Origin of the sequence: Streptomyces violaceus, assembly GCF_036014075.1 — a bacterium.
Lineage (GTDB): Bacteria > Actinomycetota > Actinomycetes > Streptomycetales > Streptomycetaceae > Streptomyces > Streptomyces violaceus.
In genome coordinates, this window is sequence record NZ_CP107911.1 from 7,618,303 (window position 1) to 7,845,827 (window position 227,525).

Annotated in this window: 210 protein-coding genes, 7 pseudogenes and 1 riboswitch (2 of these 218 only partly in view); of the genes and pseudogenes, 90 read left to right on the top strand and 127 right to left on the bottom strand. The window is 72.2% G+C overall.

Features of this window, described 5'->3' with window-relative positions; translation table 11 throughout:
- Window positions 1-163, top strand: the 3' portion of a protein-coding gene (locus OG542_RS34340) for a uracil-DNA glycosylase (RefSeq protein ID WP_193482097.1). Its footprint begins 521 nt before the window's first position; 163 of the gene's 684 nt are visible here — the last part of the coding sequence; its start codon lies off the left edge, out of view; its stop codon occupies window positions 161-163.
- A gap of 129 nt (window positions 164-292) precedes the next feature.
- Window positions 293-805 carry a hypothetical protein gene (locus OG542_RS34345; RefSeq protein ID WP_193482098.1) on the top strand — a complete coding sequence of 171 codons (513 nt, stop codon included), beginning with the start codon at window positions 293-295 and terminating at the stop codon, window positions 803-805.
- Window positions 806-814: 9 nt separating this feature from the next.
- On the opposite strand, the gene OG542_RS34350 is transcribed toward OG542_RS34345, so the two are convergent.
- The 3 genes from OG542_RS34350 to OG542_RS34360 all read right to left on the bottom strand — a co-directional run bounded on the left by OG542_RS34350 (window position 815) and on the right by OG542_RS34360 (window position 2,579).
- Window positions 815-1,315, bottom strand: a complete 501-nt coding sequence (locus tag OG542_RS34350) for a hypothetical protein (protein WP_328415935.1) — start codon at window positions 1,313-1,315, stop codon at window positions 815-817.
- Window positions 1,316-1,427: 112 nt separating this feature from the next.
- Window positions 1,428-1,946, bottom strand: coding sequence for a DinB family protein (locus OG542_RS34355; RefSeq protein ID WP_184599510.1), 519 nt, complete (start codon window positions 1,944-1,946; stop codon window positions 1,428-1,430).
- A 42-nt stretch (window positions 1,947-1,988) separates the two neighbouring features.
- The gene (locus OG542_RS34360) at window positions 1,989-2,579 is read right to left on the bottom strand and encodes a TetR/AcrR family transcriptional regulator (RefSeq protein ID WP_328415937.1); all 591 of its coding nucleotides are present in this window, start codon (window positions 2,577-2,579) and stop codon (window positions 1,989-1,991) included.
- Between the two features lie 86 nt (window positions 2,580-2,665).
- Here OG542_RS34360 and OG542_RS34365 point away from each other — a divergent pair, with 86 nt between their 5' ends.
- Entirely contained in the window at window positions 2,666-3,850 is a 1,185-nt protein-coding gene (locus tag OG542_RS34365) for an FAD-dependent oxidoreductase (protein ID WP_328415939.1), read from the top strand.
- Between the two features lie 13 nt (window positions 3,851-3,863).
- Window positions 3,864-4,769, top strand: a complete 906-nt coding sequence (locus tag OG542_RS34370; RefSeq protein WP_311130203.1) for a Gfo/Idh/MocA family protein — start codon at window positions 3,864-3,866, stop codon at window positions 4,767-4,769.
- Here the strand turns inward: OG542_RS34370 and lnt are convergent.
- From lnt to OG542_RS34395, 5 genes are all read right to left on the bottom strand, one after another.
- Entirely contained in the window at window positions 4,693-6,267 is a 1,575-nt protein-coding gene (gene lnt / locus OG542_RS34375) for an apolipoprotein N-acyltransferase (protein ID WP_328415942.1), read from the bottom strand. The genes OG542_RS34370 and lnt overlap by 77 nt on opposite strands.
- Before the next feature lie 69 nt (window positions 6,268-6,336).
- A complete protein-coding gene (locus OG542_RS34380; protein WP_328415944.1) occupies window positions 6,337-6,807 on the bottom strand; it encodes a nuclear transport factor 2 family protein in 471 nt (156 codons plus the stop codon).
- Between the two features lie 92 nt (window positions 6,808-6,899).
- Window positions 6,900-7,079 (bottom strand): hypothetical protein, encoded by a 180-nt coding sequence (locus OG542_RS34385; protein WP_184599516.1) that lies wholly within the window; start codon window positions 7,077-7,079, stop codon window positions 6,900-6,902.
- A gap of 97 nt (window positions 7,080-7,176) precedes the next feature.
- A complete protein-coding gene (locus OG542_RS34390; RefSeq protein WP_328415947.1) occupies window positions 7,177-8,052 on the bottom strand; it encodes an undecaprenyl-diphosphate phosphatase in 876 nt (291 codons plus the stop codon).
- 159 nt (window positions 8,053-8,211) lie between these two features.
- Window positions 8,212-8,682, bottom strand: a complete 471-nt coding sequence (locus OG542_RS34395; RefSeq protein ID WP_328415949.1) for a winged helix-turn-helix transcriptional regulator — start codon at window positions 8,680-8,682, stop codon at window positions 8,212-8,214.
- A 104-nt stretch (window positions 8,683-8,786) separates the two neighbouring features.
- Here OG542_RS34395 and OG542_RS34400 point away from each other — a divergent pair, with 104 nt between their 5' ends.
- Window positions 8,787-9,956, top strand: coding sequence for a thiolase family protein (locus tag OG542_RS34400; RefSeq protein WP_328415951.1), 1,170 nt, complete (start codon window positions 8,787-8,789; stop codon window positions 9,954-9,956).
- Window positions 9,957-9,995: 39 nt separating this feature from the next.
- Here OG542_RS34400 and OG542_RS34405 read toward each other — a convergent pair whose 3' ends face one another.
- The gene (locus tag OG542_RS34405; protein WP_261682870.1) at window positions 9,996-10,787 is read right to left on the bottom strand and encodes a TVP38/TMEM64 family protein; all 792 of its coding nucleotides are present in this window, start codon (window positions 10,785-10,787) and stop codon (window positions 9,996-9,998) included.
- A 336-nt stretch (window positions 10,788-11,123) separates the two neighbouring features.
- Here OG542_RS34405 and tuf point away from each other — a divergent pair, with 336 nt between their 5' ends.
- Both tuf and OG542_RS34415 read left to right on the top strand, forming a co-directional pair.
- On the top strand, window positions 11,124-12,293 hold the full coding sequence (tuf, locus tag OG542_RS34410) for an elongation factor Tu (RefSeq protein WP_328415954.1): 1,170 nt from the start codon (window positions 11,124-11,126) through the stop codon (window positions 12,291-12,293).
- An 88-nt stretch (window positions 12,294-12,381) separates the two neighbouring features.
- Window positions 12,382-13,227 carry a spermidine synthase gene (locus OG542_RS34415; protein ID WP_328415956.1) on the top strand — a complete coding sequence of 282 codons (846 nt, stop codon included), beginning with the start codon at window positions 12,382-12,384 and terminating at the stop codon, window positions 13,225-13,227.
- On the opposite strand, the gene OG542_RS34420 is transcribed toward OG542_RS34415, so the two are convergent.
- Window positions 13,189-14,475 carry an MFS transporter gene (locus tag OG542_RS34420; RefSeq protein ID WP_328415958.1) on the bottom strand — a complete coding sequence of 429 codons (1,287 nt, stop codon included), beginning with the start codon at window positions 14,473-14,475 and terminating at the stop codon, window positions 13,189-13,191. The genes OG542_RS34415 and OG542_RS34420 overlap by 39 nt on opposite strands.
- A 60-nt stretch (window positions 14,476-14,535) precedes the next feature.
- Window positions 14,536-15,549: a hypothetical protein gene (locus OG542_RS34425; protein WP_328415960.1), complete on the bottom strand. Its 1,014-nt coding sequence runs from the start codon at window positions 15,547-15,549 to the stop codon at window positions 14,536-14,538.
- Window positions 15,550-15,712: 163 nt separating this feature from the next.
- On the opposite strand from OG542_RS34425, the gene OG542_RS34430 reads away from it, so the two are divergent.
- Window positions 15,713-16,165 carry a DUF4442 domain-containing protein gene (locus OG542_RS34430; RefSeq protein ID WP_184599525.1) on the top strand — a complete coding sequence of 151 codons (453 nt, stop codon included), beginning with the start codon at window positions 15,713-15,715 and terminating at the stop codon, window positions 16,163-16,165.
- Window positions 16,166-16,229: 64 nt separating this feature from the next.
- Here the strand turns inward: OG542_RS34430 and galU are convergent, their stop codons facing one another.
- Window positions 16,230-17,219 carry a UTP--glucose-1-phosphate uridylyltransferase GalU gene (galU, locus tag OG542_RS34435; RefSeq protein ID WP_328415963.1) on the bottom strand — a complete coding sequence of 330 codons (990 nt, stop codon included), beginning with the start codon at window positions 17,217-17,219 and terminating at the stop codon, window positions 16,230-16,232.
- Between the two features lie 349 nt (window positions 17,220-17,568).
- On the opposite strand from galU, the gene OG542_RS34440 reads away from it, so the two are divergent.
- The 4 genes from OG542_RS34440 (at window position 17,569) to OG542_RS34455 (ending at window position 25,910) form a co-directional block, all read left to right on the top strand.
- Window positions 17,569-19,395 (top strand): RICIN domain-containing protein, encoded by a 1,827-nt coding sequence (locus OG542_RS34440; RefSeq protein ID WP_328415965.1) that lies wholly within the window; start codon window positions 17,569-17,571, stop codon window positions 19,393-19,395.
- Between the two features lie 827 nt (window positions 19,396-20,222).
- Window positions 20,223-22,712, top strand: a complete 2,490-nt coding sequence (locus OG542_RS34445) for a beta-glucosidase family protein (RefSeq protein ID WP_328415967.1) — start codon at window positions 20,223-20,225, stop codon at window positions 22,710-22,712.
- 113 nt (window positions 22,713-22,825) lie between these two features.
- Window positions 22,826-25,213, top strand: a complete 2,388-nt coding sequence (locus tag OG542_RS34450) for a phosphoketolase family protein (RefSeq protein WP_328415969.1) — start codon at window positions 22,826-22,828, stop codon at window positions 25,211-25,213.
- Between the two features lie 70 nt (window positions 25,214-25,283).
- The gene (locus OG542_RS34455; protein WP_193482116.1) at window positions 25,284-25,910 is read left to right on the top strand and encodes a DedA family protein; all 627 of its coding nucleotides are present in this window, start codon (window positions 25,284-25,286) and stop codon (window positions 25,908-25,910) included.
- 16 nt (window positions 25,911-25,926) lie between these two features.
- On the opposite strand, the gene OG542_RS34460 is transcribed toward OG542_RS34455, so the two are convergent.
- Window positions 25,927-26,454, bottom strand: coding sequence for a gamma carbonic anhydrase family protein (locus tag OG542_RS34460; RefSeq protein ID WP_328418224.1), 528 nt, complete (start codon window positions 26,452-26,454; stop codon window positions 25,927-25,929).
- Between the two features lie 112 nt (window positions 26,455-26,566).
- Here OG542_RS34460 and OG542_RS34465 point away from each other — a divergent pair, with 112 nt between their 5' ends.
- On the top strand, window positions 26,567-27,364 hold the full coding sequence (locus tag OG542_RS34465) for an acyltransferase (RefSeq protein WP_328415971.1): 798 nt from the start codon (window positions 26,567-26,569) through the stop codon (window positions 27,362-27,364).
- Between the two features lie 2 nt (window positions 27,365-27,366).
- Here the strand turns inward: OG542_RS34465 and OG542_RS34470 are convergent, their stop codons facing one another.
- The gene (locus OG542_RS34470) at window positions 27,367-28,224 is read right to left on the bottom strand and encodes a DMT family transporter (protein WP_261680780.1); all 858 of its coding nucleotides are present in this window, start codon (window positions 28,222-28,224) and stop codon (window positions 27,367-27,369) included.
- A gap of 97 nt (window positions 28,225-28,321) precedes the next feature.
- On the opposite strand from OG542_RS34470, the gene OG542_RS34475 reads away from it, so the two are divergent.
- Together OG542_RS34475 and OG542_RS34480 are read left to right on the top strand one after the other, a co-directional pair.
- Window positions 28,322-28,894: an XRE family transcriptional regulator gene (locus OG542_RS34475; protein WP_311130189.1), complete on the top strand. Its 573-nt coding sequence runs from the start codon at window positions 28,322-28,324 to the stop codon at window positions 28,892-28,894.
- A 41-nt stretch (window positions 28,895-28,935) separates the two neighbouring features.
- Complete coding sequence (locus OG542_RS34480) at window positions 28,936-29,493, top strand: YbaK/EbsC family protein (RefSeq protein WP_328415974.1); 558 nt, start codon at window positions 28,936-28,938, stop codon at window positions 29,491-29,493.
- A gap of 1 nt (window position 29,494) precedes the next feature.
- Here OG542_RS34480 and OG542_RS34485 read toward each other — a convergent pair whose 3' ends face one another.
- Window positions 29,495-30,523: a cation diffusion facilitator family transporter gene (locus OG542_RS34485; RefSeq protein ID WP_328415976.1), complete on the bottom strand. Its 1,029-nt coding sequence runs from the start codon at window positions 30,521-30,523 to the stop codon at window positions 29,495-29,497.
- Between the two features lie 62 nt (window positions 30,524-30,585).
- Here OG542_RS34485 and OG542_RS34490 point away from each other — a divergent pair.
- Window positions 30,586-30,696 (top strand): annotated as a pseudogene (locus OG542_RS34490) (transcriptional regulator); the annotation flags it as partial.
- A 19-nt stretch (window positions 30,697-30,715) separates the two neighbouring features.
- Here the strand turns inward: OG542_RS34490 and OG542_RS34495 are convergent.
- A complete protein-coding gene (locus OG542_RS34495; protein ID WP_328415978.1) occupies window positions 30,716-31,939 on the bottom strand; it encodes a 4-hydroxybenzoate 3-monooxygenase in 1,224 nt (407 codons plus the stop codon).
- A 36-nt stretch (window positions 31,940-31,975) separates the two neighbouring features.
- Window positions 31,976-32,383: a CoA-binding protein gene (locus OG542_RS34500; RefSeq protein ID WP_311130185.1), complete on the bottom strand. Its 408-nt coding sequence runs from the start codon at window positions 32,381-32,383 to the stop codon at window positions 31,976-31,978.
- A gap of 81 nt (window positions 32,384-32,464) precedes the next feature.
- Window positions 32,465-32,654, top strand: a riboswitch (cobalamin riboswitch).
- 70 nt (window positions 32,655-32,724) lie between these two features.
- Between OG542_RS34500 and OG542_RS34505 the strand changes: the two genes are divergently transcribed.
- The 6 genes and pseudogenes from OG542_RS34505 (at window position 32,725) to OG542_RS34530 (ending at window position 37,611) form a co-directional block, all read left to right on the top strand.
- Window positions 32,725-33,741: an ABC transporter substrate-binding protein gene (locus OG542_RS34505; RefSeq protein WP_328415981.1), complete on the top strand. Its 1,017-nt coding sequence runs from the start codon at window positions 32,725-32,727 to the stop codon at window positions 33,739-33,741.
- A complete protein-coding gene (locus OG542_RS34510; protein ID WP_328415983.1) occupies window positions 33,738-34,751 on the top strand; it encodes a FecCD family ABC transporter permease in 1,014 nt (337 codons plus the stop codon). Before OG542_RS34505 ends, OG542_RS34510 begins: the two co-directional genes overlap by 4 nt.
- On the top strand, window positions 34,748-35,560 hold the full coding sequence (locus OG542_RS34515; RefSeq protein WP_328415985.1) for an ABC transporter ATP-binding protein: 813 nt from the start codon (window positions 34,748-34,750) through the stop codon (window positions 35,558-35,560). The genes OG542_RS34510 and OG542_RS34515 overlap by 4 nt, the downstream gene beginning before the upstream one ends.
- A gap of 73 nt (window positions 35,561-35,633) precedes the next feature.
- A complete protein-coding gene (locus tag OG542_RS34520; RefSeq protein ID WP_328415988.1) occupies window positions 35,634-36,398 on the top strand; it encodes a hypothetical protein in 765 nt (254 codons plus the stop codon).
- Window positions 36,395-36,936 (top strand): annotated as a pseudogene (locus OG542_RS34525) (SixA phosphatase family protein). The gene OG542_RS34520 and the pseudogene OG542_RS34525 overlap by 4 nt, the downstream one beginning before the upstream one ends.
- 48 nt (window positions 36,937-36,984) lie before the next feature.
- The gene (locus tag OG542_RS34530) at window positions 36,985-37,611 is read left to right on the top strand and encodes a YigZ family protein (protein ID WP_328415990.1); all 627 of its coding nucleotides are present in this window, start codon (window positions 36,985-36,987) and stop codon (window positions 37,609-37,611) included.
- A 109-nt stretch (window positions 37,612-37,720) separates the two neighbouring features.
- On the opposite strand, the gene OG542_RS34535 is transcribed toward OG542_RS34530, so the two are convergent.
- The gene (locus OG542_RS34535; RefSeq protein WP_328415992.1) at window positions 37,721-39,316 is read right to left on the bottom strand and encodes an MFS transporter; all 1,596 of its coding nucleotides are present in this window, start codon (window positions 39,314-39,316) and stop codon (window positions 37,721-37,723) included.
- Window positions 39,317-39,409: 93 nt separating this feature from the next.
- Between OG542_RS34535 and OG542_RS34540 the strand changes: the two genes are divergently transcribed.
- On the top strand, window positions 39,410-39,982 hold the full coding sequence (locus OG542_RS34540) for a MarR family winged helix-turn-helix transcriptional regulator (protein WP_328415994.1): 573 nt from the start codon (window positions 39,410-39,412) through the stop codon (window positions 39,980-39,982).
- A gap of 50 nt (window positions 39,983-40,032) precedes the next feature.
- Here OG542_RS34540 and OG542_RS34545 read toward each other — a convergent pair whose 3' ends face one another.
- The 9 genes from OG542_RS34545 to OG542_RS34585 form a co-directional block, all read right to left on the bottom strand.
- Window positions 40,033-40,857 carry an SDR family NAD(P)-dependent oxidoreductase gene (locus tag OG542_RS34545; RefSeq protein WP_311130177.1) on the bottom strand — a complete coding sequence of 275 codons (825 nt, stop codon included), beginning with the start codon at window positions 40,855-40,857 and terminating at the stop codon, window positions 40,033-40,035.
- Between the two features lie 69 nt (window positions 40,858-40,926).
- Complete coding sequence (locus OG542_RS34550) at window positions 40,927-41,919, bottom strand: aldo/keto reductase family protein (RefSeq protein ID WP_328415996.1); 993 nt, start codon at window positions 41,917-41,919, stop codon at window positions 40,927-40,929.
- Between the two features lie 96 nt (window positions 41,920-42,015).
- Window positions 42,016-43,203 carry a 3-deoxy-7-phosphoheptulonate synthase gene (locus OG542_RS34555; RefSeq protein ID WP_193482131.1) on the bottom strand — a complete coding sequence of 396 codons (1,188 nt, stop codon included), beginning with the start codon at window positions 43,201-43,203 and terminating at the stop codon, window positions 42,016-42,018.
- 316 nt (window positions 43,204-43,519) lie between these two features.
- On the bottom strand, window positions 43,520-44,914 hold the full coding sequence (locus OG542_RS34560; protein ID WP_328415999.1) for an amidase: 1,395 nt from the start codon (window positions 44,912-44,914) through the stop codon (window positions 43,520-43,522).
- Window positions 44,907-45,926 (bottom strand): class I adenylate-forming enzyme family protein, encoded by a 1,020-nt coding sequence (locus OG542_RS34565; protein ID WP_328416001.1) that lies wholly within the window; start codon window positions 45,924-45,926, stop codon window positions 44,907-44,909. The genes OG542_RS34560 and OG542_RS34565 overlap by 8 nt, the downstream gene beginning before the upstream one ends.
- A 2-nt stretch (window positions 45,927-45,928) precedes the next feature.
- Window positions 45,929-46,228 carry an acyl carrier protein gene (locus tag OG542_RS34570; protein ID WP_328416003.1) on the bottom strand — a complete coding sequence of 100 codons (300 nt, stop codon included), beginning with the start codon at window positions 46,226-46,228 and terminating at the stop codon, window positions 45,929-45,931.
- Between the two features lie 62 nt (window positions 46,229-46,290).
- Window positions 46,291-46,725 carry a hypothetical protein gene (locus OG542_RS34575; protein ID WP_328416005.1) on the bottom strand — a complete coding sequence of 145 codons (435 nt, stop codon included), beginning with the start codon at window positions 46,723-46,725 and terminating at the stop codon, window positions 46,291-46,293.
- 17 nt (window positions 46,726-46,742) lie between these two features.
- Window positions 46,743-48,515, bottom strand: coding sequence for a prenyltransferase/squalene oxidase repeat-containing protein (locus OG542_RS34580; RefSeq protein ID WP_328416007.1), 1,773 nt, complete (start codon window positions 48,513-48,515; stop codon window positions 46,743-46,745).
- A complete protein-coding gene (locus tag OG542_RS34585; protein ID WP_328416009.1) occupies window positions 48,512-49,867 on the bottom strand; it encodes a phenylacetate--CoA ligase family protein in 1,356 nt (451 codons plus the stop codon). The genes OG542_RS34580 and OG542_RS34585 overlap by 4 nt, the downstream gene beginning before the upstream one ends.
- A 434-nt stretch (window positions 49,868-50,301) precedes the next feature.
- On the opposite strand from OG542_RS34585, the gene asnB (OG542_RS34590) reads away from it, so the two are divergent.
- From asnB (OG542_RS34590) to OG542_RS34610, 5 genes are all read left to right on the top strand, one after another.
- Complete coding sequence (gene asnB / locus OG542_RS34590; protein WP_328416011.1) at window positions 50,302-52,155, top strand: asparagine synthase (glutamine-hydrolyzing); 1,854 nt, start codon at window positions 50,302-50,304, stop codon at window positions 52,153-52,155.
- 183 nt (window positions 52,156-52,338) lie between these two features.
- Complete coding sequence (locus OG542_RS34595; protein ID WP_328416013.1) at window positions 52,339-53,502, top strand: exonuclease SbcCD subunit D; 1,164 nt, start codon at window positions 52,339-52,341, stop codon at window positions 53,500-53,502.
- Window positions 53,499-56,504 carry an SMC family ATPase gene (locus tag OG542_RS34600; protein WP_328416015.1) on the top strand — a complete coding sequence of 1,002 codons (3,006 nt, stop codon included), beginning with the start codon at window positions 53,499-53,501 and terminating at the stop codon, window positions 56,502-56,504. Before OG542_RS34595 ends, OG542_RS34600 begins: the two co-directional genes overlap by 4 nt.
- A 55-nt stretch (window positions 56,505-56,559) precedes the next feature.
- Window positions 56,560-57,078 (top strand): immunity 21 family protein, encoded by a 519-nt coding sequence (locus tag OG542_RS34605; protein WP_311130166.1) that lies wholly within the window; start codon window positions 56,560-56,562, stop codon window positions 57,076-57,078.
- A 148-nt stretch (window positions 57,079-57,226) separates the two neighbouring features.
- Window positions 57,227-58,060: an SDR family oxidoreductase gene (locus OG542_RS34610; protein WP_328416018.1), complete on the top strand. Its 834-nt coding sequence runs from the start codon at window positions 57,227-57,229 to the stop codon at window positions 58,058-58,060.
- On the opposite strand, the gene OG542_RS34615 is transcribed toward OG542_RS34610, so the two are convergent.
- On the bottom strand, window positions 58,061-59,752 hold the full coding sequence (locus OG542_RS34615; RefSeq protein ID WP_328416020.1) for a DUF885 domain-containing protein: 1,692 nt from the start codon (window positions 59,750-59,752) through the stop codon (window positions 58,061-58,063). It abuts the gene before it with no gap.
- A 31-nt stretch (window positions 59,753-59,783) separates the two neighbouring features.
- A complete protein-coding gene (locus OG542_RS34620; RefSeq protein ID WP_184599557.1) occupies window positions 59,784-60,275 on the bottom strand; it encodes an Lrp/AsnC family transcriptional regulator in 492 nt (163 codons plus the stop codon).
- 66 nt (window positions 60,276-60,341) lie between these two features.
- Here OG542_RS34620 and OG542_RS34625 point away from each other — a divergent pair, with 66 nt between their 5' ends.
- Window positions 60,342-61,550, top strand: a complete 1,209-nt coding sequence (locus OG542_RS34625; protein WP_328418226.1) for a trans-sulfuration enzyme family protein — start codon at window positions 60,342-60,344, stop codon at window positions 61,548-61,550.
- 4 nt (window positions 61,551-61,554) lie between these two features.
- Here OG542_RS34625 and OG542_RS34630 read toward each other — a convergent pair whose 3' ends face one another.
- From OG542_RS34630 to OG542_RS34650, 5 genes and pseudogenes are all read right to left on the bottom strand, one after another.
- The gene (locus OG542_RS34630; protein ID WP_328418227.1) at window positions 61,555-62,751 is read right to left on the bottom strand and encodes a GNAT family N-acetyltransferase; all 1,197 of its coding nucleotides are present in this window, start codon (window positions 62,749-62,751) and stop codon (window positions 61,555-61,557) included.
- Window positions 62,752-62,938: 187 nt separating this feature from the next.
- Window positions 62,939-64,513 carry an alkaline phosphatase D family protein gene (locus tag OG542_RS34635; RefSeq protein WP_328416022.1) on the bottom strand — a complete coding sequence of 525 codons (1,575 nt, stop codon included), beginning with the start codon at window positions 64,511-64,513 and terminating at the stop codon, window positions 62,939-62,941.
- A gap of 138 nt (window positions 64,514-64,651) precedes the next feature.
- Window positions 64,652-66,093, bottom strand: a pseudogene (pdxR, locus tag OG542_RS34640) (MocR-like pyridoxine biosynthesis transcription factor PdxR).
- A 48-nt stretch (window positions 66,094-66,141) separates the two neighbouring features.
- Window positions 66,142-66,972 (bottom strand): alpha/beta fold hydrolase, encoded by an 831-nt coding sequence (locus OG542_RS34645; RefSeq protein WP_311130161.1) that lies wholly within the window; start codon window positions 66,970-66,972, stop codon window positions 66,142-66,144.
- 107 nt (window positions 66,973-67,079) lie between these two features.
- A pseudogene (locus OG542_RS34650) lies at window positions 67,080-67,734 on the bottom strand (NADPH-dependent F420 reductase).
- A 109-nt stretch (window positions 67,735-67,843) separates the two neighbouring features.
- On the opposite strand from OG542_RS34650, the gene OG542_RS34655 reads away from it, so the two are divergent.
- Window positions 67,844-68,728, top strand: coding sequence for an RNA polymerase sigma-70 factor (locus OG542_RS34655; RefSeq protein WP_311130160.1), 885 nt, complete (start codon window positions 67,844-67,846; stop codon window positions 68,726-68,728).
- A gap of 167 nt (window positions 68,729-68,895) precedes the next feature.
- On the top strand, window positions 68,896-69,657 hold the full coding sequence (locus OG542_RS34660) for a GntR family transcriptional regulator (RefSeq protein ID WP_311130159.1): 762 nt from the start codon (window positions 68,896-68,898) through the stop codon (window positions 69,655-69,657).
- Between the two features lie 66 nt (window positions 69,658-69,723).
- Here the strand turns inward: OG542_RS34660 and OG542_RS34665 are convergent, their stop codons facing one another.
- From OG542_RS34665 to OG542_RS34675, 3 genes are all read right to left on the bottom strand, one after another.
- Entirely contained in the window at window positions 69,724-70,881 is a 1,158-nt protein-coding gene (locus tag OG542_RS34665; RefSeq protein ID WP_311130158.1) for an ROK family transcriptional regulator, read from the bottom strand.
- 87 nt (window positions 70,882-70,968) lie between these two features.
- Entirely contained in the window at window positions 70,969-71,631 is a 663-nt protein-coding gene (locus OG542_RS34670; protein ID WP_189724460.1) for a response regulator, read from the bottom strand.
- A 14-nt stretch (window positions 71,632-71,645) separates the two neighbouring features.
- Entirely contained in the window at window positions 71,646-72,821 is a 1,176-nt protein-coding gene (locus OG542_RS34675) for a sensor histidine kinase (RefSeq protein ID WP_328416027.1), read from the bottom strand.
- Window positions 72,822-72,929: 108 nt separating this feature from the next.
- On the opposite strand from OG542_RS34675, the gene OG542_RS34680 reads away from it, so the two are divergent.
- The 3 genes from OG542_RS34680 to OG542_RS34690 all read left to right on the top strand — a co-directional run bounded on the left by OG542_RS34680 (window position 72,930) and on the right by OG542_RS34690 (window position 75,082).
- Window positions 72,930-73,850 (top strand): ABC transporter ATP-binding protein, encoded by a 921-nt coding sequence (locus OG542_RS34680; RefSeq protein WP_311130156.1) that lies wholly within the window; start codon window positions 72,930-72,932, stop codon window positions 73,848-73,850.
- A 2-nt stretch (window positions 73,851-73,852) separates the two neighbouring features.
- Entirely contained in the window at window positions 73,853-74,581 is a 729-nt protein-coding gene (locus OG542_RS34685) for an ABC transporter permease (protein ID WP_328416029.1), read from the top strand.
- Window positions 74,582-74,650: 69 nt separating this feature from the next.
- On the top strand, window positions 74,651-75,082 hold the full coding sequence (locus OG542_RS34690) for a hypothetical protein (RefSeq protein ID WP_193482157.1): 432 nt from the start codon (window positions 74,651-74,653) through the stop codon (window positions 75,080-75,082).
- Between the two features lie 4 nt (window positions 75,083-75,086).
- Here OG542_RS34690 and mug read toward each other — a convergent pair whose 3' ends face one another.
- From mug to OG542_RS34725, 7 genes are all read right to left on the bottom strand, one after another.
- Window positions 75,087-75,632 (bottom strand): G/U mismatch-specific DNA glycosylase, encoded by a 546-nt coding sequence (gene mug, locus OG542_RS34695; protein ID WP_328416032.1) that lies wholly within the window; start codon window positions 75,630-75,632, stop codon window positions 75,087-75,089.
- An 8-nt stretch (window positions 75,633-75,640) separates the two neighbouring features.
- On the bottom strand, window positions 75,641-77,083 hold the full coding sequence (purB, locus tag OG542_RS34700) for an adenylosuccinate lyase (RefSeq protein WP_328416034.1): 1,443 nt from the start codon (window positions 77,081-77,083) through the stop codon (window positions 75,641-75,643).
- A 59-nt stretch (window positions 77,084-77,142) separates the two neighbouring features.
- Window positions 77,143-77,484: a DUF4326 domain-containing protein gene (locus tag OG542_RS34705; protein ID WP_193482160.1), complete on the bottom strand. Its 342-nt coding sequence runs from the start codon at window positions 77,482-77,484 to the stop codon at window positions 77,143-77,145.
- 6 nt (window positions 77,485-77,490) lie between these two features.
- Window positions 77,491-78,264: an SGNH/GDSL hydrolase family protein gene (locus tag OG542_RS34710; RefSeq protein WP_328416036.1), complete on the bottom strand. Its 774-nt coding sequence runs from the start codon at window positions 78,262-78,264 to the stop codon at window positions 77,491-77,493.
- Window positions 78,265-78,325: 61 nt separating this feature from the next.
- Window positions 78,326-79,339, bottom strand: a complete 1,014-nt coding sequence (locus OG542_RS34715; RefSeq protein ID WP_328416038.1) for a hemolysin family protein — start codon at window positions 79,337-79,339, stop codon at window positions 78,326-78,328.
- The gene (locus tag OG542_RS34720) at window positions 79,336-80,673 is read right to left on the bottom strand and encodes a hemolysin family protein (protein WP_311130150.1); all 1,338 of its coding nucleotides are present in this window, start codon (window positions 80,671-80,673) and stop codon (window positions 79,336-79,338) included. The genes OG542_RS34715 and OG542_RS34720 overlap by 4 nt, the downstream gene beginning before the upstream one ends.
- A 156-nt stretch (window positions 80,674-80,829) precedes the next feature.
- Window positions 80,830-81,711 (bottom strand): MBL fold metallo-hydrolase, encoded by an 882-nt coding sequence (locus tag OG542_RS34725; RefSeq protein ID WP_328416041.1) that lies wholly within the window; start codon window positions 81,709-81,711, stop codon window positions 80,830-80,832.
- 117 nt (window positions 81,712-81,828) lie between these two features.
- On the opposite strand from OG542_RS34725, the gene OG542_RS34730 reads away from it, so the two are divergent.
- From OG542_RS34730 to OG542_RS34740, 3 genes are read left to right on the top strand one after another with little or no spacing between them, the layout of a single operon-like run.
- Window positions 81,829-82,038, top strand: coding sequence for a hypothetical protein (locus OG542_RS34730; protein ID WP_184599577.1), 210 nt, complete (start codon window positions 81,829-81,831; stop codon window positions 82,036-82,038).
- The gene (locus OG542_RS34735) at window positions 82,025-83,416 is read left to right on the top strand and encodes an amidase (protein ID WP_328416043.1); all 1,392 of its coding nucleotides are present in this window, start codon (window positions 82,025-82,027) and stop codon (window positions 83,414-83,416) included. Before OG542_RS34730 ends, OG542_RS34735 begins: the two co-directional genes overlap by 14 nt.
- A gap of 59 nt (window positions 83,417-83,475) precedes the next feature.
- The gene (locus OG542_RS34740; RefSeq protein ID WP_311130528.1) at window positions 83,476-84,033 is read left to right on the top strand and encodes a TetR/AcrR family transcriptional regulator; all 558 of its coding nucleotides are present in this window, start codon (window positions 83,476-83,478) and stop codon (window positions 84,031-84,033) included.
- On the opposite strand, the gene OG542_RS34745 is transcribed toward OG542_RS34740, so the two are convergent.
- Window positions 84,030-84,455, bottom strand: a complete 426-nt coding sequence (locus tag OG542_RS34745) for a GNAT family N-acetyltransferase (RefSeq protein WP_328416045.1) — start codon at window positions 84,453-84,455, stop codon at window positions 84,030-84,032. The genes OG542_RS34740 and OG542_RS34745 overlap by 4 nt on opposite strands.
- 90 nt (window positions 84,456-84,545) lie before the next feature.
- Here OG542_RS34745 and OG542_RS34750 point away from each other — a divergent pair, with 90 nt between their 5' ends.
- Entirely contained in the window at window positions 84,546-85,286 is a 741-nt protein-coding gene (locus OG542_RS34750) for a phosphatase PAP2 family protein (protein ID WP_328416047.1), read from the top strand.
- A 12-nt stretch (window positions 85,287-85,298) separates the two neighbouring features.
- Here OG542_RS34750 and OG542_RS34755 read toward each other — a convergent pair whose 3' ends face one another.
- The 21 genes and pseudogenes from OG542_RS34755 to OG542_RS34855 all read right to left on the bottom strand — a co-directional run bounded on the left by OG542_RS34755 (window position 85,299) and on the right by OG542_RS34855 (window position 113,025).
- Window positions 85,299-86,624: a glutamate-1-semialdehyde 2,1-aminomutase gene (locus OG542_RS34755; RefSeq protein WP_328416049.1), complete on the bottom strand. Its 1,326-nt coding sequence runs from the start codon at window positions 86,622-86,624 to the stop codon at window positions 85,299-85,301.
- A 7-nt stretch (window positions 86,625-86,631) separates the two neighbouring features.
- On the bottom strand, window positions 86,632-87,183 hold the full coding sequence (gene rfbC / locus OG542_RS34760) for a dTDP-4-dehydrorhamnose 3,5-epimerase (protein ID WP_328416051.1): 552 nt from the start codon (window positions 87,181-87,183) through the stop codon (window positions 86,632-86,634).
- Window positions 87,180-88,415 carry a polysaccharide pyruvyl transferase family protein gene (locus OG542_RS34765; RefSeq protein ID WP_328416053.1) on the bottom strand — a complete coding sequence of 412 codons (1,236 nt, stop codon included), beginning with the start codon at window positions 88,413-88,415 and terminating at the stop codon, window positions 87,180-87,182. The genes rfbC and OG542_RS34765 overlap by 4 nt, the downstream gene beginning before the upstream one ends.
- A complete protein-coding gene (locus OG542_RS34770; protein ID WP_328416055.1) occupies window positions 88,412-89,359 on the bottom strand; it encodes a glycosyltransferase family 2 protein in 948 nt (315 codons plus the stop codon). The genes OG542_RS34765 and OG542_RS34770 overlap by 4 nt, the downstream gene beginning before the upstream one ends.
- A gap of 235 nt (window positions 89,360-89,594) precedes the next feature.
- A complete protein-coding gene (locus tag OG542_RS34775; protein WP_408057880.1) occupies window positions 89,595-90,872 on the bottom strand; it encodes an MATE family efflux transporter in 1,278 nt (425 codons plus the stop codon).
- A gap of 5 nt (window positions 90,873-90,877) precedes the next feature.
- Window positions 90,878-92,161, bottom strand: a complete 1,284-nt coding sequence (locus OG542_RS34780) for a DUF4910 domain-containing protein (protein WP_328416059.1) — start codon at window positions 92,159-92,161, stop codon at window positions 90,878-90,880.
- Window positions 92,149-93,174: an NAD-dependent epimerase/dehydratase family protein gene (locus OG542_RS34785; protein ID WP_328416061.1), complete on the bottom strand. Its 1,026-nt coding sequence runs from the start codon at window positions 93,172-93,174 to the stop codon at window positions 92,149-92,151. Before OG542_RS34785 ends, OG542_RS34780 begins: the two co-directional genes overlap by 13 nt.
- Before the next feature lie 3 nt (window positions 93,175-93,177).
- Window positions 93,178-93,825: a PIG-L deacetylase family protein gene (locus OG542_RS34790; RefSeq protein WP_328416063.1), complete on the bottom strand. Its 648-nt coding sequence runs from the start codon at window positions 93,823-93,825 to the stop codon at window positions 93,178-93,180.
- Complete coding sequence (locus OG542_RS34795; RefSeq protein ID WP_311130138.1) at window positions 93,822-94,616, bottom strand: glycosyltransferase family protein; 795 nt, start codon at window positions 94,614-94,616, stop codon at window positions 93,822-93,824. The genes OG542_RS34790 and OG542_RS34795 overlap by 4 nt, the downstream gene beginning before the upstream one ends.
- An 11-nt stretch (window positions 94,617-94,627) precedes the next feature.
- The gene (locus tag OG542_RS34800; RefSeq protein WP_328416065.1) at window positions 94,628-95,863 is read right to left on the bottom strand and encodes a class I SAM-dependent methyltransferase; all 1,236 of its coding nucleotides are present in this window, start codon (window positions 95,861-95,863) and stop codon (window positions 94,628-94,630) included.
- Window positions 95,860-97,068 carry a glycosyltransferase gene (locus OG542_RS34805; RefSeq protein WP_328416067.1) on the bottom strand — a complete coding sequence of 403 codons (1,209 nt, stop codon included), beginning with the start codon at window positions 97,066-97,068 and terminating at the stop codon, window positions 95,860-95,862. The genes OG542_RS34800 and OG542_RS34805 overlap by 4 nt, the downstream gene beginning before the upstream one ends.
- 2 nt (window positions 97,069-97,070) lie before the next feature.
- Window positions 97,071-98,312, bottom strand: coding sequence for an O-antigen ligase domain-containing protein (locus tag OG542_RS34810; protein ID WP_328416069.1), 1,242 nt, complete (start codon window positions 98,310-98,312; stop codon window positions 97,071-97,073).
- A gap of 1 nt (window position 98,313) precedes the next feature.
- Window positions 98,314-99,834, bottom strand: a complete 1,521-nt coding sequence (locus tag OG542_RS34815; protein ID WP_328416071.1) for a right-handed parallel beta-helix repeat-containing protein — start codon at window positions 99,832-99,834, stop codon at window positions 98,314-98,316.
- A gap of 8 nt (window positions 99,835-99,842) precedes the next feature.
- On the bottom strand, window positions 99,843-101,816 hold the full coding sequence (locus OG542_RS34820) for a heparinase II/III family protein (RefSeq protein ID WP_328416073.1): 1,974 nt from the start codon (window positions 101,814-101,816) through the stop codon (window positions 99,843-99,845).
- The gene (locus OG542_RS34825) at window positions 101,813-103,999 is read right to left on the bottom strand and encodes a bi-domain-containing oxidoreductase (protein ID WP_328416075.1); all 2,187 of its coding nucleotides are present in this window, start codon (window positions 103,997-103,999) and stop codon (window positions 101,813-101,815) included. The genes OG542_RS34820 and OG542_RS34825 overlap by 4 nt, the downstream gene beginning before the upstream one ends.
- Window positions 104,000-104,017: 18 nt before the next feature.
- Window positions 104,018-105,952 carry an asparagine synthase (glutamine-hydrolyzing) gene (asnB, locus tag OG542_RS34830; RefSeq protein ID WP_328416077.1) on the bottom strand — a complete coding sequence of 645 codons (1,935 nt, stop codon included), beginning with the start codon at window positions 105,950-105,952 and terminating at the stop codon, window positions 104,018-104,020.
- A 3-nt stretch (window positions 105,953-105,955) separates the two neighbouring features.
- Entirely contained in the window at window positions 105,956-107,512 is a 1,557-nt protein-coding gene (locus tag OG542_RS34835) for a Wzz/FepE/Etk N-terminal domain-containing protein (RefSeq protein ID WP_328416080.1), read from the bottom strand.
- Window positions 107,509-108,879, bottom strand: coding sequence for a YveK family protein (locus OG542_RS34840; RefSeq protein WP_328416082.1), 1,371 nt, complete (start codon window positions 108,877-108,879; stop codon window positions 107,509-107,511). Before OG542_RS34840 ends, OG542_RS34835 begins: the two co-directional genes overlap by 4 nt.
- Window positions 108,876-110,155 (bottom strand): annotated as a pseudogene (locus OG542_RS34845) (glycosyltransferase family 4 protein). Before OG542_RS34845 ends, OG542_RS34840 begins: the two are co-directional and overlap by 4 nt.
- On the bottom strand, window positions 110,145-111,470 hold the full coding sequence (locus tag OG542_RS34850; RefSeq protein WP_328416084.1) for a nucleotide sugar dehydrogenase: 1,326 nt from the start codon (window positions 111,468-111,470) through the stop codon (window positions 110,145-110,147). The pseudogene OG542_RS34845 and the gene OG542_RS34850 overlap by 11 nt, the downstream one beginning before the upstream one ends.
- Before the next feature lie 76 nt (window positions 111,471-111,546).
- Complete coding sequence (locus OG542_RS34855; protein ID WP_328416086.1) at window positions 111,547-113,025, bottom strand: sugar transferase; 1,479 nt, start codon at window positions 113,023-113,025, stop codon at window positions 111,547-111,549.
- A gap of 385 nt (window positions 113,026-113,410) precedes the next feature.
- On the opposite strand from OG542_RS34855, the gene OG542_RS34860 reads away from it, so the two are divergent.
- Window positions 113,411-113,974: a dihydrofolate reductase family protein gene (locus OG542_RS34860; RefSeq protein WP_311130126.1), complete on the top strand. Its 564-nt coding sequence runs from the start codon at window positions 113,411-113,413 to the stop codon at window positions 113,972-113,974.
- Window positions 113,975-114,101: 127 nt separating this feature from the next.
- On the opposite strand, the gene OG542_RS34865 is transcribed toward OG542_RS34860, so the two are convergent.
- Genes OG542_RS34865 through OG542_RS34875 form a run of 3 tightly spaced genes read right to left on the bottom strand, consistent with a single transcriptional unit; the run spans window position 114,102 to window position 118,422 of the window.
- Entirely contained in the window at window positions 114,102-114,992 is an 891-nt protein-coding gene (locus tag OG542_RS34865; RefSeq protein ID WP_311130125.1) for an LLM class F420-dependent oxidoreductase, read from the bottom strand.
- Window positions 114,993-115,038: 46 nt separating this feature from the next.
- On the bottom strand, window positions 115,039-117,606 hold the full coding sequence (locus tag OG542_RS34870) for an ABC transporter permease (protein WP_328416088.1): 2,568 nt from the start codon (window positions 117,604-117,606) through the stop codon (window positions 115,039-115,041).
- Between the two features lie 3 nt (window positions 117,607-117,609).
- Complete coding sequence (locus tag OG542_RS34875; RefSeq protein WP_328416090.1) at window positions 117,610-118,422, bottom strand: ABC transporter ATP-binding protein; 813 nt, start codon at window positions 118,420-118,422, stop codon at window positions 117,610-117,612.
- Between the two features lie 136 nt (window positions 118,423-118,558).
- On the opposite strand from OG542_RS34875, the gene OG542_RS34880 reads away from it, so the two are divergent.
- Together OG542_RS34880 and OG542_RS34885 are read left to right on the top strand one after the other, a co-directional pair.
- On the top strand, window positions 118,559-118,798 hold the full coding sequence (locus tag OG542_RS34880; protein ID WP_184599608.1) for a toxin-antitoxin system HicB family antitoxin: 240 nt from the start codon (window positions 118,559-118,561) through the stop codon (window positions 118,796-118,798).
- A gap of 4 nt (window positions 118,799-118,802) precedes the next feature.
- Window positions 118,803-119,177 (top strand): fic family toxin-antitoxin system, toxin component, encoded by a 375-nt coding sequence (locus OG542_RS34885; RefSeq protein ID WP_193482191.1) that lies wholly within the window; start codon window positions 118,803-118,805, stop codon window positions 119,175-119,177.
- On the opposite strand, the gene OG542_RS34890 is transcribed toward OG542_RS34885, so the two are convergent.
- The 6 genes from OG542_RS34890 to bioB form a co-directional block, all read right to left on the bottom strand.
- Window positions 119,178-119,852 (bottom strand): class I SAM-dependent methyltransferase, encoded by a 675-nt coding sequence (locus OG542_RS34890; protein ID WP_328416092.1) that lies wholly within the window; start codon window positions 119,850-119,852, stop codon window positions 119,178-119,180.
- A 78-nt stretch (window positions 119,853-119,930) separates the two neighbouring features.
- A complete protein-coding gene (locus OG542_RS34895) occupies window positions 119,931-120,860 on the bottom strand; it encodes an endonuclease/exonuclease/phosphatase family protein (protein ID WP_328416094.1) in 930 nt (309 codons plus the stop codon).
- Between the two features lie 8 nt (window positions 120,861-120,868).
- A complete protein-coding gene (bla, locus tag OG542_RS34900; protein ID WP_328416096.1) occupies window positions 120,869-121,768 on the bottom strand; it encodes a class A beta-lactamase in 900 nt (299 codons plus the stop codon).
- A gap of 82 nt (window positions 121,769-121,850) precedes the next feature.
- Window positions 121,851-122,576, bottom strand: a complete 726-nt coding sequence (bioD, locus tag OG542_RS34905; protein ID WP_328416098.1) for a dethiobiotin synthase — start codon at window positions 122,574-122,576, stop codon at window positions 121,851-121,853.
- Between the two features lies 1 nt (window position 122,577).
- Window positions 122,578-123,858 (bottom strand): adenosylmethionine--8-amino-7-oxononanoate transaminase, encoded by a 1,281-nt coding sequence (locus OG542_RS34910; protein WP_328416100.1) that lies wholly within the window; start codon window positions 123,856-123,858, stop codon window positions 122,578-122,580.
- Window positions 123,851-125,026 carry a biotin synthase BioB gene (gene bioB / locus OG542_RS34915; protein WP_328416102.1) on the bottom strand — a complete coding sequence of 392 codons (1,176 nt, stop codon included), beginning with the start codon at window positions 125,024-125,026 and terminating at the stop codon, window positions 123,851-123,853. Before bioB ends, OG542_RS34910 begins: the two co-directional genes overlap by 8 nt.
- Before the next feature lie 151 nt (window positions 125,027-125,177).
- Here bioB and OG542_RS34920 point away from each other — a divergent pair, with 151 nt between their 5' ends.
- Window positions 125,178-126,305, top strand: a complete 1,128-nt coding sequence (locus tag OG542_RS34920) for an 8-amino-7-oxononanoate synthase (RefSeq protein ID WP_328416104.1) — start codon at window positions 125,178-125,180, stop codon at window positions 126,303-126,305.
- Between the two features lie 66 nt (window positions 126,306-126,371).
- Here OG542_RS34920 and OG542_RS34925 read toward each other — a convergent pair whose 3' ends face one another.
- Entirely contained in the window at window positions 126,372-126,602 is a 231-nt protein-coding gene (locus OG542_RS34925; RefSeq protein WP_193482199.1) for a DUF397 domain-containing protein, read from the bottom strand.
- A 9-nt stretch (window positions 126,603-126,611) separates the two neighbouring features.
- Window positions 126,612-127,472: a helix-turn-helix domain-containing protein gene (locus OG542_RS34930; protein WP_328416109.1), complete on the bottom strand. Its 861-nt coding sequence runs from the start codon at window positions 127,470-127,472 to the stop codon at window positions 126,612-126,614.
- Window positions 127,473-127,685: 213 nt separating this feature from the next.
- Between OG542_RS34930 and OG542_RS34935 the strand changes: the two genes are divergently transcribed.
- On the top strand, window positions 127,686-128,144 hold the full coding sequence (locus OG542_RS34935; RefSeq protein ID WP_328416111.1) for an ATP-binding protein: 459 nt from the start codon (window positions 127,686-127,688) through the stop codon (window positions 128,142-128,144).
- 80 nt (window positions 128,145-128,224) lie between these two features.
- Here OG542_RS34935 and OG542_RS34940 read toward each other — a convergent pair whose 3' ends face one another.
- From OG542_RS34940 to OG542_RS34955, 4 genes are all read right to left on the bottom strand, one after another.
- Window positions 128,225-128,836 (bottom strand): DUF6328 family protein, encoded by a 612-nt coding sequence (locus tag OG542_RS34940; protein WP_328416113.1) that lies wholly within the window; start codon window positions 128,834-128,836, stop codon window positions 128,225-128,227.
- 82 nt (window positions 128,837-128,918) lie between these two features.
- Entirely contained in the window at window positions 128,919-129,392 is a 474-nt protein-coding gene (locus tag OG542_RS34945; RefSeq protein WP_184599246.1) for a C40 family peptidase, read from the bottom strand.
- 560 nt (window positions 129,393-129,952) lie between these two features.
- Entirely contained in the window at window positions 129,953-130,261 is a 309-nt protein-coding gene (locus OG542_RS34950) for a hypothetical protein (RefSeq protein ID WP_193482203.1), read from the bottom strand.
- Between the two features lie 7 nt (window positions 130,262-130,268).
- Window positions 130,269-130,904, bottom strand: a complete 636-nt coding sequence (locus OG542_RS34955; protein ID WP_261683496.1) for an ATP-dependent Clp protease proteolytic subunit — start codon at window positions 130,902-130,904, stop codon at window positions 130,269-130,271.
- A 90-nt stretch (window positions 130,905-130,994) separates the two neighbouring features.
- Between OG542_RS34955 and OG542_RS34960 the strand changes: the two genes are divergently transcribed.
- The 8 genes from OG542_RS34960 to OG542_RS34995 all read left to right on the top strand — a co-directional run bounded on the left by OG542_RS34960 (window position 130,995) and on the right by OG542_RS34995 (window position 137,843).
- Window positions 130,995-131,282 (top strand): type II toxin-antitoxin system Phd/YefM family antitoxin, encoded by a 288-nt coding sequence (locus OG542_RS34960; RefSeq protein WP_261683495.1) that lies wholly within the window; start codon window positions 130,995-130,997, stop codon window positions 131,280-131,282.
- Between the two features lie 187 nt (window positions 131,283-131,469).
- The gene (locus OG542_RS34965; protein WP_028808600.1) at window positions 131,470-131,772 is read left to right on the top strand and encodes an urease subunit gamma; all 303 of its coding nucleotides are present in this window, start codon (window positions 131,470-131,472) and stop codon (window positions 131,770-131,772) included.
- A gap of 12 nt (window positions 131,773-131,784) precedes the next feature.
- A complete protein-coding gene (locus OG542_RS34970) occupies window positions 131,785-132,096 on the top strand; it encodes an urease subunit beta (protein WP_311130110.1) in 312 nt (103 codons plus the stop codon).
- A complete protein-coding gene (locus tag OG542_RS34975) occupies window positions 132,089-133,810 on the top strand; it encodes an urease subunit alpha (protein ID WP_328416116.1) in 1,722 nt (573 codons plus the stop codon). Before OG542_RS34970 ends, OG542_RS34975 begins: the two co-directional genes overlap by 8 nt.
- 10 nt (window positions 133,811-133,820) lie before the next feature.
- Window positions 133,821-134,495 (top strand): urease accessory protein UreF, encoded by a 675-nt coding sequence (locus tag OG542_RS34980; protein ID WP_328416118.1) that lies wholly within the window; start codon window positions 133,821-133,823, stop codon window positions 134,493-134,495.
- 145 nt (window positions 134,496-134,640) lie between these two features.
- A complete protein-coding gene (gene ureG / locus OG542_RS34985; protein ID WP_189724399.1) occupies window positions 134,641-135,318 on the top strand; it encodes an urease accessory protein UreG in 678 nt (225 codons plus the stop codon).
- Entirely contained in the window at window positions 135,306-136,079 is a 774-nt protein-coding gene (locus OG542_RS34990; protein WP_328418230.1) for an urease accessory protein UreD, read from the top strand. The genes ureG and OG542_RS34990 overlap by 13 nt, the downstream gene beginning before the upstream one ends.
- A gap of 162 nt (window positions 136,080-136,241) precedes the next feature.
- Window positions 136,242-137,843 carry an alpha/beta hydrolase gene (locus OG542_RS34995; protein WP_328416121.1) on the top strand — a complete coding sequence of 534 codons (1,602 nt, stop codon included), beginning with the start codon at window positions 136,242-136,244 and terminating at the stop codon, window positions 137,841-137,843.
- A gap of 33 nt (window positions 137,844-137,876) precedes the next feature.
- Here the strand turns inward: OG542_RS34995 and OG542_RS35000 are convergent, their stop codons facing one another.
- Together OG542_RS35000 and OG542_RS35005 are read right to left on the bottom strand one after the other, a co-directional pair.
- Window positions 137,877-138,911, bottom strand: a complete 1,035-nt coding sequence (locus tag OG542_RS35000) for an NAD-dependent epimerase/dehydratase family protein (RefSeq protein ID WP_328416123.1) — start codon at window positions 138,909-138,911, stop codon at window positions 137,877-137,879.
- 60 nt (window positions 138,912-138,971) lie between these two features.
- Window positions 138,972-139,691, bottom strand: coding sequence for a lysophospholipid acyltransferase family protein (locus OG542_RS35005; protein ID WP_328416125.1), 720 nt, complete (start codon window positions 139,689-139,691; stop codon window positions 138,972-138,974).
- Between the two features lie 323 nt (window positions 139,692-140,014).
- Here OG542_RS35005 and OG542_RS35010 point away from each other — a divergent pair, with 323 nt between their 5' ends.
- Entirely contained in the window at window positions 140,015-140,470 is a 456-nt protein-coding gene (locus tag OG542_RS35010; RefSeq protein WP_328416127.1) for an RpiB/LacA/LacB family sugar-phosphate isomerase, read from the top strand.
- A gap of 16 nt (window positions 140,471-140,486) precedes the next feature.
- Here OG542_RS35010 and OG542_RS35015 read toward each other — a convergent pair whose 3' ends face one another.
- From OG542_RS35015 to OG542_RS35035, 5 genes are all read right to left on the bottom strand, one after another.
- Complete coding sequence (locus OG542_RS35015; protein WP_328416129.1) at window positions 140,487-141,725, bottom strand: PP2C family protein-serine/threonine phosphatase; 1,239 nt, start codon at window positions 141,723-141,725, stop codon at window positions 140,487-140,489.
- Between the two features lie 65 nt (window positions 141,726-141,790).
- A complete protein-coding gene (locus OG542_RS35020; RefSeq protein WP_328416131.1) occupies window positions 141,791-144,256 on the bottom strand; it encodes a SpoIIE family protein phosphatase in 2,466 nt (821 codons plus the stop codon).
- A 114-nt stretch (window positions 144,257-144,370) separates the two neighbouring features.
- Window positions 144,371-145,624, bottom strand: a complete 1,254-nt coding sequence (rocD, locus tag OG542_RS35025) for an ornithine--oxo-acid transaminase (protein ID WP_328416133.1) — start codon at window positions 145,622-145,624, stop codon at window positions 144,371-144,373.
- Window positions 145,621-146,451, bottom strand: coding sequence for a dimethylargininase (ddaH, locus tag OG542_RS35030; protein ID WP_328416135.1), 831 nt, complete (start codon window positions 146,449-146,451; stop codon window positions 145,621-145,623). The genes rocD and ddaH overlap by 4 nt, the downstream gene beginning before the upstream one ends.
- Window positions 146,452-146,608: 157 nt before the next feature.
- Window positions 146,609-147,094: an Lrp/AsnC family transcriptional regulator gene (locus OG542_RS35035; RefSeq protein ID WP_184599229.1), complete on the bottom strand. Its 486-nt coding sequence runs from the start codon at window positions 147,092-147,094 to the stop codon at window positions 146,609-146,611.
- A 78-nt stretch (window positions 147,095-147,172) separates the two neighbouring features.
- On the opposite strand from OG542_RS35035, the gene OG542_RS35040 reads away from it, so the two are divergent.
- Genes OG542_RS35040 through OG542_RS35055 form a run of 4 tightly spaced genes read left to right on the top strand, consistent with a single transcriptional unit; the run spans window position 147,173 to window position 151,248 of the window.
- Entirely contained in the window at window positions 147,173-147,922 is a 750-nt protein-coding gene (locus OG542_RS35040; RefSeq protein WP_184599228.1) for a LytR/AlgR family response regulator transcription factor, read from the top strand.
- A 2-nt stretch (window positions 147,923-147,924) separates the two neighbouring features.
- Window positions 147,925-148,320 (top strand): hypothetical protein, encoded by a 396-nt coding sequence (locus OG542_RS35045; RefSeq protein WP_328418232.1) that lies wholly within the window; start codon window positions 147,925-147,927, stop codon window positions 148,318-148,320.
- A 10-nt stretch (window positions 148,321-148,330) separates the two neighbouring features.
- Window positions 148,331-150,046 (top strand): sodium/solute symporter, encoded by a 1,716-nt coding sequence (locus tag OG542_RS35050; RefSeq protein ID WP_328416137.1) that lies wholly within the window; start codon window positions 148,331-148,333, stop codon window positions 150,044-150,046.
- The gene (locus OG542_RS35055; RefSeq protein WP_328416139.1) at window positions 150,043-151,248 is read left to right on the top strand and encodes a sensor histidine kinase; all 1,206 of its coding nucleotides are present in this window, start codon (window positions 150,043-150,045) and stop codon (window positions 151,246-151,248) included. Before OG542_RS35050 ends, OG542_RS35055 begins: the two co-directional genes overlap by 4 nt.
- A 4-nt stretch (window positions 151,249-151,252) precedes the next feature.
- Here OG542_RS35055 and OG542_RS35060 read toward each other — a convergent pair whose 3' ends face one another.
- The 5 genes from OG542_RS35060 to OG542_RS35080 all read right to left on the bottom strand — a co-directional run bounded on the left by OG542_RS35060 (window position 151,253) and on the right by OG542_RS35080 (window position 155,845).
- Window positions 151,253-151,432 (bottom strand): hypothetical protein, encoded by a 180-nt coding sequence (locus OG542_RS35060; protein WP_184599225.1) that lies wholly within the window; start codon window positions 151,430-151,432, stop codon window positions 151,253-151,255.
- 80 nt (window positions 151,433-151,512) lie between these two features.
- The gene (locus OG542_RS35065; protein ID WP_261679742.1) at window positions 151,513-152,463 is read right to left on the bottom strand and encodes a cytochrome c oxidase assembly protein; all 951 of its coding nucleotides are present in this window, start codon (window positions 152,461-152,463) and stop codon (window positions 151,513-151,515) included.
- A 162-nt stretch (window positions 152,464-152,625) separates the two neighbouring features.
- The gene (locus OG542_RS35070) at window positions 152,626-153,651 is read right to left on the bottom strand and encodes a 6-phosphofructokinase (protein ID WP_311130098.1); all 1,026 of its coding nucleotides are present in this window, start codon (window positions 153,649-153,651) and stop codon (window positions 152,626-152,628) included.
- 203 nt (window positions 153,652-153,854) lie between these two features.
- On the bottom strand, window positions 153,855-154,583 hold the full coding sequence (locus tag OG542_RS35075) for a type 1 glutamine amidotransferase (protein WP_311130097.1): 729 nt from the start codon (window positions 154,581-154,583) through the stop codon (window positions 153,855-153,857).
- A gap of 23 nt (window positions 154,584-154,606) precedes the next feature.
- Complete coding sequence (locus OG542_RS35080) at window positions 154,607-155,845, bottom strand: MurT ligase domain-containing protein (protein ID WP_097215311.1); 1,239 nt, start codon at window positions 155,843-155,845, stop codon at window positions 154,607-154,609.
- A gap of 159 nt (window positions 155,846-156,004) precedes the next feature.
- Here OG542_RS35080 and def point away from each other — a divergent pair, with 159 nt between their 5' ends.
- A complete protein-coding gene (def, locus tag OG542_RS35085) occupies window positions 156,005-156,544 on the top strand; it encodes a peptide deformylase (protein WP_328416145.1) in 540 nt (179 codons plus the stop codon).
- A 97-nt stretch (window positions 156,545-156,641) separates the two neighbouring features.
- Here the strand turns inward: def and OG542_RS35090 are convergent, their stop codons facing one another.
- Window positions 156,642-157,286 (bottom strand): TetR family transcriptional regulator, encoded by a 645-nt coding sequence (locus OG542_RS35090; protein WP_328416147.1) that lies wholly within the window; start codon window positions 157,284-157,286, stop codon window positions 156,642-156,644.
- A gap of 175 nt (window positions 157,287-157,461) precedes the next feature.
- Between OG542_RS35090 and OG542_RS35095 the strand changes: the two genes are divergently transcribed.
- Window positions 157,462-158,688: an acyl-CoA dehydrogenase family protein gene (locus tag OG542_RS35095; RefSeq protein ID WP_328416149.1), complete on the top strand. Its 1,227-nt coding sequence runs from the start codon at window positions 157,462-157,464 to the stop codon at window positions 158,686-158,688.
- Here OG542_RS35095 and OG542_RS35100 read toward each other — a convergent pair.
- From OG542_RS35100 to OG542_RS35110, 3 genes and pseudogenes are all read right to left on the bottom strand, one after another.
- Complete coding sequence (locus OG542_RS35100; protein ID WP_311130094.1) at window positions 158,685-159,206, bottom strand: cupin domain-containing protein; 522 nt, start codon at window positions 159,204-159,206, stop codon at window positions 158,685-158,687. The genes OG542_RS35095 and OG542_RS35100 overlap by 4 nt on opposite strands.
- Before the next feature lie 6 nt (window positions 159,207-159,212).
- A complete protein-coding gene (locus OG542_RS35105; RefSeq protein WP_261679748.1) occupies window positions 159,213-160,427 on the bottom strand; it encodes a cytochrome P450 in 1,215 nt (404 codons plus the stop codon).
- Window position 160,428: 1 nt separating this feature from the next.
- Window positions 160,429-161,496 (bottom strand): annotated as a pseudogene (locus OG542_RS35110) (type III polyketide synthase); the annotation flags it as partial.
- Between the two features lie 184 nt (window positions 161,497-161,680).
- Here OG542_RS35110 and OG542_RS35115 point away from each other — a divergent pair.
- The gene (locus OG542_RS35115; protein ID WP_328416154.1) at window positions 161,681-162,349 is read left to right on the top strand and encodes a transcriptional regulator; all 669 of its coding nucleotides are present in this window, start codon (window positions 161,681-161,683) and stop codon (window positions 162,347-162,349) included.
- Between the two features lie 50 nt (window positions 162,350-162,399).
- Here the strand turns inward: OG542_RS35115 and OG542_RS35120 are convergent, their stop codons facing one another.
- The 5 genes from OG542_RS35120 to OG542_RS35140 all read right to left on the bottom strand — a co-directional run bounded on the left by OG542_RS35120 (window position 162,400) and on the right by OG542_RS35140 (window position 167,118).
- Window positions 162,400-162,636 (bottom strand): DUF6213 family protein, encoded by a 237-nt coding sequence (locus OG542_RS35120; protein ID WP_311130091.1) that lies wholly within the window; start codon window positions 162,634-162,636, stop codon window positions 162,400-162,402.
- 25 nt (window positions 162,637-162,661) lie between these two features.
- Window positions 162,662-164,047: an NADP-dependent succinic semialdehyde dehydrogenase gene (locus tag OG542_RS35125; RefSeq protein ID WP_328416156.1), complete on the bottom strand. Its 1,386-nt coding sequence runs from the start codon at window positions 164,045-164,047 to the stop codon at window positions 162,662-162,664.
- 76 nt (window positions 164,048-164,123) lie between these two features.
- Window positions 164,124-164,582 (bottom strand): NUDIX domain-containing protein, encoded by a 459-nt coding sequence (locus OG542_RS35130; RefSeq protein WP_311130089.1) that lies wholly within the window; start codon window positions 164,580-164,582, stop codon window positions 164,124-164,126.
- Window positions 164,579-166,117 (bottom strand): ATP-dependent DNA ligase, encoded by a 1,539-nt coding sequence (locus OG542_RS35135; RefSeq protein ID WP_328416159.1) that lies wholly within the window; start codon window positions 166,115-166,117, stop codon window positions 164,579-164,581. Before OG542_RS35135 ends, OG542_RS35130 begins: the two co-directional genes overlap by 4 nt.
- A gap of 29 nt (window positions 166,118-166,146) precedes the next feature.
- Window positions 166,147-167,118: an NAD(P)/FAD-dependent oxidoreductase gene (locus tag OG542_RS35140; protein WP_328416161.1), complete on the bottom strand. Its 972-nt coding sequence runs from the start codon at window positions 167,116-167,118 to the stop codon at window positions 166,147-166,149.
- Between the two features lie 77 nt (window positions 167,119-167,195).
- Between OG542_RS35140 and OG542_RS35145 the strand changes: the two genes are divergently transcribed.
- The 6 genes from OG542_RS35145 to OG542_RS35170 all read left to right on the top strand — a co-directional run bounded on the left by OG542_RS35145 (window position 167,196) and on the right by OG542_RS35170 (window position 172,481).
- Window positions 167,196-167,768, top strand: a complete 573-nt coding sequence (locus OG542_RS35145) for a helix-turn-helix domain-containing protein (RefSeq protein ID WP_328416163.1) — start codon at window positions 167,196-167,198, stop codon at window positions 167,766-167,768.
- A gap of 117 nt (window positions 167,769-167,885) precedes the next feature.
- Entirely contained in the window at window positions 167,886-168,854 is a 969-nt protein-coding gene (locus tag OG542_RS35150; protein ID WP_328416165.1) for an NADPH:quinone oxidoreductase family protein, read from the top strand.
- Window positions 168,855-168,874: 20 nt separating this feature from the next.
- On the top strand, window positions 168,875-170,056 hold the full coding sequence (locus OG542_RS35155) for an acyl-CoA dehydrogenase family protein (protein WP_328418234.1): 1,182 nt from the start codon (window positions 168,875-168,877) through the stop codon (window positions 170,054-170,056).
- On the top strand, window positions 170,053-171,126 hold the full coding sequence (locus tag OG542_RS35160; RefSeq protein ID WP_328416167.1) for an acyl-CoA dehydrogenase family protein: 1,074 nt from the start codon (window positions 170,053-170,055) through the stop codon (window positions 171,124-171,126). Before OG542_RS35155 ends, OG542_RS35160 begins: the two co-directional genes overlap by 4 nt.
- A gap of 185 nt (window positions 171,127-171,311) precedes the next feature.
- On the top strand, window positions 171,312-172,175 hold the full coding sequence (locus OG542_RS35165; RefSeq protein ID WP_328416169.1) for a phosphatidylinositol-specific phospholipase C/glycerophosphodiester phosphodiesterase family protein: 864 nt from the start codon (window positions 171,312-171,314) through the stop codon (window positions 172,173-172,175).
- Window positions 172,176-172,286: 111 nt separating this feature from the next.
- Window positions 172,287-172,481 (top strand): hypothetical protein, encoded by a 195-nt coding sequence (locus OG542_RS35170; RefSeq protein WP_189724366.1) that lies wholly within the window; start codon window positions 172,287-172,289, stop codon window positions 172,479-172,481.
- A gap of 31 nt (window positions 172,482-172,512) precedes the next feature.
- On the opposite strand, the gene OG542_RS35175 is transcribed toward OG542_RS35170, so the two are convergent.
- From OG542_RS35175 to xylB, 6 genes are all read right to left on the bottom strand, one after another.
- Complete coding sequence (locus tag OG542_RS35175) at window positions 172,513-173,748, bottom strand: phosphodiester glycosidase family protein (protein WP_328416171.1); 1,236 nt, start codon at window positions 173,746-173,748, stop codon at window positions 172,513-172,515.
- A 120-nt stretch (window positions 173,749-173,868) separates the two neighbouring features.
- The gene (locus OG542_RS35180; RefSeq protein ID WP_328416173.1) at window positions 173,869-175,041 is read right to left on the bottom strand and encodes a bifunctional class I SAM-dependent methyltransferase/NUDIX hydrolase; all 1,173 of its coding nucleotides are present in this window, start codon (window positions 175,039-175,041) and stop codon (window positions 173,869-173,871) included.
- 3 nt (window positions 175,042-175,044) lie between these two features.
- Window positions 175,045-175,440 (bottom strand): luciferase domain-containing protein, encoded by a 396-nt coding sequence (locus OG542_RS35185; RefSeq protein WP_193482240.1) that lies wholly within the window; start codon window positions 175,438-175,440, stop codon window positions 175,045-175,047.
- 105 nt (window positions 175,441-175,545) lie between these two features.
- A complete protein-coding gene (locus OG542_RS35190; RefSeq protein WP_311130080.1) occupies window positions 175,546-176,148 on the bottom strand; it encodes an N-acetylmuramoyl-L-alanine amidase in 603 nt (200 codons plus the stop codon).
- A gap of 177 nt (window positions 176,149-176,325) precedes the next feature.
- The gene (locus tag OG542_RS35195; RefSeq protein ID WP_328416176.1) at window positions 176,326-177,531 is read right to left on the bottom strand and encodes an ROK family transcriptional regulator; all 1,206 of its coding nucleotides are present in this window, start codon (window positions 177,529-177,531) and stop codon (window positions 176,326-176,328) included.
- 15 nt (window positions 177,532-177,546) lie between these two features.
- Window positions 177,547-178,992: a xylulokinase gene (xylB, locus tag OG542_RS35200; RefSeq protein ID WP_328416178.1), complete on the bottom strand. Its 1,446-nt coding sequence runs from the start codon at window positions 178,990-178,992 to the stop codon at window positions 177,547-177,549.
- Between the two features lie 162 nt (window positions 178,993-179,154).
- Here xylB and xylA point away from each other — a divergent pair, with 162 nt between their 5' ends.
- Window positions 179,155-180,321: a xylose isomerase gene (xylA, locus tag OG542_RS35205; RefSeq protein WP_311130077.1), complete on the top strand. Its 1,167-nt coding sequence runs from the start codon at window positions 179,155-179,157 to the stop codon at window positions 180,319-180,321.
- Between the two features lie 110 nt (window positions 180,322-180,431).
- Window positions 180,432-180,752 carry a hypothetical protein gene (locus OG542_RS35210; protein WP_311130076.1) on the top strand — a complete coding sequence of 107 codons (321 nt, stop codon included), beginning with the start codon at window positions 180,432-180,434 and terminating at the stop codon, window positions 180,750-180,752.
- Here OG542_RS35210 and OG542_RS35215 read toward each other — a convergent pair.
- Together OG542_RS35215 and OG542_RS35220 are read right to left on the bottom strand one after the other, a co-directional pair.
- A complete protein-coding gene (locus tag OG542_RS35215; protein WP_328416181.1) occupies window positions 180,741-182,021 on the bottom strand; it encodes an SWIM zinc finger family protein in 1,281 nt (426 codons plus the stop codon). The genes OG542_RS35210 and OG542_RS35215 overlap by 12 nt on opposite strands.
- On the bottom strand, window positions 182,018-184,861 hold the full coding sequence (locus OG542_RS35220; protein WP_328416183.1) for a DEAD/DEAH box helicase: 2,844 nt from the start codon (window positions 184,859-184,861) through the stop codon (window positions 182,018-182,020). Before OG542_RS35220 ends, OG542_RS35215 begins: the two co-directional genes overlap by 4 nt.
- A 301-nt stretch (window positions 184,862-185,162) precedes the next feature.
- On the opposite strand from OG542_RS35220, the gene OG542_RS35225 reads away from it, so the two are divergent.
- A complete protein-coding gene (locus tag OG542_RS35225) occupies window positions 185,163-185,345 on the top strand; it encodes a hypothetical protein (protein ID WP_189724357.1) in 183 nt (60 codons plus the stop codon).
- Between the two features lie 36 nt (window positions 185,346-185,381).
- Here OG542_RS35225 and OG542_RS35230 read toward each other — a convergent pair whose 3' ends face one another.
- Entirely contained in the window at window positions 185,382-186,245 is an 864-nt protein-coding gene (locus OG542_RS35230; protein ID WP_328416185.1) for a hypothetical protein, read from the bottom strand.
- Between the two features lie 134 nt (window positions 186,246-186,379).
- Window positions 186,380-186,676 (bottom strand): hypothetical protein, encoded by a 297-nt coding sequence (locus OG542_RS35235; RefSeq protein WP_328416187.1) that lies wholly within the window; start codon window positions 186,674-186,676, stop codon window positions 186,380-186,382.
- 99 nt (window positions 186,677-186,775) lie between these two features.
- On the opposite strand from OG542_RS35235, the gene OG542_RS35240 reads away from it, so the two are divergent.
- Window positions 186,776-187,678: an oxygenase MpaB family protein gene (locus tag OG542_RS35240; RefSeq protein ID WP_328416189.1), complete on the top strand. Its 903-nt coding sequence runs from the start codon at window positions 186,776-186,778 to the stop codon at window positions 187,676-187,678.
- Between the two features lie 9 nt (window positions 187,679-187,687).
- Here OG542_RS35240 and OG542_RS35245 read toward each other — a convergent pair whose 3' ends face one another.
- Window positions 187,688-188,287, bottom strand: a complete 600-nt coding sequence (locus OG542_RS35245) for a class I SAM-dependent methyltransferase (protein ID WP_328416191.1) — start codon at window positions 188,285-188,287, stop codon at window positions 187,688-187,690.
- Window positions 188,288-188,440: 153 nt separating this feature from the next.
- Between OG542_RS35245 and OG542_RS35250 the strand changes: the two genes are divergently transcribed.
- The 5 genes from OG542_RS35250 to OG542_RS35270 all read left to right on the top strand — a co-directional run bounded on the left by OG542_RS35250 (window position 188,441) and on the right by OG542_RS35270 (window position 193,328).
- The gene (locus OG542_RS35250) at window positions 188,441-189,214 is read left to right on the top strand and encodes an MHYT domain-containing protein (RefSeq protein ID WP_311130069.1); all 774 of its coding nucleotides are present in this window, start codon (window positions 188,441-188,443) and stop codon (window positions 189,212-189,214) included.
- A gap of 70 nt (window positions 189,215-189,284) precedes the next feature.
- On the top strand, window positions 189,285-191,801 hold the full coding sequence (locus OG542_RS35255) for a sensor histidine kinase (RefSeq protein WP_328416194.1): 2,517 nt from the start codon (window positions 189,285-189,287) through the stop codon (window positions 191,799-191,801).
- The gene (locus OG542_RS35260) at window positions 191,798-192,235 is read left to right on the top strand and encodes a roadblock/LC7 domain-containing protein (protein ID WP_193482252.1); all 438 of its coding nucleotides are present in this window, start codon (window positions 191,798-191,800) and stop codon (window positions 192,233-192,235) included. Before OG542_RS35255 ends, OG542_RS35260 begins: the two co-directional genes overlap by 4 nt.
- Before the next feature lie 22 nt (window positions 192,236-192,257).
- On the top strand, window positions 192,258-192,668 hold the full coding sequence (locus OG542_RS35265) for a DUF742 domain-containing protein (protein WP_328416196.1): 411 nt from the start codon (window positions 192,258-192,260) through the stop codon (window positions 192,666-192,668).
- A gap of 54 nt (window positions 192,669-192,722) precedes the next feature.
- On the top strand, window positions 192,723-193,328 hold the full coding sequence (locus OG542_RS35270; protein WP_311130066.1) for a GTP-binding protein: 606 nt from the start codon (window positions 192,723-192,725) through the stop codon (window positions 193,326-193,328).
- A 24-nt stretch (window positions 193,329-193,352) separates the two neighbouring features.
- Here OG542_RS35270 and OG542_RS35275 read toward each other — a convergent pair whose 3' ends face one another.
- Complete coding sequence (locus OG542_RS35275; protein WP_328337113.1) at window positions 193,353-193,781, bottom strand: PPOX class F420-dependent oxidoreductase; 429 nt, start codon at window positions 193,779-193,781, stop codon at window positions 193,353-193,355.
- 103 nt (window positions 193,782-193,884) lie between these two features.
- Here OG542_RS35275 and OG542_RS35280 point away from each other — a divergent pair, with 103 nt between their 5' ends.
- From OG542_RS35280 to OG542_RS35295, 4 genes are all read left to right on the top strand, one after another.
- Window positions 193,885-194,298 carry a roadblock/LC7 domain-containing protein gene (locus OG542_RS35280; RefSeq protein ID WP_193482256.1) on the top strand — a complete coding sequence of 138 codons (414 nt, stop codon included), beginning with the start codon at window positions 193,885-193,887 and terminating at the stop codon, window positions 194,296-194,298.
- A 126-nt stretch (window positions 194,299-194,424) separates the two neighbouring features.
- A complete protein-coding gene (locus OG542_RS35285; protein ID WP_328416199.1) occupies window positions 194,425-195,345 on the top strand; it encodes a DUF6397 family protein in 921 nt (306 codons plus the stop codon).
- 64 nt (window positions 195,346-195,409) lie between these two features.
- Complete coding sequence (locus OG542_RS35290; RefSeq protein WP_193482258.1) at window positions 195,410-195,781, top strand: VOC family protein; 372 nt, start codon at window positions 195,410-195,412, stop codon at window positions 195,779-195,781.
- Window positions 195,782-195,791: 10 nt separating this feature from the next.
- The gene (locus tag OG542_RS35295) at window positions 195,792-196,580 is read left to right on the top strand and encodes an Fpg/Nei family DNA glycosylase (protein WP_328416201.1); all 789 of its coding nucleotides are present in this window, start codon (window positions 195,792-195,794) and stop codon (window positions 196,578-196,580) included.
- Window positions 196,581-196,724: 144 nt separating this feature from the next.
- On the opposite strand, the pseudogene OG542_RS35300 reads toward OG542_RS35295, so the two are convergent.
- From OG542_RS35300 to OG542_RS35310, 3 genes and pseudogenes are all read right to left on the bottom strand, one after another.
- Window positions 196,725-197,117, bottom strand: a pseudogene (locus tag OG542_RS35300) (DMT family transporter); the annotation flags it as partial.
- A gap of 147 nt (window positions 197,118-197,264) precedes the next feature.
- Window positions 197,265-198,137 (bottom strand): acyl-CoA thioesterase, encoded by an 873-nt coding sequence (locus OG542_RS35305; protein ID WP_328416203.1) that lies wholly within the window; start codon window positions 198,135-198,137, stop codon window positions 197,265-197,267.
- Between the two features lie 37 nt (window positions 198,138-198,174).
- Complete coding sequence (locus OG542_RS35310) at window positions 198,175-200,688, bottom strand: DEAD/DEAH box helicase (RefSeq protein WP_328416205.1); 2,514 nt, start codon at window positions 200,686-200,688, stop codon at window positions 198,175-198,177.
- A 145-nt stretch (window positions 200,689-200,833) separates the two neighbouring features.
- Here OG542_RS35310 and OG542_RS35315 point away from each other — a divergent pair, with 145 nt between their 5' ends.
- Complete coding sequence (locus tag OG542_RS35315) at window positions 200,834-201,628, top strand: metal-dependent hydrolase (RefSeq protein WP_328416207.1); 795 nt, start codon at window positions 200,834-200,836, stop codon at window positions 201,626-201,628.
- A 24-nt stretch (window positions 201,629-201,652) separates the two neighbouring features.
- Here OG542_RS35315 and OG542_RS35320 read toward each other — a convergent pair whose 3' ends face one another.
- From OG542_RS35320 to OG542_RS35335, 4 genes are all read right to left on the bottom strand, one after another.
- Complete coding sequence (locus OG542_RS35320; RefSeq protein WP_189724340.1) at window positions 201,653-201,898, bottom strand: type B 50S ribosomal protein L31; 246 nt, start codon at window positions 201,896-201,898, stop codon at window positions 201,653-201,655.
- 34 nt (window positions 201,899-201,932) lie between these two features.
- Entirely contained in the window at window positions 201,933-202,403 is a 471-nt protein-coding gene (locus OG542_RS35325; protein WP_193482264.1) for a DUF5709 domain-containing protein, read from the bottom strand.
- A 715-nt stretch (window positions 202,404-203,118) separates the two neighbouring features.
- Window positions 203,119-204,900 carry an ABC transporter ATP-binding protein gene (locus OG542_RS35330; protein WP_328416212.1) on the bottom strand — a complete coding sequence of 594 codons (1,782 nt, stop codon included), beginning with the start codon at window positions 204,898-204,900 and terminating at the stop codon, window positions 203,119-203,121.
- Window positions 204,897-206,702: an ABC transporter ATP-binding protein gene (locus OG542_RS35335; RefSeq protein ID WP_328416214.1), complete on the bottom strand. Its 1,806-nt coding sequence runs from the start codon at window positions 206,700-206,702 to the stop codon at window positions 204,897-204,899. The genes OG542_RS35330 and OG542_RS35335 overlap by 4 nt, the downstream gene beginning before the upstream one ends.
- Before the next feature lie 214 nt (window positions 206,703-206,916).
- Here OG542_RS35335 and OG542_RS35340 point away from each other — a divergent pair, with 214 nt between their 5' ends.
- Together OG542_RS35340 and OG542_RS35345 are read left to right on the top strand one after the other, a co-directional pair.
- Window positions 206,917-208,512, top strand: coding sequence for a peptide-N4-asparagine amidase (locus OG542_RS35340; RefSeq protein WP_328416216.1), 1,596 nt, complete (start codon window positions 206,917-206,919; stop codon window positions 208,510-208,512).
- 175 nt (window positions 208,513-208,687) lie between these two features.
- Window positions 208,688-210,139, top strand: coding sequence for a cation:dicarboxylate symporter family transporter (locus OG542_RS35345; RefSeq protein ID WP_328416218.1), 1,452 nt, complete (start codon window positions 208,688-208,690; stop codon window positions 210,137-210,139).
- A 337-nt stretch (window positions 210,140-210,476) separates the two neighbouring features.
- Here OG542_RS35345 and OG542_RS35350 read toward each other — a convergent pair whose 3' ends face one another.
- Window positions 210,477-210,926, bottom strand: a complete 450-nt coding sequence (locus tag OG542_RS35350; protein WP_311130524.1) for a MarR family winged helix-turn-helix transcriptional regulator — start codon at window positions 210,924-210,926, stop codon at window positions 210,477-210,479.
- A 132-nt stretch (window positions 210,927-211,058) separates the two neighbouring features.
- Between OG542_RS35350 and OG542_RS35355 the strand changes: the two genes are divergently transcribed.
- The gene (locus tag OG542_RS35355; RefSeq protein WP_328416220.1) at window positions 211,059-212,861 is read left to right on the top strand and encodes an ABC transporter ATP-binding protein; all 1,803 of its coding nucleotides are present in this window, start codon (window positions 211,059-211,061) and stop codon (window positions 212,859-212,861) included.
- 43 nt (window positions 212,862-212,904) lie between these two features.
- A complete protein-coding gene (gene mltG, locus OG542_RS35360; protein WP_328416222.1) occupies window positions 212,905-213,750 on the top strand; it encodes an endolytic transglycosylase MltG in 846 nt (281 codons plus the stop codon).
- A 101-nt stretch (window positions 213,751-213,851) separates the two neighbouring features.
- Here the strand turns inward: mltG and OG542_RS35365 are convergent, their stop codons facing one another.
- The 5 genes from OG542_RS35365 to OG542_RS40785 form a co-directional block, all read right to left on the bottom strand.
- A complete protein-coding gene (locus tag OG542_RS35365) occupies window positions 213,852-214,931 on the bottom strand; it encodes an NAD(P)-binding domain-containing protein (RefSeq protein WP_328416224.1) in 1,080 nt (359 codons plus the stop codon).
- 68 nt (window positions 214,932-214,999) lie between these two features.
- Window positions 215,000-216,028, bottom strand: a complete 1,029-nt coding sequence (locus tag OG542_RS35370; protein WP_328416226.1) for an ABC transporter substrate-binding protein — start codon at window positions 216,026-216,028, stop codon at window positions 215,000-215,002.
- Between the two features lie 54 nt (window positions 216,029-216,082).
- Window positions 216,083-216,823 carry an ABC transporter ATP-binding protein gene (locus OG542_RS35375; RefSeq protein ID WP_328416228.1) on the bottom strand — a complete coding sequence of 247 codons (741 nt, stop codon included), beginning with the start codon at window positions 216,821-216,823 and terminating at the stop codon, window positions 216,083-216,085.
- Window positions 216,796-217,665, bottom strand: coding sequence for an ABC transporter permease (locus OG542_RS35380; protein WP_311130052.1), 870 nt, complete (start codon window positions 217,663-217,665; stop codon window positions 216,796-216,798). Before OG542_RS35380 ends, OG542_RS35375 begins: the two co-directional genes overlap by 28 nt.
- A 137-nt stretch (window positions 217,666-217,802) precedes the next feature.
- On the bottom strand, window positions 217,803-217,886 hold the full coding sequence (locus OG542_RS40785; RefSeq protein WP_311737185.1) for a putative leader peptide: 84 nt from the start codon (window positions 217,884-217,886) through the stop codon (window positions 217,803-217,805).
- A gap of 121 nt (window positions 217,887-218,007) precedes the next feature.
- Between OG542_RS40785 and OG542_RS35385 the strand changes: the two genes are divergently transcribed.
- From OG542_RS35385 to OG542_RS35415, 7 genes are all read left to right on the top strand, one after another.
- Window positions 218,008-218,430, top strand: coding sequence for a secondary thiamine-phosphate synthase enzyme YjbQ (locus OG542_RS35385; RefSeq protein ID WP_311130051.1), 423 nt, complete (start codon window positions 218,008-218,010; stop codon window positions 218,428-218,430).
- A 119-nt stretch (window positions 218,431-218,549) separates the two neighbouring features.
- Window positions 218,550-221,510 (top strand): SpoIIE family protein phosphatase, encoded by a 2,961-nt coding sequence (locus OG542_RS35390; RefSeq protein WP_328416232.1) that lies wholly within the window; start codon window positions 218,550-218,552, stop codon window positions 221,508-221,510.
- Between the two features lie 66 nt (window positions 221,511-221,576).
- Entirely contained in the window at window positions 221,577-223,145 is a 1,569-nt protein-coding gene (locus tag OG542_RS35395; protein WP_328416234.1) for a sugar ABC transporter ATP-binding protein, read from the top strand.
- Complete coding sequence (locus tag OG542_RS35400; protein ID WP_328416236.1) at window positions 223,142-224,215, top strand: ABC transporter permease; 1,074 nt, start codon at window positions 223,142-223,144, stop codon at window positions 224,213-224,215. Before OG542_RS35395 ends, OG542_RS35400 begins: the two co-directional genes overlap by 4 nt.
- Before the next feature lie 44 nt (window positions 224,216-224,259).
- Window positions 224,260-225,423 (top strand): substrate-binding domain-containing protein, encoded by a 1,164-nt coding sequence (locus OG542_RS35405; RefSeq protein WP_328416238.1) that lies wholly within the window; start codon window positions 224,260-224,262, stop codon window positions 225,421-225,423.
- Window positions 225,424-225,591: 168 nt separating this feature from the next.
- The gene (locus OG542_RS35410) at window positions 225,592-226,698 is read left to right on the top strand and encodes an NAD(P)/FAD-dependent oxidoreductase (protein WP_261679138.1); all 1,107 of its coding nucleotides are present in this window, start codon (window positions 225,592-225,594) and stop codon (window positions 226,696-226,698) included.
- A gap of 146 nt (window positions 226,699-226,844) precedes the next feature.
- On the top strand, window positions 226,845-227,525 hold the 5' end (the start) of the coding sequence (locus tag OG542_RS35415) for a cytochrome P450 (protein WP_328416242.1). 720 nt of this gene lie beyond the right edge of the window; 681 of the gene's 1,401 nt are visible here — the first part of the coding sequence; the start codon lies at window positions 226,845-226,847; its stop codon lies beyond the right edge, outside the window.

Sequence of the window (227,525 nt, forward strand, 5' to 3'; positions counted from 1 at the left end):
CCCGCTGATCGACGCCTCGCGGCATGTGGTGGTCAAGGGCGCGCATCCGTCGCCGCTGTCGGCGAAGAAGTTCTTCGGCTCGCGTCCGTTCACGCAGATCGACGCGGCGGTGGCGGCGCAGGGGCACGAGCCGATCGACTGGACGATTCCGAACCTGGGCTGAGGACGGTCGGCCGCCGTCGGGGTCTTCCTCCCGGAAGGCCCCCGAGCGTACGGACCGGCCTGAGCCGGATCGCCTCCGTCTGCGGTTAGCGTCGGAAGATCAGCCGGCGAGTGCGCGGAGGGCGTGGCGATGGAGCGACAGGAGCAGACGGCGCCGGATACCGTGCTGACGCGGATCGGGCAGGTCGTCATGCTGCACCACGCGGGGGACCGGGAGGAGGCCCGGCACCGGTTCCTGGACCTGTGGGCGGAGATCGGGGAGCACGGCGACCCGCTGCACCGCTGCACCCTCGCGCACTACCTGGCCGACACGCAGGACGATCCCGGGGACGAACTGGCCTGGGACCTGCGTGCGTTGACGGCGGCGGAGGAGATCTCCGAGGACGGGCGGCCCGCCTCGCCCGAAGGCGTGCTCGCGGTGCGCGCGTTCTACCCCTCCCTCCACCTGAATCTGGCCGACGACTACCTCAAGCTCGGCCAGTGCGACGCGGCCCGCACGCATCTGCGACGGGCCAGGGGAACTGCCGCCGCGCTCGCCGACGACAGTTACGGCGATGGCGTGTGGGCCGCCATCGGACGGCTGGAGTCCCGGCTGGGAGAAGGCGGCGGAGGAACGTGGACGCCACCGAGGCAGCGGCCCTGAGACAGCCGGTCAACGCCGGTACGTGTCACGGCAGATCGTCGCCTCGGGGCTGTCCGGCCGCCACCCGCCGTAGCGCCTGCCCAGAGCGCACACGTCCTTGTTCCCCGGGACCTGCTGCTGGATGTCCTGCCGTACCGACTCCGGGACGTCGCCGGAGACACCGGCGTGCGATCGCCGGGGGCTGCGCGGGGCCGGCTCGGGGCGTTCCGGGCGGGCGTCGCGGGTGCCGGACGGCCGCTGCTCCTGCTGCGGCGAGGCCGCCGGGGGCCTCGCCGGCCGGGACGCGGAGGCGGCCGGCTCCGGGCGGCGGGACCCTTCGATGAGTTCCAGGGCCTCCCGGGCCGGTGCCTGCACGACCTGTGTCTCCGCCTGCTCCTCCGGCCGGGGCGCCGGCGGCCGGGACGGGGCCGCCGGCGCGGGAACGGGGGGATCCTGGACCGTCACACAGCCGGAAAGGGCCGAGACCGCCACGGTCACCAGGAGCGTCGCTGTGGTCGTCGTTCGATGCACCCGCGCAACTCTGGTGCTTCCGGCCGCTGGTGGGACAGCGGACAGGCGGAGGATGCCCCGCACGGGTGATGTCCCGCCCCGTACGGAGGTCGCCGGTGGGTCGTGGGTGACGTCACTCGCCGGTCGAGCCGTCGAGGCGCTCGCGGATCAGGTCGGCGTGGCCGTTGTGCCGCGCGTACTCCTCGATCATGTGGGTGTAGAGCCACCGCACGTTGAACCGCTCGCCGGTGCGGCGGTGTTTGCCCTCGGAGAGGTCGTCCAGGGCGAAGCGGGCGGCGTTGTTCCGGGCGTGTGCGATCTCGGCCTGCCAGGTGGCGTGCGACTCCTCCCAGGTGTCCGCCTCGGTGAGATGGAAGTCGCGGTCCGGTTCGTCCTCGGTGTCGCTCCAGTAGAGAAAACCGGCGTCTTCGTTCACCAGCACCCTGCGGAACCAGTTCCTCTCCACGTCCGCCATGTGCCGCACCAGCCCCATCAGGGACAGCGGAGAGGGCTCCACGGAGGCGGTACGCAGCTGCGCGTCGGTGAGGCCCTCGCACTTCCAGGCGAGGGTCTGCCGGTGGTAGTCGAGCCAGCCTTCCAGCATGGCGCGTTCGGCGGCGTCGGTGGCGGGTTCGGTGCGCTCGATGGTCATGTCCGCATCCTTGCCCAACTCGCCGGGCCGGCCCAGGGGTTTTCAGTCGCTCAGCATCCCCGCGAGCAGCTCCCGCAGTCCGGCCCGTACCTCCTCCAGGCTCGGCGTCTCGCGACCGAAAGACCCGGCCACGCAGCTGAACATCAGCCCGTCCGCCCAGGCGATCAGCGACAGCGTGTGCCGGGCCGGGTCCGCCGAGCCCATCCCCGTGACCAGGGCGGTGAGCTGGTCCCGGAAGCGGGCGCCCGTCGCGTCGAAGCAGGCCCGCAGCTCGGGGCGGCGGGTCGCTTCCAGGGCCAGTTCGTAGCGGGCGAGCGTGAGGGTGCGGTGGTTCGTCAGGGCGCGGTGGGTCGCCAGGGCCAGGGCGTTCGCGAGGGAGTCGGTCCCGGACCGGGGGTCCGGCATCTCGTGCAGGGCCAGCACCCGGGCCTCGCGCTCGGCCAGCCGCCGCACCGCCAGTTCCAGCAGGGCCTGCCGGGTCCGCGCGAGGTTCGACGTGGAGCCCTGGGGGAGTCCGGCCGTCTCGTCGACCGCCCGGTGCGTGAGGCCCCGCATTCCGCGGTCGGCGAGCAGGGCGAGGGCGGTGTCGGCGACGAGGTCGGCGCGGGACGGACCGGTGGTGCGTACGGACATGGGGTTCACGCTACCCGTCTCACTACAGCTGTAGTAACGTCAACGGCGAACTACAGCTGTAGTCGACGCGATTTCGAGGAGGAGCCATGGCACAGTCGAGGCGGGCCGTCGTGATCGGCGGCGGTATCGGAGGACTGACCGCGGCGGCCGCCCTGCACCGGCGCGGCTGGCGTGTCACCGTGCTGGAGCGCGCCCGCTCGCTGGAGCCGGTCGGCGCCGCCATCTCCCTCGCTCCCAACTCCCTGCGCGCGTTGGACGTCATCGGTCTCGGTGACGAGATCCGCGGCCTCGCCGCCTGGGCGGGGGACGGCGGGCTGCGCACACCGTCCGGGCGGTGGCTCTCGCGCTCCTCGGCCGACGCCGCCGCCGAGCGCTTCGGTGGCCCGCTCGTGCTGCTGCACCGTGCCACCCTCGTCGAGCGACTGGCCGCACAGCTCCCGCCGGGCGCCGTCCGCACGGCCGCCGCCGCGACCCTCGCCGACAGCGGTGACACCGACCGGCCCGCCCGGGTCACCACCACGGACGGTGAGCTGGAGGCCGACCTGGTGGTGGGCGCTGACGGAGTCCGGTCCGCCGTCCGCCGCGGGCTCTTCCCCGGCCACCCGGGGACGGTGTACTCGGGGTTCACCACCTGGCGGGTCGTGATCCCCGTCCCCGGTGCCGAGTTCGCCTCGCACGAGACCTGGGGGAGGGGCCGGATCTGGGGCACACACCCGCTCAAGGACGGCCGCGTCTACGCCTACGGCGCCGCCGTGACACCCGCCGGCGGACGCGCGCCCGACGACGAGAAGGCCGAGTTGCTGCGCCGCTTCGGCGACTGGCACGACCCGATCCCCGCCGTGCTCGCCGCCGCGCGCCCCGACGACGTCCTGCGCCACGACGTCCACCACATCGCCGAACCCCTGCCCGCCTTCCACCGCGGCCGGGTCGCCCTCGTCGGCGACGCCGCGCACGCCATGCCCCCGACCCTCGGCCAGGGCGGCAATCAAGCCATCGAGGACGCGGTCGTCCTCGCCCACCACTGCGACGACCTCCCCGCCTACACCGCCGCCCGGCTGCCCCGTACGACCGCCGTCGCACGGAAGGCCGTGCAGGTCGCCCGCCTCAACCTCATGACCAGCCGTGCCGGGATCGCCGTACGCGACACGGCCGTGGCCGCACTGTCGAAGGCCGGGCCCGCCCTGTTCCTGCGCGGCTTCGACGGCATCGCCGACTGGCGGCCTCCGCACCAGCCGTATGCTTCCGAGCAGACCCCGGCTGGCAACCGCTAGAGGAGAACACCCCGTGAAGGTCGGCTGCATCGGACTCGGCGACATCGCGCAGAAGGCCTACCTCCCGGTCCTCGCCTTCCAGCCCGGGGTCGAACTGCACCTGCAGACCCGTACGCCCGCCACGCTCGACCGGGTCGCCGACGGCCTCCACGTCCCGCGGGAGCGGCGGCACACCACCCTCGACTCCCTGCTGGACCAAGGCCTCGACGCCGCCTTCGTGCACGCGCCCACGCTCGTGCACCCGGAGATCGTGACCCGGCTGCTCGAGGCGGGCGTAGCGACGTACGTCGACAAGCCGCTCGCCTACGAACTCGACGACTCCGCGCGACTGGTGGCGCTCGCCGAGCAGCGGGACGTGAGCCTCGCCGTCGGGTTCAACCGGCGCTACGCCCCCGGCTACACGCAGTGCGCCGACCATCCGCGCGAGCTGATCCTGATGCAGAAGAACCGCATCGGACTGCCGGAGGAGCCGCGCACGATGATCCTCGACGACTTCATCCACGTCGTCGACACCCTGCGGTTCCTGGCGCCCGGCGCGGTCGACGACGTGACCGTGCGCGCCCGCGTCCGGGACGGTCTGCTGCACCACCTGGTGCTCCAGCTCGCCGGGGACGGCTTCACTGCGCTGGGCGTGATGAACCGGCTCAGCGGTTCGGCCGAGGAGATCCTCGAGGTGTCCGGACAGGACACCAAGCGGCAGGTGGTCAACCTCGCCGAGGTGGTCGACCACAAGGGGCAGCCGACCGTGCGGCGGCGCGGGGACTGGGTGCCGGTGGCCCGGCAGCGCGGGATCGAGCAGGCGGTGCTGACGTTCCTGGACGCGGTCCGTGCGGGGAAGGTGCTCAGCGCCCGGGACGCGCTGGAGACCCATGAACTGTGCGAGCGGGTCGTACGCGCGGTTCAGGAGCGGACCGCCTGAGCCGCAGGGTCCGTACGCCCTCGCCGGCGGCCCAGGCGGCGAGGATCAGCAGCGCCCCGTGCACCGTCCAGTCGCCGAGCCGGACGTACGGCGTCGTGCCGTGGGCGAGGGGGACCTCGTAGACCTGCGCGGCGGACGCGTCCGTCCCCAGCCATGTTCCGACCCGCTGTCCGCTCGGGCCGTAGACGGCCGAGACACCCGTCAGCGTCGCGTGGACCATCGGACGGCCGGTCTCCGCGGCACGCAGCGCGGCCAGTGAGGCGTGCTGCTCGGGCGCCCAGCTCTGCTGGAAGGTGGACGTCGACGACTGGCCGACCAGCACGTCGGCGCCTTCCCGGGTGAGGTGGCGGGTCATGTCGGGGAACGCGGTCTCGAAGCACACCATCGGGCCGACGCGCAGCCCGTCCCCCACGTTCATCACGACCGGCTGGGTGCCGCGCCTGCGGTCCTCGCCCGCCGCCTTGCCGACGGAGGTGGCCCAGCCGAGCAGGGAGCGGGCCGGGATGTACTCCCCGAAGGGGACGAGCCGCATCTTGTCGTAGCGCTCGCCGGTCAGGCCGTCCGGGCCGACCAGGATGGAGCTCTTGTAGATGCCGGGCATGTCGGAGCGCCGGGCGTCCACGTTGACCAGGATGCCGGCGTCCGTCGCGCGGGACAGCGCCGCGAGCCGCCGGGCGAGGTCGGGCCGGTCCCCGAGGTCGAAGCCGACGCTGCTCTCGCCCCAGACGATCAGGTCGACGTCCTGCCCGGCGAGCCGGCGGGTGAGCTGTTCCTCCCGGTCGAAGCGGTGGTCCGCGCTCTTGCCGCCGTCGATGACGCCCGGCTGGACCACGGCGATCCTGACCTTGCCGTCGACGTCCGGGCGGGGCGAGAAGGACCAGGCCGCCGAGGTGGCGGCGGCCGTGGCGACGAGACCGGCCACGGCGGGCACGCGGGCCCGGCGGACCGCCACCAGGACGGCGACGGCGACGTTGACGGCGACGACCAGGAAGCTCAGCAGCCACACGCCGCCGACCGAGGCGAGCCGCAGTGCCGGTTCCACCTGCCACTGGCTGGAGCCGAGCATGCCCCAGGGGCCGCCGAGGCCCTGCCAGGAGCGGATCAGCTCGACGGCCAGCCAGCCGGACGGCAGGACGAGGAGTGCGGCCGCGATCCGCCGCCACGAGGGCGCGCCGGCCAGCAGCCGGTGGACCAGCCACCCCCACAGGGCCCACAGGGCGCCGAGCAGCGCGGCGAGGACGAACGTGAAGACGTGCAGGAAGGGCAGCAGCCAGTGGTGCATCGCCAGCATGAGTCCGAAGCCACCGCACCAGCCGTCGTACGCCGCGCGTTTGCCGGTCGGCGCGGTGCGCAGCAGCAGGAGCCAGGGGACCAGGGCGACGTAGGCGAACCACCACAGGGACGGCGCAGGATAGGCGAGTACGGGAAGGGCGCCCGCGATCACGGCGGCGGCCGAGCGCCGCCACGGGGAGGCGAGCCAGTGGCCGAGCGTCTTCATAGGCGCCTCCTACCCCGCGGGTGCCTCCAGTGTGCGCCCTGCGGACGATCTAGGACAGCGGACGCCGGGTCAGTTGATCACAGGTGTCTTCTGCCGCTCGGGAAGGCGCCGCCACTTCTCCTGGACGACCACCGCGCTCAGCCGCCAGCCGTCGTCCGTGCGCAGCAGGGCGAAGGCGTACCGGCCACCGCACACGAAGTCGGGTGCGGGGCCCGCGGTGGCCATGGGGGTGATGTAGTCGGCTTGGACCTGGGCCGTGTCACCGGTGTCCTGTTCCCAGATCCCGAAGCGCACCCGCCGGTTGACGATCAGGTGCTGCCGCATGGTGAACAGCCGCATGCTCTCGGCGAGCCAGGAGGCGACTGCCGTGGCCTCGCCCTCGATGCCGCCGGCCGAGCGGTAGTCCGCCCGCCCCTCCGGGACGAACAGGCCCCGGTACGCCTTCCAGTCACCGTCGTCGACCGCCACCGCGTAGTCGGTGATCAGTTCGTCGACCGCCAGCCGGTCCCTCACGGTAGCGAGCTCTACGCGCTGCGTCATCGGCTCAGTGTTGAGCATGGAGGGTGTGGAGCCAAGGGGTGCGACGAAAAAGGACAGTTGAGGGGGAGGGGTCAGGTGGGCGATCAGGCCGATCAGGCCGCTTCGACGACCTCGCCGCGGATGGCGGCCGCCCACTCGACGACCAGGAACTCGTATTCCGCGCGCTCCTCGGCGGACAGCTTGCCGCCCGTGCGCCGCCACAGCGCACGGATCTCCTCGTTGACCTCGGCAGCGGACCGCACGGAACCAGGGGTCGAGAAATCGGGGGACATGCGGACCAGCCTAGGGGCACCCACTGACAGCCCGCTACCGGACGGCTACGGGATCCCTATGCGGTTGGTCACGAGACGCGGATCACGCGCTGGCGGGTCAGCCCGCGGACTCGGCCGCGTGCGGGCTCAGCGCACCCATCGACACCAGGACGATGATGAGGATGCCGAGGGCGATGCGGTAGTAGACGAACGGCATGAAGCTCTTGGTCGAGATGAACTTCATGAACCATGCGATCACCGCGTATCCGACCGCGAAGGCGATGATCGTCGCGAAGATCGTCGGCCCCCAGGAGACATGGCCGCCCTCCGTCGCGTCCTTGAGCTCGAACAGGCCGGAGGCGAGCACCGCGGGGATGGCGAGCAGGAAGGAGTAGCGGGCCGCGGCCTCGCGCTTGTAGCCCATGAACAGGCCGCCGCTGATGGTGGCGCCGGAGCGGGAGACGCCCGGGACCAGGGCCATGGCCTGGCAGGCGCCGTAGATCAGTCCGTCCCGGACGCCCAGGTCCTCCAGGGCCTTGCGCTGCTTGGGTGCGCGGTGGCGGCCGCTCTTCTCGTCCCGGGCGGCGAGCCGGTCGGCGACGCCCAGGACGATGCCCATGCCGATCAGCATCGTCGCGGTGATCCGCAGATCGCGGAACGGGCCCTCGATCTGGTCCTTCAGCGTCACGCCGAGCACACCGATCGGGATCGAGCCGACGATGACGAGCCAGCCCATCCGCGCGTCGGGGTCGCCGCGCAGCTCCTTGTCGGTGAGCGAGCGTGTCCACGCGGACAGGATCCGCCCGATGTCCTTGCGGAAGTAGATCAGCACGGCGGCCTCGGTGCCGATCTGGGTGATCGCCGTGAAGGCCGCACCCGGGTCCTTCCAGTCCAGGAAGGCCGCCGTCAGCCGCAGATGCGCGCTGGAGGAGACGGGGAGGAACTCGGTCAGCCCCTGGACGAGTCCGAGGATGAGTGATTCGAACCAAGACATGAGGTAGCGGAGTCCAAGTGCCGATGCGGGACGGACGACGGGCACACCGGGCCGCCGTATGAGATGACCGTGGGATCAGGTGTACCGAGGGGGAAGCGTAGCGTCCCCGGATGACCCCCTGGGACGCAGGGGTTGGAAGGCGGTCCGCAGGGGGCCGGATCAGGCCGCCGTCGGGCCGGTCACCGTCCAGCCGGGCGTCTGGGGGCGGGCCGTGAGCTCCTCGTGGCGCACCTCGTCCCCGCAGGCCCGGCAGGTGACGGCCGGGGTGAGTGCCCGGCCGCAGGAGTGCTCGAGGACCATCGGGCGGTCGCTGTCCGTCCGCAGATGGCGGTCGCCCCACGCCATGAGGGTCATCAGCACCGGCTCCAGTTCCAGTCCCGCCTGCGTGGGCCGGTACTCGAAGCGCTGCGGGCGCTCGCTGTAGGGCTGCTTCGTCAGGATCCCGGCGTCGACGAGCCGGCGCAGCCGCGTGGCGAGGATGTCGCGAGGGGCGCCGATGTTGCGCACCAGCTGATCGAAACGGCCGTTGCCGAGGCACACCTCCCGCAGCACGAGCAGGGAGTACTTCTCGCCCACGAGCGCGAGGGTGTCGGCGATGGAGCAGGGGCGCGGGTCTTTGCTGGCGGCCATGGACCTCAGTCTAGAAGAGGGTTGGATTTTCCTACCCGCCAGGCTACTGTGAGTTTGAATTTCCTACTCACTGGTAGCTCCCGTTGGCCATGGAGGACCGCACCATGCGTGACGCAGTCATCGTCGAAGCCGTACGCACCCCGATCGGCAAGGGCAAGGAGAACGGCGCCCTCGCGCACGTCCACCCCGTGGAGCTGCTCGCCCACACCCTGCGCACCCTCGTCGAGCGGTCCGGCGTCGACCCGGCGCTGATCGACGACGTCATCGGCGGCACCGTCGACCAGGTCGGCGAGCAGGCCATGAACACCACCCGCTACGCCGTCCTCTCGGCGGGTTTCCCGGAGTCGGTGCCCGCGACCACCGTGGACCGCCAGTGCGGCTCCTCGCAGCAGGCCGTGCACTTCGCGGCGCAGGGCGTGCTCTCGGGCGCGTACGACCTCGTCGTGGCCTGCGGAGTCGAGTCGATGAGCCGGGTGCCCATGTGGTCGAACGTGCCCGCGGGCAAGGACCCCTTCGGCCCCGGTGTCGCTGAGCGCTACCCCGAGGGGCTCGTCCCGCAGGGCATCAGCGCCGAGCTGATCGCCGCCAAGTGGTCGATCGGCCGCGAGGGGATGGACGCCTTCGCGCTCTCCTCGCACCACAAGGCCGCCGCGGCCTGGGAGAGCGGGCTCTTCGACGCCGAGATCGCGCCGCTGGAGGGCGTCACGCGCGACGAGTGCGTACGGCCCGGCAGCACCACCGAGATCCTCGCCGGGCTCAAGCCCGCCTACTACGACCCCGGTTTCGCCGAACGCTTCCCGCAGATCGAGTGGAACGTCACGGCGGGCAACGCCAGCCCGGTCAACGACGGCGCTTCGGCGGTGCTCATCACCTCGAGCGAGACGGCGGCCCGGCTCGGCCTGCGCCCGCTCGCCCGGCTGCACAGCTTCGCCGTCACCGGCTCCGACCCGCTGCTGATGCTGACCGGCGTCGTACCGGCGACCGAGAAGGTGCTGCGCCGGGCGTCGCTGACCCTCGACGACATCGACCTGTTCGAGGTCAACGAGGCGTTCTCCAGTGTCGTACTGGCCTGGCAGCAGGAGACCGGCGCCGACCTCGCCCGGGTCAATGTGCACGGCGGCGCCATCGCCCTCGGCCACCCCCTCGGCGCGAGCGGCACCCGTCTGACGACGACGCTCGTGCACGCGATGCGGGAACGGGGCGCCCGGTACGCGCTCCAGACGATGTGCGAGGCGGGCGGGCTCGCCAACGCCCTCGTCCTGGAACGGGTGTGACCGGGGCCGCAGCCCGGTCACACCCGGTGTAACGGTTCGTCAGAGGCGGCGCAGCTGGTGCCGCTTGCGCCACGCCACCACCACGCCCACCAGCGCGGGCACGGCGATGCACGCCAGGGCGATCAGGAAGGCGGGGGACGTCGGAGTGGAGGCACGGGCGCCGGCGACGGCGTAGGCGGCGGTGTTCGGGATCGAGCCGAGGCCCGTCGCCAGCAGGAACGGCAGCAGGCCCATGCGGGAGAAGGAGGCGCAGTAGTTCGCGGCCCAGAACGGCACACCGGGGAACAGCCGCAACGCCAGCATCGAGCGGAACCCGTGCCGGCTGAGCTGGCCGTCCACGGTCTTCAGCCAGCGTCCGCGCAGCAGCGGCCGCAGGGCGTCCTGGCCCAGCGCCCGGCCCAGGCAGAAGGCGATGCCGGCACCGAGCACCGTCCCCGCCAGAGCCGTGCCGGTGCCCAGCTGGGAACCGAACAGCGCGCCCGCCGCGAGATTCAGCAGCGGCCTCGGTACGAACGCCACGGTGCACACGCCGTACGCCACCGCGAACACCACCGCCGCCGCGGCTCCGCCGAGCTGCGGCGGCCAGCCCTCCGTCAGCAGCCTCTGCGGCTCGAACAGCAGCACCGCGCACGCGCCCCCGGCGAGCAGGGCGACGAGCAGGGACAGCCGCGACCACGGGGAGAGCAGCACTCTCGTGCAGCGAGCGGCGAAACGGGTCGGTACGACGGGCGAGGCGGTCGTTGCCGGGGAAGCGGCGACGGCGAGCTCCGCGGTGCTGGCCCGGGGAGAGGCCGTGGCGGTGCCCCCAGAGCGGGTGGTGGCATCGAGCATCCGGCGACACTAACCGACAAATATGTGTGATCGCCGTATGGTTCGTCTCACGAGCGTCACAGGCAGCTGAACGCTCCCTTGCGTGCGGCCCCCCCCGAAAACCATTCGACGTGCGGTAAAGCGTCGGCAAGGATCGGCGTCATGTTCCGGCAGGCCTTCACCCTCGCAGCATCCGTGGTCACGGATGCCCCGAAGGCTGCCGTCGTAGCTCCCACAGCCGTTGCAGACGGCGCCCGAAGCTGACCCTCTCCGGTTCGTCCGGTCGGACCCCGCAAGGGGAGGGTCGGGCAGGTCCTCGGGGTCCCACTTCATGACTAGACGCTTCGAGGTACAGCCATGTCCAAGACGGCCTACGTCCGCACGAAACCGCATCTCAACATCGGCACGATGGGTCATGTCGACCACGGCAAGACCACCCTGACCGCCGCCATCACCAAGGTCCTGGCCGGCCGCGGCAACGGCGCGTTCGTGCCGTTCGACCGGATCGACCGGGCGCCCGAGGAGGCGGCGCGCGGCATCACCATCAACATCGCGCACGTGGAGTACGAGACCGACACACGGCACTACGCGCACGTAGACATGCCGGGCCATGCCGACTACGTCAAGAACATGGTCACCGGCGCCGCGCAGTTGGACGGAGCGATCCTCGTCGTCTCCGCGCTCGACGGGATCATGCCGCAGACCGCCGAACACGTACTGCTCGCCCGGCAGGTGGGCGTCGACCACATCGTCGTCGCCCTCAACAAGGCCGACGCCGGGGACGAGGAGCTGACCGACCTGGTCGAGCTGGAGGTGCGCGACCTGCTCACCGCGCACGGCTACGGCGGTGACTCCGTACCCGTCGTACGCGTCTCGGGCCTGAGGGCGCTGGAGGGGGACCCGCGCTGGACGGCGTCCATCGAGGCGCTGCTCGACGCGGTCGACACGTATGTGCCGATGCCGGAGCGGTATCTGGACGCGCCGTTCCTGCTGTCCGTGGAGAACGTGCTGACCATCACCGGGCGGGGGACCGTGGTGACCGGTGCGGTGGAGCGGGGCACGGTGCGGGTCGGGGACCGGGTCGAGGTGCTAGGGGCTTCGGTCGAGACGGTGGTCACCGGGCTGGAGACCTTCGGCAGGCCGATGGAGGAGGCGCAGGCCGGGGACAGTGTGGCGTTGCTGCTGCGGGGGGTGGCGCGGGATGTCGTCCGGCGGGGGCATGTGGTCGCCGCGCCGGGGAGTGTGGTGCCCAGTCGTCGGTTCACCGCGCAGGTGTATGTGCTGTCCGCACGTGAGGGTGGGCGTACGACTGCGGTTTCCAGTGGGTACAGGCCGCAGTTCTATATCCGCACGGCGGACGTCGTGGGGGACGTCGACCTCGGTGAGGTCGGCATCGCGAGGCCCGGTGACACGGTGGTCATGACGGTGGAGCTGGGGCGGGAGGTGCCGTTGGAGGCGGGGCTCGGGTTCGCCATTCGTGAGGGTGGCAGGACTGTCGGGGCGGGGACCGTGACGGCGGTTGACTGAGGTTGTGGGGAGCTGCGGGGCCGTTGTGGCTGGTCGCGCAGTTCCCCGCGCCCCTGAAGGGGCGCCGCAACCCAGGCACAATGAGATGGTGAACGAGTCCATCCCGGTAACCCTCGATGTCGATCACGGCGCCGCCAAGCTCATGCCCGATGTCGACCGGGAACGCGCCTGGTTGCTCACCGTCGACGGGGCGCCTCAGTCGTATGTCGATCTGGACGATCCGACGCATCTGGAGTTCGAGTACACGCGGCGGCTCGGGCATGTGCTGGACGTCGTGGCGGAGCCGGGGCGCGTGCTGGACGTGGTGCATCTCGGGGGTGGGGCGCTCACGCTGCCCCGGTACGTGGCCGCGACCCGGCCGGGGTCCCGGCAGGACGTCGTCGAGGCGGACAAGGGGCTGCTGGAGATGGTGGCCGAGCATCTGCCGTTGCCGGAGAGCGCCCGGGTCGCGCCGCACGCGGCGGACGCGCGGGACTGGCTGGAGAAGGCCGCGGCGGACTCGGCCGATGTGATCGTCGCCGACGTGTTCGGCGGTTCGCGGGTCCCGGCGCACCTCACGTCCGTTCCCTACGTCCGTGAGGCCGCGCGGGTGCTGCGGGACGGCGGGGTCTATCTCGCCAATCTCCCCGATGCGGCGCCGTTCGCCTTTCTGCGGTCCCAGCTCGCCACCCTGGCGACGGAGTTCGAGGAACTCGTGCTGATCGCCGAGCCGGGGGTGCTGCGGGGGCGGCGGTTCGGGAACGCGGTGCTCGTGGCGGGGCACCACGCGGTCGACCTGACCGCTCTGGCACGGCTCACGGCAGCCGACGCCTTTCCGGCCCGGGTCGAACACGGCGCCTCCCTGCGGCGGTTCATCGGGGGCGCGCGGGCGGTGCGGGACGAGGATGCCGTGCCGTCACCCGAGCCCCCCGACGGGGCGTTCGGTATCGGCTGACGCGTGCCCGACGCCGCCCTGGGCCACCGAGGTGGTCCTGCGCCGCAGGTCGCGCACGTCCGGTACGCACAGCGCGCCCGCCGTGACCAGGACGACCAGGCCCGCGCAGCCCCAGAGGGCCGTCGTACGGCCGAACGCCTCCTCCGCCGGGCCCGCCCCGGCTGTGGCGAGCGGTGACAGTGCGACGGAGCCGAACCAGTCGTACGCCGAGACGCGGGAGAGCTTGTCCTCGGGGATCTCCTGGTGCAGTGCCGTCATCCAGGAGACGCCGAACACCTCCACGGTCGCGCCCGCGACGAACATCACCACGAACAGGACGCCGATGGGGACCGGGACGGCGAGTGCGGCCGCGGGCAGGGCCAGGGGGAACACGCACAGTGTGCCCGCGAGGAGCAGGCGGCGAGGTTTCCAGCGGGTCATCAGCAGGGCGCCGGCGACCGTGCCCGCCCCGAACGCCGCCAGGGCGAGGCCCCAGGGGCCCGCGCCGCCGAGGTGGTCGCGGGCGACGAGCGGGCCGTACACCGCTTCGGCGGCGGCGACCACGGCGTTGGCGATCGAGAACTGAAGGACGATGGCCCACAGCCACGGCCGGCCCGCGAACTCCCGCCAGCCCTCCCGCAGATCGGCGAGCATGCCGCCGCCCGGTGCGCGCGGCGCGATGTGGCCGACGTCGAGGAAGGCGCGGAGCGCCCCGGCGAGCGCGAAGGCCGCGGCGTCCGCCGCGAGCACCCAGCCGGGCCCGATCGCGGCGACCATGGCCCCGCCGAGCGCGGCACCGCCCAGGGCGGCGCCCTGCATCGCCATCCGGAACACCGCGAACGCGCGGCCCGCCTGCTCGCCGTCGACCGAGGACATCAGCATGCCCTCGGCGGCCGGGCCGAAGAAGGCCTGGCCGGTCCCGCCCAGGGCGGCGAGCAGCATCATCTGCCACAGCAGGGGCTCCCCGGTCAGCACGAGCGCGGCGAAGGCGGCCTGCGAAAGGCAGTTCAGGGCGTTGGCCGCGACCATCACATGGTGCCGGGGCAGCCGGTCCGCTACGGCGCCGCCGATCAGCAGGAACAGCACCAGCGGGAGCGTCCGTGCCGCCGCGACCAGGCCGACGTCACCGCTGTCACCGCCCGTTTCGAGAACGGCGAACGCCGCCGCGACCAGGGCGCCGTGGCTGCCCAGGTTGGTGACGACCGCGGCGGCGGTCAGCAGGGAGTAGTTGCGGCCCGCCCAGGCGGGGCGACGGGTGGCGGTCGGCACCCCGTGACTATCACCGGGGCCCGGCCGCCTTGCCAAACGGATTATCGCGGCCCCTGCCGGTCACGCCCCCTTGGGCCCCTCCTTGGTGAGGCGCACGGTGCCGAGGATCTTCTGGATGGTCGCCTCGGACAGCTCGTCCTTGACGCCCTTGGCGCCGTACAGGTTCCAGGTGACGTAGTCGCCCGCGCCGTTCTTGAAGGCGAAGGTGATCGCCTTGCCGTCGCTGTCGCACTTGCCGTTCTGGGGGGTGTTCTCCGAGTGCGCCGTGGCGACGCTGCCCTTGATGCCCGACTTGGTGGTGTACGGCTTGGGCTTGGTGAACTTCACGCTCTTCTTGTCCGGCTGGGTGTAGCCGCCGAAGATCCACCACGGCACGCGGGTCTCGGCCGCCTCGTCCGTGGTCTTCGCGCCGTCCTCACCGCGGGTGCCGACGGTGGCCAGGGCGGTCTCGTCCTCGCGGCCGTCCTTGTCGTCGTCGCTCGTGCACCACTTGGACTTCAGGTAGGCGGGGGCGGTGACGCTGGTGCGATCCATCTCACCGTCCTTCTTCTCCCACTCGAAGCCCACGCTCGTACCGGGAGTCTCGATCTCCCAGTCGGCGGGGACGTCGAACTGGGTGCCGAAGCGCGTGTTGACGACGACCTTCCAGCCGGGGATGGTCGCCTTCTCCTCCTCACCACCGCGCGGGTTGCTGTCGGAAGCGGAGTCGCTCGGCTCCGGGGAGGACTTGGAGGCAGTCGGGGTCGGCTTCTTGTCGTCCTTGCCGTCCGCCGTGTCGTCCTTGTCGCCGCCCAGCACCAGGAAGCCGGTGACGCCGGCCGCCACGACCACCGCCGTGGCCGCGATGATCGCGACCAGCTTCGTCCGGTTGCCGCCGCCACCGCCCTGCGGCGGCTGGGGCGCGCCGGCCGGCGCCGGGGCGCCCCACTGCGGCTGCTGCCCGTAGGCGCCCGGCTGCTGTTGCTGATAGCCCGGCTGCTGGTACGGATTCGGTTGCTGGTACCCCGGCTGCTGGTACGGGTTGTTCGCTTGCGGGTTCTGCTCGCCCCCGGGCGGCTGCTGTCCTGGCCACATGGGCAGTCACCCTAGCCGCGCCATGGACACGATTCGGTCACTGCCCGTGGACGGAGACGTAGCAACGCGGGGACGATGCGGCGCGAACCGGCGCGCAGCGGACCGATGCGGCGGTCGTCACATGGCCTGGTCAGCCACCTCTACTCGTGAGTAACGTTCGGGCATGAGCGCAGACCAGATGTCCATCGGCGAGATGCTCGCCGCCACGGTGCCCATGGCCCGGACCCTGAACCTCGAGTTCCTCGAGACCACGCCGGAGCGGGCGGTGGTGTCCCTGCCGGACCAGAGCGAATATCACAACCATGTGGGCGGGCCGCACGCCGGCGCGATGTTCACGCTCGGCGAGTCCGCGAGCGGGGCGATCGTGCTGGCCGCGTTCGGGGACCAGCTCTCGCGTGCCGTGCCGCTCGCCGTCAGCGCCGAGATCGCCTACAAGAAGCTGGCGATGGGCGCGGTCACGGCGACCGCGACCCTCGGCCGCCCGGCCGCCGAGGTCGTCGCCGAACTGGACGCCGGCGGGCGTCCCGAGTTTCCGGTGGCCATCGCCATCCAGCGGGCCGATGGTGCCGTGACCGGTGAGATGACGGTCCTCTGGACGCTGCGTCCCAACGGCTGAGCCCGCTGTCGCGTGGCTGAGGACCCGGCCGAGGGGTGAACCCGGCCGGGGCCCTCGCGTTGCCTCAGGCCGCGATGTGCCGGTGCGCGGGGGGTGCCGGGTGTGCGGCGGCTACGCCGGGCGGGTGGGCGCCGTCCAGCTCCGCGACGAAACCCTTGAGCCACGCCACGAACTCCGGCCCCAGGTCGGGCCGCTCGCAGGCCAGCCGGACCACCGTGCGCAGGTAGTCCGCCTTGTCCCCGGTGTCGTGGCGCAGGCCCTTGAAGACGACTCCGTGCACCGTGCCGCCCGTGGCCAGCTCCTGAAGGGCGTCGGTCAGCTGGATCTCGCCGCCCCGGCCGGGCGGGGTGCGCTCCAGGACGCCGAAGACGGCCGGGTCGAGGACGTAGCGCCCGATGACGGCGTAGCCGCTCGGTGCGTCCTGCCGGGCCGGCTTCTCGACCAGGCCGGTGACGCGGACGACGTCCTCCTCGCCGGTGGGTTCGACGGCGGCGCAGCCGTAGAGGTGGATCTGCTCCGGCGGGACCTCCAGCAGGGCGACCACGCTGCCGAGACGGCGGTCGCGCACGTCGAGCATCCGGCTGAGCAGTGTCTCGCGCGGGTCGATCAGGTCGTCGCCGAGAAGAACGGCGAAGGGCTGGTCGCCGACGTGCCGGCGGGCGCACAGTACGGCGTGGCCGAGGCCGAGCGGGTCGCCCTGCCGGATGTGGTGGATGCTCGCCAGCCGGCCCGGGTCGCGCACCGCGTCCAGCCGTACGGTGTCGCCCTTGGCGGCGAGGGCCTGCTCCAGTTCGAAGGCGTGGTCGAAGTGGTCCTCGATGGCCCGTTTGTGCCGGCCGGTGACCATCAGGACGTCGTCGAGTCCCGCCGCGGCCGCCTCCTCGACGACGTACTGGATGGCCGGCTTGTCGACGACCGGCAGCATCTCTTTGGGCGTCGCCTTCGTGGCGGGCAGGAAGCGGGTGCCGAGGCCGGCGGCCGGGACGACCGCCTTGCGGACGGTGCGGGCGGTTCGGGCGGGGGTGACCGGGGTGGAGGGGTGGGGGGCGATCATGCGGCCCATGCTGACCCGCGGAGATGAGAGCCCGCCGAGAGCCACATGGGAGTGCGCTGTGAGTTGGAGATTTCGTGGACCAACCGCCTTTGTGTGCACACAACTTGAGGCCCGTCACGGTGCGGATTTCGAATGCCGGTGCGGATACCGCCGGTAACATATCTGAATTCCCGGCGTTTTGAACTTGGGCCATCCGCACTCCTTGTTACCTGTGAGTCGCATGTGCGAAAGTGAGCCGCCTCACACCCAAGTCCGCTGCTGACGCGGCATAGGTATGCACCAATCACGCACCTGCTTTCCGACGGACGCGCAATTCGCATGCCGTCTGCGGCTGGAAGGAAATGGTTCAGTGCAATCCCCGTACCCCCCACGCCCGCCGTACCCGCCGCGACCCGGAGCGGGGCCCGCGGAGTCCGACCGCAATCTTCTCGCCCGGGTCGGCGAACCCGGTGAAGGACCGCGCGCAGTCGCGCTGTTGCTCTCGCGGCACTGGCGGGCCGTCTACGAATACGCCGTGATCTGTCTGGCGTCCTCGGAGGACTCGGCGTCCATGGCGGCCGCGGCCGCCTTCCGCCGGGAACTCGCCGGGCCGGGCGGCGGTGCCCTGCGCCCGCGCCTGCTCGCGGCCGTGCGGGACACGGTCGGGGAGTGGGCCGCCGACGACGGGATTTCCGTCGTCCTGCCGGAACTCCGCAAACCCGTCGGCGCCCGAGGTCTGCGCGCCGCCCGGCCCATGACACCCGAAAGGCGGCGCCTCGCCGAGCGGGCATTCCGGATCCTTCCCGGGGCTTCCCAATGCCTGCTCTGGCACACGGAGGTCGAGGCCGAGCCCATATCCGTACCGGCCGGTCTGCTGGGGGTGGACACCCGTACCGCGTCGGCCGCTCTGGAGCAGGCGCGCGAGCAATTCCGGACGGGGTGCGTACGGGCGCACCGGGAACTCGCGCCGACGCAGGAATGCCGGTACTACAACCGCTTGCTGGACGTTCCCATGCGCCGCGGCGGGGCTCTGCTGCCGGATGTGCAACGGCATCTCATGGCCTGCCGCTACTGCCGTCACGCCGCCGAGCAACTCAGCCATTTCGAGGGCGGTCTGGAGGACCTGCTCGTCGAGACCGTGCTCGGCTGGGGCGGCCGCCGTTACCTCGAATCACGGCCGGGCCGCGACGGGCTCCAGAGCGCCTTGCCTGTGGGTGGGCGCCACCGTCTGCGGACCCACGCCCTGCCGGCGGGCGGCCGGCTCGGGGCTCCGAGGAAACACACGAAGGCGCTGGTCGCCGCGGTCGGGCTGACCTCCCTGGTGCTGCTCGCGACCCTGCTCGCCGCGCGGGGCTGGTCGGAGGAAGGCGGCAGCGCCGACCCCCAGGCCACCTGGGGAGCGGTCAGCGGCCACTCCGTCGACCCGAGGGGCGCGGGAACCTCGTCCACGGAGTCGTCCTCGGCCGGTGTCCCGTCCGCCGCCTCCGCGGGCAATCCCGCCGAAGTGGCCCGCGGGCGGCTGCGCAACCTCGACGCCGGACTGTGCCTCGACGTCCGGGGCGGCCGGGTCCGGGCCGACGCCCGTATCGTGCTGACCGCCTGCTCCGACAGGTCCCCGCAGTGGTCGTACCAGGACGACGGCCTGCTGCGCAGCGCCACCGACCCGACGCTCTGCCTCGGCTCCGGCACCGCCGGGGGATCGGTCGACCTGGCCGGGTGCCTCGTCCACGCCGGAGTCGTGCGCTACGACCTGACCGTGCGTGGCGAACTCCTGCCGCGCGGCGGCAGGGGACTTGCCGTCGCCCCCGGTAAGGGCCGGCACGTGATCGTCACCGGGCGCGACGGGTCCGAGGCACAACGCTGGGACCTGGAACCGTCGGTCGCCCGCGAGGAGGCGGGGGAGCCCCGGCAGCAGCGCCCCCAGGACTCCCAGGTCGTGCCGCGGGAGAAGCGGCAAGAGAAGAAGGGGCCGTACTCCGATGCCCCCTCGGCGCATCCGCCCCGGCCCCCGCGGGCCAAGTCCGAGCAGCAGCTCCCGCCGGACCGTTACGAGCCGCGGATCGCCCAGGTGGCCTGCTGCGACGAACCCGACCCGGGCCCCGACGACACGGCCGCGCCCGGCCCCGACGTACTGGGGCGGGCGACCACCGGCGTGGCGAGGACCGCGCTGACACTGCACGCCGCGACGCTTCCGTAGGGCCCGGGGACATCGGCTGAGGCTTTCGGCCCTGCTCCCGTGGCCGGAGTGCCCTGAGGGCACCCGCCGGGGCAACCCGTTCGCCCCCCGGGGCCTGCGGCGGCCTCACCCCGGTCTCGTGGACCGAGGTTGGGGGCATCAGGCGGGTTGGCCTGTCTCTCTCGTGGTGGGCCGGGGCTTGGGGGCTGCTCGCCGGGTCAAGCCCGTCCCGCTTCCGTGGCCGGGTTTTCGGGGGGACCCGCCGGGGGAGTCCGTGCGGCTCTGGGGGGCGGGGTGTCGGGGGCCTGTCCTGCCGGGGTTGGGGGCTTCTGGCGGGTTGGCCCGTCCTGCCTGCGGGCTGGGGCTTGGGGGCGGCTGCTCGCTGGGTTGTCCCTGGCCCGCACCTGCGGCCGGGGCTTCGGGGGTACCCGCAGGTGTAGTCCGTCCGGCTTGTGGGCGGATCTCCGTGCCTGGTCCCCGGGTTGGGGGCACCTGGCGTAGGGCCCGTGAGGACCGGGGTCTTGGGGGCAACGGCCGGACCCCGTCTCGCTCCTGTGGCCGAAGCGTCGCGGGGCCCGGGCGGTCGATCCGTCCGGCCCACGAGGCCGGGGCCTGCCCCGGCCTCGTGGGCCGACGATGGGGGCATCTGCCGGGGCAGCCCGCCCCGCTCGTGCGGGCCAGGGGCTGCGGGGCAGCCGCCGGGTTGCCCCAGCCCCGCGGCCCGTCGCCATGGGCCGGCCATGGGTCATCCGGCCGGGTGACCCCGGTGTCGGTTCGGGGAGAGGTTCACCCGACCTGCCCGTGGTGTCCGGCGAAAGGTGAAGGCGGGCCTGGCGCATAGTGCGTTCATGACCGACACCGTCTCCCGTTTCCCCCGGCGGTCCGCCCTTCGTCTGCTCGGTGGGGCGGTCGCCGTGGTCGCGGTGACCACCGGCGGGTTCGCCCCGGCTTCCCGTGCTCACGCGCGGAGCGGACGCGGCCAGGGCTCCGGCGCCCGGGTCGAGGGGCTGCTCGCCCGGCTCACCCTCGACGAGAAGATCTCCCTGCTGCACGGCGCCACCGACCCGCGCCCGCTCGGCCAGGCGGGCTACGTCCCCGGAGTGGCACGGCTCGGCATCCCGCCGCTGCGTCTCGCCGACGGCCCGGCCGGTGTCCGCGTCACCCGGCATGCCACCGCCCTGCCCGCCCCCGTCCTGCTGGCCTCCGCCTTCGACCCGGACCTGGCCAGGCGCTACGGCCAGGTCATCGGACGGGAGGGCCGCGCCCTCGGCCAGGACGTGCTGCTGTCCCCGATGGTCAACCTCATCCGCACCCCGTACGCCGGCCGCAACTTCGAGACCTTCAGCGAGGACCCGCTGCTCTCCGCCCACCTGGTCGCCGCCGAGATCGAGGGCATCCAGGGCGAGGGACTCATCGCGACCGTCAAGCACTTCGCGCTCAACAACCAGGAGCGCGACCGCACCTCGGTCGACGTGCGCGTCGACGAACGGACCCTGCACGAGACCGAGCTGCGCGGCTTCGAAGCGGCCGTCGCGGCCGGCACCGGCGCGGTGATGGGTGCCTACAACAAGGTAAACGGCACCTTCGCCTGCGAGAACGAGGAGCTGCTCACCGACGTCCTGCGCGAGCGCTGGGGCTTCACCGGCTGGGTGATGACCGACTGGTCCGCCGCGCACAGCACGCGCAAGGCCCTCATGGCGGGCCTCGACATGGAGATGCCCGACGGCACCCACTTCGGCACGGCACTCGCCTCGGCCGTGCGGGACGGCGGCGTGCGAGAACAGCACGTCGACCGGGCCGTGCGCCGTGTCCTGACCGTCATGGACCGCTTCGGACTGCTCGACGGCACCGTTCCGCAACGTCCGGACCGTGACGCGAAGGCCGGTGCGGCCGTCGCGCGCGAGGTCGCCGAGGCGGGCGCCACCCTGCTGCGCAACGCACACGGCACCCTGCCCCTGACCGCCGGCGGGAGCGTGGCGGTGATCGGGCCGACCGGCGCCCGGCCCCTGGTCAGCGGCGGCGGCAGCGCCCACGTCGTGCCCGAGCACGCCGACAGCCCTCTCGACGCCATCCGGTCGCGCGCCGCACGGGTGACCTACGCACTCGGCGAGGACGCCTTCGGCAAGCCCCTCCCGGCGAGCGCGCTCGACCCCGCCTTCGACACCGAGGCCCAGCGCGTCGACGCCGGCCGGACCTGGACGTACGACGGCACCCTCACGGTGACCGACGCCGAAGCCGGCGACGACTGGACGTTCGTGCTCCACTACTCCGGCACGCCCCCGCTCCGCCCGAAGGTCCTGCTCGACGGGGAGGACCTGTTCCCGCTGGTGCCCGGCTGGGACGAGTACTTCATGGGCGGCCTGCTCACCCACGCGGCCGACGGCCTGTCCGTGCGCCGCAAGACCTTGAAGCCGGCCAGGGGAACGCACCGGTTGTCGATCACCGCACCCGGCGGAGACACCGGCCAGTCGTTCCGGCTGCGCCGCATCACCGCCGCGACCCGCGCGCAGGACGTCGCTGAGGCCGTACGGGCCGCCCGCGCCGCCCGGGACGTCGTCCTCTTCGCCTACGAGGACGCCATCGAGGGCCAGGACCGCACGACCATCGCCCTCCCCGGCAACCAGGAGCGGCTCATCGAGGCCGTGACGGCGGCCAACCCGCGCACCACCGTCGTCCTCAACACCTCGTCCGCCACGTCGATGCCGTGGCTGGAGCGCACCGGCGCCGTGCTCCAGATGTACTACCCAGGCCAGGAGGGCGCGGCCGCCACCGCCGCCGTCCTGTTCGGTGAGCGCGATCCCGGCGGCCGCCTCACCCAGAGCTTCCCCGCCGACGACGCCCACCACCCCGTCGCCGGAGACCCTCGCCGCTACCCCGGCGTGGCCGGCACAGAGCACTACACGGAGGGCGTCCACGTCGGCCACCGCTGGTACGACGCCGAGGACGTACCGCCGCTGTTCCCCTTCGGCCACGGACTGTCGTACACGTCCTTCGCCTATGAGGACCCGGACGCGCACTGGACGGCCGACGGCCTGGACGTCGCCTTCACCGTCCGCAACACCGGCCGGCGCGACGGCGTGGCCGTGCCGCAGGTGTACGCGGGACCGGCCCCGGACCTCCGGCTCGAGCAGCCGGTACGCGTACTGGCCGGCTACCGGCGGCTCGCCCTGCGGGCGGGAGAACAGCGGCGCGTGACCGTACGCGTCGAGCCGCGCACCCTGTCCTCCTGGGACCCGAAGGTCCACGACTGGGTGCTCGGCACCGGCCCGCGCACCCTGTGGATCGCGACGTCGTCACGGGATCCGCGGCTGCGGACGAGCGTACGGGTGGGCGGCTGAAACCAGGCGTGCGGCGAGCGGCGTGTGCCGCCTGGCCGACAGGCGCCTGGCATCGAACCGGAACAAACTGGTACCCCTCCTGAGGCCGTCGCAGAACCCCCAGGGAGTCACTCATGCCCGAGGCCCCGCGCCAGGACAACAGGACCGCACCGACCGACGAGGAGCTGCGCAGGCTGGACGCCCACTGGCGGGCCGCCAACTACCTGGCGGCCGGTCAGATCTACCTGCTGGCGAACCCGCTGCTGACCGAGCCGCTCAGGCCCGAGCACATCAAGCCCCGGCTGCTGGGGCACTGGGGCACCTCACCCGGGCTGAACCTGGTCTACACACACCTCAACCGCGTGATCAAGAACCGCGGTCTCGACGCCCTGTGCGTCTGGGGCCCGGGCCACGGCGGGCCCTCCGTGCTGGCCAACTCCTGGCTGGAGGGCAGCTACACCGAGAAGTACCCGGACGCGACCCGGGACGCGCCGGGCATGGAGCTGCTGATGAGGCAGTTCTCGTTCCCCGGCGGCGTGCCCAGCCACGTCGCCCCGGAGGTCCCCGGCTCGATCCACGAGGGCGGCGAACTCGGCTACTCCCTCGCCCACGCCTACGGCGCCGCCCTCGACAACCCGGGCCTGCTGGTCGCCTGCGTGATCGGCGACGGGGAGGCGGAGACGGGCCCGCTCGCCGGCTCCTGGCACGCCAACAAGTTCCTCGACCCCGTCCATGACGGCGCCGTCCTGCCCATCCTGCACCTCAACGGCTACAAGATCGCCAACCCCACCGTGCTGTCCCGCATCCCGGAGGCGGAACTCGACGCGCTCCTGCGCGGCTACGGACACGAGCCCATCCACGTCAGCGGCGACGACCCGGCCACCGTCCACCGCGCGATGGCCCACGCCCTGGACACCGCGCTCGACCGCATCGCCGAGGCACAGCACGCCGCCCGTGAGGAGGGCGTGGCCGAACGCCCGCGGTGGCCGGTCATCGTGCTGCGCACCCCGAAGGGCTGGACCGGCCCGGCCGAGGTGGACGGCGAGCCGGTCGAAGGGACCTGGCGCTCCCACCAGGTGCCGCTGTCCGGCGTCCGAGACAACCCGGAACACCTGCGGCAACTGGAGGCCTGGCTGCGCTCTTACCGGCCCGAGGAGCTGTTCGACGCCGAGGGCCGCCCGGTGGCGGACGTCCTCGACTGCGTCCCCGAGGGCACCGGGCGGCTCGGCGCCACCCCGCACGCCAACGGCGGACTGCTGCTCCGTGACCTGCCGGTCCCGTCCCTGGACGACTTCGCCGTCCCCGTCGACAAACCGGGCACGACGACGCACGAGCCCACCCGGGTCCTGGGCGACCTCCTCGCCCAGGTCATGCGGGACACCACCGACCGCCGTGACTTCCGCCTGGTCGGCCCTGACGAGACCGCCTCCAACCGGCTCCAGGCCGTCTTCGAGGCCAGCGGCAAGACCTGGCAGGCCGGAACTCTGCCGGTGGACGAGCACCTGGACCGGCACGGCCGGGTCATGGAGGTCCTCTCCGAACACCTCTGCCAGGGCTGGCTGGAGGGCTATCTGCTCACCGGCCGGCACGGGCTGTTCTCCTGCTACGAGGCGTTCGTGCACATCGTCGACTCGATGGTCAACCAGCACATCAAGTGGCTGCGCACCTCCCGGCGACTGCCGTGGCGGGCCCCCATCGCCTCCCTCAACTACCTGCTGACCTCGCACGTGTGGCGACAGGACCACAACGGCTTCTCCCACCAGGACCCCGGCTTCGTCGACCACGTCCTCAACAAGAGCCCCGAGGTCGTCCGGGTCTACCTCCCGCCTGACGCCAACACCCTGCTGTCCGTCGCGGACCACGCCCTGCGCAGCCGCGACTACGTCAACGTCGTCGTGGCCGGCAAGCAGCCCTGCTTCGACTGGCTGTCGCTGGACGAGGCCCGGGTCCACTGCGCCCGCGGCGCCGGCACCTGGGAGTGGGCCGGCAGCGAGGACGGCTCCGGGGAACCCGACGTGGTGCTGGCCTGCGCCGGTGACGTCCCCACCCAGGAGGTCCTGGCCGCCGCGCATCTGCTCCGCCGGCACCTGCCCGACCTGGCGGTCCGCGTGGTGAACGTCGTCGACCTGGCCCGCCTGCTGCCCCGCGAGGAGCATCCGCACGGCATGAGCGACTTCGAGTACGACGGCCTGTTCACCTCCGACAAGCCGGTGATCTTCGCCTACCACGGCTACCCGTGGCTGATCCACCGCCTCGCCTACCGCCGCGCCGGGCACTCGCACCTGCACGTGCGCGGCTACAAGGAGTCCGGGACCACGACCACGCCCTTCGACATGGTCGTCCGCAACGACCTCGACCGCTACCGCCTGGTGATGGACGTCATCGACCGCGTCCCGGGCCTTGCGGTGCGCGCCACGGCCGTACGCCAGCGGATGGCCGACGCCCGCACCCGCCACCACGCCTGGATCCGCGAGCACGGCACGGACCTGCCCGAGGTCGCCGAGTGGACGTGGAACGCCTGAGCCGCGGGGCACGTCCTGTAACCCGGTAGGCTTCCCGTGCCCGTAGGGAAGCTCAGGGAAGGAACCCGCGTTGCACGTCCAGGAGTGGCTCGAAACCGTACCCGCCGTGGCCGTCTATGCACTGGTGGGAGTGGTCATCGGCCTGGAAAGCCTGGGCATCCCGTTGCCGGGCGAGATCATCCTGGTCTCCTCCGCGCTGCTCGCCTCCCAGCACGGTGACATCGACCCCGTCGTCCTCGGTGCCTGCGCCACGGCCGGCGCGATTATCGGTGACTCCATCGGCTACGCCATCGGCCGCAAGGGCGGCCGACCCCTGCTGGCCTGGCTGGGCAAGAAGTTCCCCAAGCACTTCAGCGAGGGCCATATCGCCACCGCCGAGCGCTCCTTCGAGAAGTGGGGCATGTGGGCCGTCTTCTTCGGCCGCTTCGTCGCCCTCCTCCGCATCTTCGCGGGCCCCCTCGCCGGCGTGCTCCGCATGCCGTACTGGAAGTTCGCCATCGCCAACGTCCTCGGCGGCATCCTCTGGGCCGGCGGTACGACAGCGGTCATCTACTACGTCGGCATCGTCGCCGAGTCCTGGCTGAAGCGCTTCTCGTGGCTGGGCCTGGTGGCGGCGGTCCTCGTCGGCGTCACGTCCATGCTGGTGATCAAGCGCAAGGCGAAGAAGGCCCAGCCCGTGACGGCTGCCGCGGAGTAGAAAGCCCTTCGCTTTCCTACGCGTGCACCTCACGATGTGCCTTCGCCAACTCGGCGTACATCGTGCCGTTGAGGGTGACCCCCTGCCGCTCTTCCTCGGTCAGCTCCCGCCGGACCTTCGCGGGAACCCCCGCCACCAGTGACCCGGGCGGCACGACCATCCCCTGCGGCACCAGCGCCTGCGCGGCGACAAGAGACCTGGCCCCGATCACGGCCCCGTTCAGCACGGTCGCCCCCATACCGATCAGACAGTCGTCCTCGACGGTCGCCCCGTGCACCACGGCGTTGTGCCCGATGGACACCCGCTCACCCACCGTCACGGGAAAACCCGGGTCGGCATGGAGCGTGCAGTTGTCCTGGACGTTGCTGCTCGCACCGACCGAGATCGCCTCGACGTCACCGCGGAGCACGGCCCCGTACCAGACGCTCGCCCCCGCACTCAGCGTCACGCCCCCGATCACCGAAGCCGTCGGCGCCACGAACGCCTCCGGATCGACCTGCGGCTCCCTGCCGCCGATCCCCGTGATCATCGCCCGCTGTGCCATGCCCGCCTCCAGAAACGTCGTAGACAACGCGCAAACCGTACGACACCCGGTGGGGTGAAGATCACAGGCCTCCGACGCCGCGGGGTGAGCTGCCGCTGAGTACCGTGACTTCGTGCCGAAGCGCAAGAACACGTTCTCATCCTGGCGGCGGGGCCTCGCGCAGCGCGCCGTCCACGCGGGCTGGGCCTGGGTGCAGCGCACCGGCTCCGTCACGGCCGAGCACCCCGGGCGCTACCGCTTCGGCGCGATGGGAACCGGTACCAGGCTCGCCTTCCCGCTCGGCACCGTCTTCGGCGAACCCTGGATCCATGTCGGCGCCCACTGCATCATCGGCGAGCAGGTCACCCTCACGGCGGGCCTGATGCCCGACCTCGATCTCGGCCCCGACCCGATCCTGCGCCTCGGCGACGGCGTCGTCCTGGGCCGCGGCAGCCATGTCATCGCGGACACGACGGTCATCATCGGCAGCGACTGCTACTTCGGTCCGTATGTGTACGTCACGTCCACGAACCACTCCTACGACGATCCGCACGAGCCCATCGGCAAGCAGTGGCCGCGGATGGAGCCGGTGGAGATCGGGCCCGGCTGCTGGATCGGCACGGGCGCGGTGATCCTGCCGGGCGCCCGGATCGGGCGGAACGTGGTGGTGGCCGCGGGCGCGGTCGTCCGGGGCGCGGTGCCCGACCACGCCGTGGTGGCGGGGGCACCGGCCCGCGTCGTACGGCGCTGGACCCCCGCCGACGGCTGGCAGCCACCGCTGCGCACCCCGCCGCCGGTACCGATACCGGACGGTGTCACGCCCGAGCAGCTGCGCGCGCTGTCGGACCTGGACGAGGAAACGGCGGCCCGGCTGGCGGAGCTGGACGAGGAGGCGGCGGCCGGCCTCGCGGAGCTGGAGCCGGGCTCCTGACCTCAGCCCGATGCCAGGAGGACCGTCCCCACCAGGGCCAGCCCCGCGCCCGCGGCCTGCACAGCCCGCAACCGTTCCCGGAGAACCCCTCGCGCGGCCACGGCGGTCACCACCGGGTAGAGGGAGGCGAGTACGGCGGCGACGGTGACCGGGCCGTGCTGCGCGGCGATCGAGTAGGTGCCGTTCGCGGCGACGTCCGCGAGGCCGACGAAGGCGAGCGCGGGCAGCGAGCGCCACGGAAAGCCGTCTGCCGGGAGGGCCGGCGATCCGCGCCGCACCGACACCAGCAGCGCCAGTCCTCCGGCGGTCACGTTCGTCACCCGCTGCACGAACAGCGCGAGGAACAGCCCCGTGAGCGTGGTCGACGCCTCGGCGATCAGGGCCATCACCGCGCCGAAGCCGAACGCCGCGAGGAGGGTCAGGGCGATGGCCTGGCGCTGCACGGGGGCGCCCCGGAACTGGGGGCCGCCGGCGAGGCAGACACCGGCGACGGCGACCAGGATGCCGACGAACTGGAGCAGGCCGGGGCGCTCGCCCAGCACCAGGCCCACTCCGACCGGCACGGCCACGCCGATCGAGCCCAGCGGTGAGACCACGCCCATCGGGCCCAGCGCGAGCGCCTTGTAGAAGGCGAGCATCGCCACCGGCCCGACGAGTCCGGCCGCCACGGCGAACCACAGCTGCGGCCCCGCCTCGCTCCAGCCGCCGGTCGCCACCACGACCGCACCGAGCACGACCACCGCGATCGACTGCGAGACCACGACCACCGTCAGCGCGGGCGTGCGCCGGGTCAGCAGTCCGCCACCGAAGTCGGCCAGCCCCCACAGCAGGCTGGTGGCCAGGGCGAAGAGCGCTGTCATGGTACGGAGGCCTCGCAGTACAGTTCAGTGAACGATCAGGTCAACCACACCATAGTGCACTCGACTGCACTGTGTCATACAAAATATTGGACGGAATGTGTCGGACCTCGAGCTGCTGACCCAGTCCCTGGCGCGCAGCGTCAAGCACTGGCGCGCGGTGCGCGGCTTCACCCTGGACGTGCTCGCCGCCCGGGCGGGCGTCAGCCGCGGCATGCTCATCCAGATCGAGCAGGCCCGCACCAACCCCAGCCTCGGCACCGTCGTCAAGATCGGCGACGCCCTCGGCGTCAGCATCACCACCCTGCTCGACTACGAGAAGGGCCCGAACGTCCACATCGTCCCGGCAGAGCAGGCCGTACGGCTGTGGCACACCGACGCCGGCAGCTACAACCGGCTGCTCGCGGGCACCGAGGCGCCCGGCCCGCTGGAGATGTGGGACTGGCGGCTCATGCCGGGCGAGAGCAGCCCGTCCGACCCGCACCCCGCCGGCACGACCGAACTGCTCCACGTCACGGCGGGGGAACTGACGCTCACCGTCGACGGAGTGGAGCACCGCGTGCCCGCGGGCTCGAGCGTCCACTTCGAGGCCAACGTCCCGCACACCTACGGCAACACCGGGGACGCGCCCATGGAGATGGTCATGGCCGTCTCGGTGCCGCCCGTGTCCTGAGACGCCCGATGGAGGCGGTCCGCTGTTGTTAGCGTGCGGTCATGCGCGCACCCATCGGACACTTCGACGACGCCCGTCCGGCCCCCGCCTGCCTCGACGAACTCACCGGCCCGGTCGCCGACGCCGTACGCCACTGGCCGGGCAGCGTCCCCGCCGACCAGATCCTGTACGTCGATACCGACCCGCGGTGGGCCGACACCGCCGTCTTCGTGGAGCACTACGGCCGGGACCTGCTGGAGCGGTCCGCGAACTGCGTGGTGGTGACGGGCAAACGCGCCGGCGAGACCACGCTCGCCGCGTGCGTCGTGCTGTCCACCACCCGGGTCGACGTGAACGGCGTCGTGCGCCGTCGGCTCGGCGCCCGCAAGGCCTCGTTCGCCGGTATGGACACGGCGACCGGCGAGACCGGCATGGAGTACGGCGGCATCACCCCGCTCGGACTGCCGGACGGCTGGCCCGTGCTGGTGGACGCGGCCGTCGTCGACCTGCCGTACGTGCTGGTCGGCAGCGGCCGGCGGCGCGGCAAGCTGCTGGTCCCGGGCAAGGCGTTCGCGGAACTGCCGGGGGCCGTGGTGCTGGAGGGGCTCGGGGTCTCCTGACCTACGCCGCCGTGTGGTGGGCCAGTGCCAGGTGCGGGTCGGCCTCGCCCGGGGCCGGTTCCGGGTCGGCGTGGACCAGGGCGGCGGTGAGGCGGGGCACGGCGTGCAGCAGCGCGTGCTCGGCGTCGACGGCGATCCGGTGCGCCTCGCGTACCGTCGCGTCGCCGTCCACCACGACCGCGACCTCGGCGCGCAGCCGGTGCCCGATCCAGCGCAGCCGCAGTTCGCCCACCCCGCACACCCCGGGGACCTCGGTCAGCGCCTGCTCGGCCCGGTCCACCAGGGCCGGGTCGACCGCGTCCATCACCCGCCGGAACACCTCCCGCGCCGCGTCCCGCAGCACCAGCGCGATCGCCGCCGTGATCGCCAACCCCACGATCGGGTCCGCCAGTTGCCATCCCAGGGCCGAGCCGCCGGCACCCAGCAGCACGGCCAGTGAGGTGAAGCCGTCGGTGCGGGCGTGCAGTCCGTCGGCGACCAGCGCGGCCGAGCCGATCGCGCGTCCGACCCGGATGCGGTAGCGGGCCACCCACTCGTTGCCCGCGAACCCGACCAGGGCCGCCACGGCGACCGCCGGGACGTGCTGGACCGGGCGCGGGTCGAGGAGGCGGTCGATCGCGGTCCACCCCGCGAAGGCCGCGGACGCGGCGATCGTCAGCACGATCACGAGACCCGCCAGGTCCTCGGCCCGCCCGTAGCCGTAGGTGAAGCGGCGGGTGGCCGCGCGCCGGCCCAGCACGAAGGCGATGCCGAGCGGCACGGCGGTCAGCGCGTCCGCGGTGTTGTGCACGGTGTCCCCGAGCAGCGCCACCGAGCCGGAGACGGCCACCACGAGCGCCTGGGCCAGGGCCGTCACACCGAGCACCGCGAGCGAGACCCAGAGCGCCCGCATCCCGCGGGCCGAGGACTCCAGGGCGGAGTCGACCTTGTCGGCCGTCTCGTGAGAGTGAGGGGTGAGGAGGTGGGACAGCCGGTGGCGCAGGCTGTGACGGTGATGGTGAGGGTGGGTGTGCTCGTGCCGGTCGCTCACTGGGGTCCCCTTCCGGTGCGCGGGAGTGGACGTGCGCACGCCCACAGGGCCATTATGTGCGTATGAGCGCACGCATGCACCTGTCACCTGCGCACGATGCGCATCCGCGCAGCCCCGGCGAGGAACGGTTCGCGCTCGCCGCCGAACTCCTCGCCCTCCTGGGGGACCGGACCGGCTCGCCCTGCCGCTGAATCAGTACCGCGCGGCCGTCCCCAGATATTGCTCGGCGAAGGCCGCGGCCGCGGCGGGCGAGGTGAACAGGCGGCGCAGCCGGGCGAGCGTGGTGCCCGCACGGAACGGGTCGCCCGCCGCCGTGCCGTGGTACACCTCGGACAGCCACTGCGAGAACTCCTGGTAGTCCCACACGCGCCGCAGACACGCCTGCGCATAGCCGGCCAGACCGCTGTCGTCACCCGTGGTCAGGTGGGCCACCAGGGCGTCACCGAGCAGGAAGGCGTCGTGCAGGGCGAGGTTCATGCCCTTGGCGGCGATGGGGGCGACCAGATGGGCCGCGTCGCCCGCGAGGTGGAGCCGGCCGTGCACCATCGGCTCGACCACGTAGTCGTGCATGTCCAGCACACGCTTCTCGATCAGCCGCCCCTCCGTCAGCGGCGGCACACCGGCGGCCCCGAGGCGCTGCTGGAGCTCCGACCAGACGCGCTCGTGCGGCCAGTTCTCCGGGTCGTCGCCCGGCGGGCACTGGAGGTAGTAGCGGGTCACCTCCGGGCTGCGGGGCATCTGGCCCGCGAAGCCGTTCTCGTGACAGCCGAACAGCACGCAGTCGGCCGACGGCGGGGCCTCGGCGAGCAGTGCCAGCCAGCCGATGCCGTAGTCGTGCCGTGCGACCTTGACCTGTTCCGGCGGCAGCGAGGCCCGCGTCACCCCGCGCGCCCCGTCGCAGCCGGCCACGAAGTCGCAGTGCACCACCCGCTGTTCGCCCGTCTCCGGGCAGGTGTACGACACGGAGGGCCGGTCGGTGTCGAGGTCGTGCAGCTCCACGTCCCGGACCCCGAAGCGGATCTCTCCGCCCCGCATGTCGGCGTACTCGCGCACCAGGTCCGTCACCAGCAACGGCTGCGGGTAGACGAAGTGATGACTGCCCGTCATCTCGCCGTAGTGGAACCGGTATCGCTCCCCGTCGAAGCGGAACTCGCACGCGGTGTGCAGCTCCGCGCGGTCCAGCAGGTTCCGGGCGAGGCCCCGCTTCTCCAGGCCGCGTACGGCCCACTCCTCGATGACCCCGGCCCGGGGCCGCTGTTCGATGAACTCCCGGGTCTCGGTCTCCAGCACCAGGCAGTCCACGGAGGCGGCCCGCAGGATGTTGCCGATGGTCAGCCCGGCGGGTCCGGCGCCCACGACGACGACCGGGAAACGTCGAGGGGAGCCTGCGTCCGCGGGCGGGGAGGCGTGGGTCATGCGCTCATTATGGAGCGGGCCCGCCGGTCGTGACCGTCACCCGAGCCGCGGGATCTCGATCGCCGGGCAGCGGTCCATCACCATCTCCAGGCCCGCGGCCCGGGTGCGGTCGTACGCCGTCTCGTCGATGACGCCGAGCTGGAACCACACCGCCCCGGCGCCCTTCGCGACCGCCTCCTCCGCGACCGCTCCGGCGAGGTCGCTGTTCACGAACACGTCCACGACGTCCACGTCGAAGGGGACGTCCGCCAGACTCGCGTACCCCTGCTCGCCGTGCACGGTCTCCGCCTTGGGGTGCACGGGCACGACGCGCTTGCCGTACCGCTGGAGCACCGCGGCTACGCCGTACGCCGCGCGCTGCCGGTTCGACGACAGGCCCACCACGGCCCAGGTGTCGCCGAGCTCGGTGAGGATCCTGCGGACCGTTGCGTCGTCGCCGTACACCGGCGGCCTCCTCGGGAGTCGCGGAAGAGCTGCTGTCCGGGCAACGACGCAGGGTGCGCGGTCATTCCCCGACGCCCTCCGTGATAGCTTGCCGAGGCCAGTCGAACCCATGTACGTGGGTCAGGGAATCCGGTGCGAATCCGGAACTGACGCGCAGCGGTGAGGGGGACGGGCGGGGCCTCTGCCACTGAACGGCTCGTGTGCCGTACGGGAAGGCGCCTCGCACCGGGTGAACCCGAGTCCGAAGACCTGCTGGCGGCCTCCGCGGCCGGCCGGCGGCGGGGGAGCACCGTACGACCGGGCTCCGCGATCGGGCCCTCGACGCCTGAGGACTGGTTTCCTTGCCCCTCGCCCGACCCGCCCGTGCCGCCGTTCTGCTCGCGGCCTGTTCCCTGCTCCTGACCGGCTGCGGGGGCTCGAAGGCCCCGACGGCCGAGGCGGCCGCCGCACTCGACAACTGCGGCCGGAAGGTCCGAGTCGACAAGGCGCCCCGGCACGCCGTCTCCCTCAACCAGGGCACCACCGAGATCCTGCTCTCCCTCGGCCTCGCCGACCGCATGGCCGGCACGGCCACCTGGACCGACCCCGTGATGAAGGGGCTGGAGAAGGCCAACGCGAAGGTGCCGCGCATCGCCGAGAACAACCCCTCCTTCGAACGGGTCCTGGACTCCGACCCCGATTTCGTCGCCGCGTCCTTCGTCTCCACCCTCGGCACGGGCGGCGTCGCCACCCGCGACCAGTTCGAGAAGCTCGGCGTGCCCACGTACGTCTCCCCGTCCGACTGCGCCGGCAAGGACAACTCGGGGGGCGGCGACGGCAAGCGCGACAAGGCGCTGGGCATTGAGGCCGTCTACGGCGAGGTGCGGGACCTCGCGACCGTGTTCGGAGTGAAGGACCGCGGCGACAAGCTCGTGGCCTCCCTCCAGCAGCGGATGAAGAAGGCCACGCGGGGCGTCGACGCCTCCGGCGTCTCCCTTCTGTACTGGTTCGCCAACTCCGAGTCGCCCTACATGGCCGGCTGCTGCGGGGCGCCCGGCATCATGACCCGTGCCCTCGGCGCGAAGAACGCCTTCGACGACACACACGAGGAGTGGCCGCAGGTCAACTGGGAGACGGTCGCCGACCGCAACCCCGATGTCCTCGTCATCGGCGACCTGACCCGCGACTCGCAGACCGCCGAGTCCGCCGCCAAGAAGATCGCCTTTCTGGAGTCCAACCCGGTCACCAAGAACATGGACGCCGTCAGGCACAAGCGGTACGTGCTGCTCAGCGGGCAGGCCATGAACCCGACGATCCGCACGGTCGAGGGCGTGGAGAAGGTCGCGGCCGGACTGCGTGAGTTCGGGCTCGTGAAGTGACCGTCCGCGGACCGGCGCTCGGTGTCGCGGGCGCCTTGCTGCTGGTGGTCTCCATGGCCCTGGCGATCACCATCGGACCGGCCGACATCCGGGTCGGGGACGTGTGGTCCGTCGTCGCGGCGCACATCGGGCTAGGCAGCTCCGACCTGACGCCGATCCGGGACGGGATCGTCTGGCAGCTGCGGCTGCCGCGCACCCTGCTCGCGGCCGTGTGCGGGGCGGGACTGGCCGTGTGCGGGGCGGTGATGCAGTCGCTGCTGCGCAATCCGCTCGCCGATCCGTTCGTGCTCGGGGTGTCCTCGGGTGCCTCCACGGGCGCGGTCGTCATCGTCGTGCTGGGCGTGGGCGGCGGTGTCGTCCCGGTGTCCGCGGGCGCGTTCCTCGGTGCCCTGGTCTCCTTCGCGCTGGTCCTGCTGCTGAGCCACACCCTCGGCGACACCACCGACCGGGTCGTCCTCGCGGGCGTGGCCGCCATGCAGCTGTTCTCCGCGCTCACCTCCTTCGTCGTGCTGACCGCCGCCGACGCCGAGACGACCCGGGGCGTGCTGTTCTGGCTCCTGGGCTCGCTCGGCGGGGCCGGCTGGACCGACGTGTGGCTGTGCTTCACCGTCCTGGCCGTGGCGCTGGTGGTGTGCCTGTCGTACGTCCGTACCCTCGACGCCTTCGCCTTCGGGCAGGACGCGGCGGCCGCGCTCGGGGTGTCCGTGGCCCGCACCCGCCTGGTGCTGCTGTGCGTCACCGCCCTGCTCACGGCCGCGCTGGTCAGCTCGGCCGGGGCGATCGGCTTCGTCGGGCTGGTCCTGCCGCACGCCGCCCGGGCCCTGACCGGACCCGGGCACGCCCGGCTGCTGCCGGTCACCGCCCTCGCCGGTGCGGTGTTCCTGGTCTGGGTCGACACCCTGGCCCGTACGGTCCTGGATCCGCAGGAGGTGCCGGTGGGGGTCGTGACCTCGCTGATCGGGGTGCCGGCGTTCGTGGCGGTGCTCTACCGGACGCGGAGGGTGCGGTGACCGAGACACACGCCCGTGAGACGCAAGCGCCGGTGCGGGCCGGGATCCGGGCCGACCGGGTCAGCCGTCGTGCCGACGGGCGTCTCATCCTCGACGGGGTCGTCCTCGCGCCCGAACCCGGCTCCACCGTCGGCGTCCTCGGTCCCAACGGCTCCGGCAAGTCCACGCTGCTGCGGCTGCTGGCCGGGCTGCTCACGCCGACCGCCGGAGTCGTCACCCTCGACGGCACCCCGCTGGGCGACCTGCCCCGCCGTACCGTCGCCCGCCGCCTCGCCATGGTCGAGCAACAGGCCGACACACAGGTCGAGTTGACGGTTGTGGACGTCGTACGGCTGGGCCGCGTCCCGCACCGCCGCGCCTGGACACCCGCCTCTGCGGACGATGAGCGGGCGATACGCGCCGCCCTGGAGCGCACCGGCCTCGCCGCCCGTGCCGGCCAGCCCTGGCACACCCTCTCGGGCGGCGAACGCCAGCGGGTGCAGATCGCCCGCGCGCTCGCGCAGGAACCCCGGGAACTCCTCCTGGACGAGCCGACCAACCACCTCGACATCCACCACCAACTGGATCTGCTCGGCCTGGTCACCGGCCTGCCGGTCACCACCGTCGTCGCGCTGCACGACCTGAACCTCGCGGCGATGTACTGCGACCGGGTCGTCGTCCTGTGCGGGGGGACGGTCGTGGCGGGCGGTGCTCCGGGCGACGTCCTCACCGAAGAGCTCATCGCGGAGGTGTACGGGGTGCGGGCCGCCGTCAGCCGCGAAGGGCCCGAACAGCGGCCCCACGTTCGTTTCCTGGGCACGTTGGCCTGAGACCTGCCGACCCTGGTCCCTTGCACGCCATTGGTGGGGTGCTTCCCGCCACGGTGGCCTGAAAATGCCGAACATGCCTGCGTGTGCCCGCCCACCCGCCTACGCTCGCCTCGTGCTGCGCATCATCGACGCCCGTAGCGGCGAGCCGGTCGACGCCGCCCCGGCCCGCCGGGGCCTGACCCGTGTCGAGGTGCACGCGCCCGGCTTCGACATGACGAGCCTGCGGGTGCTGCTCGTCGCGGACCTGCTCGTCCGGGCCCTGGAGTTCGGCGGCACACCGGTGTGGGCGCTGCTGACCGGCGGGCGACAGCAAGCGGAGCTGCGCGCGAGCGCCGCGGCGCTCGGCATCCGGCCCTTCGAGGACAGCCCCGACGTGAGCGCGGGGCTGGGCGAGGCCCAGGTCATCCATGTCGCGGTCGAGGGCGGCGCGGCGACTGACGGCGTGCGGATCGATGTCGCCCCCGCACATTCCGAAGACTTGGACACGCGGGACGACATCGACCCCGGTGTCCTGCGTCTCGCCCTGCTCGCCCGGCATCACAGGGCCCCCGCCCGGCTGGAGGCGGCGGCGTTCGAGGAGGCCCGGGTCACCCTCGCCCGGTGGCGCGGCGCGGTCGCCGGTTGGGCCCGGCTGCCCTCGCGGCCCGTCCCCGACGAGGTGCGCCGACGGTTGCGCGACGCCTGGGAGGACGACCTGGACCTGCCCCGGGTACTGGACGTCCTGCACCATGTCGAGACCGAGCCGGAGCTGCCCGACGGCGCGCGCTTCGAGACGTACGCGTACGCCGACCGGCTCCTCGGCCTCGACCTCACCCACGACCTGGGATCCCCGTCATGATCGAGCGCGCCGGAGCCGGCCCACTGCGGCGCCTGGTCGTCCTGCGGCACGCCAAGTCCGCCTGGCCCGTGGACGTCGCCGACCACGAACGCCCCCTCGCCCCGCGCGGCCGCCGGGACGCCCCCGCGGCCGGGCGCGCGCTGGCCGAGGCCGACTGGCTGCCGGACCTCGCGTTGTGCTCCACGGCCGTTCGCGCGCGCGGGACCTGGGACCTGGCCGCCGGCCAGTGGGGCACGCCCCCGCCGGTCCGCCACGACCGGCGACTGTACGCAGCGGGTCCCTCCGGCCTGCTCGCCGTCGTGCACGAGGTACCGGCAGAGGTGGAGACACTGCTGCTGATCGGGCACAACCCCGGCCTGGAGGAACTGGTCCTGGCGCTCGCCGCCGACGGGCTCGACGACACCCTGGAGCGGGTCGGTACGAAGTCCCCACCTCGGCTATCGCCGTTCTGTCCTGGCGCGGCACGACCTGGCGGTCCCTCACCCCCGGCACCGCGCTGCTCACGTCCGTGATCGTGCCCCGGGGCGCGAAGAAGTAGCCGCGGACCGGTCCGGCCCGCTCCCGGGCGCCCGCATAGGCTGGCCGGATGCAGGACGAATACCGCACGGTCGCCCGCGCGGGCGTGCACGAGACCGAGGTCAACCGCTCCCGCTTCCTGTGCGCCCTCGCCCCGGCGGCCACCGAGCAGGAGGCCCAGGACTTCATCGCCACGGTCCGCAAGGAGCACGCCGCCGCCAGCCACAACTGCTGGGCCTATGTCATCGGCGCCGACGCCTCGGTCCAGAAGGCGAGCGACGACGGCGAACCCGGCGGCACCGCCGGCGTCCCCATGCTCCAGATGCTGCTGCGCCGCGACATGCGGTACGTCGTCGCCGTCGTCACCCGCTATTACGGCGGCGTCAAGCTCGGCGCCGGCGGCCTCATCCGGGCGTACGGCGGAGCGGTCGGCGAGGCCCTGGACGCGCTCGGCTCGCGCACTCGCCGCAGGTTTCGCCTGGCCACCGTCACCGTGGACCACCAGCGGGCGGGCAAGCTGGAGAACGACCTGCGCACCACCGGCCGCGAGGTACGGGACGTGCGCTACGGCGAGGCGGTCACGATCGAACTCGCCCTCCCGGACGCCGATGTGGACGCCTTCCGGTCCTGGCTCGCCGACACGACCGCCGGGACGGCCGGGTTCGAACCGGGCGGGGAGGCGTACGGCGACGCCTGACGCGCGGTCACCACCGAGGCCGTTGCGCACCAGCCCGCGCCGCGCCTTCTCGGCCGGACCGGCCGAGAAGGCGCGGCGTCGGACGCCGGCCGCCTGCCGCGGACGGAGGTCAGCGGTCCGTATCGGCGCCGGTGGCCGTGTCCGGGCGTACGGCGGATCGGCCGGCCGGGCCCTGGACGCCTTCGGCATGCGCACCCGCCGCGGGTCGCGCGCCGGCGGGGACGCGGCCCAGCCGTACGGCGAGCAGCGCGGTGCCGACGGCGAGGGCCGCGAGGACGTACGCGGTGAGGTGGAAGGCCTCCGCGAAGTCGGCCATGCCGGTGTCGGGACCCGGCGCCTGTGGATTGGTACCCAGGAAGCCGCGGTACAGGGCCCCGATGACCGCTACACCGAAGGCCATGCCCGCCTGGGTGACGGTGTTCAGCACACCCGATCCGGCGCCGGCGTCGTCCGGGTGGACCCGGGAGAGGACGGTGTCCACCAAGGGGGCGACGACCAGACCCTGCCCGAATCCGGAGACCCCCATCACCGCGGCGAGCCCGACCGCCTGGCTGGTGCCGTCCAGGCCGGTGACGGCGGGTACGGCCGCGAGCGAGACCGCCATGACGAGGCCGCCCGCCACCGACACCCCGATGCCGAACCGGGCGGCGAGCCTGCGGCAGGCCGCCGAGGCCACGATGAAGCCGAGGCCGAGCGGTACGAAGACCATGCTCGCGGCCAGCGGCGTCAGCCGGAGGCCCGACTGGAGGTGGTACGTGAGGACCAGGAACAGCCCGGCGTTGCCGGAGAAGAACAGCAGCACGGTGCCCATGCTCAGCGGGAAGCCCTTGGCCCGCAGCAGCCGGCTCGGCAGCAGCGGGTCGTTGCCCCGGTCCTCCGTCCGGCGCTCCCAGCGCAGGAACGCCACGGCGCCGGCCGCGCCGAGAGCGAAGCAGCCGTACGTCCACCAGGGCCAGCCGTGCTCACCGCCGAGGATCAGCGGGATGAGCACGAGCGGCAGCAGCACGGCGGTGAAGACGGCGCCGATGATGTCGAGCCGCGGCAGATCGGCGCTGCGGCTCTCGGTGACGGCGGGCACGGCCGCGCACAGGATCGCCGCGCCGATCGGCACGTTGATCAGGAAGATCATGCGCCAGCCCAGACCGGCGACGTCGAGGTCGAGCAGCAGGCCGCCGCCGACGAGGCCGGCGATGACGCCCGCGCCGATGGAGGCACCGTAGGCCCCGACCGCTCGGGCCCGGTCGCGCTCGTGCACGAAGACGGCCCGGATGAGGGAGAGCACCTGCGGTGTCATCACCGCGGCCGACAGGCCCTGGAGCACCCGGGCGGCGATCAGGGTGCCCGGGCTGGGCGCGAGCGCGCACAGCAGGGAGGTCAGGGTGAAGGTGGCCACCCCGTACTGGAAGGTGCGTTTGCGGCCGATCCGGTCGCCGAGCCGGCCGCCGGTTACCATGCCCGCTGCGTAGGCGATCACGTAACCGTCGATGACGAACTGGAGCTGGCCGAACCCGGCGTTCAGGTCCGCCTGGATCCCCGGAGCCGCGACGTTCACGATGAACATGTCGATCTGGCTCATGAACATCGCGAGCAGGACCACGGTGAGTCCCGCCCAGTCCCGCCCGGTGGCCCGGGGAGGGCCGGTCGCGGTGGCGGCCCCGGCCTCTGCCCCGGCCTTCGGACTCGCTTTCCGTGTCTGCGTGCGCATATCACCACTCGGTTTCGAAGGGTGCGCCGAAGCGCGCATGTTTAGTGCTAAATTCAGATCTAAATGTAGCAGGTCAGTGTGGAGGGTGAGCTCATGAGGGCATCAGAGGAAAGCGATCGCCGGCCGGCGGGAGAAGACCCGGCGGACGCCATCGCGGCTGCCTGGAGCCGAGAGCGGCCCCAGACCCCGGTGGGTTCCATCGGCGTGGTCACGAGGATCTGGCAGCTCGCCAAGCACTTCGGCGACGACCGCCGGAGGGTGCTCGCCGAGGCGGGGGTCGACCCGGCCACCCTGGACCTGCTCAGCGTGCTGCGCCGCAGCGGGAAGCCCTACACCATGAGCACCCGGGACCTGGCGGTGCACTCCCTGGTCACCGCGGGGGCCATCTCGCAGCGGGTCGCGCGCGCCGAGCGCGACGACCTGGTCACCCGCCGCCCCGCCCCCGGCCGCAGCCGCGCCGTCCTGGTCGAACTGACTCCGGCGGGCCACGAGCTGGTCGAGCGCACCGTGGACCGGGTGCTCGCCCGGGAGACACAGCTCCTGGAACGCCTGGGCCCGCGGCGCGAAGAGCTTGCCGAACTGCTGCGTGAACTGCTCGACGATGTGCAGGATCAGCTCAACGTGCAGGGTGTTTCCCATGTGGGGCACGAGGGCCTGGACGGCTGAGCCCGGCTGCCCCGGCCGGGAACATCGCCCTGTTCCCGGCCGGGACCGGCTCAGTAGCCGTAGGCGCTCGGCGCGTTCTGGCCGCCGTCCACCGGGATGTTCGCGCCGTTGACGCCCCGTGCCCGGTCCGAGAGCAGGAAGGCGATCACCTCGGCGACCTCCCGCGGATCGACCAGCCGGCCACCGGGGAACTCCTTCTCGAACGCGCGGTAGGCCCGCGGGTCCTCGTCCCGGAGCCTGGCCCAGCCCTTGCCCTCGATCAGCATCGAGCCGGGCGACACGCAGTTGACCCGGACCCCTCGCGGCCCCAGCTCACGGGCGAGGGAGGAGGCCATGTGGATCTGCGCGGCCTTCGCCGCCGCGTACTGGGCGGGCGGGGCGGGCTTCCAGCCGGAGACGGAGGAGACCAGCACGGCGCTGCCCCCTGTCCCGGCCAGGTGGTCGGCGGCCTCGCGCAGGGCGATCGCCGGATGGGTGACGTTCAGCCGGCACGTCAGGTCCCAGTCGGACGGCTCCGTGCCGCGCAGGTCCGTGCCGCGCGCTCCGCCCGCGACGGTCACGAGGCCGTGCACCCGGCCGAGCCGGGCGGCCGACTCCCGTACGAACGCCGCGAGGGCGGACTCGTCGAGCACGTCCAGCCGCTCCGTGTGGAGGGTGCGCCCGTGCCGGGCGCGCACCTCCTCGGCCACCGCCTCCAGCGAGGCGGCGTCGCGACCGCACACGGCGAGATCGCATCCCTGGGCGGCGAGCCGGAGCGTGGTCTCCCGCCCGAGCCCCCGGCTGCCGCCGGTCACGATCACCGCCCTTCCGGAGGCTCCGGGGCGGCCCACCTCCCGTGCGCCGCCCGCGACGTCCGTGTCGTCCACGCCGTTCATCCTCCTCTCCATGCGCTGTCGGCCCCGTCCGTGTGGCCCGTTCGTTCCCGCGACCGGCCCCGCGACAGGTCAGCCCGTCCTCGCCGGGTCCCGCACGATGTACGCCGAGAGGATCTCGTCGATGCGGTCCAGCACAGCCGGTTCCAGGCGCACGCCGGAGGCCGCGGCGTTCTCCTTGACCTGCTCGGGACGGCTCGCGCCGATGATGGCCGCGGAGACGGAGGGGTTCTGGAGGACCCAGGCGACCGCGAGCTGACTCATCGTCAGTCCGAGGTCCGCGGCGACCGGCCCCAGCTCCTGGACGGCCCGCAGCGCCCCCTCGTCGTTCATCCAGTGGCCGACCAGCATGTCGACGAAGCCCTTGCCGGCCTCGGCGCTCGCCCGGGAACCCGCGGGTGCCGCGGCGCCGGGCAGGTACTTGCCGCTCAGGATGCCCTGGGCCAGGGGCGACCAGACGACCTGGCCGAGTCCCTCCCGCTCGCAGGCGGGCACGACCTGTGACTCGATGACCCGCCACAGCATGGAGTACTGCGGCTGGCTGGCCACCAGCGGGACGCGCAGTTCCCTGGCGAGGCCGGCGGCGCGGCTGATCTGCTCGGCGGTCCACTCGCTCACGCCGATGTAGAGGACCTTGCCGGAGCGGACCAGGTCCGCGAAGGCCAGCATGGTCTCCTCGAGCGGAACGTCCGGGTCGTAGCGGTGCGCGTAGTAGAGGTCGACGTAGTCGGTGCCGAGCCGCCGCAGCGACCCCTCGCAGCCCTCGACGACGTGCTTGCGGGACAGACCGCGGTCGTTGGGGCCGGGCCCCACCGGGTGGCACACCTTGGTGGCGAGCACGAGCCCCTCGCGTCGCTGACCGGCGAGCGCCTTGCCGAGCACGGTCTCGGCGCGGGTCTCGGAATACACGTCGGCCGTGTCGAACGTGGTGATGCCCGCGTCGAGCGCGGCGCGCACGCAGGCGTGCGCCGCCTCCTCGTCGACCTGGGCACCGTGGGTGATCCAGTTGCCGTAGGCGATCTCGCTGATCACGAGGCCGCTGTGGCCGAGCCGGCGGAACTCCATGTGCTGTCCCCTTCTCTGGTCTCTGCTTCTTCTCTCGGGTTCGGGTGCCGCCGGCACGTCCCGGCGGCGCGCGTGCGGGCGCGGTGGCGCGCCGCCTCACAGCAGTTCCGCCGTGCGGGCCACCACCTCGCCGGCCTGGTGCGGACTCAGCCGCGGGTCACAGGCCGACTCGTAGCGGGGCAGGGGCGTGGGCGAGGCCAGCTCCGCCGCCGTGCCGACGCACTCGGTGACGGGGCCGTGGGCCGTCTCCAGCATCAGGCCGGCCGGACGCAGGCCGTGTGCGTGCAGGGCCGACACGAAGCCCTCGATCTCCGCCACGACGTCGCCGACCACGCGGCTCTTCTGCCCGGCGCCGTTGACCCGGGTGTTGCCGTGCATCGGGTCGCAGATCCAGGCCACGCCGGCGGCCTCGTCACCGAGCGCCCCCAGCAGGGAGGTCAGCTTCGGGACGATGTGGTCCCGGCCCATGCGCACGATCAGGGAGAGCCTGCCGGGACGGCGCGGATCGCCGAGCATCCGCACCAGCGTGCGGACGTCCTCGAGCGAGGCCTTGGGACCGATCTTGACGCCGACCGGATTGCTGACCGACGCCGCGAACTGCACGTGCTGGTGGTCGGGTTGACGGGTCCGGTCGCCGATCCACAGGAAGTGGCCGGAGGAGCCGTAGCGGCCCCCGTCCGCGTCGGGGCGCACCAGGGCCTGCTCGTACTCCAGGAGCAGCGCCTCGTGTCCCGCGTACGTGCGCTGGGACGCCGTCCGCCCGGCCAGGCCCATGTCCCGTTCGAGCAGGGTGCTCAGGGTCGTACCGGCGCTGCGGTGGGCCAGCAGCAGCCGGGACGGCAGCGCGGTGCGCGCCGCCGGGCTGGGCTCGGGGGCGTTGACGGCGTCCCCGCGGTAGACGGGCAGCACGGTCCCGTCGGGCAGGGTCTCGGTCGGGCTGGAGCGCGGCTTGGCGTACTGCCCGGCGATCCGCCCCATCCGGACGGCGGGAAGACCACTGGCGTCGGTGAACTCGTCGGCCAGCCGGTGCAGTTCGTCCGTCTTGGCGAGGACGGTCTCGGGGTTGGCGTCGGCGAACCGCTCGGCGCACTCTCCGGCCTGCAGCACGAAGGCCTCGCCGCGGGCTGCCCGCCCGAGTTCGGCGGTGAGGTCGGCGCAGGCGGTGGCGTCCACCAAGGGTGGCTTGGCCTCCAGGGAGTGCAGGACGTCCTTGAGTTCGTCGAGCGAGGCCCATTCGGGCTGCTGCAGGGCACGGGCCGGCAACAGCAGGCGCGTGGCGGTCATGGTTTTCCTCCAAGGTTGTGGGCGTCACACCGCCGCGGCGTGACGGGCGTCCGCGTGGGTGGCGTCGGGGCCCGGGTCGGGATCGGTGACGGCGAGCGGCAGGAAACGGGCCCGGGCCCGCCCGGCCGCCCGGGGTGCGGTGGGCCGCCGTCATACGGGAGTGCTCGGCGGACGTCGGTTCCAGTGGGGCGGTGCTGCGGTCCAGCAGGTCACGCACCCGGGTGTCGGGCGATCGGCTGTCATCGGATGGGCGGGGGAGGGGCATGACTGCCTTCCGTCGTCCTCGTGGTGCGGTCGGAGGTGCGGGCCCGCCGCCTCAGCTCGGCCGGAAGCCGAGCGGGCCGACCGCCTCCTCCAGCAGTCCGGCCAGCCGCATCAGCAGCGGCTCGTGGTCGCGGCGGGCGATGAACTGGACGCACAGCGGCGCGCCGCGCTCGTCCCGGGCGACCGGCATGGTGAGCGCGGGCAGCCCGGCGAAGCTGGCGAGCGGTGTGTAGGCCACACGCAGGTCGTAGTCGGGGTCTTCGGGGGACGGGATGGTCGACACCCGGGCGTCGGCGGCGGCCAGGTCCGGGGGAGCGGCCGGGTCCAGGGGCAGCAGCCAGGCATCCACGCCCGCGGCGTCGAAGTCGCCCTCGACCGTGGCGCGGGTGTGCGCCAGGCGCTCCTGGATCCAGGCGTAGCGCTCGTCAGAGACCTTGGCACCCACCTCCAGCGCGCCTCGCGTGGTCTCGTGCAGGTCGGCGGGCACCCAGGGCCGCCACACCTGGTAGGCGTCCCAGGCCTGCCGCGCGCACAGCTCCCAGGCGGGTCCGCGCAGCGCCCACAGATCGTCGGCCCGCACCGGGCCGACCTTCTGACCGATCGCCTCCAGATGCCCGCAGGCCGTCTCCAGCGCGCCGCGCATGACGGGCCCGCAGGTGCCCTCGGGCCCTTCGGTGTTCGAGACGACGCCGATCCGGAAGGGACGCTCGCCGGCCGGGCGCTGCGCTCCGAGCCGGTCGAGTCCGAGCAGCGGCCACAGGTACGCGAGGTCCGCCGCGCTGCGGGTGACCCAACCGAGGGCGTCCATGGGCGGGGAGAGCGGGAACACCCCCTCCAGCAGGGAGGCGCGCTGCGTCATCCGCAGTCCCACCGTTCCGCACTGCCCGGCGGGCCAGCGCACCGAGCCCAGCACGTCCGTGCCGAGGCCGAGGTCGCAGATGCCGGCGGCCACCGACACGGCGGTACCGGTACTGGAGCCGCCCGGGTCGATGTGCGGAACGTAGGGGTTGACGCACTCCGATCCCACCCCGATGTTCAGCTCGGTGGTGACGACCTTGGCGGTCACGGCCGCGAGTCCGGGCGGCAGGGCGGCGATCGCCGGGTTCGAGACCCGGGCGTGGTGGCGGTGGCCGCGCAGGCCCAGCCGGGTGGGGAAGCCGGCCACGTCCACGGTGTCCTTCACCCCCACGCGCACCGGTGCCGCGTCCGCGCCGAGCGGGGCGCGCTGGACGGTCGCCCGGTAGCGGGCATCCGCCCGGTCCGACCAGTCGGCCTCCGCGGTGCGCCACTCCTCGGCGGTCAGCGTGCCCCGGGTGCGGGCCGTCACCCTCTTGGGCAACGGCAGCGCCATCGGTGCGCCGGGCCGCGGCGCCTCGGGCGCGGCGTTCCAGCGCGCCTTGTGCGCGTAGTCGGTGATCGCGTCCTGCGGTGTGGGGGCGTCAGACATGCTCGGCCTCCTGGGCGGGGCGTGCGGTGGCGGTGAGTTCGGCGGTGAGGACCTTGCCGGTGGCGCTGCGGGGGATACGGGGAACGCGGTGCACGGCGCGCGGCGCGGGCAGCCCCGAGGGGAGCCGGCCCAGCCGCCGGCGCAGGTCCGCCGGCTCGACCGGTTCGGGCCCGGCGTAGAACACCTCGTAGTGCTCTCCCCGGACCGGGTCGCTGACCGGCGCGCAGACGAGGTCGAGGCCGGGGCAGCAGGCGCGGGCCGTGTCCTCCACGTGGGCCAGGTCGCAGCGCACTCCGTTCACCTTGACCAGCCGGGACGCCCGCCCCACATGGTGGAAGGTGCGCGGGGTCACCGGCGCGACGAGATCGGGCAACTCCCATTCGTCCGGGGGCGCTTCGGTGCCGGTACGGCGGGCCAGCCGAGGACTGGTGACCCTCAGGCGCTGGACCTCTCCGTCGCCGTCCGCGATGCGGCCGGGCAGCACCTCCACGTCGGGCAGCAGGCGCCAGGGCAGGCCGGCCGTGTGCGCTCCGGCGACGGGGCGGTGGGCGACGGCCCCGGTCTCGGTGGAGCCGAGCAGCTCGTGCGCCCGGAAGCCGGTGTCCGCGAGGCGTTCGGCGACCTGGTGGGCCGCCGGTGTGGCCGGGCCGGTGCTGTGCAGGGCCGTCACGCGGCCGTGCCGTGCCAGGGCCGCCGTGTGCCGGGCGAGCAGCTGCCAGGTGGAGGGCAGACAGACCAGCAGAGTGGGAACGCCGTCGTCGAGCGGCGGCACGGTGAGCGGCTCGTCCCACAGTCCGGTCACCGGGACGTCCTCGAGCCGGGGCAGCTCCCGCCCGTACAGCCGGCCGTAGAGGTGGCCGGGAGGCGCGTACGACACGATGCGGCCGAACCGGGCGGAACCCAGCACCACCTCGTGCACCAGTGCCGCCTCGGCGTGTAACTGGGCCTCGGTGCGCAGCCAGGTCACCGGCGGGCCGGTGCTGCCGGAGGTGGCGAAGGCGATGTCCGGCACGGTCAGCTCCCGAGCCCGAGGGCCGCCGTGTCCTCCAGGCGCTCGTGGGTGAAGCGCACCATCCGTTCCACGCTGGAGAACCAGAAGCGGACGTCGTCGGCGACGAAGTCCACCTCGATCCCGAACTCGCTCTCGATGGCGGAGATGCACTCCATGGCGGTGAGGCTGTCGTAGCGCTCACCGAGTGCCGTCTGGAGTTCGGCGTCGGAGGGCACATCGGTGAAGGCGTCGCCGATGCGGGTGGCCAGGACGGTACGGGTCCGGTCGTGGATCTCTTCGAGGGAGGGGAGGGTCGTGGTCATGGTCGTACTCCTCGCTGGTGGTACATGGGGAACATGGGTGGTGAGGCGGGGCGCCCGTGCGGTCAGACAGCGGCGGGCGCAGTGGGACCCACGTCGGTGCCGTCGGCCCGGCGGAGCCCTTCGCCGGCGCCGAGATAGACGTCGGAGGGCGAGGTCGGCCGGAACTCCAGGTAGCAGAAGGGGGTCCGGGCGTCGGCGCCGAGCGCCTCGGTGACGCAACGGGCGAGCCCGTCGCGGAAGGCGTCGTCGCGGTCGGGGCCCACACAGCACGTCACCGAGGCGTGGCGCGGGCCGGAGCCGTCGGCGTCCCCGTCGTGCGGCAGGGCCTCGACCGGCATCCCGCCGGAGAAGACGGTGCTCTCCTCGGCCGGTTCAAAACGCACGACGACGTGACCGGCCTGGACGCCCTGGGCGGTGAGCCAGCGGGTGAGGCGCAGCGCGACGGCGCGACGGCGGGGTACGGGGAGTTCGGGGGTACGGATGGTGATCGTGGGCACGAGGTCTCCCGTTCGGTTCAGGACAGGGCGAGGGCGGGCAGCGCGCCCGGGTCCGCGGCCAGGCGCCGGGCCAGCAGGGTGCCGAGACAGTCGGCGAGCGGCCCTCCGCCGCCGGGTGCCAGCGGACTCCACGCGGTACCGTCGGCGCCGCGCACCCGGTCGGTGAACGCCAAGACGTGCGCGGTGTCGAGGGCGAGTCCGGCCCGGTCGGCCGCCAGCGCCGCCTCGTAGGTGGACAGCAGGTCGGGGACCCGGTTGCCCTCGCCCGCGTAGCCGCCGCCGCGTACGCGATGGCGGGCGAGCAGGACGCCGACGGCCTCGCGGGCCTCGTCGGGCGGGGCGAGGCCGGGGCCGAGGAGCAGCCGGACGCGCTGGGCCTGAAGGGCCGGGCGCAGGCCCGGCTCGGCGCCCGGCACGTTGCCGTGCGCGAACGGCTCACCCTCGGCGGTGCGGCAGGAGTCGACGAAGGCGAGGACGCCGGCGAGGTCGAGGCCGAGCCCGTCCGGTCCGCCGAGCAGGGCCGCCGTCTCCACCGCGGCGGCCGTGGACACCAGGTCGGACCCGCGCCCTTCCCAGTAGCCGAACCCGCCGTCGGCGTTCTGGAGTCCGGCCAGCCAGTCGGCGATCCGGTGCCGGGCCGCCCGGTCCTCGGCGAACGCTCCGGCCGCGAGGGCCCACAGGGTGCAGCGCACCTCGCTACCCCGGCCCGGCATGTACATCACGCCGCCCTCGTTGGGCAGTTGGCAGCCCTCCAGCCAGCGCACCTCGTCCGGGCGCGGGGCCGCGGGGCCGGCGGAGAGCACGGCGGCGGCCGTGGACAGGGCGTCCGCCGCGACCCGGGGTTCCCGGTAGGTGTAGCCGCCCCCGGGGCAGCCCAGTTCGGCGATACGGGCGGTGACGGCGTCGGCGACGGGGGCGAGCGGCGCGCCGAGCGCCTTGAGCGTGCCCACGGCGCAGAAGGAGGCCCACACGTCCTCGACGTCGTACCCGTCCCAGCGGACGAAGGCGCCGGAGGGACCGCGCCGGCCCATGACCCACTCCTGGCAGCCGCCGGGATCACGCGGAGCCCGGCCGAGCGCCGCGAGCGCGCCCACGGCCCGGTACGTGGCCCACAGGCAGGGCACCTCGGCGGCGGGCGCGAACCGGAAGCCGCCCTCCTCGCCCTGGCGGTCGCGCAGCCAGTCGGCGAGCGCCTCCACGTCCCACGGCGGTGCTCCCGAGGCGCCGTTGTCCGTGGCGGCCCGCCAGGCCATCACCCCGTAGTAGCAGGCCCGTACGTCGGCCTTGCCGCGCCGGGCGTCCTCGGGGGACCAGCTCAGTCCGCCCTCGGCGCACTGGAGCCGGCTCAGCCAGTCCAGCAGCCGGGTGCGGTCGGGCACCGGGCCGCCGCACAGCTCGACGGCCGTGCGGGCGGAGAAGTGGGTGGCCCACACGTCCGGGGCCTGCCCCGGGAGCATCGCGTAGGCGTCGCCGGACCAGGTGCGCTCCAGCCAGCCGGCGGTGGCCTCGGTGCCGGCCACCGCGCGGCCCATGTCGCGCAGCGCCTGGGTGCAGTAGAAGGTGGCCCAGGCGTCGGAGAGCATGCCCCGGCTCCAGGCGTAACCGCCGTCGGCGTTGCGCCGGCCGCTCAGGTAGGCGGCCGTGCCGTCCGGGTCGGTGATCGTGTCCGCGCGGTCCAGCCAGCCCAGTGTCCGCACGGCGGCGTAGGTGCACCACAGGTCGGGTTCACCGCCGGACACACCCCGGCCCTGCGGCGCGCGGGGGGCGGTCGTCGTCACGCTGGCGGTCATCGCGCGACCTCCACTTCCCGGATGTTGGACCGCTTCCAGCTCTTCTGCGAGGCGCCGCTCTTGGTGTTGGCGGGCAGGGAGTTGACGAACACCACCCCGTCCCAGCGCAGCCCCAGCAGTTCCTCGGACCTGGCCTGGACGCGCCGGCACTCCTCCGGCTCGCCGTCCCGCCCGGCGCCGATGCCGCGCTCCAGGAGCAGCCGGGCGTAGCTGCCCTCGCTGTCCACCTCCAGCAGGTAGCCGGTCGCGTCGGTGACGCCGTAGACGACCTCCTCGACCGCACGGACCGACAGCGGCGTGCCGCGCACGCGCAGGCCGTCGCTCGAGCGCCCGTGGACGGTGATCCCGGGCGCCGCGCTGCCGCACGGGCAGTCCGATTCGACGGACACCTCGTCGCCGGTGTCGAGCCGCAGCAGCGGCCTGGCGTGCGCGTTGAGCGGGGTGACGACGAGCCGTCCCCGCTCGTGCCCGCCCCGGTCGTGCAGCGGGACGACGCCCTCGGGCGTGGCGAGCTCGAAGTAGGTGGCGGCCGGCAGCAGGTGCTGGCGGCCGTGCGCGCAGGCGGCGGCCAGCGTGCCGGTCTCCGTGCTGCCGTAACTGGCGTCGTAGACATCGGCGTTCCACCACCGGCCCAGCCGGGCGCGGAAGGGAGCGGTGTTGACCTCGCCGAGCAGCATCAGCCGCTCGACCGAGGAGTTGAGCTCGTCCAGCTGCCCGCGCTGCGCCAGCAGCCGGGTGAACTGGAGGGCCACGCCCGGGGCGACGAACACCGTGGTGGGGCGGTAGGTCCGCCACATCGACTCCAGCCGGTCCCAGTCGGAGATGCCCGTGGCGAACGGATAGGCCCGGATGTGCGCGTGGTCGAGGTACTCGCAGACCCCGGCGACCAGATCCGCCACCGGCACGATGTCGGACGGCAGCAGGATCACCGCGCGCTCGTCGGAGCCGAGCAGCGGGCGCCACGCCTCGGCCACCGAGACGGTGTTCCAGATGGTGTCCTCGGCCCGGCGCGGGGTGGGCGTGGGCTGCCCCGTGGTGCCGGTGGTCTCGTAGTACTTCGAGGCCTCGGTCGGCGATACGGCCGCGAAGTCCAGGGGCCGCGCCTTGAGTGACTCACGCGGCGTCACGGGCAGGTCCCGGAAACGGTCGAGGGAGAACTCCCCGATATCGTCGCGGCCCTCACCTGCGCCGTAAGCCCTTGTTCCGCGCGCGCGTTCCCAAGCCGCGGAGAGCTTTCCTGAGTAGAAGTACTCGGACGGGATGCGGCCTTGATTCTCCCTTATCTCGGCCTGTGCCTCACGAAGTATTGTCTGGCGTTTGTCGGTGTGCAGGATCACACGAACCTCGCTCAATTATCGCTTGTCGCCTGCGCACAGCCAGGAAGAAGGAAGGGCTGTACGCGCCCGTGACGTCGGTCTCGACGGGCCGCCCTGCGAGGGCCGGGAAGCCACAGCTCAGGGCGTGGCGCAGGGGCCAGGAGCCCGACCCACAGCGAACGTATAGCACTAAAGGTGAGCCGTGCAACCGCCTCCGGGGGGCTCAACTCGCCATATGCGACTGAAAATCGACGGCCTCGGTCACGCCGTAAAGCGCCTACTACTCAGTACGTTGCCCGAGTTGGTTTTCCGGCCTAGTCTCGACGAGCGTCGAGGGGAAAACGGCGTCATTTTTAAGCTGCGGTTAATCGAGCCCGAACAGCGGGTTTCGTGCCCTGTTGGAGCGCATACCGCACGCCGTTTTACCCGACAGTCCGCAACCCTCATCCGAATCCGGTTGGAGCTTTCTCATGTGCGGAATCGCAGGCTGGGCCGACGTAGGACCCGACCTCACACGGGAGGTGGACGGCGTCGAGCGGATGGTGCGGACCATGGCCTGCCGAGGGCCGGACGCCGCCGGAATCCACGTCGGCACGCACGCCGTCCTCGGACATCGCCGGCTGGCGATCATCGACCTGGAAGGCGGCAGGCAGCCCATGGCGGCGCCCCCCGAGCCGGTCCGGCCCGCCGGGGAGAGTCCGGCCGTCGTGCTCAGTTACAGCGGCGAGGTGTACAACTTCCGCGAACTCCGGGAGGAACTCCGTGGGTTCGGTCACACCTTCCGCACCCGCTCGGACACCGAAGTCGTCCTGCACGCCTACCTCCAGTGGGGCGAGGACTTCGTCAGGCGCCTCAACGGCATGTTCGCCTTCGCGCTGTGGGACGACCGCGACCGGCGTCTCCTCCTGGTGCGTGACCGTCTCGGCATCAAGCCCCTGTACGTCGCACGGCTCGGGGGCGGTGTCCTGTTCGGCTCCGAGCCGAAGGCGATCCTCGCCCACCCGGGCTTCCGCGCCCGGCTCGACAGCCAGGGACTCGCCGACCTCCTCGGCCTGATGAAGTCGCCGGGCGTCACCCCCTACCGCGACATCGAGGAAGTGCCGCCGGGCTGCGTCGCCGTCTACGACCACGAGGGGCTGCGGACCGAGAGGTACTGGAGTCTGGGGCGGCAGCCGCACGAGGACGACTTCGGCACCGCGGCGGACACCGTGCGGGCCCTGCTGGAGGACACCGTGTCCCGCCAGCTGGTCACCGACGTACCGCTGTGCACCCTGCTCTCCGGCGGACTGGACTCCACGGTGCTCACCGCGCTGGCCGCCCGGGTGCAGGCCCGCGCCGGCGAACCGCCCGTGCGTTCCTTCGCGGTGGACTTCACCGGCAGCGAAGCCGACTTCAGGGCCAGCGACTTCCGGCCGGAGCGCGACTCCCCCTACGCCCTCGAAGCCGCACGGCACATCGGCACCGACCACCGGCTCATCGAGCTCTCCGCCGACGAGCTCACCCGGGACGCCAACCGCGACGCCGTCCTGCGCGCCCATGACCTGCCGTACACCTTCGGCGATGTGGACACCTCACTGCACCTGCTGTTCCGGGGGATACGCGAGCACTCCACCGTCGCCCTGTCCGGCGAGTCGGCCGACGAGGTCTTCGGCGGCTACGCGTGGTTCCACGACCCGGCCGTCATCGAGGCGGCGGCATTCCCCTGGCTCAGCCGTATGCAGCTGATCACACCCGAACTGCTCTCCCCGGCCTTCCGGGCGGCCACCCGCTTCGAGCAGTACCGCGCGGACCGCTACCAGGAGGCCCTCGGGGAGGTCGAACACCTGCCCGGCGACTCCCCGCCGGAACGCCGCATGCGTGAGATCAGCCACCTGCACCTCACCCGCTGGCTGCCCGCCCTGCTCGACCGCAAGGACCGGCTCAGCATGGCCGCCGGTCTGGAGGTCCGCGTGCCCTTCTGCGACCACCGGCTCGTCGAGTACGTGCACAACACGCCCTGGGACCTCAAGACACCCGACGGCGACCCCAAGGGCCTCCTCAAGCGGGCCACCCGGGACATCGTGCCCAGGTCCGTCCTGGAGCGGCGCAAGAGCCCCTACCCGACCACCGCCGACCGGCTCTACGAGAAGGACCTGCGGGCCCGGACCCAGGCGCTGCTCGCCGACCGCTCCTCTCCCGCCTTCGACATCGTCGACGCCGCCGGGCTCGGCCGCATGCTCGACCTCCCCCAGGGGCACTTCGACACGCAGCTGCGCCGCAACGGGCTGGAGACCGCCCTGTACCTCGACCGGTGGATGCGCGAGTACGACATCGCGCCGGAATGACCGCATCCCGGCACAGGAGCGCATATTTCCGCTGAATCGACGGCGGAGGTACGCGGCGGACCGAGGTTCGTGGTGGACCAGGCACCCACACGCGTTAGCGTGGTGGGTCTGACAGTGAGCCGTCGTGGCTCGCGCTGGTCGTGGAGCGGTAGCGGGGAGAGGCATGCGGGTCGGAGCGGTGTCGTGAGACTGCTGCACACATCCGACTGGCACCTCGGCCGGTCGTTCCACCGGGTGAACATGCTCGCCGCCCAGGCCGAGTTCATCGGTCACCTCGTCACGACCGTGCGGGAGCGGGCCGTGGACGCTGTGGTGGTGTCGGGGGACGTCTACGACCGGGCCGTGCCGCCGCTCGCCGCGGTCGAGCTGTTCGACGACGCCCTGCACCGGCTCGCCGACCTCGGCGTGCCGACCGTGATGATCTCCGGGAACCACGACTCGGCCCGCCGTCTGGGGGTCGGCGCGGGCCTGATCGGGCGGGCCGGCATCCATCTGCGGACCGATCCGTCGGCGGCCGGAACCCCGGTGGTGCTGGCCGACGCCCACGGGGAGGTCGCCTTCTACGGGCTGCCGTATCTCGAACCGGCCCTGGTGAAGGACGAGTTCGGCGTGGAGAAGGCCGGGCACGAGGCCGTGCTCGCCGCCGCCATGGACCGCGTCCGCGCCGACCTCTCCACCCGTGCGCCCGGCACCCGCTCCGTCGTCCTCGCGCACGCCTTCGTCACCGGCGGAGAGCCCAGCGACAGCGAACGGGACATCACCGTCGGCGGCGTGGCCGCGGTGCCCGCCGGCGTGTTCGACGGCGTCGACTACGTGGCGCTCGGGCATCTCCACGGCTGCCAGACCCTCGCCGACCGTGTCCGCTATTCCGGTTCCCCGCTGCCCTACTCCTTCTCCGAGGCCGGGCACCGCAAGAGCATGTGGCTCGTCGACCTGGACGCCGACGGCTCGGTCGGCGCCGAGCGTGTCGACTGCCCCGTGCCGCGCCCCCTCGCCCGGATCCGGGGCCCGCTGGAGGACCTGCTCGCCGACCCGGAGCACGCGCGGCACGAGGAGTCGTGGGTCGAGGCGACACTCACCGACCCGGTCCGCCCGGCCTACCCGATGGCCCGGCTCGCCGAGCGCTTCCCGCACACGCTCAGCCTCGTCTTCGACCCCGACCGCACCGAGGACGACCCCGACGTGTCGTACGCCCGGCGCCTCGCCGGCCGCAGCGACCAGCAGATCGCCGAGGACTTCGTCGCCCACGTGCGCGGCGCCGGACCCGACGCCCACGAACAGGGCGTGCTGCGGGACGCGTTCGACGCGATCCGGGCCGACGAGACCGTACGGGAGGTGGCCCGGTGAGGCTGCACCGGCTGACGGTCACCGCCTTCGGCCCCTTCGGAGGCACCCAGACCGTCGACTTCGACGAGCTGTCGACCGCCGGGCTGTTCCTGCTGCACGGACCGACCGGCGCGGGCAAGACGTCCGTCCTCGACGCCGTGTGCTACGCCCTGTACGGCTCGGTGCCGGGCGCCCGGCAGGGCGGCGGGCAGGGCGTGACCTTGCGCAGCGACCACGCCGCACCCGCGACCCGCACCGAGGTCGCCCTCGAACTCACCGTCGCCGGACGCCGGTTGGAGGTCACCCGCCAGCCGCCCTGGGAACGCCCCAAGAAACGCGGGACCGGCACGACACTCGACAAGGCTCAGACCTGGCTCCGCGAGTACGACGCGAAGGCCGCGGCCTGGAAGGACCTCAGCCGCTCCCACCAGGAGATCGGCGAGGAGGTCACCCAGCTGCTCGGCATGAGCCGGGAGCAGTTCTGCCAGGTCGTGCTCCTGCCGCAGGGTGACTTCGCCCGGTTCCTGCGCGCCGACGCCGAGGCCCGGGGCAAGCTGCTCGGCCGCCTCTTCGACACCCGCCGCTTCGCCGACGTCGAGAAGCGCCTCGCCGAGCGGCGCCGTGCCACCGAGGCCCAGGTGCGCGACGGGGACGCCGCGCTGCTGGCCGACGCGCACCGTATGCAGCAGGCCGCGGGCGACGCCATGGAACTGCCGGACCTGGATCCTGGCGAACCCGGGCTGGCCGAGGCCGTGCTGGGCGCCGCCGCCGTTGCCCGCAGCACCGCCAGGGAACAGCTCACGGTCGCCGACTGCACGCTCACCGCCGCCGAGTCCGCGCAGGCCGGCGCCGGCCGCGCGCTCGACGACGTACGCGAACTCGCCCGGCTCCAGCGGCGGTTCGCCGAGGCGCGGGAACGGATGGCGCGCCTGGAGGAGGGTGCCGAGGCGTACCGGGAGGCGCAGGCGCGCATGGAGCGGGCCCGCAAGGCCGAGAAGGTCGCGCCCACCCTGGACCTGAGGGAGTCCGCCGACGCCGAACACCGGCGGGCCGCTGCCGCCGAGGCCCGCGCGCGAGCCCTGCTGCCCGAGAGTTTCGCCGACGCGGGCGCTGCGGGACTCGCGACGGCCGCACGCCGGGCCGCCGAAGAACTGGGCGGGCTGGACTCGGCTCGCCGTGCCGAGCGCAGGATGGTCGAACTCCTCGACGAACGCGCCGGTTTGGACCGCGAGGAGCGCGCCGACGCGGACGTCCTGCGGGAGGCGGAGGACTGGCTCGACGGCTGGGAGGAGACCCGTGCCGGTCTCCAGGCCCGGGTGGATTCCGCGCAGCATTCCGCCTCCCTCGCCGAACAGCTCGCCGTACGGCGCGAGCCCGCGCGGCAGCGGCTGGCGGCGGCCCGGCGGCGCGACCGGCTCACCCAGGACACCGACGAGGCCGTCCTCCGGGCCCGGGACGCACAGGAGCGGATGCTGCGGGCCAAGCAGCACTGGCTCGACCTCAAGGAAGAGCGCCTGACCGGCATCGCCGCCGAACTGGCCGTCCACCTCACCGACGGCGAGCCCTGCGCCGTCTGCGGTGCCACCGAACACCCCGCCCCCGCCCGCAAGGACGCCGGGCACGTCGACCGCGAGGCCGAGGAACAGGCCCTGGCCGCCTACCAGCGCGCCGACGAACAGCGCACCGCGGACGAACGGCTGCTGGGCGACGTACGGGAGGCGCTGGCGGCGGCCACCGCCGAGGCCGGTGATACACCCACCGAGCAACTCTCCGACGAAGTACAGGAGTTGGAGGAGCAGTACGAGCAGGCCCGCCGTGGCGCCGCCGAGCTGCACCCCGCGCGGGAACGGCTGCGCCAGGCCGGGCACGAGCAGGAACGGCGCGTCGCCGCCCGGCAGGAGGCCGCCGTGCGGACCGCCGCCCGGGTCGGGCACCGGGAGCGGCTGGACCGGGAACGGGCCGGCCTGGAGGAGGAACTGGCCCGGGCGAGGGGCACCCTGGACAGCGTCGCCGCGCGGGCCGCGCAGCTGGAGCGGCGGACCGCGCTGCTCACGGACGCCGCCGACACCGCCCGCGCCGCCGAGGACACCGCCCAGCGGCTCAAGGACGCCGACGCCCGGCTCGCCGACGCCGCCTTCCGCGCCGGCTTCGAGACCCCGCAGGCCGCGGCCGACGCCCTCCTCGACGACGCCGTCCACCGCGAGCTGCAACGGCGGCTGGACGCCTGGCAGACCGAGGAGGCCGCCGCACGGGCCGTCCTCGCCGAGGCCGACACCGCGGCCGCCGCCCGGCAGCGGCCCGCCGACCCGGAGAGCGCGGAGCGGGCCGCCTCCGCCGCGGACCGGCGGACCCGCGACGCCGCATCCGCACATGACGCCGCAGCCCGGCGCTGCGCCGAACTCGACCGGCTGTCCGCCCGGGCGACCGCCTCCGTGCGCCGACTGGCGCCGCTGCGCGAGGAGTACGACCGGGTCGCCCGCATGGCGGGCCTCACCGCCGGAACCTCGGCGGACAACGAACGCCGGATGCGCCTGGAGTCGTACGTCCTGGCGGCCCGGCTGGAACAGGTCGCCGCCGCCGCGACCGTACGGCTGCGGCGCATGTCGTCCGGCCGCTACACCCTCGTCCACTCCGACGACCGCACCGGACGCGGCCGCAGCGGACTCGGACTGCACGTCGTCGACGCGTGGACCGGCCACGAGCGGGACACGTCGACGCTGTCGGGCGGTGAGACGTTCTTCGCCTCGCTCGCCCTCGCCCTCGGCCTCGCGGACGTAGTCACGGACGAGGCGGGCGGCGTGCGGCTGGACACCCTCTTCATCGACGAGGGCTTCGGCAGCCTCGACGACCAGACCCTCGACGAGGTCCTCGACGTCCTCGACTCCCTGCGTGAACGCGACCGCAGCGTCGGCATCGTCAGCCATGTGGCCGACCTGCGACGGCGGATCCACGCACAACTGGAGGTCGTGAAGGGCCGGTCCGGGTCGGTGCTGCGACAGCGCGGCATTCAGGGGGGTTTGTGAGAAGGCCCTAACCCGCGGCACGGTGCGGCGAGTCAGCGTTGTAGGTTCTTGCCTCATGGTGCGATACGCGGAGCCGGGCACGGTGGAGTGGGTGGAGTCGGGCGGCGGACCGCTGATAGCGGTGCCCGAGACGGTTCTGCCGTTCTGGGCGGGTGCGGACGGCGAGGAGACGGCGTCCGACTACGACCGGGCCTGTGAGGTGGACGGACACGTCGGGTTGCTGCCGGTCGGCGACTGCACGGCGCTGGTGCTGGGTGACGAGCCCGCCTCGACGGCTTACCTGCCCGACCAGGGCGTGTTCGTGCGGTGGTGCGCGGGGCATTCCGAGGACGAGTTGCTGGCGAGTGTGCCGGTGGCTGTCGATACGGCGGAGTGGGAGCCGGAGGTCAGCTGGGACGTGCCGGGGGCCGTCCTTCTGTTCGACGCGGCCTGGCCGGGGGGCGAGCCTTCGGGGAGTGACCGCGTGCGGGTTGTTCTGGAGCCGGGGCGTTATTCGGTTCGGGCGGCTCGGGTGCAGCCGGGACCTGAGACGTGGCTGGGTCTGGTGCAGCTTCGGTTGTCGGCGCCGAGGTAGCCGGCGGTCGTCGGCCGTTGGCGCGTGCGGGTTGTCTGTGGCTGGTCGCGCCCACGCGGCGGAGCCGCATATCAGCACAGCCCCGCGCCCCCGAGGAACGGGCGAAAATCGTGTGCGTCGCTCGAGAAGCCCGGCCACGATGATCCGTATGCCTCGACTTCCTCACCCCAGCCCCGAAGAACTGCGCCGTGACCCCCTGCCCCTGCGCGGGCGCACCGCCCTGGTGACCGGGGCCAGTCGGCGGGGTGGGATCGGGCATGCCGTGGCCCGGCGGCTCGCCGCTTACGGGGCGAGTGTCTATCTGCATCATCATGTGCCGCACGATGCGGGCATGCCCTGGGGCGCCGACCGGCCCGAGGACGTGGTGGCGTCCGTGCGCGATGCACTCGGTGACCCCGAAGCACGGGTCGTCGCCGGGCCCGGTGATCTGGCCGACCCGGCCGTGCCCGGCGAACTGGTCGCCAGGGCCGCCCACGCGCTCGGCGGGCGGCTGGACATCCTCGTCGCCAATCACGCGCAGAGCGGATTCGACGGCTCCCTGGACGAGATCGACACGACGATGCTCGACAGGCACTGGGCGGTCGACACCCGCTCGGTCCTGCTGCTCGTCCAGGCACACGCCAGGCTGCGGCCACCGGGCCCCGGAGGCCGCGTCGTGATGATGACGTCAGGCCAGGACATCGCGAGCGGTATGCCAGGCGAGATCGCCTACGCCCTCCAGAAGGGCGCCCTCGCGTCGATCACCCGCTCCCTGTCGACCACCCTCGTCGAACAGGGGATCACGGTGAACACCGTCAACCCCGGTCCCGTGGACACGGACTACCTCACCGGCGAGGCCTACCAGGCCGTGGCGGACGGCTTCCCCGCCGGCCGGTGGGGCATGCCCGACGACCCGGCACGCCTCATCGCCTGGCTCGCGACGGACGAGGCGGGCTGGATCACCGGTGAGGTCATCAACTCCGAGGGTGGTTTCCGGCGCTGATCAGAGGGCGGACAGTTCGTCCACCAGATCGTCCAGCCCCAGCGAGCCCTGCGACAGCGCGGCCATGTGCCACGCCTTCGGGTCGAAGGCGTCGCCGTGCCTGGCGCGGGCGTTCTCGCGGCCCAGCAGCCAGGCCCGCTCGCCGAGCTTGTAGCCGATGGCCTGGCCCGGCATGGACAGATAGCGCGTCAGCTCGCTCTCCACGAAGTCCGCGGGGCGGCTGCTGTGCGATCCGAAGAACTCCTGCGCCAGCTCGGGCGTCCAGCGTTCCCCGGGGTGGAAGGGGGAGTTGTCCGGGATGGTCAGCTCCAGGTGCATGCCGATGTCGATGATGACGCGCACGGCCCGCATCATCTGCGCGTCCAGGTAGCCCAGCCGGCGCTCCGGGTCCGTCAGGAAGCCCAGTTCGTCCATCAGCCGCTCCGCGTACAGCGCCCAGCCCTCGGCGTTGGCGCTCACCATGCCGACGCTCGCCTGGTAGCGGGAGAGGTCCTGCGCCACGTGCTTCCACTGGGCCAGCTGGAGGTGGTGGCCGGGGACGCCCTCGTGGTACCAGGTCGACACCAGGTCGTAGAGGGGGAAGCGCGTCTCGCCCATGGTCGGCAGCCAGGTGCAGCCCGGCCGCGAGAAGTCGTCCGACGGCGGCGTGTAGTACGGGGCCGCGGCGCTGCCCGGAGGGGCGATGCGCGACTCCACCCGGCGCACCCGCTCGGCCAGGTCGAAGTGGGTCCCGTCGAGCGCGTCCATCGCCTCGTCCATCAGGGACTGCAGCCAGTCGCGGACCTCGTCGACGCCCTCGATGTGCGTGCCGTGCTCGTCCAGGTGCGCCAGCGCCACCCACGGCGTGGCCGCGCCGGGCAGGATCTTCTCGGCCTCGGTCTTCATCTCGCCGAGGAGGCGGTGGTACTCGGACCAGCCGTAGGCGTACGCCTCGTCCAGGTCGAGGTCCGTGCCGTTGAAGTAGCGCACCCAGCGCGCGTACCGCTCCCGGCCCACCACGTCCGGCGCGCCCTCGATACCCGGTGCGTACACGTCCCGCATCCAGTCGCGCAGCCGTACGACGGCCTCGGTGGCCGAGCGGGCGGCGGCGTCCAGCTCGGAGCGCAGGGACTCGGGGCCGGCGGCCGCGAACTGCTCGAACCAGCCGTGGCCCGCGCCGTCCGCGTCGGCCCACTCGCCGAGCTGCTCCACGAACGTGGCCGTGGCGCGGGGCCCGCCGTGCAGCTTCCGCTCCAGGCCGAGCGCCAGGGACTCCCGGTACCCCTCGAGCGCGGCCGGGACCGCGCACAGCCGCTCGGCGATCGCCGTCCAGTCCTTCTCCGTCTGCGCCGGCGTCACGGTGAACACCTGCCGCACCGCATGGGCGATGGAGCTCAGGTTGCTGACGGAACGCAGGCTCTCGTCGGCCTCGTGCACGGCGAGTTCGGCGCCCAGCCGTTCGCGCAGGAGGCGTGCGCAGCGGCGTTCGATGTCACTGTCCGCGCCGGGCAGCCGCTCGGCCTCGTCCAGCCGGGCCAGCGTCCGGCGCGCCAGCTCCGCGGACGCCTCCTGGCCCGCGGGTGAGGTGTCGGGCAGCCTGCTGGAACTCTCCTGTACGCCGAGGAACGTGCCGGTGATCGGGTCGAGGGCGATGAGCTCGTCGACGTACGTGTCGGCGACCTCACGGGGCAGCGGGCTCTTGATCTCAGACATGCGGCCATCCTCGTACGCCGGGAAGCGCACGTCATCCGGATTGAGCCGAGGGCGAAGGCGGCAGCAGCGGTCCGCACTCCCACTGCTGGAAGATCAGCCGGGTCTCCACGCGCGCCACCTCCCGCCGCGAGGTGAACTCGTCCAGCACGAGCCGCTGCAGGTCGGCCATGTCGGCGACCGCGACATGGACGAGATAGTCGTCCGGGCCGGTCAGGTGGAACACGGTCCGCGACTCCGACAGTGCCCGGATCCGCTCCACGAACGGGCCCACCAGCTCCCGCCGGTGCGGCCTGACCTGTACCGACAGCAGCGCCTCGAGGCCTCGCCCCAGCTTGGCCGGATCGAGCTCCAGCCGGTGCCCGAGGATCACGCCCGAGCGGCGCAGCCGGGTCACCCGGTCCAGACAGGTCGACGGCGCCACGCCGACCTGCGCGGCGAGATCCCGGTACGTCGCCCGGGCGTCGTTCTGCAACAGTCGCAGAAGGTGGAGATCCACCGGGTCCAGTACGACAGATTCGGCCATCGGCCGAACGTAACACGGCATTCTTCCGCGCAGAACCGGTCAGTGTTCACTCTTCCCTCCATGGAAATGGACATGGACATGAACACGGGTACCGCACCGAGGGCACTCGCCACCGAGGCCGTCCACGCCGGGCGGGACGACCTCGCCCGGCAGGGGCTGCACGCCCCGCCGATCGACCTGTCCACCACCTACCCGTCGTACGACAGCCGCGGCGAGGCGGCCCGGATCGACGCGTTCGCCGCCACCGGCACGGAGCCGGACGGCCCGCCGGTCTACGGACGGCTGGGCAATCCGACCGTCGCCCGCTTCGAGACCGCGCTGGCCCGCCTGGAGGGCACCGAGGCGGCGGTCGCGTTCGCCAGCGGCATGGCCGCGCTCAGCGCCGTCCTGCTCGTACGCGCCTCGATGGGGCTGCGGCACGTGGTGGCCGTCCGTCCCCTCTACGGATGCAGCGACCATCTGCTGACCGCCGGGCTGCTGGGCTCGGAGGTGACCTGGACCGACCCGGCCGGAGTCGCCGACGCGCTCCGCCCGGACACCGGGCTGGTCCTGGTGGAGTCCCCGGCCAACCCCACGCTCGCCGAGGTCGACGTGCGGGCCCTCGCACACGCCTGCGGCTCGGTCCCGCTGCTCGTGGACAACACCTTCGCCACCCCGGTCCTCCAGCGCCCCGCCGAGCAGGGGGCGCGGCTGGTGCTGCACAGCGCCACCAAGTACCTCGGCGGACACGGCGACGTGCTGGCAGGCGTGATCGCCTGCGACGAGGAGTCCGCCGGCAGGCTGCGCCAGGTGCGGTTCGCCACGGGCGGTGTGCTGCACCCGCTGGCCGGCTACCTGCTGCTGCGCGGACTGTCCACCCTCCCCGTACGGGTCCGGGCCGCCTCCGCCAACGCCGCGGAACTCGCCCGCCGCCTGGCCGCCGACCCGCGAGTGACCCGCGTGCACTACCCGCGCATCGGCGGCGCGATGGTCTCCTTCGAGGTGCACGGCGACCCGCACGAGGTCATCGCCGGCGTCCGCCTGATCACCCCCGCCGTCAGCCTCGGCAGCGTCGACACCCTCATCCAGCACCCGGCGTCCATCAGCCACCGCATCGTGGACGCGGACGACCGACGCGACGCCGGGGTGAGCGACCGGCTGTTGAGGATGTCGGTGGGGTTGGAGGACGTGGAGGACCTGTGGTCAGATCTCGACCAAGCGCTGGGACGCCCCTTCAGGGGCGCGCGGAACTGCGCGGCCAGCCACAACGGACTCGCGGCCGCCCACGGATGTTGAACCCCTACGGCGCCGAAGCACTCCCCAACTCACCCGCAGCCGACGCAACCGGCTCACCCAGTCGCGCCGTGATGACCAGCGTCCCCTCCTCGACCTGATAGTCGAGCGGAAGCCCAAGCCCCCGCATCGCCGCGACCATGCCCGTGTTGGAAGCCTGCGTCACGGCGTACACGCTGGCGCACCCAGCGTCGACCGCCATCGCCACCAGCCTGCGCAGCAACTCGGCGCCCACACCCCGCCGCTGCCAGGCATCCTCGACGATCAGCGCGACCTCCGTCTCGTCCCCGTCCCACAGCAGATGCCCGAGCCCGACGACGCGCCCCGACGCGGTCTGCACGGCGAGCGTACGGCCGAAGCGGGGGCTGAGCAGGTGGTTCAGATACCGGTCCGCATCGCCGACCGGACCGTGGTAGCGAAGCCTCAGCGTGCGGTCCGAGCACCGCTCGTGCATGGCCCGGGCCGGCTCCAGATCACGGGTGTCGGCCCGGCGCACGGTGATGTCGGCGCCCTCGGCGAGGGTGAGCACGTCCCGGCCGTGCGGGACGCGAGGGCCCAGCCGGGCGTCCAGCTCCACCAAGGCCCTGGCCCGGGCGAACTCGGTCGGGGTGAACGGCAGATACGGCCGCTCCACGGTGATCACTCCGCCTTCCGGGGCTCGCAGGCGCAGCACGGTGTCGTCGAGGGCTCCCTCCACCGGCACGCCGCCGGGCGCCCGGTCGCCGCCGGCCGGTGCGGGCTGGGAGCGGATCGTGCAGCGGCCCAGCAACTGGCGCAGGGCCAGCGGCAGTTCCGCGGCGTCCAGGGCGGTGCGGGCGGCGAGTCCCAGGACCCGGGTCGGCGCGTCCACCAGGTCGTGGGCGTCCGCCCGCTCGATCCAGGTGTCGGTGCCGCCGGCCGTCCGGACAGCCGTGGCGATGCCGGACGCCGGCAGCTCACCCGGGGCCCGCAGCAGGAACTCGTCCACCGTGCCCTCGGCCAGCGGATGCGTCTGCAGGCTCAGGATGTCGACGCGCTGCCCGGCGAGGGCCGTGCACAGCGCCGCCAGCGACCCCGGCTCGTCCTGCACCGTGGTCCGCATCCGCCACAGCGTGCTCGCCCCCGGCACCGGCTCCGGTGCCGGGGACCCCGTATGGTCCGTCGGCGGCGCGTTTTCGTGGCGTCGTGTCCGCCAGGCCCGGAACGCCGTGGTGAACCGCCGCATCGTGGTGGCGGGGCGGCAGTTGTTCTTCAGGTGCGTCGCTTCAGTCGTTTTTCGCGTCATGCACCCACTGTGACGGAATGGTGTTGCGTGATCGCGAACTCTTTGTGACTGGCGGGTAAAGGGGGCAGTCTGCCCCCTTTGTCGACGCTTCAAACGTTGCGCTCCGTACTTACCGGACCCACTGAACCTACTGGCCGACCCGGCCCGGCTGGAGCACCTGCGTGAACAGCACGGTGCCGTCCTGCTCACGCAGACGGACCGTCAGCTCGCCGCTGCCGCCGTCGATGTCGACCTCGCCGAAGAACTGGTAGCCGTCGGCGGGCGAGACGTTGGCGGTCGTCGGCGCCTTGAGGAACACGCGGTCCGGGCCGAAGGTGCCGTCGAGCGTGTTCGCCGGGAAGGCACCGGCGTTGAGCGGGCCCGACACGAACTCCCAGAACGGCTCGAAGTCGGTGAAGGCCGCCTTCGACGGCTGGTAGTGCTGCGCCGAGGTATAGTGCACGTCGGCCGTCAGCCACACCGTGCCCGTGATCCGCCGGTGCTTGACGAACCGCAGCAGTTCGGCGATCTGCAGTTCGCGGCCCAGCGGTTGGCCGGGGTCGCCCTGGGCGACGGCCTCGATGTTCGGCTTGCCGTCGCCGGTGTCCGGGACGACCAGACCGATCGGCATGTCGGAGGCGATCACCTTCCACACCGCCCGGGAGCGGGACAGTTCGCGCTTGAGCCACTCCAGCTGCTCGCGGCCCAGGATGCCCTGCGGGTCGGTGGGCTGGTCGTCCGTCGAGTTGGCGTTGCGGTAGGTGCGCATGTCCAGGACGAAGACGTCCAGCAGCGGGCCGTGGTGCTGCACGCGGTGGACCCGGCCGCCGGGGCGGCGCAGTGTCGAGATCGGGAAGTACTCCGAGAAGGCCTGGCGGGCGCGGGAGGCGAGCACGTCCACGTTCTTCTCGGTGTACCGGGTGTCGCCCAGGATCTCGCCCGGGTACCAGTTGTTGGTGACCTCGTGGTCGTCCCACTGGATGATGGACGGGACCCGGGCGTTGAAGGCGCGCAGGTTCTCGTCCAGGAGGTTGTAGCGGAAGTTGCCGCGGAACTCCGCCAGGGTCTCGGCGACCTTCGCCTTCTCCTGAGTGGTGATGTTCCGCCAGGTCCGCCCGCCGGGCAGGGCCACGGTCTCGGTGAGCGGGCCGTCGGCGTAGATGTTGTCGCCGCTGCAGAGGAAGAAGTCCGGGTCCAGGGCGCCCATCGCCTCGTAGATCCGGTAGCCGCCCAGGTCCGGGTTGATGCCCCAGCCCTGCCCGGCCAGGTCGCCGGACCAGACGAACCGCACCCCGTCGCGGCGTTTGGCCGACGCGGTGCGGAAGCTGCCGGTGACCGGCTCGCCGGTGCGGCGCGGGTCGTCCGGGTCGGCGAGCAGCACGCGGTAGTGGATCTGCTCGCCGGACGGCAGTCCGCGCAGCGGGGTCGTGCCGGTGAAGTCCGTGCCCGGGCCCAGCAGCGGGCCGTGCCATCTGCGCGGGTTGCGGAACGACTCGGTCGCCGATGTCTCGACGATCATCCGGGCGGGCCGGTCGGACCGCACCCACACCAGCCCGGAGTCGCAGGTCACGTCTCCCGCCTGCACACCCCACCCCGCCTTCGGCCGCCCGGACCGGGCGAAGGCCGGCGCCGCTCCGAGCGCGGTGGGCAGGGACAGGGCCGCCGACGCGGCGAGGGAGCCCCGCAGGACGCTGCGGCGCCCGGGGAACGGACGGTGGGACATGGATACGCCTCCAGGGACGGGATCCGGCCAGTGTGCAGAGCCACAACTACTGGCACGCCGCAGCGCACACACGAACCCCAAGTGAACAACTGACCGCAGGGGTGGGGGAACCGGCACGCGCGGGCCGGCCCGCCGGAGTCACCCGGTGGCCGCCTGTGCCATCAGGCGTACGCCCTCGGCGATCCGGGCGGGCGGCACATGCGCGTAGCCCAGGGCGAGCCGCACCTGCTTCGTCTCGGCGCTCTCGGTCCGCGGGTGGGTGCAGGACGACAGCGGGCGTACGGCCACCCCGGCCTCCGCCACGCGGGCGAGGAACCGCTCCTCGGGGCCGTACCGCTCCGGCAGCGTGGCGATCACATGCAGGCCCGCGGCGATCCCGGACACCTCCGAGCCGGGGAAGTGCTCGTCCAGGGCGGCGACCAGCGCGTCACGCCGCTCGCGGTAGGCGCGCTGGCAGCGGCGCAGCTGGCGGTCGTAGTCGCCGCGTTCCAGGAAACGGGCGAACAGGGCCTGGTCGAGGGCCGGGTGTCCGAGGTCCATCGTGCGTTTGCGTTCGACGATCTCCTCCGCCCAGGACTCGGGCACCAGCAGCCAGCCCAGCCGCAGCCCCGGGGCGAGGGACTTGCTGACGGAGCCCGTGTAGGCGACATGGTCCGGGTCGAGGCCCTGGAGCGCGCCGACGGGGGCGCGGTCGTAGCGGAAGTCGCCGTCGTAGTCGTCCTCCAGGACGATGCCGTCCACGTCCCGCGCCCAGTCCAGCAGCGCGCACGGCGGTCTGCCGAGTAGGCGATGCCGGTGGGGAACTGGTGGGCCGGAGTCGTCACCACGGCCCGTACGCCCGACGCCCGCAGCGGCTTCATGGCGATCCCCTCGCCGTCCACGGGCAGCGGGACGGCGGTGACCCCGGCCGAGGTGTACAGCGCGTCGTGCTGAGGACTGCCGGGGTCCTCCACCCCGACGGTACGCGCACCGCGCGCGTGCAGCGCGAAACCGAGCAGGGTCGTCGCCTGGGCGACCCCGGAGACCACCACGATCCGCTCCGGGTCGGCCACCACGCCCCGCCGCCGGGCGAGCAGTGCGGCCAGCGCGGTGCGCAGCCGGGGCAGCCCGCGCGGATCGGGGTACCCCAGGTCCTGGTGCGGCAGTTCCGCCAGCACATCGCGCTGCGCGGCGGCCCACGCCGAGCGCGGGAACAGCGACAGGTCCGGCGTGCCGGGCACGAAGTCCGCGCGGGCACCGGGGGAGCGCGGGGCGAGGTCGTGCGCCCGCGGCCGGGCGGCGGCCCGTGCGGCCGCGCCCACCCAGGTCCCGGCGCCCCGTCCGCTGCGCAGATAGCCCTCCGCCGTCAGCTGCTCGTACGCCTCCGTGACCAGCCCCCGCGACACCCCCAGGTCCGCAGCGAGATCCCGGCTGGACGGCAACCGGGTGCCCGGCGCGAGCCGGCCCGAGCGGACCGCTTCGCGCAGCGCCGCCTGGAGGGACCGGCCACGCGTGCGTGCCGGTGCCGCGGCGGCGGGGAGCAGCAGCTCCCAGGCGGCGGACGCGGCACCGGTGCCCGGGGCGCTCTGCGGTGGCTTCATGAAGGGAGACCTTAGAGGCTCCTCGCCGCGCGCAGGCCTCGGTACGGATCAGCGGCTGCCGTCGAGGACGACCCTGGCGACCAGTGCCGGGTCGTCGTTCATCGGGACGTGGCCGCAGCCCGGCAGCCGTACCAGCCGGGCCCCGGGGATGACGCCCTTGGCCCGTACGCCCTGGCGGGGGATGAGGAGCCGGTCCCGGCTGCCCCAGGCCACGGTGACCGGTGTGCCCACGATGTCGTCGGTGAACTGCACGGTCCTGCCGGAGCGGAGGGTCTCGGAGAAGCCCTGGGCCCGGGCCAGGGCCAGTGTCTCGGCGATCACGGCCTCGGGCGAACGGCGGCCCGGGCGGGCGTAGATGGTGCTCGTCAGCAGCGTCCGGCCGATCGCCGGGCGGGCCAGCCGTTCGACGACCGGCAGCGGCATCCGCTGGGCTATCTGCCGCATGGCCATCAGCACCGCGAAGGCATAGCGACGCTCGGCCTTGTTCCAGAACCCCGCGGGGGACAGCGCGGTGACGGAGCGGACGAGCCGCGCCCGGGCCAGGTCCAGCGCCAGCAGACCGCCCAGCGAGTTGCCCGCCACGTGCGGCCGTTCGATCCCCAGCGCCTCGCACAATGCCACGAGGACGGTGTTCATCGTCGACAGGTCGTGCGCCATGCCGTCCGGCAGTGCCGGCGACTCGCCGCATCCGGGCAGGTCCACGGCGATCACATCGCGCTCGGCCGCCAGGGCGGGTATCACCGGGTCCCACACCTGCCGGTGGTGGCCGATGCCGTGCAGCAGGAGCAACGGGTCGCCGCTGCCCCGGCGCGTGTAGGACAGGGTCACGTTCTGTTCGCCGTGCGCGGAGGCGACTTTGAAGGAGACGGTGGCGGACATGGGGTGCTCCTCGGCTGTACTCGCTGACGGACGCTGTAGACAGCTTGTCAGCAATTGCTACCGACGGGTAGCCCCGAGTCGCTGCCACCTTCACGACCCCGGACCGCTCAACGGGCCCGGCGCAGCTCCAGGTTGAAGTCCGCGTGCCCGAACTTCCGCATCAGGCCGACCCACAGCGGCAGCCACATCTCCACGGCGCGCGCCGCCCGGATGCCGCCGAGGTCGAGCACCCGCTCCCGAGGCCAGCCGAACTCCCCGAGCAGGGCCGTCACCTGTTCCTTGGCGCCCTCGTCCGCCCCGCAGACGAAGACGTGGTGCTCGCCGGGCACCCGCGCCGGATCCACCATCACCCGGCAGTTGACGGTGTTGAGCGTCTTCACCACGCGGGCGTGCGGAAAGGCCCGCTGGATCTGCTCGCCCACGCTGTCCGACTCGACGGGGGACAGCCGCAGCTCGCCCTCCTCGGACGCCAGCGGGTTGGAGACGTCCACAAGGACCTTCCCGCCGAGGTTCTCCGGACCCGCCGCCTCCAGCGCGGCGAGGGCCACCCGCCCGCCCACCGCGTTCACCACGACCTCACCGAACGCCGCCGCCTCCGCGAACGTGCCCGCGCCCGCCCCGGCACCCGCGGCGGCGGCCCACTCCAGAGCCGCCGGATTCTCCCTCGTACGCGAGCCGAGCCGCACCTCGTGCCCCAGCTCCACCAGTCGGCCCGCCGAGGGTGCGCCCGACCTCGCCCGTGCCCAGAACCGCGTACCGCATCGCCACCTCCGGAACCCTGCCGGCGATCACCGGCGTCCTGTCGGCCATTCTGTCCGGGAAGGGGCGATTCCGCCTGGACAGGGCCGCACCGGTGGGCTGGGATGGAGCCGTGACCACCGAGACCGCGACCGACGTCTTCGAAGCACACCGCCCCGTCCTGCTGGGCGTCGCCTACCGCATGCTCGGCCGCGTGGCCGACGCGGAGGACGTGGTCCAGGAGGCCTGGCTGCGCTGGTCGGGCAGCGACCGCGGCGACGTGCGCGAACCGCGCGGCTACCTCGTCCGGATCACGACCCGCCTCGCCATCGACCGGCTGCGCCAGATCAAGTCCCGCGGGGAGACCTACGTCGGCCCGTGGCTGCCCGAGCCGTACGTCACCGACTTCGGCGACACCGTGCCGGACACCGCCGAGCGTGCCGTGCTCGCCGACTCCGTCTCCCTCGCCGTCCTCGTCGTGCTGGAGTCGCTGTCACCGCTGGAGCGCGCCGTGTTCGTGCTGCGCGAGGCCTTCGGTTTCCCGTACGCCGACATCGCCGCCATGCTCGACCGCGGCGAACCGGCGGTGCGCCAACTGGCCGGACGGGCCCGCAAGCATGTCGAGGAGCGGCGGCCCCGCTACGAGGTCGACCCGGCCCAGCGCCGCGACCTCACCGAACGATTCCTCGCCGCCGCGGCGGACGGCGACCTCGAAGGACTGATGGCGCTCCTCGCCCCGGACGTCCGTCTCGTCGGCGACAGCGGCGGCAAGGCGCGGGCGCCGCTGCGGGCCCTGCAGACCGCGGACAAGGTGGGCCGCTTCCTCGTCGGTGCCGCGCAGAAGGGCGTCCCGGACTTCTCCGTGCGCTTCCTGGAGCTCAACGGCGGCCCGGCCGTGCTGGTCCTGTCCGGCGGCAAGCCCGACTCCGTCTTCCAGCTCGACGTCGCCGACGGGCGGGTCCAAGCGGTCTACATCGTCCGGAACCCCGACAAGCTCCGGTCGCTGGCCGCCGAGTAGCCGGTGTCGTCGTAGCCCCGTAGACCTCGGATGAACGGCCCGTGAACGTTCCCGGGCATTGGTCTTGACCAAGGATCAGGGCCGTCCTATGGTCGCAGAGAAGTGAAACAACCTTTAAAAAACAAGGCGCGAAAACGCCGCCGACCAGGGCGATTGCGGAGGACAGGGTGGGGACCACGCAGCTGGAATCGGTGCCGGAACCGAAATACTGGCAGCTCAAGACGGTGCTCAGTGAAGCGCTCGACTCGGAGTTCTCGGTGGGGGAGATCCTGCCCAACGAGCGTGACCTCGCGGCCCGCTTCGGCGTCGCCCGCGCCACGCTCCGCCAGGCTCTGGAGCAGCTCGAACTGGAAGGCAGGCTGCAGCGCCGCCGAGGTGTCGGCACGACCGTCGCCCCGCCCCGCATGGGCGTCTCCCTCGGCACCGGCCCGCACACCTGGCCCGGCGGCTCCGAGGATGCCTGGCAGCCCGTCGACTGCGCGGCGGCGGTGCCGTCCGCGGCCGTCGCCGACGCGCTGGAGACCGGCCGCGACGAGTCGGTGCACATCGTGCGGCGCTCCCGTGTCTCGCACGGCCGGCCGGTGGCCGCCGAGCTGCTCTACATTCCGCAGGCCTCGGTGCCCGAGCTCTCCGGCATCGACGCGCCGTCCGGAGCGGCACGCGCCCGTGCGGTGCTGCGTGAGCTGCAGCGGCTGGAGCTGGAGCGGCAGGAGAACGCGGTGGAGCTCGGCTCCGCCGGGGCGGACGATGCGAAGGAGCTGGATCGGCTTCCCGGGGCGCCCGTTCTCGTCGTGACGACGCGGTTCGTCGTCGCGGGGCGTACGGCTGCGCTTTCGGTGGCTACGTATCGTGCTGACACGTGCCGGTTGACCTTCGGCGACTCGGGTGGGGTGGAGATCCACGACGGGCCTCAGCGGCAGGCCTCCTGACCGTCGCGGTCTGCGGGTGCGTTGTGGCTGGTCGCGCAGTTCCCCGTGCCCCTGAGGGGCGATGCCTCACCGGCGTGCCGTAGTCGTGCCCTCGACGCTGAACAGTTGTTCCTCCACGTGGTCCAGGGCCAGGCGCAGGGCGCCGGTGGCCACTGCCGCGTCGCCGAGGCGGGAGAGGGTGACCTGTGGGGGGCGCAGGCAGTAGCGGGAGAGTTCTTGGCGGAGGGGGTCCAGGACGCCGTCGAGGCCCGCTGCCCAGCCGCCGATGACCACCAGTTCCGGGTCGAGGGCGAGGACGAGGGCCGCCACGTCGTGGACCAGGCGCTGGATGAAGCGGTCGACGGCCGCGCGGGCCCGCCGGTCGCCCTCGCGGGCCTGTGCGAAGACCTCGGCGACCGCCTGCTCGTCGAGCGGGTGCAGGGGTTCGTCGGTGGTGGAGAGCAGGGTCTCCGGGGTGACCTCCCGGCCCAGCAGATGCAGCGCGCCGATCTCGCCGGCCGCCCCGCCGTACCCCCGGTGCAGCCGCCCCCCGATCAGCGCACCGGCGCCCGGGCTGAGCCCAGCCAGCACGAACACCACGTCGTCCGACTCGGTGGCCGCGCCTTTCCAGTGCTCGGCGACGGCAGCCGCGTTGGCGTCGTTCTCGACCAGGACCGGGCACTTGAAGGACCGGCCCAGCCGCTCGCCCAGCCGCAGCCCCGTCCACCCCGGCAGCGCGGTGCCCAGCCGTACCGTGCCGTCCGCCTCGACGATCCCGGGCGTCGCCACGCCCACGGCCCGCAGCGAGCCGCGTGCGACACCGGCCCGCCGCAGCAGCTCGGCGACCGCCCCGCGCAGCCGCTCCAGCCGCTCGTCGGTTCCCGCGGTCTCGGCCACGTCCTTGGCCTGGGCGCCGATCACCCGGCCGTCCAGGTCGGCCAGCAGGGCCGCCACCCGGTGCGCCCCGATCTCCAGCCCCAGCAGATGCCCGGCCTCCGCCCGGAACCGGAACCGCCGCGCCGGGCGCCCCTGCCGCCGTGCGGCACCCTCCTCAGCCGCCTTCTCGACGACGAGCCCGGCCTCGATGAGCCCCTCGACGACGCCCTCGACGGTCGGCCGGGACAGCCCCGTCACCCGGGTGATCTCGGTCAGCGTCGCGCAGTCCGTGGCACGCAGCGCGTGCAGCACCACCGCGGAGTTGATCCTTCGCAGCAGCGAGGGATCCCCGCCGGTCAGCCGCCCCACCGTCCGTCCTCCCAGGTCGCGCGCGTGTTGGCCGGATCGTACTCGGCGCGGCGCGCCCCGGCGAGGGGCAGACACCGGCCCCGCTGATCAGCCCGGTGCCACGAACCCCGACTCGTACGCGGCGATCACCGCCTGGGTCCGGTCCCGCGCCCCCAACTTCGCCAGTACCGCGCTCACATGCGACTTCACGGTCTCCGTCCCGACGACCAGCCGGGCTGCGATCTCCGCGTTCGACAGACCCCGCGCCATCAGCCGCAGCACCTCGGCCTCGCGCTCGGTCAGCTGGGCCCGCTCCATCACGGCCCGCGCCGCGCGGTTCCCGCCGTCGTCGCCGTACTCGGCGGCGAGCTGCCGCACCGAGGCCGGGAACAGCAGCGACTCGCCCTCGGCGATCAGCCGCACCGCGTGCACGATCTCGGCCGGCCGGGCCCGCTTGAGCAGAAACCCGTCGGCCCCGGCCCGCAGCGCCTCGTACACGTACTCGTCGTTCTCGAAGGTCGTCACCACCAGGATCCGCGGCGGCTCGTCGACCGTCCGCAGCAGCGCCCGGGTGGCCTCGATGCCGTCCAGCAGCGGCATCCGTACGTCCATGGCGACCACGTCGGGCCGCAGCCGCCGCACGAGCGGGATCACCGCCGCCCCGTCCGCGGCCTCCCCGACGACCTCGATGTCGGGCTGTGCCTCCAGCACGGCCCGCAGACCCGCGCGTACCAGGGGTTCGTCGTCGACGAGGAGAACGGTGACCGGCATCCGGACAGCGTAGATCAACTCAGCGGCAGTTCGACATGGACCTGCCAGCCACCTTCGTCGGGGCCGGTCCTGGCCCGTCCGCCGAGCAGGGCGGCGCGCTCGCGTATGCCGCGCAGGCCGCTGCCGCGTCCGAGGCCAGGGCCGGGTACCGGGTCGGTCAGCGGGTTGCGTATCGCGAGGACGAGGGTGTCGCCGGTGACCTGGACGCTTACGTGTGCCGGGACCGCCCCCGCGTGCCGCAGCACATTGGTCAGCGCCTCCTGGAGGATCCGGTAGCCCTCCCGGGACACCGGCCCCGGCAGGGTGTCCACGGGGCCGGTCACCTCGGCGTCGACCTTCGCCCCCGAGGCACGCGCGGACTCCAGCAGACGGTCGGCGTCCACCAGGGTCGGTCTGCTGCTCACGGGCTTCTGCGACTCCCGCAGGACGCCGAGCACCCGCTCCAGGTCCTCAAGAGCGGCCCGGCCGGTCTCCTCGATGGCGCTCAGCGCCCGGTCCGTGAACTCGGGGTCGCCGGCCGCCCGCGCCGCCCCGGCCTGCACGACGGCGACGGTGAGCGCGTGCCCGATGGAGTCGTGCAACTCGCGGGCGATACGCGTGCGTTCAAGGAGCTGCTCGGTGCGTTCCTCCAACGCCGCCATCCGCTCGGCGGGTGACGGCCCGAGGAGCCGCTTGGCCAGCGCGGTGACGAAGTGGCCCGACCACACCACGACCACGCCGCACAGAACCAACGGCACGGGTGCGAGCACGGCGTGCCACCAGTGCTGTCCTTTGACGGACACGAACCCGTCGCCAAGGGGCTCGGGGCCGAACGCCGTCGACGCCAAGTCGACCGAGAGGAGGGGCAACTGGACGGAGAGGTGGGCCACGAGCCAGCCGAGGAGCAGCCGCGCCTCCAGCCACACCACCGTCCGCCCACGGTCCGCCCACGTGACCGACGGGGTGGTCACGATCTCCTCGCTCTCACCGTCCTGCCGACGGCCGAGCAGCAACAGCCTGGCCTGGAACCCCTCCACGACCCGCGTGATGGGCACGAGACCCGCGAGTCCGAGCAGCACGGCGGACGTGACCTGGGTCCACCACGCCTCGTCGACGAACAGCCACAGCGACGACCACACGATGGCCACCAACAGGTGCAGCCACCGCGTGTACGTCACCGCCCGCGTGAGCGGGCGCAGCATGCGGACCATTGCGTCATCGTGCCAGCCGCCACTGACAACGGACCTCCCCCGCACGGGGGAGGCCATCTCCACCGCAGGGGGAGGCCCGCTCCCCGTACGACCGGCCAGGCTGTTGCCATGACCAGCATCGACGTCCAGAACCTCACCAAGGAGTTCGGCACCAGGCGCGCCGTGGACGACCTCACCTTCCGCGTGGTGCCCGGCCGCGTCACCGGTTTCCTCGGTCCCAACGGCGCGGGGAAGTCCACCACCATGCGGCTGGTGCTCGGCCTGGACCGGCCGACCGCCGGTTCGGCGACCATCGGCGGCCGCGCCTACCCGACCCTGCGCGAACCGCTGCGCCACGTCGGCGCCCTGCTCGACGCGCAGGCCGCGCACGGCTCCCGTACCGCCCGCGACCACCTCCGTGTCCTGGCGGCGAGCAACCGCATCCCGGACCGACGCGTCGACGAGGTACTGGAGGAAACCGGCCTGGCCTCGGTGGCCCGGCGCCGCGTGCGGACGTACTCCCTGGGCATGCGCCAGCGGCTCGGCATCGCTGCCGCCCTGCTGGGCGACCCCGAGGTGGTCATGCTGGACGAGCCGTCCAACGGCCTCGACCCCGAAGGCATCGTGTGGATCCGGCAGTTGCTGCGACGGCTCGCGGGGGAGGGGCGGACGGTCCTGGTCTCCAGCCATCTGATGAACGAGACCGCGTCCTTCGCGGACCATCTCGTCGTCCTCGGCCGGGGCCGGCTGCTGGCCGACACCCCGATGGGGGACTTCATCCACGCACGCGTGCAGCCGCGCGTACGGATCCGCACGAGCGACCCCGCCGCCCTGCGGGGCGTCCTGGCCCGGCACGGCCACGAGGCGGAGGAGCACGCGGACGGTCACTGGACCGTGCACCACGCACGCGTGGACGACATCGGCCGCATCGCCTCCGCCGCGGGTGTACCCGTCCTGGAACTCGCCGCCGAGGAGGGCACCTTGGAACAGGCCTACTTCGACCTCACGTCCGCCGAGACCGAGTTCACCGCACAGCCCCAGGAGGCCTGACCATGGAACTCACGCCCGTACTCCGCTCCGAGTGGCTGAAGATCCGTACGCTCCGCTCGCTGCCGGGAGCCCTCCTGGCCCTGTTCGCCGCGACCACGGCGTTCTCCGCGATCGCCGGTGTCTCCGAGACGTCGGACCCGGGGTTCGACGCGCTGTTCACGTCCCTCTCGGGTGTCATACCGGGCCAGATAGCGGCTGTCGCCTTCGGTGCCATGGCCGTGTCGTCGGAGTTCCAGTCGGGGGCGCTCCGGCTCTCGCTGGCCGCGGTTCCGCAGCGCGGCCGGTGGTTCGCCGCCAAGGCGGCCGTCATCGCCGTACCGGCTCTCCTGGTGGGACTGGTGACCGCCCTCGCCGCCCTGATGGTCGGGCGGGCGGGGCTCGGGTCGGCGGCCGACGGGCTCGGCGTCGGCGAGCAGGTGCGCGCTGTCGTCGGGTGCGGTTTCTACCTCATGCTGATGGCCCTGTTCGCAGCAGGGCTGGCCGCCCTGCTGCGCAGTGGCGTGGCCACACTGTCGCTGTTGATCCCGTTCATCCTCGTCGTGGGCTTCGTGATCGGTGACGCCACGGGCACCGTCGCGGACTTCCTGCCCGACAAGGCGGGGCAGTTGGTCCTGCGGGAGACGTACGAGGGGTCGTCCCTCGGGCCGTGGTCGGGGCTCGTGGTGACCGCGCTCTGGACGGGCGCCGCGCTGCTGGCGGGAGCGTGGAGCGTGCGCCGCCGGGACGCCTGACCGACCACGGGGTTGATGCCCCGCCAAGAGTCCCCGCCAGGTGTCAGTGGGGGCGGGTTTACTGGATCCATGAACATCGCACAGCACATCGCCCTCGTCGACGAGCTGTGCTACCGCCCCTTTCCGGCGGAGCACGGCCCGTCGGACGTCGGCACGTCGGGACCCGGCTACCACGTCGCGGTGTTAGAGAGCGCGGCCGAGAGCGACCCCGCGACCCGGGCGGTGACGATCGACCAGTTCGAGAAGGACCGGGACGCCGTCTACGAGCTTCTCGCCTCGCGCTGGGGCGACACCGACCCCTACAACCTGCGGACCGTCCTGCTGCGCACCGAGTACGAGGAGATGCCCCGGCCGTGGGCCGACCTCAGCGCACGCGCCGGTGTGGCGTACCTCTGGGAGGTGGAGGGCTCCGGCCGCTGGGTCGCCGTGGCGGTCGCGGACCGGGACGAGTCGGACGCCGTTCATCTGCTCGCCCTGGTCACGGAGACGGACCCGCCGTAGGGGATCAGCCCCCGGCGGCTTCCCGCAGCCGTCCGAACTCCTCCGCCATGGTCTCGGCCGTCCAGTGCGCGTTCAGCCCGCTCGGGTTGGGCAGCACCCACACCCGCGTGTCCCCGAACGCCCGTGACTGCGGCCCGACCTGAGCCTTCCGGTCGTCGAACGCGGCGCGGTAGGCGGTCACGCCCACCACCGCCAGCCAGGCCGGCCGCAGCCGTTCCGCCTTCAGCGCGAGCAGCCGCCCGCCCTCCCGGTACTCCTCGGCGCTCAGCTCGTCGGCCCGAGCGGTCGGCCGCGCCACGACGTTGGTGATGCCGAGCCCGTACGACAGCAACTCTTGCTGTTCCGACGGCTTCAGCAGCCGCGGCGTGAAGCCGGACCGGTGCAGTACCGGCCAGAAGCGGTTGCCGGGGCGGGCGAAGTGATGGCCCGTCGCGGCCATCATCAGCCCAGGGTTGATCCCGCAGAACAGCACCCGCAGACCGTCCGCGACCACGTCCGGCACGACACGGTCGCGGGCGGCCTCCAGCTCCTCGGGCGTGAAGCGCGTCATGCGGCGCGTCAGAGAATCGCGCCGGGCGTGTAGCCCGCGGCCCGGGGGTGCTGCTTCACGATCTCCTCGACCCGGGCGACCACGGTGGCGATCTGGTCGCCCGCGGCACCCGTGAAGGACAGCTTGTCGGCCATCAGCGCGTCGAGCTGGGCGCGGTCGAGCGGAATGCGCGCGTCGGCGGCGAGCTTGTCGAGCAGCTCGTTGCGCTCGGCGCCCTGCTCGCGCATCGCGAGCGCGGAGGCGACGGCGTTCTCCTTGATCGCCTCGTGCGCGAGCTCCCGGCCCACGCCCGCGCGCACGGCACCCATCAGCACCTTGGTGGTGGCGAGGAACGGCAGGTACCGGTCCAGCTCCCGGGCGACGACCGCCGGGAAGGCGCCGAACTCGTCGAGCACCGTCAGGAACGTCTCCAGCAGGCCGTCCAGCGCGAAGAACGCGTCCGGCAGCGCCACCCGGCGCACCACCGAGCAGGACACGTCGCCCTCGTTCCACTGGTCGCCCGCCAGCTCGCCCGTCATCGAGGCGTAGCCGCGCAGGATCACCATCAGGCCGTTGACGCGCTCGCAGGAGCGGGTGTTCATCTTGTGGGGCATCGCCGAGGAGCCGACCTGGCCCGGCTTGAAGCCCTCGGTGACCAGCTCGTGCCCGGCCATCAGCCGGACCGTCTTCGCCAGCGACGACGGCGCCGCCGCCAGCTGCACCAGCGCCGTCACGACCTCGTAGTCCAGGGAGCGCGGGTACACCTGGCCGACCGACGTGAACGCCTGCGAGAAGCCCAGGTGCGTGGCGATCCGCTGCTCCAGCTCCGCGAGCTTTCCGGCATCCCCGCCCAGCAGGTCCAGCATGTCCTGCGCGGTGCCGACCGGGCCCTTGATACCGCGCAGCGGGTAGCGGCCCAGCAGCTCCTCGACGCGGCCGTAGGCCACGAGCAGCTCGTCGGTGGCGGTCGCGAAGCGCTTGCCGAGGGTGGTGGCCTGCGCGGCGACGTTGTGCGAGCGGCCGGCCATGACCAGCTCGCCGTACTCGCCGGCCAGCTTGCCCAGACGCGCCAGAACGGCGACCGTGCGGTCGCGCATCAGCTCCAGCGAGAGCCGGACCTGGAGCTGCTCGACGTTCTCGGTGAGGTCGCGGGAGGTCATGCCCTTGTGCACGTGCTCGTGCCCGGCGAGGTCGTTGAACTCCTCGATCCGTGCCTTCACGTCGTGCCGGGTGACCTTCTCGCGCTCGGCGATGGAGGCCAGGTCGACGGTGTCGAGCACACGCTCGTAGTCGGCGAGCGCCGCGTCCGGCACCTCGATCCCGAGGTCCTTCTGGGCGCGCAGCACGGCGAGCCAGAGCTGCCGCTCCAGCTTCACCTTCTGCTCGGGGGACCAGAGCGTGGCGAGCTCGGCGGAGGCGTACCGTCCGGCGAGGACGTTCGGGATGCGGGGCTTGGCGGGAGCGGAAGTCACGTGGACGGATTCTACTGGCGATTCGTGCAGGCCAGCGCAACGGGTGTCTTCGTCGGAACCTACGAGAGCCGTTCGGCGAGGTCGGCCAGCACCTCGGCGTGGCACGGTTGTGGCGCACACCAGCAGGCCAGCGCCTTGCCGCGCAGCTCGGGCACCAGTGCGAGCAGATCCGGCCGCTCCAGCAGATACGCCCGGTACTTCGCCATGACCTCGGCGCGCGTACCGTCGCGTTTCCTGGTCGGGGTGTCGTAGGCGAAGGGGTTGTAGAGCGGGTGCCGGGGCAGGTCCCAGCCTCCGAGGGTCCAGCGGCGGCCGACGTAGACCACGTCCGCCGGCGCGTGCTCCAGCCGGGGGCCGAAGTCGTGCAGCCGGCCCCTGACGTTGATCACGCGCGTGTCCACGAGGACCTACAGCTCGTACGGCAGCAGCTCGGGCCGCTTCGGCGGCAGGCCGTCGCCCGAGGAGCGGCCTGTCAGGCGGCGGCCGATCCAGGGCAGCAGGTACTGCCGGGCGAACCGCACGTCCGCCGCGCGGCGCATGACCCAGCCGGGCGGCAGCGCCGTCGGCATCGGCGTGCGCCATTCGGTGTCCTCGGGCTCGTAGCCGAGCGTCTGCCACACGGCCTCGGCGACCCGGCGGTGGCCCTCGGCCGTCAGATGCAGCCGGTCCACGTCCCACAGCCGGGGGTCGCCGAGCGAGGGGGCGCCGTAGAGGTCGACGACGATCGCGCCGTGCCGGTCGGCGAGCTCGTCGACACAGGCGAACAGCTCCTCCATGCGCGGCCGGAACCGCTCCAGGACGGGACCCCGCCGGCCCGGGCTGCGCATCAGCACGAGCTGCTTGCACGACGGGGCCAGCCGCTCCACGGCCTCCTCCAGTAGGGCGCGCACCCGGCCCATGTCGCACTTGGGCCGCAGCGTGTCGTTGAGGCCGCCGACCAGGGTGATCACATCGGGCTCCATGGCCGCCGCCACGTCGGCCTGCTCGTCGACGATCTGCTGGATCAGCTTGCCGCGCACCGCGAGGTTGGCGTAGCGGAAGCCGGGTGCGGCGGCCGCCATCCGTGCGGCGAGCAGGTCGGCCCAGCCGCGGTAGGTGCCGTCGGGCAACAGGTCCGACATGCCCTCGGTGAAGGAGTCGCCGACCGCGACGAGGCTGCTGTAGGTGGGGTTCGTGTGCATGGCGACGGAGATAATATCCCGTGCACATACCCAGCAGTCGGTCGGCTGCCGGGAGCCGCGCTCACGTCCGCTGGCCGAACAGCTCCCGCAGTACGTCCTCCATGGTCACGAGACCGGCCAGCCGTCCGTCCTCCCCGAGTACGGCGGCGAGATGCGTACGGCTGCCGCGCATCGCGGTGAGGACGTCGTCCAGCGGCGTGTGCTCCCGCACGCGCGCGATGGGCCGCATGTCCCGCAGCCGGAAGGGCACATCGCGCCCCACGGCGTCCAGGGCGTCCTTCACATGCAGATAGCCGACGATCCGCCGCCCCTCGTCCACCACCGGGAAGCGGGAGAACCCGGACTCCGCCGTCAGCCGCTCCAGCTCGTCCGGAGCGACGCCCACGCTCGCGTACACCACGCTCTCCAGCGGCAGCACCACGTCGCGCACCGGTCGGCGGCCCAGTTCCAGCGCGTCGTGCAGCCGCTCCTGGGCGCGGTCGTCGATGAGGCCGGCCTCGCTGGAGTCCTTCACGATCCGCGCTATCTCGGCGTCCGAGTAGGAGGCGGCGACCTCGTCCCGGGCCTCCACGCGCAGCAGCTTCAGCAGCGTGTTGGCGAAGGCGTTCACCGTGAAGATCACCGGGCGCAGTCCCCGGGACAGCGCCACCAGGGGCGGGCCGAGCGCCAGCGCGCTGCGCACCGGCTCGGCGAGCGCGATGTTCTTCGGCACCATCTCGCCGAGCAGCATGTGCAGATACGTCGCCAGGGCCAGCGCGATCACGAAGGACACCGCGTGCCCCGCGCCCTCGGGCAGGCCCACCGCGTGGAACACCGGCTCCAGCAGGTGCGCGATCGCCGGCTCGGCCACCACGCCCAGCACCAGCGTGCACAGCGTGATGCCGAGCTGCGCGGCCGCCATCAGCGCGGACACGTGCTCCAGGCCCCACAGCACGCTCTTGGCCCGCCGGTCGCCCCGGTCGGCGTAGGGCTCGATCTGGCTGCGGCGCACCGAGATCAGCGCGAACTCGGCGCCGACGAAGAAGGCGTTGACGACGAGCGTCGCCAGACCGATCAGCAGCTGTACGGCGGTCACAGCTCCGCTCCCTTCTCGTCGGGCTTCACGTCGAGGGGCGCCCGCAACTGGACGCGCGCCGCCCGGCGGCCCGTCGCGTCCAGGACCTCCATCCGCCAGCCGGCGACCTCGAGCGTGTCACCGACGGCCGGTATCCGGCCGATCACCGTCGCCACCAGCCCGGCGAGCGTCTCGTACGGCCCCTCCGGCGCGCGCAGCCCGACCCGCTCCAGGTGGTCCACGCGTGCGGAGCCGTCGGCCGAGTACAGGGCGTGGCCGGCCTCGTCGGTCCCGGCGGGTGCGAGGTCCGGCAGCTCGTGCGGGTCGTGTTCGTCGCGCACCTCGCCGACGACCTCCTCGACGATGTCCTCCAGGGTGGCCACGCCCGCCGTACCGCCGTACTCGTCGATCACGACGGCCATCGTGCGCTTGCCGGAGAGCCGGTCCAGGAGCCGGTCGACGGTGAGCGTCTCCGGGACCAGCAGCGGCTCGCGCATCAGCTCGGAGACGTAGATCCGGGTCCGGCGCACGGCCGGTACCGCCAGCACGTCCTTGACGTGTGCGGTGCCGACGACCGAGTCGAGGGTGCCGCGGTAGACGGGGAACCGTGACAGCCCGGTCGCCCGGGTCGCGTTCGCCACGTCCTCCAGGGTCGCCTGCACCTCCAGGGCGACGACCTGGACCCGGGGCGTCATCACGTTCTCCGCGGTCAGGTCGGCGAGGTTCAGCGTCCGCACGAACAGCTCGGCGGTGTCGGCCTCGAGCGCGCCCTCCTTGGCGGAGTGCCGGGCCAGCGCCGCCAGCTCCTGCGGCCCGCGCGCCGAGGCCAGCTCCTCGGCGGGCTCCACACCGATCCGGCGCACGATCCGGTTCGCCGTGTTGTTGAGGTGGGTGATGAAGGGCCGGAACGCGGCGCTGAACCAGCGCTGGGCGTTGCCCACGGTCTTGGCGACGGCCAGCGGCGAGGAGATCGCCCAGTTCTTCGGAACCAGCTCGCCGACCACCATCAGGAACACCGTCGACGCGGCCGTGCCGAGCACCAGCGCGAGGCTGTGCGATGCCGACCGCGAGACACCGGCGTCCTCCAGCGGTCCCGCGATCAGCGCGGCGATCGACGGCTCGGCGAGCATGCCGACGACCAGGTTCGTGACGGTGATGCCGAGCTGCGCCCCGGACAACTGGAACGTCAGGCTCCGTACGGCCTTCAGCGCTCCCTGCGCGCCCCGCTCGCCGCGCTCCACCGCTCGCTCCAGCTCGGCGCGCTCGACCGTGGTGAGGGAGAACTCGGCCGCCACGAAGGCGCCGCAGGCGAGCGAGAGCAGGATCGCCGCGAGAAGAAGGAGCACTTCGGTCATCGGTTCACCCCCGTTCCATGGTTCTCCAGGACGGGGCGGAACGCGCGGTGTCGCGCGCGGGGAGGCTCGCCCATGGGCGGACGCTCACAACCTTTCATGCAGAACCGAGTGGCCATCCAAGAGTAAAGGATGGGCAAAGTCCTTCCGCGGGGGTGCTCAGGGCGAGTCGGCGGGGGCGGGAGTGAGCCGGTAGGCGCCCTCGTGGGCGACGACGCGGCCGGCGGTGGGCGGCGCGAAGTGGGTGCCCAGGAGGAGGGTGTCCGTGCCGGCGAGCGAGTCGAACAGGCCGCGGCGCGAGGCCTCGGACTGTCCGGGGTCGATGTCCACGCAGGCGCCGATGCCGGGGTGGGCGAGCTGGATGGGGTGGTGGACGCAGTCGCCGGTGATCAGTGCCGTCCGCCCGCGGCTGGTCAGTTCGACGGCGAGGTGGCCGGGGGTGTGTCCCGGGGTGGGGATCAGGCGCAGGCCCGGGGCGACTTCGACGCCCTCGGCGGGGACGTCGAGGAGGTCGAGCCGCCCCGCCTCCTCCACCGGGATCACGGAGTCGCGGAACATCTGCGCGCGTGCCTCGTCCATGGCGTACCCGGCCCAGAACTCCCGCTCGACGCGGGAGGTCAGGTAGCGGGCGTGCGGGAAGGTGGGCACCCACTCGCCGTTCACCTCCCGGGTGTTCCAGCCGACGTGGTCGGCGTGCAGGTGGGTGAGGATCACCAAGTCCACCGATTCCGGGGGGAATCCGGCGGCGGTGAGGCGCCGCAGGTAGTCGGTGTCGAGGTCGTGCCAGGCGGGATTGGCCCGCTGCTTGCCGTTGCCGATGCCGGTGTCCACCAGGACGCGCAGCCCGCCGGTGGTGAAGGCGAAGCTGTGGCTGTCGATGCGCAGGACGCCCTCGTCGTCCGCGAAGTGAGGGCGCAGCCAGTCCTGTCCCGCGACGACGTCCGGCGTGGCGTCGGGCAGCAGCCACGGGCCGGTGGCGGCCGGCAGGGGCACCTCGTCGATGCGGTGGACGGCGACGTCGCCCACGGTCCAGGTGGTCATCGGTCTCTCCTTGCGCTCTCAAAGCGATCCGTCTTAAAGCGATCCGTTTGCGTTAAGTCGACCGTAGGCCCTACAGTCCATTAACGCAAACAGTTAGCTTTTGTAGTAGAGGAGTCCATGTCCTCCACCGAACTCACGCCTCCGGAAGCGGCCCGCTGGGCCCACCGAGCCGGGCTCGTCCTGTCCGTCGACCGCCACGCCGCCGTCGCGGCCACCGCCGACCACATCCACTCCGTCGTCGCCGTCCTGCGCGAGCTGGACTTCGGCGACACCCCGCCCGCTCCCGCCTACCGCGCGGCACAGGAGGCCCACGATGCAGCCGTATGAACTGACCCTCAGCGCCGCCGCCGACGCGATCCGGGCGCGGCGGCTGTCGCCCGTCGAGCTGGCGGACTCCGTGCTGGAGCGCGTCGAAGCGGTGGAGCCGCGGCTCGGGGCCTATGTCGCCGTCACCGCCGAGCACACCCGCCGGGCCGCGCGCGAGGCCGAGAAGGACATCGCGGCCGGCCGGCACCGCGGTCCGCTGCACGGCATCCCGATGGGCCTGAAGGACCTGATCGATGTCGCCGGTGTGCCGACGTCGGCCAGTTCGAGGGTGCGGTCCGGCCACCGCGCACAGGCCGACAGCACCGTCGCGGCACGCCTGTCGGCGGCCGGAGCCGTCCTGGTCGGCAAGACCCACACCCACGAGTTCGCCTACGGGCTGACCACCCCGCAGACCAGCAACGCCTGGGACCGCGACCGGGTCGCCGGCGGCTCCAGCGGCGGATCGGCGGTCGCCGTCGCCGCGGGCGCCGCCACCTTCGCCCTGGGCACCGACACCGGCGGATCCATCCGGGTGCCCGCGGCGCTCAACGGGGTCGTCGGCCTCAAGCCGACCTACGGCCTGGTCCCGCGCCACGGCGTCACCTCGCTGTCCTGGTCCCTGGACCACATCGGCCCGGTCACCCGCACCGTCGAGGACGCGGGCCTGGTCCTCGACGCCCTGGCCGGCCACGACCCCCGCGACCCCGCTTCCCTGACCACGCCCCTGGCGGACCACCGGCCGACCGAGGGCACTGACCTGACCGGGCTGCGGATCGGCGTGCCGCGCACCTGGTACTTCGACCACGTCGACGCGGAGGTGGAAGCCGCCGTCCGGAGCGCGATCGACCGGCTCCGGAGTCTCGGTGCCCGGCTCGTCGACGTCGAGATCCCCATGACCCGCTACATCCAGGCCACCCAGTGGGGCCTGATGGTGCCCGAGGCCACCGCCTACCACGAGAGCACCCTGCGCACGGTCCCCGAGCTCTACCAGGCCGACGTCCGTATCCTCCTGGAAGCCGGGGAACTGATGCCCGCCGGCGATTACTTGCGGGCCCAGCGCTCCCGCACCCTCATGCGGCAGGAGTGGGCAAGCATGCTGCGGGAGGTCGACGTGATCGCCGCCCCCACCCTCCCCGCGACCGCGGTCCGGGCCGGCCAGGAGACGATCACCTGGTCCGACGGTACCGTCGAGGGCGTTTCGGACGCCTTTGTGCGGCTCTCCGCCCCCGCCAACATCACCGGGGTGCCGTCCCTGTCCGTACCGGTCGGCCACGACACCGAGGGCCTGCCGATCGGCATGCAGCTCCTCGGCCGGCCGCTCGGGGAGAGGCTGCTCCTGCGGGTCGGGCACGCCTACGAACAGACCCGGCCCGCCCGTGAGCTCGCGCCGGCGGCCTGAATGAGTAAGTGCCCCAGACGCAAAGGGTTCGCTTTAAGGTGGGTGCTGTGAGCAGACAGATGGTTCGCCCCGGCGGCCGCAGCGCCAGGGTCCAGGCATCGGTGCACGCCGCCGTGCGCGAACTCGCCTCGGAGCTGGGCCGGGAGGCCTTGACGGTGCCGCTGGTCGCCCAGCGCGCGGGCGTGACGCCGTCGACCATCTACCGCCGCTGGGGCGACCTGCAGGAACTGCTGTCGGACGTGGCGGTCGAGCGCCTGCGGCCCGACACCGCGCCCGGTGACCACGGCGCCCTGCCGGCCGACCTCACGGCCTGGGCCGAGCAGTTCCTCGACGAGATGGCCTCGCCCGCCGGCCGTGCCTACATCCGCGACGCCCTGCTGGGCGACCCGGACGGCGGCAACGCCGGCCAGTGCTCGGCCTACGCCGCCGAGCAGATCGGCCTCGTCCTCACCCGGGCGGCCGGACGCGGGGAGCGGACACCCGACGTCGAGACGGTGATCGACCAGGTCGTCGCGCCCATGATGTACCGCATCCTCTTCCGCCCGGACGGACTCGACGCCGCCTACGCCCAGCGTCTCGTGGCCGGAGTCCTCGCACCGGCCGGAGACACGGCCTAGCCGGTGAGGGGCTTGACCCAGCGCCGCCAGTGGTCCTCGCGCCGGTAGCCGGCCGCGGCCCAGGCGTGGTGGGCCTGTTCGTTGGCTTCCAGGACCATGGCGTCGACGCGTCGCCCGCCCAGGGCCGCGAAGCGTTCTTCGGCGGCTTCGAGCAGGGCGGTGGCGATGCCTTGACGGCGGTGGCCGGGGTGTACGGCGAGCCGGTAGGCGGAGCAGCGCCATCCGTCGAAGCCGGCTATGACGGTTCCCGTGAGGAGGCCGTCGCGCTCGGCGAGCAGCAGGGCTTCGGGGTCTCGTGTGATGAGGCGTGCCACCCCGTCGTGATCGTCGCTGATGCTGGTTCCTTCCGCGGCTTCGCGCCAGAACCGCAGCACGGTGTCGATGTCCGAGAGGGCCGCGCAGCGGATGTGAAGATCGCTCATGGGGCGAGCCAAGCAGACCGCCGGCCCGTCTGGCGAACGGGTTTCCGTACCGGGGAACCGCGTGTTGGTTAGGGTGGCACCCGGAGACTGATGGCGCCCGCGCGGGCCGAGTCGGACACGACGGGGGGCTCGTCGGTGGGGAGTTGGCGCCCAGCAGCCACGGCTGCCCACCGGTCGGCGCCCGCGGTGCTGCCCCCACCGCTGCGCTTGTGGCTCGGGCTGATCGCGGCCCTCGCCGCGCTGGTGGTCGTCGGGCTCGGGGTCCTGTACGCCGACCACAGCGAGCCCGGCACGGTGGACGGGTGGATCCAGTCGCCGGTGGACGGTGTGGGGCCGCCGTGGCGGTACCTCGCTCTGGCCACGGACTCCTTGGGGGAGCCCGCCGGAGCGGCGACGCTGGTCGTGGCCACCGTGACGGGCTGCCTGCTGCTTCGGCGTCCTCGCGCGGCGGTGCTCATCGTGGCCGGCACCGGACTGGCCGTCGGGACGACGAAGCTGCTCAAGCCCCTGGTGGGACGCACCATCCACGACGGGCACCTCTCCTACCCGAGCGGGCACACCGCCTTCCTCACCGCGCTCGCCCTCGTGGTGGCGCTGCTCGCGACCGGCCGGCTCGCCCTCGGCAGGACGGCCGGCACGCTGCTCGTCCTCGCCGCTGCGCTCGTCGCCGGTGCCGCCATGGGCTGGGCGCAGGTCGCCCTCGGCGCGCACTACCCGACCGACACCCTCGGCGGCTGGTGCACCGCGCTGGCGGTGGTACCGGCGACCGCGTGGCTGGTTGACCGGATGGCTGACCGGCTGGCCGACGCCGGCCGGCAGCAGCGCCCCTGACGCCACGTCATGTCACGCCAAGCGGCGGAACACCGGCTTCACCGGTCGCCCGGCCAGCCAGGGGGTGGGGTCAGCGGCGTCGAGTGCCTTCCGGTACACCGCACATGCCTGGGCCACCACGTCGACGGTGTGATCGATGTCGGCGTCGTCGAGCGCGCTGCTCACCACGAACGACGGGGCGAGGACCCCGCCCGCGAGGAGCCGGCGCAGGAACAGGGTGCGGTACTCCTGTGACGGCTGCCGGTTCGCGTCGAGGGTGGCGAAGACCAGGTTGCTGGCCCGGCCCCGGACGACGACGTGGTCGCCGACGCCCATGCCGACCGCGGCCTCACGGACACCGGCGGCCAGCCGCTCGCCGAGGGCGTGCAGTCGCGCGGTGACGCCCTCCTCGACGTAGATGGTCTGCACGGCCATCGCGGCGGCCAGGGAGTGCGTTTCCGCACCGTGTGTGGTGGACAGCAGGAACACCCGGTCGCCGGAGTGACGCAGCCCGCCCCGCTCCATCAGGTCGCGGCGCCCGGCCAGCGCGGAGACGGCGAACCCGTTGCCCAGCGCCTTGCCGAACGTGGAGAGGTCGGGGACGACGCCGTACAGACCCTGGGCGCCCGCCTCGGACCAGCGGAAACCGGTGATCATCTCGTCGAAGATCAGTACGCAGCCGTGCTGGTCGGCCAGCTCGCGCAGGCCGGCCAGGTACCCGGGCGGCGGCTCGGTGTGGGCGGCGGGTTCGAGGATCAGGCAGGCGACCTCGCCCTGGTACCGGGTGAGCAGTTCCTCCGTGGCGGCCAGGTCCCCGTAGGGGAACGCCACGGTGAGCTCGGTGGTCGCCACCGGTATACCGGCGGACATCGGCGTCGTGCCGATGAACCAGTCATCGACGGAGAAGAACGGATGGTCGGCGCAGAGGGCCACCCGCGGGCGCCCGGTGGCGGCGCGGGCGAGGCGCACCGCGGCGGTGGTGGCGTCGGAGCCGTTCTTCGCGAACTTCACCATCTCGGCGGTCGGCACGGTGGCCAGGAAGCGTTCCGCGGCCTCGACCTCCACGACGGACGGCCGGACGAAGTTGCTCCCGCGGTCGAGTTCCCGCCGCACCGCCTCGAGCACGCGCGGGTGGGCGTGGCCGAGGCTGACCGACCGCAGGCCGGACCCGTACTCGATGTAGCGGTTGCCGTCGATGTCCCACACGTGGGCGCCGCGGCCGTGGCTGATGACCGGGGCCAGGTTCTCGGGGTACTGGTCGTCGCCCTTGGCGTAGGTGTGCGCGCCCCCGGGGATCATGGCGTGCAGCCGCTCGTTCGCCAGCCGTGACCGGGGCAGGAGGAACTCTTCGGTGTCCACGCTGACTTCAGCTCTCTCTCTGCTTCAGGGCCTCGGCGAGACCCGGCGCCTTCCGGTCCCGCTCGGACATCGAAGTGACCGGCAGCGGCCAGGGAATGGCGAGCTCCGGGTCGTCGAAGGCGATCGTCACATCCTCGGCGGGATCGTGCGGGCGGTCGATCCGGTACGAGGTGTCGGCGGTCTCGGTCAGCGCCTGGAAGCCGTGCGCACACCCCGCCGGGATGTACAAGGCCACCTGCGTGTCGCCGGACAGCTCGAAGGAGGCCACGTTGCGGTAGGTCGGCGCATCCGGCCGCAGGTCCACGACGACGTCGAAGATCCTCCCGTACGAGCACCGCACCAGCTTGGCCTCGCCGGCCCCGGAGCGCAGGTGCAGGCCGCGCAGCACGCCCCGGACCGAGCGGGACAGGCTGTCCTGGACGAAGGCGTCCGGGTCGAGGCCCACCGAGCGGACCACGTCGGCGTCGAAGGTGCGGCAGAAGAAGCCGCGTTCGTCGGCGTACGGGGTCGGCTCGAACAGGTACGCGCCTTCGATCTCCGGGACCGCGGTCGCTTTCATGAGGCCTCCTGCCGGGCGTGGGCGTTGTCGTGGTCGGTCGCCGGGAACAGAGCTGCGGTCAACTCGGAGAACTGGTCCTTGAGTTGCCGGGCGACGACCAGGTTCCGCTCGGTGAGGGTCCGCCGCAGCTCCGCCGCTCCCTGCTCCAGCGCCCGGAACTGCTCGAGCAGCCGGCCGGCGTCGACCTCGCGAGCCGGGTGGCAGTACGTGGCAAGGCCCATCCGATCCATGAGCGCGTCGCTCTTCGCCGCATAGCTGAGTGCGAGCGTCGGCGTGCCGGCCTTCAGCGCGCAGACCAGGTTGTGGTACCGGGTCGCCACCACGGTGTCGGCGGCCGCCGTCTCCTTCATCAGGTCGGCCAGCGAGGCCGCCTCGGCGGCGGTGACCAGCGGCGAGTCCACCGCGTCGAGGATCGCGGCGACCACCGGCGCGTCGCACTCGTCGCCGGTGAGCAGCCGGACCGCCCTGCCGTCCCTGACCAGCGCGCGGACGAAGCGGGTCGTCCCGTCGACGTAGCGCCGGTGGATCTCCTCGGCCCGGGCGCGGTCGTCGTTGCCCCCGTGGAAGGCCATCACGCCGACGCAGACCGGCCCCGGCGAGCCCGGCGGTCCCGAGGGCGCGCCCGCCCGCGGCGCCGGCAGGGCGAAGGCGAGGTCCGGGTAGACCTCGTCGCGCGCGGTGTCCACTCCCATCGCCCGCATCGCGTCGCGGGATCGGGCGTCACGGTACGACCGGTACGCGGCCAGCCGTGCCGACCAGCGCACCAGGGCCCGGGTCGGCCGGTCGCGGATCGCGTCCGCGCCGACGCTGACCAGCGCGATCCGGGTGCCGAACAACCGGCCGCTCGCGCAGAGCAGGAACAGTGAGTACGGGAAACCCCACGGCCGCAGCGGCAGCGTGGCCTCCAGGACGCCCATGCCCGGCACGATCACCACGTCGTGCCGGCGCACCCAGGCGGCGGTGCGGACGACGTCGACGAGTTTGCCCAGCCCCTTGCCCGCGATCGCGCCCGCACGTGACGCGGTCCGGTACTCCCCGCGGTACCAGTGCAGCCGCGTCGCCGGGATTCCGTACCGGGCCGTGACGGCCTCGGGTCCGCCGCACAGCGCGTCCACGGCCGCGTCCGGGTGCTCGGCGCGGAGGTACCCGAGCACGGCCTCCAGCGATCCGTCGTTGCCCAGGTTGCCGGAGCCGAGCAGGCCGAACACCCCGACGCGTACGAGGGGTCTCATGTCTGGCGCCCCTCGCGTCCCGCGACGAGGTCGTCGACGGAGACGGTGAGCTTGGCCGGGTCGACCGGGGCGCGGTCCTCGACCCGCTCGCCGGCGCCCGGCCGGACCCGGCTGGTCATCCACGTGGCCAGGTGGCGGAAGCACGCGCGCCGGTCGACCGGGGACAACGGCGCCCGCCGGATCGCCGAAGCGAAGCCCCAGACGTACTCGGCGAGCAGCCGGGGCGTCGGGTGCAGCGGGCCTGCCCGGCGCGGGTCCAGGTTGACGCACCGCGAGCGCTTGGAAGGGTTCGCCCGCTCGGCGCGGGTGGGGTGGTCGCGGCGGAAGTACAGCAGCTCCGGCACCTGGTGGAAGGGCCCGTGCAGGGTGATCTCGGCGACGAACGTGCGATCCGCGTGGTGGTAGCTGTCGTGCGGCTTCACCCGGCGCAGCACGTCGGCCCGCATCACCCCGTAGAAGTCGTCGCCACCGGGCTCGAACAGCAGGCTGCGGAAGCGCTCCGGCGCGTGCTGAGAGTCGGTGGCCAGGCCGTACTCGTAGGGGACCTTCACCTTGCCGTCCTCGTCGATGACCGCCTGGTCGCTGTGCGCGAGGATGACGTCCGGCCGCTCGTCCAGCGCCTCCACGCAGCGCCGCAGCAGGTCCCGGGCGTAGAGGTCGTCGTGCGAGGCCCACTTGAACAACTCACCGCGGCACTCGGTGAACACGTAGTTGTGGTTCGGCGCGGCGCCGATGTTCCGCAGCAGCCGGATGTACCGGATGCGCGAGTCCTGCGTGGCGTACTTGCGGCAGATGTCCTCGGTCCCGTCGGTCGAGGCGTTGTCGGAGATGACCAGCTCGAAGTCCTCGTAGGTCTGGCCGAGCAGGGCGTCGAGCGATTCGGCGAGGTACTCCTCGCCGTTGTACACGGGCAGGCCGATGCTCAGCCTGGGTCGGGCGGTCATGGCGTCCTCACTTCGGGGATGGGGTAGGGGGTGCCTGATGGATCTCCGTGGGGAAGGAGCGGCGTCCGGTGCGTGCTCTGGGGGTCCCCCCCGGCCGAAGGCTGGGGGAGTGCCGGCCGGAAGCCCTCGTACTGGACGTACTTGGGCTTTCGGCCGGTGCGGCGAGTGGGGGCACCTCCCGCGCCCTTAAGGCAGTGGGGGAGCGTGCCGGGCGTCGCGACGCCGCGGAGATCCATCAGGCACCCCCTCGGTGGTGCTCACGCAGGGCGGACCGCAGCTGCAGCCACCACACGGCCGAGCCGCAGAGCGTCGCGGCGGCGACGCCCCAGGCCGAGCCGACCGTGCCGGCCAGGGCCGCCCCGCCGAGCCCGCCGCCCACGTAGCAGGCGGAGGCGAACAGTTGGCAGCGCAGGCTGCGCCGGGCCGCGGCGAGCGCGCGCAGCCCGGCCGCCGCGCCGCTGCCGAGGCCCGCGCCCGCGACACCGAGCGTGGCCGGCACGATGAGCTCCGAGGCGGAGCTCCAGACACCGCCGAGTACGAACTCGCCGAGCCGGCCCGGCATCAGCAGCAGCGCCGCGCCCCAGAGCAGCGCGGCGGCGGCCTGCCCTCCGCCCAGCAGGAGGCAGAATGTGCCGAGGCGGTGCGGGGCCCGCCGCAGCACGCGTGCCGCCTCCGCGACGGTGACCAGTGAAAGGCCCATCAGCAGTGCGAGGAACGGGCCGAGCAGGAGCTCCGCGCCCCGGACCGCACCCACCGCGCCGATTCCGACGATCGCGCCGAGCCCGTACGCCCGCAGCTGGCTCGCGCCGCTGAGGCTGACGTTCTCGACCAGGTACCGGTAGCCGAGATCGCGCTGCTCGCGAAGCCACCCGCGCGCCTGGTGCGGCCGGGGCCGGATCCCGGACTGGAAGCAGCCGTACACCGCGGCCACCGCGGCCGACGCGCCCCAGGCGAGCACGAATGCCGCCACACTGCCCACGCGGGCCGCCACCACCATGGCCGGGACGAGCGCGACGCCCCACACGAGGTCGTTGACGAACGCCTTCCGTCCGGTGCCGGCGGCGAAGAACGCGAACCGCCACGTGTCCTGCAGCAGCAGGGCCGGCAGGACGACGCCGAGGCAGACGAACGCGGGCCCCACGCGGCCGCCGAGACCGAGGCCGACCAGCAGGCACACCGCGCCGAGGGCGGTACCGACGCCGAGCGCGGCACCCGACGACCGGGCCGTCGCCGCGCGCCAGGACGCTTCCGGCGCGCCGCTGAAGCGCACCACGAGCGGGTCGGTGGCCAGCCCGCGGGCGACGTTGAGCACCACGCCGTAGGTCAGCCAGGCCAGGCTGAACACGCCGAACGCGGTCACCCCCAGCGAGCGGGCCACGTAGATCCCCACCGCGAAGTTGGTCATGCTGGAGGCCGCCTGGTCGGCCAGTCCCCAGGACAGCCGGCCGGCGACGGCCCGCCTGGCGGTCCGCCGGTCCGCCGTCGGCCTCGTCTTCTCCTCCTCGGTGGGCATCGGGGTCATGCCTTGATCAGTCCGGCGGCGTGCAGGGCGCCGGCCGCGGCGGCGACGGTGTCGAACGGCAGTCCGGACCGCTCGGCGACGTCCAGCAGACTGTGCTCGCCGTCGGAGAGGCTGAGCACCCAGAGCATGGCCAGCTGCGCCTGCTTCGCGTCGCTGCGGCCGCCGAGCGAGTCGTACAGCCCACGCCGGCCCAGCTGCGGCTCGCCGTAGGGGCTGAGGTTGACGTACCGCCGGTTGCGGTCCAGCACCGCGAACGCCTCGCGGCAGACGGCGAGGGTGTCCGCCATCGCCTCCGGGGAGACGAAGTCCGGGTTGTCCGCCGAGGTGTGGTACTCGGGGTAGCCGGCGTACGGGGTCCGGCTGAGCGAGCCCACGCCGAGATCGAACCCGGGCGAGCAGAACTGCCGCTCGTCGTAGCCGTACGGAGTGAACTCGTTGACGTGGTGCGGGCGTTCGGAGGCGGCAAGGACGTGCCGCATCACCCGGTCGATCTCCGCGTCGCCGCGCCTGCTCTGCTTGTACGTCAGTCGGCCCGAGTCGCCGGCGCAGGCCAGCACAAGGCCGTGCCTGACCTGCTCGATCCGCTCCGCGTTGCGGGCCAGCCAGGTGATCGCCCCGATGGTGCCGGGCGCGAACAGGAACCGGTAGGTGTAGTAGGGCTTCTCCTGCGCCAGCGCCCGGGCCAGGAACGTCGCCACCGCGATGCCGGCGAGGTTGTCGTTGGCCAGCGACGGGTGGCAGACGTGACAGGAGACGATCACCTCGTCGGCGACCTGCCCGGGGACCACGTGCTCGGCGTAGGTGAGGTGGCCGTCCGCGAGTGTGGAGTCGACGCACACCTCGTAGTCGCCGTCCGGCAGCGCGGCCAAGGTCTCCTGGGCCAGGCAGAACCCCCACTCCGGCTTGTAGTAGCTGGTGCGGTACGGCACCCAACCCGGGTGGTCCGGCAGGGTGTGCAGGTGTTCGCGCAGCTCGGTCAGCGGCATGGTCGCCGACACCGGCACGCTGTAGCCGAGCACGTGCAGGCTGGACGCGGCGAAGTCGACGACCCGCTTGCCGGAGGAGTCGGCGATGTACGCGTCCCGGATGTTCCATTCCTGCGGCACCGTCCAGTCGAGCACCTGAGTCCCGGTCGGCACCTCGTGCACCCGCAGCGGGACGTACTCGCCGACGATCTCCAGGGTGGCGCGCACACCGTCGCCGGTGATGCTCCGGCAGAGCGGGTACAGCCGCTTCACCAGTGCGTGCATCTCTTCGCCGGCCGAGGTCATCGGCGCCACCGCAGGGTGTCGTCGACGGCGCCGGCGTCGGACGCGGCGCGCAGCACGGCGAGCCGGGTGAAGCGTCGCTCGAAGTCTTCCTGGGTCAGCCCGTGTTCGCGGTAGGCGTCGGCGAGTTCGAGCGCGCCCTGCTTCACCGTCCACTCGCAGTCGAAGCCGGGCACCGCGGCGCGGAACCGGGAGAAGTCGACCCGGTACGACCGCGGATCGGCACCGGTCTCCCCGGTGATCACCACCTTGGAGCCGGACACCGCCTCGGCGACCTGCTCGGCGATCTCGGCGACCGTGACGTTGTTGATCTCGCTGCCGATGTTGAACGCCCGGTCGTGCACCGCTTCGCGCGGAGCGGTCAGCGCGGCCGTGAACGCCCGCGCGATGTCGGCGGCGTGCACCAGCGGGCGCCACGGGGTGCCGTCGGAGAGCACCAGCACCTCGCCGGACAGGAGCGCGTGGCCCACCAGGTTGTTCAGCACGATGTCGGCGCGCAGCCGGGGCGAGTAGCCGAAGGCGGTGGCGTTGCGCATGAACACCGGGCTGAAGTCGCCGTCGGCCAGCGCGTGCAGGTCGTCCTCCACCCGCACCTTGGACTCCGCGTACGGCGTCACCGGGCGCAGCGGGGCGTCCTCGCCGACCAGGTCACCGCCGCCGGCGGCACCGTAGACCGAGCAGGTCGACGCGTACAGGAAGCGCCGCACCCCGGCGTCGCGGGCCAGCCGGGCCAGCCGTACGGAGGCGTGGTGGTTGATGTCGTAGGTGAGCTCCGGCGCCAGCGATCCCAACGGGTCGTTCGACAGCGCGGCCAGGTGGATCACGGCGTCCACGCCGGCCACGTGTTCGGCCGTGACGTCGCGCAGGTCCACCCGGTGCCCGGACGGGTCCGCGGGCGCCGGGCCGAGGACGCAGTCGGCGAACAGGCCGGCGTCAAGGCCGACGACCTCGTGCCCGGCGGCGGTGAGGACCGGGGCCATCACGGTGCCCAGGTAGCCCTGATGTCCGGTCAGCAGTACACGCAAGGTTCATTCCCCCAGGTCGAGAGTGAGTTTGGTGACGGCGAACGCCTCGGCGTAGCGCGCGTGGCATTCGATGCCGCGGATCCGTGCGAGGCCGAGGAAGGCCTCCCGGTCGTACCAGGGCCGGTGCCGTTGCGAGGGGTAGTGCTCCTGCAGCAGCCGCACCTTCTGTTCGGCGGTCTCCGGCGACAGTGGCTGGTACGCCGCCGGGCGGCCGAGGTCGCCATCCCACTTGACGATCTCGTAGCCGAGCACGAGGTGGTCGCGGAACGCGGTGGGCAGTAGTTGCGCCAGGCCGCGGTGGTCCTGGTGCGCGTCATCGGTACGCGGTGCGAGGACCAGATCCGGTTCGGTCCGCTCGCGCAGTTCCTCGACGGCGGCCTTGGCCTCCTCCCAGTGCGCGGGCATCCGGCCGTCCGGCAGCTTGAGCACCGTCAGCCGCAGGTCGGCGTCCGGGCAGAAGGCGGCGAGCGCGGCCCGCTCCTCCTGCTCCCGCTCGCTGCCACCGCCCGAGAGCACCAGCGCGTCGACGCGGATGCCCGGCCGCGCGCGGCACATGGTCAGGAGGGTGCCGCCGGCGCCGATGGCGATGTCGTCGCAGTGCGCGCCCACCGCGACGACGCGGTCCAGGGACCCGGCCCCGAGCCGGATCACGCCCGCGCTCCGGCGGTGTCCCGTTCCCACACGGCCCACGGGCGGTCGCCCCGGGTGTAGGCGTCGTCGAGCGCGGCCCGCTCCTTCACGGTGTCGGTCGGCTTCCAGAAGCCGCGGTGCTGGTGCGCCACCAGCCGTCCGCGCTTGGCCAGTTGGGCGCATCCGTCGGCGACCAGGTCGCCGTTCTCCGGGATGTGGTCGAAGACCTCCTGGCGGAGCACGAAGTAGCCGCCGTTCTCCCACAGCGGCATGTCGCTCACCGCGGTGATGCCCCCCACCAGGCCGTCCTCGCCCAGGTCCACGCAGTGGAACGAGGACTGCGGCGGCACCACCATCATCGACGCACCGGCGTCGCGCCGGGCGAACCGGTCGATCATCTCCGGCAGCGGGGCGTCGGTGAGCACGTCGGCGTAGTTGGCGAGGAACATCTCGTCGCCGTCCAGGTGGTGCCGCACCCGGCGCAGCCGCTCCCCGATCGGCGACTCGATGCCGGTCTGCGCGAACGTGATCGTCCAGTCGGCGATGTCGGTGGAGAGCAGCTCGGTCCGCCCGCCCCGCAGCACGAAGTCGTTGGACGTCGTCTCCTCGTAGTTGAGGAAGAAGTCCTTGATGTGGTGCGCCCCGTACCCGAGGCACAGGATGAACTCCGTGTGCCCGTAGTACGCGTAGTAGCGCATGACGTGCCAGATCAGCGGCCGCGGGCCGACCATCGCCATCGGCTTGGGCATGTCGTCTGCGGCACCGCTCCGCATCCGCAGCCCGTAGCCGCCGCAGAACAGGACGACCTTCATGCTGTGACCTTTCAAGACGCGACCTCGACAATGCTCAGTTCCGGGATGGGAAAGACCAGCCGGCCGCCCCACTCGTGCACGAAGGACAGTTGCTCGACCAGCTCGTCCCGCAGGTTCCACGGGAGGACGAGCACGTAGTCGGGTTTGTCGGTGCTGATCTGCTCGGGCGGCAGGATCGGGATGCGGGTGCCCGGGGTGAACCTGCCGTGCTTGTAGGGGTTGCGGTCGACCGTGTACGGAAGCAGGTCGGGCCGGATGCCGCAGTGGTTGAGCAGGGTGTTCCCCTTGCCCGGGGCGCCGTAGCCGACGACCGTCTCGCCGCGCTCGGCCGCCTCGACGAGGAACCGCAGCAGGTCCCGGCGCACCTTGGCCACCCGGGCCGAGAACTCGGTGTATCCGGACAGCTCCTGCAGCCCGGCGGCCTTCTCCCGGTCCAGCACGTCGGTCACCCGCCGGGACGGCTCGCCCGCCACCTCGGCCGGCCGGGCCCACAGCCGGCTGGAGCCGCCGTGCGTGGGCAGCAACTCGACGTCCACGAGCGCGAGTCCGCCGCTCGCCAGCGCCCGGATCGCGGACGCGACCGTGTAGTACTGGAAGTGCTCGTGGTAGATCGTGTCGTACTGGTTCTCCTCGATCAGCGTCAGCAGGTGCTGCACCTCGATGGAGACCCAGCCGTCGTCGGCGACCAGGGCGCGTAGCCCCCGGGTGAACCCGACCACGTCGGGGATGTGCGCGTACACGTTGTTGGCCACGACCAGGTCCGCCGGGCCGTGCTCTTCGCGGACGGCCGAGCCGGTGTCCGGGCTCAGGAACTCCGTGAGCGTGGGCACCCCGGCGTCCCGCGCCGCGGCGCCGACGTTCACCGAGGGCTCGATGCCCAGGCAGCGGATCCCGCGGTCCACGATGTGCTTGAGCAGGTACCCGTCGTTGCTCGCGACCTCGACCACGAAGGCGTCCGGGCCGAGAGCAAGACGCTCTACGGCGTCGGCGACGAACGTGCGCGCGTGCTCCACCCAGGAGGTCGAGTACGAGGAGAAGTACGCGTACTCCTTGAACGTCTCCTCCGGTGTGATCAGCGGAGGGATCTGCGCCAGCCAGCAGTCGGTGCAGACCCGCAGGTGCAGCGGGTACGCCGGCTCCGGCTGGTCCAGTTGGTCCGCGGCGAGAAAGCTCTCACATGGTGGCGTCGCCCCGAGATCGACGACGCTCGCCATCGCTTCCGAGCCGCAGAGTCGGCATCCTGTCATCTACTGCCCCCCATTGATCCCGTCCGACCCGCGATCGCGGTGCGGTACTCCTCCACCAGGCGCTCGAGGCCGACGGCCGGGCTGAAGCCCTGCTCGTAACGGCGCCGGGCCGCCTGGCCCATCTCCCGGTTGCGGGCCGGCTCGGCCGCGATCCGGCGTATGCGGGACGCGAGCGAGGCTGCCTCGCCCGGCCGGTGCAGCAGCCCGGTCACCCCGTCCTCGACGAGTTCGACGAAGGCGCCGTGACCGGCGGCGACGGTCGGGACTCCCGCCGCCATCGCCTCCACGACCACCAGGCCGAACGCCTCGAGCCACGTCGAGGGGGCAACCACGGCGACCGACCGCGCGACGGCCTTTCGGCACTGGGCCGGGTCCAGCAGGCCGACGTAGCGCACGTCGTCCCGGCCCGCCGCCCAGGCGGTCACCTCTCGCTCCAGCGGTCCCGTGCCGGCGATCAAGAGCGGCACGCCCACACCGCCGCTGGCTGCGATCTCGTCCCACGCGGCCATGAGCAGCCGCACGCCCTTGGCCTCCGCGAGCCGGCCGAGATAGAGCAGATGCTCACCGGGGCCCGTTCGGCAGGCGCCCGGGTCGGGCACGAAGTTGTGCTTCACGGCCAGCCGCTCGGCCGGCATGCCGGACCGCACCAGAACGTCGCGCTGCGCCGCGGAGATGCAGAAGAACCGCTCCACGCCGGACCACCATCGCCGCCGGTTGACCGACAGGCTGACCGCGAGCGGCACCGTCGCCAGCCGGGAGTTGCGGTAGCAGCCGTGCCGGACGGCGGGCAGCGGGGCCGACCCGACGCACTCGGTGCACGGCCGGCCGTCCCGCTGAAGCGTGCCGGGCGGGCAGACCTGGGTGTAGTTGTGCAGCGTGGCGACGGCGGGCACGCCGGCGTCGGCGCAGGCGGCCAGCACGGCGGGCGACAGGAGCGGGAAGACGTTGTGGACGTGGACCACGTCCGGTCGCTCGGTGCGGAGCCGGGCGGCGAGTTCCGTGCGGACCGCCGGGTTCCACGGCACAAGGAGCGGCAGCGCGGCCTTGCTCAGCAGGGACAGGGCGGCGATGTCGTCGCTGCGCCGCTCGAACAGCTCGACCCGGTGGCCGGCCCCGCGCAGCAGCGCCACCTCCTGGTCGACGACCTTGTTCTCCCCGCTCGGTTGTGCCGAGGCGTAGCGGTTGTGCACCACGAGGACGTGCATGGTCAGGTCACCTCCGATCTCTGGGCCCATCGCGGGATGTGTCGTCGAGGGACGTCGGGCGTCGAGAGGGGAGTGGCCGCGGCAGGTGCCGCCAGCAGCGAGGCGGCCACGGCCAGATGCAGCAGATACGGCGAGGCGTCGCCCAGCCCCGCCTCGGTGTACGACGCGATCGCGCAGTAGCTGATCAGGAAGATCGCGCAGGCCCTCGACAGCGACGGTGGCCGCAGCAACGCGACGCCGCCCAGCACGATGATGATCGCCGCCACCAGGGCGATGCCGGTCAGCCCCTGCTCGTGGTAGACGGCCAGCCAGCTGTTGTCGATCGGCAGCCCGCCGAACGACTTGTCGCCCAGGCCCGCGCCGAACAGGTACTCCGAGGTCGACCGGGGCGCTGCCAGCAGGGCGTCCCAGACCTTGGCCCGACCGGTGAGGCTGGTGAAGTTCTCCTGGCTCTGTCCGCGCAGGAACCACGCCTGCAGCGCCGAGCCGAACCCCACCGCGGCCACGGCGGCGCACAGCACCGCCCAGGCGAAGAACCGGCGGGCGGCGGCACTGGTCAGGACGAGCGAGCCGATCGCCAACGCCAGCCCGATGATCAGGCCTAACGTGGCCGTCCGGGTGTGGGTCAGCGCGAGCAGGACGAGCGCCGGCACGATGACCACCGCCGCGCTGCGCCTGTCGGTCCGGCGGCCCAGAACGAGCAGCACGGTGAGCCCGATGATCACCGCGGCGTACTGTCCGATCTGCGGTGGGGTGAGCGGCCACAACGCGCCGACCAGCCGCCCGCCGTAGAGCTCGGGCAGGGCGGCGCCCGGTGAGATGAGCAGGCCGGCGGCCACGGACCCGAGGACCACGAAGTACATCCGGATGTGGTGCCGGACGAACGTCAGGCCGCCGTCCCACCAGCGGCTGAGCAGCCACAGCGTGCCGACGAAGAGAGCCAGCCGGGCGCAGCGGAACACCGCGCCGAACCCGGACTCCAGGTCCGCGCTGGAGATCACGCTCGGCACCAGCAGCAGGGTGAGCAGGAGAACGAAGGCACTGGCCCGGATGCGCAGCCGGAGATTGACGGCGAGCGCCAGCGCGAACGCGGCGACCAGCGCGCCCATGGTGACCATCTGGATGAGGGAGCGGGGCAGCGGGACGATGGTCTTCGCCCCGGCGGAGCCGAGCGTGTTGAGGATCAGCAGCCCCCAGGCCGTACCGACGATCTTCGGCGTGTGGTCCGTGCGCTCCGGGCTCATCTCAACCACCGTCCCGTGCGCGGAAGGTGCTGCCCGCGTCCTGCTGGTACGGCGCGGCCTGCCACTGGACGAAGTCGAGCACCCGGCTCGGGTCGTGGGCCACGAACTTCCATGGGCCGAGGTAGACGTTGTCGTGCCAGCGGTTGTGCTGTTCGCGGGTGATCGCCTCGGCCACCCGCTCGCCCTGGTAGGGCGACCAGTCCGGATAGGTGCCGTAGTTGGCCAGCACCGCCATGCGGTCGCACTTCACCGTGCACTCGACGACGGACGTGTCCAGCACGAAGCGGTTGTGGTGGATGTCCACCCGCTGCGTCTTCCACCGGCAGTCGGCGTACAGCGGTGCGCCGGCGATCGCCGGCCGCGCGCAGCGGTCGGTGTCCTTCACCAGCAACGTGCAGTCACCGGAGGAGGTGTTGGCGGGGCTGTTGCAGAACCGGTCGGCGTTCTCCCACAGGGTGATCCCGGACCAGTTGTTCTCCAGCACGTTGCGGTAGATCTCGATCTTGTCCGTGCGGGCTCGGATCCGTGGTTCGCCGCCGGACTCGGACAGGTAGACGGTGCCGAACGGGAAGGTGTCGCCGCGGTCCGCGTACCGGCGGCCCTCGACCCGGTTGTTCCGCCGGATCGTGTTCTTCCGGATGACCGCGTTGTAACTGGTCTCGTAGATCAGCGCGGCACCGTCGTTGGCCTCGAGCACGTTGTCCTCGATGCGGAAGTCGTTGTTGTTGGTGTCCGCCCACAACCCGGCTCCGCGTTGGTCGTGCACCCAGTTGCCGCGTACGTCGGCGCCGTCGACGGCCCAGAACTTGACGCCCCCGGTACAGCCGCAGCCCTGCCGCCGCCGCTCCCAGTCGTCGGTGTTGTTGCCCACGATCTCGTTGCCCTCGACCACCAGGCCGCTGATCCGGCCGGTGGCCTTGTACGCGTTCATGCCGTACTGACCGTTGCCGCGCAGGCAACTGGCGCGGACCCGCTGGCGGGCACCGGCCATCAGCCCGGCGCCGGAGTTGTGCTGGATCGTCGCGTGCTCGATCACCCACCCGTCGGCCGAGTCATGGTTGACCACGCCCTCGTTGTGCGGCGCGACGAAACCCTGCACGGTCAGGTGGCGGATGGTGACGTCGCGGGCGGTGCCGCCGAACGCGTACTGGTTGGTCTTCCGGCCGTCGAGCACCGCGCCCGGCGCGCCGAGGTAGGTGTTCCCCTTCTCGGGGAGGACCTGGGCGTAGCGTTCCGGCTCGAGTCTGTGCTTGCCCGGTCGAAGCCAGAACGTGGTGTTCGGGGGGCTGCTCTTGGTCTTCGCGGCCAGGTCACCGGCCACCGCGGGGTCGACCGTCACCGCGCCCGCCGGCGCCTTCGCCGGCCCGGCCGCGGGCTCGGCGCACACCCGGGCCACGGACGCGGACGGCGCGGCGGTCGGTTTCGGCCGCGCGCCCGGCGTGCTCTCACAGCCGGTCACCGCCAGCAGGGCCAACGCCAGCGGTGCCGCCGGCCACGCCCAGGGCCGCCACTTGATCTCCACGCGCCCCCCTAGCCGCGGAACTTGAGCACGGTGGTGAACCCCTCCGCGCCGTCGGCGAAGCCGGTGCCGATCAGCGTGGTGGTGGGTTCCTTGCGGCCGAAGCCGGCGGAGTACCAGCCCAGCGGCGGGTCGCTCTCGCCGCGATGGGCCCGCCAGGACAACTGCCCGGGCAGATCGAGTACCGCGGAGCGGTCCTCGCCGTCCCGGGTCCAGGTGAGCACCGCCCGGCTGCCCACCAGGTCCGCGGCGATCGCCGGGCCGAGGTGGAACGCCAGACGCACGGCCCGGCGCGGGCCGTTCCGGCCGTGGACCTCGTCGACCACCCTCAACTCCTGGCTCGCGGCGGTCAGCTCCACCCGGCGGCGGTGCACCGAGCGCTGGTAGCCGTCGTGCTCGGCGCACCAGCGGGCCGTCCCCCCGTCGGAGGCGCCGGATGTGTCCGCGACCAGGACGCGGCTGCGGGCCTGCCGGGTCCACAGGAACGGTCCGCCGGAGACGGACTGGTCACCGCCGTCCAACTGCAGGGTGTTGTGGCCGAGGGTCGACCGGAAGTACCGCCGCCACTCGGGCTGCCCGTGGTAGCAGTACGTCCCCGGGTCGGCGAGCACGTCGACCCCGTCGTGCCGGACCTCCAAGGACAGCGCGTCCGCGTGTGCGTGCGCGGCGATGGACAGGAACCCGTGCGGACCTCCGTCGCAGCGGCACCAGATCTCTCCCGGACCGCGCAGGATGGTCATGCCCGCGTCGGCGAAATGGGCCGGCCGGCTCGCCGGGCGTGCGGTTCCCTTCGTCGCGTACGGCCTGATGAGCGCCGCGAGGAGCGGAGTGCGCACATCGGTGCCGGTCACCGCCGGCCACCAGGCGAGCCGGCCGAACACGGCGTCCCCGGTGGCCAGCAGTGAGGCCCAGCGGTCGGTGCCCGCGCCGTCCACGACCAGGCCGTGCCCGTCGTCCGCGTCCCCCTGGCGCGGCGGCCGTAGCCGGTTGTCCACGACGGCCGCGAGCGCGTCGGTCATCCGCAGCAGCACCAGCCGGAGCGACGCGGGGACCGGCCTGCGTGCGGCATCCGCCTCGGCCACGGCCGCCAGGCCGAGCTCCAGCACCAGTCCGTGATACTCGGTGGCCAGCTCGCGGTTGAGGCCGGAGCCGAAGGTGTTGCCGCGCAGATGCCGCTTCAGCGATCGCAGCGCTTCGGTTCGCCAACGCGCCGAGGAGGGGAACCACCCGAACGCGCAGGCCGCTGCGAACTGCCCGGCGGCCTCGGCGATGACGTGGTTGTTCGCCGAGGACCCCCGGCTGGGGAAGGCGGCCAGCCAGCGCTGGTGGTGCCAGATCTGGTTCAGCGCCACCGGGTTGCCCTCGAAAAGACCGGTCGCGCCCGGCCAGCCGTCGAGCAGCCGGCGGATCCACACCCAGGACAGCAGCCGGATGCCCAGCTCGATGCCGCTGATCCAGTGCACGCCGCGCAGCGGTGGGTTGGCCGTCCACCACGACCGCAGGTGCGCGGCCACTCGCTCGGCGTACCGCTCGTCCCCGGTGATCGCGTAGGCGGCGGCGAGCACGGTGAGGTACTGGTGCCGGGACAGCTCCCAGATCTGCTTGATGTCCCCGACCGCGTCCTCGTCGCGGTACGGCACGTCGAAGGCGTAGCCCCGCGGAGCCCGGCGCTCGGTCTTCGGGTCGTACCACCAGTCCGGGTCGTCCAGGTCGTCGCGGACCACCCCGAAATACTCGGTGTGCCCCGCCATCAGCCGGTCCGCCTCGGCGATGAGACGTTTCGCGGCGTCCGCGGGTATCGCGGCGATCGTCCCCGCGGGCAGTACCGCGGTGAACCGGGCACCGGTCACGCGCGGGCAGTCCGGCCGCGCCGACCGCCACAGCCGCCTGCGCACCGCGTCGCCCGCCCGGCCGCCGACCTCCCGCGGTCCCATCCGGGACAGCCGCCGTAAGTACCAGCCCGGACTCCCCGAGTTCACAGTCATCGCGTCCTCGCCAGCGTCACCGGCGCGCCGCCGGCCAGGCCGGCCTGCACGGCGAGGGTGGCCGACGTGGTGGCGACCAGCGACTCCAGCGGCACCGGCATCGGCCCGCCGGTCCGCACGGCCTTGATGAACGCGGCCAGCTCGGCGTTCTGCCCCTTGTCCCGGGCCTTGGGCAGCCGCGAACTGACCCACCTCTTGCGGCCGACCCCTCCGTCTGCGAACAGCGAGGCACGGACGAAGTCGTCGAGCCGCAGCACCTTGCCGTCCGCGACGAGGTCCAGCGTCTCCTTGGGGAAGCCCGGCGCGCCGGTGGTGACGTAGCTGATGGTGGCGGTGGACCCGTCCGGGTAGCGCAGCACGACCTGAAGGTCCTCGTTGCCGGACGTGGCGACCGCGTACACCGACTCCGGGTCGGCCTCGAGCAGCCAGCTCGCCGTGTCGATGAAGTGTCCGCCCTCGCCGGCGAAGCGCGAGCCCTCGGCGCCCTGTCGGAGGTACCAGCTGCCGTGCGGCAGCCGGCCCGCGTTGACCAGGTAGCGCAGGCTCGCCGGACCGGTCCGGGCGCCGAACCGCTTCCTGGCCTCCCGCAACAGCGGCGCGAACCGGCGGTTGAAGCCCACCTGCAGCCGGTCGTTGCCGGACTCCTCCACCGTCGCGAGCACGCCGGCCAGCTCGTCCTCGGTGAGTGCCAGCGGCTTCTCCACGAAGACGGCCTTGCCGGCCAGCAGCGCCCTTCGGGTCAGTTCGGCGTGCGAGCTGTGCCGGGTGACGACGAACACCGCGTCGATGGACTTGTCGCCGAGGACGGTGTCGAGATCGGTGGTCGCCTCGGCGAAGCCGAACTTCCGCTGCGCGTTGGCCGCGGACAGCGCCGTCGTGGTGACGACGGTCGACAGCTCGACGCCTTCGCGCCCTGCCAGGTGCGGCAGCAGCATCGACGTCGCGTAGTTTCCCGCGCCGACGAACGCCAGGCGCACCGGCGTCCTGGCGGCCCGGGCCGGACTCGGCTTCACGTTCACCGTGGGCACGGCCACCGCCGGAGACTCTGCTTCCGCCCTTGCTTCGGGGTACCGGAACAGCACGGCCACGGCCTTCAACTCGCCGTCCTTCAGGCTCTGGTACGTCTCCACGGCGTCGGCGAAGTCCGCGACGTGGGAGACCAGCGGCTCCACGTCGACGCGGCCGCGGGCGACGAGATCGAGGAAGCACGCCAGGTTGCGGCGCTCGGTCCAGCGCACATAGCCGATCGGGTAGTCGCGCCCCTCGAGTTCGTACTCCGGGTCGTAGCGGCCGGGACCGTACGAGCGGGAGAACCGGACGTCGAGTTCCTTCTCGTAATACGCGTTCCACGGCAGGTCCAGACGGCACTTGCCGATGTCGACGACCCGGCCGCGGTCCCGGCTCAGCCGGGCGGCCAGCTCGACGGGCTGGTTGCTGCCGCCGCCGGCGGCCAGGTACACCTGATCCACGCCGTGACCGCCGGTGAGTTCGCCGACGGCGGCTTCCACGGCCGCGGACGCGGGATCGCCACAGGCCGCGGCACCCAGGCGCTCGGCGAGCTCGCAGCGCACCGGGTCGGGGTCCACCCCGACGACGCGGACCCCCGAGGCGGCGAGCAACTGCACCACCAGCTGCCCGATCAGCCCGAGGCCGATCACCAGCGCCACCTCGCCGAGCTGCGGCTCGCCCTGGCGGACGCCCTGCATCGCGATCGAACCGACGGTGCCGAAGGCCGCGTGCCGCGGCGCGAGGCCGTCCGGCACCGGGGCGTACAGGTTCTTCGGCACCCAGTTCAGCTCGGCGTGCAGCGCGTGCTCATTGCCGGCGCAGGCCACGAGGTCGCCGGCCTTCACATCGTCGATCCCGGCACCTACCTGCTCGACCACCCCGCACAGCGAGTAGCCCAGCGGCGTGTAGGAGTCCAGCTTGCCCATCACCTTGCGATAGGTGGCGGGCACCCCGTTGGTGGCCACGCTCTGCATGACCTTGGCCACCTGGTCCGGCCGCGAGCGGGCCTTGCCGAGCATCGACATGCCGGCCTCGGACACCTTCATGAGCTCGGTCCCGGTGGAGATCAGCGAGTAGGCGGTCCGCACCAGCACACCGCCCGGCTTGCACCCCGGCACCGGCACGTCGAGCACCGCCAGCTCGCCGCTCTTGTAGTTCTGTACAACCTGCTTCACCCGAACTCCTCTGAATTCCTAAGCCGATAACCGAGTGCTCTGACCGGACCCAGAGGTCGCGTCGCGATACCAGTACTCGAGGGTCAGCACATGCCACAGATGCTTGGAGAAGTCCCGCTGCCCGGCGGCGTCCTCGGCGACCATGCGCGCCAGCGCGTCACGGCGCAGGAGCCCGGAGCTGACCAGCACCCCGTCGTTGACCACCTCGCGTACCAGCGGCGCGAGATCCCGGCTCATCCAGGCCCGCAGCGGCGCGCTGAACAGTCCCTTGGGCCGGTAGACGATCTCCCGGGGCAGGACCGAGCAAGCCGCCTCCTTGAGCACGGCCTTGCCCTGGCGTCCGACGATCTTGCGATCGCCGGGCACCGCGAACGCCGCCCGCACCACCTCGACGTCCACGTACGGCACCCGAACCTCGGTCGACGCGGCCATGCTGGAGCGGTCGGTGTAGGCGAGGTTGAGGCCCGGCAGGAACATCCGGGCATCGCCCAGGCACATCCGGTTGACGAAGTCGTCCAGGTCGTTGTCCTGGTAGACGTCCGCGTGCTCGGTCAGCACGTCCTCGACCGTCCCGGCCAGGTCCGGATCGACCAGGGCGAGCAGCTCCTCCTGGTCGTACATCGTGTAGCTGCGCCGGAAGGCGGTCTCCTCCGGCAGATCGGCGAAGGACAGGAACCGCTTGGCGAACCGCACAGACCGGTAGCCCCGGCGGGCGGTGGCGACCGGCAGCCGGTCCACGGCCGCGGACACCCCGCGCCGCAGCGGCCGCGGGACGCGCTGGTAGCGCAGCGCGAGCAGGTTCGCGAGGTGCTTGCGGTAGCCGGCGAACAGCTCGTCGGCGCCCATCCCCGAGAGCATCACCTTGACCCCGGCCTCCCGGGCGGCCTGGCAGATCAGGTACGTGTTGATCGCGGCGGGGTCGCCGATCGGCTCGTCCAGGCTGTACGTCATCTGCGGCAGCAGGTCGAGCACGTTCGGCGCGATCTCGATCTCGTGCAGGTCGACGCCGAACCGCCCGGCGACCTGCCGGGCGTAGCGCAGGTCGTCTGGCATCGCCTCGAACTTGGTGTCCTCGGCGCGGAAACCGATCGTGTACGCGGAGATCCCGGGCTGGTGGCGGGCCGCCAGCGCGGTCAGATAGCTGGAGTCGAGCCCGCCGGAGAGGAAGGCCGCCACGGGGACGTCGGAGAGCAGATGGCGCCGGGTCGACTCCTCGACGATGGCGGCCAGGTCCGGCAGCTCACCGCTGCGGGCCCGCTCCCGGCCCTCGGCGGCGACGTCCTTCAGGTTCCAGTACCGGCCGCGCTCCACCCGGCCGTCGGGACGGCACCTGAGCCAGCTACCCGGCGGCAGCTTCTCCGCCTCACGGAAGGCGCACCGCGAGTCCGGCACCCAGTAGTAGAGGAGCGAGGCCACCAGGGCCCCATGGTCCACCTCCAGCGATCCGCCGGTCGCGGCGGCCAGCGCCTTGAGCTCGGAGGCGAACACCAGGCCCTCGCCTCGCCGGAGCAGGAACAGCGGCTTGATGCCGAGCTGGTCGCGGGCGAGCACCAGCTCACCGGTCCGCTCGTCGAAGATCCCGAACGCGAACATGCCGCGCAGCCGGGGCAGACAGTCCGTGCCCCAGCGCCGCCAGGCCTCCAGCAGCACCTCGGTGTCGGAGGTACCGCGGAAGCGCACCCCGGCGGCCGCCAGTTCGGCACGCAGCTCGGGAGCGTTGTACAGCTCGCCGTTGTACGTCAGGACGAGGCCGCCCGAGACCATCGGCTGGGCGCCGGTCTCGGACAGGTCGATGATGGCCAGCCGGCGGTGCCCGAGGTGGACTTCGCCGTCACCCGCGGGGTGGCCGTACCGGCCCGACCCGTCCGGACCGCGGTGGGCGAGGGTATCGGTGAGCCGGTCGGTCACGACCTTCCCGTCCGGCCAACGGTACGTACCTGCGATGCCACACATGTCCTACCGCGCCTCCTGGTCGTTGTCCGGTACCCGTGCCGCCCACATCGCCGGCTGCTCCGTCCGCCGCCGGCCCTCCCCCTCTGCCTGAACGGCGTGGGAGGTACCCCCACCGTTCTGCCGGGCGGGCCGCTCGGTCCGGCCGCGCAGCGCGGTCCGCGGCCCGTCCCACAGGGTGCCGTCGGTCCGGTCACGCGGATCGGGGTCGATCAGCACCACACCGATCACCGGAATGCGCTGGTCGGCGAGCTGCCGTGCCACGGTGTGCAGCCATGCGGCGCTGCCGTGCCCGGCGCGCACGACGAGCACGGTCCGGGTGCCGAGGTACTGGAGGTCGGTCCACGCCGTGCCGGGCGCCACCGAGCCGACGCCGAGCCGGAGCTCCTGATGCGACACGTCCGCGGCGCGCTCGCCGCTGACCACGGTCGGGTCTCCTGGCTTCGGGCGGCGGCCGGCCAGCTGCCGGCCGGGCAGACCATCGACGATGACCACCGGCCCCTCCGTCGCCAGTGCCCCGGCGAGGTCCAGGGCGATCACGCTCGTGCTGCGCGCACAGCCCAGTTCCAGCAGCGACACCGGTTCCGCGGAACCGCGCACGGTGCGGGCCAGGGACGCGGTGAGCCGTTCGCGTGCCGCCCGGATCCGTCGGCGCCGCCACGGCCCGGCCGGCCGGCGCGGCAGTTCCGCGATGACCGAGGCGCCGAGGTTCGCCGCGATCTCCCGGCGCAGCACGGGGCGGTCCGCCACCACCGTGCCGACCGCGGCCACCGCGAGCCCGAGGACGAGCCCGAGGACGAGTCCGATCGCGGCGTTGGTGGCGGCGGTCCTGGGCAGGGAGTGCCGCACCGCGTGCGGGGCGTCCACGATCTGTGTGCCGGCGATGAGCTGGGGTGTGCCGATGCGCGCCTCCGCGGCGCGCTGGCCGAAGTCGGTGATCCGCGAGGTGAGTTCGGCCCGGCGGGCGAAGAGCGACTCCATGTCCGCCGACGCCTTCGGGTCGCTCTCCGGGGGTCCGTCTCCAATCGCCTTGTTGACCTGTGCGAGTTCGTCCCGCATGCGGTCACGCTGGTCGAGCAGGGTCTTGGCCTCGGCGTTCGCGGCTTCCCGTATCCGCGTCACATGGTCCGCGACGAACGCATCGGCCAGCGCCTCGGCGCGGGCCACCGCTTGTGCGTCGCTGTCACCTGCCACAGTGATCTGCAGCAGGTTGTTGGTCAGGCCGATGCCCCCGTAGTCCCGCATGAAGTCCTCCGGTTTCTCCGGGGACTCGAGTGCCTTCAGGGCCTTGCCGGCGATCCGCGTGGTGTGCAGCAGCTCGACGTCGGTGCGGATCAGCGTTCCGGGGTCGTTCGGCTGGTCCTCCTGATGCGCGACCAGCACCTTGGTCACCGCGGTCGGCGGTGGCGGCATGAGGATCGCCACCGCCGCGCCGGCGAGCAGCCCCAGCAGCGCCATGGCGCACCAGAGGCGGCGCCGCCTGCGCACCGCCACCACCAGCGCCTGCAGGTCCAGCAGCGGAGCGGCGGCCGGCGACTCCGACGTCGTACTCGTCGTCGTCACCTTGAACCTCCCGCCGCGCTTTCGCCGACCGCGAGCGCCGGCGTGGCGGCAGCCCGAGGACGGCCGGCGGACCGCGTCGGACGGGCCCGGACCGTGCCGGCCGCGAGGACGATGCCGACGACCTCGTGCCCGGCGTCCGCACACGCCTCGGCGATGCCTGCGAGCTCCCCCGCGGTCCAGCTGCCCGCGCTGAGCACGACCAGGGCACCGGACTCGTTGTCGCGGTCCGGCACCGTCGGCCGGTCCACCGAAACCCCCACCACCCGCAGCAGCGGATCGCTCTCGGTCTCGGCGGCGAGCTGGCCGGCGGCCAGGCGGGCGATCTCGTCACCGTCAGGGACGACGACCAACAGCCGCCGGGGAGCCGGAAGTTGGTCCCGGAGCCGGGCGCACACCCGCCGGTTGCGGATCTGCCTGCCGGTCTCGTCGCCGGACGTCTGCGGACCCGGTATGTCCCACCGGACGTCGACGCCCAGCAGCCGGCGGATCCGGGCCCGCGGGTCACGGCCTTCCGGCCGGTGCGCGGGCCCTTCATCAGGTACGTCGACGGTGCCCAGCAGAGGCGAGCCCAGCGCCGCGGCGATCTCCGGTTCGGTGCGCAGTCGGCGACTCATCCGCGCGGCCGTGAGATGGCCGATGACCGCGAGCAGGAAGAACAGCAGCGCCCCGGCGGCGGTGAGCTGCGTCCTCGTCGGTGGTGCCTCGCCGGCCGGCCGGGCCGCCGGCCCCATGACGACCATGTTGGCCTTGCCGGCAGCCGGGTCGGCCTGGTCCAGCTTGTTGATGGCCTCCTGGAGCGCGGTGCGCAGTTTCGCGAGCTCGGTGCGGGTCTGCACGCTCTCCACGGTCTGCCCCGGATCGGCCGCATCGGCCAGCTCGGTGATGCGGCGGCTGGTCTGCACCACCATCTGCCGCAGTGCCTCGGGCCGCGCCGCCGCATCGGGGTCGGTGTTGTCGCCCGCGATCCGCGCGGCGAATGCGACGAACTGCCGGGCCACCTGGTCGGAGAGCCGCTGTGCGCGCTCCGGGGTGCCGGCCGTGCCCGAGATCTTGATGATGTTCCCGTCGGCGGCCTGGGCGCTCACCCGGTCCCGCAGCTCGCTGCCGCCGACCCCGGTCCAGCCGAGTGTGTCGGCCGCGCGGTCGACCACCACCGAACTGCTCGCGATCTCCGCCTGAGTCAGCAGCTCGCGCTCCTCCCACGCCCCCGGCAGCAGTACCGATGCCGATGTCGTGTAGCGCGGAGGAAACAGCAGAGAGGTGCCGTAGCCGACGAGCGCGCCCACCACGGCGAGGACGACGAGAAGCCGCCCGCGCCGACGGATGATCCGCCCGATCGTGACGAGGCGTATTGTTTCATCGCTCAACGGTGCGGCCTCTTCCCTGCCTGGCGCGGGTCGCTCTCGACACGGGAGCGTGGTCACGGCAGGCAGCGGCGTAGGCGGCGAGCAGCGACGCTTGCGAGTTCCGCCAGGAGAGCGGCCCGCTGATCCGCTCCTGGCCGATCTTGCCCATCCGGGCCCGCTGCTCCGGATCGTCCAGCAGCAGCGTGATGAGCCGGGCGAACTCGGCCTCGTCGTTGGCGGGCGCGTAGACGGCGGCTTCACCGGCGGAGACCCGCGCCTCCCGGAGGTCGAACGAGACGATCGGCCGGCCCATCACCATGTACTCCAGGACCTTGTTCATGGTCGACACGTCGTTCAGCGGATTGCGCGGGTCGGGGGAGAGGCACACGTCCGCGGTGGAGAGGTAGCGCACCAGGTCGGCATCCGGAATGCGCCCGGTGAACCGCACCTGCTCCGAGAGCCCGAGCCGCCGGGACAGTTCCACCATCGCGTCGAAGGCGTCGCCCGCGCCGACGAACACCGCATGCCAGTCGGTCCGCCCGAGGTCGTCGCGCAGCTTCGCGAGGGCCCGCAAGGCGTAGTCGACGCCGTCCTGCGGGCCCATGACGCCCAGGTAGCACAGCAGATGAGGTTTGCCGCGCTTCAGCTCCGGCTCGGGCGGTACGGGGTGAAACCGGTCGATGTCGGGCGCGCTGCGCACCACGAAGACGTCCTCCCGCCGCCGGCCGCCACGGCGCACCGCGACGTCCCGGTAGCTCTCGTTCGTGGCGAGCACGACGTCCGCGGCCCGGTAGGTCAGCCGCTCCAGCGCGCACACGGCGCGGTAGAGCAGATCCTCGCCGCGGTCGAACCGGGACAGGTACAGCTCGGGTACCAGGTCGTGCTGGTCGAAGACGAACCGCGCACCGCGCCTCTTCATCCACAGTGCGGGCAGGAACAGCAGGTCGGGCGGGTTGCAGGCGTGGACCACGTCGACCGGGCCGACCTTGCGGGCCAGCCGGACCGTATGCCACAACGCCGATCCGTACTCCCGCAGATAGCCGGCCGGCCCTCCGGTGGCCGCGCGCAACGGGTAGCGGTGGATCCGCACCCCGTCGATCTCCGCCTCCGGCTCCGTGTCCCGCTTTTCCCCCCGGGGACAGATGACGTGCACCTCCCAGCCCGCGTCGCGCAGCGTCGTGCACTCCTGCCACACCCGCCGGTCGAACGGCACCGACAGGTTCTCCACCAGGATCAGCGCGCGCCGGTCCGACCGGTCGCCGCCGGCTGTGTCACCGAACGATGTGTTACCAAGCAAGGCCCACGTACCCCGGTTCTGTCTGACGCGCCTCGGCGTCGGGAAGGCGGATGAGGTCGACGATCACCGGGCCGTCGCCATGCGGCAGCGCCGACAGCACGGCCGGATCCCTGGTCCCGACCAGGCACACCTCGGCGTGCTCGAGCACCTCGTCGACGGAGTCCGCGAGCAGCTGCGCGAGGTGCGGCAGCCGGGTCTCGATGTACTCGCGGTTCGCGCCGATCAGCCGGGCCAGGCTCACGTTGGCGTCGTGGATCTTCAGGTCGTACCCCTTGCCGAAGAGCCTCTCCGCCAGCTCGACGAGCGGACTCTCGCGGAGGTCGTCGGTGCCGGGTTTGAAGGACAGCCCGAACAGGCCCACCCGACGCTTGCCGGTGCGCTCGACCAGCTCCACCGCGCGCTGCAGATGGTCGGAGTTGGAGGGCAGCACATGGGCGAGGATGGGCACCGAGACGTCGGCCCGCTGCGCCGCGTGGACCAGGCTGCGCAGGTCCTTGGGCAGGCAGGAGCCACCGAAGGCGAAGCCGGGCCGCAGGTAGGCGGGGCTGATGTTCAGCTTGCGGTCGGCCAGGAACACGTCCATCACCTGGTGCGAGTCCACCCCGAGTGCCTGGCACACCGCGCCCAGCTCGTTCGCGAAGCCGATCTTGAGGCCGTGGAACGCGTTGTCCGCGTATTTGATCGCCTCGGCCGTCGGGACCGGCACCCGGAACACCTCGCCGGGCAAGCCGTCGTACAGCGCCGTCACCGCATCGCCGCTTGCCGGGTCGAGCTCGCCGATGACGGTCTTGGGCGGGTCGAAGAAGTCCCGCACGCTCGTGCCCTCGCGCAGGAACTCCGGGTTGACCGCGACCCCGACGTCCACCCCGGCCGTGCCGCCGACGTACTTCTCCAGGATCGGCACCAGCAGGTTCAGGCAGGTGCCCGGGAGCATGGTGCTGCGGAACACGACGGTGTGCCGGTCCCCCTGCTTGGCCCCCTCGGCCAGCGCGGCGCCGATCTCCTCGGTGACCCGCTCCAAGTACGCGGTGCACAGACTGCCGTTGGGCTCCGACGGCGTGCCCACGCAGACCAGCGACACCTCGCTGCCCATGATCGCCTCGCGGACGTCGCCGGTGGCGCGTAACGCCCCGGTCCGCACGACCTCGGCGATGAGCTCGCCGATCCGCTCCTCGACCACCGGGGCCTTGCCGTCGTTGACCAGGTCGACCTTCACCTGGTTCACGTCCACCCCGATGACCTCGTGACCCATGCTGGCCAGGCACGCGGCCGACACACAGCCCACGTAGCCGAGCCCGAAAACGCTGACTCTCATGACCCGTTCCTCCCCCCAGGCAGGCCGTCCCGGCCTGCGGTCCGCGCGCCGGGACCGTTGAGCGGTCCCGCGCGCATCAGTAGGCCCCCTGGCCGTGGAGCACCGCACGCAGCGTCTTCCACAAGATCACTGTGTCCAGGGCGAGCGACCAGTCCTCCACGTACCGCAGGTCCAGCCGGACCGCCTCCTCCCACGACAGGTCGCTGCGTCCGCTGATCTGCCACAGGCCGGTGAGTCCCGGCTTGACGAGCAGCCGCCGCCGGATGTCCGGGCCGTACGCGGCGGACTCCTCCGGTAACGGAGGCCGCGGGCCGACGAGCGACATCGATCCGGTGAGCACGTTGAAGAGCTGCGGGAGCTCGTCGAGCGAGTACCGGCGCAGCACCGCTCCCACCCGGGTCACCCGCGGATCCCGGTGAAGCTTGAACAGCAGGCCGGCGCCCTCGTTGCGGTCGGCCAGCTCGGCACGTGCCCCGTGCGCCCCGGCGACCATGGTGCGGAACTTGAGAATGGTGAACTCGCGGCCGTCCTTGCCGACCCTGCGCTGGCGGTAGAACACCCCGCCCCTGCTGTCCACCAGCACGAGCAGCCCGACGAACACCATCAGCGGCGCGAACAGCACCAGCAGAAACGTTGCGCCTATCCGGTCGACGACTCCTTTGACCGCCCGGCGGCCCCCGGTGAAGGCCGGCATGCTGACCCGCAGCAGCGGGATCCCGAGCACCGCGTCGATGTGCAGCCGCGGGCCGGCCACCTCCATCAGCACGGGGGCCACGACCATCTCGGCGTCGCTGCCTTCGAGGTTCCAGGCCAGCCGCTGCAGCCGGTCCGGTGACCAGTGCGGGTCCGGTGTGATCGCGACGACACGGTAGCCGTCGCGGCGGACGTGGCCCGCGACGTCCGCCAGTCGGCCGACGACCGGTACTCCGTCCAGTTGGTCACCGTCGAGCCCGAGACCGTCCGTCGTGCACACCGCGTCCACCCGCCAGCCGAGGTGCGGGAACTTGCGGGTCCGGGTGATCAGGTCGTGCACGGTGGCCGGGCTCCCGGCGGCGAGCACCGGTCTCAGGCACCGTCCTTCCTTTCGCTGCTTGTGCAGCCAGAGGCGGAGCAGATACCGCGCGGTCATGGTGACGAGCGCGATCGCGGGGATCGCGACGAAGATCCAGAGCTTGATGTTGCGCGAGGTGAGGGCGATGCCGCCGAGCGCCAGTACGACGGTCGCCGCGAACAGTGAGCGTCCGAGCCGGCGGAATTCCTCGGCCCCCTGGCCGAGCACGGCCGGAGCCCACGACCGGCTCACCGCAAGCGCCCCCAGCACCAGCAGCTCGGTGCCGAATGCGAGGATTCCCCACTTCTCATGCCAGTTGGCCGCGTCCCGCGCCCCGAAGAAGTTGCCGATCGCCGCCACCACGAAGGCGGTGGCCACGGTATCGCTGCTGATCACGGTACGGCGGTACCGCTGCTCCCAGTCGATCGCGGGCTGGTCGATCGCCCCGTCCGCCAGACGCCCGCGCGCTGACGGAAACGGGCTGGCTAATCCCCCTTGCCGCACAGAACCCCCCAGGTCCCCAGTGGTTCGACGTATTCGCCCAACACCGTGCCTCCCCCCGGGAGGCCCCCGCCCCCCGCACTGTCCTCCCCCAGGGAGGCCCCCGCCTCCCTCGTCGTGCGCATGACATCCCAGGTAGTGCAGAACTGCAGTGTTACCTGAACAACCCGCCCTGGCGACAGCGGACTCGCCTGTCCTGCCGGCCTTCCGTAGCGCCGGACCTATAGATCATTAAGGGTCGCCTCGTGCCCGAACAGCTGAAGCACGGTCAATCTAGACCATCGGGGCCAGTATGGAGAGAGGGTGTGTGCAATTTGTGTTCAAGGTTTGAGGGTAGGTGCATCGATCGGTGACCGCTGGTCGAACCTGATAGCGAGGAGGACTGCTGATGCGCAGCGTGACCTATTCGATGAACGTCTCACTCGACGGCTACATCGTCGGGCCGGACGGCGGCTTCGACTGGACGGTGCCCGACGAGGAGGTCTTCCGCTTCTGGATCGACGAGATCCGAGAGGTCGGCGTCCACCTGATGGGACGACGGCTGTACGAGACGATGCTGTACTGGGAGACCGCCGACCAGGATCCCTCGCTCGACGACTCAGGGCTCGAATGGGCCGCGCTCTGGAACCCGCTCCCCAAGGTGGTGTTCTCCACCACGCTGTCGACGGTGCGGGGCCAGGCCCGCCTGGCCTCCGGCGGCGTGGCGGAGGAGATCGAGCGGTTGCGAGCCGAGCCGGGGGAGGGCGAGATCGCGATAGGCGGCGCGACTCTCGCCGCAGAGGCGGCCGGGGCGGGCCTGATCGACGAGTACCGGGCCATGGTCTACCCGGTGCTGGTCGGCGGTGGCATCCCGTTCTTTCCCCGCAACGAGCGCCGGGTGGATCTCGAACTCGTCGAGACCCGCACCTTCAACTCGAGAGTCGTCTACCTCCGCCACCGCGTGGCGCGCTAGGCCGTGTCCGCGAAGTCCCGCCTGCCCCGCGGGCACGACCTAGCCGGCTCCACCCCCGACATCACCCGCCGTCCACCCCCGACATCACCCGCCGTCCACCTTCCGGAAGGCGGGCAGGACGCGGACGTCAGGCCCCGCGCAACCGCTCCATGACCGGCGCGAACGCCTCCATGTACGGCTCCAGGACGGTCAGGTACGTGAAGCCGTAGCGCTCGCGCCGGGCCAGGACCTGGGCGGTGATCTCCTCCGTCGTGCCGACCAGGGTCACGGGAAGGTCCAGTACCTCATCCGCCGTCAGGCCCGGTACGCGTTCCAGCAACGGCTGGACGGCGGCCTCGCGGTCCTCGGTGCCGATCACCACCTGCACGAGCAGGTTCAGCTCGGCCGGCTCCGCGCGGCCCTCCGCGAACTTCAGATACCGTGCCACGCGCTCTTCGAGATCGTCCGCGCTGATCGGCGTCAACTGCCCGGTGGTGCTGCCGGGAGCCGTGCGCGCACCGGTGAACGCCGCTATGTCGGCGTGCTCGGCGGCCAGCCGCAGCATCCGGTCGCCGTTCCCGCCGACCAGCAGCGGCACCCGCGGCCGCTGCGCCGCCCGCGGCTGGTGCTCCTCGGAGGCCAGCAGGCGCTCCAACTCCTCTATGGTGCGCCGCAGATGGTCCACCCGCTCGCCCGGAGAGCCGAACGGCAGCCCGGCCGACTCGTGCTCGTCCCGTGCGTAGCCGGTGCCTATCCCGAGCTCCAGGCGCCCGCCCGTCAGGGCGTCCGTCGTCGCCACCTCGCGGGCCAGCAGCGCCGGGTTCCAGAAACCCGCGTTGAGCGTGAAGGTGCCGAGCCTCGGCCGCTCGGTCGCCTCGGCCGCCGCCACCAGCGCAGGGAAGGGCGCGGGCATGCCCAGATGGTCGGGGACGAGGATCACGTCGTAGCCGAGCTCCTCGGCCCGGCGGCATTTGGCCCGCCACTCCTCGCCGGGGGCGGCCGTGAGCATGTTGATTCCGAAACGGAACGGGCGCGGCATGAACTCTCCTCACCGAGAGGGGACTTGAGTGACTGCCGCGATTCCATCATTCGTGCGCGATGGCCGCCAGTACATTCATGCGGGATGCACGCAACGCCGGCAGCAGCGCCGCCACCACGCCCACCACCGCCGAGCCGATCACCACCGCGACGATCGTGCCCCAGGGGATCGCGAGGGCCGTCATGCCCTGGAGCGCCAGCACCTGATGCGTGCACACGCCCCACATCAGCCCCAGCGCGAGCCCCAGGACCGCGCCGAACACCGCGATCACCACCGACTCCAGCCGGATCATCCGCCGCAGCTGACGCCGGGCCAGCCCGATCGCCCGCAGCAGCCCGATCTCCCGGGTGCGCTCGACGACCGACAGGGCGAGGGTGTTGACCACGCCGAGCACCGCGATGATGATCGCCAGCCCCAGCAGCGCGTACACGAGGTACAGCAGGACGGCGATCTGGTCGTGCACCAGCTGCTTGTAATCGGCCAGGTCCCGCACCTGCACCTGCGGGTACGGATCCAGGGTCCGCTCCAGGTTCGCGCGCAGGTCGTCGTCGCTCGTGCCGGGGGCGGCGTTGACGTACAGCGCGGAGTCCTGCCCGCCCGGCGCGTACCGCTCCAGGGTGGCGAGCCCGAAGTAGAGACCGCCCTGGGTGCCGAACCCCTCGGCGGAGTCCTGGTCGGTGAGGGCCCCGACCTTCAGCTCGGCCGAACGTCCGCCCTGGAACTCCACCGGGACGGTGCTGCCCACCCGCACGCCGTGGTCGCGCGCGAAGTCCCGGTCCATGGCCAGGCGTCCGTCCGCCAGCGCCGCCGCGGAGTCCCCTCGCACATACGTGATGTTGGCGACCTCGTCGAGCCGCGGATCGTAAGCCGCGGCGGTCGTCTCCACGCGGTCGCCGTCCGGAAGCCGCACCGCGACCGGTGTGAACCGCCCCCGTACGACCAGGCCCACGCCGTCGGTGCCGCGCACCTCCTCGGTGACCTCCTTCGGGAACGGCAGGAAGTTGGTGTTCTGGATCACGAAGTCGGCGCCCAGTGTCTTGTCGATCTGCTGGTCGAACGACCTGGTCATCGAGGCGCTCGCCACCGACATCCCGCCGACCAGGGCGAGACCCACCATCAGGGCCGCCGCGGTGGCCCCCGTACGGCGGGGATTGCGCAGGGCGTTGCGCTGGCTCATCCGGCCGATCGACCCGAACAGCGCGGGGAAGGCCGCGCCGAGCACGCGGATCACCGGGCGCACCAGCAGCGGACCGGCGATCACGGTGGCGATCAGGGTCAGGACGACACCCAGCCCCAGCAGCGACGCCGCCGACGAGGTCCGGGTCGCCGCAGCGCACCCCGCGAGCGCCGCCGCCCCGGCCGCCCCGACGACCGCGCCCGCCACCGCGCGCATCCGCAGCGGCCGGCCCACCCCGGCGACCTCGGCGTCCGAGAGGGCGGCCATCGGCGAGACCCCCGCGGCCCGCCGCGCCGGGAGATACGCGGCGACGAAGGTGACCCCGAGTCCGACGACGTACGCCGTCACGGGCGTCACCCAGCCGATGACCATCTCGCCGGCGTCGATGTTCATGCCGAGCAGGCCCATCAGCTCGATGAGCCCGGCCGCCAGCCCGATCCCGGCCGCGAGCCCCAGCGTGGAGCCGACCAGGCCGAGCAGGAGGGCCTCGACGAGGACCGAGCGGCGGACCTGGCGGCGGTCGGCGCCGAGCGCGCGCAGCAGCCCCAGCTCGCGGGTGCGCTGGGCGATGAGCATGGAGAAGGTGTTGACGATCAGGAACACGCCCACCAGCACGGCGATCCCGGCGAATCCGACCATCACATATTTGATGACGTCGAGGAATCCGCCCAGCTGCTCGACGTCCGACTCGGCCTGCTCGCCGGCCGTCCTGAAGTCGTAGGTGTGACCGCCCAGCGCGGCGGCCACGCGCTGCTTGAGCTGCGCGTCGCTGACGCCCTCGGCGGCGTCGACCGAGATGCTGGTGGCGCCCCCCGGGCTGCCCAGCAGTTTCGTCTGCGCGGCCCGGGTGTCGAAGAAGACCAGGGCGGCGCCGGGGTTGGTGGTGGTGAACGTGACGATGCCGACGACCCTGACCTTGAACGACCCGGGCGGCGCGATCACGGTGAGGGTGTCCCCGATGCGCACGTCCTTGCGGCCGGCGGTCTCCGAGTCGAGCAGCGCCTGGGCGGGCCCGCGCGGGGCGTGACCGGAGGTCAGCTCCACGGGGCTGCGCTCGGTCGGGTTCCAGGCGGTGCCGAGCGTGGGTGCCCCGGTGGTCGGGCCCACCGGCTCGTTGTCCTCGTCGGCGACCGTGAGGCCGTCCACGTCCACCTCGGCCCGCGCCGCCGCGACCCCGTCGACCTGCCGCACGCGTGCGGCGAGCGCGGCCGGCAGGGTGGCCGTCCGGCCGGAGGGCACCGCCTCGTCGAGGTCCTCCTTCGGGCTGACCGTGACATCGGCCGCGGTGGAGGCGAACAGCCGGTCGAACGTACGGCTGACCGTGTCCGAGAAGATCAGGCTGCCCGCGACGAACGCGACGGACAGCAGGACGGCGAGCGCGGAGAGCAGCAGCCGCCCCTTGTGTGCAAGGAAGCTTCTCAGGGTCGCCTTGAGCACGGGTCAGTTCTCCTCGGCGGACGGGGTGTCCTCGAACCGGGTGCGGATCGTGTCGAACCTCTTCATGCGTTCCAGCACGGCCTCCGCCGTCGGCCGCGGCATCTCGTCCACGATCCGCCCGTCCCCGAGGAAGAGCACCAGGTCCGAGTGGGCGGCTGCGCCCGGATCGTGGGTGACCATGACGACCGTCTGGCCCAGCTGGTCCACCGCCTCGCGCAGAAAGCCGAGCACCTCCAGACCGGCGCGCGAGTCGAGGTTGCCGGTCGGCTCGTCCGCGAAGATCAGCTCGGGCCGCGAGGCCAGGGCCCGCGCACAGGCCACGCGCTGCTGCTGGCCCCCGGAGAGCTGCGACGGCCGGTGACTGAGCCGGTCCCGCAGGCCCAGCGTGTCGATGACCTGATCCAGCCACTTCTCGTCGGGTTTCCTGCCCGCGATGTCCATGGGCAGGGTGATGTTCTCCAGCGCGTTCAGCGTCGGGATGAGGTTGAACGACTGGAACATGAACCCGATCCGGTCCCGGCGCAGCCGCGTCAGCTCGCGCTCCTTCAGCCCCGTGATCTCCGTGTCGCCGAGCCAGACCTGGCCGGCCGAGACGGTGTCGAGCCCCGCCAAGCAGTGCATCAACGTGGACTTCCCCGAGCCCGACGGCCCCATCACCGCGGTGAACCGCCCGCGCGCGACATCCACGTCCACCGAGTCGAGCGCGAGCACGGTCGTCTCGCCCGAGCCGTACGCCTTGGTCAGACCGCGGGCGCGGGCCGCGATCCCGTCGGCCGACGCCAGGCCGGGGGCATGCTCCGCAGCAGGTGTGGACAAGGCCGCCTCCTCGGGGTGGATGTCCGGACTTCGTCGTCTTGCCCGAGGGTAATGTGACGCGGCCCACACTCGGTATCCTCCGCGAGTCGGAGTCCCGGCCTTGCCGGTGCTAGCACTCACGCGCTAGCGTCAAGGTATGGCGAAGACCCAGCTGAACGTGCGAGTCGACGAGGGCACCGCCCGAGCCGCCCGCGAACGCGCCCTGGCCCGCGGCATGAGCGTCAACCGCTACATCGAAGAGCTGGTCAGACAGGACACCGGCGAGGTGGGCCACACCTTCGTGGAGGCCGCCGCCGACTTCATGAAGCAGTACGAGTCCGTCTTCGCCGACGAATTCGGCGTCGATCGTGAGGGCACGCGCGAAGGTCGTCACTGATCCCTTGAACAACCTCGAGATCGACCTTGCCTGGCTGCTGATGCTCGCCGAGCACAAGACCCCGGGAGACCCCCAGGTCACCGACTGGGGCGCCCTCGTCGCCGCCGTCGCACGCCACCAGGCCGCCATATTCGACGTCCCCGTCTACGACAGCCCGCACGCCCGCGCCGCAGCGCTGCTCCAGCTCCTGATCCACGTCCCCGCGCTGGAGCGCTCCAACGCCCTGTTCGCCTCCGCCGTCGCCTACGCCTATCTCGTGGCCAGCGGCGCCAAGGTCGTCACCTCGCCCGAGCAGGTCCGCGACCTCGCCAAGCTGGTCAAGAGCGGTGAGGCATCCCTTCGGGACATCGAGCAGGAGCTGCGGCAGTGGAGCCTGTGACTAGGAGCCGACCGGGCGCCATGCCGTGCCCAGCACGCAGTACGACGCGGGCAGGGTCGGCCCCTGCTCCGGCATCAGCACCTGCCGGTAGGGGCCGAGTTCGAAACCGGCGTCCCGCAGCGCCCGCACCGGCTCCCGCGACAGATGGCAGCCCCCGTTCAGCACCGGCCACACCGTCCGGTCCAGCGCGCGCTGGCTGAAGGTCATCGCCCGGCCGCCACCTCGGCCGTGCTCGAAGAACCGCACCTCTCCGCCCGGCCGCAGCACCCGCCGGAGCTCCCCGAGCGCCCGGGGCACGTCCCGCACACTGCACAGCACCAGCGACACCACCGCCGCGTCGAAGCCCTCGCTCTTGACCGGCAGCGCCTCGGCCGCACCAGGCACCACGTCCACCGGCACCTCGGCGCGCAGGGCGGCCTCCACGGCCAGCTGTCGCAGCCGCCGCTCCGGTTCGATGGCCACGACCTCCGAGACGGTGCCCGGGTAGTGCGCGAAGTTCAGCCCGTTGCCCGCGCCGATCTCGAGCACCCGCCCGGACAGTCCGTCGAGCAGCCTCTCGCGCACCCTGCCCATGCCCATCCGGGTCTCGGCGGCGACGCTGATCAGGGCGTAGTAGCGGGCGAACAGCGGATGGTGCACGGCATCCCGTGGCACCTTGCCGGAGCGGAGCGGCATGGGGACCTCCCTGCGAGGCGGACCTACCAGGATTGTCCCCCGAGGGGCCCCGTCGCACCCCTGCCGCCGATAACTCGACTAGCCCAGACGGACCCGGCCGAGCACCGGAAGATGATCACTCCCGGTCGCGTCCAGGGCGGACACCTCCGTCACCTCGGCTCCTCTCGCCAGCACCTGGTCGATCCGCGCCACCGGGAAGGAGGCCGGCCAGCTGAACGCGAACCCCGAGGGAGGAGCCTTCAGTTGGGAGGTGAGCGGTCCGAGGCCGCGGTCCCGCACCGTGCCGTTGAGGTCGCCCACCACCAGGAGCCGGCCGGCCGGGTCGTCCGCGATCCGTGCCCCGAGCAGTGCCGCGCTCTCGTCACGGGCCGCCGACGCCAGGCCCGTCGGACCCAGCCGGACGGACGGCAGATGGACCACATACACCGCGACCGCTCCGCCGGGCGCGGACACCGTGGCCCGCAGGCCGCGCTGCCAGCTCTCCGGAAAGCCCTCGGGCCGGATGTCCACGGGCCGTACGTCCGACAGGGGCCAGGCCGACCACAGACCCACCGTGCCGTGGACCGCCCGGTGCGGCCGGGAGGCACCCAGGACGTCCTGGTACGCGGGCCGTGCGGCAGGCGTCAGTTCCTCGACGGCCACCAGCTCCGCACCCGTGGCGAGAAGAGCCCGTGCGGTGCCGGAACGGTCGGCGTTGTCATCGGCCACGTTGTGCTGGACCACCGTCAGGTCGTACGACTCCGTCGGCGAGGAGAACCACAGCCCGCCGAACATCCAGAACCAGACGGCCAACGGCGCCAGGCAGGCGAGCAGCCCCGCTTTCGACCGCTTGAGCGCGGCGAGGCAGCCGAGCAGAGGCACGGCCACGCCCAGCAAGGGCAGGAACGTCTCCAGGAGGCTTCCGAGCCGCCCGACCCCGTTGGGCACGGCGGAGTGCAGAGCGAGCAGGCCGGCGACACCGACGGCGCCCGCGACGAGCCAGGCGTCCCACGACCGCAGACCCCTCACCCGCACTGCTAGCCGAGTTCCGACGCCAGCAACGCGGCAGCCCCGGCCACCAGCGGGTTGTCGGCCAGGGCATCCTCCTCCGGCTGGGTGGTCAGGACGGACATCACGATCGGCGGACCGTCCGGCGGCCAGGTGATGCCCACGTCGTTGTTGGTGCCGTACCGGCCTCCGCCGGTCTTGTCGGCGACCAGCCAGTCGGCCGGCAGCGCCTTGCGGAACTTCTCGGTGCTCGTGGTGTTGCGGAGCAGCCAGTCCTTGAGCCGCACGCGGTCCCGGGACTCCAGAGCGTCACCGAGCACCAGACGGCCGTAGGTCAGGCCGATGGCGCGCGGGGACGTCGTGTCGGTCACGCGCCACGGTTCCGCACTGTTGAGCTCGGGCTCCCAGCGGTCCAGCCGGGTGACCGGGTCACCGATCGAGCGGCAGAAGCGCGTGACGGCGGTCGGCCCGCCCAGCTCCGCGAGCAGCAGGTTGCCCGCGGTGTTGTCGCTGAAGCGGATGGTGGCGTCGCAGAGTTCGCCGACGGTCATGCCGGTCGCGACGTGCTTCTCGGTGACGGGGGAGTATCCCGACCTTTTGACGTAATCCTGGGTGTAGTGGATGCGCTTGGCCAGGAACTCGCCGTCGCGGTCGAGATCGCGCAGGACGGCCGCGGCGGCCAGCGCCTTGAACACCGAGGCCATCGGGAAGCGTTCGTCCGCCCGGTAGGCCACGGTCCGGCCCGTGCGCAGATTGCGGGCGTAGACGCCCAGTCGCGCGGTGTGCTCCTGTTCGAGCTCCCTCAGCCGTGCGGTGACGCCGCCCGTACCGGGTAAGGCGTGGGCCGTGCCGCCGCCGAGCGAGAGAGCGGCGGCGGCGCCCACGGCGAGGACCGTGCGGCGGGACGGGCGTGAGTGTGTCGCGTGCAAGGCGTTCCCTCCAGAGGTGATCACATCCGTAGTTCAACACGCGATCACGTCCGCGCCGGTTTCATCGCGCGCCTGCCGGGACTCAGGACGCCCGGGGAGCCTCCCGCACCCGGAACGCCTCCGCGTCCCACGTACCGTCCAGGCGAGGCGCCAGCCAGTGCGGCGCGGCCGACCGGAAAGCGGCGGGGGAGAGGGCTCCGGCCCCGGCGGGAACGGAGCCCAGCAGCGGCGCTCCGGCCACGTCCGGCAGGTCCGCGAGATTGCAGCGCGCGGCGAGATCCGGGGATGCGGGCCAGCTCCCGATCACGATGCCGGCCAGATCCAGCCCACGGGAGCGGAGTTCACGCGCTGTCAGCTCCGTCGTGTTCAGGGTGCCGAGTCCCGCCGGCGCCACGAGCAGCACCGGCGCCGACAGCAGCCGGGCCGCGTCCGCCAGGGTGCCGCCGGCCGCGTCGAACCGTACGAGCAGTCCGCCCGCCCCCTCGACCAGCACCAGGTCGTGCTCGGCGGCCAGCTTGGCGGCGGCCTCCGCGATCTCGTGCGGATGCACCGGCGCGCGACCGGCCCGGCGGGCGGCCGTGGCCGGCGCCAACGGCTCGGGGTACCGGGCGAGTTCGGCCGTCGTCACGGTGCCGGCGAGACGCGCGACCTCGGCGGCGTCCCCCGGCTCGTCCGGCCGTACGCCTGTCTGCGCGGCCTTCAGCACGGCCACCGAACGGCCGGCCGCGCTCGCCGTCGCGGCGACGGCGGCGGTCACGACCGTCTTGCCGACCTCCGTGCCGGTGCCCGTGATCACCAGTACCGTCATGTCATCCCTCCCGCGCCGCCACGCACACCGCCCGCGCGATCCGCGCCACGTCCGCGTCGCCCGTGACGTACGGCGGCATCGTGTAGATCAGATCGCGGAACGGCCGCAGCCACACGCCCTCGCGTACGGCCGCCGCCGTGGCCGCCGTCATGTCCACGGCGTGGTCCAGCTGCACGACCCCGATCGCGCCGAGGACCCGCACGTCCGTCACCTGCGGCAGGTCCGAGACGGCCGAGAGCCCGTCCCGCAGCCCCGCCTCGATCCGCTTGACCTCCGCGAGCCAGTCCTGGCCGAGCAGCAGCTCGATCGAGGCACAGGCCACGGCCGCGGCCAGCGGATTGCCCATGAAGGTCGGGCCGTGCGCGAGCACCGGCACCTCGCCCCGCGAGATCCCGTCAGCCACCCGCGCGGTGCACAGCGTCGCCGCCATGGTCAGATAGCCGCCGGTCAGTGCCTTGCCCACGCACAACACATCCGGTGTCACGGCCGCGTGCTCCGCCGCGAACAGCGCGCCCGTACGGCCGAACCCGGTCGCGATCTCGTCGAACACGAGCAGCACGTCGTGCGCGTCGCACGCCTCGCGCAGCACCCGCAGATAGGCGGGGGAGTGGAAGCGCATCCCGCCCGCGCCCTGCACCACCGGCTCGACGATCACCGCGGCCAGCTCGTCGGCGTGCCGCTCGACCATCGTGCGCAGGTGCTCGGCGTACGCCTCGTCGTACTCGGCAGGCGGCGGGTCCGCGAACACCTGGCGCTGGAGCACCCCGGTCCACAGCTCGTGCATCCCGCCCTCGGGATCACACACCGACATCGGCTGCCAGGTGTCGCCGTGGTAGCCGCCGCGCCAGGTCAGCAGCCGCCGCTTGCCGGGACGGCCCAGCGAACGCCAGTACTGCAGGCACATCTTGACCGCGACCTCGACCGAGACGGAACCCGAGTCGGCGAGGAAGACATGCTCGAGACCCTCGGGAGACATGTCGACAAGAAGCTTCGCCAGTCGTACGCCGGGCTCGTGGGTGAGCCCGCCGAACATCACATGGCTCATCCGCTCCAGTTGCCCGCGCGCCGCCTCGTTGAGCACCGGGTGGTTGTAGCCGTGGATCGCCGACCACCAGGACGACATGCCGTCGACCAGCTCTCCCGAGCCGTCGGCGAGCCGCAGGCGTACCCCGCTCGCCGACTCCACGACGAGCGGTTCCTGCCGTCCGGGCATCGGGCCGTACGGATGCCACACATGCCGCCGGTCGAGCTCCAGCAGCTCGGGCACCGTCAGCTCAGGCATTGGGCGCGAGGTCCGTTCCGGCGCCCCGGCGGCGGACGGCGACCAGGTCGGTACGGGCATCGGCGGCCGTAGGGGGCTCGGAGACCTCGGGGGCGGCATCGGCGGAACCACAGCCTCCGCCCCCCTCGGAGCCGCAGACCCCGCCGGTGTCGTGACAGCCGCCGGACCGGTGCTCGGGCAGTGTCACCTGGTCGGTGCCCTCCACCTCGAACCCGGCGTCCGCGATCATCTCGAGGTCGGCCTTGCCCGCCTGGCCCTCGGTGGTCAGGTAGTCGCCGAGGAAGATCGAGTTGGCCAGGTGCAGGGCGACCGGCTGCATCGAGCGCAGATGGACCTCCCGGCCGCCCGCGATGCGCACCTCGACGTCCGGGCACACGAAGCGCACCATCGCCAGGATCCTGAGGCAGCGCTGCGGGGTGAGGTTCCACTCCTTGGCCAGCGGGGTGCCTTCGACCGGGATCAGGAAGTTGACGGGAACCGAGTCCGGGTCCAGCTCGCGCAGCGAGTAGACGACGTCCACCAGGTCCTCGTCCGACTCGCCCATGCCCGCGATCAGCCCGGAGCAGGCGGAAAGGCCTGCCGCGTGGGCCTTTCCGACCGTGTCCACGCGGTCGGCGTAGGTGTGCGTGGTCGTGATCTCCCCGTACGTCGCCTCGGACGTGTTCAGGTTGTGGTTGTAGGCGTCGGCGCCCGCCTCGCGCAGCCGCTCGGCCTGCCCGTCGGAGAGCAGCCCGAGGCAGGCGCACACCTCGACGCCGTCGTTGCTCGCCTTGATCGCCTTGATCGTGTCGGAGACCCGGTCCACGTCCCGGTCGGTCGGACCGCGCCCGCTGGCCACCAGGCACACGCGCTTGGCGCCCCCGGCCACACCGGCCGCCGCCGCGTCGGAGGCCTGGTCGGGTTTGAGCCAGGTGTACTTCAGGATCCCGGCCTGGGAGCCGAGCCGCTGCGAACAGTAGGAGCAGTCCTCCGGACACAGGCCGGACTTCAGGTTGACGAGATAGTTGAGTTTCACCCGTCGGCCGAACCAGTGCCGGCGCACCTTCCCGGCCGCGGCCACCACATCGAGCAGGTCGTCGTCGGACGTCCCGAGGACGGCGAGTGCCTCTTCACGGGTCGGCAGCTCGCGCCGAAGCCCCTTGTCCACCAGCGTGTTCAGCAGGTCCATGAGAGCCGATCCTGTCCTACGGACCCGCTCCGGGCCAAGGAGAGTTCGCACAACAGAGTCGCTTCGAGGTGTGGGTATTGCCACATACTGACCTGCCGGTGGTCCCGCTAGTGTCTGTGCACTGCCTACAAAATTCCCCGGAGGACCACCCATGGCGTTCGGCTGGATCGACGAGCAGGCGCGGGTGCGCCGCCGCGCCGGACTCGTACGGACTCTGCGCCCCCGTCCGGCCGCTTCGCCGCTCCTCGATCTGGCGAGCAACGACTACCTGGGGCTGGCCCGGCACCCCGAAGTCACCGAGGGCGCGGCCCGTGCCGCGCGGGTCTGGGGCGGCGGCTCGACCGGCTCCCGGCTCGTCACCGGCAGCACCGAACTGCACGCCGAACTGGAACGGGAACTGGCCGAATTCTGCGGTGTCGAGGCGGCCCTCGTCTTCTCCTCCGGCTACGCGGCCAACCTCGCGGCGGTCACCGCGCTGGCCCCGCACGGCTCTCTGATCGTCTCCGACGCGGGCAACCACGCCTCGCTCATCGACGGCTGCCGACTGGCCCGCGGCGCGACCCAGGTGGTGGCGCACGCCGAGCCGGACGCCGTGCGCAAGGCGCTCTCGGCACACGAGGGCACGGCGATCACGGTGTCCGACACGGTCTTCTCGGTCGACGGCGACGCGGCCCCGCTCGCGGCGCTCGCCGCGGCCTGCCGGGAGCACGGCGCCGGGCTGGTGGTCGACGACGCCCACGGCCTGGGCGTCCTCGGCGACGGCGGCCGCGGCGCCCCGCACGCGGCGGGACTGGCGGGCGCCGACGACGTCGTCGCCACGGTCACGCTGTCCAAGTCGCTCGGCAGCCAGGGCGGAGCCGTCCTCGGCCCCGCCCGGGTGATCGACCACCTGGTCAACGCGGCACGGACCTTCATCTTCGACACGGGCCTCGCCCCAGCGGCGGCGGGGGCGGCCCTGACGGCCCTGCGGCTGCTGCGCCGCGAACCGGAGCGGGCGGCACGGGCCCGCGCGGTGGCGAGCGAACTGCACGCACGCCTGACCGCCGCGGGTCTGGAAGCGGTACGTCCGGACGCCGCGGTGGTCTCGGTGCGTGCGCCCTCCCCCGAGGACGCCGTGCGCTGGGCGGCCGAATGCCGCGGGGCGGGCCTGGCCGTGGGCTGCTTCCGTCCTCCTTCCGTACCCGACGGCATCTCACGACTCAGGCTGACCGCCCGCGCGGACCTGACCGGGGAACAGATCGAACGCGCTGTACGGCTGATCGGCGAGACGCGGCCATGAGTCGGCGTGACACGGCCGTGCGTCACACGATGACGGACTGAACGAGGACGGACTGATCAGAAACGGTCAGATGCGGTCGACCGTGGCCGTGAACTCCGCCCAGCTCCTCGGTGAGAAGAGCAGCGCGGGCCCGGCCGGGTCCTTGGAGTCGCGCACGGCGAGCAGTCCGGCCCAGGGCGGGGTGTCCGGACACGCGGTCTCGACGCAGTTGTTCGCGCCGGTGCTGTAGCTGCTGCGCAACCACCGCACACCGTGCAGTTCGATGCTTGAGGGGACATGACGAGGCAGTGCACGCATGGTGCCTCCTTACGCGCCGGCGGCTGTCCCGGCGATGAAATCCAGCGAGTCCTCGGGCGAAAGGGCGTGGATCTGAAGGGCGTTGAAGGCCTCCGTGTAGGCCTGGAGGTCTTCTTTCCGTTCGAGGTAGAGGCTACTCGTCAAGTGGTCGAGAACAACCACATTCAGATCAGAAGTGATCGAAAATGAGAAGATAACGAAAGGGCCAGTGACGCCGATGTGCGCTCCGGCGGCGAACGGCAGCACCTGGAGCCGCACTTGGGGCAGGCGCGCCGCCTCGACCAGCCGTTCCAGCTGCCGGGCCATGACCCCGGCCCCGCCCACCTCCCGCCGCAGCACGGCCTCGTCCAGGACGGCGCTCAGTTCCAGCGGCGGATCCCCGCGCAGCACGTCCTGCCGGGCCAGTCGCACCTCGACCAGCGTGTCGAGCCGGTCCTCCGACAGCCCCTCCACCGCGGCCTTCGTCACCGCACGCGCGTACTCGGGCGTCTGGAGCAGTCCCGGGACGACGGTGGTCTCCAGCGTGCGCATCGCGGTGGCCTGGGACTCCAGGCTGATGAAGTCGCGGTAGGTCGGCGGCAGCACCCCTCGGTAGGCGTGCCACCAGTGGTGCCGGCCACCCCCGTCGTCGGACTCCGCCAATACCAGGAGAAGCTCGCGAAGTTGGGAGTCCGCCACACCGTAGGCGTCGAGAAGTAACCGCACATCGGCCGGTTTCACCCCGCTCGTGCCCGTCTCGATCCGGCTGACCTTGGACTGGTGCCAGCCCACAAGACGGGCCGCCTCGCCGCTGGTGAGACCCGCCGAGGTGCGCAGCGCGCGCAGTTCGGCGCCCAGTTTCCGGCGGCGCACCGCGGGACCGTGCTGCATGGGCTTCTCCTTACTCCTTCCGAGCCACCCGAATACGGTCTCGCGTCGTAGAGTTCACCGCTTTGGGCGACAGATATATGCATATCTTGGTGGATCGCCGCCCTTCGCGGGTGTTCTGGTGGCACTCTGGCGGCGAAGCACCAGTCCGGGACCGTACTCGAACCATCCGCTCCGTGTCCGACTGCGGTCCCGCGGGAAAGGGACGATGTCGCCATGGCAGACCATTTGGAAACATCCGTCACTCTGCCGAGCGATCCCGCCTCGGTCTCCGCAGCGCGCGCCTACGTGGTGGACACGCTGGCGGAGTGGGGCCTGCCGACGGACACGGAAGTGTCCGACTCCGTCCGGCTGATCATCTCCGAGCTCGCCACCAACGCCGTCCAGCACACCCTCGGGCAGTCGCCCACGTTCACGGTGGACGTCGCGCTCGACCGCGACGAACGGCTGTGCATCGGTGTCACGGACAGCCACCCACGGTTGCCCAGACGGCTCCCCGCCGCCGTCCAGCAGGACAACGGCCGCGGCCTGGTCATCATCCGCTGGCTGACCGCCGAATGCGGCGGCAGGCTCAGGATCCGCCCCACGCGTGAGGGCGGCAAGACCATCTCAGTCGAACTTCCGTGGACCGTCCCGGCCCAGCCCATGACGGCGGCGGGACAGCAGGAGCCGTAGGCTCACCGCAGCGCGCCGGCCCCGAGCGCGTACTCCCACCGGCGCGACCGACGTCCGCGCCACCATCCCCGCAGAGCTTGTCACCGCCGCCGCAGCGACGCCTCTCGGCGCGACGCTCCTCCCCGGCGTGGTGCGGGGATCCTGACGGTGCCTTGGAGCGCCGCCTCCTCGACAGCGGGCTCCGGTTCCTCGCAGCCGCCGTTCGCCGCCTGCCGCAGCCCCGCCCGCCGCACCAGCCGGGGGAGCAGGCCCCACAGTCCGACGCAGACCAGGAAGGTCGCCGCCCCCGCGGCGATCCCGCCCGCCCGGCCGGTCGTCACGTCCACCACCAGCAGCACGGAACCGCTGAAAGCGAACACCAGCACGATCAGACCGGTCGTGGCCAGTCGCGAAGAGACCTGCACGATGCGGGGCTTCGCGCCCTGCTGGAAGAGCGAGCGGTGCAGCGCGGCCGGCGCCGTGAACAGCGCCGCGGCCAGGACCGCCAGCAGCAGCGTGCTGACGTAGGTGACGCGCTGGGCCGTGTCGAGGGACGAGAAGCGCGAGGTGAAGGCGAGCGACAACAGGAAGGCGAACAGGATCTGTACGCCCGTCTGGGTGACCCGCAGTTCCTGGAGCAGCTCGACGAAGTTGCGGTCGGCGCGCTGTAGTGGCGTCTCGCCGCGTGCGGTGCAGGGACTGTGCTCGGCCATGACGCGACGAGTAACCACTTCAGCCCGTGTCACGCTCCCGGCGTGCGGCGGCGCGTCTCAGTCGCCGCCGCACGCCGGGCGATCACTTCACACGCCCGTACCAGACGCTCTTGGTCCAGATCTTCTGCAGCCGCACCACGTCCCCGCTCTTCGGGGCGTGCCAGAGCTTGTTCTTACCCGCGTAGATACCGACGTGGTACACGTTCCGGCCCGAGTGGAAGAACACCAGGTCTCCCGCTTTGCGGTTCTGGGCGGAGATGTGGCGGGTCTTGTTGTACTGCTGGGCGGCCGTGCGCGGCAGCTTCTTGCCGACCTTCTTGAACGAGTACAGCGTGAGGCCCGAGCAGTCGAACCGGTGCGGGCCGGTGGCGCCGTACCTGTAGGGCGATCCCTTCTTGGAGGCCGCTATTTTGAGTGCCTTGGTCGCCGGCGTGGCTGCCGCTGCCTCGGAGGAGAAGCCGGGGGCCACGATCGAGCCGCCCACGGCGGCGATGGTGAGGGCCGAGGCCGTACCGGCCCGGACCATGAGCGACGGGACACGATTGAGCGCAGTCATGCGCAACCCTTCGTCAGCCGCCTGTGAAGGATGACCTGTCGGATTCGGGCTGGCGAAGTTGCCCGGCCGCTGACGCGGCTTCACCCCAAGGGCTACTCGGGCCCGGTCATGGCGTGACCGTCCCGGCGACCCGTCGTGCTTGGGTCCTCCACTCCTGCCGATCCACTCCTGTCGACCGGTCATCCAAGCGGCGGCAGGACTCGGCGTCCGCCCGGATCGCCCCGCCGCTGTGGCGGGGTCTTGTCGTCAGTCAGGGATCTTGACTGATGGTTGTCATGAAATCCCAACGGAACCGGGGATTTGTGTTGTTACTCACCACTCACCCGTTCGGGTGGACACGTCTGTGTTCGAGCCGGTGTCCACCACGCCGCGTACCGCCCGACCAGCGATGGAATGTCATATTCCGCCCGTCGCCGTGTGCGTCGCGCAACCGTGACGGTCCAAAAATTGGTGTCCCGTCTACTCCGAACAGCGGTACGTCGTTTGGCCCGTTTCGACTCAGGCCCGGACGTCACATCGGCAGAGCGAGCGTCCGGGCCGAGTGATCCGCCGGCTCCGCGTCAACCGACGGACTCCGGGGGCAGGGTGACGCGGGCGGTGCGGCGCTCGCCGTCCAGCACCCGCAGCGCCCGGGCCAGTGTGTCGGCGTGCAGGTGCGTCTCGCCCCGCTGGTGCATCAGGGCCAGCGCGTCACGCAGTGCGGTCGCCTTGCCGACCAGGGCCTGGGCGGCGCGCAGTCCGCGGTAGGTGTCGCCGTGCAGCGCCGGATTGATCCGGCCGAGCAGGTCCACGACCTCGAGGTAACGGTCGATCAACTCCGCCTCCGCGCGGGTCAGGGCGGGCAACGGAGGAAGTTCGGGCGGCAGCACCGGCGGCTCACCTTCCGGTCGGCGCGGCCATGGTGGCCTTGCGGTTGGGGACGATCCGGTCCACCAGGCCGTACTCCACCGCCTCCTGGGCGGTGAGGACCTTGTCCCGCTCGATGTCCTCGCTCACCTGCTCCCGGGTGCGGCCGGTGTGCCGCGCGAGCATCTCCTCCATGCGGGTCCGGATCCGCATCAGCTCGTCGGCCTGGATCGCCAGATCGCTCGCCTGTCCCTGGACCGGCTCGGGCAGGGCGGGCTGATGGATCACCAGACGCGCGTCCGGCAGCATGGACCGCTTGCCCGGTGTGCCCGCCGCCAGCAGCACCGTGGCGGCCGCCCCCGCCTGGCCCAGGCAGACCGTCTCCACGTCGCAGGTGACGTAGCACATCGTGTCGTAGAGGGCCGTCATCGCGTGGAACGCGCCGCCGGGGGAGTTGATGTAGAGCTGGATGTCGCGGTCCGGGGCCTGGTGCTCGAGGTACATGAACTGGGCCATCACGTCGTTCGCCGAGATCTCGTCCACCGGCGCCCCGAGGAAGACGATCCGCTCCTCCAGCAGCTTCGAGTACGGGTCCATCGTCCGTTGCCCGGAACTCGTGCGTTCGGTGAACTCGGGCAGCACGTGACGGGCGGACGGTCGGGTCATGGTGAACCCCTCCTCGCGGGCGGAGCTGTCTCCGGCGACAGCTTCCTCTGTAAAAAATGTACAGGACGTACGTGACGTTATGATGGGGGCATGGCCTACGAGATTCCGGTGACGCAAGCCAGGGCTGAGCTCGCCGACCTGATCAACCGCGTGGTGTACGCCGGCGAGCGCGTCGTCGTCACCCGGCACGGCAAGCCCCTCGTCGCCCTCGTCTCAGCCGATGACCTGCGGCGACTCGAAGAGGCCCAGGAGCTCGCGGAGCCCGCCGAGGAGCAGGTGATCAGCGCCGTCTCCACCGTCCGCGAGGTCGCGTCCGCTTCTCGCGAACGCCAGCGGTTCGGGATCGCGGCGGAGCATCGGGGGGCCAACCCGGCGTAGGCGCGGCGGATCTCGACGGGGTTCTCCAGCCTCGGGGCGTCGTGCTCGCAGGCCTGAAGGATCACAGCTCGGTTAACGTGTCTGAAACTCGGTCCCACTAGCCTGCCGCCACGCCACCAGGGCTTTTCTCCCGGGGCTGCGGCAGCCGGGCCCCGCACGGTCCGGAGCGAGGACTGTGAGGTGGGACGTGCAACTGACCCCGCACGAGCAAGAGAGACTGCTGATCCACGTCGCGGCCGACGTGGCCGAGAAGCGCAGGGCCCGCGGGCTGAGGCTGAACCACCCCGAGGCGGTCGCGCTCATCACCTCGCACATCCTCGAAGGCGCCCGTGACGGCCGTACCGTCGCCGAACTCATGTCCTCCGGACGCAAGCTGCTCACCAGGGACGACGTCATGGAGGGCATCCCGGAGATGATCCACGACGTCCAGGTCGAGGCCACCTTCCCGGACGGCACCAAGCTCGTCACCGTCCACGACCCGATCGTCTGACGGGGAGCCGCCGTGATTCCCGGAGAGATCCTCTTCGCCGACGACCCGATTGCCTACAACCAGGGCCGCGAGGTCACCCGGCTGACCGTCCTCAACGCCGCTGACCGGCCGGTCCAGGTCGGCTCCCACTACCACTTCGCCGAGGCCAACCCCGGCCTGGAGTTCGACCGCGCCGCCGCGCGCGGCAAGCGGCTGAACGTGGCCGCCGGCACGGCCGTGCGCTTCGAACCCGGGATCCCCGTCGACGTCGAACTCGTTCCGCTCGCCGGCGCCCGTGTCGTGCCCGGTCTGCGCGGTGAGACCGGAGGTGCCCTCGATGCCTGAGATCTCGCGTGCCGCGTACGCCGACCTGTTCGGCCCGACGACCGGCGACCGGATCCGGCTCGCCGACACCGACCTCCTGGTCGAGATCGAGGAGGACCGTTCCGGCGGCCCCGGGCTCGCCGGTGACGAGGCCGTGTTCGGCGGCGGCAAGGTCATCCGCGAGTCCATGGGCCAGGCGCGTGCCACGCGAGCGGACGGCACCCCGGACACCGTGATCACCGGCGTAGTGATCATCGACCACTGGGGGATCGTCAAGGCCGACCTCGGCATCCGCGACGGGCGCATCACCGGGATCGGCAAGGCCGGCAACCCCGACACCATGGACGGCGTCCACCCGGACCTGGTCATCGGCCCGGAGACCGAGATCATCGCCGGCAACGGGCGGATCCTCACGGCGGGCGCGATCGACGCCCACGTCCACTTCATCTGCCCGCAGATCGCCGACGAGGCGCTCTCGTCGGGCATCACGACCCTCGTCGGCGGCGGCACGGGCCCGGCCGAGGGCTCCAAGGCCACCACCGTGACCCCCGGCCCCTGGCATCTCGCCCGGATGCTGGAGGCGATGGAGGCCTTCCCGCTCAACATCGGCCTGCTCGGCAAGGGCAACACCGTCTCGCACGAGGCGATGCTGTCGCAGATCCGCGGCGGCGCGCTCGGCCTGAAGCTGCACGAGGACTGGGGATCGACCCCTGCCGTCATCGACGCCTCGCTGACCGTCGCCGAGCAGACCGGCATCCAGGTCGCCATCCACACGGACACGCTCAACGAGGCCGGGTTCGTCGGCGACACGCTCGCCGCGATCGCCGGACGGGGCATCCACGCGTACCACACCGAGGGCGCGGGGGGCGGGCACGCGCCGGACATCATGACCGTGGTCTCCGAGTCGTACGTGCTGCCGAGCTCCACCAATCCGACCCGGCCGTTCACCGTCAACACCGCCGAGGAACACCTCGACATGCTGATGGTCTGCCACCACCTCAACCCGGCGGTGCCGGAGGACCTGGCCTTCGCCGAGTCGAGGATCCGGCCGTCCACGATCGGGGCGGAGGACGTGCTGCACGACCTGGGCGCCATCTCGATCATCTCCTCCGACTCCCAGGCCATGGGGCGCGTGGGCGAGGTCGTCATGCGGACCTGGCAGACCGCGCACGTGATGAAGCGGCGGCGGGGAGCGCTGCCCGGGGACGGACGCGCCGACAACCGCCGGGTGCGTCGCTATGTCGCCAAGTACACGATCAACCCGGCGCTCGCCCAGGGCCTGGCCCGGGAGATCGGGTCGGTCGAGAGCGGCAAGCTGGCCGACCTTGTGCTGTGGGATCCGGCGTTCTTCGGCGTCAAGCCGCAGCTCGTCATCAAGGGCGGGCAGATCGCGTACGCGCAGATGGGCGACGCGAACGCCTCGATCCCCACGCCCCAGCCGATCCTGCCGCGCCCGATGTACGGGGCGATCGGGCGGGCACCGGCCGCCAACTCCCTGAACTTCGTCGCCCCCTTGGCCGTCGAGGACGGGCTGCCGGAGCGGCTGGGGCTCGGGAAGCGGTTCGTGGCGATCGAGTCGACGCGCGGGGTCACCAAGGCCGACATGCGGGAGAACGACGCGCGCCCGGATGTGCGGGTCGATCCCGACAGCTTCGCGGTGCACATCGACGGGGAACTGGTCGAGGCGGCGCCCGCGGCCGAACTGCCCATGGCTCAGCGCTACTTCCTGTTCTGAGGATGCCCTGATGTCACGAGCAGCGCTTCTCGTCCTGGCCGACGGCCGCTTTCCCGCCGGCGGCCACGCACACTCCGGCGGGGCCGAGGCCGCGGTCAAGGCCGGGCGGATCAAGGGGGCGGCGAGCCTCGCGGACTTCTGCCGGGGGCGCCTGCACACGGCCGGATCGGTGGCCGCAGCACTCTCGGCCGCCGCGGCGCTCGGGATCGACCCCGTCGCGCTGGACCGTGCCGCGGACGCCCGTACGCCGTCGCCCGCGCTGCGGGTCGCCGCGCGCAAGCTGGGGCGCCAGCTGATGCGGGCCGCCCGGTCGACCTGGCCGTCCGCCGAACTGGACACGCTGGCAAGGGAGTTCCCCAAGGGGGCCCATCAGCCGGTGGTGCTCGGACTGACGGCACGGGCGGCCGGGCTGGGGCCGGTCGACGCGGCGCACTGCGCGGCCTACGAGAGCGTGAGCGGGCCGGCCACGGCGACGGTGCGCTTGCTGAGTCTGGATCCCTTCGACGCGACGGGGGTGCTGGCCCGGCTGGCGCCGGAGGTGGACCAGGTCGTGGACCGGGCGGTGGAGGCGGCGCGGAGGGTCGTCGACGAGGGGGTCGACGCGTTGCCGGCCGGGTCGGCACCGCTGCTGGAGATCGGGGCGGAGGTGCACGCGGGGTGGCAGGTACGGCTGTTCGCGTCATAGCTGCACTCTGAACGCCCCGCAGACCATCTCCGCCCAGGGGCGCGGGGAACTGCGCGACCAGCCCCCACCCACCCGCACCCCGACACCCGCGCCCGCCACCCGAACCCGGTTGCCCCGAACCAGGGCCCGCCCCCAGGAGCCGCACATGCACCTCGACCACAACCACGACAGTTCCACCGCCGTAAGTGCCGACGCCCGTCGACCCGACGGCACCCGCAGAGCGCTCCGCATCGGCCTCGGCGGACCCGTCGGGTCCGGGAAGACCGCCACCGTCGCCGCGCTCTGCCGGGCGTTGCGGGACGAGTTGTCGCTCGCGGTCGTCACCAACGACATCTACACCCGGGAGGACGCCGAGTTCCTGCTCCGGGAAGCCGTGCTGCCGCCCGAGCGGATCACCGCCGTGGAGACGGGCGCCTGCCCGCACACCGCGATCCGGGACGACATCTCCGCCAACCTGGAAGCGGTGGAGGACCTGGAGGACGCCGTGGGACCACTGGATCTGGTCCTGGTGGAGTCCGGTGGGGACAACCTCACCGCGACCTTCTCCAAGGGGCTCGTCGACGCACAGGTCTTCGTGATCGACGTGGCCGGGGGCGATGACATCCCGCGCAAGGGCGGGCCGGGCGTGACCACCGCCGACCTGCTCGTCGTCAACAAGACCGACCTCGCACCGTACGTCGGCTCCGACCTCGCGCGCATGGCGGCCGACGCCAAGGCGCAGCGGGCCGAACTGCCGGTCGTCTTCCAGTCGTTGCGGAGCGAGTCCGGGGTGACGGAGGTCGCCGCGTGGGTGCGGGCGCAGCTCGCCGCGTGGACGGCGTGAGCGTGCACGGTGCCGGGGTGCGGTCCGTGGCGCGGATCGTCGCCCGGGACGACGGCCGGGGCGGGACCTCCCTGCCCGTGCTGGAGAGCGACGGACCCCTGGCGCTGCGGCGGACCAGGGCCAGTGGCCCCGAGGCACGAGTCATGCTCGTCGGGGCGATGAGCGGGCCGCACGGCGGCGACCACTTCACCGTGGAAGCCCGGGTGGAGGAGGGGGCCCGGCTGTCCGTCGGATCGGCTGCCGCCACCATCGCACTGCCGGGGCAGGCGAAGAGCGAGGCACGCTACGACGTGCGGATCGGCGTCGCCGACGGTGCCGAACTGCACTGGATGCCGGAGCAGTTGATCTCCGCCCAGGGCAGCGACCTGTACGTCACGACCCGCGTCGACCTCGCCGCCGCGGCCCGGCTCGTGCTGCGCGAGGAGCAAGTGCTCGGGCGCGTCGGTGAGGAACCCGGACGGCTGACGAGCCGTCTGACCGTGCGGATCGCCGAGCGGGTCGTGCTCGACCAGGAACTGGCCTGCGGGCCCGGCGCACCGGGCGGCTGGGACGGGCCCGCCGTGCTCGCTGGGCACCGGGTGGTCGGGCAACTGGTCGTCGTACGGCCGGAGTTCGCCGCCGAGCCGGTGACGGCCCGGGCGCTGGGGGAGGGGGCCACGGTCGTGCCGCTCGCCGGGCCCGCCGCGCTGGTGACCGCCGTGGCGCCGGACGCGCTGCGGCTACGCCGGCTGCTCGACGAGGCGCTGAGGTCCCTCGCGTAGACGCGCGCACGCCTCGCGTAGACGCGCGCACGGGCGTCCGTAGGGCAGAATCCCTTCTCCGTTTATCGGATTGGCAAAGAAGCGCGACGGGCCCTGTTCTCAGCAACCTCACAGCCGCGAGGATCCCCGTACTGATCGCAACGATGTACGGGGAGGTCCCCCTTGAGGGGTACGAGACCGAAGAGGCGGGTGGCGGCGCTCGGTTCGGCCGGAGCGTTCGTCACGGCCACGCTGATAGCCGGCGCCGTCGCGGCGCCCTCGGCGAACGCCAGCGCGGGCACCCGCCACGGCCAGGACCGCGAGGCCCGGGGCGCCGCGGTCGCCGCCGCCCGGGCCGCGAAGGCCGGTATCGACTGGCAGGACTGCCCCGCCGACTGGAACCTGGCCAAGCCGATCCAGTGCGGGTACGTCACCGTGCCGCTCGACTACGCCAAGCCGCACGGCAAGCAGATCAAGCTCGCCGTCGACCGCATCGGCAACACGGGCACGAAGGCCGAGCGGCAGGGTGCGCTCCTCTACAACCCCGGCGGCCCCGGCGGCTCCGGACTGCGCTTCCCCGCCCGGGTCACCAGCAAGAACCCCGTGTGGGCCGACGCCGCCAAGGCCTACGACTTCGTGGGCTTCGACCCGCGCGGCGTCGGCAGGTCGGCGCCCATCTCCTGCGTCGACCCGCAGGAGTTCGTCAAGGCGCCCAAGATGGACCCGGTGCCCGACTCCGAGGCCGACAAGCTCGCCCAGCGCAAGCTGGCCCGCGAGTACGCCGAGGGCTGCCACGACCGCAGTGGCGCGATGCTGCCGCACATGACCACGCCGAACACCGCGCGCGACCTCGATGTCATCCGCGCCGCCCTCGGCGAGAAGAAGCTCAACTTCCTGGGCGTCTCCTACGGCACCTACCTCGGCGCCGTCTACGGCACCCTCTTCCCGGGCCACGTGCGCCGCATGGTCGTCGACAGCGTCGTCAACCCGTCCCGGGACAAGATCTGGTACCAGGCCAACCTGGACCAGGACGTCGCCTTCGAGGGCCGCTGGAAGGACTGGCAGGACTGGGTCGCCGCGAACGACGCGACCTACCACCTCGGCACCACCCGTGCCGCCGTCCAGGAGAAGTGGCTCCAGCTGCGCGCCACGGCGAAGAAGAACCCCCTCGGCGGGGTCGTCGGCCCGGCCGAGCTGATCTCCTTCTTCCAGAGCGCCCCCTATTACGACTCCTCGTGGGCCCCGGTCGCCTCGGTCTTCAGCAAGTACGTCGCCGGAGACACCCAGGCGCTCGTCGACGCCGCCGCCCCCGATCTGTCCGACACCGCGGGCAACGCCTCCGCCGAGAACGGCAACGCCGTCTACACGGCCGTGGAGTGCGCGGACGCCAAGTGGCCCACCAGCTGGCGCACATGGGACCGGGACAACACCCGGCTTCACAAGGACCACCCGTTCATGACCTGGGCCAACGCCTGGATGAACCTGCCCTGCGCCACGTGGCAGGCCAAGCAGCGGACGCCGCTGGACGTCAAGAGCGGCAAGGGTCTGCCCGGCGTGCTCATCGTCCAGTCGGAGCATGACGCGGCGACGCCGTACGGGGGTGCCCTCGAACTGCACAAGCGGTTCAAGGGCTCCCGTCTGATCACCGAGAAGGACGCCGGTTCCCACGGCGTCACGGGGCTGGTCAACCCGTGCGTCAACGAGCGGGTGGACAGCTACCTGCTCACCGGCGAGCTGGACCGCAGCGATGTGACCTGCGCACCGCACGCCAAGCCCAAGCCGTAGTCACGGCCGAGGGGGCGGTCGTCGGCCGCCCCCTCAGCCGTTCCTTTCCGCCAGCCAGGCGTCCTCCGCCGCGTAGTCGAAGAGGTCGCCGTACGCCTGGACCATCTTCGGGTACGCCTCCCGCCAGTCCCGCCCGGCGAGTTGTTCCTCGATCGAGGCGATCGTCTCCGGCAGGGTGTCCGCGTACCGCACCACCGGCCGGTAGCCCAGCTCGCGTTCCGCCGCCGACATGTCGCACACCACGGGCATCGGCACCGACCAGGGCGTCTCGCCCACGCCGGATGCGGGCGGCGGACCGTCCACGAGCACGTCCTCGGTCCGCACACCCATCACCGCGTCGATCTCCGCCGCGATCCGGGCCACCGTCGGCGCGTCCGGGTCCACGGCGTTCAGGACGCGGGCGCCCGGCCGGGCGGCGGCCAGCCGGATCAGCTCGGCGATCGTGTGGACGCTCACCGGATGGAACCGGCTCTCGCCGCCGTAGGCGAGGACGCGCCGCCGTCGGCCGTCGAGGTTGCGCTTCACCACGTACAGCTCACGCGGGGTTTGGCAGTACGCCCCGTGGATGGCGCCCGCGCGCAGCAGCGTGGTCGGCAACCGGTCGCCCGCCGCGAGGAGTTCGCGCTCCAGCGCCGCCTTCCGGGTGCTGTACGAGGCGTCGCCCGGCCGCACCGTGCGCTGGGCCTCCGTCAGCGGCAGCGGGTACTCGGGAAAGCCCCCGGGCTGGTGCTGTGTGTCGAAGCCGCGGCCCCGGTCGTCCTCGTACACCGACACGCTGGAGATCACCACCGCCGAGCCGACGCGCCCGGCCAGCCCCGTCAGCTGCCGTGCGTGCCCGGCGTCGAACGCCACCATGTCCACCAGGACGTCGCAGCCGTCGCCGACCGCCGCGGACAGGGCCGCGGCGTCCTCCCGGTCGGCCCGCACGGCCTGTACGCCGTCCGGCCACCGAGGGTGCCGGCCGCCGCCCCGCGAGACGGCCGTCACCTCCCAGCCGTCCCGGGCCAGCGCCCCCACGGCCACCCGTCCGATCTGTCCCGTCGCTCCGATCACCACAGCACGTGTCATGCGGCGACCGTACGGCTGCTGGAGGCCGGGTCACCTGTGGTTCTGCCGAGAGCAGAGGCCTCACCTGAGCGGCATGCGCGGGAACTTCCGCTCCTTCGCGGCGGCGGCCTCCTCGGCCTTCACGACGGCCGCGTACTGGTCGACGTACTCCTGCTCGGACAGGGAGAGGATCGCGTACATGAGCTCGTCCGTGACAGCACGCAGGATGGCCTTCTCGTTCTCCAGGCCGGCGTAGCGGGAGAAGTCGAGAGGCTTGCCGAAGCGGATCACGACGGGGTGGATGTTGGGGATGACCTTGCCGGGCGGCTGGGCCTCGAAGGTGCCGATCATGGCGCAGGGGATGACCGGGACGCCGGCCTTGAGGGCCATCACGGCGACTCCGACCTTGCCCTTGTAGAGCCGGCCGTCGTGCGAGCGCGTGCCCTCGGGGTAGATGCCGAGCAACTCGTCCTTGCTCAGCACGCCGAGGCCCTCGCGGATCGCTGCCTGGCCCGCGTCCTTGCCCGAGCGGTCGACCGGGATCTGCCCCGCGCTGCGGAAGAAGAAGGCCGTCAGCCGTCCCTTGAGGCCCGGGCCCGTGAAGTACTCGGCCTTCGCGAGGAAGGTGATGCGCCGCTTGAGGATCGCGGGCATCAGGAAGTGGTCCGAGAACGACAGGTGATTGCCGGCGACGATGGCGGCGCCCTCCGACGGAACGTGCTCCAGACCCTCGATCCGAGGCCGGAAGACCAGTCGCAGCAGCGGGCCCAGCAGTACGTATTTCAGCAGGTAGTAGAACAAAGCGGGCGCTCCTCGACTCTGGCGGTGGACTCAACCGCCGCGTTCCAGCAGGTCAACCGGCGTGTCGTGGGGTGCCAGTGTAGGTGCAGGCACAGCCACCGGACACCTCGTGCGGCGGGACCTCGCCGATCCTTCACCTATTGACTGACGGTCAGTCAGGCGGGCGGGATGTCCGGTGGTGCTCATGCGGCTGGGGAGGGCCGCGGGACCAGCGTGCTGGTCCGTACGGGTGATCGGCAAGCCGAACCGGTGGCATGGCCGGGATACGAAGGGTGCCTGGCCAACCGCTGGTTCTTGCGGCCCTGCCGAGTAGTCTGCGCGGTATGCGGATCTCTGTTTCCTCGGACATGGACGAGCCCGTCGCCCGCGCCCTCGTGGCCGCGCTGCAGGGGCGAGGGTACGAGGTGCGCCCGCACGGTGCGCTGCGCCCCGGGGGCGACCCGCAGTGGGCGGTGTGCTCCGAGGCCGCGGCCCGCGAGGTCGCGGACGGGACGGCCGACCAGGCCGTGGTGTGCTGCTGGACCGGCACGGGCGCCTCGATCGCCGCGAACAAGGTGCCCGGCGTCCGGGCCGCGCTGTGCACGGACGCCTACACGGCCGACGGGGCCCGCCGCTGGAACGACGCCAACGTCCTCGCGCTCAGCCTGCGGCTGACGTCCGAGCCGCTGCTGACGGAGATCCTCGACGCGTGGTTCGCCGGCGAGCCCAGCGAGGACACCGAGGACCGGCAGAACGTGGACCGCGTCCGGATCCTCGATCACGGACGGAACCGGCTGTAGGACAACCGGCCCCTCATCACAGCCGCACGACGATCAGGGCGGTGTCGTCGGTGGCGCCGCCGGGTGGCAGCAGTTCCAGCAGGACGGTGTCGGCGAGGGTCTCGGGATCCTGGTCCCGGTGGACACGCAGGGCGTCGGCGAGCCGGTCCAGACCCGTGTCGATGTCCTCCCGGCGCCTTTCGATCAGTCCGTCGGTGTAGAGCACGAGCGTGGCGCCCGGCACGAACGTGGTCTCGGCCTGGGGTCTGGGGATCGGGTCCGGGCGGGCGTCGAGCGGCGTGTCCGTGGCCTGGTCGAGGAACTCCGTGCGGCCGTCGGGGTGGACCAGCACGGGCGGGGGGTGACCGGCGCTGCTGTAGGTGACGACGTGCCGGACGCAGTCGATGAAGGTCGTCACGGCGGTCGCCGACTCGGCCCCGTCGATCACGTGGGCATAGCGCCCCAGTACGTCCAGCGCCTGGGCGGGCCCTTCAGCGACCCGGGAGGCCGCGCTGAGCGCGCTGCGCAGCTGGCCCATGACACCGGCGGCCTCCAGCCCGTGCCCGACCACATCGCCCACGGCCACGCCGACACGGTCGCCGCCCACCAGATCGACCAGGTCGTACCAGTCCCCGCACACGTTGAGCGCACCCACGGCGGGGCGGTACCGGACGGCGGCCCGGTGGTGGCCGACCTGCCGGGGCGCGGGCAGCATTGCCTCCTGCAGGGCCAGCGCCACCTCCCGCTCCCGGGAGTGCGCCTGGCGCAGCCGGTCGTTGAGCTCCTGCAGCTCACGGGCGCGGGTGTAGAGCTCGGCTTCCAGGACCCGGGCCCGGCTGCCCCGGTTTCCCCCGGAGCGGCCCCGGGCCCGGATCAGCTCCGTGACCTCCTCGACGCGGTGCAGGATCAGCGCCACCTTGCCGTCGGGGCCGAGCAGCGGCGCGTTCACCGGACTCCAGTAGCGCTCCTCCCACTCCCCGGGCCGCTCGGGATCCTCGACGTCGTAGCGCTGCAAGGCCATGGTGTCGCGCTCGCCGGTCGCCAGGACCCGGTACAGCGAGGCCTCCAGGTTGCGCATGCCCGTCGCGGCCGGGTCGTTGGGGTTGTCGGGGAAGACGTCGAACAGGTAGTGGCCGATCAGCTGCTCGCGGGAGCGGCCGGACACGCGCACGAACTCCTCGTTGACGTCCGCGTACACGAACTCGGTGGTCAGCAGCGCCACCATGCCGGGCAGGGCCTGGAACACCGCCGTGTACTCGATCGCCGAATCCGTCATGGTCGCCTCACCACTGCCGGGATCACACCATTTTCACACGGTATGGCCGAACCTGGCCCGGGGTTTCACTCCGTGAGGTCCGTCAGCGACTGCTCAGCCCAGATGATCTTCCCGTCGGCGACGAACCGGGTGCCCCACCGCTGGGTGAGCTGGGAGACCAGCAGCAGTCCGCGCCCGCCCTCGTCCGTCGTACGGGGATGGCGCAGATGGGGCGCTGTGGCCCCGCCGTCGAAGACCTCGCAGACCAGGGCGCGCTCCCGGATCAGCCGGAGCCGGATCGACCCGGTGGCGTACCGGATGGCGTTGGTGACCAGCTCGCTCACCACCAGCTCCGTGGTGAAGACCAGCTCGTCCAGGCCCCAGTGCGCCAGCTGCCGGGTGGCCGTGCGGCGGGCGTCGGCGACGACGGCCGGGTCGGAGGGCAGCTCCCAGGCCGCGACCTGCTCGGTGCCGAGACGCTTCGTCCGGGCCATCAGCAGGGCCACGTCGTCGTACGGGCGCGCCGGGACCAGCGCGTCGACCACGGTCAGGCAGTACGACTCGAGCGGGCCCGCCTGTTCCAGAGCCCTGCGCAGCCGTTCCCGGCCGGTGTCGACGGCCCAGGTCTCGCCCCGGGCCAGCAGCCCGTCGGTGTGCAGGGCGAGCGTGCTGTCCTCCGCGAGGGACAGCTCGACCGCCTCGAAGGGCGGACCGCCCACGCCGAGCGGCGGCCCCTGCGGCAGATCGACGAACGTGACCGAGCGGTCGGGCGCGACCACGGCCGGGGCGGGGTGGCCCGCGGCCGCCATCGTGCAGCCGCCGTCGACCGGGTCGTAGACGACGTACAGGCACCCGGAGCCCACGGACGACGGCCGCGCGCCGTCAGCGCCCGCCGCGCCCGGTTCGACGCCCTCCTCCCGCGCCGACCGCGCCACCAGGTCGTCGAGGTGCCCCAGCACCTCCTCGGGTGGCAGGTCCAGAGCGGCCAGGGTCCGTACGGCGGTCCGCAGCTGCCCCATGGCCGCCGCGGCGTCGATGCCGTGCCCGGGCACCTCGCCCACGACGAGCGCGACGCGGCCGCCGGACAGCGGGATGAGGTCGTACCAGTCGCCGCCCAGGCCGGTCAGCTCGTCGGCCGGCCGGTAGCACGCGGCCACCTCGACGGCGTCCTGCTCGGGCAGCCGGTGGGGGAGCAGACTGCGTTGCAGGACGAGGGCGGCCTCACGCTCGCGGGTGTAGCGCCGGGCGTTGTCCAGGCAGACGGCCGCACGGGCGACGAGGTCCTCGGCCAGGTGCAGATCCTCCTCGTCGAAGGGCTCCCGGCGGTGGCGCCGGAAGAAGGTGGTGACGCCCAGGGTGGTGCCCCGCGACCGGATCGGCACGGTCATCACGCTGTACAGGTCCAGCTCCAGAAAAGTGACGGTCCGCCGGCCTTCCGGGAGGTCCGTGGCCCACTCCCGGGTCACCGGATCGAGCCGGTCCGCACGCCAGGAGCGTCCCGTGGTCAGGCTGCGGACCGGAGGCGACCCGGCCAGGTAGGTCGCGACGTCGCCGACCTCGAGGGCGCCCTGCGGGAGGTCGTCCTCCGCGGACCGCTGGCCGGCGCGGCGCAGTTCTACCGGCTCCGTGTCCGCGAGCGGCCCGGGAGTCGGCTCGGCGCCCCGCAGCACCGCCTCCAGCAGATCCACGGTGACGAAGTCGGCCACTCCCGGCACGGCCACGTCGGCCAGCTCCTGCGCGGTGCGCATGAGGTCCAGGCTGCGGCCGATGCTCTCGCCTGCCCGGTCGAGGAGCGCCAGCCGCTGCCGCGCGCGGTGCCGCTCGGTCATGTCGACGACCGTGTAGTACACGCCGATCGGATGGCCCCGGTCATCCTCGAGCCGGGTGAACGACAGCATGTGGGCCGTCTCGCGCAGCGGCGCCGACCGCACATGGCCCACGTGCTCGTACCCGACGACCGCCTCGCCGGTCTCCAAAACGTGCCGCATCTGCGCCTCGACCGCCTGGGCGTCCATGCCCGGCTGGACGTCCGCGAAGCGCAGGCCGAGCCGTCGTGGTGCCGGCCCGCCGCCGAACTGCTCCAGGGCGGCGTTGGACCACACGAAACGCAGGTCGGTGTCCACGATGGCGATGCCGATGGGGGCGTCGGCCACCATCTGCTCAAGCACCGTACGGCTCATGTACCAGCCGGGGGCGTCGGCCACCTTCGACAGGAGCACGAGCCAGCGCGAGCCGCCGTGCGCCTCCTCGGCCGAGGCGATCCGGGCCACGACCCGCACCGGCTGCCCGTTCTTGGTGCGGGCCGTCAGCAGCCCCGTCCAGCCGCCGTCCCTGCGGCAGCGCTCGACCAGGTCCGGCACACGCTCCGCGTCCTCGGCCGCCAGCAGATCGGACAGCTTCCTGCCGACCGCCTCGGAAGCCGGATATGCCAGCAGCCGCCTGGCGTCATCGGTCCAGCCCGTCACCACGCCCTGCGGATCGAGCAGCAGGGGCACGGCGTCGGCCACGTCGAACCGCCGCCGGGCAACGCCGTACTCCTCGTGTGCGCCCACCGGCCGACCTCTCTGTCGCTGAGAGTGGTCTACCACCTCTTGCCCCCATCTTCACCCTTTCCCGCGTGCGGGGGCGGCTTGGGCGGGTCCGGCCGGGGCGGCCGCGGCGCTGCCTTACCCCAGCACCCTCTCCAGCGTCGCGAGCGCCCCCGCGAGCTCCTCGCCCGTGATCGTGAGCGGAGGCGCCAGGCGGATCGTGGAGCCGTGGGTGTCCTTGACCAGGACTCCCTCCCGCATGAGGCGTTCGCTGACCTCACGTCCGGTGCCGAGGGCCGGGTCGATGTCGACGCCCGCCCACAGGCCGCGCGAGCGGAAGCCGACGACGCCCTTGCCGACCAGCTCGGTCAGGCCCTCCCGCAGGGTGGCGCCCAGCTCGGCCGCGCGCTGCTGGAACTCGCCCGTCTCCAGCAGTTCGACCACCGCCGTGCCGACCGCGGCCGCCAGCGGGTTGCCGCCGAAGGTCGAGCCGTGCTCGCCCGGCCGCAGCACGCCGAGGACCTCCCGGCGCGCCACCACCGCCGACACCGGCACGATGCCACCGCCCAGCGCCTTCCCCAGCAGCACCACGTCCGGCACCACCGACTCGTGCTCCACCGCCAGCGTGCCGCCGGTACGGCCGAGCCCGGACTGGATCTCGTCGGCGATGAACAGACACCCCTTCCGCCGGGTCAGCTCACGCACGCCGGTCAGGTAACCGTCGTCCGGGATGATCACCCCCGCCTCGCCCTGGATCGGCTCGATCAGCACCGCCGCCGTCGTCTCGTCGACCGCCGCCTCCAGCGCGGTCAGGTCGTTGTACGGCACGATCCGGAAGCCCGGCGTGAAGGGACCGAAACCCTGCCGCGCCGTCTCGTCCGTGGAGAAGCTGACGATCGTCGTCGTACGGCCGTGGAAGTTGTCCGCGGCGACCACGATCGTCGCCCGGCCGTCCGGGACGCCCTTGACGTCGTAGGCCCACTTGCGGGCCACCTTCACCGCGCTCTCCACCGCCTCCGCACCGGTGTTCATGGGCAGCACCATGTCCAGACCCGTCAACGCGGCCAGCCGCTCGGCGAACTCGGCGAGCCGGTCGTGGTGGAAGGCGCGCGAGGTGAGGGTCAGCCGGTCGAGCTGGCGATGTGCCGCCTCGATCAGCGCCGGATGCCGGTGGCCGAAGTTGAGCGCCGAGTAGCCGGCCAGCAGGTCGAGGTAGCGCCGCCCCTCCACGTCCTCCACCCAGGTGCCCTCGGCGCGGGCGACGACCACCGGCAGCGGGTGGTAGTTGTGCGCGAGGACCGGCTCCTCCGCGCGGATGAGCTCCTGCGAGCCACGGGTCTCCTGCGAGCCACGGGTCTCCGGCGAGCCCTGGGTACGGACAGGTGCGGTCATGGACGGATCTCCCGGATCTCCTGGGTGCAGCACTTGATGCCGCCACCGGCCTTGTGGAACTCGGACAGGTCGACGGGGACGGGGACGTAGCCACGGTCGGCGAGCTGCCCGGCCAGGGCCGTCGCCCCCGGTGAGATGAACACATGGCGCCCGTCGGAGACGGAGTTGAGCCCGAACGCCATCGCGTCCTCGCGGGTGGCGATCACCGCGTCCGGGTACAGCCGGGCCAGCACCTCGCGGCTGCCCGGAGAGAACGCCTCGGGGTAGTAGACGATGTTCCCGTCGTGCCCCTCGTCGAGGACGAACAGCGCCGTGTCCAGGTGGTAGAAGTACGGGTCCACCAGCGTCAGGCTGATCACCGGCATCCCCAGGTACTCCTGCACCTCGCTGTGGGCCTCCCGGGTGGTACGGAAACCCGTCCCGGCCAGGATCCAGCGCCCGGCGGGCACCAGGTCGCCCTCGCCCTCGCACACCGACTCGGGGTGGTAGACGTCGTAGCCCTCCGACTTGAACCACGCCTCGTACGGCACGGACTCGGGACGGCGCTCGGGCGCGTGGAAGAGGGAGCCGAAGACGCGGCCGTCGACGACGACCGCCGCGTTCGCGGCGAAGACCATGTCGGGCAGGCCGGGAACGGGTTTCACACTGTCCACGGTATGGCCGTGGACGCGGTATGCGTCCACCAGTGCCTGCCATTGGTCCAGGGCGCGGATGACATCGACGGGTTCGTCGGGATGCATCCAGGGGTTGATCGCGTACTGCACGGCGAAGTGTCTGGGTTCGCAGACGAGGTAGCGCCGCCGGCGCGGCACACGGGAGTCGGGCACAGAGGGGTCCCTCCGCTTCCTAACGGTGTGTGACTGAGGGTTGACACCAAGGTAGGAAGTGATGGAGGCGGTCCACAAGAAACATCAGTTGCGTCTTCACGCAGGAACGCTGCGTCTTGAGACCGGCCGACGCACGCCTGATGCGCGGCCTCCGGCGCTATTCCGGCGCGGGATGGCTGGCCCCCGCCTCCGGACTCTCCGGGAGCAGATGCGACAGCACCATCACGCTGATCGTCTTGCGGATGAACGGCTCCTGGCGGATCCGCTCCAGCACCTCCTCGAAGTGCTCCACGTCCCGCGCCCGCACATGCAGCAGCGCGTCCGCGCCGCCGGTCACGGTCATCGCCGCCGTGATCTCCGGGTAGTCGCGCACGACCTCCGCGAGCCGCCGCGGCGGGGCCGCGCCCTCGCAGTACACCTCGACGTAGGCCTCCGTGCGCCAGCCCAGCGCCGACGGCTTCACCGTGGCCGTGAAACCGGTGATCACACCCGTTTCGCGCAGCCGGTCGACCCGGCGTTTGACCGCCGTGGCCGACAGCCCGATCGCCGTGCCGATCTCGGCGAAGGACGTCCTGGCGTTCGCCATCAGCGCGGTGATGATCTTCCGGTCGAGTTCGTCGAACGGCGTGGACCTGCTGTTCATGCGGGCACTGTATCCAGCGGGAACGTGCACCCCCAGCACATGTCCAGACGCACGGATCGCCCCCTACACTCCGGGTTCATGCTGCGTGCCCTGGCTGTCGACGACGAACGCCCCTCGCTGGAGGAACTGCTCTACCTGCTGCAGGCGGACCCCCGCATCGGCAGCGCGGAGGGCGCCGGCGACGCGACCGAGGCGCTGCGCCGCATCAATCGCGCCCTGGAGTCCGGTCCTGGCGGCCCCGAGGCGATCGACGTCGTCTTCCTCGACATCCAGATGCCCGGCCTCGACGGCCTCGACATGGCCCGGCTGCTCACCGGGTTCGCCAGGCCCCCGCTCGTCGTGTTCGTCACCGCCCACGAGGACTTCGCCGTCCAGGCCTTCGACCTCAAGGCCGTCGACTACGTCCTCAAGCCCGTCCGCAAGGAACGCCTCGCCGAGGCCGTCCGCCGCGCCGCCGAGCTGCGCGGCGCCGCCCCGCGCATACCCGTGCACGAACCCGACCCCGACCACCTGCCCGTCGAGCTCGGCGGCGTGACCCGCTTCGTCGCCGTCGACGACATCACCCACGTCGAGGCCCAGGGCGACTACGCCCGGCTGCACACCGGCAAGGGCAGCCATCTGGTCCGCATCCCGCTGTCCACCCTCGAGGAGCGCTGGCGCTCCCGCGGCTTCGTCCGCATCCACCGCCGCCACCTCGTCGCCCTGCGCCATATCGGCGAACTCCGCCTCGACGCGGGCACCGTAAGCGTCCTCGTCGGCTCCGAGGAACTCCAGGTCAGCCGGCGCCATACGCGCGAACTGCGCGACCTGCTCATGAGGAGGCCGTGACAGTGCCCCAGGACCACACCGAACGCCGCGTCGTCGTCACCGCCCCGCCCCGCCGCACCGTCCCCCACGCTCGGCTTCGCTCGCGCGGGAGGTACCCCCAGGCCTCCGGCTACTACCGCCCGCGCACCGAGATCGACGAGCAGACCACCCTCGGCCACACCTACGTCCGCTCCCTGATGCGCACCCAACTGCGCGCCGCCCTCGCCGTGCTCGCGATCCTCGGCCTGCTGGTCGGACCGCTGCCGCTGCTGTTCGCCGCGACGCCCGGCACCGGCCGCCTCGAATGGGCCGTCCTCGGCTTCGGCCTCTACGCCCCGCTCGTCCTGCTCGCCCGCTGGTACGTCCGCCGCGCCGAGCGCAACGAACGCGACTTCGTACGCCTCGTCGAAGACCGCTGAAGCCGCACACATGAACTCCAGCTACGCCATACCCGCCGTCGCCCTGGTCGTCGTCGCGACGGTCCTGGTCGGCGCCTTCGGTCTGCGCATCTCCCGCACGACCTCCGACTTCTACGTCGCCTCCCGCACCGTCGGCCCCCGCCTCAACGCCGCCGCCATCAGCGGCGAGTACCTCTCCGCCGCCTCCTTCCTCGGCATAGCGGGACTCCTCCTGGTCCAGGGCCCCGAGATGCTCTGGTACCCGGTCGGCTACACCGCCGGCTACCTGGTCCTGCTGCTCTTCGTCGCCGCCCCGCTGCGCCGCTCCGGCGCCTACACCCTCCCCGACTTCGCCGAGGCCCGCCTCGCCTCCCAGGCGGTACGGCGACTGGCCGGTGCCTTCGTCGTCGGCGTCGGCTGGCTGTACCTGCTGCCCCAGCTCCAGGGCGCCGGACTGACCCTGACCGTGCTGACCGGAGCCCCCGACTGGCTCGGCGGAGTGATCGTCGCCGTCGTCGTGACCGCCACCGTCGCCGCCGGCGGCATGCGCAGCATCACCTTCGTGCAGGCCTTCCAGTACTGGCTGAAACTCACCGCCCTGCTCGTCCCCGCCCTCTTCCTGGTCCTCGCCTGGCAGCACGACGGAGCCCCGCGCCACGCCTTCGACGAACCGGCCACCTTCCGCGAACAGCGCGTCGTCCGCGTGGACGACAGCGTCGCCCTCACGCTCGAAAGACCGCTGACGGTCACGGTGACCGGCACCGTGGACGGCCGTACGCACACCGATACCCGCCTCGAACTCCCCGCCGGCACCCACCACATCGAACGGGGCACCGAGCTCACCTTCGCCGCGGGGGCGACCGTCCCCGCGGCCGAGCGCAGCGGCGGCGGCGATCTGTCGCCCTCGCAGGACGAGGGCCGCGGGGAACGCCCGCTGTACGCCACGTACGGGCTGATCCTCGCCACGTTCCTCGGCACCATGGGCCTGCCGCACGTCGTGGTCCGCTTCTACACCAGCCCGCACGGCGTCGCCGCCCGCCGCACCACCGTCGCGGTCCTCGGCCTGATCGGCGCCTTCTACCTCCTGCCACCCGTCTACGGCGCACTCGGCCGCCTCTACGCCCCCGAACTCACCCTCACCGGAGACCCGGACGCCGCCGTCCTGCTGCTGCCCGACCGCATGATCGGGGGAGTGGGCGGGGATTTGCTGGGCGCGCTGGTGGCGGGCGGTGCCTTCGCCGCCTTCCTGTCCACGGCCTCGGGGCTGACCATGGCGGTCGCGGGCGTGCTCACCCAGGACGTCCTGCCGTCCCGGGGCGTACGCCATTTCCGGCTCGGGACGGTCCTCGCCATGGCCGTGCCCCTCGCGGCGAGCGTCCTCGTCGGCGGGCTCCCGGTCGCCGACGCGGTCGGGCTCGCCTTCGCGGTGTCCGCCTCCTCGTTCTGCCCGCTGCTCGTCCTCGGCATCTGGTGGCGGCGGCTCACCCCGCCCGGCGCTGCCGCAGGCATGCTGGTCGGCGGCGGCTCCGCCCTGCTCGCCGTCGCCGCGACCATGGCCGGCTACCCGGGCAAGGGCGCGCTGCACGCGCTGCTCGCCTGGCCCGCCCTGTGGTCGGTACCGCTGAGCTTCCTCACCATGATCCTGGTCTCCCTGGCGACACCCGGCCGGGTGCCCCCGGGTACGGCGGCCGTCCTGGCTCGCTTCCATCTGCCCGAGGAACTGCGCACGGAGGTGAAGACGCCATGAGCGGATTCCTGGCCGGTGTGTGCGTCGCCGTCCTCCCGGTGCTGGCCGCCGGGGTCTGGCTGGGCCGGCGCACCGCACGGGCGAAGAGCCTCGGCGGCCTCGGCACTCCCGTCGAGCACGCCACCTTCGAGACCCTGCACACCGCCTCCCTCGCCGCACCCCCGCTGCGGGCCGGCCTGACCGAGGAGACCGCCCGCAAGTCCGCCCGCAAACTGCGCTCCCTGCTCGGCACGGACGCCCTCTGCCTCACGGACCGCGAGCAGGTCCTGGTCTGGGACGGCGACGGAGCCCACCACCGCACCGAGATCATGGAACGCCTCGCGGCCGCCCTGGACACCGGCCGCGGCGAGGCCTTCCGGCTCACCTGCGACATCCTCGACTGCTCGGTGCGCTGGGCGGTCGTCGCCCCGTTCACCGTCGACGACCGTGTGCACGGCGCCCTCGTCGCCTGCGCGCCCCGTGAGTCGGCGGTTCTGGTCCGGGCCGCCGGTGAGGTGGCCCGCTGGGTGTCCGTCCAGCTGGAGCTGGCCGACCTGGACCAGTCCCGCACCCGCCTCATCGAGGCCGAGATCAAGGCGCTGCGGGCCCAGATCTCCCCGCACTTCATCTTCAACTCGCTCGCGGTGATCGCCTCGTTCGTCCGCACCGACCCCGAGCGCGCCCGCGAACTGCTCCTGGAATTCGCCGACTTCACCCGCTACTCGTTCCGCAGGCACGGCGACTTCACCGCCCTCGCCGACGAACTCCACGCCATCGACCACTATCTGGCGCTTGTGCGGGCACGCTTCGGCGACCGCCTCTCCGTCACCCTCCAGATCGCCCCGGAGGTGCTGCCCGTCGCCCTGCCTTTCCTCTGCCTCCAGCCGCTCGTCGAGAACGCCGTCAAACACGGGCTGGAGGGCAAGGCCGACAAATGCCGCATCCAGATCACTGCCCAGGACGCGGGCGCCGAGGCACTCGTCGTCATCGAGGACGACGGCGCCGGCATGGACCCCGGCCTGCTGCGCCGCATCCTCGCCCGCGAGGTGAGCCCCTCGGGCGGCATAGGGCTCTCCAACGTCGACGACCGGCTCCGCCAGGTCTACGGCGACGACTACGGCCTCGTCATCGAGACCGCCACGGGCGCGGGCATGAAGATCACCGTCCGGATCCCGAAGTACCAGCCGGGCGTGCATTCGGCGGGCCGGCTAACCCGGGAGTGAGCCGTCAGGTACTGCGTGTGGTGACCACCAATCCCAAGGTGATCAGGCCCAGGACGACCCAGCCGAACCACAGCCAGCCATTGCTCCCCAGCGCCACCGTGTAGCCCGTCACCACGACGAGGCCGCCGACGGTGAGCACTCCCATGGTCTTGGTCGAGTTTGAACCGTTCGTGGAACCGGGCATCGCAACACCCTTCTCGTGGTCCGATGCCTCCATGGTGCCTGGTGGACGCCCGGCGCGCACGGTCCTTGCGAGAGCGGGCTTCAGCGCCCCTGCGCGTTCAACGAGGCCAGATAGGCGTTGTACGCCTCCAGCTCCTTGTCCCCGTCACGGTCGGCGGCCCGGTCCGTGCGCCTGGCCTGGCGCTGGTCGGAGGCGTACCACTGGAACAGCAGCGCGACCAGCACCAGCACGGACGGGATCTCGCTGAACGCCCAGGCGATGCCGCCCGCCGCGTTCTGGTCGGCGAGTGCCTCGATTCCGAGCGAGGCGGGCGGGTTCTCGAACGTCCCGACCATCGGCTCGGACGCCATCATCAGCGCGATCCCGAAGAAGGCGTGGAACGGCATGCCCGCGAACAGCTCCAGCATCCGCATCAGGTAGCCGGGGCGGTGCGGCCCCGGGTCCACGCCCATGATCGGCCAGAAGAACACCAGGCCGACGGCGAAGAAGTGCACCATCATCGCGATGTGCCCCGGCTTGGAACCCATCAGGGTGTCGAAGAGCGGCGTGAAGTAGAGCCCGTACAGGCTCGCGATGAACAGCGGGATCGTGAACGCCGGGTGCGTGATGATCCGCATGTACCGGCTGTGCAGGAACATCAGCAGCAGCTCGCGGGGGCCCTTGCGCCCGCGACCCGCCGTCGGCAGCGCGCGCAGCGCCAGCGTGATCGGGGCGCCGAGCAGGATGAGGATCGGCGACACCATGCTGATCACCATGTGCTGCACCATGTGGACGCTGAACATGACCATGCCGTAGTCGTTCAGCCGGGTGCACATCATGAGCGCGATGGTCAGCACACCGATGACGAAGGCGACCGTCCGCCCCACGGGCCACTTGTCCCCGCGCCGCACCAGCCGCACGACACCCCAGCCGTACAGCCCCAGACCGACCAGGCAGGCGACGAGAAAGAACGGGTCCGCCGACCACTCCAGCCCTCGTCCCAGCGTGAACGGCGGCAGATCCATGGTCATGCCGTGCCCGCTGTGATCCATTCCGCCGGCTCCTGTTTCGTGGGGGTGTGCAGCAATCTGTCCGCCCCAAGACTAGAACTGCCCCCGGTCGCGGTTACGACCGGGGGCGGTACGGTGCCCTAGGGGCGCGGGGAACTGCGCGACAAGCCACACACGACCCGCACCCGGCAGATCAGCACAGCCTCAGAGAACGCACTCCGCCTCGTCGTACCGATCCTCAGGCACGGTCTTCAGCGTCTTCACGGCCTCGGCCAACGACACCATCACGATGTCGGTCCCCCGCAGCGCGGTCATCTGCCCGAACTCACCCCGGTGCACGGCCTCCACCGCATGCCACCCGAACCGCGTCGCCAGCACCCGGTCGTACGCGGTCGGCGTCCCGCCCCGCTGCACATGCCCGAGGATCACCGGCCGGGCCTCCTTGCCGAGGCGCCCCTCCAGCTCCACGGACAGCTGCCGCGCGATCCCGGCGAAGCGCTCGTGCCCGTAGATGTCCTTGCCACCCTCGTCGAAGTCCATGCTCCCGGCCCGGGGCTTGGCCCCCTCCGCCGCGACGACGATCGCGAAGCGCTTACCCGCCTCGAACCGCGCGCCGACCCGCCGGGTCAGTTCCTCTATGTCGAAGGGCCGTTCGGGAACGACGATGGCGTGCGCGCCGGCCGCCATGCCGGAGTGCAGCGCGATCCAGCCGGTGTGCCGCCCCATGACCTCGACCACCAGGACCCGCTGGTGGGACTCGGCGGTGGTCTTCAGCCGGTCCAGGGCCTCGGTCGCCACCCCCACGGCCGTGTCGAAGCCGAAGGTGACGTCCGTGACCGCGATGTCGTTGTCGATGGTCTTCGGCACACCCACGACGGGCAGACCGCTGTCCGACATCAGCCGGGCGGCCTTGAGCGTGCCCTCACCGCCGATGGGGATGATCGCGTCGAGGCCGAGCTCCTCGACATGGCCCTTGGCCCGCTCCACACCGTCCCGCAGATGGGAGGGCTGGACCCGGGAGGACCCGAGAATCGTGCCGCCGCGGGCGAGGATGCCGCCCACCGCGTCGAGGTCGAGCTTGAGGTAGTCGCACTCCAGGAGGCCCTTCCAGCCGTCCCGGAAGCCGATGACCTCGTCGCCGTGGTCCACGACGGCGCGGTGTACGACGGACCGGATGACGGCGTTCAGGCCGGGGCAGTCGCCGCCGGACGTGAGGACACCAATACGCATAGCCCGAAATACCTTCTCAACGTGGGCCGGGGACCGGACCACGTTGTCCGGCTCGAATTCCCGCCACCCTAGCGTCAGGAAGGGGCGGGACCGAACCGCACGTCCGCCTGCTGGACTACCCCGCTCACCTGTGCGGATGTGCCGTCAGACGGGCTGTTGACCAGCAGGTTGACGCGTACCTCGGGCAGGCTGCGACGCAGTGCCTACGCAGGCTGCTGAGCAGCCGCGATGCGCTCGTCGCGGAGTGCCTCGTACCAGCGGTCGTCGGTCGGCGGCAGCGCGTTGACGTCGAGCGCCAGCTTCAGCAGCAGATCCGCGATGAGCGGGTTGCGCGCGAGCACCGGGCCGTGCATGTACGTGCCGAAGACGGTGTCGTTGTACGCGCCCTCCGTGCCGTCGCCCGTGCCGTTGCCGTTGCCGAAGCGCACCTGGGCGAGCGAGCGGGCGGTGGGGCCCAGGTGGGTGACGCCCTGGTGGTTCTCGAAGCCGGTCAGCGGGGGCAGACCGAGGCGCGGGTCGATGTCGCCCAGCACGTCACCGACGCACCGCTCGCCCTCGCCGCGCACCGACACCACGTCCAGCAGCCCGAGGCCCGGCTCGCGCTGGCCGAGGTCGTTGATGAACTCGTGGCCGAGGATCTGGTAGCCGGCGCACACGGAGAACACGATGGCGCCGTTCTCCACGGCCCGCTGCAGACCGCCGTCCCGGCGCAGCCGCTCGGCCGCGAGCCGCTGCGGGCGGTCCTCGCCGCCGCCGATCAGGTAGATGTCGCCGGAGGTCGGGATCGGCTGGTCGCTGCGCACGTCCAGCCGGGCCACGTCCAGGCCGCGCTGCTGGGCCCTGCGCTGCACGACGAGGACGTTGCCCTGGTCGCCGTAGGTGCTGAGCAGGTCGGGATAGATCCAGACGACCCGCAGTTGGTTGTCGCTCACAAAAGTCCCCTGACGTCTCGTGCTCAGTTGCCGACGCGGCGGCGCAGGTCCTGGAACGCCGTGTAGTTGGCGATGACCTCGATCCGGCCCGGCGGGCACGCCGCCACGGCCTGGTCGAGGTTCTCGTAGACCTGGAAGTGCTGGTCGGCGACCTCCAGGCGCACCGCCAGGTCCAGCCGTCGGTCGCCCACGACGCAGATCGGGTGACCGGTCAGGCGCGTGTAGTCGACGTCCCACAGCCAGGAGGTGTCGGTGCCGTCGGCGCCGCGCGCGTTCACGGAGAGGATCACCGGGGTCGGCGGCGGGTCGATCAGCGAGAACGTCTCCAGCCAGCCCGCAGGGTTCTTCGCGAGCAGGAGCCGCAGGTCACGGCCCTGGAACTGGACGATGTCGTACCGTCCGGCCACCGCCTGCACCTGGTACATGCGCTCCAGCGCGACCTGCGGCGGCACCCCGAACACGGCGGCGACGGCGGCCGAGGAGGCGGCGTTGGCCTTGTTGGCGCGGCCGGGCAGCTGGAGGTGGATCGGCCAGGCCGAGCCGTGCGGGTCGAGGACGTGGTCGCCGGAGAGCGCCCAGCTCGGCGTCGGACGGCGGAAGCCGCACTCACCGCAGAACCAGTCGTCGCCCGGGCGCTGCATCACGCCACCGCAGGACGGGCAGGACCAGGCGTCGTCCTTCCACATCTGCCCGGCGGCGACCCAGATCACGTTGGGGGAGGAGGACGCCGCCCACACCACCAGCGGGTCGTCGCAGTTGGCCACGACCACGGCCTTGGAACCCGCGAGTCCCTCCCGCCAGTTCTCGGCGAGCATCCGGGTCTCGGCGGCTCGGTCGAGCTGGTCGCGGGAGAGGTTCAGCAGGGCGATGCACTTCGGGGCGGTGTCCCGGGCGACGCCGGCGAGGTACTTCTCGTCGACCTCGATCACGCCGTACCGCGCGTCCGAGCTGCCCGCGAGCGCCGAGGTGATGCCGGCCGGCATGTTGGCGCCGAGCGCGTTGGAGACGACCGGCCCGGCCGCCCGCAGTGCCTCGGCGATGAGCCGGGTGGTGGTGGTCTTGCCGTTCGTCGCGGAGACCAGGATCACGTCCAGGTTCTGCGCGAGCCGGGCGAGGAGGTCGGGGTCGAGCTTGAGCGCCACCCGGCCGCCGATCACCGAACCGCTGCCGCGTCCCGCGGCACGGGATGCCGCTGCGACCGCCTTGCCCGCGGTCACGGCCAGCTTGGCCCGCGGCGAGAGCGGGTCCGAGTTGCCTGCCATCAGTTCTCGATCCTCCTTGCGTACGCGCCGCGCCTTGAAGCCTGACGGCCACGTGGTGTGGACCTCAGCCTATCGAGATCCATTAGCACTCCCGAACCGCGGCACTGTGGCGAACTCGTGTGGGAGGCGCGGACCGACATGGACCTTACTCTTGCCGCCATGCGACACAGCCCCATCCCCGGCGCCCACGGTCGCGTGAGACCCCTCACGCTGCACGGCGACCCGCTCCTGCACACGCCCTGCGCGGAGGTCACCGACTTCGGCCCCGAACTGGCCCGGCTCGTCGAGGACTTGTTCGCGACCATGTACGCCGCCCAGGGCGTCGGCCTCGCCGCCAACCAGATCGGCGAGTCGCTGCGGGTCTTCGTCTACGACTGCCCGGACGACGAGGATGTCCGACACCTCGGTCACGTGGTGAACCCGCGCCTGGTCGATGCCGACGGAGTGGTCATCCGGGGCCCGGAGGGCTGCTTGTCCCTGCCGGGCCTGGAAGCGGGCACGGAACGCCACGACCACGCGGTGGTCGAGGGTCTCACGGTGACCGGAGACCCGGTCACCGTCCACGGCACGGGCTTCTTCGCCCGCTGCCTGCAGCACGAGTACGACCACGTGGAGGGCCGTATCTACGCGGACCATCTGACGGGCCGCCGCCACCGCAAGTTGATGCGCCAGGTGGCCCGGGCTTCCTGGAATGCCTGAGTTGTTCGTACCTCAGGGGCGCGGGGCTGTGTTCGATATGCGGCTCCGCCGCGTGGGCGCGACGGGCCCCCGCCGGCCCGCACACGGAACACGACGGTCAGAACCCCGGGCCGCCCACCCTGTCCCCGGCCGCCGCAAGACGTCCCCACAACAGGTCGGCAAGGCTCCGCACCAATTCACTACGGGAACATGGCCGTTCCCCGAGCCACCAGTCCCCGGCAGCGTGCATCATGCCGACAATCCCATGCCCCCACACCCGCGCCAGTTGCTGCCCGCCCGGCCCGAGATCCAGCCGGTCCTCGATGACCTGCGCGAGTTCCTCACCCATCCGCCGCAACAACGGCGCACTGTGCTTGCCAACATCGAACCCCTGATCACCCGGCTGGCTCCCCTCCGCCGGATGCATCAGAAACCGGTACACCTGAGGCCGCAGCTCGATCGCCGCGAGGTACGTGTCCAACGTCGCCTCGACCCGCTCCCGCCGGTCCGCCGGCGCGTCGAGCGCCGCTCGCAGTGAGTCCAGCAACGCGTCCGTGTGGCGCTTGGCAAGGGCCGCGTAAAGTCCGCCCTTGTCGCCGAAGTGCCGGTACAGGATCGGCTTGGTGATGCCCGCCTCCGCGGCGATCGCGTTCATCGAGGCGTGCGGGCCGTCGCGCAGCACCACCCGGTCGGCGGCCTCCAGCAGCTCACGCCGCCGACGGTCGGCGGACCGTTGCTGATCGGTCCGCTGCGTGGTGTCCATGTGCTCTCCCCACCCGTGCTGATTCGCTGACGCCAGCGCAAACTAACACTCAAGCATGCACCGGACATCGAACGGGTGCCGACCGGTCGGTAGGAGTTGACTTCGACTACCCACCGGTAACAGGATGGTGTTACCGCAAGTAACATGCACGTGTGCCGCCGCTGGAGGGGACGACATGGCCGATTTCACCATGGAGCTCAACGACGAACAGAAGGAGGTCCGGGACTGGCTGCACGGCTTCGCCGCCGATGTGATCCGACCCGCGGCCGCCGAATGGGACGAGCGTGAGGAGACTCCCTGGCCGGTCATCCAGGAGGCCGCCAAGGTCGGCATCTACTCCCTGGACTTCTACGCCCAGCAGTATTTCGACCCCACCGGCCTCGGTATCCCCATGGCGATGGAGGAACTCTTCTGGGGCGACGCGGGCATAGCCCTGTCCATCGTCGGCACCGGTCTCGCCGCCGTCGGCGTCCTCGCCAACGGCACCGAGGAGCAGATCGGCACCTGGATCCCCCAGATGTACGGCGACGCGAGCGATGTCAAGGTCGCCGCCTTCTGCTCCTCCGAGCCCGACGCCGGCTCCGACGTGGCCTCCATGCGTACGCGGGCCGTGTACGACGAGGCCAAGGACGAGTGGGTGATCAACGGCACCAAGACCTGGGCGACCAACGGCGGCATCGCCAACGTCCATGTCGTGGTCGCGGTGGTCGACCCGGAACTCGGCTCCAAGGGGCACGCGTCCTTCATCGTCCCGGCGGGCACACCGGGACTGGCCCAGGGGCAGAAGTTCAAGAAGCACGGCATCCGTGCCTCGCACACCGCCGAGGTCATCCTGGACAACGTGCGCGTTCCCGGCTCCTGCCTGCTCGGCGGCAAGGAGAAGCTGGACGAACGGCTCGCCCGTGCCCGGGAGAAGGCCAAGCAGGGCGGGGAGCGGGTGAAGAACGCCGCCATGGCCACCTTCGAGGCCTCGCGCCCGGCCGTCGGCGCCATGGCGGTCGGTACCGCCCGGGCCGCGTACGAAGTCGCCCTCGACTACGCGAAGACGCGCGAGCAGTTCGGCCGGCCGATCATCGACAACCAGGGCGTGGCGTTCCAGCTCGCCGACATGCGGACGTCCATCGACGCGGCCCGGCTCCTCGTCTGGCGCGCCTCCTGGATGGCGGTCAACGGCAAGCCGTTCACCGCCGCCGAGGGCTCGATGTCCAAGCTGTTCGCGAGCGAGACGGCCAAGCAGGTCACCGGCCAGGCGATCCAGATCCTCGGCGGCAACGGCTACACCAGGGAGTACCCGGTGGAGCGGATGCACCGCGACGCCGCGATCTACACGATCTTCGAGGGCACGAGTGAGATCCAGCGACTGGTCATCGCCCGGACCCTGGCCGGCACGCCCATCCGCTAACGATGTCTGAGCGGCGTCAGTTGCTCGATGTCGTACCTCGCCCGTAGCTCCCGGATCGCCGCATGATCCGGCGGACCCCCGCTGCCGAGGATCTCCAGCAGTTCCTCGAAGTACCGCTCGTGATCCGGCGGCGGGCTCGCCTGGAAGAACATCTTCGCGGGTTCGTCCGTCGGGTTGGCGAACGCGTGCGGGCAGCCCGGGGGTACGACGATCACCGTTCCCGGCGTCGCGCGCACCACCCGGTTGCCCGAAGCGGACTCCCATTGCCGCCAGTTGTCGGGGGTACGGATACGCGGTTCGAAGGCGAGGACGTCCAGCTCGCCTTCGAGCACGTAGAACAACTCCTCACTGCGGGTGTGCACATGGGCGCCGACGTCGAAGCCCGGCGGTACGACCACCTCGAAGGTGGAGGCCATGCGCGAGTGCGAGCCGGTCACCTTGAAGGTGACGTGCTGGGCAGGGGCCTGTACCACCCGGCCGTGGCCGGGCGGTACGAGCAGCCCTTCCCTCGTCGTCATCCCCGCTCACCACGTCACGGGCAGGGACTCGGGCCCGCGGATCAGCGCGCCCTTCCTGAAGGGCACCTCTTCGGCGGGTACGGCGAGCCGCAGGCCCGGAACGCCGTCGAGAAGCGCGTCGACCAGGAGTTCCGACTCCAGCCGGGCCAGCATGCCGCCCGGGCAGTAGTGCGGGCCGAACCCGAAGGACACATGGGGGTTGGGGCTGCGCAGGAAGTCGATAGTCTCCGGGTCGGGGAAGACGTCGGGGTCGCGGTTCGCGGCCAGGTACGACACGTAGATCGCGTCGCCCGCCCGGATCCGCACGCCCTTGATCTCCACGTCCTCCAAGGCGATCCGCGACAAGCCGACCGCGTTGCGGTGGGGGATCCAGCGCAGCAGTTCGTCGATGGCCTGAGGGCGGATCTCCGGCTCGGCGCGCAGCCGGTCGGCCAGGTCGGGCCGGGTCAGCAGGACGTAGAACATCTGGCCGCTGTTGTTGGTGACCGCCTCGCCGCCGATCTGGAGGAGCACCGCGAGTCCCACCCCTTCCTCCAGGGTGATCTCGCCACGGCCCAGGGCGGCGCCGAGCAGGGACGCGACGTCCTCGCCCTTGCTGCCCTCGCGTACGCCGATCAGATCGGCGAAGTAGGAGCTCATCTCCTGCTTGGCCTTCTCGCTGACCTCGGCGCCGTGCGAGGAGGACAGGATCAGCTGGGTCCAGCTGTGCATGTCCTGCCGGTCGGCGGCCGGGACCCCCATCAGCTCGCAGATGACCGCGATGGGGAACGGGCTCAGCACGGCCGCCGTGAGGTCGGCGGGCGGGCCGTCCTGGAGCATCTCGTCGACCAGTTCCGCCAGCATGCGGCGGGACCGCTCGCGCACCCGCTCCACCCCGCGCGCCGTGAACGCGGCGGCGACACTGCGACGCAGCCGGGTGTGGTCCGGCGGGTCCAGGAAGCCGACCGCGCCACGGGCCGGGATGAAGTGCGGTGCGAGCCGCGTGACCTGCCGGTCCATGACGGCCTCGCGGCTGAAGCGCGGGTCGTTGGTCACCATCCGCGTGTCGTCGTAGCGGGTGACCAGCCAGGCCCAGCCCTCGCCGTTGGGCAGCTTGACGCGGGTGACCGGGCCCTCGTCCATCAGCTCCCGCAGGACCGGGTCGAAGTCCGCGCCGGACAGGTCGAGCGCGGGCCAGTTCCGGACCGGGGGCAGCGTTTCGGTGATCGTCTCTTCGCTCATCTCACATCGTCTCGTCCGCGCGGTGCCAGCGGCCCACGGCCATCTCGGCGGTGATGCCGGGTCCGAACCCGGCGAGCAGCCCGCGTGCCCGGTGCTGGGCGCCGCCCTCCTCGAAGAGCCGGCGCAGCGCGTCAAGGACGACACCGCTGGCGATGTTGCCGTACTCGGTGAGCGTGGCCCGGCTGAAGCGGAAGGCGTGCGGGTCGACCTTCAGGAAGGTGCTGAGGTCGTCGAGTATTCGGGGACCACCCGCGTGGACTATGTAGAAGTCCAGGTCGGAGGCGTCCCAGCCATGGTCTCCCGCCAGCTCCTTCAACGCCGGGGCGAGCGGCTCCATGGTGGCCGGCACCCGCTTGTCGAGCAGGAAGTGGAAGCCCGTCGCCCGTACGTCGTACATGATCCACTCTTCGGTCTTCGGGATCAGATACGAGCCGTTGCGCTCCAGGCTGATGCCCTCGCCGCCCCGCCCGCGGACCGCGGCGGCCGCGATACCGTCACCGAACAGGCCGTTGGACAGCAGCGAGCCGACACCGATGTCGGTGGGCTGGTAGCACAGCGAGCAGAACTCGCAGGCCACGATCAGCGCGTTGGCCTCGGGGTAGGCCGTGCAGAAGTCGTGCGCCCGGTTGATCGCCGCCCCGCCGGCCGCGCAGCCCAGCTGGGCTATGGGCAGTTGCCGGGTGGTCGGGTCGAAGCCCATCTCGTTGATCAGCCAGGCCGTGAGCGAGGGCATCATGAAGCCCGTGCACGACACGTAGATGATCACGTCCACGTCGGTGGTGAGCAGCTCGGCGTGGTCGAGGGCCTGCTGGATGACCGCGGGCACCCGCGCCTTCGCCTCGGCCTCGTACAGCTTGTTGCGCTCCTCGAACCCCGGGTGTTTCAGGGTCTCCTCGATGGGCTGGACGATGTGCCGCGTGCGCACACCGGTGTTCTCTATCAGCCTGAGGGCCAGCGGCAGTTGGGGATGATCGGCGTGGCGCTCACGCGCCAGCTCAAGCGTCTCCTCCATCGTGATCACGTGCTCTGGAACGGACACCGAGGGTCTGCACAAAGTCGCCATGAACCGTGCCTGCTTTCGCCTCCCGGGAGACCCTTCGCCTCCCGGTCAGAAGGTGGTTCACCTCAGAGGGTGGTCCACCCACGATCACCCGGTGGGGCGTCGAGTTCGCGCCGGACTACGCCATCTCGGGGACGCCGTGCCAGGCTCGGGGCAGACCCGTCCCGACACTTCCCCCACGACGGAGGACGCGATGACGCGCACGGCCCGGGACCTGCTGCGGACGACCACCACCCGACTCGCCCCGGACCCGCGGTCCAACCCCTTGGTCCCCCGGATCGCCCACGGCACGGCCCCCCGCACCACCCTCGCCGCCCTTGCCCTGGAACAGTCCTGGGTGATCCCCGCGGACCGCCGCGCGTTCCTCCATCTGGCCGAACGTTCCCTCGTCACCGCCCCCGAGGCCGCGGCCTTCTTCCGGAGCCTCGCGGAGGGCGAGGCACTTGCGGAAGAACTGTTGCCCTCGCTCACGCAGGCATGCGGCGTGGACGAGGCGACGGCTGCGTCGTACGAGCCCCTCGCCGGCTGCCAGACCTACCCCGCGTACGTAGCCTGGCTGTCCCTCAACGGCTCACCGGCCGATGCCGTACTGGCCCTGACGGCCAACTTCTCCGCGTGGGGCGGCTATTGCGCGACGATCACCAAGGCTCTGCGGGTCCACTACGGCTTCACGGACGAGGCCTGCGCGTTCTTCGACTTCTTCGCGGAGCCGTCACCGGAGCTGGACCGGGCGGCGACGGCGGCGGTGCAGGCGGGGCTGGACGCCGGGCAACTGAACGAGTCCCTGGCAGCTGGATACGGCCGCTTGCTCCAGCACTACGAGGCGATGTTCTGGTCCACGCTCGGGGATCTGCCCTCTTAGGGGCGCGGGGAACTGCGCGATCAACCCCCACGCACCCGCAGCCGCACAGCTCAGGTCCCACCCCCACTGCTGTGCGCGATACAAGCCACATCAATCCGATCGGCCAACTTCGCAAGCTCGATCGTCAACGCCGCAACCGTGTCCTCGTCGAGCCCCGACTCCCCGGCCTCCACCAGCCGCACCCACCGACCCCCCACCGTCCGCAACAGCTTGCTGACATCCGCCGCAGCCACCTGCAAGGTCCCGTGGTCGTCGACGATCAACGGCAGAGTCACTTCGCGGTTCACAGACGGGATCGTAGCCCCGCAAGACTCACGCACCGTGCCAAACGGTCGTGATGTTGCAGAACTCCCGGATTCCGTGCCCGGACAGCTCACGGCCGTACCCGGACCGCTTCACCCCGCCGAACGGGAAACCCGGATGGGAGGCCGTCATCCCGTTGAAGAACACACCGCCCGCCTCCAGATCCCGTACGAACCGGTCAACCTCCGCCTCGTCCCGCGTCCACACGTTCGAACTCAGCCCGAAGGGCGAGTCGTTCGCGATCAGAACGGCCTCGTCGAGGTCGCCCGCCCGGTACAGCGTGGCGACCGGACCGAACGCCTCCTCCCGGTGGATGCGCATCTCGCGGGTGATGCCGGCGAGGATCGTCGGCGCGTAGTACCAGCCGGGCCCCTCGGGCCGTTCGCCACCGCACAGCACCTCCGCACCGCCGCGCACCGCGTCGTCGACCAGTTCCTCCACATCGCGCAGTCCCTGCTCGCTGGAGAGCGGCCCGACGTCGGTGTCCTCGGCCAAGGGGTCGCCGACCTTCAGCGCCCTCATGCCCTCGGCGAAACGCTCGGCGAAGGCGTCGTAGACATCCGTGTGCACGATGAACCGCTTCGCGGCGATACAGGACTGCCCGGTGTTCTGCACCCGCGCGGTCACCGCCACCTGCGCCGCCCGGTCGATGTCGGCGGAGGGCATGACGACGAACGGGTCGCTGCCGCCCAGCTCCAGCACCGTCTTCTTGACCATCTCCCCGGCGGTGGAGGCGACCGCGCGGCCCGCGGGCTCACTGCCGGTGAGGGTGGCCGCCCTGACCCGCTCGTCGCGCAGGATCTCGTCGACCGCGCCGGACCCGATCAGCAGGGTCTGGAAACAGCCCTCGGTGAAGCCCGCCCGGTGGAACAGGTCCTCCAGGTAGAGGGCGGTCTGCGGGACGTTCGAGGCATGCTTGAGCAGGCCCACGTTCCCCGCCATCAGCGCGGGCGCCGCGAAGCGGATCACCTGCCACAGCGGGAAGTTCCACGGCATCACCGCCAGCACCGGGCCCAGTGGCCGGTAGCGCACGCGTACGCGTGAGGCGCCCGAGTCCTTCACATCGGTGTCGGCGGGCTCCTCGTCGGCGAGCAGTTCCTCGGCGTGCTCGGCGTACCAGCGCATCGCCTTGGCGCACTTCGCGGCCTCGGCCCGGGCCTGCTGGATCGGCTTGCCCATCTCGGTGGTCATCACACGGGCGATGTCCTGCTGATCCTCCTCGAGGAGGTCGGCGGCCTGGTTCAGCAGCCGGGCGCGCTCGTCGAAGGTCGTCGTCCGGTACGTGCGGAACGTGGCCTGCGCGAGCTGGAGCCGGCGCTCGATCTCCTCCTGGCCCATGGCCTGGTACGTCTTGAGCGTCTCGCCGTTCGCCGGGTTCACCGTTGCGATGGGCATGGCTGACCTCCCTCGGAGCGGGCTGTGTCTCGACCTTCCCGCGCGGCGGAGGGGACCGCAACGCGGGAGCGTCTCCTCAGGGCGAGTGCTCCGCCAGGCGGTCGAGAAACGCCGCCTGCGCCTTGACGATCACCTCGCGGCCCCGGTCGAGGCCGAACCACGCCACCCGGTCCAGCTCGGGGAACTCCTGGAGCTGTCCGGAGCGGGGTGGCCACTCCATGCGGAACGTGCCCGGCGCGATCGTCGCCGGGTCCAGGTCCGCCTCGATCGCCCAGGCAGTGACGATCTTGCCGTTGGTCTGCCGGACCTCACCCAGCGCGATGGCCTCGCCGTCGGGCGGCGGCAGCCCCAGTTCCTCCTCGAACTCGCGGCGGGCGGCCGCCCAGGCGGACTCGTCCGGCTCGTACTCGCCCTTCGGGATGGTCCACGCGCCCGCGTCGCGCCGGGAGAAGAAGGGGCCGCCCATGTGGCCGAGCAGCACTTCGAGGCCGTTGCCGGTGGGGCGGAAGAGCAGCAGGCCGGCGCTGCGCTTCACAGCCTCACCTCCGGGTGAGCGGCCAGCAGCGTCTCCACCGTGTCGGCGTCCTCCGGACGCTTGTCCTCGCGGTAGCGGACCACGCGGGCGAAGCGCAGGGTGACGCCGGCCGGGTAGCGGGTGGAGCGCTGCAGGCCGTCGTAGGCGATCTCGACGACGAGTTCCGGGCGAACGGTCACGACGTAGCCGTTGTCGTCGACGGCGAGTTGCTGGAGCCGTTCGGTCTGCCAGGCCAGCAGCGCGTCGGTCATGCCCTTGAAGGTCTTGCCGAGCATGGCGAGGCCACCGTCGGCGGTGCGGGCGCCGAGGTGGAGGTTGGAGAGCTTGCCGGTGCGGCGGCCGTGGCCCCACTCGGCGGCCAGGACCACCAGGTCGAGCGTGTGGACGGGCTTGACCTTCAGCCAGGACGCGCCGCGCCGGCCCGCGCTGTAGGAGGCGTCCAGCGCCTTGACGACGACGCCCTCGTGGCCTCGCTTCAGGGTCCCGGCGAGGAACTCCTCCGCCGCGCTCACGTCGTCCGGGCCGGTCATCGTCGTGCGCCGCACCCGCATCGGCTCGGGAACCAGCCGGGCCAGCTCCGCGTGCCGCTCGGCGAACGGCAGGTCGAGCAGGTCGCGGCCGTCGACGGACAGGGCGTCGAAGAAGACGGGGGAGACGGGGACCGCGCGGGCGGCCGTCGCCACGTCCGTGCGGGAGCCGACGCGCCCTGCGGTCTCCTGGAACGAGCGGGGACGCCCGCCCTCGTCGAAGGAGATCACCTCCCCGTCCAGGATGAACCGCTCGCCCCTCAACTCCAGGGCGGCGGCCGTCACTTCGGGCAGACGGTCGGTGATGTCGTCGAGGGTGCGGGTGTAGAGCCATACCGTGTCGCCGTCCCGGTGCACCTGGACGCGGATGCCGTCCAGTTTCTCCTCGACCGCGCAGGCGCCGAGCTTGTCCACCGCCTCGGCGACCGAGGAGGCGCTGTGCGCCAGCATCGGCCAGACGGGGCGGCCGACCGTGAGGCGGAAGCGCTCCAGGGCGGCGGGGCCGTCCGCGAGCAGCGCCTCGGCCACCGTCTGGAGGGAGCCCGCGAGCATCACCGCCCGCCGTACGTCCGCCGAAGCCGCCCCCGTCGCCTGGGCCAGTCCCTCGACCGCGACGGCGTCCAGCGCGCCCTGCCGCACTTCGCCGGTGAGCAGCCCGAGCAGGAACCGCTGCTCGTCCTCGGTGGCCGCGCCCATCAACTCCCCGACCAGCCGGGCCCGTTCCGCCTGGGAGCCGGGGCCGGACACCTCGCTCAGCTCCGCGAGCCGGGCGTCCACCTCCCGCACGGTCAGGCCCGGCTCGGTGGCCGGGGCGACCGGGCGGCTCAGCACCTTCCAGCCGACGCCGATCCGGCCCTGCGGCAGCCGTCCCGCCAGGTACGGGATGACGATCGGCACGTCGTCCGCCTCCGCGTCCCGGAACAGCTCCGCGAGCAGGGCCGTCTTCCGGGACCGCGCCGAGGTGGCGGCGACCTCCTGGGACACTCGGGCCAGCCGGTGCAGCAGCATGCAGCCATGGTGCACCGGAGGCGGCGCCTCTACACCCGGGCGAGGGCGTCGAGGTCGGTCATCAGCAGATCCCCGACGATCGCGGACGCCGCCCGGTACCCCCCGCTGGCCGCGTGCACGACCTGCTCGGCGAAACCGATGGCGTTGCCCGCGGCCCATACGCCGGGCACGGTCGTCAGACCGGTCGCGTCGACCACCGGATACGCGCCGAAGGGCGTCTCGTGCAGCTCGGCGCCGAGCTGTTCCAGCAGGCCGGTCTGCGGGACGGCGTGCGGGGCGACGAACAGCACGGAGCGGGCGTGCGTCGTGCCTTCCCCAGAGGGGGTGTCCCCAGCGAGCCGGACGCCGGTGAGCCGGTCGTCCTCGACCACCAGCCCCGCGACCTCGCCCGGCACCACGTCGACCCCGGCCGCGGCGAGCCGGCGCAGGTCCTCGTCGGACAGCTCCTCCTCGGCGACCGTGTGCAGGAAGAACCGCACGTCCTTCGACCACTGGGACACCATCAGCGCCTGGTGCACGCTCGTCGGGGCCGTCCCGAGCACGCCGAACGGCTGGTCGCGCACCTCCCAGCCGTGGCAGAACGGGCAGTGCAGCACGTCCCGGCCGAACCGCTCGGCCAGCCCGGGGACCGCGGGCAGCTCGTCCCTCAGCCCGGTGGCGACGACCAGCCGCCGGGCCCGTACGGTCCGCCCGCCGGCCAGCACCACGGCGAAGTCCTCGCCCTGCTCCACGGTGCCGTCCCGGCCCCGCTCCACCTCCACCACCCGGTCCCGCACGAGTTCCACGCCGTAGCGCGCGATCTCCTCCCGGCCGATGGCGAGGAACTCGGCGGGCGGCATGCCGTCTCGCGTCAGGAAGCCCTGCATGTGCGCGGCGGGCGCGTTGCGCGGCTCGCCCGCGTCGACGACCAGCGTGCGCTGCCGGGCCCGGCCCAGCACCAGCGCCGCGGACAGGCCCGCGGCACCGCCGCCGACGACCACGACTGCGTACTTCTCGGTCATGTGACCACCTCCACCGCCGAGCGTCGCCCCGGACCCACGGTATTGACAAACATGTTTGCCGAACCTGCAATACGACCATGACCACGGACGAGGTACTCGCGGGCGTCGGCCCCCGGCTGCGGCAGATGCGCAAGGAGCGGGAGGTGACCCTGGCGGCGCTCTCCGAGACCACCGGCATCTCCGTCAGCACGCTGTCGCGCCTGGAGTCCGGACTGCGTAAACCCAGTCTGGAACTGCTGCTGCCGATCGCGCGCGCTCACCAGGTGGCCCTGGACGAGCTGGTCGGTGTCCCGCCGGCGGGTGACCCGCGCGTGCGGTCCAAGCCGATCGTGATGGGCGGCCGTACCCACTGGCCGCTCACCCGCCAGCCCGGCGGCCTCCAGGCCTACAAGGTGCTGGAGCCCAAGCGCAGGCAGGAGCCGGACCCGCGCACGCACGAGGGCTACGAGTGGCTGTACGTACTGTCCGGGAAGCTGCGCATCGTGCTGGGCGAGCACGACGTGGTGCTCACGGCGGGGGAGGCCGCCGAGTTCGACACCCGGGTGCCGCACTGGTTCGGGTCGACAGGGGAGGGGCCCGTGGAGTTCCTCAGCCTGTTCGGACCGCAGGGGGAGCGGATGCATGTGCGAGCGCGACCCAAGGGCGCGTGACGCACGAGATACCTCTTGACGGCACTCTTGCCGCGGAGAGTGTTCCCTGATCGGCAAGCAACCGCTTAGTATGCGAACCGACCCCGGTCAGACGAAGCAGTCCCGTGGAGGCCCCGCATGCAGGCATGGCAAGTGCACGAGAACGGCGAGCCGGGCGAGGTGTTGCGCCTAACGGACGTGGCGCGGCCGGCGCCCGGCGACGGCCAGGTCCTGCTGAGGGTGCGCGCCGCGAACATCAACTTCCCGGACGCCCTGCTGTGCCGGGGCCAGTACCAGGTCAGGCCGCCGCTGCCGTTCACCCCCGGCGTGGAGATCTGCGGCGAGACCGAGGACGGCCGCCGAGTGATCGCCAACCCGGCACTGCCCCACGGCGGCTTCGCCGAGTACGCCGTCGCCGATGCCGCGGCCCTGCTGCCCGCGCCGGACGCCCTGGACGACGCGGAGGCCGCGGCCCTGCACATCGGGTACCAGACCGGCTGGTTCGGGCTGCACCGCCGGGCCGGTCTGGAGGCCGGCGAGACCCTGCTCGTCCACGCTGCCGCAGGAGGGGTCGGCAGCGCGGCCGTGCAGCTCGGGAAGGCCGCCGGCGCCACCGTCATCGGTGTCGTCGGCGGCCCCGCGAAAGCGGCCGTCGCCCGTGAGCTGGGCTGCGACGTCGTGATCGACCGGCGCGCCGAGGATGTCGTCGCCGCCGTCAAGGAGGCCACCGGCGGCCGGGGCGCCGACGTCGTCTACGACCCGGTCGGCGGCGAGGCCTACACTCAGTCCGCCAAGGTCGTCGCCTTCGAGGGGCGCATCATCGTCGTCGGCTTCGCCGGCGGCACGATCCCCAGCCCGGCCCTGAACCACGCCCTGGTGAAGAACTACTCGATCATGGGCCTGCACTGGGGCCTGTACAACACCAAGAACCCGAAGCTGGTCCAGCACTGCCACGAGCAGCTCACCGAGCTGGCCGCCCGGGGCGCGATCAAGCCGCTGGTGAGCGAGCGCGTCCCGCTCTCGGGGGCGGCCGCCGCCGTGCAGAAGGTCGCGGACGGCCTGACCACCGGCCGGATCGCCGTCGTCATGGAGGAGGCAGCAGCATGACCAGCGCGGAGCAGCGCAGCGTGACCAGCGCCGAGGAACTGAGCGGTCGTACGAGGGAGTTGCTGGCCGCACACCCGCCGGCCTCGACCGACCGCCTGGACTTCCTCCGGGCCCGTTTCGACGCCGGACTGGCGTGGGTGCACTACCCGGAGGGCCTCGGCGGCGTCGGTGCGCCCCGCTCCCTCCAGGCCGTCGTGGACGCCGAGCTGGAGTCGGCCGGGGCGCCCGACAACGACCCGCGGCGGATCGGCATCGGCCTCGGGATGGCCGCGCCGACGATCCTCAAATACGGCACCGAGGAGCAGAAGCAGCGGTTCCTCAGGCCCCTCTGGGTGGGCGAGGAGGTCTGGTGCCAGCTGTTCAGCGAGCCGGGCGCCGGGTCCGACCTCGCCGCGCTTCGCACGCGTGCCGTGCGGGAGGGCGACGACTGGGTGATCAACGGGCAGAAGGTCTGGACGTCCAGCGCCCACGTGGCCCGCTGGGCGATCCTCATCGCCCGCACCGACCCGGACGTGCCCAAGCACCGGGGCATCACGTACTTCGTCTGCGACATGACCGACCCGGGCGTCGAGGTGCGGCCGCTGCGGCAGGTCACCGGCGAGGCCGAGTTCAACGAGGTCTTCCTCACCGACGTTCGCATCCCGGACTCCCGGCGCCTCGGCGAGGTCGGCGACGGCTGGAAGGTCGCGCAGACCACGCTGAACAACGAGCGCGTCGCCATCGGAGGCATGCGGCTGCCCCGCGAGGGCGGCATGATCGGACCGGTCTCCAAGACCTGGCGCGAGCGGCCCGAGCTGCGCACCCACGACCTGCACCAGCGTCTGCTGAAGCTCTGGGTCGAGGCCGAGGTCGCCCGGCTCACCAGCGAACGGCTGCGCCAGCAGCTCGTCGTGGGCCAGCCCGGTCCCGAAGGCGCCGGAATGAAGCTCGCCTTCGCCCGCCTCAACCAGGAGATCAGCGGCCTGGACGTGGAACTCCTCGGCGAGGAGGGCCTGTTGTACGACGACTGGACCATGCGCCGCCCGGAACTGGTCGACTTCACCGGCCGCGAGGCCGGCTACCGCTATCTGCGCTCCAAGGGCAACAGCATCGAGGGCGGGACCACCGAGGTCCTGCTGAACATCGTCGCCGAGCGCGTCCTCGGCCTGCCCGCCGAACCGCGCACCGACAAGGACGTCGCCTGGAAGGACCTGGCCCGATGACGGATCTTCTCTACTCCGAGGAGGAAGAGGCGCTGCGGGCCGCCGTACGGGACCTGCTCGCCGACCACTGCGACGCGCCCGGGGTGATCGCCCGTACCGAGTCGGACACTCCGCACCACCGTGAGGCGTGGAAGGCGCTCGCCGACGGCATGGGCCTCGCGGGGCTACTGGTGCCCGAGGCGAAGGGCGGCCAGGGCGCCACGCACCGCGAAGCCGCCGTCGTCCTGGAGGAGCTGGGCCGCGCGGTCGCTCCCGTGCCCTACCTGACCAGCGCCGTCGTCGCCACCGAGGCCCTGCTCGCCTGCGACGCCGACGACCTGCTCGCCGACCTGGCGACCGGGCGGCGGATCGGCGCCCTGGCCGTCGCGCTGAACATCGCACCGGGCACCGCCTACAAGGTGGTCCAGCACGAGGACGGCCGACTGCGCGGCGAGCTGACCGGCATCGCGGACGCGGCCGTCGCGGACGTCCTGCTCGTGCCCGCCGACGACGGCGGCCTGTACGCGGTCGACGCCACGGCGGCGACCGTCACGCCCCAGGTCTCCCTGGACCTGACCCGGCCGCTGGCGACGGTCACGCTCGACGGGGCGCCGGGCCGCCTGCTGGGCGACGCCGAACCCGCCGTACGCCGGGCCCTGCTCGCCGGAGCCGGACTGCTCGCCTCCGAACAGTTCGGGCTCGCCGACTGGGCGCTGACGGAGACCGTCCGCTATCTGAAGGAACGCAAGCAGTTCAACCGGCCCGTCGGCGGCTTCCAGGCGCTCAAGCACCGGCTGGCCCAGCTGTGGCTGGAGGTCGTCAACCTCCGCGCGGCCGCCCGCAACGCCGCCGACGCGCTGGCCAACGGCGAGGACGTCGAAGTGGCCGTCACCGTCGCCCAGGCCTTCGCGGCACCCGTGGCGGTGCACGCCGCCGAGGAGGCACTGCAACTGCACGGCGGCATCGGCATGACATGGGAGCACCCGGCGCACCTGTATCTGAAGCGCGCGAAGGCCGACTCGATCGCCTACGGCACGGCGGGCGCCCACCGTGAGGCACTGGCCGGACTCGTCGACCTCCAGGCTCCCTGACGTACACCTGGTCGACGCGAGGGGAAAGCCCGTCCCACCTGGGGCGGGCTTTTCCGTGCGCCCCGCTCCGGTGAAGTGAACGCGGGGCGGCAGTCCGGCCAACTCCGTGCACAGGCCTGCTTCCTGGACCTGCCGGGACCCCATACTCGCAGGGTTCCCGTACGGCACTTCCAGGGAGGCAGAGCATGGCCCTCACCACCCGTCGCAGAGCCCTCACCACCCTCGGCGCCGCCCTCGCGGGCTCGGTCGCCCTCCCCGCCACCCCGGCGGCGGCCGGCGAACGACGGCACGGGTGCCGCCCGTTGTGGCGCGCCCACGCCCACAACGACTACGAGCACCCGCGCCCCCTCTTCGACGCCCTCGACCACCGGTTCGGCAGCGTCGAGGCCGACATCTACCTCGTCGGCGACCAACTGCTCGTCGCCCATGATCCGGAGGACCTCGACCCGTCCCGCACCCTCGAGTCCCTCTACCTCGACCCGCTCGCCGCCCGCGTCCGGGCCAACCGCGGCCGCGTGTACCGGGGGTACCGCGGCTCGCTGCAACTCCTCGTCGACATCAAGACCGAGGGCTCGTCGACGTATCTCGAGCTCGATCGCCACCTCAGGCGCTACCGGCACCTGTTCACGACGTACGTCCATGGCCGTGTCCTGCCCGGCCCGGTCACCGCCGTGATCTCCGGCGACCGCGCGGCCCGCGCCCCCATGGAGGCCCAGAGCGTCCGGCGCGCCTTCTACGACGGCCGCCTCGCCGACCTCGGCAGCCAGGCCCCGGCCTCCTTCATCCCGCTGATCAGCGACAACTGGACGCTCAACTTCACCTGGCAGGGCGTGGGCGCGTTCCCGGACGCCGAGCGGGAGAAGCTGCGGGGCATCGTCGGGGCCGCGCACGCGCGACGGCAGAAGGTGCGGTTCTGGGCGACCCCGGATCTGGCCGGGCCCGCCCGTGACGCGGTGTGGGCCCAGCTGCTCGCCGCGGACGTCGACCACCTCAACACCGACGACCTCGCCGGACTGGAGGCGTTCCTGGACGCCCACCGGGCGGCATAGGACTTCACACGTTCGGCGGACAGGTCAGCCCACCGGACGAACCCTCCGCTACGTCACACTTGCGGCCGAACGCCGTGAATCGGATAGGGCGGCGTGGCGGAGGAGTTGACGATGGCCATTTCCATCTCTGTGGTGCTGCTGCTCGTGATCCTTGCGGTGATCTTCCTGCGCAACGGCGGGCTGAAGGTCTCCCATGCGCTGGTCTGCCTGCTGCTCGGCTTCTACCTGGCCAGCACGAGCATCGCCCCCACCATCCACAGCGGCATCACGGCGACGGCGGAGATCGTCAGCAGCTTGAGACCCTGAGGTGAGGGCTTGAGGTGAGGCCTTGAGGCCGCTAGCCCGAGAACACGCCGATGCCGTTCGGGACGGCGCGTTCGGCGCCGCCGCTGGGGTGGTTGCGTACGGACACGGTGCTCGCGCCCGGCTTCCGGGCGACCAGTGTCGACGACCCGCCGCCGTCCAGGCTCAAGGCGTCCTGTGAGCCCAGCCGCCGCATGGCGTCGGCCACTTCGGCGATCGTCAGGCCGCTGCGGTACGCGGCGCCGCCGTCCAGCGCGAGCAGCAGCATGCGCCGCCCGTCGTCGGCGAGACCCACGGCCGTGCGGACGGCCGACGCCGTGTCGTCCAGACCCGGAAGCGGCCGGCCGCCCGAGAGGACCGGGTAGCCGCCGAGGGCGAGACGGTACGGGACGCCGCTCGTGGCAGCGACGAGACCGTGCTCGATCTCGACCGGCTCGCCGGTGGAGAACTTGCGCAGCTGCTGGGCGCCCGCCTCCCGGCCGACCAGCACGGTCGTCCCCGCGGCGATGGGCCCGCGACCGGGGGTGTCGGCGGCCGATACGACCTTGCCGTCGAGGACCGTCACCTCGTAGGTGTCCGTGCTGCACGGAGCAGCCCGGTCCGTGTCCGTGCCGCAGGTGGCGCGCACCCGGGAGGCGCTGCCCCACTCGGAGGTGAACGCGCCGACGGAACCCACCGGCAGGGCGTACTGGTTGAGTCCGCCGAGCGGCAGCCGCGTCCCGGAGGCGCGGACCGAGCCGTCGAGGGCCAGCCGGTCCAGCCGGGCCCGCCCGTCGGTGCCCACGCCGAACACGTCCTCGGTGGTCGTGCCGGGCGGCAGCTCCGGACCGAACCGCTGGCCGTTCGGCACGGCCGCCTTGAGCGTCCGCCCGGCCGTGATCGCCGGACCCACGCTCGCGCCGGTCGCCTCGACGCCCGGGTGCTGCGTCTCGGTGATGTTGAAGAAGTCGCCGTTGACACCGGCGACGGCCCCCTGCGCGTCGGCCATCCGCGAGACCTGCGCGCGCGAGGCCACCGCCCCGGGGTACAGCAGATCCACCTGTACGCGCGGGTGACCCAGGTCGACTTTCAGCACATGCGCGTGTGTCACCCCCTTGGCCGCCTGGATGTCGAAGTGCTCGTAGGTGACGCCCGGCGCGACACGGACGCGCTTCTGGACGGCGTCGGCCTCAGCCGCACCCGCCACACCCGCACCGGCCAGTGCGCCGAAGGCCGTGAGAAAGGCCAGTACCGCTCTGCCTGCTCCGCGCCGCTTGTGACGACCTGTCACCGTGCCCCCTGATGTCTCGTCAGCTGTCCTCAGGGCAGTGGACCAGACGCCGGGGCCCAGGAGTACGGCTGACTGCCGACTACGCGGAAACAGTCGGAAAAACACACCCCTCCGGGTGCTTCAGCTGCCGTCCGTTCCGGTGGCGTACGGCGTGTAGTGCGCGGGCGCGTGTTCGATCGGCAGATCCGGCCGCCAGGCGGTGAGGGCCTGCGCGCTGCACACGAACAGCTGCTCCGGCAGCCGGTCCAGGCCGAACCAGCGCCAGCGGCCCACGCTCTCCTCGGGCTGGTCCGCCGGCTCGCCTCGCCAGACGGTGACCCGGGCCGCGACGGTCACCCGGACGACCCCGCCGACGTCGTCGAGGAGCGTCCCCAGCAGCCGGACGTCCTCCGGCCGTGCCGCGAGCCCGGTCTCCTCGCTCAGTTCGCGCACCACCGTGTCCCGCAACGACTCCCCGGGTTCCACCGTCCCTCCGGGCAGCTCCCACGTACCGCGCCGGTGCCGGCCCAGGAGCAGTCCTCGGGGCCCGTACAGGATGGCGCCGACCCCGAGCGCGGCATGGGCCGGCGGCGGCCGGTCGACGCGCGGCCGGGAGGAGACGCGGACGGGCCGGGTCACCTGGAAGAGCCGGTAGGACGCGTGGTTGCCGGCCTGCGGTGTGCCGAGGACGTCGACGTGCTCCACGCGCAGCCCGTATTCGGTGAGCAGCTCCGTCCAGAGGTCCGGGGTGAGGACCCACATGTGGACGGTGGTGTCACCGCCGTCGGCCATCCGCAGAATCTCGGGCCGGGCGGTGACCCGGTCCGACGGGCCGTCACCGCGCGAGTTGGTGTGCAGCACCGTGAAGCAGAGCCTGCCGCCCGGCCTGAGCGCCGAGGCCAGGGCGGGCAGCAGCCGGTGCGGGTCGAGGTACGGGACGGCATGCAGCGAGTAGATGACGTCGTACGGCTCGGCCGTGCGCAGATGCTCCACCGCGTCGGCCAGGACCAGCCGCAGTCCGGGCAGTGAGCCGTAACGGGCACGGGCCCGTTCGTACTGGCCGGCCGAGGCGTCGACCGCGTCCACCAGCGCGCCGTGGGCACGCACCAGATGGGCGGCGTGCCGGGCCGGACCGCACCCGAGGTCCAGCACCCGCCGGCCCGCGAGCTCCCCGAGGACCTCGGTGCCCGGCCCCGTGCCCTCGAAACCCCAGTCGATCCGCGCCACTTCGGGCAGCTTCGTGCCCCGCCGCAGATGGTGCGCTCCGTACGCACGCCAGGCCTCGGCGTTGGCATCCTCCGGTGGTGTCACCAAGGCTCAGCCGCCCGCGGCGGCGTCGCGCGGAAGCACCCTGACACGGTGGAAGTTGCATCCGACGGGCCGCGGCTCGTCGGCGGCGGGCGGGGTCTGGTGGGCCTTGAGTGCGATGCTCACCAGGCTCAACAGCAGGTCGACGTCCGCTTCGCAGTCGAGATGGACCGTCACCCAGGACGATCCGGGAACCAGGTGGATCGCACTCGAACCGGCGAGGTCGTAGTGGAAGCGCTGGATGGCCCGGCGGGTGAGGTGGAGGTCCACGTCCCATCCGGAGTGGAAGTGGACGATCTCGTCACGGACGGAACGGAGCGCCCGTCCGGTACCGCAACTCGCCGGGCCCGGCATCAGGTCGGGCCAGGCCTGCAGGCGCTCCATGGCGCGCTGGGCCAGAGTCATGCCCCCATCGTTGCGTGCTTACCGTGCCGCAACCAGAGGTTGAGCGCTTTGTAACCGGGACGTGAGGTGGGGGGGGGAGGGGTGGAGGGCTCGGGCGGCTTCTTCTCAGGCGGCGCCTCTGACGAGTCTCATGTAGCGCTTCCAGTCCCAGTGGCGGCCCGGGTCGGTGTGGTCGCTGCCCGGTACCTCGTGGTGGCCGATGATGTGTGTCCGGTTCCGGGGGATGCCGTGCCGCGCGCAGATCGCCGCGGTGAGCCGGGCCGATTCCTCGTACACGACGTCGGTGAAGTACGAGGGCTGGTCCACCCAGCCTTCGTGCTCGATGCCGATGCCGCGCTTGTTGTAGTCCCAGTTCCCCGCGTGCCACGCGATGTCGGCCTCGCGCACGCACTGCGCCACATGCCCGTCGGCCGAGCGCACCACGTAGTGCGCGGACACCTGCTTCCTCGGGTTACGGAAGATGGACAGGGTGCCGGCGAAGGTCGTCTGCGCGACATGGATGATCACGCGGTCGACGGGATGGCCGCGGGGGCGGTTCGACGCCGTGTAGTTGGCGCCGGTCGCCGGGTGCCATTCGGCCCCGGGGTGGTCGGGGGCCTGGGGCCGGGCCGCGGCCCGTGTGCCGGGGAGCAGGACGTACGGGACGGCGGTGAGGGCGGCGCCCACGAGGATTCCACGCCTGCTGGGGAGCGGTGCTGCCTGGTCCATGACGGGATGCCTTTCGCTTCGACGGATCATCACGTTACGACGCCTGCCGGTCCGTCAGAAGGGAGCGACGTGGTTCGGTGGACGGGCTCTGGATTGTGGATAACTCGCCCACCCCGTCGGGTGATTCGGGCTGCCCGGGTACCGCCCCGGGTCCGCCCGCCCCTCGCTGTCCGGTGGTCAGGCCCGCTCGGCGACGGCCGCTGGATCGTCCAGCACCGCCCGCACGACCGAGTGCGCCGCCCCCAGCAGCGGTCCCTCCGGGCCCAGCCGTGACACCGCCACGGGACAGGCCGGACCCGCGGTGCGCCGTGCCAGCTCTTCCCGCAGCGAGGGCAGCAGCCAGGGCGCGAGTCCGGACAGCTCCCCGCCCAGCACCACGCTCTGCGGGTCGAGCAGGTTGACCGCACCGGTCAGGGCGACACCGAGCGCGGTGCCCGCGTCGCGCAGGGCACGGCGTACGTCCTCGTCGCCCTTGGCGGCGCGCCCCGCGAGCAGCCCCACGCGGTCCTCGTCCGGCTCCAGGCCCGCCGCACGCAGTACCGCCTCCTCACCGGCGTACTGCTCCAGGCATCCGCGCCCGCCGCAGGCGCACGCCGGCCCGTCCGGCCGGACCGGCACATGTCCCAACTCGCCCGCGAACCCCCGTGTCCCGCGCAGCAGTCCGCCGTCCACGACGACGGCCGCACCGATGCCGATCTCCGCCGACACGTGCAGGAAGTCGCGCGGCATGCCGTCCTCGAGCCAGAGCTCGGCGAGCGCGCCGAAGTTGGCCTCGTTGTCCACGGTCAGCGGCAGGTCCGCCGGCAGCAGGGCACCGAGGTCCGTGTCGTGCCAGCCGAGGTTCGGGGCGCGTACGACGGTCCGGGCGTCCCGCGCCACCAGACCCGGTACGGCCACGGCGAGCCCGGCGGGCCACAGGCCCTCGCCCTCCGCCTCGGCGACGACTTGGCCGATCAGTTCGGTGAGCTCCGCTGTCACGGGCCCGGGGGAGCGGCCGCGGTTCGCGCCCTGCCGTATCGCCCGCGACCGGGTCGTGCCGCGCAGGTCGACGGCACAGACCGCGAGATGGTCGACGCCGATCTCCGCGCCGATCCCGGCCGGGCCGCGCCCGCTGACGGCGAGCGCGGAGCCGGGGCGGCCCACCCGGCCGGGCCGCTCGGGCCCCAGCTCCTCGATCAGCCCCGAGCGGACGAGTTCGTCCACGAGCGTCGACACCGCGGCCCGGGTCAGCCCGATCCGCGACGCGACGGCGGCCCGGGACAGCGGCTCGGCGTGGACGGCGTGCAGGACGCGGGCGAGGTTGCGGCGGCGCATGCCCTGCTGGGTGTCGGGCAGCGCGCGTCCGGGTCCCGCCGGGTGAGCCTCGTGCAGCGGTGCGGTCATGCCTGACGCCAGTCCTCAGTGGGTGTCCGTGGGCCGCTCCAGCAGCGGGGCCGCGTCGGAGAGTACCCCGGCGATCCTGGCCAGCGTCTCCTCGTCCCGCTCGACGGCGTCGAGTACCGGCCCGGCCGCCGTGTCCCAGCGGCGTGCCACGGCCGCGGCGTCCTCCCCGGTCAGCAGCCCGGCCGCCTGCGCGGCGGCGCCGAGCGCCACCAGCTCCTTGGCCTCGGGCACCTGCACGGGACGCCCCGACAGCCTTCGCACGGTCTGCTGCCAGGCCGCGCCCCGGGCGCCGCCGCCGATCAGCAGCAGGGGTGCCGAGGGGTCGGCGTCCTGGTCCAGGACCAGGTCGAGCGCGCCGAGCAGGGAGTGCACGGCACCGTCGTAGGCGGCCTGGAGCAGCTGGCCGCCGGTCGTGTCGTGGCGCAGGCCGTGCAGCAGTCCGGAGGCGTTCGGCAGGTTCGGGGTGCGTTCCCCGTCCAGGTAGGGCAGCAGGGTCACGGCCGTGCCGGGTTCCACGGCGTCACGGTCCAGGCCCAGCAGCGTCGCGACGCGGTCGACGGCGAGCGTGCAGTTCAGCGTGCAGGCCAGCGGCAGCCAGTCACCGCGGGCGTCGGCGAAGCCCGCCACCGTGCCGCTCGGGTCGGCGGGTCGGTGCCGCGAGACGGCGTACACCGTGCCCGAGGTACCGAGGCTCATCACCGGCACGCCCGGGCGCAGTCCGAGGCCCAGCGCCGCGGCGGCGTTGTCGCCGGTCCCGGGCGCGACCAGAGTGCCCTTGGAGAACGGCAGATCGTGGCTGTCGCGCACGGTGCCGGCCACCTCCCCGGGCCGGACCACACGGGGCAGCAGGGCCGGGTCCAGCCCCACGTGCGCCAGGATCTCCTCGTCGTACGACTCCGTCCCGGACGCCCACCAGCCCGTCCCCGAGACGTCGCCTCGGTCGGTCGTGCCCTGCCCGGTGAGCCGCTCGGTGAGGTAGTCGTGGGGGAGGCGCACGGCCTTCGTGGCACGGACCGCCTCCGGCTCGTGCTCGGCCAGCCAGGCCCACTTGGTGACCGTGAAGGAGGCGGCGGGGACGCTTCCGGCGCGCTCGGCCCAGAACTTCGCGCCGCCCAGTTCCTCGGTCAGCCGGCGTGCCTGCGGCGCCGAGCGCACGTCGTTCCACAGCAGGGCGGGCCGCACCGGCTCGCCCCGGTCGTCCAGGGTGACCAGGCCGTGCTGTTGCCCGCCGACCGACACCGCGGCGGCCTCGTGCGCCGCGTCACCGCACTGGCGCAGGGCCTCGCACAGCGCGTCCCACCACTGGCGCGGATCGCTCTCGCGGCCGGCCCCCGAGGAGACGGTGTGCGGTGCCTGACCGCTCGCCACGACCCGGCCGGTGGCCGCGTCGACGACCAGCGCCTTGGTGGACTGGGTGGACGAGTCCACGCCGACGACGAGCGGACCCTCGGCTGCTGACATCGGGCTTCTCCTTCTGCTCTCGTCCTGCTCCGGTCCTGCTTCTCTCGTTCCGAGACACCTTGTCTCTTCCCGGAGAGGTGCTGTCTCTTCCCAGAGAGGTGCTCGCATACTAATTTGTAAATCGCCATGACGAAATAGTCTCAGCGAGCAAGGAGCCGCGGCATGAGCTACCAGCCCACCCCCGAGGACAGGTTCACCTTCGGCCTGTGGACCGTCGGCTGGCAGGGACGGGATCCCTTCGGCGACGCCACGCGACGTGCTCTCGACCCGGTCGAGTCGGTGCAGCGTCTGTCCGAGCTCGGCGCGCACGGCGTCACCTTCCACGACGACGACCTGATCCCGTTCGGCTCGAGCGACACCGAGCGCGAGGCCCACATCAAGCGCTTCCGGCAGGCGCTGGACGCCACGGGCATGAAGGTCCCGATGGCGACCACCAACCTCTTCACCCACCCGGTCTTCAAGGACGGCGCGTTCACCGCCAACGACCGCGACGTGCGCCGCTACGCGCTGCGCAAGACCATCCGCAACATCGACCTCGCCGTCGAGCTCGGCGCCCAGGTGTACGTGGCCTGGGGCGGCCGCGAGGGTGCCGAGTCCGGCGCCGCCAAGGACGTCCGCGCGGCCCTGGACCGGATGAAGGAGGCCTTCGACCTGCTCGGCGAGTACGTCACCTCCCAGGGCTACGACCTGCGCTTCGCGATCGAGCCCAAGCCGAACGAGCCGCGCGGCGACATCCTGCTGCCGACCGTCGGCCACGCCCTGGCGTTCATCGAACGCCTGGAGCGGCCGGAGCTGTACGGCGTCAACCCCGAGGTCGGGCACGAGCAGATGGCCGGGCTGAACTTCCCGCACGGCATCGCGCAGGCGCTGTGGGCGGGCAAGCTGTTCCACATCGACCTCAACGGCCAGTCCGGCATCAAGTACGACCAGGACCTGCGCTTCGGCGCCGGCGACCTGCGTGCCGCCTTCTGGCTGGTCGACCTGCTGGAGTCGGCCGGCTACACCGGCCCGCGGCACTTCGACTTCAAGCCCCCGCGGACCGAGGACCTCGACGGGGTGTGGGCCTCGGCGGCCGGCTGCATGCGCAACTACCTCATCCTCAAGGACCGCGCCGCGGCCTTCCGTGCCGATCCGGAGGTCCAGGAGGCACTGCGCGCGGCCCGTCTCGACGAGCTGGCCCAGCCCACCGCCGCGGACGGCCTCCAGGCCCTGCTCGCCGACCGGTCGGCCTTCGAGGCCTTCGACGTCGACGCGGCCGCCGCCCGCGGTATGGCCTTCGAGCACCTGGACCAGCTGGCCATGGACCATCTTCTGGGGGCACGCGGCTGAGTCCACTGAGTTCCTGAAATGCTACGGAATCATGCGATCCACGCCATGAGTCCGTAGCAACTCCCGTGCACCGCTCGCCTCTTGAGCGGTGCACGGGGACCATGGTCGCCATGGCCCTGCCGCCCGTACCGCCTCAGCGGCGGAATCCGCTGCTCATCCTGATCACCGTGCTCGTGGCCGCCGCAGCCGTGTGCGCGGTGGTGCTGATGGCCAGGGGAGGCGACGACTCGCCGGACCGGGAGTCGCCCGCCGGCAGCACGAGCCGCACCCCTGCTCCGTCCTACGGCATCCCCACCAAGCTGCCCACCGAAGTGCCCAGCGAGCTGCGGACCCGGTTGCCGTCGGGCTTTCCGAGCCGAGTGCCGAGCGATCTGCCCAGCGACCTCGAATCGCTCCTCCCGTCCCTGGACGCCGGTGAGCTACTGCCGTAGGGGCGCCTCTTCCGGTGCGGCTCCGTCTCCGGCCAGCGGCTCCGCCGACGTCAAGGCCGTCGCCGGATCCTGTGCGGCGCCTCCCGCGGGCACCCAGCGGCCGCGTTCCTTTCGGTACGGCCACCATCGGCCGTCCCGGCCGAGGCGCAGCTGAACCGGTGCGCCCTCGACCGTCCACCGGTTGCCCCGCGCCCGCAGCTCCGGCCGCTCGTCCGCGTCCCAGGCCGATTCCAGGGCGGCACGCGCGCGTGCGAGCGTTTCGCCCTCCACCCGCCACTCCTCGTCGAGGACGGCCAGCGCGGCCGTACCGCCGAGGTGCCAGGCACGGACCGCCGCTTCGAGCCCCGCCCAGCCGCGTTCCGACCCGTCGGCGAGACGGTCCGCCACGTCGCGTCCGGGGCCGCCCGCGGCCAGCCGCACCGCGTCCTGCCCCACCGTCAACTCCGCTTCGCAGGTGCCCCGGAAGGCCTCCGCGAGCAGGCGGTGGGCCTGTACGGCGGTCCGCGCGGCCAGGAACTCCAGCGCGGCCGGGTCGACGCCGTCAGCGGGCGGCGTCTCGGTGTCCAGGGACGGCGGCGCCCCCGGCGCCTCGGGGAGTCCGGGCAGGTCCGGCAGCGGGGGCAGGATGTCACCGGCCGCATACGCCTCGGCCGCGTCCACCCCCTCCGGCCCGGAGGACTCCGCGGCGCCGGATCCGCTGCCGCGGGTCTGGAGATCGTCCAGCAGGGCGGCTTCATCGCGGCCCCGCATCAGCATCAGGACGAACGGATCCTGGTCCAGCAACCGCGCCACCTGGTAGCAGAGCGCCGCCGTGTGACCGCAGTGGTCCCAGGCGTCACAGTCGCACTCCGGCTCCAGATCGCCCAGGCCCGGCAGCAGTTCGACGCCTGCGGCCGCCGCGTCCTCGACCAGGTGCGGCGGCATCTCCCGGTCCAGCAGCGCCGCCACATGCCCGGCCCGCTCCACCGTCATGTCCAGGAAGTGGTCCCACTGTTCGGGCGAGAGTTCCTCCAGCAGGACGTCGGCCCGGTGCGCCGTGCGGTCGCGGTCCTGGACGACGGCCGTGAGCCGCCCCGGGCGCACCGACACCGCGCCGACCGCTCCCGCGCGGGCGAGCCGGCGGCCCGTCTTGAGCTGTGCCGAGTCCAGTGCCGTGTCCTCCAGCGCTTTCAGCCAGGCCTGGCCCCACCAGGTCTGCGCGAAGCCGCGCCCGTGTGCGGGCGGCAGCGCGGCGAACGTGCGCTCCGTGTCACCGTCGTACCGAGTCATCGCAGGCCCCCTCGCAGTTCGACCAGTTCCGCCAGTTCCGCGTCCGTCAGCTCCGTGAGCGCCGCCTCACCGGAGCCCAGCACCGCGTCGGCCAACCCCTGCTTGCGGGCCAGCAGTTCGGCGATGCGGTCCTCGATGGTTCCCTCGGCGATGATCCGGTGCACCTGCACGGGCCGGGTCTGGCCGATGCGGTACGCGCGGTCGGTGGCCTGCGCTTCGACGGCCGGGTTCCACCAGCGGTCGTAGTGCACGACGTGTTCGGCCCGGGTGAGGTTCAGACCGGTGCCCGCCGCCTTCAACGACAGCAGGAACACCGGAACTTCGCCGTCCTGGAAGCGCCGCACCATGGCCTCGCGCTCGGCGACGGGCGTCCCGCCGTGCAGGAACTGCGAGGGCGTGCCGCGGGCGGCCAGGTGCCGTTCGAGGAGGCGGGCCATCTGCACGTACTGCGTGAAGACCAGCACGCCCGCCTCCTCGGCGAGAATCGTCTCGAGCAGTTCGTCCAGCAGTTCCAGCTTCCCGGAGCGTCCGGCGATCACCGGGCGCTCCTCCTTGAGGTACTGCGCCGGGTGGTTGCAGATCTGCTTGAGGCCGGTCAGCAGCTTCACGATCAGGCCGCGTCGCGCCATGCTGCCGGAGCCGGAGATCTCCGCCAGCGCCTCGCGCACCACGGCCTCGTACAGACCCGTCTGCTCCTGGGTGAGCGACACGGCGTGATCGGTCTCCGTCTTCGGCGGCAGCTCGGGCGCGATCCCCGGGTCCGCCTTGCGGCGGCGGAGCAGGAACGGCCGTACGAGCCGGGCCAGCCGGTCCGCCGCGGCCGGGTCCTGACCGCCCTCGACGGCCTCCGCGTACCGTCTGCGGAAGGTGCCGAGCCGGCCCAGCAGCCCCGGAGTGGTCCAGTCGAGGATCGCCCACAGCTCCGACAGGTTGTTCTCCACCGGGGTGCCGGTGAGCGCCACGCGCGCGCGTGCGCCGATGGAACGCAGCTCCCGCGCGGTCGAGGAGTAGGAGTTCTTCACGTGCTGGGCCTCGTCCGCCACGAGCATGCCCCACGGCTCCCCGGCGAGCCGGGGCGCGTCCAGGCGCATCGTGCCGTACGTGGTGAGCACGAACTCCCCGTCGGCCAGGTCGTCGAGGCTGCGCCGTGCACCGTGGAAGCGCCGCACGGGGGTGTTGGGCGCGAACCGCTCGATCTCGCGCTGCCAGTTGCCCATCAGGGAGGTCGGGCAGACCACCAGGGTGGGCCCGGCGGAGTCGGCGTCGGTCTGCCGGTGCAGGTGCAGGGCGATCAGCGTGATCGTCTTGCCGAGCCCCATGTCGTCGGCGAGGCAGCAGCCGAGGCCCAGGGAGGTCATGCCGGCGAGCCAGTTCAGGCCCCGCCGCTGGTAGTCCCGCAGGGTGGCCGCGAGGGCGGCGGGCTGCTCCACGGGCTGCTGGGCCTCGGGGTCCGCGAGCCGCTCCCGCAGGGCCGCCAGCCATCCGGCGGCCCGCACCTCGACCCGGTGGCCCTCCACCTCGGCCCAGCCCGTCAGGGCAGCGCCCAGCGCGTCCACCGGTGTGACCTTGTGGTCCTGCCGGGAGCGGGCGAGCCGTACCTCCTGGGGGTCGATCAGGACCCACTGGTCACGCAGCCGCACCACGGGGCGCTTGGCCTCGGCGAGCCGGTCCAGCTCCTCGCGGCTCAGCCGCCGGTCGCCCAGCGCGAACGACCAGTTGAAGGCCAGCAGCGCGTCGGCGGACAGGAACGACGGAAGGGCCGCGACGGACCTGCCGGACTCCTGCTCCTCCACGTCGTCGCCAAAGGTCCCCACCGGCCCTACCTCCGCGCGCGTGGAGAGCTCGCGGGTCAGTTCCTTCGGCCAGTGCACGTCGACTCCGGCCGCCGCCAGCGCACGGGTGCCCGCGCCGAGCAGCTCGGTGACCTCCTCGTCGGCGAGTTCGACCGCGTCCGGCACGGTCGCCGACAGCAGCGGCGTGAGCGGAGCCCAGGCCCGGGCCGCGCGCCGCAGGGCGAGCAGGGCGTCCATCCGCGCGCGCGGGCCGAAGGCCTCGCCCTTGGCGCCGGCCCAGATCTCCGCGGCGTCCGCGACCAGCACGGGATCGCTCACGCTGTGCACCTGGAGCACGGCCCGGAACGTCACGTCCGCGTCGGCCACCGCGTCCGTCAGGCCGGGCGCCTCGATCCGCAGCGACAACCGCACGCCCGCGTCGTGGCCCGCGGCGACGTCGGCGGCCCAGACGCGCTGCTCGGGCAGGTGCACCGGCTCGGGCGACGCGTAGGCGGGACCGCCGGTCACCAGCGGTGCGGCGGGGGTGCGGGGCAGGGTGTCGGCGACGGCGTCGAGGAAGGCGCGCAGGAGCCGCTCCGGGTCGGGCAGCCGCAGCGGCCCCGCGCCCGCGAGCGGCACGGCGTGCGCCTCGGGCGGCATCGCGGCGGCGAGCCGGCGTACCGCCTCGACGTCCTGGGCGCGCAGGGGACCCGTGCGCCAGGCGTCGTGGTCGCCGGGGGACAGCCCCGGCAGCAGCAGCCCGCGCGTCACGAGATGCAGGGCGTGCACGGCCGCGGCGCCCCAGAACACGGTGGACCGGTGCCCCTGCGCGCTCACACGCGCGCGGGTGAGGACCGGCAGGGCCGCGTCCACCGGCACCAGAACGGCGGGCACGCTCTCTGCCTCGACTCCGTCGCTGCCGGGCACGACGACGGTCAGATTCGTGGCGGACGCCGATACCAGGGACGCCGATGCCACGGACGACGATGCCACGGTCGGCGGGACCTCACCGTCGGGCCGCCAGAAGGCGATGCCGCCGGTGCGGGCCGGGTCGCCGGGCAGGAACACGGTGCGGCAGTGGGCCAGTTCGGAGGGGAGGAAGGCAGATGCGGAGGAGGGCGCCGGGGGAGTCGGATGCTCGGCTATGACTGATTCCTCAAATTTGACTAGCGAGTCGGAGTCGCCGAGGGTACAGCACGTCTGGCGCACACGGGTATGACTGAGATGTGAGCTGGGTCACTATGAGGGGGTCAGGGGTGTGTAGGGGGCGCACCTCAGGGATGTCTCAGGGTCGCGGTCAGGAACCACCGCAAGCGCGGGCCCGTTTTCGAGACAGAGAGCGGCAGTGGCCGCGAAGGAGGCGACAGTCATGTCCAAGAACGCCAAGATCGCCGCAGGCGGTGTGGCGGTCGGACTCATCCTGCTGATCTGGCTGCCCTGGTGGGCATCGCTCCTGATCATCCTGGGAGTCCCGGCCGCCGCCTATCTCATGCTGGACCCGTCGCAGCGGCGCAGGCTGCGCCGCGCCACCCGTAAGGAGCTCGGTCGCTGAAGCGCTGACCCGGCGCGGCCCAAGGCTGTCGCCGGATCAGTTCGGCCGTACGGCCATCTTGTCGAGCGCCTCGAGGAGACCCGGCAGCTCCGGCCCCCGGCCCACCGGCAGGACCTCGCCGGGTTCCTCGTCGAGCAGCACGAAGGCGATGTCGTCGGTCCTGGCCACGAGCGACCAGCCCGGACCGTCCGCCCGCAGGATTCGCGCGTCACCCGTCGCGAACGAGGACCGGACCCGGCCCAGTGGCGGCGGCGAGTCGATGTAGGTGCGGGCCTCCGCGAGGACCCGCCGGATGCCGCTGTGGCCCGGCCGGCCGTTCTTCCCGCTCCCCTCCGGAGCGTCGGCCGCCCCGCCCTCGCCCTCGTCGTCCGGTGCTTCCGAGGACCCCGGCACAGGAAACTTCGAGTCGTCCACCTGCTCCCGCCATGTCGCCCACTGCAGCGCGATCTCGTCCGCGCCCATGCGCCGCTGCGCCGGCCCCCAGACGGTGGTGTCCGGCGGAGCAAGTGGCGGCCGGTCGTCGGCCTCCGGGCCGGGATCGTGCGGCGCGGGCACTCCGGGCGCCGCGACGGCGACCGCGAGCGGCCAGCCGGGCAGGGCCGCGACGACCGAGCGCTCGTCGGGCGACAGCTCGTACTCCATACCGCAGTCCCAGGACGCGATCGCGACGGCGACCAGGGAGACGTCGTCGATGACGACGGTCCAGCGGGAGCCGTCGCCGTCCTGGCCGAGCACCAGCCCGTACCCGTCGGCGAGCGGTGCGAGACCGAGCGCCGCGCACGCCTCCGGATAGTCGTCGCCCAGGACGCTCGGGAACTTCGCAGGCGTCAGCAGTACCGCCGTGAGCACATAGAGCGCGTCGTCCGCGGCGGCGACGACGTCCTCGTCCGTCCCGGCCATCCCAGCCTCCCCATCGGTTCGTCCAACGGCGCGCACCCTAGTGCGCGTGGAAGCCGCTTGTCACTGCCCGCAAGCACACCCGAGCTGCAGTTTTCCGGCGGACGGGGGCGAATCGGCCCTCCGGGCCGCGCTCATCACGCCGTCGGCAGCCCCAGCAACCCACGGGCCACGGTCCGCGGCGACTCGCCGCGTTCCCGTGCGAGCGCTATGACGGCCCGGCAGGCCAGCTCGTTCACTCCGAACGACAGTGCCTCCGGCGACACCCAGCCGGACGCCTCGTCGGCCCGCTCCTGGTCGTCCTCCGCGCACGCCGCGACATAGACCGCGGCAGCCTCGAAAAGATTGTGTGAGCGTTTGTCCCCGTCGGTCTTGGTCTCCGTGCGCAAGGCATCGGCGACTCGTCCCCCGGCCTTGCGGAACCTGCCCCACATGCTGACCACCTTCCCCCTGTTCGATTGTTGCGTCCGATCTTTCATCTCCCGGTCACCAACGTAAAGTTGGAGAACCTGTGGCAGAAGGGGGACGGCACGGTGAAGCGCTTTGACCGGCTGGTTCAGATCCGGCGGATGGACCCGTATCAGGAGGCCACGGAGATCTACCGGCTGAGCGTGGCGTACGAGTTCCCCTGGGACTTCACCCGCGCCCTGGAGCTGGCCCTGTACCGCACCTACGCCGTCCCGAGCATCGGCCGGCTGCTCGCGGAGACCGCGGAGCTCACGGAGCGGACGCAGAAGCGCTACGACGACACCTCGCTGCTCCTGGACGCCGTCGTCGAGCACGGCTTCGGCAGCGACCGGGGGAGGACCGCGATCCGCCGCATCAACCAGATGCACCGCGCCTACGACATCAGCGACGACGACATGCGCTACGTGCTCTGCACATTCGTCGTGATGCCCAAACGGTGGATCGACGCCTACGGCTGGCGCAGGATGTCACGTCACGAGATCGTCGCCAGTGTCGTCCACTACGGCACGCTGGGCCGGCACATGGGCATCAAGGACATCCCGGAGACCTACGAGGAGTTCGAGACCTGCCTCGACGACTACGAGGCGGCCCACTTCGCCTGGGACGCGGAAGCCCGGCGGGTCTCGGACGCCACGCTGGACCTGATGGCGTCCTGGTACCCGCGCCCGCTCGCACCCCTGTTGCGTACCACGATCCTCGCGCTGCTCGACGACTCGCTCCTGCACGCCTTCCGCTACACCCCGCCGAGCGCCGCCACGCGCGCGTGGGTGCGTCGCGCGGCACGGCTCCGGGGGCGCGCCGTACGCCTGATGGCGCCCCGGCGTGGCCCGCACTTCGCCCGCCAGAACTGGGAGATCAAGGGCTACCCGTACGGATACCGGCTCGCCGACCTTGGCACGCGCCCGGTCCCGGGCCTCAGGGGCTGCCCCGTGCGGCACGTGGAGGCGGCGGGCACCGAGGCCGGGTGACGCGGCAGCTCAGTCCTCGCGGACGGCGAGCGCCAGGAAGCGGGTGTCCTCGTCATCGTACGACGTCATGCGCCACCCGGAACCCGTCAGCAGCGGACGGAGGTTGGGCTCGGCGCGCAGGTCGTCCGGGGTGAGCGGGCGCCCGTGGCGGGCGGCCAGCGCAGCCCGGCCGATCGGATGGAACAGTGCCAGCACACCACCGGGACGCACCACACGGGCCAGCTCGCGCAGGTTCTCGGCCGGACTCGCCAGGTGCGAGACGAGGCCCGCCCCGAACACCGCGTCCAGCGACCGCGAGCGCAAGGGCAGCGCGGCGACGTCCGTGAGCAGCAGCTGCCCGTCACGGTCCCGTCCGGCCCGTACGGCCTCCCGCAGCATGGCCGGGGTCAGATCGGCCCCGAGGACCACCCCTGAGGGCCCCACGGCGGCACGCAGCGGCGGCAGGGCCCGTCCGGTGCCGCATCCCGCGTCGAGCACCCGGTCGCCCGCGCGCAGTCCGAGCTCGGCGACCGCCGCCGCGTAGGCCGGACCGTCGTCCGGGAACCTGCTGTCCCAGTCGGCGGCACGGGGGGTGAAGAACTCCTGGACACGCGTCTGGTCGTCGCTCATGTACCGCATGATTCCTCACCGGCACGGATGGATGCCTCTGTGCACATGTTCGAGCGTGACGCGATCGTTCCGGTACATCCTTGCGTCATATTCCAACACCTTTCGAAATGCGCCCCTTTCGCGCGCCCCTGCCGGGTCTAGCGTCCCGGGGCCATGGGACACCTGGACCACGCCGCCCTGGGGTGGCTGACCCCCGCGCTGTCGTACGCGATGGCCTGCATAGGCGCCGCGCTCGGACTGCGCTGCACCGTTCGCGCGCTCGCTGCCACCGGGCGCTCGCGCCGGAACTGGCTCGTCACCGCCGCCTCGGCGATCGGCACCGGCATCTGGACCATGCACTTCGTGGCCATGCTCGGGTTCGGCGTCACCGGCACCGACATCCGCTACGACGTGCCGCTCACCCTCCTGAGCCTGCTCGTCGCCATGGTCGTCGTCTGCGCCGGCGTCTTCGCCGTCGGCTACGGCCGGGACCGCGGCCGGGCCCTCTTCCTCGGCGGCCTCACCACCGGCCTCGGCGTCGCGAGCATGCACTACCTGGGCATGGCGGCCGTCCGCCTGCACGGCGACGTGACCTACGACCCGGTGCTCGTCGGGCTCTCCGTCCTGATCGCCGTCGTCGCGGCGACGGCGGCCCTGTGGGCGGCGCTCAACATCAAGTCGCCCGTCGCGGTCACCATCGCCTCCCTGATCATGGGCGCGGCCGTCAGCAGCATGCACTACACCGGGATGTTCGCGGTGAGCGTGCGTGTCACGCCCTCCGGGGAGGCACTGCCCGGGGCCACGGCGATGCAGTTCATCTTCCCCCTCGCCGTCGGCCTCGGGTCCTACCTCTTCCTGACCTCGGCCTTCGTCGCACTCTCGCCCACGGCAGGCGAGCGCGAGGCGTCCGCCTCGGCCCAGCGGCCGGTGGAGAGCGTAGCCCCCTAGGGACTCCCATGGATCTCCGCGGCGCCGCGACGCCCGGCACGCCCCCGAACCACTCCCGAGCGAGGAGTCCATGCGTACACCCCGTAGGACCCCCACCACCGGCGCCGAGGCGCCGTCCCCGCCCGTGCGCGGCCGCCGCGCGCACGCCGGGCCACCGGCCGACGAGAGCCCGGAGGCACCCTCGGGCGCCGCACCGGACGAGGCAACCACACGGGCGGAGCGCTGGCACATACGCCCGCGCACCGTGCGCGCCAAGATCGTCTGCCTGCTGATGGTGCCGGTCGTCTCCCTCCTGGCCCTGTGGGCCTACGCCACCGTCACCACGGCCCAGGACGTCTCCCGGCTGCGGCAGGTCCAGCGTGTGGACGCCATGGTCCGCGCCCCCGTCTCCGCGGCGGTCGCCGCCCTCCAGGCCGAACGCGCGGCCGCGGTACGCCACGCCACCGACCCGTCGGCCGTACCGTCCGACGACTTGGACGAGCTCGCGCGGCGCACGGACCGCGCCGTCGCGAAACTGCGGCTGGGCAAAAGCCACACCGTCGCCGACAGCGAGGAACTCCCCGCCGGAGTCGCCCGCCGGCTGGAGGCGTTCGTCACCGGCACCGAGGAACTGCGGCCGCTGCGGACCGCGGTCCGCGACCGGCGCGTGGGCTGGGCCGAGACGTACAGCCGCTACACCAGCACCATCTCGGCCGCCTTCGGCGCCGGCGGTGCCCTCACCGGCATCCAGGACGCCGACCTCGGCTCCGACGCGCGCGTGCTGCTCGAATTCGCCCGCGCGGCCGAGGCGTTGGCCCAGGAGGACACCGTACTGGCGAGTGCCCGCCTGTCCGGCACCCTGACCGGGGAGCGGCTTCGGCTCTTCACCGGCGCCGTCGACCTGCGCCGCACCCTCACCGAATCGGCCGTCGCCGACCTGCGCGGCACCGAACGCTCCGCGTGGAACGCCCTCGCCGACAGCAGCGCCTACGCGGGCCTGGGCGACGCCGAGGACCGGATCCTCGCCCGAGGGCCGGGCGCCAGGGCGGTCGAGGCGGCGCCCGAGAGCACCTGGAACACCGCCCACACGCGCGTGCAGCACGGCATGCGCGCGATCGAGGACGACGCGGCACGCGGCGTCGCGAAACGGGCCGACCCGTTCACCCGAGGACTGCTCACCCCGGCCGGCGCCGCCGTCCTGCTCGGTCTCGCCGCCGTCGCCGCCTCGCTCGTCATCTCCGTACGCATCGGACGCGGCCTGGTGGTGGAACTGGTGAGCCTGCGCAACGGCGCTCTGGAGATCGCCCGGCGCAAACTCCCGGAGGCCATGCGGAGACTGCGCGCGGGCGAGGAGATCGACGTCCGTGCCGAGGCGCCGCCGGGACCGCTCGCGCAGGACGAGGCCGGGCAGGTCGCCGAAGCCCTCGGCACGGTCCACCGCGCCGCGCTGCGGGCCGCTGTGGAGCGCGCCGAGCTCGCCAGCGGCATCTCCGGCGTCTTCGTCAACCTCGCCCGCCGCAGCCAGACCCTCGTGCACCGGCAGCTGAGCCTTCTCGACAGCATGGAACGCCGCTCCGACGACCCGAACGAACTGAGCGACCTCTTCCGCCTCGACCACCTGACCACCCGCATGCGGCGCCACGCGGAGAGCCTGATCATCCTCTCCGGAGCCGCCCCCGGCCGGGCCTGGCGCATGCCCGTCGTCCTGACCAACGTGGTCCGCGCGGCCGTCTCCGAAGTCGAGGACTACGCGCGCGTGGAGGTAAGGCAACTCCCCGAAGCAGCCGTCATCGGCACGGCCGTCGCCGACCTCACTCACCTCCTCGCCGAGATCATCGAGAACGCCGCCCAGTTCTCGCCGCCCCACACGCGGGTGCGCGTCACCGGCGAACCCGTCGGCAACGGCTACGCCGTCGAGATCGAGGACCGCGGCCTCGGCATGGGCCAGGAGACCCTCGCCGAAGCCAACCGCCGCATCGCGCAGTCCGAGGCGCTCGACCTGTTCGACAGCGACCGGCTCGGCCTGTTCGTGGTCAGCCGACTCGCCGCCCGCCACGACGTCAAGGTCCATCTGAAGACCTCGCCCTACGGCGGCACCACCGCCGTCGTCCTGCTGCCCACAGCCCTCCTGCACACCGGAGCGACGGAACGTTCTCCCGGCGAAGCGGTACACCCGCCGCGGCCCGAGGAGCGCTCCTACGCGCGCGTGCCCGACGACACCCCGCCCCAGGACGCCGTCCCCGCACCGGCCGACCGGCGCGCCCTCGTGGCTCCCGTACCGGCCGCGGCCGAGACCACGAGCCACACCCAACCCCCAGGAGTCGCCACCTTGCGACTGCACCGACCCCAGGAGCAGCCCGAAGGCTCCGAGGACCTCCCACGTCGCGTACGACAGGCCAGTCTCGCCCCCCAACTGCGTGACGGGCGCCCCGAGGAACCGCCACCGACGCCGGCCCTCCAGGACGACGAACGCACCCCCGAAGCCGTACGCGACCGCATGGCGGCGTACCGCGACGGCTGGGCACGCGGCGGCGGCAGGCAAGCCGGCCGCGGCACCACTCCCGGCCCCGCGAAGGGCAGAGACAGCAGCGAAGGAGACCCCGCATGATCCAGGACTCGAGCACGCGTTCCGCCCGGCGCTCCGGCGAACTCGACTGGCTGCTGGACGATCTGGTGCTCCGCGTGAGCGACATACGGCACGCCGTGGTCCTCTCCAACGACGGCCTCGCCGTAGGTGCCTCGACCGGCCTCCGGCGCGAGGACGCCGAACACCTCGCAGCGGTCGCCTCGGGCTTCCACAGCCTCGCCAAGGGAGCAGGACGGCACTTCGGCGCCGGCGGTGTCCGCCAGACCATGGTGGAGATGGACGAGGGCTTCCTGTTCGTGGCCGCCGCCGGCGACGGCTCCTGCCTTGCCCTTCTCACCGCCGTGACAGCCGACATAGGCCTCGTGGCGTACGAGATGGCCCGCCTGGTCAAACGTGTCGGCGAGCACCTCGGCACGGCGCCCCGCGCCGGGGCGCGGCCGCCCGCCGCCGGATGAGCCGGGAGGGCGGTCCGCGCAGATGACCGAGGACATGACGGGCACCGTGAGCGAGCAGGGCAGCCAGTGGTACGACCACGAGGCCGGCCCGCTCGTCCGCCCCTACGCCATGACGGGCGGACGCACCCGGCCCGGCCCCACCGGCGTGCGGTTCGACCTGATCGCCCTGGTCACGCTGGACCCAGACGCGCCCGCCGTGGACGACGCCCCGCTCGGCCCGGAACACCGGACCCTCCTCGACCTGTGCCGCACGGAGACCCAGTCGGTCGCCGAACTCGCCGCCGGAGCGGACCTGCCCGTGGGTGTGATCAGGGTCCTGCTCGGCGACCTCCTGGAACTCGGCTGCGTCACCGTCAGTCGCCCCGTACCGCCGGCCCAGCTGCCCGACGAACGGATCCTTCGCGAAGTGATCGCGGGACTCAGGGCGCTGTAGATGGAGGGCGCTGTAGATGAACGCACACCCCACCCGACACGAGGAAAGTGACTGATGGTCTCCGAGCACTCTGACGCCTCAGACGGCGACACCGCCGCACTGGCGTTGAAGATCCTGGTCGCGGGCGGCTTCGGCGTGGGCAAGACCACGCTGGTGGGCGCAGTCAGCGAGATCCGGCCGTTGCGCACCGAGGAAGTGCTCAGCGAAGCGGGGCAGTCGGTGGACGACACCGACGGTGTGGACCACAAGACCACCACGACCGTGGCCATGGACTTCGGGCGCATCACCATCCGGTCCGGCCTCTCTCTGTACCTGTTCGGCACGCCGGGCCAGGACCGGTTCTGGTTCCTGTGGGACGAGTTGTCCCAAGGGGCACTCGGCGCGGTGGTGCTCGCGGACACCCGCCGCCTTGAGGACTGCTTCCCGGCGGTCGACTACTTCGAGCACCGGCGCATCCCGTTCGTGGTGGCCGTCAACTGCTTCGCGGGCGCCCGGCAGCACGGCGCCCCGGACGTCTCGCGCGCCCTCGATCTCGACCGGGGGACGCCCGTGGTGCTGTGCGACGCCCGGGACCGCGACTCCGGGAAGGAGGTGCTGATCAGACTGGTCGAGTACGCCGGGCGGATGCACACCGCCCGGCTCCTCGACTCGGTCGGCTGACCGGAGGTACGAAGCTCCCCGGGGTCAGTCCGCGATGTCCCGCTCCGCCAGGACCCGGTCGACGGTGACACGGATGAGGAGTTCGCCCGGGACTCCGTTGCGCGCGCCGAACTCCTCGGCGCGTTCCTCGCCCATGTACCGCGCGCCGATCCGCGTCGCCCAGTGCCGCACCTCGTCGAGGTCCCTCACCAGGCGGGCACGGCCCTGGACGACCACGAAGGAGTAAGGCGGCCGGTCGTCGTCCACACAAAGGGCGACCCGGCCGTCACGGGCGAGATTGCGCCCTTTCACGGTGTTCTCGCCGGTGTTGAACACCAGCTCGTCCCCGTCCAGCAGGAACCAGACCGGGGCCACGTGCGGCCTCCCGTCGGCCCTGACGGTGGAGAGCTTCGCGGTGCGGGTGCCGTGGGAAACGAACTCCCGCCATTGCGCATCGGTCATCTTGTCTGCCATGGCTCCCATCCTCCTTGCCCCGGCAGCGGTCGTGGGGAAGGCTGACGTGGAGATCCTCCGGCCAGGAGGAGAACGCACGGGGAGAAAACGGGGAGATCGGAACATGGCGCAGAACCAGGGACTCGACTGGCTGCTGGACGACCTGACCGAGCGCGTCCACCAGGTGCGGCACGCACTGGTCCTGTCCAACGACGGCTTGGTGACCGGGGCGAGTACGGGCCTGCGCCGCGAGGACGCGGAGCACCTCGCGGCCGTGTCGTCCGGGTTGCACAGCCTGGCCAAGGGCTCGGGACGGCACTTCGGCGCGGGCAGCGTACGCCAGACGATGATCGAGTTCGACGACGCGGTGCTCTTCGTCACGGCGGCCGGCACGGGCAGTTGTCTGTGCGTCCTCAGCGGCGCCGAGGCCGACATCGGCCAGATCGCGTACGAGATGACACTTCTGGTCAACCGGGTCGGCGAGCATCTCGACGTGGATGCCCGCCAGCCCGAAGGGAAACCAACCACAGACGTCTGACCTGCAGGTTCACCCTCCCCCGCGGAGTTATCCACAGGCTCGTCACGCAGTGCGCCCAAGCGGTTACGGTTTTCTCACGGCGACCGCACACGGCGTGAGCCGCCGACTCCACGGGGGAGACCGACCATGTCAGGCACCATCGCGAAACCCGACCGCCTCACCTGCGCTCCGAGCCGGGCCGCCCGCGAACTCGACCTCAGGGGCCGTGAGTTCGACCTGGCCGTGGATCTCGGGCTCATCCGGACCGTTCCCGACGAAGGCGGCGGAGGGCTACGCGTCGCCCGCGACGAGATCGACCGGCTGCGCGCCGGGGGCGGCTTTCCGGACCAACTGCGCGAGCGGGTCGCGACCTCCGGCACCGATGAGGGCGCCGGGCTCTTGGGGGTGACGCCCGCCAGATTCACGAGTCTCGCCCGCTTCGGCCTGCTCGTGCCGGTGACGTTCTACCTGAACCGCTACCGGACGGTCGTCTGGCTGTATCTGGCCGAGGAGCTACGGCAGTTCGCGGCAGAGGAGAGCAACGCCCGCCTGCTGAAAGGGCGCACACCCGCACAGATCCGGGAAAGGCAGAAGGACGGGCTGGACCGTCGGCCCCGCAACTGGCGGGGGCGCCACATCGGATTCCTGACGCGTCAGGCGGGGGACGACGCCTGGGCTCGCGCGGCGGCCGTCGCCTGTCTTCTCGACCCCGCCGAGGTGGCGGACGTCGTGCAGGACCCCTACGAGCGCGCTCACCTGAACCGCCGCCGCCCTCGCCTCCCGGCGCACGGCACCCCCGGTTCACCCGCCGCCGAACGGGCCGAGACGCTCATGACGGCGGGCGAGCCGGACGAAGTGGCCTGGTTCCGAGCAGACCTGGCTCACACGATGGAGACAGCGCGCAGGCAACACCCGGCACCGCGTCCCGCCCCGGCATCACCATCAGCACCAGAGCCGAGGGCGACACCCCCGGTTCCGGCTGGAGACCGGCCCGGGACCCCGGACCGCACCCCTTCGCACGGCCTCCTGGGATGGCTGCATCGCAGAGGCCGGCGACGTTCAGGGTGAAAAGCGATGAGTTTCCGGATGCGTCCCGGTCGGAATTCTGAGGAGACTATGCCAGGAGGCGATCATGTTCAGTAAGACGAAGGCGTTCAGCGGGTTCTCGGTGAACGACATCGACGCGGCCAGGACGTTCTACGGCGACACGCTCGGACTCCGGGTGTCGGAGGAGAACGGCCTGCTGTTCCTGCACATCGAGGGCGGCCGGGACACCCTGGTCTATCCCAAGCAGGACCACACCCCGGCGACGTTCACCATCCTCAACTTCCCCGTCGACGACATCGAGGCAGCGGTCGACGAGCTGACGAAGAGAGGGGTGCGTTTCGAGCACTACGACGACCTCAAGGCGGACGACAAGGGCATCTTCCGCGGCGGCGGCCCGCTGATCGCCTGGTTCACCGACCCCGCGGGCAACGTGCTGTCCGTGCTCCAGGAAACCTGACGGGTCGCTCATGCCCGAGCTCCCCGATGTCGAGGGCTTCCGGCAGGTGCTCGAGTCCTGCGCGAAGGGACGGGTGATCCGGCGTGTCGACGTGCGGGACGCGGGCGTACTGCACGGGGTCAGTGCCCGGCGACTGCGTGACGCGCTGGAAGGCCGGCGCTTCGGCACGCCGGAGCGGCACGGGAAGTGGCTGCTCGCCCGCACGGGCGCCGGCCCCACCCTCGTGCTGCACTTCGGGATGACCGGCCGGCTGGTCTGCGGTCACCCCGATGAGGCAGTCGAGGCCCACGACCGTGTGCTGTTCACCCTGAGCGGCAACCGCCAGCTGCGCTTCCGTGACCAGCGCAAACTCCAGGGAATCTGGCTGGCGGGCGATGACTCCGACATCGACCGGCTGCTCGAGCGGCAGGGCCCCGACGCGCTGGCGGTGGAGCGTGCGGAGTTCGAGGCCGTCCTCTCGTCACGCCGCGGGCATCTCAAGACCGCGCTCACCGACCAGTCCGTTCTCGCCGGACTCGGCAATCTGCTCGCCGACGAGATCCTGTGGCGAGCGCGGTTGCGCCCTGACCGCCCGGCGCGTGATCTCACCGAGGCCGACCGTCGGCGGCTGTACAGCCAGATGCGCCGCACACTGCGCTCTTCCGTCACCGCCGGCTGCGTCCCGCCGCGTGACTCCTGGCTCACCGGCCATCGGGACGACCCCGACCCGAGCTGCCCACGCTGCGGCACCGGCCTGCGCCGGACCCGTATGGGGGGCCGCGGCACGGTGTGGTGCCCGCACTGCCAGCCGGGCGGGTGATTCAGTCGGGGGCGCCAGCCGTCCGGCCGCCAGCCACCGGCCGTCAGCCACCGGCCGCCAGCCATCGGCCGCCGGCCGCCGGTCACCCGGCCGGTCAGTCGTCAGGAGTCAGTACGGCCGGTGCCCCGGCGAGGATTCCGCCGCCACATGGGTGCGATTGCCTGAGGGGGACGCGGCGGCGAGCGCCACCGCCAGCCCGGCCACCACCACCGTCACGGCCAGCCAGCCCGCGCCCGGCAGATGCCGGTGCATCAGCAGCGAGGCGACGATCAGGGTGAGCGGCAGCTCCAGCACGAACAGCGGCTGCACGATCGTCAGCGGCCCGGTCGCCAGCGCCAGCGCCTGGCAGACGGCGGCGGCGATCACCGCGAGGATGCCGGCCAGCCAGACGCGGCGTCGCAGCAGATCGAGCATCAGCCCGGCCCGCACGCCCTCGGGGCGCGGCACGGTGAGTGCGGCCTTGCGCTGCAGCACCGTCGCTACGGCGTTGCTGAAGGCCGCGCAGATCGCGAAGAGGACGGGGAGCACGATGTGCAGCCACCTCCCGGATCGGCGGGCGCGTGACGCCGGCGGTGCCTCCTTCTGCCATGGTCACCGGATCGGGGCACGGGCGCGAACGGAGTACCGGAGCGCGCGTGTGCCCCCGAGCGGCAAAAACCCAGGTCGGTCCAGCCCGCGGACAGGTCAGTCCAGCTTGCGGAAGAGTCCCTCCTGCACGACCGAGACGACCAGCCGGCCCTCACGGTCGTAGATCCGGCCCCGGGCCAGACCGCGGCCGCCGACGGCGATCGGGGACTCCTGGTCGTACAGCAGCCAGTCGTCCGCGCGGAACGGGCGGTGGAACCACATCGCGTGGTCCAGTGACGCCATGTCGAAGCCGCGCGGGCCCCACAGCGGCTCGACCGGGATGCGGACGGCGTCCAGGAGGGTCATGTCACTCGCGTAGGTGAGGGCGCAGGTGTGGACCAGCGGGTCGTCGCCGAGCGGTCCGACCGCGCGCATCCACACGGCGCTGCGCGGCTCGGCGTCCTCGACCTCCTCGGTGGTCCAGCGCAGCCGGTCCACGTAGCGGATGTCGAAGGGCTGGCGGCGGGCCATCCGCTCCAACTGCTCGGGCAGCGCGCCCAGATGCTCCCGGATCTCGTCCGTGACCGTGGGCAGCGACTCCGGGTCCGGGACCTTGCGGGCCGGTGGCAGCTGGTGCTCGAAGCTGCCCTCCTCCGGCTTGTGGAACGAGGCGGTGAGATTGAATATCGTGCGGCCCTGCTGCACGGCCGTGACCCGGCGGGTCGTGAACGACCGCCCGTCGCGCACCCGCTCGACCTGGTAGACGATCGGCACGCCCGGGATGCCCGGGCGCAGGAAGTACGCGTGCAGCGAGTGCACGGGGCGGCCGCCCTCCGTGGTGCGGCCGGCGGCGACCAGGGCCTGGCCCGCCACCTGGCCGCCGAAGACCCGCTGGAGGGACTCCTGCGGGCTGCGGCCGCGGAAGATGTTGACCTCGATCTGCTCCAGGTCGAGCAGGTCGACGAGTCTTTCGGCCGGGTTCGTCGTCATGGGTGGGATTCTCCTGTGCTCGCTGCTGTCCGGCCGTTCACAGCTGGCCGACGTCGGTGACGCGGACGATCGCGCGGCCCTCCGCGTCGGAGGCGGTGAGGTCGACCTCCGCGCTGATGCCCCAGTCGTGGTCCCCGTTGGGGTCGTGGAAGATCTGCCGGACCCGCCACAGGGCGTTCTCCGGCTCCTCCTCGATGAGCAGCAGCTTGGGGCCGCGGGCGTCGGGGCCGGTGCCGAGGTCCTCGTACTCGTCGAAGTACTTGTCCAACGCGTCGCCCCACGCGTCGGCGTCCCAGCCGGACTCCGCGTCCATCTCGCCCAGCTGCTCGACCTGGTCGAGGGCGGCCAGTTCGACCCGGCGGAACATGGCGTTGCGGACCAGCACCCGGAAGGCGCGCGCGTTGGCGGTGACCGGCTTGACCTCGTCGGCCTTCTCCTGGGCCTCCTCGGCGGTCATCACCTCCGGGTTGGCGAGTTGCTCCCACTCGTCCAGCAGACTGGAGTCGACCTGGCGCACCATCTCGCCCAGCCACGCGATCAGGTCTTCCAGATCCTCGGACTTGAGGTCGTCCGGGACGGTGTGGTCGAGGGCCTTGAAGGCGCTGGCGAGGTAGCGCAGCACGATGCCCTCGGTGCGGGCCAGCTCGTAGTGGGACACCAACTCGGTGAAGGACATCGCCCGTTCGTACATGTCGCGGATGACCGACTTCGGCGACAGCGGATGGTCGCCGACCCAGGGGTGGCTCTTGCGGTAGGTGTCGTACGCGTGGAAGAGCAGCTCCTCCAGCGGCTTCGGGTACGTGATGTCCTGGAGGCGCTCCATGCGGTCCTCGTACTCGACACCGTCGGCCTTCATCGCGGCCACGGCCTCGCCGCGCGCCTTGTTCTGCTGGGCGGCGAGGATCTGCCGCGGGTCGTCGAGCGTCGACTCCACGACCGACACCATGTCGAGGGCGTACGACGGGGATTCGGGATCCAGCAGCTCGAACGCGGCGAGCGCGAAGGTGGACAGCGGCTGGTTGAGCGCGAAGTCCTGCTGGAGGTCGACCGTGAGGCGGACGATACGGCCCTCGGCGTCCGGCGTGTCCAGCTTCTCGACGATGCCGCCGTCCAGCAGCGAGCGGTAGATCGCGATGGCCCGGCGGATGTGCCGCAACTGCTGCTTGCGCGGCTCGTGGTTGTCCTCCAGCATGCGGCGCATCGCCACGAAGGCGTTGCCGGGGCGGGCGATCACCGACAGCAGCATGGTGTGCGTGACCCGGAACCGGGAGGCCAGGGGCTCCGGTTCGGAGCCGATGAGCTTCTCGAAGGTCTGCTCGGACCAGGCGACGAAGCCCTCCGGCGCCTTCTTGCGGACGACCTTGCGGCGCTTCTTCGGGTCGTCGCCCGCCTTGGCGAGCGCCTTCTCGTTCTCGACGACGTGCTCGGGCGCCTGCGCGACGACGAAGCCCTCCGTGTCGAAACCGGCCCGCCCGGCACGGCCCGCGATCTGGTGGAACTCCCGGGCCCGCAGGGTGCGTACGCGGGTGCCGTCGTACTTGGTGAGGGCGGTGAACAGCACCGTGCGGATGGGGACGTTGACGCCCACGCCGAGCGTGTCCGTGCCGCAGATGACCTTCAGCAGACCGGCCTGCGCGAGCTTCTCCACCAGGCGGCGGTACTTGGGCAGCATGCCCGCGTGGTGGACGCCGATGCCGTGCCGGACGTAGCGGGAGAGGTTGCGGCCGAATTTCGTGGTGAACCGGAAGTTGCCGATCAGTTCGGCGATCTGCTCCTTCTCCGCACGCGAGCACATGTTGATGCTCATCAGCGCCTGCGCCCGCTCCACGGCCTGCGCCTGCGTGAAGTGCACGATGTAGACGGGCGCCTGCCGGGCCTCCAGCAGGTCGGTGAGCGTCTCGGTGAGCGGGGTGTAGCGGTACTCGTAGGACAGCGGCACCGGACGGGTCGCCGAGCGGACCACCGCGGTCGGGCGGCCGGTGCGGCGGGTGAGGTCCTTCTCGAAGAAGGAGACGTCGCCGAGCGTCGCCGACATCAGCACGAACTGCGCCTGCGGCAGTTCCAGGATCGGGATCTGCCAGGCCCAGCCGCGGTCGCCCTCCGCGTAGAAGTGGAACTCGTCCATGACGACCTGGCCGACATCAGCGTCCTTGCCGTCGCGCAGCGCGATCGACGCCAGGACCTCGGCGGTGCAGCAGATGACGGGGGCGTCGGCGTTCACGGACGCGTCGCCGGTCAGCATGCCGACGTTCTCCGTGCCGAAGATCTTGCACAGTTCGAAGAACTTCTCCGACACCAGGGCCTTGATCGGAGCCGTGTAGAAGGTGACCTCGTCCCGGGCCAGCGCGGCGAAGTGCGCGCCCGCCGCGATCATGCTCTTGCCGGAACCGGTGGGCGTCGACACGATCACGTTCGCGCCGGAGACCACCTCGATCAGCGCCTCCTCCTGGTGGGGATAGAGCGTGAGACCCCGCTCGCCGGCCCACGACTCGAAGGCTTCGTACAAGGCGTCGGGGTCGGGGGTCCGCGGCAGCTGATCGATGAGGGTCACGCCCCCATCTTGCCTGGCCTGATGCCCGATGCGGGAATCGGCTGCGGGCCCGAAGATCACGAACGCTACGCTGGGTCGCCGACGGGACGTCAGCGCGCCCGGTCAACTGGACAGCGGCACACGAGGAATGGGGCGGGCAGCGGCCATGATGGGACCAGCACACTCACTGTCGGGCGCCGCCGCCTGGCTCGGCGTCGGTGCCGCGGCCGCCGCGGCCGGGCACCCGATGCCCTGGCCGGTCCTCCTCGTCGGCGCGCTGATCTGCGCCGGAGCCGCGCTCGCCCCGGACCTCGACCACAAGGCGGCCACCATCTCCCGGTCCTTCGGACCGCTGTCGCGCTGGCTGTGCGAGATCGTGGACAAGCTGTCGTACGCCGTCTACAAGGCGACGAAGAAGCAGGGTGACCCGCGCCGCTCCGGCGGGCACCGGACGCTCACGCACACCTGGCTGTGGGCGGTCCTGATCGGTGGGGGCACCTCGGTGGTGGCGATCACCAGCGACCGGTGGGGCGTGCTGGCGATCCTCTTCGTGCACCTGGTCCTGGCCATCGAGGGTCTGCTGTGGCGGGCGGCGCGCGGCTCCAGCAGCGACGTCCTGGTGTGGCTGCTGGCCGCGACCACGGCGTGGATCCTCGCGGGTGTCCTGGACAAGCCGGGCAACGGCGCGGACTGGCTGTTCACGGCGCCGGGGCAGGAGTACCTGTGGCTGGGGCTGCCGGTCGTGCTGGGGGCGATCGTCCACGACATCGGGGACGCGCTCACCGTGTCCGGGTGCCCGATCCTGTGGCCCATACCCGTGGGGCGTAAGCGCTGGTACCCGCTCGGGCCGCCGAAGGCCCTGCGGTTCCGGGCGGGGAGCTGGGTGGAGCTCAGGGTGCTGATGCCGGTGTTCATGCTGCTCGGCGGGGTGGGCTGCGCGGCGGCGCTCAACTTCATCTGAGCGCCCCGGGGCATCCGGCCGGGTTCAGGAGCCGCCGTACCGCCGCTCGAACCGGGCGACCCGGCCCTCCGAGTCCACCGTGCGGGCCTTGCCCGTGTAGAAGGGGTGGCTCTCCGAGGAGATCTCCACGTCCACGACCGGGTAGGTCTCGCCGTCGTCCCACTCGATGCGTTCGCCGCTGGTCGCGGTGGACCGGGTCAGGAAGGCGTAGCCGGCGGTCCGGTCGCGGAAGACGACGGGGTGGTAGTCGGGGTGCTTGTCCTGCTGCATGGATGCTCCTCGTGCGGCTCGGGCGGTGCTGCGATCAGCCGGACAGGGTGTCCTCGTCGACGACGTGCACGGCGGCTTCCTCGGCCGACGCCGCCGCGCCGTCGATGCCCACGTCCATGGCGACCAGCGCGCTCTCCTCGTCCTCGTGCGCGCCCTCGTCGGGTGCCACGAGCCGGCCGGAGCGGGCGTCGCCGACCTCGTTGTCGAGGAGTTCCCCGTCGGTGCCCTGGCAGTCCCCGAGACCGTCACCGTCGGGGGCAGCGGCGTCCGGCAGCTCCTCGGCGAGCCGCTGGTCCAGCGTCTCGCCCGCTCGCCGCTCGGCCGCCGTCACTCCGAGGTGCTCGACGGCCCAGGGCCGCTCGGGAGGAGACCAGCCCCGGTCCAGGGGATCGTCGACGCCGTCGTCCACCAGGGTGTCCTCGGCGTCGAGCAGCCCCGTGTCCTCTCGCTGCTCGTCTTGATCCGGTTGGTAGACATCGTCTCCCCAACCGTCGGACCTGTTCACGGGTACCTCCAGGGGGTGGGGACGAGCCCGTTCTCACCGGGGCCCGCGCCGGGCCGCCGCCGCACGGAGCACTGGCGCCGCCCGTCGCCGAACCGCTTCGGTTCCCGGGCGTTCCCCGAGCCGGTGCCTGATTCCAGCCTTCCACCCGGCCTCGTCCCCGCGCAACGCCACGGGCCCTGCCGGGGGCTCGGGCGAGCGGAGCGGGGCCGCGACCGTACGCCCCCGTTCTTGGGCCGGTCCCTGGCCGCACGGCCTCGCGGCCTGCCTATGCCGCCCCCCACCCGTTCCTGTGTCGACGGGTGGTGGCAGGCGCCGGGCCGTTGAGGACCGCACGGAACCCGGCGTGCCCGGCTCAGCCGCCGAGCACCCCGGGTCACCCCGGGCAGACCCGGACTGGTCGGCCGCTCCGGGGCCCAGCCGACCGGGCGCGTCACCGGGGCCGGTGGCGGGCGGGCCGAGCGGACCGTGACCAGTGCCCCCGGCCTTCCGGCCTGTCTCCGGCCTCCCGGCCTGCCCTGGCCGCCCCGCATCCGGTCCCGTGTCGGCGAGTCGGTGGGCGCCGGGCCGCCAAGGGACACTCGGCCCCGGACCGCCCTGCTCAGCCACCACACGCCCGGACCAGCCCGGACCAGCCCGGACCAGCCCGGACCAGCCCGGACCAGCCCGGACCAGCCCGGGCAGAGCCTGGTCCGGTCGGCCCGGGCAGGCCGGCGTGTCACCCGTGCCAGGAGCGCCACAGTGCCGCGTACGCCCCGTCCGCCGCGACCAGTTCCTCGTGGCTGCCCAGCTCGCTGATCCGGCCGTTCTCGACGACGGCGATGACGTCCGCGTCGTGGGCGGTGTGGAGGCGGTGGGCGATGGCGACGACGGTGCGGCCGTCGAGGACGCGGGCCAGGGAGCGTTCCAGGTGGCGGGCGGCTCGGGGGTCGAGCAGGGACGTCGCCTCGTCCAGGACCAGCGTGTGCGGGTCCGCGAGGACCAGGCGGGCGAGTGCGATCTGCTGGGCCTGGGCCGGGGTGAGCGCCAGGCCGCCGGAGCCGACCTCGGTGTCCAGGCCGTCGTCGAGCGCCCGGGCCCAGCCGTCCGCGTCGACCGCGCCCAGCGCCGCCCAGAGCTCGGCGTCGACCGCGTCGGTCCGGGCGAGGCGCAGGTTGTCGCGCAGGGAGCCGACGAACACGTGGTGCTCCTGGTTGACCAGCGCGACATGGGAGCGGACGCGTTCCGCCGGCATCCGGGACAGCTCGGCGTCGCCCAGGGTGATCCGGCCGTCCCGGGGCGCGTAGATCCCGGCGAGCAGCCGGCCCAGCGTCGACTTGCCCGCGCCCGAGGGCCCGACCAGGGCCAGCCGGGTGCCGGGGGAGACCTCCAGGGACACCTTGCGCAGGACGTCCACGCCCTCCAGATAGCCGAAGTGCACCCGGTCGGCCCGCACATGGCGTCCTTCGGGGTCCACGGAGGAGTCGCCGGCCTCCGGTTCGATGTCCCGGACCCCGACCAGCCGGGCCAGCGACACCTGGGCCACCTGCAGCTCGTCGTACCAGCGCAGGATCATGCCCACCGGGTCGACGAGCATCTGGGCGATCAGCGCACCCGTCGTGAGCTGGCCGACGTCGATCCAGCCCTGGAGGGCGAACGCACCGCCGACCATCAGGACCGAGGCGAGGACGGTCACGTGGGTGACGTTGATGACCGGGAAGAGCACCGACCGCAGCCACAGCGTGTAGCGCTCCCAGGCCGTCCACTCCTTGATCCGGCGCTCGGACAGCGCCACCCGGCGGCCACCGAGGCGGTGCGCCTCGACCGTACGGCCGGCGTCCACGGTCTCGGCGAGCGCGGCGGCCACCGCGGCGTACCCGGCGGACTCCGAGCGGTAGGCGGCCGGCGCCCGCCGGAAGTACCAGCGGCAGCCAACCACCAGCAGCGGCAGGGCGAGCAGCACGGCGAGCGCCAGCGGCGGCGCCGTGACCACCAGCCCGCCCATCAGCAGCACCACCCACACCACGCCGATCGACAGCTGCGGCACGGCCTCACGCATGGCGTTGCCCAGCCGGTCGATGTCCGTCGTGATCCGCGACAGCAGGTCCCCTGTCCCGGCCCGCTCCAGCACGCCGGGCGGCAGCCCGACCGAGCGCACGAGGAAGTCCTCCCGCAAGTCGGCCAGCATCCGCTCACCGAGCATCGCGCCGCGCAGCCGCACCTGACGGACGAACGCCGCCTGGACGGCCAGCGCGGCGACGAACAGCCCCGCCGTGAGTTCCAGCCGCAGGTCCCGCGCCTCGTCGGACACCCGCTCGACGAGCCCGCCCAGCAGCCACGGACCGGCCATCGAGGCGATGACGGCGACCGTGTTGACGGTGACGAGCAGCAGGAACGCCCGGCGGTGCCGGCGCAGCAGTTCGACCGCGTACGCGCGGACGGTCGCGGGGGCGCCGACCGGCAGGGTGTTCGCCGTCGTCGGGGCCGCCGGGTCGTACGCCGGTGGCGCCACGCCGATCATGCCTTCTCCTCGATCTCTTCCAGTTCTGCCAGTACGTCGGTCAGGTCGGCCTCACCGCTCAGGGCGGCCTCGTCCTCGGTCTCGCGTGTGACCACCGCCCGGTAGCGGGGCTCGGTGCGCACCAGCTCGCGGTGGGCGCCGACCGCGGCGACCTCGCCGTCGTGCAGGAACACGACCCGGTCGGCGCGGTCCAGCAGCAGCGGGGAGGAGGTGAACACCACGGTCGTGCGCCCCGCGCGCAGCTCCCGCACGCCCTGGGCGATCCGCGCCTCGGTGTGCGAGTCGACGGCCGAGGTCGGCTCGTCCAGGACCAGCACCTCCGGGTCCGTGATCAGCGACCGGGCGAGCGCGAGCCGCTGGCGCTGCCCGCCGGACAGGGACCGGCCGCGTTCGGTGATCCGGGCGTCCATGGGGTCGGCGGCGTCCAGCGAGCCCTGCGCCAGCGCCGCCAGCACGTCGTCGCACTGCGCGGCCGCCAGCGCCTCCCGCGGCTCCACGGCACCCGACGCGGGTACGTCGAGCAGGCTGCGCAGCGAGCCGGAGAGCAGTACCGGGTCCTTGTCCTGGACGAGGACGGCCGTACGGGCACTGTCCAGCGGGAGTTCGTCTAGCGGCACACCGCCCAGCAGCACCGCGGTGCCCTCCTGCGACGGGTGTCCGCCCAGCCGTTCCGCCAGCCGGCCCGCCTCGTCCGGGTCGCCGCACACCACGGCGGTGAACCGGCCCGTGGACGCGAGCAGCCCGGTCTCCGGGTCGTACAGGTCTCCGGAGGGGTTCTCGGCGGCGCGCGACCCGGCGGTGTCCGTGGCCCGCTCCAGCGCCAGCACGCCAGCGGCCCGCTTGGCCGAGGGCCGCGAGAAGGAGTACGCCATGGCGATCTCCTCGAAGTGCCGCAGCGGATAGGTGAGGACCATCACCGAGCTGTAGACGGTGACCAGTTCACCGACGGTGATCCGGCCCTGGCGGGCCAGCTGCACGCCGTACCAGACGACGGCGATGAGCAGCAGCCCGGGCAGCAGGACCTGGATCGCGGAGATCAGGGACCACATCCGGGCGCTGCGCACGGCCGCGTGCCGGACTTCCTGGGAGGCGCTGCGGTAGCGGTCGAGGAACAGTTCCTCGCCGCCGATGCCGCGCAGCACGCGCAGCCCGGCGACGGTGTCCGAGGCGAGTTCGGTGGCGCGTCCGGCCTTCTCGCGCTGGGTGTCGGCCCGCCGGGTGGCACGGGGCAGCAGGGGCAGCACGGCGAGCGCCAGCACGGGCAGACCGACGGCCACGACCACGCCGAGCGCGGGCTGGTAGACGACCAGACCGACGCAGACCAGCACGATGGTGACCAGGGCTGCGGTGAACCGTGACCAGGCCTCCACGAACCAGCCGATCTTCTCGACGTCACCCGTGGACACGGCGACGACCTCACCGGCCGCGACGCGCCGGGTCAGCGCCGAGCCCAGCCGGGCGGCCTTGCGGGCGAGCAGCTGCTGGACGCGGGCGGCCGCCGTGATCCAGTTGGTGATGGCGGTGCGGTGCAGGAAGGTGTCGCCGACCGCGTTGCCGACGCAGGCCAGCGCCAGCAGGCCGCCCGCCAGGGCGAGCCGCTCGCCGGAGCGATCGACGACGGCCTGCACGGCGACACCTACGCAGAACGGCAGCGCGGCGACGGAGGCGAAGTGCAGCAGCCCCCAGGCCAGCGACTTGAGCTGTCCGCCCAGCTGATTGCGGAAGAGCCACCACAGGAATCGGGGACCCGAACGCGCGTCCGGCACGCCGGGGTCGGCGTAGGGAAGGTCTTGAATCTGCATGACGTCCCAGTGGCTCGTGTCAGGGAGGGATAGGGGGTTCGGCCGATGGCAGCAAACCGTGACAGGTTCGCGTCGCGGCGTGGTCGGAGGCAACCGGTTTTCTTCCGCGCGCGCGTCCCACCGACGGGAACCGGCCGACAGGGGTGGGAACAGCGCTGCCTCGACGGGCAGTTGCTCATTGCGGAGACGGCGGACTCCCCGTAGAACACCGGCCATGAAGAGACGGATCGTCATGTCCATGCTTGCCGGGGCGACCCTCCTGGCGAGCACCCTCCTCGGAACCGGCCCCGCCCGGGCGGCCGACGTCCCCGCCGAGTTCGGCAGCGACTGGCACGACCCGGTCACGGCCGCCCCGCCCGTCGGCAGACCGGCCGGCGCGTCCTGCGAAGTCACCGTCGCCCAGGCGCGGTTCCGGGACTTCACCCCGTACCGGGGCACGTACACTCCGCCCGGCGACTGCGGCGACCGCTGGAACAAGGTCGTGCTGCGGCTCGACGGCAAGGTCAAGGGCCGGCAGTACGACCGGCTCGGCTATCTGCGGGTCGGCGGGGTGGAGATCTTCCGTACGTCGACGCCGCAGCCCTCGCCCGACGGCATCGAGTGGTCCGTGGAGAAGGACGTCACGCGCTACAGCGACACCCTCCGCGGTCGCCAGGACGTCGAGATGCTCATCGGCAACGTCGTCGACGACACCTATACGGGCGTCCTCGACGTCAAGGTCACGCTGACGTTCTACCAGGGCCGCCCGGACGGCAGGAGCCCCGACCGGGTCCTCGCCCTCGACGACGACTCGGCCCTCACCACCCCGCGCAACAGCGAGCGCATCATCGCCGAGGTGTACGCCACCGGCTCCGGAGGCGGCTGCGAGGAGTACTGGTACCTGTCGGTGCCCGATCCCGCGCCGTACTCCTGCAAGGCCGGCCGGGGCCCCTACCGCGAGGTGCAGATCCGTGTGGACGGCCGGCTCGCGGGCATCGCCACGCCGTTCCCGACCGTGTGGACCGGCGGCTGGTCCAACCCGTTCCTCTGGTACGTGATCCCCGGCCCGCGCGCCTTCGACATCAAACCGATCACCTACGACCTCACCCCCTTCGCCGGGCTCCTCAACGACGGCCGGCCGCACCGCGTCGAGGTCTCGGTCGTCGGCGTGCCGGAGGGGCAGGCCGGCTGGAGTACTCCCGTGAACGTCCTCGTCTGGCAGGACGAGCGGCGCGCCCAGGTCACCGGGAAGCTCACCGTGCACCGGGAGGGCGACCTCACCGACTCCTCGGACCACACGCCCGGTTCGGAGCACCGGGTGGACACCGAGGGCGCGCACCGGCTGACCGTCGCGGGATATGTGGACACCTCACACGGCCGCGTCACGACGACCGTCGGCCGCTCGCTCGCTCACACCTCCGAGCACCGCTGGACCGACGGCGAGACGAGCGACGGGCTCCAGGCCGCCTGGACCGACGACGAGTCGGTGACGGTCGACGGGCGCGGACCGGCCCGCAGCACGCGCACGCACCGGGTCTACACGATGGACGGCACGACCACCCTCGGGGCGGGCGACCGGCTGCGTACCGTGCTGACCCTCGGCGACCGCGCCACGACCGTCGAGTCGCGGGGCGGCCGGCGCACCGCCTGGTCGCGGCTCGACGACTCCTACACGGGCGATGCCACGTACACGGCGAACGTGCCCCGGGACCAGCGGCACGCGGTCGGCACCACGAGCGAGCGCTACCGGCTGTACGGCTCGCACGGCTGCTACGACCGCACGCTGACCACGGTGCAGGGGGTGCTCACGGGAGATCGCGACCGTTGCTGAGGGGAGCGATGTGACCAGTGTGACATGCGTCACTTGCGCCACTTTTACGTGTCCGAAACATTGCGGTCTTGTGCGCGATCAAGACAGCCTCCAGAGTGTTCGGCTACGGAAGCAGCTTTCCGTATCGCAGAAGTCCCCTCCGGCCTCTGTGTAGTCCGTCCCCCAAGGAGGCCTCGTGCCACCGTCCGTACCGTCTCTGCCGCGACGTGTCGCACGCACACTGCGTAGCTCGCTTTTCGCGCAGGTTCTCTGCGCGCTCGTTCTCGGAATCGCCGTCGGAAAGCTGTGGCCGGAAACGGCCACAGCTCTCCAGCCGCTCGGCGACGGTTTCACCCGCCTCATCAAGACCGTGATCTCGCCGCTGGTGTTCTGCGTGGTCGTCGTCGGCATCGCCAAGGCCGGTGATCTGAAGGCCTTCGGCCGGATCGGGGTCAAGGCCCTGATCTGGTTCGAGATCGCCTCCACGATCGCCCTGGTCATCGGTCTCCTCGCCGCCAACCTCGTGGGGCCCGGCAAGGGCATGAACGTCGACCCCGCCTCGCTGGACGCCGCCGCCGTGGAGAAGACGACCGGTGGCGAGCATCTGCCCTCGACGACCGAATTCCTCCTCCATGCGCTGCCCGAGAGTTTCGTCGGCGCCTTCGCCGACAACGAGCTGCTCCAGGTCCTGATCCTGGCCTGCCTGGTGGGTGCCGCCCTGCTGCACCTCGGGCACACCAAGGTGCCGAAGATCCTGCCCGCGATCGACCAGGCCCAGGAGGTCATCTTCGCGGTCGTCGGCTTCGTCATGCGACTGGCACCGATCGCGGTGTTCGGCGCGATGGCCCACCTCGTCGGCAACTACGGGCTGGGCGTGATAAAGACGTACGCCAAGCTCATCGTGCTCTGCTATGTGGCGGCGGCGTTGTTCATCGTGCTGCTCGCCGTCGCCCTGCGCCTGGTGACCGGGCTCAGCCTGTGGAAGTTCCTGCGCTACATCCGCGAGGAGATGCTGCTCGCGCTCGGTACCGCGTCCACCGAGGCGGTCATGCCGCGTGTGATGCAGAAGCTGCGGCGGGCCGGTGCCCGCGACGACGCCGTGGGCCTGGTGCTGCCCACGGGTTACTCCTTCAACCTCGACGGAGCCTCGCTCTACCTGTCCATCGGCACGCTGTTCATCGCCCAGGCGGTGGGCGTGGACCTGACCCTGGGCCAGCAGGTCACCGTGGTCCTGGTGCTGATGCTGACCAGCAAGGGCATGGCGGGCATCCCCGGTTCGGCGTTCCTCGCCCTGTCCGCGACCGCCTCCTCCCTGGGTGCCATTCCGGCCGGAGCGGTCGCTCTGCTGCTCGGCGTGGACCGCATCATGGACTCGATGCGCGTCGTCACGAACCTGCTCGGCAACTGCGTCGCCGTGTTCGCGGTGTCCCGCTGGGAGGGGGCCCTGGACACCGACCGGGCGAAGAAGACCCTCGACGGGGACTACGCGGCTCCGCCGGAGGACGACGACGAGGGCGACGGCGAGAAGGGCGTCGGCGCGGAAGCATCGGCGGCCGAGCCGACGGCGGCCGAGCCGACGGCGGCCGAGGTCCCGGCGTCGGGCATCCCCACCCAGAAGCCCAAGGAACCCGCCCCCGAGGTCGGTTGACCGAAACCGAACGGGCCGCGGCCACCGCTCCAGCAGAACGAGCGGCGACCGCGGCCCGTTTCGCGCGCCGGCCCGCCACGAGGCTTTAGCCCCTCAACACCGCCAAACCGGCTCCGCGCCGATCGGCGAGGCTCTCGATGCCGAGGGCTGGCGCCTGGTTGGGGCGAGGATCTGAGGGGTCGTCGGCTTGGCGCCCGCCTGATCGGTGAGGATGTCGGTGTCGCGGGGCTGGTGCCTGGTTGATGGGTGAGGCTCTCCGTGCCGCCGGGTCGTCTCCTGCCTGATCGGCGAAGCCCTCAGCACCGCCGGACCGTTCCCTGCCTGATCGGCGAAGCCCTCAGCACCGCCGGACCGGCTCCCCGTCGATCAGCGTGTCCAGCAGCCCCCCGAGCGCCGCGCGCTGATCCTCGGCGAGCGGTGCGAGGATCTCCTCCGCGGCCGACCTGCGCGCCGCCCGCAGTTCGCGCAGCGCGCCCCGCCCGTCGTCCGTGAGCTCGATGCGGATCACCCGCCGGTTCGCCGGGTCCGGGACCCGCCGCACCTTCCCGCTCGCCTCCAGCCCGTCGACCAGAGTCGTCACGGCCCGGGGCACCACCTCCAGACGCTCGGCCAGATCGGCCATGCGCGGCGGTGAGCCCCAGTGCGCGAGGGTGCGCAGCAGCCGGGACTGGGCCGGGGTGATGCCGAGGTCGCGCTGCTCCAGATGGCGCTTCTGGATGCGATGGACCCGGCGGGTGAGCCGCAGCAACTGCTCGGCGAGCAGGCCGTCGGCGTCGGGCGTGGTCAGCAGGCCGTCGGCGTCGGGCGTGGTCATACGGGAACAATATCAGGATGCAGTTCATTGTGAGTATAGGTAACAATGAGCTACGATCCGACCCGCCCGGCGCCCGCCGGTGCCGTGCCTCTCTCGAAGGAGCCCATGCCTCCCGACCACGAACCCCCATGGACCCCACCCGACGGCTCCAAGGAAGAGCCACGGCAGGTCCGCCGCATCCTCAGGCTCTTCCGCCCCTACCGGGGCCGCCTCGCGATCGTCGGCCTGCTCGTCGGCGCCGCGTCGCTGGTCTCGGTGGCCACGCCCTTCATGCTGAAGGAGATCCTCGACGTCGCGATCCCGCAGGGGCGCACCGGCCTGCTCAGCCTGCTCGCCCTCGGCATGATCCTCAGCGCCGTCCTCACCAGCGTCTTCGGCGTGCTGCAGACCCTGATCTCGACGACGGTCGGCCAGCGCGTCATGCACGACCTGCGCACCGCCGTCTACGGCCGGCTCCAGCGCATGTCCCTCGCGTTCTTCACGCGCACGCGCACGGGCGAGGTGCAGTCCCGCATCGCCAACGACATCGGCGGCATGCAGGCCACCGTCACCTCCACCGCGACCTCCCTGGTCTCCAACCTGACCAGCGTCGTCGCGACGATCGTCGCGATGGTCGTCCTCGACTGGCGTCTCACGGTCGTCTCGCTGTTGTTGCTGCCGGTGTTCGTGTGGATCAGCCGCCGCGTCGGCAAGGAGCGCCGCAGGATCACCACCCAGCGCCAGAAGCAGATGGCCACCATGGCGGCCACGGTCACCGAGTCGCTCTCCGTCAGCGGCATCCTGCTCGGCCGCACGATGGGCCGCTCCGACTCGCTGACGAAGTCCTTCGCCGACGAGTCCGAGGAGCTCGTCGACCTCGAGGTGCGGTCGAACATGGCCGGCCGCTGGCGCATGGCCGTGATCACGATCGTGATGGCCGCCCTGCCCGCCGTCATCTACTGGACCGCGGGCATGGCCCTGCGGCTGGGCGGCCCCGAAGTCTCCATCGGCACGATCGTCGCGTTCGTCTCGCTCCAGCAGGGCCTGTTCCGCCCGGCCGTGAGCCTGCTGTCGACCGGTGTGCAGATCCAGACCTCGCTCGCCCTCTTCCAGCGCATCTTCGAGTACCTCGACCTGCCCGTCGACATCACCGAGCGCGCGGACCCGGTCCGCCTCGACCGGGTCAAGGGCGAGGTCCGCTTCGAGAACGTCTCCTTCGGCTACGACGACAAGGGCGGCCCGGTCCTCGACGCCATCGACCTCACCGTCCCGGCCGGGGGCAGCCTCGCCCTCGTCGGCTCCACCGGCGCCGGCAAGTCCACCCTCGGCTATCTGGTGCCCCGGCTCTACGACGTCACCGGAGGCCGCGTCACCCTCGACGGGGTCGACGTCCGCGACCTCGACTTCGACACCCTGGCGCGCGCGGTCGGTGTCGTCTCGCAGGAGACGTACCTCTTCCACGCCTCGGTCGCCGACAACCTGCGCTTCGCCAGGCCGGACGCCACCGACGAGGAGCTGTACCAGGCGGCGAAGGCGGCGCAGATCCACGACCACATCGCGTCCCTGCCCGACGGCTACGACACCGTCGTCGGCGAGCGCGGCCACCGCTTCTCCGGCGGTGAGAAGCAGCGCCTGGCCATCGCGCGCACGATTCTGCGCGACCCGCCGGTCCTCATCCTCGACGAGGCCACCAGCGCCCTGGACACCAGGACCGAGGCCGCCGTCCAGGAGGCGATCGACGCCCTGTCGGCCGACCGCACCACGCTCACCATCGCCCACCGGCTGTCCACGGTGCGGCGTGCCGACCAGATCGTGGTCCTCGACTCGGGGCGCGTCGTCGAACGGGGCACGCACGAGGAACTCCTGGAGCGGGACGGGCGGTACGCGGCGCTCGTACGCCGGGATGCCCAACTGGAACCGACAAACTGAATATATGCCAGGTTTGTGGTGAAATGCGGGTTACCGTGCCCGCATGCAGACGAACACTCCGCCACGGAGCACCATGCGACTGACGCGCCGGGGCCGTATCGTCCTCGTCGCGACCGGAGCCGTCCTGGTCGGCACCGCCGTGGCGGTGCCGCTGCTGATCCTGGGGCACGGGGAGGGCGGCCGGCCCGCGACCCTCGTGATCCCGGAGGGCTGGCGCGCGAGCCAGGTCTACGCCGCTGTCGACAAGGCCCTGGCCCTGCCACCCGGCAGCGCGAAGAAGTCCCTCGCGAAGGCCGCCACGAAACTGCCGGACGACGCCCGGGGAAATCCGGAGGGCTACCTCTTCCCGGCGACCTATCCACTCCCCTGGAAGACCAAGCCGGAGAAGCTCCTGGCGCGGATGGTGGACACCGCGAACGAGAAGTTCAACGGCGCGCCCATCGCCGCGGGGGCGCAGCGCAACGCGATGAACGTCTACCAGGCCGTCACCATCGCGAGCATCGTCCAGGCGGAGGCGGCCGACGCGTCCGACATGGGCAAGGTGGCCCGGGTCGTCTTCAACCGCCTCGAACGCGGTATGCCGCTCCAGATGGACTCCACCGTCAACTACGCGCTGGGCCGCTCCACTCTGCGGACGACGGAGAGCGACACCCGGATCGACAACCCCTACAACACGTACCAGCGCATGGGCCTGCCGCCCACACCCATCGCCAACCCGGGCGAGGAGGCGATGCGCGCCGCCGTCAACCCGCCCCCGGGCGACTGGCTGTACTTCGTCACGGTCCGGCCGGGCGACACCCGCTTCACCGCGGACTACGCGGAACACCAGCGCAACGTGGCGGAATTCAACGCCCAGAGGAAGAGCGCGGGTGCGCGGGGGGCCGGGTGACTCGGGCGGCGGCGCTGCGCCCCAAAGGGGCGCGGGGAACTGCGCGACCAGCCACGGACGGGCCCGCAGCCGCAGGCAGACCGTAGCTCACCCTCCCACTGTCACACGAGCAGCGCCGGCTCCTGGGTCAGTAGTCGCCTGATGTCACGTACGGCCTCGCGGCCGGCCCGGTTCGCGCCGATGGTACTGGCCGACGGTCCGTAGCCGACGAGGTGGATCCGAGGGTCGGCGGCCGCGCGCGTGCCCTCGATGCGGATGCCACCGCCCGGCTCGCGCAGCCGCAGCGGGGCGAGGTGGTCGACGGCGGGCCGGAAGCCGGTGGCCCAGAGGATGACGTCGGCATCGACATGCCGGCCGTCGTTCCAGTCCACCCCGGTGGGTGTGATGCGGTCGAACATCGGCTGCCGGTCGAGCACCCCGTCCTCGATGCCCTGCCGGATCGCATCGTTGAGCGGCAGCCCGGTGACCGAGACGACGCTCCTGGGCGGCAGTCCCTGCCGCACCCGCTCCTCGACGAGCGCGACCGCCGCCCGGCCCGCGTTCTCGTCGAAGGGCCCCTCGCGGAAGACGGGCGGGCGCCGCGTCACCCAGGTGGTGGCAGCCGCGTACGCGGCGATCTCCAGCAGGTGCTGCGTGCCCGACGCGCCGCCGCCCACCACGACGACCCGCTGCCCGGCGAACTCCTCGGGTCCGGGGTACCGAGCGGTGTGCAACTGCTGTCCCCGGAAGGTCTCCTGCCCGGGATAGCGCGGCCAGAACGGCCGGTCCCAGGTGCCGGTCGCGTTGATCAGCGCCCGCGTCGACCACACGCCGTCCGAGGTCTCCACGAGCAGCCGCCCGCCGGAGTCCTCGCGCACGGCCCGTACCTCGACCGGGCGCCGCACCCGCAGGTCGAAGGTCCTCTCGTAGCGGTAGAAGTAGTCGCTGATCACCTCGGCGGACGGCCGCGCCGGGTCCGCGCCGGTGAGTTCCATCCCCGGCAGCGCGTGCATGCCGTGCACCTTGCCGTACGTCAGCGACGGCCAGCGGAACTGCCAGGCGCCGCCGGGCCCGGGGGAGTGGTCCAGCACGACGAAGTCGCGGTCGGGCTCGAAACCGGCTCGCCGCAGGTGAAAGGCGCCGGCCAGTCCGGCCTGACCGGCGCCTATGACGACTACCTCGACCTCGCGCGTATTGTTCACGCTTCTACTAACCGTCCCGGGGGCAAGGATCTTCCCCCCCCGGGGCCGGTCACGTCATGCCATGCCCGTCACGAGCCTTCCGAGGGCCGGGGCGCGGTGGTCGACGGCGGCAGATCGCCGTTGAACCGGGTGTCGGTGTAGTCGGCGAAGTCGACCTTGCGCGGGATGAGCTTCAACGCCGTGAACGTGTCGGCGATCTCCTGCTCGGAGGCGATCAGAGGCTTGTCGACCGCGACCTCGACCCGGGTGGTGTAGGTGCGCTTCACCGCTGCCAGGGCCACGTCCTCGGGGAGCCCGGTGTCCTTCGCCCAGACCTTCGCCCACTCCTCCTCGTGGTCGTACACCCACGTGTAGGCGCGCCGCAGCCGCTCCAGATAGTCCTTGACGGCGGCGGCCTTCTTCTTGTCCTTCAGCGCGTCCGGTGCCGCGACCTGGAAGGTGAGCCCGTTGGTCACACCGTGGCCGTCGGTCAGCACGCGGCCCTGCTTGGCCTTGAGCACCTGCGACGTGTACGGGTCCCACACCGCCCACGCGTCGACCTTGCCGGCGGTGAACGCGGCGAGCGCGTCGGCCGGCTGGAGGTACTTGACCTTGACGTCGCTCAGCTTCAGCCCGACCTTCTTCAGCGAGGCGACCAGCTGGTAATTCGCGGAGGACCCCTGGGCGACGGCGACCGACCTGCCCTTGAGCTGCGCGGGGTTCTTCAGGGACGAGTCGTTCGGGACGAGGATGGTGTCGCCCTTGGACGTGCCGTGCCACGCGGCGACGACCTTGATCTTCGAACCCGCCCCGGCCGCGAACACCGGCGGTGTGTTGCCGACGCCGCCGATGTCGACGGCCTTGGCGTTGACGGCCTCCAGCAGGGGCGGGCCGGAGGTGAACGTCGACCACTTGATCTTGTAGTCGAGGTTCTTCAGTTCCCCGGCGGCCCGCAGGATGGCCTCCGAACCGCCCTTCTGGTCACCGACGTTGATCGTGACGTCGCCCTGGCCGTCGGTGCCGCCGTCCGACGTACCGGCGGCCGAGTTCCCGCCGCAGGCGGAGAGCAGAAGGGCGAGGGGGAGAAGCAGGGCGGCGGGGGCGAGGCGTCGTCGCATGGCGGTTCCGTTCGTGTGGGTCGTACGTGTCGTACGTGAAGTTCGCGGGACGGGTCAGGCGGCTTCGGCGGCCGTCGCCTCGACGCCCAGGCGTTCGAGGAGTCCGGCGCGCAATGTGGCGAAGCGCGGGTCGGCGATGTCGCGGGGGCGGTCGAGGTCGATGCGCTGCTCGTGGGCGATGACGCCGTTGTCCATCACCAGGACGCGGTCGGCGAGCAGCACGGCCTCCTCGACGTCATGGGTGACGAGGAGCACCGCGCACCCCCGGCGCTGCCACAACTCGCCCACGAGCCGCTGGGCCTTGATACGGGTGAGCGCGTCGAGCGCGCCGAACGGCTCGTCGAGCAGCAGTAGATCGGGTTCGCGCACCAACGCCCGGGCCAGGGAAGCGCGTTGGGCCTCGCCGCCGGAGAGGGTCTTGGGCCAGGCGTCCGAGCGGTGGCCGAGGCCGACCTCGTCGAGGGCCTGCTCGGCGACGGCCCGTTCGGGCTTGCCCGGCAGACCGAGCAGGACGTTGCGCCACACCTTCTTCCACGGCATCAGCCGCGGTGCCTGGAAGGCGACGGCCTTGCGGCGCGGCACCAGGACGGTGCCCTCGATGTCGCGGTCGAGCCCGGCGAGGATGCGCAGCAGCGTCGACTTGCCGCAGCCGCTGCGGCCGAGCAGGGCCACGAACTCGCCCGGCTTGACGTCCAGTCGCAGGTCGTCGATGACGGCACGGCCGTCGAAGGAGCGGGTGAGCCCGTCGACGTGGACCGCCTGGGGGGTCACCGGCCGGTGAACGTCGGTCGCCATTGCAGCAGCAGCCTTTCGAGGGAGCGGACGATGAAATCGGCGAGCAGGCCGAGGAAGGCGTAGACGACCAGGCAGACCACGATCACGTCGGTCCGCAGGAAGTCCCGCGCCTGCACCATGAGGAACCCGATGCCGGAGTCTGCGTTGACCTGCTCGGCGAAGACCAGCGCGAGCCAGGCGATGCCGAGCGAGTAGCGCAGGCCGGTCATCGCGCTCGGCAGCGCACCGGGCAGCACGACGTGCCGTACGAGGCCCCACCTCGACAGTCCGAGGGACTCCCCGGCCTCGATCAACTGGGAGTCCACGCCACGGATCCCGGCGTAGACGTTGAGGTAGAGCGGGAAGGTCACGCCGAGCGTGATGATGGCGACCTTGGGGGCCTCGCCGATGCCGAACCAGATGATGAACAGCGGGATGAGCCCCACGAACGGCACGGTCCGCAGCATCTGCACGGGCGCGTCCACCAGGTCCTCGCCGATCCGGAACAGGCCCGAGAGCAGGGCGAGTCCGGTGCCGACGGCCAGGCCGAACAGCAGCCCGGCCGCGACCCGCTGGAGCGAGGTGCCCATGGCCGCGGGCAGCGAACCGTCGGCGACCATGTCCCCGCCGACCTGGGCGATACGGCCGGGCGCGGCGAGCACGTCCGGCGGCAACGAGCCCGTGCTGCTCAGGAGTTGCCACAACACCAGCAGCAGGACCGGGCCGGTGGTGCGGCGCAGCCAGCGGGGGACGCGGGTGCGGCGGGAGGAGGTGGGGACGAGAGGCTGAAGGTCTAGGTCAGAAGCTGATTCAGGCGAAATGTCCGGCGCCGATGACTTCGGCGGGGCATGGCTGATGCTCATGAAGGGGCTCCACAGGGGGAGAGCGAGGGCCGTTGACGGCACGCCTCGTCATCGCCACGCCCACGGGCTCAGGGGAGACCGACGGGCAGGCGCGAGGAAGGCGAGGTGAACGGAGAGAGGGAGGAGAGGAGAGGGCGTCAGCAGCCGCGGCGACACGCGGCGGAGGTCACCCGCAGCAGGTCGATGTGACCGCGCGTGGTGAGCAGGGCTGAACGCAACATGCCGCTGAACCTAGCCAGGTGGCATGCGCACGGTCAACGGCGTCTCGTCCAGTGGACGCCGGTATCGCCCCTCGGTCCGGCGTGACCCGGTGAGACCCCGCGTGTGCGTCAGGATGGGGGCATGTCAGATGTCTTCACCACCCGAGTTCTGAACGTCACCTCCGGGTCCACGGAGAAAGTCGTCGACATCACCGGCGACTGCGCGTCCTTCCTGCGCGAGGCGGCCGCCGGCCGCGACGGCCTCCTCAATGTCTTCGTCCCGCACGCGACAGCCGGCATCGCCGTTCTCGAGACCGGCGCCGGCAGTGACGACGACCTCCTGGCCGCGCTGCACACGCTGCTGCCCGCCGACGACCGCTGGCAGCACCGGCACGGCAGCCCCGGCCACGGGCGCGACCACGTCCTGCCCGCCCTCGTCCCGCCCCACGCGACCCTGCCGGTGCTGGACGGCCGGCTGGAGCTCGGCACGTGGCAGTCGGTCTGCCTGGTGGACACGAACAAGGACAACCCGGAGCGGAAGGTGCGCCTGAGTTTCCTGGGCTAGGTACCGCCTGCCCAGACGGGCCAAGCGAATCGTGACTCATGCCCGCAATGCCCGTATCCTCATCAATGCACGATTCTTTCCGATGAGCGGATTCATCGCAGGCGCAGGTGAGGCGAAGCGTGGTTCGGTCCGGCGAGGAACCCAGGCCGGCGGGGCGTGCGACTGACGGCACGGGGCCCGCCCTTCGTCGCGAGCGGTTTCTCCAGGGCGAGTCCGTCGAGGCGGGCGTACGGTCGTCGATCCTGAACTCGTGGCAGCGCTGCCGGTCCCTGGGTCTGTCGCCGGACGAGTCCGACCTCCCCTACCGGGACGACTTCGACCCGGGGGGCCGTATCGTCCGCGCGGCCGTTCCCGTGCTCGACCGGCTGCAGTCCACGTTCTCCGGCAGCAAGGTCAACATCTCGGTCGCGGACGCGAACGGGACGGTCCTGCTGCGCCGCTTCGGCGATCCGGCGATGGCCAGGGACCTGCCGGCGATCCAGCGGGTCCCCGGGTTCGTGTTCGCCGAGCAGGTCGCCGGCACGAACGGGATCGGTCTGGCCCTCGCGGAGCGGCAGCTCATCCGTGTCCACGGCGCCGAGCACTTCGCGGAACGCGCCCAGCAGAGCGCCTGCGTCGCGCTTCCCCTCCGAGATCCGCTCAGCGGGCGCATCGAGGGCGTCCTGTGCTTCGGCTATCCGCGCGGTTTCGACCGCCCCGCGCTGGCCGCGGCGATCCGCAGGGCGGCCGAGGTCATCGAGCGGCGGCTGCTGGGGCAGAGCTCCGCGCACGAGCGCGCACTGCTGCGGGCGTATCTGGCCACCGGGGCCGGGACCGGGGCGGTCGGCCTGCGCGGCGGCCTAGCGGCGGGTGCGCCGGTAGGTGAATTCCATCCTCGTGACCAGGCGATCCTGCGGGAGAAGGCCGCCGAGCTGATCTCCCGTGCGCAGCGGGCCGCCGTCGACGTGACCCTGCCCGACGGCCGGCGGGTGACGCTCGTGAGCCGCCCGATGACGAGTGCGTCCGGGGTGCAGGGCGTCGCCATCGAGGCGTTGCTGCCCGGATCCTCGGCGGGCGAGGCCTTCATCCTCCCGCACCAGGCCGACGAGCTGCCGGGCCTTGCCGCCCTGTCGGCCCCGCCGCCCGCCCGCCCGTCGCTCACCCTGCCGTCCGGACGCCCCGCCGCCCGGCCCGGCCCGGTGCCCGCGGTCGACGGTGGCGGGAAAACGGCTGGGCACGGCGAGACCTTCGTGGCTGACGGAGACCAGGGAACCGCCGGGTCTGGGCCCGGGCCCGGCGAGGTCGTCACGGTCGCCGGGGGTCGGGGCGCGCCTGGCGAGGCCGTACCGGGCGACGGAGGCCGAAGCGCGGCGGACGATCGCACCGGCGCACCGTTCCCGGCCCGAGGGCTCGTGATGCTGGGGGAGCCGCACGTCGGGGCCTACGCCCTGGCCGCGCGCCGGCGCCTGGAGCTGCTGTCCGAGGCCAGCGCCCGCATCGGCACCACCCTGGACGTGCGCCGCACCGCCGAGGAACTGGCCGAGACGGCGGTGCCGCGACTGGCCGACTTCGTCACCATCGACCTGCCCGAAGCCGTCCTGCGCGGCGAGGAGCCCGCCGACCCCCTCGCCGACCTGCGCCGCACGGTGCTGTACGGCGTACGCGAGGGCCTGCCCTTCACTCCGCCCGGCAAGCGCGTCGACTTCGGTCCGACCTCGCCCCAGCTGCGCTGCCTGAACAGCGGCGAGGCGGTGCTGGAACCGGATCTGAAGGCCGCCGCGGGCTGGCTCGCCCAGGACCCCGAGCACACCGCACGCCTGCTGGCCCACGTCCACTCCCTCATCGCGGTGCCCCTGCTCGCCCGCGGTGTCCTCCTGGGCATCGCCAGCTTCTACCGCGCCGGGAGCTCCTTCGGCGACGACGACTGCTCGCTGGCCCAGGAGCTCGCCACCCGCGCCGCCCTGTCCATCGACAACGCCCGGCGCTACACCCATGAACGCACCATGGTCCTGGCCCTCCAGCGCCGGCTCCTCCCGCACGGTCTGCCCGACCAGGACGCCGTCGAGATCGCCCATCGCTATCTGCCCGCCGAGTCCGACGTGGGCGGGGACTGGTACGACGTCATCCCCCTCTCCGGCGCCCGCGTCGGGCTCCTCGTCGGCGACGTCGTCGGCCACGGCATGCTCTCCGCGGCCACCATGGGCCGGCTGCGCACCGCCGCGCGCAGCTTCGCCGAGCTCGACTTCCCCCCGGACGAGGTCCTCGTCCACCTTGACAACCTCGTGGGGCGCCTGGACCGGGAGGACCCCGACGGCAAGGGCGCCGGCGTCATCGGCGCGACCTGCCTCTACGCCGTCTACGACCCCACCTCGCAACGGTGCCTGATGGCCCGCGCCGGGCACCCGCCGCCCGCGCTCGTCCACCGCGACGGCACCGTGTCCTACCCCGACCTCCCGGCCGGGCCTCCGCTCGGTCTCGGGGGCCTGCCCTTCGACGCCGTCGAGGTCGACCTCCCCGCCGGCAGTCAGCTGGTCCTCTACACCGACGGCCTCATCGAGGACCGCAACCGCGACGTCGACGTGGTCCTGGAGCAGCTGCGCGAGGCCCTGGCCCACCCGGAGCGCGCACCCGAGGACACCTGCCAGGCGGTCCTCGACACCGTGGCGCCCGCGCACCCCCACGACGACATCGCCCTGCTCGTGGCCCGCGTCCACGCCCTGGACGCCGACCGGATCGCCACCTGGGAGCTGCCCGCCGACGCGGCACTCGTCGGGGAGGTCCGCGCGGACGCCATGCGGCGGCTGACCGAGTGGGGGCTCGACGAGACCGCGTTCGCAGCGGAGCTGATCCTCAGCGAGCTGATGACCAATGCCATCCGGCACGGCGCCGGGCCCATCCGGGTACGGCTGCTGTACGGCCACGCCCTGATCTGCGAGGTCTCCGACGCCAGCAACACCGCTCCGCATCTGCGCCGGGCGGCCAGCACCGACGAGGGCGGACGCGGACTCTTCCTCGTCGCACAGCTCTCGCAGAGCTGGGGGACGCGTTACCTCCCGGAGGGCAAGGTCATCTGGGCCGAATGCGGGCTCGACGCCGCGTGACGCGTCCACGGGCCCGTTGGAGCCACAGCGCCCCGCGAAATGCCCGAAATGCTGTAATTTGATCGAGTGCACGCCGCTCCCGACCCGCCAGCGAAGGCGGCTTCGCCCTTCGGACCGGAGCCCCTGGTCCGTATCCGCGGGCTCAGCAAGCGGTTCGGCGCGACCGTCGCGCTGGCCGGGGTCGACCTCGATGTGCACGCGGGCAGCGTGCTCGCCCTCCTCGGTCCCAACGGGGCCGGAAAGTCCACGCTCATCAAGGTGCTCGCCGGAGTCCATCACGCCGACGCGGGGCAGATCACGGTGGACGGGCAGCCCCTCGGCAGCCCCACCGCCTCCCGCGACATGTCCTTCATCCACCAGGACCTCGGTCTCGTGGAGTGGATGACGGTCGCCGAGAACATCGCCCTGACCACCGGGTACGGACGCCGGACCGGGCTGATCTCCTGGCGCCGCACCCGTGAGCGCTGCGTCGACGCCCTGCGCGTCGTCGCCGCCCACCTCGACCCCGACGCGCCGGTCTCCGGGCTCGCACCGGCCGACCGCTCGCTGGTCGCCATCGCCAGGGCCCTGGCGGCACGCGCGAAGCTCATCGTCCTCGACGAGCCCACCGCCCGCCTGCCCGCCACGGACAGTGCCCGGCTCTTCCACGTCCTGCACGATCTGCGCGACCGCGGCCACGCCGTCCTCTACGTCAGCCACCGCCTGGACGAGGTCTACCAGGTCGCCGACACCTTCGCCGTCCTCCGCGACGGCCACCTCGTCAGCCACGGCAGCCTGACGGACCACAGCCCGGCCCGCCTGGTCCAGGACATCGTCGGCGAGGAGAAACCCCTTGCCGCCCGCCCCGCCGGAGGACCTCCGGCCCCGCCCCCGCCAGCAGGCGCACCCCCCGTCCTGACCCTCGACTCCGTACGCACCCCCCTGGCCGGACCCGTCAGTCTGGAACTCGCGGGCGGGGAGGTCCTCGGCCTGGTCGGGCTCTCCGACGCAGGGCACATGGATCTGGGCCGGGCCCTCGCCGGCGCCCGGCCGATCCTGGACGGACGGGCCGTGCTGTACGGGCGGTCGTATCGCCCCCGTACGGTCGCCGAGGCCGTCGGCCTCGGTGTGGGGTTCGTGCCGGGGGACCGGTTGCGGGAGAGCTGTCTCGCCGAGTTGACCGTGCGGGAGAACCTCCTGGCCAACCCGCGCGCGGGAGGCGTGGCGGCGCCGCGCTGGATCGGGCCCCGGCGCGAGCGCGCCACGGCCGCCGCTCTCGTCGAACGGTTCTCGGTCCGCCCCCGCGACAGCGAGACCCCCATCGCCACACTCTCCGGCGGCAACCAGCAGAAGGTCATGATCGGCCGCTGGCTGCGCACGGACCTGCGGCTGCTGATCCTCGAGGAGCCGACCGCGAGCGTGGACATCGGCGCCAAGGCCGCGATCCACCGCCTGCTCGACGAGGCACTGGAGGCGGGCCTGGCGGTCCTGCTCCTGTCCACCGACTTCGAGGAGGTCGTGAGCGTGTGCCGGCGCACCCTGGTCTTCGTCCGCGGGTCGGTGACGGCCGAGCTCAGCGGCAGGGCGCTCACCGTCGCCGGGCTCACCCGGGCCGCCTCGGCCATGCCCCCGTCCACCGCCGCGACGAACCCATGACGGCCCCCCGGATCCGACCACGCCGGCCGGGCGGGCACCACATCGGCGCCTACGGTCTGCTCGCCCTCACCGCCGTGCTCTACCTGGTCTTCTCCCTCGCCCTGCCGAGCACCTTCCCCACGCTGGACACCGTCGACTCGATCCTGTCCAACCAGTCGATCCCCGCCGTCCTCGCACTCGCCGCCATGGTCCCCATCGTCACCGGCGCGTTCGACCTGTCCATCGGCTACGGCCTCGGCCTGGCCCATGTGATGGTGCTGCAGCTCATCGTCAACGGGTCCTGGCCCTGGCCCCTCGCCTGCCTCACGGTGATCGCCGGAGGCCTGGTCGTCGGTGTCCTCAACGGCGTCATCGTCGAGTTCGGCCGCATCGACTCCTTCATCGCCACCCTGGGAACCGGCAGCATGCTGTACGCCGTGACCGGCTGGATCACCGACGGCAGCCGGATCGTCCCCGGCCCACAGGGACTCCCGCCCGCGTTCACCGACCTCTACGACTCCACGTTCCTCGGCCTCCCGGTGCCGGCCTTCTACGTGATCGCCCTCGCGGGAATCCTCTGGCTGGTGCTGGAACGGCTGCCGCTCGGCCGGTACCTGTACGTCGTCGGGTCGAACCCGCGCGCGGCGGACCTGGTCGGCATCCCGACCCGCAAGTACACCGTCTACGCGTTCGCCGCCTCAGGGCTGATCGTCGGCTTCGCCGGTGTGCTGCTCGCGTCCCAGCAGCAGATCGGCAACCCGAGCGTCGGCCTCGACTACCTGCTGCCCGCCTTCGTCGGCGCCCTCCTCGGCTCCACGGCGATCAAGCCCGGCCGGCCCAACGCCCTCGGCACCGTCGTCGCCGTGGCCGTCCTCGCCGTCGGACTCACCGGCATCGCCCAGCTCGGCGCCGACTTCTGGACGGTCCCGCTGTTCCACGGCGGCACCCTCCTCATCGCCGTGGGCCTGGCCGGATACGCCGCCCGGCGCAGGCTGCGCGGCGGGGCTGCGGCGCGCGACTCGCCCGCGGCGCCGCCCCCGCCACCGTCCTCCCCGACGCCCGAGGCCGGAACGGCGGGCACGCCGCCCTGACCCACGGCACGTCCCACCGCGTCGATCCCCTCACAGGAGCTTTTGTGCACCGCAACCACAAGCCCGCCTGCGCGGCTCGCACCGCGCGGCTCGCCTCCTGCGCCCTGCTGGCGACGGCGGCCGCCCTCGTCGGCTGCGAACGCGGTTCGTCGGACGGCGCGGACGAGACCGCGACGGGCCCGAGCGGCTGCCCCGCCGTCCACGCCAGGGCCCAGGCCGCGGTCACCCGGGCGGAGCGGACCGACATCCCCTGGGGCGGGCCCACCGGCGGCCCCGCGGCGGTGTCCGGCAAGACGATCGTCTACGTCGCCCAGACCATGACCAATCCCGGCGTCGCGGGCGCCGCGAAGGGGGTGCGGGAAGCCGCGCGGGCCATCGGATGGGACGTCCGGGTGATCGACGGCGGAGGCACCCCGGCCGGCATCCAGGCGGCCATGAGCGAGGCCGTGGCCCTGAGGCCCGCGGGCATCGTCATCGGCGGGTTCGACCCCGACTCCACGGCACAGCAGGCCGCGCGGGCCAACGCACAGGGCATCCCGCTCATCGGCTGGCACGCGGTTCCCGAGCCCGGCCCCAGCCGGCAGCCCGACCTCTTCACCAACGTCACCACCCGGGTCCAGGACGTGGCCCGCATCAGCGCGCAGTGGATCATCTCCGACTCGGACGGCCGCGCCGGGGTCGTGGTCATCACCGACGCCTCGATCCCCTTCGCCAGGAACAAGTCCGACCTGATCAGGAAGGAGCTCGCCGCCTGCTCCGGTGTGCGGCTGCTCTCGGTCGAGAACATCCCGATCCCCGACGCGAGCAGCCGCACCCCGCGGGAGATCTCCTCCCTGCTCTCCCGGTTCCAGAACCGCTGGACCCACTCCGTCGCCATCAACGACCTGTACTTCGCCGACGCCGCCCCCGCCTTCCGCGCGGCCGGCGAGAAGGGCTCCGGCCCGCCCTTCAACATCGGCGCAGGCGACGGCGACCCGTCCGCCTTCCAGCGCATCAACAGCGAGCAGTACCAGGCCGCCACGGTGCCCGAGCCGCTCACCCTTCAGGGCTGGCAGATCGTAGACGAGTTCAACCGCGCCTTCGCGGGCCGCCCGGCGAGCGGGTACACGGCCCCCATCCACATCGCCACGGCCGGCAACAGCGAGGGCGCCTCGACCTGGGACCCGTCGGGCTACCAGGAGGCGTACCGGAAGATCTGGGGCAAGTGACGGCCGGTCAGGGTACCGATCCCTTCACGGAACATGCACGGAACCTAGAAGTCCCTTTAAGTTTCAAGCGCTAATCTCGCCCTCAGTCGAGTGGCCGCCGGGGGTCGATCCGAGCGGGGCCCGTCCGCGGCGGCACTCGCACCCCCCACCAGGCACAGGAGACTCGGTGTGTACGACGGCGACGTAGTGGTGATCGGCGGCGGCTACGCCGGCGTCCGGCTGGCGAAGCGGCTGGACGGCCTCGCCCGGGTCACGCTGGTGGACCGCAAGGAGGTCTTCTTCCATCGCGTCGCCTCCCTGCGCGCCGGTGTCCGCCCCGAGTGGACCCACACCCCCTTCATCCCGTACGACCGGCTGCTCGGCAACGGCCGGGTGGTCGCGGGCAAGTGCGTCCGCATCGACACCGCCGAGCGGCAGGTCGTCCTCGCCACCGGCGCGCGGCTGCCCTACGACGTGGTCGTGATCGCCACCGGCGCCGACTACCCCGAGCCGGCCCGCTTCACAGGTACCACCACCGAGGAGGCGGCCAAGTCGTTCGCCGAACACCAGCGCAACGTCGCCACGGCCGAACACGTCCTCGTCGTCGGCGGCGGCCCCGGGGGCGTCGAACTCAGCGCCGAGATCCGCCTGGCCCGCCCCGACGCCCGGGTCACGCTCGCCCACTCCGGGCCGGCGCTGCTCGACTCCACGGGCAGCACCCGGCCCGGACGCAAGGCCCTGGCCTGGCTGGAGTCGCACGACGTCGAGGTACGGCTCGACGCCTTCATGTCCCCCGGCAACGACTTCGGCACCTACCGCGACGCCCGCGGCGCCGTCCTCGAGGCCGACCTGTCCTTCTGGGCGACGGGCACCACCCCCAACACGCTCTGGCTCCGCCTGGCCGGACACGGCGACTGGCTCAACCGGGACGGACACGTCAAGGTCGACCGGACGCTGCGCGTCGAGGGGAGGCTGGACGTGTTCGCCGTCGGCGACGTGAACGACGTCAGCGAACTCAAGATCACCCCCGCCGCCCTCGCCCAGGCGGACATCGCCGCCCACAACATCCGCGCCTACCTGCAGAGTTCCGGCAAGCACCGCAAGGAACCGCGCTTCTACCGGCCGATCCAGCGCACCCCCCTCATCGTGCCGTTCGGCCCGGCCGACGGACTGACCGTGCTGCCCGTACCCGGCGGCGAGTCCGCCGTCCTCGGCAGCCGCACCACCACCCTGGCCAAGGCGAAAACGCTCATGACGCCCTACATGCGCCGTCAACTCGGCTACACGGCGGCCTGATCCGCGCCGCACTCCGCCGCCGGATCACCCACGTCACCCCACCCCCCGTCGTTACCCGCGAGTTGCCTCTGGGGTAGGGTCCCCACCGTTTCCGGCTACCGACTGATGGTGTGCCGGTACAGGGCGTGTCGGAGGGTGGCAAGACGATGGAATCCCAGTGGGGTGACGGCGGATCCGTGGACCTGGACGACACGCGGCTGGAGGAGCTGAGTCCCGAACCGCTGCTGACCCGGGACTACGAGACGCGTCCCTCGCTCGTGTACGAGCGGTTGCGGCACGAACACGGCCCGGTCGCACCGGTCGATCTGCTGGGTGTTCCCGCCTGGCTGGTCCTGGGCTACCGCGAGGCGCTCCACGTGCTCCAGGACAACGACGGCTTCCCGAAGGGGCTGGAGAACTGGCGGGCCCGCTCCGAGGGCAGGGTGCCGGCCGACTGGCCGCTCGGCCCGTCCCTGGAGGTCAACCACATCCTGATCCAGGGCGGCCCCGGTTACCGGCCGCTGCGGTCCGCCTGGGACGTGGCCCTCAAGCCCTTCCAGGACCCGCGCCACCCGCAGGCGAAGCGTCTGAAGTCCGCCGTCACCGCCTACGCCGACGAGCTCATCACCCTGGTGGGGGAGGGCGGCAAAACCGGCGTGGCGGACCTGTCCGCGCAGTTCTCCCGGCCGCTGCCGCTGATGGTGGCGAGCCATCTGCTGGGCTTCCCCGGCTCGCAGGGCGACGACGCGCTGATGGACATGTGGCGCGTGCTCGACGCGGGCCCGGACGCCGAGGCCGCGCTGGAGCGCCTGCTCGCGACCCTGGCGGAACTGGCCGCGGGGAAGCTC

Bases quoted from the DNA above. Each gene is read 5' to 3' on its own strand.
- OG542_RS34345 (WP_193482098.1), top strand. From the start codon at position 293: ATGGAGCGACAGGAGCAGACGGCGCCGGATACCGTGCTGACGCGGATC.
- OG542_RS34355 (WP_184599510.1), bottom strand. From the start codon at position 1,946: ATGACCATCGAGCGCACCGAACCCGCCACCGACGCCGCCGAACGCGCC.
- OG542_RS34360 (WP_328415937.1), bottom strand. From the start codon at position 2,579: ATGTCCGTACGCACCACCGGTCCGTCCCGCGCCGACCTCGTCGCCGAC.
- OG542_RS34365 (WP_328415939.1), top strand. From the start codon at position 2,666: ATGGCACAGTCGAGGCGGGCCGTCGTGATCGGCGGCGGTATCGGAGGA.
- lnt (WP_328415942.1), bottom strand. From the start codon at position 6,267: ATGAAGACGCTCGGCCACTGGCTCGCCTCCCCGTGGCGGCGCTCGGCC.
- OG542_RS34380 (WP_328415944.1), bottom strand. From the start codon at position 6,807: ATGACGCAGCGCGTAGAGCTCGCTACCGTGAGGGACCGGCTGGCGGTC.
- OG542_RS34385 (WP_184599516.1), bottom strand. From the start codon at position 7,079: ATGTCCCCCGATTTCTCGACCCCTGGTTCCGTGCGGTCCGCTGCCGAG.
- OG542_RS34390 (WP_328415947.1), bottom strand. From the start codon at position 8,052: ATGTCTTGGTTCGAATCACTCATCCTCGGACTCGTCCAGGGGCTGACC.
- OG542_RS34395 (WP_328415949.1), bottom strand. From the start codon at position 8,682: ATGGCCGCCAGCAAAGACCCGCGCCCCTGCTCCATCGCCGACACCCTC.
- OG542_RS34400 (WP_328415951.1), top strand. From the start codon at position 8,787: ATGCGTGACGCAGTCATCGTCGAAGCCGTACGCACCCCGATCGGCAAG.
- OG542_RS34405 (WP_261682870.1), bottom strand. From the start codon at position 10,787: ATGCTCGATGCCACCACCCGCTCTGGGGGCACCGCCACGGCCTCTCCC.
- tuf (WP_328415954.1), top strand. From the start codon at position 11,124: ATGTCCAAGACGGCCTACGTCCGCACGAAACCGCATCTCAACATCGGC.
- OG542_RS34425 (WP_328415960.1), bottom strand. From the start codon at position 15,549: ATGTGGCCAGGACAGCAGCCGCCCGGGGGCGAGCAGAACCCGCAAGCG.
- OG542_RS34430 (WP_184599525.1), top strand. From the start codon at position 15,713: ATGAGCGCAGACCAGATGTCCATCGGCGAGATGCTCGCCGCCACGGTG.
- galU (WP_328415963.1), bottom strand. From the start codon at position 17,219: ATGATCGCCCCCCACCCCTCCACCCCGGTCACCCCCGCCCGAACCGCC.
- OG542_RS34445 (WP_328415967.1), top strand. From the start codon at position 20,223: ATGACCGACACCGTCTCCCGTTTCCCCCGGCGGTCCGCCCTTCGTCTG.
- OG542_RS34450 (WP_328415969.1), top strand. From the start codon at position 22,826: ATGCCCGAGGCCCCGCGCCAGGACAACAGGACCGCACCGACCGACGAG.
- OG542_RS34460 (WP_328418224.1), bottom strand. From the start codon at position 26,454: ATGGCACAGCGGGCGATGATCACGGGGATCGGCGGCAGGGAGCCGCAG.
- OG542_RS34470 (WP_261680780.1), bottom strand. From the start codon at position 28,224: ATGACAGCGCTCTTCGCCCTGGCCACCAGCCTGCTGTGGGGGCTGGCC.
- OG542_RS34480 (WP_328415974.1), top strand. From the start codon at position 28,936: ATGCGCGCACCCATCGGACACTTCGACGACGCCCGTCCGGCCCCCGCC.
- OG542_RS34495 (WP_328415978.1), bottom strand. From the start codon at position 31,939: ATGACCCACGCCTCCCCGCCCGCGGACGCAGGCTCCCCTCGACGTTTC.
- OG542_RS34520 (WP_328415988.1), top strand. From the start codon at position 35,634: ATGCCTGCGTGTGCCCGCCCACCCGCCTACGCTCGCCTCGTGCTGCGC.
- OG542_RS34530 (WP_328415990.1), top strand. From the start codon at position 36,985: ATGCAGGACGAATACCGCACGGTCGCCCGCGCGGGCGTGCACGAGACC.
- OG542_RS34535 (WP_328415992.1), bottom strand. From the start codon at position 39,316: ATGCGCACGCAGACACGGAAAGCGAGTCCGAAGGCCGGGGCAGAGGCC.
- OG542_RS34540 (WP_328415994.1), top strand. From the start codon at position 39,410: ATGAGGGCATCAGAGGAAAGCGATCGCCGGCCGGCGGGAGAAGACCCG.
- OG542_RS34545 (WP_311130177.1), bottom strand. From the start codon at position 40,857: ATGAACGGCGTGGACGACACGGACGTCGCGGGCGGCGCACGGGAGGTG.
- OG542_RS34550 (WP_328415996.1), bottom strand. From the start codon at position 41,919: ATGGAGTTCCGCCGGCTCGGCCACAGCGGCCTCGTGATCAGCGAGATC.
- OG542_RS34555 (WP_193482131.1), bottom strand. From the start codon at position 43,203: ATGACCGCCACGCGCCTGCTGTTGCCGGCCCGTGCCCTGCAGCAGCCC.
- OG542_RS34560 (WP_328415999.1), bottom strand. From the start codon at position 44,914: ATGTCTGACGCCCCCACACCGCAGGACGCGATCACCGACTACGCGCAC.
- OG542_RS34570 (WP_328416003.1), bottom strand. From the start codon at position 46,228: ATGACCACGACCCTCCCCTCCCTCGAAGAGATCCACGACCGGACCCGT.
- OG542_RS34580 (WP_328416007.1), bottom strand. From the start codon at position 48,515: ATGACCGCCAGCGTGACGACGACCGCCCCCCGCGCGCCGCAGGGCCGG.
- asnB (WP_328416011.1), top strand. From the start codon at position 50,302: ATGTGCGGAATCGCAGGCTGGGCCGACGTAGGACCCGACCTCACACGG.
- OG542_RS34605 (WP_311130166.1), top strand. From the start codon at position 56,560: ATGGTGCGATACGCGGAGCCGGGCACGGTGGAGTGGGTGGAGTCGGGC.
- OG542_RS34610 (WP_328416018.1), top strand. From the start codon at position 57,227: ATGCCTCGACTTCCTCACCCCAGCCCCGAAGAACTGCGCCGTGACCCC.
- OG542_RS34615 (WP_328416020.1), bottom strand. From the start codon at position 59,752: ATGTCTGAGATCAAGAGCCCGCTGCCCCGTGAGGTCGCCGACACGTAC.
- OG542_RS34620 (WP_184599557.1), bottom strand. From the start codon at position 60,275: ATGGCCGAATCTGTCGTACTGGACCCGGTGGATCTCCACCTTCTGCGA.
- OG542_RS34625 (WP_328418226.1), top strand. From the start codon at position 60,342: ATGGACATGGACATGAACACGGGTACCGCACCGAGGGCACTCGCCACC.
- OG542_RS34630 (WP_328418227.1), bottom strand. From the start codon at position 62,751: ATGCGGCGGTTCACCACGGCGTTCCGGGCCTGGCGGACACGACGCCAC.
- OG542_RS34635 (WP_328416022.1), bottom strand. From the start codon at position 64,513: ATGTCCCACCGTCCGTTCCCCGGGCGCCGCAGCGTCCTGCGGGGCTCC.
- OG542_RS34645 (WP_311130161.1), bottom strand. From the start codon at position 66,972: ATGTCCGCCACCGTCTCCTTCAAAGTCGCCTCCGCGCACGGCGAACAG.
- OG542_RS34670 (WP_189724460.1), bottom strand. From the start codon at position 71,631: ATGCCGGTCACCGTTCTCCTCGTCGACGACGAACCCCTGGTACGCGCG.
- OG542_RS34675 (WP_328416027.1), bottom strand. From the start codon at position 72,821: ATGGTCCGCATGCTGCGCCCGCTCACGCGGGCGGTGACGTACACGCGG.
- OG542_RS34680 (WP_311130156.1), top strand. From the start codon at position 72,930: ATGACCAGCATCGACGTCCAGAACCTCACCAAGGAGTTCGGCACCAGG.
- OG542_RS34685 (WP_328416029.1), top strand. From the start codon at position 73,853: ATGGAACTCACGCCCGTACTCCGCTCCGAGTGGCTGAAGATCCGTACG.
- OG542_RS34690 (WP_193482157.1), top strand. From the start codon at position 74,651: ATGAACATCGCACAGCACATCGCCCTCGTCGACGAGCTGTGCTACCGC.
- mug (WP_328416032.1), bottom strand. From the start codon at position 75,632: ATGACGCGCTTCACGCCCGAGGAGCTGGAGGCCGCCCGCGACCGTGTC.
- OG542_RS34710 (WP_328416036.1), bottom strand. From the start codon at position 78,264: ATGCACACGAACCCCACCTACAGCAGCCTCGTCGCGGTCGGCGACTCC.
- OG542_RS34720 (WP_311130150.1), bottom strand. From the start codon at position 80,673: ATGACCGAAGTGCTCCTTCTTCTCGCGGCGATCCTGCTCTCGCTCGCC.
- OG542_RS34725 (WP_328416041.1), bottom strand. From the start codon at position 81,711: ATGACCACCTGGACCGTGGGCGACGTCGCCGTCCACCGCATCGACGAG.
- OG542_RS34730 (WP_184599577.1), top strand. From the start codon at position 81,829: ATGTCCTCCACCGAACTCACGCCTCCGGAAGCGGCCCGCTGGGCCCAC.
- OG542_RS34735 (WP_328416043.1), top strand. From the start codon at position 82,025: ATGCAGCCGTATGAACTGACCCTCAGCGCCGCCGCCGACGCGATCCGG.
- OG542_RS34740 (WP_311130528.1), top strand. From the start codon at position 83,476: ATGGTTCGCCCCGGCGGCCGCAGCGCCAGGGTCCAGGCATCGGTGCAC.
- OG542_RS34745 (WP_328416045.1), bottom strand. From the start codon at position 84,455: ATGAGCGATCTTCACATCCGCTGCGCGGCCCTCTCGGACATCGACACC.
- OG542_RS34750 (WP_328416047.1), top strand. From the start codon at position 84,546: ATGGCGCCCGCGCGGGCCGAGTCGGACACGACGGGGGGCTCGTCGGTG.
- rfbC (WP_328416051.1), bottom strand. From the start codon at position 87,183: ATGAAAGCGACCGCGGTCCCGGAGATCGAAGGCGCGTACCTGTTCGAG.
- OG542_RS34765 (WP_328416053.1), bottom strand. From the start codon at position 88,415: ATGAGACCCCTCGTACGCGTCGGGGTGTTCGGCCTGCTCGGCTCCGGC.
- OG542_RS34770 (WP_328416055.1), bottom strand. From the start codon at position 89,359: ATGACCGCCCGACCCAGGCTGAGCATCGGCCTGCCCGTGTACAACGGC.
- OG542_RS34775 (WP_408057880.1), bottom strand. From the start codon at position 90,872: ATGCCCACCGAGGAGGAGAAGACGAGGCCGACGGCGGACCGGCGGACC.
- OG542_RS34795 (WP_311130138.1), bottom strand. From the start codon at position 94,616: ATGAAGGTCGTCCTGTTCTGCGGCGGCTACGGGCTGCGGATGCGGAGC.
- OG542_RS34800 (WP_328416065.1), bottom strand. From the start codon at position 95,863: ATGACAGGATGCCGACTCTGCGGCTCGGAAGCGATGGCGAGCGTCGTC.
- OG542_RS34805 (WP_328416067.1), bottom strand. From the start codon at position 97,068: ATGCACGTCCTCGTGGTGCACAACCGCTACGCCTCGGCACAACCGAGC.
- OG542_RS34810 (WP_328416069.1), bottom strand. From the start codon at position 98,312: ATGAGCCCGGAGCGCACGGACCACACGCCGAAGATCGTCGGTACGGCC.
- OG542_RS34820 (WP_328416073.1), bottom strand. From the start codon at position 101,816: ATGACTGTGAACTCGGGGAGTCCGGGCTGGTACTTACGGCGGCTGTCC.
- asnB (WP_328416077.1), bottom strand. From the start codon at position 105,952: ATGTGTGGCATCGCAGGTACGTACCGTTGGCCGGACGGGAAGGTCGTG.
- OG542_RS34850 (WP_328416084.1), bottom strand. From the start codon at position 111,470: ATGAGAGTCAGCGTTTTCGGGCTCGGCTACGTGGGCTGTGTGTCGGCC.
- OG542_RS34860 (WP_311130126.1), top strand. From the start codon at position 113,411: ATGCGCAGCGTGACCTATTCGATGAACGTCTCACTCGACGGCTACATC.
- OG542_RS34865 (WP_311130125.1), bottom strand. From the start codon at position 114,992: ATGCCGCGCCCGTTCCGTTTCGGAATCAACATGCTCACGGCCGCCCCC.
- OG542_RS34880 (WP_184599608.1), top strand. From the start codon at position 118,559: ATGGCGAAGACCCAGCTGAACGTGCGAGTCGACGAGGGCACCGCCCGA.
- OG542_RS34890 (WP_328416092.1), bottom strand. From the start codon at position 119,852: ATGCCGCTCCGCTCCGGCAAGGTGCCACGGGATGCCGTGCACCATCCG.
- bioD (WP_328416098.1), bottom strand. From the start codon at position 122,576: ATGACGGTACTGGTGATCACGGGCACCGGCACGGAGGTCGGCAAGACG.
- OG542_RS34910 (WP_328416100.1), bottom strand. From the start codon at position 123,858: ATGCCTGAGCTGACGGTGCCCGAGCTGCTGGAGCTCGACCGGCGGCAT.
- bioB (WP_328416102.1), bottom strand. From the start codon at position 125,026: ATGGACCTGCTGAACACGCTGGTGGACAAGGGGCTTCGGCGCGAGCTG.
- OG542_RS34920 (WP_328416104.1), top strand. From the start codon at position 125,178: ATGGCGTTCGGCTGGATCGACGAGCAGGCGCGGGTGCGCCGCCGCGCC.
- OG542_RS34925 (WP_193482199.1), bottom strand. From the start codon at position 126,602: ATGCGTGCACTGCCTCGTCATGTCCCCTCAAGCATCGAACTGCACGGT.
- OG542_RS34930 (WP_328416109.1), bottom strand. From the start codon at position 127,472: ATGCAGCACGGTCCCGCGGTGCGCCGCCGGAAACTGGGCGCCGAACTG.
- OG542_RS34935 (WP_328416111.1), top strand. From the start codon at position 127,686: ATGGCAGACCATTTGGAAACATCCGTCACTCTGCCGAGCGATCCCGCC.
- OG542_RS34940 (WP_328416113.1), bottom strand. From the start codon at position 128,836: ATGGCCGAGCACAGTCCCTGCACCGCACGCGGCGAGACGCCACTACAG.
- OG542_RS34945 (WP_184599246.1), bottom strand. From the start codon at position 129,392: ATGACTGCGCTCAATCGTGTCCCGTCGCTCATGGTCCGGGCCGGTACG.
- OG542_RS34955 (WP_261683496.1), bottom strand. From the start codon at position 130,904: ATGACCCGACCGTCCGCCCGTCACGTGCTGCCCGAGTTCACCGAACGC.
- OG542_RS34960 (WP_261683495.1), top strand. From the start codon at position 130,995: ATGGCCTACGAGATTCCGGTGACGCAAGCCAGGGCTGAGCTCGCCGAC.
- OG542_RS34975 (WP_328416116.1), top strand. From the start codon at position 132,089: ATGCCTGAGATCTCGCGTGCCGCGTACGCCGACCTGTTCGGCCCGACG.
- OG542_RS34980 (WP_328416118.1), top strand. From the start codon at position 133,821: ATGTCACGAGCAGCGCTTCTCGTCCTGGCCGACGGCCGCTTTCCCGCC.
- ureG (WP_189724399.1), top strand. From the start codon at position 134,641: ATGCACCTCGACCACAACCACGACAGTTCCACCGCCGTAAGTGCCGAC.
- OG542_RS35000 (WP_328416123.1), bottom strand. From the start codon at position 138,911: ATGACACGTGCTGTGGTGATCGGAGCGACGGGACAGATCGGACGGGTG.
- OG542_RS35010 (WP_328416127.1), top strand. From the start codon at position 140,015: ATGCGGATCTCTGTTTCCTCGGACATGGACGAGCCCGTCGCCCGCGCC.
- OG542_RS35015 (WP_328416129.1), bottom strand. From the start codon at position 141,725: ATGACGGATTCGGCGATCGAGTACACGGCGGTGTTCCAGGCCCTGCCC.
- rocD (WP_328416133.1), bottom strand. From the start codon at position 145,624: ATGACCGCACCTGTCCGTACCCAGGGCTCGCCGGAGACCCGTGGCTCG.
- OG542_RS35035 (WP_184599229.1), bottom strand. From the start codon at position 147,094: ATGAACAGCAGGTCCACGCCGTTCGACGAACTCGACCGGAAGATCATC.
- OG542_RS35040 (WP_184599228.1), top strand. From the start codon at position 147,173: ATGCTGCGTGCCCTGGCTGTCGACGACGAACGCCCCTCGCTGGAGGAA.
- OG542_RS35050 (WP_328416137.1), top strand. From the start codon at position 148,331: ATGAACTCCAGCTACGCCATACCCGCCGTCGCCCTGGTCGTCGTCGCG.
- OG542_RS35055 (WP_328416139.1), top strand. From the start codon at position 150,043: ATGAGCGGATTCCTGGCCGGTGTGTGCGTCGCCGTCCTCCCGGTGCTG.
- OG542_RS35060 (WP_184599225.1), bottom strand. From the start codon at position 151,432: ATGCCCGGTTCCACGAACGGTTCAAACTCGACCAAGACCATGGGAGTG.
- OG542_RS35065 (WP_261679742.1), bottom strand. From the start codon at position 152,463: ATGGATCACAGCGGGCACGGCATGACCATGGATCTGCCGCCGTTCACG.
- OG542_RS35070 (WP_311130098.1), bottom strand. From the start codon at position 153,651: ATGCGTATTGGTGTCCTCACGTCCGGCGGCGACTGCCCCGGCCTGAAC.
- OG542_RS35080 (WP_097215311.1), bottom strand. From the start codon at position 155,845: ATGGCAGGCAACTCGGACCCGCTCTCGCCGCGGGCCAAGCTGGCCGTG.
- def (WP_328416145.1), top strand. From the start codon at position 156,005: ATGCGACACAGCCCCATCCCCGGCGCCCACGGTCGCGTGAGACCCCTC.
- OG542_RS35090 (WP_328416147.1), bottom strand. From the start codon at position 157,286: ATGGACACCACGCAGCGGACCGATCAGCAACGGTCCGCCGACCGTCGG.
- OG542_RS35095 (WP_328416149.1), top strand. From the start codon at position 157,462: ATGGCCGATTTCACCATGGAGCTCAACGACGAACAGAAGGAGGTCCGG.
- OG542_RS35100 (WP_311130094.1), bottom strand. From the start codon at position 159,206: ATGACGACGAGGGAAGGGCTGCTCGTACCGCCCGGCCACGGCCGGGTG.
- OG542_RS35105 (WP_261679748.1), bottom strand. From the start codon at position 160,427: ATGAGCGAAGAGACGATCACCGAAACGCTGCCCCCGGTCCGGAACTGG.
- OG542_RS35115 (WP_328416154.1), top strand. From the start codon at position 161,681: ATGACGCGCACGGCCCGGGACCTGCTGCGGACGACCACCACCCGACTC.
- OG542_RS35125 (WP_328416156.1), bottom strand. From the start codon at position 164,047: ATGCCCATCGCAACGGTGAACCCGGCGAACGGCGAGACGCTCAAGACG.
- OG542_RS35135 (WP_328416159.1), bottom strand. From the start codon at position 166,117: ATGCTGCTGCACCGGCTGGCCCGAGTGTCCCAGGAGGTCGCCGCCACC.
- OG542_RS35140 (WP_328416161.1), bottom strand. From the start codon at position 167,118: ATGACCGAGAAGTACGCAGTCGTGGTCGTCGGCGGCGGTGCCGCGGGC.
- OG542_RS35145 (WP_328416163.1), top strand. From the start codon at position 167,196: ATGACCACGGACGAGGTACTCGCGGGCGTCGGCCCCCGGCTGCGGCAG.
- OG542_RS35150 (WP_328416165.1), top strand. From the start codon at position 167,886: ATGCAGGCATGGCAAGTGCACGAGAACGGCGAGCCGGGCGAGGTGTTG.
- OG542_RS35160 (WP_328416167.1), top strand. From the start codon at position 170,053: ATGACGGATCTTCTCTACTCCGAGGAGGAAGAGGCGCTGCGGGCCGCC.
- OG542_RS35165 (WP_328416169.1), top strand. From the start codon at position 171,312: ATGGCCCTCACCACCCGTCGCAGAGCCCTCACCACCCTCGGCGCCGCC.
- OG542_RS35170 (WP_189724366.1), top strand. From the start codon at position 172,287: ATGGCCATTTCCATCTCTGTGGTGCTGCTGCTCGTGATCCTTGCGGTG.
- OG542_RS35185 (WP_193482240.1), bottom strand. From the start codon at position 175,440: ATGACTCTGGCCCAGCGCGCCATGGAGCGCCTGCAGGCCTGGCCCGAC.
- OG542_RS35190 (WP_311130080.1), bottom strand. From the start codon at position 176,148: ATGGACCAGGCAGCACCGCTCCCCAGCAGGCGTGGAATCCTCGTGGGC.
- OG542_RS35195 (WP_328416176.1), bottom strand. From the start codon at position 177,531: ATGACCGCACCGCTGCACGAGGCTCACCCGGCGGGACCCGGACGCGCG.
- xylB (WP_328416178.1), bottom strand. From the start codon at position 178,992: ATGTCAGCAGCCGAGGGTCCGCTCGTCGTCGGCGTGGACTCGTCCACC.
- xylA (WP_311130077.1), top strand. From the start codon at position 179,155: ATGAGCTACCAGCCCACCCCCGAGGACAGGTTCACCTTCGGCCTGTGG.
- OG542_RS35210 (WP_311130076.1), top strand. From the start codon at position 180,432: ATGGCCCTGCCGCCCGTACCGCCTCAGCGGCGGAATCCGCTGCTCATC.
- OG542_RS35215 (WP_328416181.1), bottom strand. From the start codon at position 182,021: ATGACTCGGTACGACGGTGACACGGAGCGCACGTTCGCCGCGCTGCCG.
- OG542_RS35225 (WP_189724357.1), top strand. From the start codon at position 185,163: ATGTCCAAGAACGCCAAGATCGCCGCAGGCGGTGTGGCGGTCGGACTC.
- OG542_RS35230 (WP_328416185.1), bottom strand. From the start codon at position 186,245: ATGGCCGGGACGGACGAGGACGTCGTCGCCGCCGCGGACGACGCGCTC.
- OG542_RS35235 (WP_328416187.1), bottom strand. From the start codon at position 186,676: ATGTGGGGCAGGTTCCGCAAGGCCGGGGGACGAGTCGCCGATGCCTTG.
- OG542_RS35245 (WP_328416191.1), bottom strand. From the start codon at position 188,287: ATGAGCGACGACCAGACGCGTGTCCAGGAGTTCTTCACCCCCCGTGCC.
- OG542_RS35250 (WP_311130069.1), top strand. From the start codon at position 188,441: ATGGGACACCTGGACCACGCCGCCCTGGGGTGGCTGACCCCCGCGCTG.
- OG542_RS35255 (WP_328416194.1), top strand. From the start codon at position 189,285: ATGCGTACACCCCGTAGGACCCCCACCACCGGCGCCGAGGCGCCGTCC.
- OG542_RS35260 (WP_193482252.1), top strand. From the start codon at position 191,798: ATGATCCAGGACTCGAGCACGCGTTCCGCCCGGCGCTCCGGCGAACTC.
- OG542_RS35265 (WP_328416196.1), top strand. From the start codon at position 192,258: ATGACCGAGGACATGACGGGCACCGTGAGCGAGCAGGGCAGCCAGTGG.
- OG542_RS35270 (WP_311130066.1), top strand. From the start codon at position 192,723: ATGGTCTCCGAGCACTCTGACGCCTCAGACGGCGACACCGCCGCACTG.
- OG542_RS35275 (WP_328337113.1), bottom strand. From the start codon at position 193,781: ATGGCAGACAAGATGACCGATGCGCAATGGCGGGAGTTCGTTTCCCAC.
- OG542_RS35280 (WP_193482256.1), top strand. From the start codon at position 193,885: ATGGCGCAGAACCAGGGACTCGACTGGCTGCTGGACGACCTGACCGAG.
- OG542_RS35285 (WP_328416199.1), top strand. From the start codon at position 194,425: ATGTCAGGCACCATCGCGAAACCCGACCGCCTCACCTGCGCTCCGAGC.
- OG542_RS35290 (WP_193482258.1), top strand. From the start codon at position 195,410: ATGTTCAGTAAGACGAAGGCGTTCAGCGGGTTCTCGGTGAACGACATC.
- OG542_RS35295 (WP_328416201.1), top strand. From the start codon at position 195,792: ATGCCCGAGCTCCCCGATGTCGAGGGCTTCCGGCAGGTGCTCGAGTCC.
- OG542_RS35305 (WP_328416203.1), bottom strand. From the start codon at position 198,137: ATGACGACGAACCCGGCCGAAAGACTCGTCGACCTGCTCGACCTGGAG.
- OG542_RS35315 (WP_328416207.1), top strand. From the start codon at position 200,834: ATGATGGGACCAGCACACTCACTGTCGGGCGCCGCCGCCTGGCTCGGC.
- OG542_RS35320 (WP_189724340.1), bottom strand. From the start codon at position 201,898: ATGCAGCAGGACAAGCACCCCGACTACCACCCCGTCGTCTTCCGCGAC.
- OG542_RS35330 (WP_328416212.1), bottom strand. From the start codon at position 204,900: ATGATCGGCGTGGCGCCACCGGCGTACGACCCGGCGGCCCCGACGACG.
- OG542_RS35335 (WP_328416214.1), bottom strand. From the start codon at position 206,702: ATGCAGATTCAAGACCTTCCCTACGCCGACCCCGGCGTGCCGGACGCG.
- OG542_RS35340 (WP_328416216.1), top strand. From the start codon at position 206,917: ATGAAGAGACGGATCGTCATGTCCATGCTTGCCGGGGCGACCCTCCTG.
- OG542_RS35355 (WP_328416220.1), top strand. From the start codon at position 211,059: ATGCCTCCCGACCACGAACCCCCATGGACCCCACCCGACGGCTCCAAG.
- mltG (WP_328416222.1), top strand. From the start codon at position 212,905: ATGCAGACGAACACTCCGCCACGGAGCACCATGCGACTGACGCGCCGG.
- OG542_RS35370 (WP_328416226.1), bottom strand. From the start codon at position 216,028: ATGCGACGACGCCTCGCCCCCGCCGCCCTGCTTCTCCCCCTCGCCCTT.
- OG542_RS35375 (WP_328416228.1), bottom strand. From the start codon at position 216,823: ATGGCGACCGACGTTCACCGGCCGGTGACCCCCCAGGCGGTCCACGTC.
- OG542_RS35380 (WP_311130052.1), bottom strand. From the start codon at position 217,665: ATGAGCATCAGCCATGCCCCGCCGAAGTCATCGGCGCCGGACATTTCG.
- OG542_RS40785 (WP_311737185.1), bottom strand. From the start codon at position 217,886: ATGTTGCGTTCAGCCCTGCTCACCACGCGCGGTCACATCGACCTGCTG.
- OG542_RS35385 (WP_311130051.1), top strand. From the start codon at position 218,008: ATGTCAGATGTCTTCACCACCCGAGTTCTGAACGTCACCTCCGGGTCC.
- OG542_RS35400 (WP_328416236.1), top strand. From the start codon at position 223,142: ATGACGGCCCCCCGGATCCGACCACGCCGGCCGGGCGGGCACCACATC.